A 230,686-nucleotide genomic window follows, 5' to 3' on the forward strand; every position below is an offset into this window, starting at 1 on the left:
TGGCCAGCATCCCTTGTTGAATCGTCCGCTCAAATGCAGAGTGGCGCCGTAAAATCTCGGAGATTCGGATCGCACGATGAAGACGCATGCCAAGGTCCATCGAATTGACCGGCTTCAGAAGGTAATCATAGGCGCCACAACGCATCGCGTCGACGGCGGTTTGAACCCCTCCCAACCGCGTGACCACAAGAACGGGAAGACTTCGGTCGATTTCTTGGATGTGGCTGACAAGATCGATTCCACTCATGCCCGGCAAGGCCATGTCTGTGATGACTAAATCAACGGGGCGTTCGTTGAGCAGTTTTAATGCACCTTCGGCGGTCGCACGTATCTCCAAATGCACGTCTCCCTCCACCGTTCGAAGGTCCGCCTGTTCGATGGCATGGAGCATGAGTTCTGTATCCGAGGCGTTGTCCTCGACAATAAGGATCGTGAACGGTGCACGCACGGTGCGGGCGGCAAACGACAGATCAACCGTTGGAGACGCCATCATGCCCCCTTTCACTCTTCCTGTTCTTTTCTTTCAATTCTGCATCCGACGCTTTCTGGCTAAACCGCTGATGAAACGTCATCAACGTCGGCAACATGGTTTTCGCCTTCGAAAGCGCCGCCGGCTCATCGGGACTCGCATCCGGTATTCGTGTGGCATCAAAACCGGTGTGCTCTTCAGTCGTGCGCCATTCCCCTAACACCGGCAGGGAAAATTTGACGGTACAGCCCGACCCGGGTTCCGACTGGATTGACGTCTCCCCTCCGTAGAGCTCAATGATACGGCGCACGATCGTTAACCCAATGCCGCTTCCTTTCGTCCGCTCGGGATCGAGCCGCACAAATGGTTGAAATACCCGTTCCTGCTGCCCCCGAGGGATTCCGGGACCATTATCACACACAGAAAAGCGCACGTGCTCGCCGTCCCGTTCAGCGGTCACGCGTATTTCGGGCTCAGAATGATCCATGAACTTAATCGCATTCGAGATGAGATTCTCGAACACTTGTCGCAGATAGGCGACATGGCATGCGACCATGGGCAAGTCACTTTGCACATGCACGCGGATATGTTTGGCCTCAAGACTGCTGCTCAATTGCTTCGTTACATCCTCAAGAGCCACAGCTGGACTGACAGCTTCCACAGACGAGAGGGATGCGCCGACCCTTGCGAGTTCAAAAATACTCTGAACTCGCTCGGCCAATTCCTTGCCGTTTTCCTCGATCAGTCCGAGCCAGCGCAGAGCACGGCCGTCAAGTTTGTCGCCATAGGCGTCTCGCAGCATTGTGGCGAAGCCTTCCATGCGTTCGCCGGGTCCTTTGAGGTCGTGCGCGAGCATCTCGGCAAGATGCTCCAGCTGACGGAGGCGGTTTTGGAGGCCTTTGCCTTTTTCTTGCGCCGCTTCATACAGACGCGCATTGGCAATCGCTATCGCCGCCTCATCTGCAAACCCCTTCGCTAAACCGACATTCCAGAATTCACGCGGGACATCTCGTTCCATCAGCAAGACCAAGACACCGAAGGGCACCCCTTGCGACAATAAGGGAATCGCCAGCATGGCCTCCCCGATTCGATTCCTTCGAGTCACCTCGGGACGGTGATCGAGGCGGAGACGTTCGCCAATCGCCGGTTGTTTCGTCTCAAATGCTTGGACAGAGACGGGAAATTCCTCCCAGAGCATGACTGTGTGACGCAGAAACTCATGCCGCGTTCCGGAAGCGGCCTCGACGACCCAACATCCCATCCGTTCGTGTCTCGACATCACGAGACACGCGTCGGCGTTTAATAAGTGTGCGGCGGAGTCCGTGATACGCCACAACACACCATCCAACCCGTCTACACCGATGCTGTTGATGTCGTGCCCGATGGCACTCAATGTTTCAAGTTCCTGAATATGCCGCTTGATGCGGTCGGCCATCTCGTGATACGCCGCCGCCAGCCGGCCGATTTCATCGGATGAGTGGATCGCCATGCCCTGAAGCAATGCATCCGACTCAGCCTGTGTGCCTAACGTGGTCACGGAGGCATGCAGCTTCGCGAGTGGACCGGTGATTGAGCCCGCCAAAAGCCTGGCGCCGATGAAGCCTAACGCAATACCGCCGCCCACAGCCGCCAATAACGCCCAAAAGGCCAGCTGACTCGTTCGTGCCTCGTGCTCCACCAAGGCTTGGACATTGTGATCCAAACCATCTTCCAACAGGCGAAGTTCATCTCGGAGCGCATCCGAGAGGACGATGCCTCGACCAGACTCGACGTAGCGAAGCACGTCTTCGCTCTTGCCGCTTTGCACGTGCGTGATAAGAGCTCGCTTGGACTCCAGCAAGGCCATGAGACGTTCTGCCACTGGCTGTACGTTGAAGGTTACGTATGGAGAGGTTTTCATCAAGGTGGCAATTCGATCGATCGTGGGTTTCAACTTTGGCTCGGCCTCAAGCAGGGGTTTCAAAAACGCATCTTGGCGAGTCAAAAGATACCCACGAAACGCGTCTTCGATATCGACGGCTAAGCGCCGGACAATTTGAAGCTGCTCACGTGCGAGAACGATGTGGTGCTGCTGTTCCTGGAGGGTTCGAAGATGTGCTATCAGCGCGACCTGCCCGACAATCGATAACACTAATGGCAGGAACACGGCGAGCAGAATCGTCCAAACCTTTTGCTGAACCTGCCGCTTTGCCCACCATTCCTGCGTCAATCGCGTTGCCATGGGCACCATGAGTCACAGTGATCCTGTGAAGCATGCTCCCACACTAGTCCTTAGTCAAGAGATGTTACGCTTTCGGCCATGGACCCCTGGCTGCGGTATAAGAGGAACACGGGGGATTGATATCCATAACGGTCTGCCGGACAGGCATCCCCCACAGGGCGCCTTACAGTCGTGAATGCTCTTATGAGATAATGCCGCATGGTTCTCAAGCGCTGGCTCTTAGGCCCCGCCCTCAAAACGGCGCAAGTAGCCCACGAGCGATTATCCAAACGTCTCGCCCTGGCCGTATTTTCTTCTGATGCGCTCTCTTCTGTCGCCTATGCGACAGAGGAAATTCTGCTTGTCCTGGTGCTGGCCGGATCAGCGGCCGTGGTTTGGTCGATTCCTGTCAGCATCATGATTGTGGCCCTCCTGGCGATCCTCACCATGTCGTATCGGGAAATTATCTTCGAATACCCTGCAGGGGGAGGTGCGTACATCGTCGCCCGCTCGAACCTCGGAGAAATGCCGGGGCTGACGGCCGCCGCCGCGCTCATTATTGACTATGTGCTGACAGTGGCCGTCAGCATCGCCGCCGGCATTGCGGCGCTGACCTCCGCGGTGCCTGCGCTCTTCCAACACCGGGAAGCGCTTGGGGTACTCGCCATTGTGCTCGTCGTGGTCGTGAACCTCCGTGGCGTCCGGGAATCAGGGCGCATCTTTGCCATCCCCACCTACGTGTTCATCGGCTCCCTGGGGCTCATGCTTGCCGCCGGCCTGGCCAACATGATGATGGGGCACCAGGCTGCTGGAGGGGCCATCAAGACGGAAGCCCCCGGATCGCCCTTTGCAGAGGGGGCGACCTTATTTCTGTTGCTTCGAGCTTTTTCATCGGGATGTACGGCCTTAACCGGAGTCGAAGTCATCTCGAACGGAGTCTCGATCTTCAAACGCCCGGAATCAAAAAACGCCGCGACGACGATGGCGTTCATGGCGACAATCCTCGGTACCCTGTTCATTGGTATTTCAATCCTGGCCTATCATTATGGAATTCTTCCGAAAGAGGATGAAACCGTCGTCTCGCAAATCGCGCGAGCCACGTTCAATGGGAGCGTGCTGTACTATTTGATCCAAGCATCGACGATGGCCATTTTAATTTTGGCGGCCAACAGCAGTTTCAATGGATTTCCCCGGCTGGTTTCCATCTTGGCTCGTGACGGCTACATGCCGGCGCAAATGAAAACACGCGGCGATCGACTGGTCTTCTCCAACGGCGTCATTCTCCTTGGCTTGTGTGCCGGCCTGCTTATTGTGGCGTTCCGTGGCGACACCCATGCCTTGATCCCGCTGTATGCGGTGGGAGTCTTTTTGTCCTTTACACTGTCGCAAGCCGGCATGGTCAAACACTGGCTCTTAAAACGGGGACGGCACTGGCGGAAACGACTGATGATTAACGGGCTTGGCGCCGTGACGACGGGTCTCGCCACATTAATCATTGCAGGCACCAAATTCATGCATGGCGCCTGGATCGTCATCGGGCTGATCCCTATGATCATTTTATGGTTCCGTTCGGTGCATGCTCACTATGTGGCCGTGGAGCAGCAAATTAGCTTGACCCGCGGCCATCGTCCTCCGCAGCCGCGCCGAAATACGGTCATCATTCCCATCAGTAGTGTGAATCGTGGAGTGCTGCGGGCGCTGGACTATGCACGCAGCCATTCGGGTGATGTGCGGGCCGTGTTGGTGGATGTCGACAAGGAAGATACGGCCCTGACGGAAATTAAGTGGGCACAGTGGGGATGCGGCGTGCATCTCGTCGTCTTGCCGTCACCGTATCGCTCGGTGTTGCGTTCGCTGCTTGACTATATTGAAGAGCTGCTGCAAAAAGATCCCGAAGGATGGGTAACCGTCGTCATCCCTGAAATCCTTCCCGCGCGTTGGTGGCAAAATATTCTGCACAATCAGCGTGCCTTGATGCTGAAAGCCGCGCTTCTGTTCAAGGAGCGTGTGATTCTCACCGACGTACCATTTCACTTGGAGCGATGATGCAAAGTCAAAAGCTAGAGGGAGACAATAAAAAGTGGTCCAGCGTCTTTTGCCTTTTTACTATGACCTTTTTCCTTGGTCTGCCCCAGGCTTTCGGCTTTAAGATTCTTGCGCCAACGGAAGGCGCAACGGTTCAACCAGGAGATGCGATCCCGGTGAGTATCGACGTAGGACGCGATACCGGCCTCGTGCAGGTCCGCTACTATTGGTACGGTGAGCAAGACGACACGCTGGTGGAACAGGCGGAGACGAACTCGACCGGATCGATCGTTGCGACCGCCTCGCTGGTATCGAGCGGTGCCGACGACCCGCCGTACGGAGGACGACTGATCGTTCCAAAGGATAGCGTCGGCCCCATGCGATTGCTCGCGGTAGGAGAAATTTCTCGGGGACGACTCGGCGGCCGATCGGTGTTCGATGAGCTGGTCGTCCAGGTCGAGCCGAAAGCCAGTCTTACGTCGATTGAGTTTGAAACGGACAAACCACTCCGGCTTGGCCGTTTCGGGCAGTCTTCAGATTATGGCCACGTCGATTCGCTGGGGAAAATCTTCGACCTGCCGGTCGTCGGCGTCTTCTCCGATGGTGTCGTACGATCCATCCGTTCGCCCGGAGCCGGTACGACCTATCGGTCATCAAACGAGCAGGTGATCAAAATCCATCCGCATGGCTTACTGCAAATTGTCGGTAACGGTCGCGCGACTATTGCGGTGACCAACCGGGGAAAGGAGGCAGACCTGGATGTCATCGTCGAAGTGAATGATGAGCCGAACCAGCCGCCATTGGCAGATGCGGGATCTGAGCGGACGGTGAAAGCGGGAACCCGTGTTGAATTGAACGGATTAAAGAGCCGGGATCCCGAAGGCGAAGCGCTCTTCTATGCCTGGAGCCAGGTACGGGGCAGTAAGATTCCTCTCTTGGATCCAAATATGCCGAAAGCCTCCTTTATCGCTCCCGCCGTATCGGAAAAGCGACTTTACCGATTTAAGCTTCGCGTGTCCGATAGAAAAGGAGCCGAGAGTTTGCCCGCCTTTGTCGACGTCGTCGTCGAACCTTAGCCGGATATTCAAAAAAGCCCAGCTTTGTTCTTTCCTCGCTCTAAGCCTCACCTAAGTCCAAGGATACGCGCCGGCATCTCGGTTCTTGCGGCCGCGTCGGAGTGGCTGTTTCACCATCTTGCACCGAGTCTTAGAGCCGGCGGTCAATAATCTCTCTCAAATAGAAGAGATCAATCACGAATCGGCCTCCATAGGTGGGCCCGAAATCACGACCATTGATCGTATCGTTCCAAGTTTCAAACGTCACAAAGCCGACCCGTAGCGCGACCGAGCAGAAGTGTTCCTCGATGGAATTTCCCGCGGGACTCACGAATAGACCCGAATCGATCATGTAGGCAAACTCCAGTTCCCACGACGGCCGAAACGGGTTGCTGGAATAATCTCCGATACTTATGGACATTTGACCAAGGTAAGACTGGGGCGCGACTTCGTGGTAGGCAGCACCGGCGCCTAATCGGCTGTACCGGCCCATGGCCGACACACGCACCGACCGCAAGATTGTCGGTACGACGCCCGCTTCCTCGTCAGATACACCCACGAGGCTCGCTATGGATAAGCGCCGCACCCCCGCACGTGCAAAAATCTCTTGATATAAAGAGCCGACAGATCCGCCTCCCCCAATAAAGCCGGTTCGCTGCGCGCCGAGGACTTTGAACCAGCGTGTGAGTGAGCCATCGATCATGAAATCCGTCGCCTCGCGGACCGAACCAACCGGAACGCGGTCAAAGTCCAGCCACCGATGGACCCATCGGTTTTGCAAGGCATTCGTAGGGTCGTCACGCGTCGGCCCGGCACCGACCGTCAGGTTTGCGCTCCACTCGGGATATTGTTTCAAATAGTGTGTCCAACTGACGGTTCCAAAGTTGAACCCCGAGGTTTCATGTATGGCATTGTAGCGGCTCCGCGACGAGTTGAATTCCGTAAAGCGGTTGAGTGTCAAGCCGGCTTCCAATAGCCGCACTTGATCGGGATAGGAGATCGCTCCCCAATGGACGCTTGGCGCGGGAGATTCTCCCCAGACCTCTTTTGAGAGAAAAGCGAAGCAGACAACTCCTACCAAGAGATGCACCAGAGTCAGGATCCTGCGTCGAACCATAAGACCGCTCAAACGAACCAGGGACGGATATGAGTACAAAGGCCTGAGGAAGGAAGCAGATTACTCGATGTGAGAGAGTGGGGGAAAGAAAAATGAAGAAAGGAGACAAGACCCCCTTCACCGTTCGAAGAGCCGAACGGTGAAGTGTTTACGCAAATGGTTATGCTGCCGGCCGATGCCCCTGGTTAACGGTGATGAGATAATCTCCGAATCCAGGCGACCAGAGCGAGATTTTTCCTGATCGGCTCAGACGATCGATCGCAAGAAATAATTGCGCCCAGTTCACTTCCGGCAGTAACTTGCCTATTTGATCCAAGGTTTGTGTGCCGTGCTGCTGCAACGCACCGAGTACCCATTCATCAATCGAAGGCTTCTCCTGTACCATTGCGCGTCGGTCATGTACTTCGCTCTTCCCTTCTGCCAGAGTCATGGCCATATCGTCTCTCCTTCTCTGTTGAGGTCGTGTTACTCATTTACTCTTAGTCAAACAGAAACGACATCAGCCGGGGGCCAAAGGTGATGTACAACGTAGTCTGACAACCGTCATACTACGTTGTTATACTGACAGACGAGGGAGGGAAGTACCCACAGGCGCGTGAAAGCCGCCAATTTTCTCCAACCAACCTTATTCACCTCACGTCTCACAACAAATGTTGCCCCGCCTCAGTTGTGTGGTCGAAGGCATCCTGAATGATTTCTTGGGCTCGACGTCGTGTGACCACCAGAGGAGGTCGGATGATCCATCTCATTCAGCATTTCTTCGCACTCTTGGATCCTAAGTCGCCGCTTTCCAGAATTCGCAGTCACACCGTTGAAACTCAACCATAAGTAGAACGCCACGGGGACGATGTCTTTGCCGGTCGTTCAGCTACCGAAACGTCCTTATACAGCCACTTACGCAAACGTGCGTCCAGGTTGTGACCTTCGCTGGAGGCGACATGTTCAATGATGTCCCTGGGACGCCATGGCGACGATGCCGACACCTTTTCGAGAAGCCTGGTTTTCGACGCGCTCAGGTCTACGAGTACGGTGATTCAGGCAACTCTTGCCAGTGGCGCCGGCGCACTTCCGGCCCGATTCGCCATACGGTTTCGTAGAATGGTCTGGTCCACAACTTCGCCACACTGGATGCATCGATCTGCTGTAAATTCCAGCTTCCCCGTATCGTCCAATAGGTCGATGTATCGATCCGCCACCATCAAACCACCACAACGAGTGCACTGTCCTGCATCCATACGGGTGGCGGCCGCGAGGACGTTAGTGGTCGTCGCCGACTGTGCCTGCTCAGCCGATATTTCTACGATCTGTGCCATCTCCAACCTCCTCAGGTTTTTATGGTTATGCGAACTTGCCAGTGTGCTTTGCAATCACCAGGCCTTGGTGTGAGGACGCCTCCGCACATCTATTGTCCTTCCTTGACGTGAATCGTTCGATACAAGAGAAGTCGCGTGTTTACTGCTGAAACTCGCCATAACGACAGAGTTTATGTGACTTGTAACAGAGGCTCTTCCCTATCAACGTTTTCGACACGTTGTCCGTCCCAGGACACTCCGTCCGGATCACACGACAGCAACGTACGCACGTTGCTGTCCTCGCCGTACACTTAATATGCACGGCATATCGGATTGCCCACTGATGGGCTATAGGGCCAAGGACGAACTATCATTTATAAAACTCACGAGGGAGGGAACGATGACTCATCAGGTTATCCAAACGATATGCTATGTATCCGTGTTCGCCGTATCGTTGGCTGCGTCGGCACAAGCCGCTTCACCGGAATCGAAACCTTCCAAACAGGACCGCACTACGCGAGAGAAGTCGGCTTCGACAATCCCTGAGCCGAAGGACTGCTCACAGATCAAGGCTGGTACGGCGGATAGCACAGCCGAGTCGGCTGCTCAAAAAGATTGCGAACGCTCGCAGCATCTCGGCGCCGGAGCAGGGACCAGTTCCGGCACTGGGTCAGGGAAGAGGGAGCCTGGTAGTGGACCGCGCTAAACTTCCCGGCTTCTCGCAGTGAAGAGAATACGCGGACGGCCTGTTCCTCTGAGGACAAGCTGGGCACGTGTTCAAATCTTCAACACTGCCGTGAGTTTTCATAAGCGAACAGGTCAGGCGCCTGCCGCCATTGTCGCGGTTCGCGCCGTTCCCGACGGACTTCTCCTGTAACGGTAGTAAGGCGAGGCGTACGAGAATCCTTAGATATATCGTCGAGCGTGCCTAATAGGATTTGAGGTCCAACGCTTGCAAAGCGATCACTGGAGCAAGCAGAGATGAGTCCTCAAACGCATGAGGGGGTATCATGCCGGATGCAAAGAAACAACGAGCGGGTCGAAAAGGCGGGCAGACGGTCAGCAAAGATCGAGCGCACATGGCGGCCATCGGGCGAATCGGCGGGCAACGTTCTCGGGTCAAACGATCTGAAAAACAAGGCCTTCAAGCGCAAGAACAACAAGAACAGAAGGAACCGGTGGCACGTTCTCACGGGCCAGGCAGCGAGGCGCAACGGGAGGGGCAGCACGAGCCGGCTCGAGAAAGTGGAATGTCTGATCAAGCGATCGAAATGTTGAAACGTGACCATAGGCGAGTCCAGGACCTCTTCGAGGAGTATGAAACCGCAGGTGGCGACGACAAGATTTCGATCGGACACAAGATCATGAACGAATTGGATGTCCATACCGCCATCGAGGAAGACATCTTCTATCCCGCATTCAAAGAGAAGGCGGGAAAGCAAGGGGAGGATATGGTCGCCGAAGCCCTGGAAGAACATCAGGCAGTGAAAACTGCACTGAAAGAACTCAAAGCTATGGAGCCGGATGATGACTCCTTCGAGAACACCTTCCACAACATGATCCATGACGTCATGCATCATGTGACCGAAGAAGAGAGCGAAATGCTGCCTCTTGCCGAAGAAGTGTTGGGCGATGCCCTTGAAGAACTCGGGACGGAAATGCAGAGGCGGAAGCACGACTTGATGGACAGTCTTGAGACCGAGCCACTACACTGATCGACGAAACAGTTCACCGTAAGAGGAATCATGACGGAATCGGGGTGTACGCAGTCCGTGTGGATGACGAAGTTTGACGCGCCGCTCTTTGCGGCGCTCCCGGACGACGTCGTGACGGACGTCTGTATCGTAGGAGCGGGAATCGCCGGATTGTCCACCGCGTACCTTCTGGCGCGAGAAGGGCTCTCTGTGATTGTGCTCGACGACGGCCCGGTCGGCGGTGGCGAGACCGGTCGCACCACGGCTCATCTCTCGAACGCAATCGATGACCGGTATGTCGAGATCGAACGTCTTCATGGCCGCGAAGGCGCCCGCCTGGCGGCGGAAAGCCATGCCGCCGCCATCAACCGCATCGAGGCCATCGCACGGGAAGAACATATTTCCTGTGATATGGAACGGCTGGATGGCTACTTGCTTCTTGCCCCGGGGGACTCCCCGTCTCTTCTCGAGCAAGAATTCGAGGCGGCTCGCCGGGCCGGATTGGCGGACGTGGAGCTCGTCGCGAGCAGTCCGTTCGGAGGATTTGGTGAAGGGCCATGCCTCAAATTTCCACGGCAAGGACAATTTCATCCGTTGAAGTATGCCACCGGTCTGGCTCAGGCGATCACGCGATTAGGGGGGCGCATCTATACATCCACACATGTAACGGCGGTGAGGGGCGGCTCGCGCGCCACCATTGAGACAGAATCGGGCCGCATCGTGGATGCGGATGCTGTCGTCATGGCGACGAACACGCCGGTGAACGATGTCCTGGCGATCCATCTGAAGCAGGCGGCTTACCGCACCTATGTGATCGGCGCACAGATTCCGAGAGGATCTGTCCCAAAGGCGCTGTATTGGGACACGCAGGATCCCTATCACTATGTTCGTCTTCATGCGTGGGACCACGGACATGACATGCTGATCATCGGCGGCGAAGACCATAAAACCGGCCAGGCCGACGAGTCCGTGGATCGGCATGCACGATTAGCTCGATGGGCACGAACCCACTTTCCCAGGCTCGGCGAAGTCGAGTTCCAGTGGTCGGGACAGATATTGGAACCGATGGATGGTCTCGCCTTTATCGGCCGCAATCCCATGGACGACGAAAATGTCTACATTGCAACAGGAGACTCTGGGATGGGCATGACGCACGGCACGATCGCCGGGATGTTATTGACCGATCTTGTACGCGGGCGTCCCAACCCGTGGGCCGAGCTCTACGATCCCTCTCGTGTCCGCCTGCGTGCCACGCCGGAACTCGCGCAAGAAAACGCGAACGCGGTCGCCCAGTATGCGGAGTGGATGACGGGCGGGGATGTGGATTCCGTTGAGAAGATTCCATTGAATTCGGGTGCGGTCATGCGCGAAGGCATGTCGAAAATCGCCGTGTATCGGGACGCACACGGTGCCTATCATGCCCAGTCAGCGGTCTGCACGCACCTCGGCTGTATCGTCTCGTGGAACGCAACAGAACAGACCTGGGATTGCCCGTGCCACGGTTCGCGCTTCGATAAATTTGGCAAAGTCGTGAACGGCCCAGCCGTGTCGGATCTGGCGCCTGCCACGCTGAAAGATCATGCGACCAGTACGTAACGATACGCTCACACTGTGGAAACGAATCGCCGCACGCCCGCTCGGCGCGAAGATGATGGCAGGCGTCCTGTTGGCCGGGATTTTTTCGCTCCTGGCTTCTCCTGACGTCTTCGACCACGGAAAAGCAGCGGCCACTTCACTGACCAAGGCGGTCTCACCGGTAACGGGATCAAAGATAGAACCGAACCGTGACTGCTCGTCCAAGCCTCATGGCCTATCTGAGGCTTTACCGTAAACAGCTCTAAGGAGGGACTATGGAGCGTCAAGGCTCACCATTGACACAGGATATCGAAGAGACGATCAGGGGACGCCAGGCAACCAGCACCAAGATCGGACATACAGCCGATCTTGCGGCTGCCATGGTTGGCGAGAAGCTCGGATCTGCCGCGGATACTCTTCGCGGCTCGCTGCCTCAGGAAGGCCGCCTTGCAGGCGCGGCCCGAGCGGTCACGGAGGGACTGGAATCATCCGGGCATTATCTCCAAGAACAGGGTCTGACAGGCGTTGCCGACGAACTTGAGTCCGTCATTCGCCGTTATCCGATCCAGGCGCTTCTAGTAGGCGCAGCAGTGGGGTATACCCTGTCGAGACTTCGAATGAGGGAACCATGATGTCTGACACCACACGGCACTCTACTCGACCATCCTTCACCGCATTACTCGAAGGCCTCTTTGCCGATATCAAAGCGCTGGCCATGCAAGAGTTTTCTCTAGCGACGCATGAAGTCCAAGAGCAACTGGGGAAGGCGCGATCCGCCGTTTCCTCGTTGGCCGTAGCCATTGGTATGGTGGCCGTCGGCGGCCTTTTATTGATCCTCATGGTGGTTCACCTGCTCGCCGAAACAGGCCTGCCGTTGTGGGCGAGCTACGGGCTTGTCGGGCTTGCTATCGGCGGAGGGGGAGTCGGTCTTCTCCTCAAAGCTAAACATCAAGCAGCCGAAATCCACGTCGTGCCGATCCGAACGCTTCAAACGATGAAGGAGAATCTGTCATGGATCAAAGAAGAAGCGACGTCGTCCAGGATGTGAAACACATACTGGAAACCCGGAATGCCATTTCGCAAAAGATTGAGATGTTGGAACGCCGCATCCAGGAAACGGTCGAGGGAACAAGGAGCGCGGTGGAAGAAATGGTCGACCGCGTCAAAGATGTCGCCGACGATTTTGTGGATCGCACGAAACAAACATTCGATCCGACCTATCAGGTGCACCAGCATCCCTGGGCAATGGTTGGCGGTGCGATTCTGGTCGGCTATGTGCTAGGCATCGTGGAATCCAGACTGGCATCGGGATCGCGGCTTTCAAGCGTGCATCCCTCGTACCCACCAGACGCCGAACAGGTAGGCCGCAATGTCACACCGCCGAGAGGACAGTGGCAGCAGGCAAACATCTGGCAAGAGGTCAGCCAAGAAATCTCGGGAGAGATTGAACATGCCAAGCATGCCGCGATCGAAGTGGGACGGACCTTCGTGAAGAACTTCTTTGAGCAAGCCTTGCCCGCCCTTGGGCAATCGTTCTTTGGCGGGCACAGCTACCGGCCGGACGGCTCTTCACGTAAATCTAGCGGCAATGGATCTGAATTCAGCCGCAACATCTAATGCTCAGCAGTAGGCAGCCACTGAGATAAGAAAACGGGCTCTGGCCCGTTTTCTTCTGTCATGGAAACATTCTTTAAGGACCTGGCACATGAGGCCGCCATCTTCGCACCCAAGGTCGGGGTTGGGCTCCTCCTTTTTGTCGCCTTTTGGCTGGCGGCGGTTCTGCTTCGCGCATTCTTCGCGCGCCTCAGCCGGCAAGCCGACTACAATACGGCGTTCATTCTGAGGCTGGCCGGACGAACAACGTCGATCGCACTGATTGTGTTCGGAGCCATCACGGCATTGGGCACCATGGGAATTAATGTCTCGGCGTTGGTCGCGGGCCTGGGCCTGACGGGCTTTGCGCTTGGGTTCGCACTAAAGGATATTCTCTCGAATCTGATTGCCGGCGTCTTGATCCTCCTGTATCGCCCCTTCCATGTGAATGACTACATCATGGTGACAGGATTGGAAGGCGTCGTCATGGAAATCGACCTGCGTTATACGACACTCCAAAAGCAAGAGCAGAAATTTCTCATTCCGAACTCAGTCCTCTTCACGAACAGCATCGGTCTGGTCAACCATCGCAAAGACCAGGCGGCGAAAGAACACGCGGCAGTGTAGCGGCCGAGATTCATACATGAGGACCATAGGTCGCCCTCGCCTGTCGTAGCACGCCTTGATGACGGCTGAGCGAGACTCCGTAGGAGGACCGTAACACCACGGCTTTCTCTGCGGCGATGCGGCGGTGCACTCGAGTGATCTCACGTTTGAGTGATGTGACGAGTGCCATGCCCGCGGCCGTGAGCCAGCCCAACCGACGACCGGCATACTCGAGATCGGACAAGGAATACTGCACCGACGCGACCTCCTCTACACAACGCGCTCGAGCGCGAAGCCGGTCCGCCGCCGTAAGCATCTCCGAATGGGACAGGCGCTCGAACAACATCGCGCCCATCGTAAAGGTAAAAGTGGCATGAAGAATGCCCCGCAGCGGACGCGCCGTTCGACGCCACGGGGAGTAGAAGATTTCCTCATGGCGGTCACCTTGAATCAGCCTGGCTTTCCGCAAATACAGATTCAACTGATGATGACTGTTTTCGTGAATGAGGTCATCGATCAGGTCGAACTGGTCCCGATCGAAGCAATTAATAAAGGACAGGCCCGGGTGGTGGCGATAGCTGAAACTGACGACCCCACGCGCCTGTAATGGACTGACTCGTGTCGTGAGCGAGGCGAGATTCTGCGCCCCTTCGGGCCATGCGCCGCGGATGACACTGATCGCACGCATGAGCCGCTCCGTCAGATCCAAGCTAGACGAGACGACCCGAACCGGCGCACGGCCCTTGCCATAGACAAGCGTAGGACCTAACGTGAGTTCCCCAGGCCCCTCGATACAGGATGTGACATGAATCGTAGGCTCCGCGCGCCACCGCCACTGCGGTGATGCATCAAGGATCAAAAGCGGAACATGATAGGTCCCGACCCGCACCTCGATGCTATCAGGCCTTATCAGGAGATCAGCATGGAGGCCTGCTCTTGGCAGCCTGCGTTGGACCGCTGCTGAAGGGAACAACGCGCCGCCGTGCAATCCGTACGGAACACAATCGGGCAATTCGGCTCGTTCAAAATGGGGACCGAAATCGAACGGCACGGACCATACCTGTTGTGCAGTCTCATCCATCCATCGGCAGGGCAACGCCGGCACGAGAAATAATGATTCTCGAGTCACCTGCCGGCTCAGTTTCTCACAGAGCCCGCCAAGCCGGCGGGCCAGAGCGGATGCATTGGCCCGGCCTTCGGGAAACAACTCCTCAAGATACCCGTGCTCGTAAAAATGGCTTTCACACGACGAATAGAATGCCTCGGCAAAGCTTCGTGGGTCCGCCTCCCGACGAAGTTGCTCATGCACGTCAAGCAAGTACACCAGGTCATTGAGCTCCTCGATCCATCCGACGACTTTCCAATTCGAAAAGTCTTCGCTGTTGAGGGACGCTTCCACGGCACGCATAAAGTCGGTAGGGATTCGAAGGCGGCGTGAGGCATGCCGATAGGGACCGTCCAGCTCGTCGCACAGATCGACCAATAAGCGGCGCATCGTGGTCCGAAATTCTTGGATCAGCGACGACAAGACCGACTTGTCGAAGAACGAAAAGGAGGTTACCACCGGAGCCACGATCCGGCGATGAGGACATCAAGGCTAGGCATAGGGACTACCGACATGTTTTCATGGGATCGGCACGGAAGGACGGTCGACGGGCGGTAAGATGCACTTGCAGCGCCTCATTCGAGCCATATGTTCTGATGATCCGTCGACTGAATACGATGGACGGATACGTTAACTTCACAACGTCATCGTTTTCGAGTCGGGCATCGTCTTGCCCGTCGAATCGAGCAAATCTCGGCCCACGACGATGGGGGCTTTGAAATGGACAGCCAGCGCAATCGCGTCCGAAGAGCGGCCGTCGAACACCTTGGTCTTGTCGTTGAGCACGACGGTCAGCGCACCACGGAAGACCCCATCCTTGAGAGTGATCACAGTCTGAGTCACTTTTCCTCCGAAGGAATCGAGGATCGTTCGCATGAGATCGTGCGAAAGAGGCCGACTTAACTTTTGTCCCGTCAATGCCGCCTGGATCGATCCCGCCACTGTCGCATCGACAAAGATCGGGATGACTCTGTCCTCCGCTTTGAGTAACACGACCGGACCATGGTCTGAGAGACGAACTTCAACTTGCCGGATTTCGACCTGTGAATTGGACCGCTCGCTCTCGCCTTGAACAAGTGACCCCGTGACGACGAGACCGAAACTGAACAGCCACAAGATCGCGCGCGTCACAGATGCTTTCATAATTCCCTCCTCGGCGTTAGGCGCCTACGAGTCTAGGCTCGAACGAAAGGATTGTATTCCCGTTCAACCCCAATCTGGGTCTCCGGCCCATGACCCGTCACCACTCGCGTTTCGTCCTCTAGGGTGTAGAGCCGCTCTCGGATGGATCGCTGAATCGCCTCTCCGTCGCCGCCCCAGAGATCCGTTCGACCGATGCCGCCGCGAAACAAGGTATCACCAGCGAGCAAGAGCCTATCGGATGGAAAGAAAAAACACATCGAGCCCGGTGTGTGTCCAGGCGTATGCAGGGCAACACCTTCCACGCCCCCGACGATAATCTTTTCTTCATCCTGTAGCCAGTAATCCGGCAGCGGGGCGGGCATGTAGGGGATGCCGAACATCCGGCATTGCACCTCCAGCATTTCCCACAGCCTGCGGTCATCGGGATGCAAGCAGAGAGTCGCACCCGTGGCTTTCTTGATCTCGCCTGATGCCAGGAAATGATCAAAATGCGCATGGGTGTGCACAACACTCACAACACGGAGGCCCAACTCTTGAATGTGTTGAAGGATCATGTCGTGTGCTCCACCCGGATCCACGACAATGGCTTGTTTCGTAACAGGATCACCAAGAATGGAACAATTACATCCGAGCGGAGGCACGGGGAATGTTTTACGAATCACAGCAGCCATACGTTGACTTCACCTTAGCGATTTAAGTGACCTACTCTTAAAAGTCAGCCGTCACTTCATGCTATAACCCCGGTTGCGGTCTACGCAAGTCTCGCGCGGTGAGTCTGGCTCAGCGCATCATCCACACGACTTCCGTGTCCTCGATGTCCCATCCGGATGGCTGTGACTGCAACACAATGAAGAAGCCGGCGCCGGTCCCGTTGGATCGGTAATTGCCGACATACACCAATGCTAGGTTTTCTTTGGGTGCATAGGCGACCCGGGAAAACTCCAGTCTGATCCATGGATCTGCCCCGGCAACGGTCCACGCGGCTGGACGTACCACGAGCCCCGCCTCTTCGAGGTCCGCACTAAAATCGGACACCAACCGATAGCGCACCCCAAAGTTCAGCTTCGGTTGCAATCGCGATGAACTGCGGGTCGCGGTGAGGAACTCTGCAATCAACGAGGGCGGCAAGGTTCCATCGAAAAACCGGTTCTCTTCAAAAAACTGGCGTCGGAACGGGACCTCTTCAGGACCAAGGCGGGTGGCCGTCAGCCGCCGAATCAGTACGAGCGTCGTATCCGAGGTCAGAAACTTGGCTTGGATAATCCGATCATAGATCGCATAGTCTTCAGATGGGACAACTTGAACGTCCTCACGCGAGTTGTCGGCCAGAACGGTCGTCTGCGTATGGAACACCAGAGCCATCACCATCGCGATCACGGGCAGTTCGCGTAATAACCCACCATGGCGAAGCATCCGTAGTCGCATGAGGCAGCATAGCCCGAGAAGAACGATGAATCAATCCATGTACAAACCCGGTACATTTGCATTCACTGCAAAAGATCCCTAAAATGCCCGGCGCTGGTTCATCAGCGCTCTATGCACTCTTCGCTACGCCAAGTCGAACATCCTTTATCGCGCTCGATTGCTTTCCTCTTCTCGATTGTTCTGGCCTTGGTCCTCTCGCTCATGGGCTGTCAGCCTGACGAGTCCCCGTTGAAAAATGAGAACGAGACCCTGCACAGACAGGCCGAGAAACAAGAATCGGTCATCTTGTCACTTCAAGATGGGAATAAGGTAATGCAGCAGCAGATCGATTTGCTCAGCAAGGAATTGCGCGAGGCGAGACAGCAGGTCGAACGTGTCATGGGTGAACGAGCCACACTGACGACCCAACTGGATGAGCAGGAAAGCAAAACTCGCAAACTCGCCCTCGATGCACAACGTGTCGCTGAAAAGACAGCCCAGCTCAACAATGCCTTCCGAGTGGACGACAAGGGGGCGGCGTCAGAGGATGTGCCGGCACCGTTGACCGCCGTAGTGAAAGCACTGGAAGACGCGCTGTCAAAAAACGGTTATGGCATTCGAGCCGGGATGAAGACGGAACAGAAGGCTGTGTATGTGACCGACCGAAAGGTGTCTGAGCCGACGTCACTGGAAGTTCCCGGCTTTCGAAATCAATATGTCGTGTATTTGCAATCTTTGGCGCCGGCCCGTACGCGGCTGAGCGTGAAAGCAGAATTTGAGCGAATGGCCCAGGGTCACCGCGTGCTTTCTGTCGGCGCAGAAGAAGCCACTGAGATCGAGCGGCGCTTAATCGCGGAGATATCCAAAGCCGTTTCACGGGCAGGCAAAGTATAGTCGCCCTTGACCCGCCCTTCAGCCTGTATTCTCCTCCCCGTTTGCAAGTCGCTGTATTTCTTACCCCCTGTAATTCCGACCGGACAGGTATCATCAAGCAGGCCTCATCTGGCGAAACAGCCGCCTTAGGCTATACTTACTGAGCACATGGCAAAAACTGTCGGCGGCCTCGTTACTTAGGACCTCGGAATGGCCAAGAATAAAACGCACGACGTCCAGCCGAAGGATAAGATCTTCACCTCTACAGATGAGATCAGCCAATCGATTTCGAAACTGCGTGCTCGTATCCACCAGGTAGAAGAGCTGAAGAGGGACGGCCTTCCCTACCGCGATGCGCTTCGAGTAACAGCCGAATACCAGCTTCGCGATTCCATTCGAGAAATCTTTGGAGAACGGTCACCGGAATATCTTCAGAACCAGAACCTTCGGATTAAGGTAAACAGTAAGCAGAGCGTGAATGAAACGATCTCGCTACTCCAACACCTCGTCGTCAGCCTTGAAGAAAGGCGCTTGGATCTGTTGGGTCTTCGCTCCCCTGCGTCCCATCAAACCATGGGAAAGGGCTCGGAGAAAAGTGCACCGGCACAGAGCGAGGACTCTTCCGCAGCAGAACCTACAGCCGACGAACCTTCACCGGTCAGCGCTGCGGTTCCGCTGCCACCCACGCCGACACCGGAAATCAAAATGATCCAGCCTGTTCACCCAATGCGACCTCCTGAGCCGGCTCGAGTAGCTCCGACCGCCGAAGTCCAACCACCGGTGGCTGAGTTGCCGGTCATGGCTGCCACGCCCGCGATGCCCCCGCCACCAATTATGTTGGTCTCGCAGGGAAAGCTTAAATTGTCCGCTCAAGCCCCCGAGTCGCCGCTCCGCTCAACCTGCGACCCGCTACGCTTCCAAGCTGAATTGGCTCCCCCTGACGTTTCGGACACTCAACCATCATTGGAGAGGAGTATGTCCACAAAACTTCGTTATCCACCATCGGATGCGGCTTCGGAATTCATTGAACCTCAACGTACCGTTATTTCTTCAGACCGAGGTCGAAACAACGACGGCGTGGCCGGACACTCGAGTGCACCTGCCAGCACGTCGAGTGATGAGGACAGGGACACGGACACCATTGCTTATCTTCGGAAGGTCTGCTCGGCCTTTCACCGTGTCGCCCGGCAACTTCGCCAACGGCGAGACGAGCGCCCTACCCTCGAGGTCGAAGACGAGCGTGACGTAGTGGACCTCCTTCATGCCCTACTGAGCATTCAATTCGACAACATTGAACCTGAGGAGTGGGCCCCGACCTATGCGAGTGGATCGACACGAACAGATTTATGGCTGAAAGAAGCAGGGGTGGTGATTATCGCGAAAAAGACGAAACAAGGGATTGGGGTGAAAGCGTTGACGCATCAGGTCAGCGTCGACTTTGAACGGTATGGTAATCATCCAGATTGTCGGCTGATGTTCTGCTTTATCTACGATCCTGAGGGCCGTATAGGACACCCGAAAGGGCTGGAAGGGGATCTCACCGTCAACTACAACGGACGCCGCGTCGAAGCACTGATCTCACCCAAGTAACGTCACTCCTTACAGGCCCTTGCAATGCAGCATGGACCGTAAGTATGGCGGGGCAATACCTACTACATAGAGTACGCATTGCCCCTGGGATGCCACACGGCTTCGCGGCCGCTAATAGACCGAGGGGCGCGTTGAGGCGCTCCGCGCGCACAGGATACTTTATAGTTTGCCGACCAAGTCTAAGCCGGGCTTCAGTGTTTTGCTGCCTGGCTTCCAACTTGCCGGACACACTTCTCCCTTGCCTTCTCGTACATGAATGGCGGCCTGCAACTTTCGAAGCAGTTCCTGGCCGCTCCGACCGATGCTGTTGTCGTGAATTTCATAGGCCTTGACGGCGCCATCCGGGTCGACAATAAAGCTGCCCCGGAGCGTCACTCCTTCATTCTCCAGATAGGTGCCAAACTCACGACTAAGTTTCCCTGTTGGATCCGCCACTAAGGGAAACGACACGGCCTTGATCGTCGGAGACGTGTCATGCCATGCCTTGTGGACATAGACCGAATCGGTGCTCACGCCGAATACTTCTGCCCCGAGTTTTTTGAATTCGGGATACAGTTCCGCCACTTCGGCCAGTTCGGTCGGACAGATAAAGGTGAAATCACCCGGATAGAACATCAAGACCACCCATTTCCCCCGGTACGCGGAAAAATCAATGGACTTGATCTGATCATTTTGAAACGCCTGGTACGTACCCGGTGAAATAGTGTGCCCGATCAGCGACATAAGTTCCTCCAATGTTTGACGGTAGATAGCTGAGAGCGCGTCTCACACGCTTTTCACTCACTGCTCCTCGATCTTCTCGAATTCTAACAGCCTGACACGCGAGACCTCCAGAGCAAAAAAATGTCAGACAAGCCTATGCAGAATAATCCGCAAGCCGCCGCGCCATGGTGATTTCTATTCTCTCTTTGCTTCAAGAACATGCGCGACCATCAGACACTCCAATCCAAACGGCAGGTATCCCGCATAGCCCAGGAGCGGCATCTCAAAAACCAGGAAGCGATGCACAAAGGGAATCGCGTATTCCCAGTGCGCCAGGCTGTGCCAATTCCAAAGTTCCCAGAAGAACCCACATTGTAGGCCCGCGAGCGCCGGTAAGCAGACGGGACGCCAATCTCCATGCCGGATGCTGGAGAACATTGTCTCTCGTCGCAACATCGCCTGAAACGAAGTGATGATCAGAAGAGGAGAAACCCAGAGTAAGGGAAACAGGTAATCCGGCCAGATCCCGATTCCCGTCAGCCCTGCCCCGGCGAACACGAATACGATCCAGCCCATTAGCGCAGTATGCGGCATCCCAATGGAACGCAGATGTCGAAAGGCGCTGCCGAAACGAGTGGAGGTCTTCAGCCATTCAATGGTACTCACCACAGCGGGCAGAACGGTTGAGAACGAGAGGGTGGCGTAGAGGACATAAGCCGATGGGCTGAAGTCCTCGATCCCGACGTAATACCAATTCTGAACAAATCGATTGAGATATTCAAAAAACCACCAGAACGCTGCGCTTCCAACGAACAGCATAACGAGATGTCGCGGCCGGCTTGACAACAGGGACATACCGGTAGCGCGATAGGTCAACGCATTGATCACCACGATATAGCCCAGCCACAAGGGCGTGAAGGTAAACGCCTGAAACGTGGCGAACCATGGGTATCGTGTCCAGGCAAGCCACCACGCCAGCGCCATGAGGAGCATCCCTACCCACCCCCAAAGAGGAAACGCGTGTGTCTTGGTGTGCGGCGCGCCACTCGACATGATGGCTTCAACCATCGGCCTGACGCATGGTGCGATGAGCACCGCGATCAGGAGCGCAAGTCCAAGAAATACCGGCCATGAAAAGGAGGCGTGCTGCACGTGATGCGTCAGTGGGGGAAACTCAAGATACGGCCCGAGTGATTGTCCGCTAAGCACGATGCCGAGGAGGGGCAGCCCGAGCAGAGTGACAAGGACGAGCAAAAGAAAACCATCACGCGGGACCGGCGGGATCCGCATCATCACCCACGATGGTTCGGATTGGATTAGTCTACAGCATCATACCGAAAGGACTCAAAAAATGGAGGACCCTTCACACCGCTTCGATAGGCACGCACCACAGCGGCCTGAGCCTTTTCGCAGCTGGTTCGCATGTGAGCATCGCTCCAGTTCTTTGCTTCAACCGCCTTTTGATAATTCCGGCCGACAAGGCACTGGACGCCCATGTATGTCAGGTCGTGTGTGCTCGACTTGTCCAGACTGAACACCTCTTCGACCGGTGCATCCGGAACCGTCCCCTCGCACTTACAGTAACGGCAGGCGACCAATGGTTTGAGCACGGACGCGGTCCAAATCACGTCACGGACTTCCCATGGTTCGCCGGCCTCAACATAGGCAGAAGGATCGGCCGCAATCGGGAGTGCGCGCCGCAAGAGTTTGCCGACGGCGATGTGCTCATCATGTCCACTGACTCCGCAGTAATCATCCATGGAAATCACAACGTCGGGACGGCGCGCCCGAAGCAGTGCGACGATGTAGCCTACCGGATCGCCTTCCCGACTCCATTTCGTAATGACATCCTCCGACGTTGTAGAGGAGGACCAGTCGTGAAACGGTGCATTCGGCGGGAGGGCATCAAGCTCCTCGATGGAGAAGGGGCCGTTCACGAACGGCCCCAGGTCGTACCCGTCCGCATGAAACATCGACGCGGATCTCGCGAAGAGCGCTTCACGGGCTTTTGCCATCGGCGTTCCCCGCCGCAAGCCTCCCCACACCTTATCGCTGTTTTCGCCGCGGGTGAGGCTCGCCAGGTACAATGTGCCGGCGGTATCCTTGGCTCTGGCAAGAAAGGCACTGGATGACATTTCGTCATCCGGATGTGCGCCCAACCAAAGGACTCGTTCGGCTTTCTGTAAGGCGTCAAGAACTCTATTGGGTTTCGACGCAGGAGAAGCCGACTCACCGGAACCGACAGCCAGAAACAGTAACACGACAACGAGAGCACTCGCGTGCCATATCGTGAGAGCGATGGGTTTTGAGCGGCGGGACTGCCGATTTGGAGAAATCACGCGGTTTTTTGAGACAGACGTGCACGAAGATATCGATCGACACCAGCGGCCATCTTACGTCCTTCCGCAATCGCCCAGACGATCAAGGATGCCCCGCGCTTCGTATCGCCGCCGGCAAAGACCCCTTCCACATTGGTCATGAAGGTCTCGTCCACCGCAACGCTTCCGCGCGCGTCATATTTGACACCGAGACTATCGAGGAGACCGTTCTTGACGGGACCCGTAAATCCCATCGCAAGGAGCACGAGATCAGCTTCCAGCTCGAAGGCCGTATTCGGAATGGGAATGAACGCTCCATTTTGGAAGGTTACACGTTGGCCTTGCAGCTTGGTTACATGCCCGTTGCGGCCGATGAACGCCGTCGTGGAAACACTCCATTGCCGGTCGCATCCTTCCTCGTGCGCGTGTGAGGTTCTCAACTGCATCGGCCAGAGCGGCCAGGGAGTGGACACGGCACGCTGGGGAGGCGGCTCCGGCAGCAATTCGAACTGGCGAACTTCCACGCACCCCTGTCGATGCGTGGTTCCCAGACAATCCGAACCGGTATCCCCGCCCCCGATGATGACGACCCGCTTTCCCTTGGCGGTAATCGTTTCACCGACAATGGGATCCCCCGCATTGCGCTTGTTCTGCTGGGTCAAATATTCCATCGCGGGATGGATGCCCTTGAGTTCGCGGCCTGGCACAGGCAACTCTCGCGCCTGCTCTGCGCCGAGCGTGAGACAGACGGCATCGTATTGTCGCCGCAAGGTGTTCCCGTCGATATCGACCCCGACATGGACGCCGGTCTTAAATTCGACGCCTTCAGCCTTCATCTGTTCCAATCGGCGATCGATGACCCATTTTTCCATCTTGAAATCAGGAATGCCGTATCGAAGCAGTCCGCCGATGCGGTCGGCCTTTTCATAGACCGTGACCTGATGGCCCTGACGAGCCAGTTGCTGAGCGGCCGCTAAACCGGCAGGACCGGACCCGACAATCGCCACCGTTTTTCCGGTCCGTTCGACGGGCAACACCGGCTCGATCCAGCCTTCATGAAAACCCTTGTCGATGATGTTCCACTCGATCACGCGAATCGACACGGGATCGCTGTTGATGCCCAGTACGCACGCGGACTCGCACGGCGCCGGGCAAAGCCGTCCGGTAAACTCCGGAAAATTGTTCGTTGTCTGCAGTGCCTTCAGCGCATCTTTCCACCGTCCCCGATGCACGAGATCGTTCCATTCGGGAATAAGATTCACCACCGGACAGCCGTTGGTGCTCTGGCAGAACGGGACCCCGCAATCCATACAGCGCGCGCCTTGGACCTGCAACTTGTCGTCGGAGAACGGCTCGTACATCTCCTTCCAATCGAGAACACGGAGTTCGATGGGGCGGCGGGTCGGCCCTTCCCGGGTGTACTTGAGGAAGCCCTTCGGATCAGCCATGGGCCACCATATCCTTCTGCGCCTGCTCCTTGAGCGCTGCCGCTTTGCGCTCCGCTAGCACTCGCTTATAGTCGATCGGCATAATTTTGAGGAACTTCGGAACCATCGCTTTCCAATTGTCCAACACAAGTTTGGCTTTGCGACTGCCGGTGTACTTCAAGTGTGCCTCGATCATCGTCCGTACAAGCTGTTGATCTTCAACGGAATGCAGCTTCTCCAGCTCAACCATGCCCATATTACAGCGTTGCTCGAACTGACCATCCTCATTGAGGATGTACGCCACACCGCCAGACATGCCGGCCGCGAAATTCCGGCCGGTTCGGCCGAGCACCACGACGACCCCGCCCGTCATATATTCGCATCCATGATCGCCGGTGCCTTCGATGACGGCGCGCACCCCGCTGTTCCGTACCGCGAAGCGTTCCCCTGCCGTACCGTAGAAATAACTCTCTCCCGATGTCGCGCCATAGAGCGATGTATTACCAATCAGAATGGTCTCTTCAGGATTAAACGAGGCCTCTTTCGGCGGCACCACTATGATTTTTCCGCCTGAGAGTCCTTTGCCGAGATAATCGTTCGACTCGCCTTCCAACGTGAGGGTAATGCCACGTGAGAGAAACGCGCCGAACGATTGCCCGGCGGAGCCCGTCAACTTGATGTTGATCGTATCGTCAGGAAGCCCCTTCACGCCATACTTCTTCGCAATACGGCTCGAGAGGACCGTTCCCGCCGTGCGATTGATATTGCGAATCGGCAACTCAACTGAGACTTTCTCGCCATGCTCAATCGCGGGCCGGCACAACTCCACGAGTGTATTGTCCAAAATATCGCTCAAGCCATGATCTTGTTTCTGCACACAGTGGGTCGCGACGGGAGGACTGACTTGAGGCACATGCAAGAGCGGCGAAAGATCGAGCCCCTTTGCCTTCCAATGGTCAACCGCCTTATGCACCTTCAACTTGTCGACACGTCCGATCATCTCGGCGACGGTTCGGAAACCCAACTTCGCCATCAATGCCCGCATCTCCTCGGCCAGGAAGAAGAAGTAATTCACGACGTGTTCCGGCTGACCCGTGAATTTCTTGCGCAGGACAGGATCTTGCGTCGCGACGCCGACCGGACAAGTGTTGAGGTGGCACTTGCGCATCATGATGCAGCCTTCGACAATCAACGGCGCGGTGGAAAAACCGAATTCTTCCGCTCCCAACAACGCCGCGATCACCACATCCCGACCCGTCTTCATCTGCCCGTCCGTCTCGACTTTAATGCGGCCTCGCAGGTCATTCAAGACCAGCGTCTGGTGGGTTTCCGCCAATCCGAGTTCCCATGGAATGCCGGCGTACTTGATAGAAGACAGCGGCGACGCGCCTGTTCCTCCGGAATCGCCGCTGATGAGAACCTTGTCGGCATGCGCCTTCGCCACACCCGCGGCCACCGTGCCGACTCCGACCTCGGACACCAATTTGACCGACACGTCGGCCTCTGGATTGGCATTCTTCAGGTCGAAGATCAATTGCTTCAGGTCTTCGATCGAGTAAATATCATGATGGGGTGGTGGTGAAATGAGCGACACGCCGGGCGTCGCATACCGCAAACGCGCGATGACTTCATCGACTTTGTGTCCCGGCAATTGCCCGCCTTCACCGGGCTTCGCACCCTGCGCCATCTTAATTTGCAGTTCTTTGGCGTTGACGAGGTAGTGCGCCGTCACGCCGAACCGCGCAGAGGCCACCTGTTTGATATACGAATTCTTTGAATCGCCGTTCGGCAAGGGAGTAAACCGCTCCGGATCCTCACCCCCCTCACCGGTATTGCTCTTGGCGCCGATCCGGTTCATGGCGATCGCCAACGTTTCGTGCGCCTCCTTGCTAATCGCCCCGAACGACATCGCGCCGGTCGTGAAGCGCTTGACGATCTCCTTGGCCGGTTCGACCTCTTCCAGCGAAATCGGTGCGTCGGTAACATTGAATTCCAGCAGGCCGCGCAGGTTTGACCGGCGGCGGCTTTCGTCATTCACCAGCGTGGAAAACTCTGCGAATGTCTTCGGATCGTTCACGCGCGTCGCATGTTGAAGCTTGTAGATCGTTTCCGGGTTCCAATTATGGTGTTCACCTTGGACGCGATAGTGTACCTCGCCGCCAAAGTCCAGTTGCCTGATCGGGGCAGGCTCATAGGCCAAGGCATGTCGACGCAAGGTTTCTTCGCCGATTTCCCGAATACCGATGCCTTCAATGCGCGAGGGTGTCCCGGTAAAGTACCGGTCAACGAGCGTGCGATTTAAGCCGATCGCCTCAAAGATCTGCGCGCCGCAGTAGGACTGCACGGTCGAAATCCCCATCTTCGAGAAGATCTTCAACAGACCCTTATTGATCGCCTTGATAAATTTGACCTCTGCCGTCGCCGCATCGACACCTTCAGGGAGATAGCCGTCACGTTCCATATCCACCAGCGATTCAAAAACGAGGTAGGGATTGATGGTGCCGGCGCCATACCCGATGAGACTCGCAAAATGGTGAACATCGCGCGGCTCCCCCGTTTCCAATATCAATCCCACTTCGGTCCGCGTGCATTCACGCACGAGGTGATGATGCACGGCGGAGATCCCAAGCAGACTGGGTATCGGCGCCCACTCCTCGTTGACGCCTCGATCGCTCAAGATCAAGAACTTATAGCCATCCCTGATCGCTTGCGAAGCCTGGCCACAGAGTTCATCGACAGCGGCTGCCATCCCCTCCGGGCCGGTAGGGACCCGGAACAACATCCGCAACGTCTTGCTCTTAAAATGAGGATCGGCAATTTCTCTGATCTTTTCCAGATCTGCATTGGTCAGGATCGGCTGTTTGACCCGGATTCGCCGGGCGGACTCGGGCATCTCATCCATGACGTTTGGTTTGGGCCCGATGTTCGTCACCAAGGACATGACCAGTTCTTCGCGGATCGGATCGATGGGTGGGTTGGTGACCTGCGCAAAGAGTTGCTTGAAATACTTGAACAGTAGCTGTGGCCGTTCCGACAAGACCGCCAACGGTGTGTCGGTACCCATCGAGGATACCGGCTCTTCGCCCGTCACGACCATCGGTGTCAGTACCATCTTCAGCTCTTCGACCGTATAGCCGAAGGCCTGCTGGCGTTGACGGATCGTCGGATGATCCGGTTGCTGGACGTTCAAGGGGTCCGGCAGCTCATCAAGTGAGATCTTGTATTGCGTGACCCAGGCCCGATAGGGCTTGCGGCCGACAATATCGGCCTTAATCTCTTCATCGTCGATAATGCGACCTTGTACGGTATCGACGAGGAACATGCGGCCGGGTTGCAGGCGGCCTTTCTGCCGGATGTTTTTCACATCCGTCGGCAAGACCCCGGCCTCAGAGGCGAGCACGACACGATCATCCGCGGTGACCTGATAGCGGCACGGTCGCAATCCGTTACGATCCAACGTAGCCCCGATCAGTTTGCCGTCCGTGAAGCAGACCGCTGCCGGACCGTCCCACGGTTCCATCATGGCGGCGTGATACTCATAGAACCCGCGACGATCCAAATCCATCTGGGGGTTGCCGACCCATGGCTCGGGAATGAGCATCATCATCGCATGCGGCAGCGAGCGGCCCCCCATGACCAAAAATTCAAGGGCATTGTCCAGGCATGCGGAATCACTTTGCCGATCATAGACAATGGGATAGAGCTTGGGCAGATCGTCACCGAACAACACGGAATCCAGACGCCCTTGGCGGGCGCGCATCCAATTCACATTTCCCTTCAGCGTATTGATTTCGCCGTTGTGGCAAATGTACCGGTAGGGATGGGCCAGCGGCCACGTCGGGAAGGTATTCGTGCTGAATCGGGAGTGCACGAGCGCCAACGAAGAGGTGACATCCGACTCCTTCAAATCTTGATAGTACGCTGCCATCTGATGCGGCAGGAGCAATCCTTTATAGACGATCGTATTGGAGGACAAGCTGGGAATGTAAAAATACTCTTTCCCTTCGAGCGTCGATTCGCGAAGTGCCTTTTCTCCGCGCTTGCGGACGACGTACAGTTTCCGCTCAAACTGCGCTTCATCTAGGGCGCCGCGCGCCACAAATACTTGCCGAACCACCGGTTCGGTTCGCCTGGCCTGGACCCCGATCGACTCACTGTCCACCGGCACATCACGCCAGCCCAGAAGCTGAAGTCTCTCTTCCGCAATGATATGCTCGAACGCCGCCTCACAGCGCCGCCGCCATTCGGGATCTCGAGGCAAAAACACCATCCCGACGCCATAGGCACCCGCATGTGGAAGAATAATGTTTACCTCAGCTGCGGCCCGGCGGAGGAACTCATGCGGCACTTGAAAGAGAATACCGGCCCCGTCTCCGGTGCACGGGTCACAGCCTTGAGCGCCGCGATGAGCGAGGTTGTTCAGGACTTCCAAGCCTTGTTGGACGATGGTGTGGGACTTTTGTCCCTTCAAGTCGGCGACGAAGCCGATTCCGCACCCGTCTTTTTCAAATTGAGGATCGTACAGTCCTTGCCGTTCAGGAAGCCCTGGCACGTTCATCTGATATCCTATTCACTATACAAATGGATCGTTATTCGACCGAACCAGTTCGAGAGGCGAGCATGTCCGTGCAGAACACGTCGTGACAATCGTGAATGAAATCGAATGGTCACGATACTGGATAGGCCATTCCTCTGTCAAGAATTAGAGCGACATTGTACGTCCTTGTCTTGACTTTAAACTTCCGGCTGACCTAGTATCCCCGAATGAAAGAAGGCCCCACGACATCTTCCATTCAGACGATGACCGATGTCTGGGAAGCCTATCGAGGCGAACTGGAAGGGGTCGAGGATCAGATCCAGAAAAACCTCGATTCCTCTGTCGCGCTCGTGAATACCGTCGCGGCTCACATTTTGAGCAGCGGAGGTAAACGCATCCGCCCATTGCTGCTGACCCTGTGTGCTCGCCTCTGCGGCTATACCGGGAAAGACGTCTATAGCCTGGCCAGCCTCGTCGAATTTATCCATACGGCAACGCTCCTACACGATGATGTCGTTGACGATGCCGATCTGCGGCGCGGCCGTCAAACGGCACGGAAAGTTTGGGGCAATCAAGTCAGCATACTGGTCGGGGACTACCTCTATTCCAAGGCAATCTGTCACATCGTCGGATTCCACAATCAAGGCATTAATGAGGTGCTCTCTGAAGCCTGTCGGAAAATGGCCGAAGGAGAAGTCCTGCAGTTGTATTACAACGGAAACCCGCTCATCACCGAATCGGAATACTTACGCATTGTTGAGAATAAAACCGCGGGGCTCATTGCCGCCTCCTGCAAGATCGGCGCGATTATCGGCAACGGCTCGGAGGAGCAGCAGCGGGCCTTGTTTCGTTTCGGACAATACATCGGCATTGCCTTTCAAGTCGCCGACGATACGCTCGATTATGCCGCGAACGGGGACCGTTTAGGAAAATCACTCGGCCAGGACCTCCGCCAAGGCAAGACGACGTTGCCGCTGCTACATCTCCTCCAGCATTGTCCTGATGCGGATAAACACATGATCAAAGATTGCATGGAGACCCGCACCCTTTCGGATGGAGATCTCCATCGAATCATTTCCCTAATGCAAGAGTATGGATCAATCGCGTACGCGCACGAACGCGCCAAGACATTTGTGATGGCGGCCGACCTGGATCTCGCGCAATTCGAGGACTCCTCCCCGAGACGCGCGCTCGCGATCGTGGCGGAATATATGGTCAACCGAGATCGCTAGTAGCCTGCTGAAAAAGCCCTCCAGCAGCGTTCTCTGCGGCGCGACTCCCTCTGACGTACGCAATAGTACGCGTGGGTCGGTGTGATTTCTGCGGCCTTGGTGGAGGCCTTTTTGATCGGGCTCGAGCAGCTACGTTGATGTTGAACATCTTAAAGAGAGACTAATGGCACATCTCACTCCGTTTCGTGGCGTACTGTACGATCCAACCGCTGTAAAAGAGGTGGCATACGTGGTCGCCCCGCCTTACGATATCATCGACGCGACGTATCAAAAGGCGCTCCATGATCGGCATCCCAATAATGTCATTCGGCTGGAGTTGGGGATGGACGAACCTGGCGACTCCCCGTCAAGGAACCGCTATACCCGGGCGGCAGAACTCCTGAAAGAATGGCTGAAAGCCGGCGCCTTGCGACGCGATACCCGACCGTCTCTTTACCTGTATATGATTGAATATCAGCCACCGTCCGGCGATGCGAGGCCGCCTACACGGACACTCAAGGGATTCTTCTCTACGGTCGAGCTGGAGGAATTTGGGACCGGACGAATCTTCCCTCATGAGAATACCCGTTCGGCCGCCAAAGCAGACCGGTTGAATCTTCTGGAAGCCTGTCACGCGAATTTCAGCGCGATTTTTTCGTTGTATTCGGATCCCGACAATCGCGTGATGCAGCTCCTCGAAAAATCGGTGGATCTGAATAGACCGCGGCTCGATTTCCAGGACGATACCGGCTTGCGCCAGCGTCTCTGGAGCATCACCGATCCGGAAGTCCTCATGGCGGTGGGCGATCTGATGAAACCCAAACCCCTTTTTATCGCAGACGGCCATCATCGCTACGAAACGTCGCTTCGATATCGACAGCTCCGACGGGAACAAGACGCCACCCGCCTCAAAGGAGCCCCCAGCTTGCAACCCTATGATAGCGTGCTGATGCTCTTCGCAGCTCTCGAAGATCAGGGGCTCACCGTGCTTCCAACCCATCGCGTGTTGACTCATCCGCTTCCAGGACTAGACAAGGTGAAAGGGCTTCTCGGGGAAGCCTTCGAGATACAAGAGCTCCCGTTTCAGCCTTCGGAGAAAGACGCGCGGGCGCGGTTTCTGCAGTCGCTACGCAGTCTCGGGCAATCCGGAACGGTCTTCGGGTTGGCGGTCCGCGACGCAAGAGGCTACTGCCTGCTCAAATTGAAAGCGACCCATCGACCTCCCGCCACAGCTTCCGAACGAGACAAGCTTGATGTGTCGATTCTCCAGCATGAGGTGATCACCAAACTGTGTCCGACATCGGCAGAACAAGAAACGATCATCTATACGAAAGATGACCAGGAGGCGCTGGACTTGGTGCAGCAGGGAACAGCCACGGGCGCGCTTCTGTTGAATGCCACGAAAGTCAGCGAAGTTCGCGAGGTCGCGGCCTCCGGAGGGCGCATGCCGCACAAATCGACCTACTTTTTTCCAAAGCCACTGACCGGGTTGGTCATGAACGTCATGGAAGAATAACTGTGCAGCCCACGGAATCCCGCATTAAATCCAAGATTCTTGTCGTCGATGACGATGCCGACATCGCGATGGTCTTGAAAGACCGACTGGATTCACTGGGCTTCGAGCCCATCGTTGCAAAGGACGGCGTACAAGCCCTCGAGGCCGTCGAACGAGAAACGCCACGGATCATGATCCTCGATCTCGAGATGCCTCGGCTTTCGGGCATAGAAGTGCTGCAACGCTTGTCGCAGGGGAAGCAGCGCGGCCGTGACGGCTATGATGTGCCGGTGATCGTCATGACGGCGCACGGCACCATCAAGAAAGCCGTCGAGGCCATGAGGGAAGGCGCCTACGATTTCGTCACCAAGCCGATCGACGTCGACCATTTGATCATGACGATCCAGAAGGCCTCGGAACGAGAGACCTTAAAGCGACACTACGAAATCCTGCGCACCGAAGTGGGGACGAAATACGCGACGATCATCGGAACCAGCCCGCAAATGAAGTCTATGACTGAGCTGGCCCAACGCGCGGCGGGCTCAGACGCCAGTGTGTTGCTTCTGGGCGAAAGCGGGACCGGAAAAGAGCTGTTCGCCCGGTCGATTCACCAGTGGAGCCCGCGCCGCACCGCGCCGTTCGTCGTCATCAATTGCGTCGCCTTAACCGAGACACTGTTGGAGAATGAGCTCTTCGGACATGAAAAGGGCGCCTTCACCGGAGCCGATCGCCTCGAAAAGGGCAAGATCGAGATGGCTGACGGCGGCACCATCTTTCTGGACGAAATCGGGGACATGCCCACAGGGTTACAAGCGAAGCTTCTGCGCGTCCTGCAGGATCACGAATTCACGCGCGTCGGCGGCACCCGGCTGGTCCGTGTGAGTATCCGCGTCATTGCGGCCACAAACAAGGACCTCAAACAGGCGGTGAAGGCCGGAGCGTTTCGTGAAGATCTGTTCTTTCGCCTCAATGTCGTCACGCTCACCCTTCCGCCGCTTCGCGAGCGCTCACAGGACATTACACAACTCGCAGAATTTTTCCTGAAGCGGCATGCCGCCGACGCGAAGCGAGTGCAGATGAAATTCACGGCCGACGCGATGGCGGTCCTCACACGCTATCCGTGGCCCGGCAACATCCGGGAACTGGACAATATCATTGCCCGCGCAGTGATTTTAAGCCCTGCGGATAAGGACGAGATCGACGCAGATCAATTGCCCTTGCTCACTCCGGAATTGAACGCGGACGCAGATGCTCTGGGGTACCACCATCTGCCCTACCATGACTCGATCGACGAACATAGAAGAGCCATCATTCTTCGCGCGCTCAAATGCGCGAACGGCAGTCAAACGAAAGCGGCCGAGCAGTTACAACTCCAACGCACCTATCTGGCCCGCCTTATCAGACAATTGAACATCTCCCCGGAGTCGTTGAAAACCTAACGGTTCGCAAGCCTCCACTAGCTGTCGCCTCCCAGCGATCACTTTAGCAAGACAACGGCAGAAGCGCCTGCGACAAGGTCTGCTTCAAAGGACCGTGCGTCGGATCGTGGTTGCAAGGGATGTAATCGAGCGACGGATATCAGCGAGCCGGAGAAAGGAAGAGACCGGATTCAAGACTGACATGGCCCGGATAGAACGTTGTACGAAATGAATAGATTGACTCCAGGGCTGAAGGCAGGGAACTGGCGGCTAGAACCCTACGTTCCCATCGTAAGCGAGGGTCCCATCGCAATTGAGCAAGCGCATCGGCCGTTCAGCGCTTACAGTCTTTGCCGATCATGCTAGCGGCTTTCTTCAGCGTGTCCATCATCCATTCGACTCTCGCATCGGCACGTGGGTCGCTGAGGATCAGACTCGTCGGTTCGCAATAGAAGTTCGGACAAACGTGCTCACCGATCACGGCGAGCGGATGGGTCCGAAGCACGTCCTGAAGAATACCGGAGGCAAACCGGTTGATGTGATACTGGCAGAGCATGGTCATCTTCCAGGGCATTATATGCTCATTGAGCAGAGCCTCAAAGAGGATCAACTGGTCACAGCCAATAGCCAGCGCCCACGACATATCGATGATGACTCTCGCGCCTGAAAACTGCTTCGCGAGAGTCTGCTCGAGGAGACGTTCAAAAAACTCCATCATCAGGCTCGGCTCAAATCGCGCATACCGAAGGAAGGTCTGGTAACGGCTAAACAGTTGAACGCTCCCCTCTTGTCTCAGACGAATCAGATCAATCCCATCCGAAGCCAGGAGGCCGGCGAGGTCGGGATCCAGGTGCTCGTCGGTAATGTAGAGACAGAACTCACCCCGGCTGAGGCCCTCCTTGATAAAGGGGCCTAACACGTTCTTCTGCTCTTCGACGGACCGATAGAGCAAGCAAAGATGGTCCCCATGCTGAAGGTGCTTCAAATCGCAGATCGGTTTCATTGGTTCTCGACTCAGCGGCATCGGACGCCGTTACGGTTACGTGGGAAATTGCTCGCGCAGGGAACGCTTCAGCAATTCATTCTCCTTTTGTAGATGCAGCAGGGCCATGTCGCGGGCCACCACAATTTCCTTAAGATTTTGTACGTCTTGGGATCTGCCCTGCAGTTCAACCTTCGTTCGCTCCAGATCCAACATGGTTTGCTCGTAGCCCCGCTGGTCTTGTGCAATCCCGATGACGCCGATAACGGCACCCTCATCATTTCTCAGGGGACCGATGTGCAGTAGGAGTGCCATCACCTCTCCCGTCATCGTGCGAGGGTGGATCGAAATATCGCGTTTCACTCCGCGTTCGGCCGCCTCACGAATGGCGCCGCTGACCAGCCACTTCTCTCCCGGGGTCAGCACGCTAGAATTCGAGCTACCGGCACCCTGACCAGCCTGAAGCCCGACAAGTTCATGAGCAGCCGAGTTGAGTTGAAGGATCACGCCGTCTACTCCCGCGATAAATGCCGGGACCGGAGCATGCTGTAAGAGGGTGCCGGCACTTCGCGACCGTAAAACTTCTTTCTCCCCGATGGCGAGAGCTCGCGTCTGCTGTTTCAATCGTTGATGAGACTTCGCTAATTCGACAAAGCAATCCACCTTCGATTTCAGCACCGTGGGGTCCACCGGTTTGAACATATAATCGACGGCCCCGAAGGAATACCCACGGGCGACGTCGGAGTGCTCAGTACTGCACCCCGTGACGAAGATAATGGGGACCGATCGAGTCTGATTGCGCTGCCGTATGAGTGCGGCGGTTTCATAGCCGCTCAGGCCGGATAACCGGATATCGAGCAACACGATTCCGACGTCGGCAGCCAAAAGATACCGCAACGCTTGCTCGCCGGATTGCACCATGACCAGATGGCGATCTGGGCCGGCCAACACTTCCTTCAACGCCATCAGGCAATGCTCATTATCGTCGACGAGCAAGACATTAATTTTTTGTTGATCGGCGAAAGCGAGTTGGTCGTCAAAAGAATCGATTCCCGACCCATGAAAGGTGAGATCGTGTTCCAGTGACATACCGTGCCTCCTTCACAGAAAAGTGGACTCTACTGAAAATATGGGTGCTCTGTCTGTAGGTAGTAAGCTTACATTGACATAATCAATCACCGCATGAAAGATCCGTGATATCCCCTTTCACGATGTATAGGGATTCTCCACAGTCACTGATAAAGACTTATCATACGGCAGCTTATGCAATAATACCGGAAAAAGCTTTCCTTTTTCTCGTTCTCTCTATATCTTCCAAGCCGTCAATTGTCCGACACGGTGTCGATAGATGAGCAAGACCAAAAAAGTCATACCCAAGCCGTCGACTCATAAGAATGGGCAAGGCTATCAAGAGCCCGCTGAGACCAGCCGACGTGTACCACTACATCGTCCGCCTGGATTGCCGGCGCCCGACAACTCGATCCTCCGCCGGTCTAGCCGCCCACCTGGATCGAGCCGAGAGTTCGGGACAGACGGTCAGCTCCAAGCTATCCTGGATCACAGTCCCAATTTGATCTTCGTTAAAGACACGGCTGGTCGGTACCTCTTTGTCAATCGCCGGTTCGAAGAGATCTTCCATCTGACCCGCGAATACATTCTCCATAAGACCGATGATGAACTCTTTTCGCCGCCGCAAGCTACAGCCTTTCGAAGCAATGACCGTAAGGTACTGGATGCCGGGGTGCCGCTTGAATTCGAAGAAGCCGCTCTGCACGACGATGGGGTTCATACGAGCATTGTCTTCAAATTCCCGTTGTGTGATGAAGACGGACGCCCGTATGCGATCGGCGGGATAACGACGGACATCACGGACCGTAAGCGAATAGAGGAGGCGCTACGAGATAGTCAAGCGCGGCTGGCCCTGGCATTTGAAGAACGGCAACGGCTTGACGCCGATTTGCATGACAATATTATTCAGATGGCCTATGCGATCGGTATGGGGATCGAGCAGAGTCGGCTCTTACTCAAGCAGGACGCCACGGTGGCCGACGACACGTTGAAGACTGCCCTTGCACATCTGAACCAAGTCATCGCTGACGTCCGGAGCTATATCCAAAGGCAGAAACCGCTCAGGCTCCAAGGCAATCGACTCATTGCCACCCTGGCCAATTTCATACAGTCCTTGCACGGCACTCATGGCGTGCACTTTACGCTTGAAATGGATCCAAGCGTGGCGCAGCAGCTCACGGATGAACAATCCGGGCATTTGTACTATGTGGCACATGAGGCGGTCAGTAATTGTTTTCGCCACGCCAATGCGCGGTGCGGCAGACTCTCACTCCAAATATGCGGCCGATCAGTCCGTCTGAAAGTGGAGGACGACGGCCGGGGCTTTGACAGTGAGGACGCGATGGGGCGAGGCCATGGGTTACAGAATATTCGTATGCGCGTCCGCGAATTAGATGGACACGTGCAGGTTGAGTCGGTGCCCGGCCGCGGGACCCGGATTGTCGCCGACATCCCGCTGCATAATCAGACCCGCGCATGAAACAACACGCCGTCCTCCGCTATCAAAACACCAACAACGAACGTCGGTCCTGGTCGCTTTCTCCCCCATAAGATGCCCTATACTTGAGTTCACGTAATACCCTCGTTAGACTTGTCAATCTCATCAGACGAAGGGAGTGTCATGAAGAGACTCTTGATCACGTTTGGCCTCATCGTCGTCTTGTTGATCGTCGCCATCCTGCTCCTCCCGTTTCTCGTCGATGTGAATACGTACAAAGATCGGTATCAACCGATGATTGAAGAGGCGTTGAATCGCAAGATCACCCTCAACGACTTACGGCTGACTATTATTCCCAGAATCGGTGTCCGCATCGCAGGATTCACCGTCATGGACGATCCTACATTCAGCAATACTCCATTCGCTTCATTGGATTCAGTCGACATCGGTGTGAAACTCCTGCCGTTGCTCACTGAGCGCGTGGAGGTCGAAGAGATCACCTTGAAAGAGCCATTCGTAACCGTGATTAAGAATCAACACGGCGTCCTCAACGTCTCGACGATCGGCAAGGGAGTCCCACCTCCGCTATCGGAGCTGCCCAAAGAAACACCGCCCTCCACGCCCACAGAAGGAGGCCCGTTGCGCGCACTTGCCATGTTGGCGGTGGATCGGGTTGCATTGGAGCATGGACGGCTGATCTATCGGGATCAATCGACAACCCGATCCGGCGATTACACGCTTCAGGATTTGAGTGTCCAACTCCAATCCGTCCGGCTTGGCGACATGCCTCGCTTTCATATCGACGCCATCGTGCAGCCGCACAATATTCCGCTCAACATTGAAGGCGTGGCCGGCCCCCTGGTCGACACGCTGGATCTGCAGACAATTGAGCTGGCCGTTGCGCTGGGCAAAACGACGGCAACCGTCACAGGCAGTGCCGTTGGCGGCCATGCGAAGGTCACCGTCGCTTCCCCGATTATCAACACCGCCCATCTACCGGTAGCCCTCCCGCTGTCGAAAGCCGTTGAAATCCGGGATCTCCACATTGAGGCCGAAGCAGACTATCCGGCTAAACCCAATACCCTTCCCTTAGAAGCCGCAACAGTCAAGGTGCTGAGATTCGCGGCCGTACTTGGCAATTCCGTGATCAATGTAAACGGCAACGTTCTCGATGGCGAAGCTAGGCTCATGGCGACCTCTACAATGATCAACTCGATCGACCTTCCTATCATTCTGCCGCTGAGCAAGTCCGTTGAGGTAAAAGATGTAAAGCTCTCGGCGGGCATGAAAGGGCAACACGCTAACGTGGATAACCTCTCCCTCAATGCCTTCGGTGGGCAACTCCTGTCGCAGGCTGACCTGACATGGGGATCTTCGAGCCCCTTGTTTGAGGGGAAGGTGAATCTGCAAGGAGTACAGCTCCGACCTGTCATTGAAGCGCTGATCGATAAACTGACCGTCAGTGGAACGGCGAATGCCCAGATGGCGCTGAAGGGACGAGGGTTTTCCAAAATGGAATTGATGTCCGGCCTGGAAGGCAATGGCTCCTTCACCGTGAAAGACGGCACGATCGAAGGCGTGAATCTCTTAGAGGAAGCTGTGCGGTTGTTAAAAGCCGCCGGCATCAGGCTCAATCCAACCAAAGCCACCGTCTTTTCCACCATCGAAGGCCGGTTCGGAATCAAGCGCGGCGTGATCGCCGTCGAACAATTCCTGATGGACAGCCACGATTTTCAAGCGATGGGGACCGGCGCCATTGGACTGGATCAGACCTTGAATCTCAAAACCAAGTTCAGCTTGTCTGAAGCGCTCTCGAAGCAGATTGTCACCGCCACCCCGGCGGCTCGGATGACGATGACGGGAAACCGCGTGACTGTGCCGATACTCATTACCGGTACCGCCCAGTCGCCCGTCTATGCACTCGACACCGCAGCGTTTGCGGGAAAAATTCAGGAGCAAGTCACGGAACAGGCCAAAGGCGTCATCGATGACCTTTTGAAAGGCAAGAAGCCCGATCTCGAGAAGGGCAAAGAGGCGCTGAAAAACCTGTTCAGACGATAGTCTAGACTGACCGGGAGGGTTGTGATGAAAGAACTGAGTACGGATCTCATCCTACGCTATGGCCTGCAGGCTTTCAGCGCGACCGTGATTCTTATCATCGGTATCCTCTTCGCGAAATGGGCCGGAAACGTCGCGCATCAGCGGCTCAACCGCGTCGAGATGGAACCACCCGTTCGAATGCTCTTGGTGCGAATCATCAAGATTCTAGTCCTCGCGCTCACGGCCATGATCGTACTCGATCAGGTCGGTGTGCCGATTGCCCCCCTCATCGCCGGCATCGGGGTCGCCGGATTAGGCGTCGGGTTTGCTCTTCAAGGGGTCTTGAGCAATGTCATGGCCGGCTTGTCCATTATCTTCACAAAACCTTACCGAGTCGGCGAGCACATTTCCCTGCTGGGCGTCCACGGTGACGTAGTTACCATCGATATATTTTCGACTACCCTGCTGCATCCGGACCGGTCCCGCGTCGTCATTCCAAATCGGAAAATTGTCGGCGAGATCCTTCATAACTTCGGCTCCATTCGCCAGCTCAGCCTAAGCGTCGGTGTCTCGTATGCGACCGACCTGACTCATGCGCTGACGATTGCCAAGGACCTTCTCTCAAGAAATCCGCGTGTGCTGAAGGAGCCCGTCGCCGCAGTGGGTATTAGCCAATTGGGTGATTCAGCGATCACCATTTCCATTCAGCCATGGGTCAGAACCTCTGACTATGCCGCAGCCCAAGGCGAACTGAACCAAGCCATCATCGAACGATTCCGAGATGCCCACATTGCCATTCCCTTCCCTCAGCATGAAGTGCGATTGCTGCCTGCCTAACAGGGTTCTGGTAGCCTGGCTAACCACAAACCGGATGTAGGCTCCGATCCCAAATGCGAGGCCCAAGGCTCCCCTGACGAACTCGGCAGACAGCAATCTGAAGGGCATAAACGCGAGCCCAGCAGGGAAGATCCTGCAGAGCTCTCCTCATCAGTTCAAGAAGCGCGCCGGGATACGCGTTCAACGGGAATCGCTTCTGCATGACTCGTAAATCCAAAGTATGCCGCCACCGCCCCCGTCACCGCATGCAGCCAGACATCGTGACCAAAGATAGGAATCAGCCCGAACGTCGTATTTAGGCCGGGGATCAACCCCATGATGGTCAAGATGCCATAGAAGATGGCCAGACCTCGTGCAAATGAGAGCGATCCCGCTAGGGTCCTGGAGGCCACCAATCCCCAGACCCCTACAGCCAAGTGTACGAGGTTGTGGAACACATTGACTGGGAACAGTCCCAACAAATATCCGTACCCCGTGTCGATTGCCACATTCGGCGCCCCGACCGGCGGCGGAGTCACCACTCCGGGAAAGAATCCCAACAGCCCCACTGCCAGAAAAATCATCCCGATTAACATCGCAACGTTTCTGGTCGTCATAACAGCCTCCCTTCGCGCAAGCTTTTCACGCGCGTTTGATACTTCATTATCGTGCCTGCGCGAGACACGACCGTAGTCGGTGAATATCCAAATGCCTGTCGATGGGCTATCCCCTAAGGAGTCAGCAGCCCGCTGACGGCTCTGATGAAACGATGAAAGTACGGGTGGAAGATAATCGTTACTGAGTGAGACGCACGACAATCCCTTCGTCGGGACCTAGCCGAACATACGATGGATCGAATAACGCTTCGGTGGAATCCGGATCTGTCGAAAGCAGGATGGTGCCGCCAACAGCAAGGGATGGCAATGAAAAGGTGTGGGAGTCGGGAGTAAAGTTCACGGCGATCAGGAAGCGCTCATTCGGCCGCCCGCATGTTTCACGGATATAAACCAAACAACTCGGCGGGCCACCGGGCACCTCTCGATACGTGCCCATCGTCAGTGCCGACGCGGTCTTTCGCAGCCAAATCAGTGTCCGGTAGAGCGAGAGGAGCGACGTACGATCCGCGGATTTGCGACTCACATTATAGTGGCCCGAATCGGGAGCAACCGGGAGCCAGGGTGTGCCGGTGGTAAATCCGGCGTGGAGCGCCTCATCCCACTGCATCGGCGTGCGGGCAGGATCGCGACCTTGCAGGAAGGGCCAGTACCGGCGCGTATAGGGATCGCGCAATTGGCGATAACGCAGCCGCACGTCCTGCATGCCAAGTTCTTCGCCGTAATAGAGAAAGGGCGTCCCTCGGAGCGTGAGCAGCAGCAGCGCGGCGGCGCGCGCGCGCCTGGCCGCCGTATCGCTATCCACGCCGCGACCGTAGCGGCTGTAATGTCGACTGTTATCGTGGTTACTCAATACCTGCGTCGGCCATCCACCCTCCGGAATCGCGCGATCCCACTCCCGGATGAGCTGACGAAACCGTTGGGGGTCCCAATGAGACTTCAATAAGCGAAAATTGAAGACCATATGCAGCTCGTCCGTTCCTTTCCCGTAAAACGCGGCCGGTCCGCCGGGAGTGTCGGATGATGCTTCGCCGACCATGACCGCACCGGGATATTCGTTCGTCCAGGAGCGAAGCAAACGAAGGACAGCATGAGTGAACGGCTGGTCGCGATCATAGTGGTGAATCTGCCGCAAGTACGACCGCAGCGCGAAGAACCGCCGCGGATTGTTCGGCCAGTTGCAGTCTTTTCCGATCCAATTGATGGCATCCAAGCGAAATCCGTCGACGCCGCGATCCAGCCAAAATCGCACTACTTCATGCATAGCCTTTTGCGCATCCGGATGACTCCAGTTTAAATCCGGCTGTTCTTTGAGAAAGGAATGCAGGTAGTACTGGCGTGTCGTTCGGTCCCATTCCCACGCCGACCCGCCGAACACGGCGGTCCAGTTACTGGGACGACCGCGGTACGGGCCGGGATCGGCCCAGAAGTACCAGTCGCGTTTCGGTGAATGCCTCGACGATCGAGACTCTTGAAACCAGGGGTGCCTATCAGATGTATGATTGAGTACGAGATCCATCAGCACACGAATTCCGCGCCGGTGGGCTTGCGTGACCAAACGATCGAAATCATCCAACGTCCCGAACCGTGGATCGACAGCGCAGTAATCCGCCACGTCATACCCGAAATCCTTCATCGGCGAGGGATAAATGGGAGAGAGCCAGATCGCATCGACGCCGAGGGAATCTGATGTGCCGTCATTGAGGTAATCGAGCCGGCTGGTGATTCCGGGTAAATCTCCAATCCCGTCTCCATTGGAGTCCTGAAAGCTCCACGGGTAGATCTGGTAGATGACGGCGCGCTGCCACCAGGTTGCCTCGTCGCTCATGCCGTCGCCGTCACTTTCATGGCAGCCAGCAAGCGCTTCAGCAACTTCGCATTCCTGACGGCATTCGCATGGGCATCATTGTTAAAGTAGACGAAGGTGTCGAGGCCGTCGCGTAGGTACTGCCGAATGAGGCGAGCCTCTCTCAAGAGCATCGCCTTGGAATAGTTTGATGCAAACATTTTGCTCCGGCCGTGATAACGAATGTATGCGAAATCGGTGGTCACGAGATCCTTGCGGGAATACTTCGCCCCGTCGGCGATACACCAGGCGACACGATACCGATTCAATAAGCGATAGATATCGGGGTGAAACCAAGACTCATGACGAAACTCACAGACCAGCCTAAGCGCGAACGAGCGTGGCTTCACCGTCTTCGCAACTTTGAAAAAGGCTTCAAGGCGTGGCGCATTGATTGTGAAGCTCGGTGGGAATTGCAGCAGAATCGGCCCCAGGTGACTGCCTAAGTTGACCGCGCTCTCGACAAATCGCTGCCACGGCTCCTCCGGGTCCAAGAGGCGTTTGGTATGTGTCAGGAAGCGACTCGCTTTCACCGCAAAGATAAAATCCTCGGGAACTTGCTCCGCCCAATTGGTGAATGTAGTGAAGCGAGGGAGGTGATAAAAGGACGAGTTAATCTCCGTCGTACTGAACTCCTGGGCGTAGAAAGCCAAGTAGCGGCGACTGGGCAGCGTGTCGGGATAGAACGGGCCCTTCCAACTGCGATAGACCCAGCCGGACGTGCCGATGTGAAGATGGGCCATAGGTCATGTGACCAGCACAAGTCTGAACGTGGACGGAAGAAGATCGGGATGGACTGGACCCGGCAGAGGCCTGGCCACACGACCGCCCCACCCGCACCAAAAGCAATGCGCCATCCCTGTTTCGACATCCCACGAAAAACATCGGCCACTGGAGTTGGCGTCTGCCGTGGCTTTATGCCATGGACAGACCGCGATGTAAATCAGACTTTTGCCGTCCCGCAGGCACAGGGTCGCCAGACGCTGCTTGCCGCATTCATCCACGATGATTGACCGGCCGTTGAAAAGCAGGGGATGGCGCGGCTCAGCAGAGGAAGGTACGGGGAATTGAGACATTGGGACCGGGAGGGACTGTGACGGTACACGTGAGAGAGGCGTCACTGTCGGCCGCCGCCAGACGAACGATGCAGCCAACCATCCGACCGAAATCCAGGCAAGGATCCTCAACAATTCCATTGGGTCACCCCCCGTAGGTAATGTTGGAAGCAGATTGTAGTCCGATTTTGAGGAAAACGTAAGTCGGATAACTAACTACGAAGTTATGCGGCCGTATTGGAGGCGGTCAGACAATCGCAGAAGCCCGCGTGCCACATCCGTTTGAGCTTCTGCATAACGCGCTGGCGTTCCAACGTCAGACCAGTAGCCATGCAAGGTATAGCCGGATACCGGTTCCCCTTGCACGATCTCACGCACGTAGGCATCAATGATGGAGGACTCGCGGCCTGCCGGTAATGTACGAAGCAATCGGGGGTGGATGATATGCACGCCGGCAAACATGCGTTTAATGACAGGACCTTTGTTGCCCCGCCCTTGCCCATTGATCCGCACAATCCGGTGATCCGCATCCAGTTCCAAGGCACCCCATCGGTCCACATCCGGATCGTCACGCACCACCATCGTGGCTAGGGGGTTCTGCTGTCGGTGAAACTGACGAAGCGCCCCCACATCCAGATCACATAACGTGTCGCCGTTCAACACTAGAACGGACTCACCCTCAAAAAATCTTTCGGCCTGCTTGAGTCCTCCGCCAGTGCCTAGGATCGTGGGTTCGTGTGAGTAGGAAATATGCATGTCCCAGGTCGAACCGTCGCCTAATTCTTTCTCTATCAAGTCACCCAGGTGATGCAGATTGATGATGACATCGCGTATGCCATGGTGCCGGAGCAGGAGCAGGTTCCAGACGATGAGCGGCGTGCCGCCAACGGGCAGCAAGGGTTTGGGAATCGCATCCGTGAGCGGGCGGAGGCGAGTACCGAGGCCGGCAGCCAGTATCATGGCTCGCATGGCGACGCCATAGGGACAGAGCATAAAGGGATCGCGGGGGAGCCTTGGAAGGGAAACAACACATTCGTCCTCACCACCGGCCCCCTTACCTCTTTACCCTTTCATTGCAGTTCCGGCACATAGGGAGCGAGGTGGTCACGGACGCCGGACAGTTCACGATACCGCGAGAGGTTCCGCTTCACATAGCCGAGTACGCGTGGAATATCGGCAAGGAATTTGGGATTGTGCTTGACGCGATCGATGTAGACAAAGCGCCCGGCTGCCTTCAGATTGCGTTGAATACTCATTAAATCGAACAGTCGACGAAACGCAAACCGATCCGCGAACCGATGATTCTGTGCCGCCATGCTCTCGATGTAATACACAATGAGGCCATCCACCACTTTTTCGTCGAGTGCAATATAAGCATCTCGCAACAGCGAGGCCAGATCGTACACTGGCGGTCCCATAAGCGCGTCCTGAAAATCAATTACACCCAGCCGCTTGCCATCGACCATTAAGTTACGCGAGTGATAATCGCGATGCGTCAAGACCTGCGGCTGCGTCGCCAACAGTTCGGCGATCTTGTGGAATTCTTCGCGTACCGCTTTCTCATCTGACGACCGCATCGGCTTCCCGTGTCGAGCCGTCACGCCATATTCGAGAAAGTGATCGAACTCCCACATGAACAACGGCACGTCAAAGCTGCGTCCGAACGCAATGCACCCGTCATGCGGAGGAGCCGTCGCGGTGGTATGAATCCGCACCAGCATGTCGATCGCCTGTTTATAGAGGGCCTGCACGGTCTGGAGCGGCGCGTGTCCGCACGCATCGGCTAAGGTGATGTCGCCGAAATCTTCCAGATACAGCAACCCCGCCTTGTGATCATAGTGATAGAGAGCCGGAACGGCCACGTCGGCTTTCGCGAGGTGATTGAGGATATTGATGAACGGCAACTCCGTAATGGTGGTCTTGACGGCGCTCACCGCTTCCTCTGACTGCTTGAACGCCTCGGGTGACGCTAACTGCATCAGAATGAGGGACGCCGAGCCCCCATTCAGCGTCAGTCGGTAATACCGCCGGTTGGATGCATCGCCCGCAAGAGGACTGATGGCGGATAGAGCGCCGTGGAACGGGAGCGTGGTGCGAACCGTGTCAGCGATAAGAGCCGGATCCGGCGGAGCGGGGACTGCAGGATTCATTAGAGAGGATTATATCCGTGATGCCGTGCCTTGTCACGTGAAGGCGACGATGTCGGGGACCTTGCCATGCTGAATGGCGGACCGGATCCGCGAAGACCCACAGAAACCGATGCTAAACAATTGACAACAATTTTCAGCCGTTTGCTTCATTGGCCGAACAACTGTGGCGTTGACAAGAAGCGCCTCCTCTTGCTGAACGAGAGCACATTACAGCGACACCATCGAATACGTTTGATGCAGTATTGGCTTACGCGCTCGCTTCCTAATGGGATAGAGCGCGTTCTCGTCCCGCAAGAGACTTCCAGTGACGCAGCGCCCTCAGTCCACAGCTCATAGCATCGTTCGACCGCGGCACAATTATCACGTCGCGGCCTTGTCCTCTCGACACTGTTCATACAGCTCCACTTGGCATAGCCCCGATTCACCCACTGAATAACATCGTCCTGTGTCGCCGTAAATGCCTGAACGACGCTATGAAACTTTTAGGGGCCGCCATCAGTCTGATTCAGGCCGCCCCTGTGATGGCGTAAGCCCGTGACGATGGCGCGACGCAAGAAGTTGTTGCACTGTCGATTCCCCCCGCACATCTGCCGCCGTTCGGAAAGAGCGCTACACTTGTCTCGGGACGTCATATCGATCTGAACGAATCAGACCAGTGGCGTGCTTCTGCACTCGGAATCGGCAAGGCCGGATAATTATTGTCGCAGGAAGTAGAACGAACGTGAAGCGTCCTATGATCCGTGAGGACACCATCAGGGCTTATTTGAAAAGGCGAAGACTCCGCATTCCCAATCAATCACGAGCGGTAGGGTTTTATCGGCAAAAGCTTATTGACGTTCCATATGAAGCGGAAGCAACGCAACTAACGTCGTTCCCTTCCCTTTAGTCCGGTCAATTTGGAGTTGACCGCCTAAGGGCCGGAGCCTTTCACGCATTCCCAACAAGCCCAGTGACTTCTCATCGTGAACCTTGCTCTCGTGTATCCCGATACCATCATCCTGCACCTCAAGTCTTGCCTGCCCGTTCTGTTGCGTCAAATGCACATCGACGTGCGTGGCGCGCGCGTGCCTGGCGATATTCGTTAACGCTTCCTGCAAGACTCGGAAGAGCGCCGTGGCCTGCTCGATGGTGATCCTCTTATCATCGATATGGACCGCGGTCTCGCATGAAATCCCCGTGCGGCTCGCGAACTCCTGAACCTGTCGTTCGAGGGCTGCGCCAAGACCCAGTTGGTCTAATTCAGCGGGTCGCAAATCAAAACAGATCTTTTGCACGGCAGCCAAGGTCACATCCATTTCCTGAATCACCGCTTTGAGCCTTGACTGCCACAGGGGTAGCACGTTTACAAAGTTGCCGGCAGAGAGCGCTTGATCCATCCATTGCAGATAGAATTTATTCGTGACGAGCGCTTGTCCAAGCTGGTCGTGCACATCCCGGGAAATGCGGGTGCGCTCGTCCTCGCGGATAGTCTGCAAGCGTACGGCCAAGCCGGCTAAGGCCTGATTCGAATCACGGACCTTGTCCTCTAAAGTCTTTCGTTCCGTGATGTCCTCCGCAATGCCCGCAATACGATAGACCGTTCCGGAGTCGTCTCGAATTGGAAAAGCCCGGTCGTGAATCCAGCGAATTGATCCATCCGGTCGGATAATCCTGTACTCTTCGTTATAGGAGCCCCGCATCTGCTGCGTATGAGAGGCCTCAAAAATGCGACGCTGATCGTCAGGGCATATCGAGTCCAGCCATGAGCGCGGAGACGCATAGAGGCTTTCACAGGTTCGGCCCCATATCTCCTCATACCCTGGACTGACATACAGCATCGTCCCCTTACTCGGATCACTCATCCAGAACACATCCCGGATGTTCTCCACCACTTGACGAAAGTGTTGTTCGCTCTCACGTAACGCCTGCTCCGCCTGCCTGCGGTCGGTAATGTCTCTCGCAATCCCCGCTACGCCAACGACCCGATCATCTGTGGCCTCTCGCGTCCCCAAACATTCCACAATCTTATGTTCTCCGGAGCGTATAAGAATACGAGTTTCAGTGGGGGGCAGAGATTCGCCGCCTAACAGGCGTTCAAACTTTTGGGTAATGGACAGAAGATCGTCGGGGTGAATGAGTTCATAAAACAGCTTGCCAATCCACTGAGAGGGCGGCCACCCGGTCAGCGTTTGGAACGCAGGGTTCAGATACAGAATTGCTCCTTGAGGAGAAAACATGTAGATCACATCCGGTAGATGGTGGCACAGCTTGCGGCATTGATCTTCTCTTGGAGTATCCTGCATCGATCCCCTAACTGGTGCACAAGAGAGCTGAGGAACTTCGATGAACGTGTTCTGAATACAGATGAACTCAAACCTATAAGCGTTGATCCCTTCCTGCTAACCACTGCGCCACAACACCTCGCGCGTCCCATGCTACTCTTCGCCTCGGCTACGGAACAGTCGTTCCGAACACGATTGCTGTGTAGTAGCGCACCGACATCTTGTAGCGATTAGCCCCGCTGCATTGAAGGCAAGCAAGAACGTTTTGAACCAAATCTCTCACCTGTACCATGGTGGATCATGGTGATTGTCAAATGACGAACGGTGGAACACTCACCCTTTCGTACCCCTAATAAAAATCCGTTGAATTTACCATGCAGGCCGGTATACTTACGTGGAAACATGGTTGTGCGGACGCGCCCGCGCGAAGATGCGGCGCGACACGATCTGGTAGCCATTCACAAGGAGAAAGTCATGACCATATATCGGACGGCCATGGCATTGATGTTCACTGCCCCATTTTCGTCCGTTGCTTTGGCACAGGATGTAGGAACGGAGGTGCAGCGGAACATCAATCAGGAGGGCCGTATCGAGCAGGGATTGAAGTCCGGACAGCTCAGCACCGGCGAAGCCGCGCAGTTGGAGCGCGGTGAAGCACGCATCGACCGCATGGAAAAGAATGCGCTGAAGGATGGCACGCTCTCGCAACAGGAAGCGGACCGTATCAACCGGGCTCAGAACGTGGAATCAGGCAAGATCAACGCACTGAAGCACAATGACGTCACCGGCAACCCAACCTCCGCCTCTTCGCAGCGTATGCAGACCGACGTGCAGCGCAATATTAATCAGCAAAGCCGCATCGAGCAAGGCGTCCAAAGCGGTTCATTGAGCAATAAAGAAGTGTCTCACTTGGAGCGCGGCCAAGCCCGTGTGGAGCGAGCAGAGGCAAGAGCTGGAGCGGACGGCCACATCAGTGCTGGTGAGCAAGCCCGGATTCAGCATAAAGAGAACAAGCAAAGCCGAAAGATCTTCCGCGATAAGCACAACAATCGCTAACTTAAGCTTTTCTATTGATATAAATTTAAAAAAAGAGACCGCCACCCGTCAGTGGATGGCGGGTGTGTGATACAATGCCGAGTGCCGCGACGCCTGCTACGCTATAACACCTGGCTTCCCATCTTCATCGGCGTGCTCATCGCCGCGATTTTCCTTGCCGATTTCCTGACTCCGACGGGCGTGATCGTCTCCATGCTGTATCCTATTCCGATCTATCTGACTCGCTTCTTACGGCCGCTTCGCATTGTGCCCACCTCCGCCGCATTCTGTACGGCGCTCACACTCATCACCTGGTATGCGTCTCCTCTTGGCGGTACTCCATGGATGGTGATGGCCAATCGCCTTTTGACCGTATGCCTCATTTGGGGAACCGCCTATCTGACGGTACAAATCAAAGTTCTCTATGGATATATTCGCGTCTGTTCGGCCTGTAAGAAGATTGAAGATGACGGGAACCGCTGGATTGCCTGGGAGCTCTATATCAGTCGCCATTCTGAAGCGGACTTTACCCATGGCCTCTGTGAGGAATGCGGGCTGAAGCTCTATCCCGATGCTTTCAACACCGTGTCTCGAAAATTCTTGTCTCTGTAAGCCCACAGCCCTCAGCAGTCGCCTCCGGTCACGTCTTGAGCGCAACCATACGGTGCCCTTCGCCCCTTCTCCGATGACTGTTTTATCTATCACCGGACACCGATCGGCGCCACCGATGACTGGGGGTTGCCCGATCTAGGCCGTGCGATTGACGTGACCTTGGAGTCGCGGCTCATAGCGTCTCGGTTCGGGATGGCCCTTTCGATTGGCCGCAATGACCGCATCAATCACTTCGCCGCAGAGGAGACATTGCCATGCGCTAGACCAGCGAGATGATCCCTCCGCGTCTTCTAACTTGATCGATACCATCAGGCCACGGCAACGAAGGCAATTCATGTCACGATTCCTTTCAGCATAACAGTGACTCTAATCGAAGCACAGCACGCCAAGAAACGGCATACTGCAGCACGGGGAAACCGATTGTGTACCGATTGCGGCGTGAGGTATTCAACAAGTCCCGTCGGCATTCCTCACATGAATCGGGCCGACCTGGTCCGCGTACGAACCCAAAGACTAAGAATCAAGCGCACGAAGCGGAACGTGGGCGCACGAGCGATAGGACAGTCCCCGTGGCTCAGTACGTCATACCTTTACCCTACTCACAAGGCGGCCGTCCCGTCAACGTAGGCAAGTGAAAGAACGAACTGGCTCGCTGAGAGTTGCGACTCAAGAACACAAAGATCTTTTGGCGCCACAGCGCCATACGCGGTCTGAGTGTGGCATGAAGGTGAGGCGACTTAAGAAGAACGTGGTTTCCCTCAACAGAATGATCGGCCGCTCCTTCCGACAACGCCCGAGCACATCCGGCACGTCCGGCGTGGCCATGAACCCGTAGTGGGCGATGGCTTGTTGCACGTCCTTCGCAATCGACTTCAACTGACAGCGTGTTGCTGCCGGTAAATGAGGGACAGCTTCAGTGATGACCGTTAAGAAGATCAGGTGCTCGTGGAGCACCTTGTTGTGCCGAACATTCTGTACCAGCGCCAAAGGAGTCACCCCGGGGAGTCTGACACAAGAAACACCGCATAGCCCGGCACTCGGGCCTAACCGCGTTCTCACCCAACACGATACGGGGAATGTTGTGTTGTAAAGAACAATGTCTTGTATGCAGGGGAGGCTAGGGCGAAGCGAAGAAGAGTTCGAGGCGACGACCCGGTTACGGATGGCATAGTTCAGGTGCGGTGAGTTTCAGCTGCCTTGACGACGAGTGCAAGGATGTCAGCTCTTCCCTGTGGCTTTTGTCCCCTCCCCCAGGAGTTGGACAAGCACGGAGGTAAGAGCAAAAGCCGTGTGTTACCCTGTATATGAGAGGCACCCAGGAGTGTGAACATGAAGTACGTCCATCTCGGTCGCTCAGGAATACGTGTGAGCCGGCTCTGCCTTGGCACCATGAATTTCGGGCCGGAAGCGGCGGAACAGGATAGTTTTCGAATCATGGATCGCGCCATTGATCAGGGGGTCAATTTTTTTGATACCGCCAACGTGTATGGCTGGAAACTCGGGGAAGGTGTCACCGAACAGATCGTCGGCCGATGGTTGGCTCAGGGGCAGGGCCGACGCGAAAAGGTCGTGCTGGCGACCAAAGTGTACGGCAAGATGGGTGAAGGACCCAATGAGGCTCGATTATCGGCATTGCATATTCGCCATGCGTGTGAAGAGAGTTTACGACGGTTGAAGACGGACTACATTGATCTGTACCAGATGCACCACGTGGACCGAAGCACGCCGTGGGAAGAGATCTGGCAGGCCCTGGAACAACTGTACCGCGAAGGGAAGATCCTGTATGTCGGGAGCAGCAATTTTGCCGGCTGGCACATCGCGCAAGCGCAAGAATTGGCCAAGAACCGCTGCTTCATGGGACTGGTCTCCGAACAGAGTCTTTACAATCTTGTTGAGCGCATGGTCGAACTGGAAGTCATTCCCGCATGCGAGGCATATGGAATCGGGCTTATTCCGTGGAGTCCACTTGCGCGCGGACTGTTGGCAGGCGCGCTTCAACCCGCCGCTACGGGACGCCGGGCCGCGGACGAGTTGAAAAAGGACGTCGAGACTCATCGCGAAAAGCTCGAACGCTATGAACAACTCTGCAGAAGGCTTGGTCAAGATCCGGCGCATGTGGCGCTGGCCTGGCTGCTCCATCAGAAAGCCGTGACGGCACCGATCATCGGACCTCGGACAATCGAGCAGTTGGACGGGTCATTACAGGCTCTCGAGATCACCCTCTCCCCTGAAACCTTAACGGCTCTGGACACAATATTTCCTGGCCCGGGCGGCCCCGCTCCGGAGGCGTACGCATGGTGACCACTATTAGTCTTGAGCCCGTGCTGAGGCCAGGAATCAATTATCTACTATTCTTTTCTCCCTTAATAGGGCGTAATAATCCGTCCGCTCGATCTGTCGAGGCAAATGTAGTACGGTATCGTACTGTTTCCGTTCATGACATGACGCCTGGAGGCCATCATGACGCTATTAGAGCAGTTAAATGTGTGGCAGGAGGAAATCCGGGAGTTACAAGATCAATTGAGACAAGGCCCCCCCACGGATATCGATAAAGAAATTTCTAATTGTGCCACTGCGGTATCTTCTGCTCGCAAAGTGCTAGCGGGGCGTTGTCCGGGATATGAGGTGATTCCTCGTGCCGGAAAGTCAGAACGCAAAATTGATCTGAGTGTGCGGAGCTATCTCGAAACGGATGCATGCGGAGTCATCCGGCGGACCAATAACGCGGCGGCTCTTCTGCTGAACTTTCCCCGTCATCTGCTCGTGGGACAGCCCTTATTGGTGTTTATTAAGAAGGAGGAACGGAAGGCGTTTCTCAACGCGTTCCTCGAACTGCGCCATGGGTCGGAGACAAGGCAAAGTGAGTATTTGGTTATGATCCAGCCCGTGTCGCTCGAACCTCAGCTAGCCATGTTCATCGCCGAACGTGTCGAAGATCCATGTCACAACGTGCTCGGGGTCACCTGGCTCCTGGCTCCAGCGTGACATCTCTCGAAGCGGGCTTGGGTTGGCCTCTTCCACTCTGCCCGTCCGACGCGATCGCGTGAACACCATGGTTCCGTGCCTGTATTCGTCGCTCCACCCATACGCAGACTCCGACACCCATCACAGCTCCCAGTAAATCCATAGCTACATCCAAGCGATCAGGTTCCCGGAAGGGCACGAACGCTTGATGCCATTCATCCGTCACACCATAGAGTGTGGCCACGGCTACGGCCAGCAGCACGCCATACTGCCCGCCCCATGCTCCAGCGGCATGGCGAAACGCCCGATAACAGAGGAAGCCGAGCAAGGCGTATTCAATGCCATGGAGCACCTTGTCGCTCAGCTTCCGAAAGACAAAATCGGGGACATATCGTTCAGGATGCGATTGGGATGAGAGGTAAAAGATCAGACTTGCGTAAAGGGCCACGGGCACCCAATACGACAACACGTCAACCACCGGCTTGCGTTCGATTGTGTCCGGCTGCATGCTTGTCTGTCCTCTCGTTCTGCCCGAGCCAGCACGTTTGATCCATTTCAGTGAATGCGGATAATTCTATGTGAGCGCAAGAGCCGGCACAACTATTTTGTATCGTCATCAACATGCCACAGAAAGGAGACAGCATGGCGACAAAAATCCGTCGGATTTATTCACTGCAGCAAAATGGATCCCTGGTCCCATGAACGCGCTTAGCGAGCTATAAAACAGATTGCTACACAACAAACTGAACAGCGCGTCCTCAAATGTTGTGCTCATCTGCAAAATACCTGCGTGTCATTCTCCAGCTTACTTTGCCCAAAGATGCCGCCGGGCGACCCTCCCCTTGACTTCCCGCGCTGAGCCGCGTATCCCCATGGGCCATGAAATCCGCACACCTCTGCTTTCTGTGGCACATGCATCAGCCGTATTACACCGATCCGGTCACGCGAACCGTCGGTATGCCGTGGGTCCGCCTCCATGCCAGTAAAGCTTATTTTGACATGGCCTTTTTACTGGAGCGCTTTCCCGACATCCGCTCGACGTTCAATTTCACCCCCTCTCTTCTCCTGCAACTAAATGAAGTGGTTTCCGGATCGGTGGCCGATCTCTTTTTAGAATATGCCGCGCGACCCGCGACGGACCTGGCGCCCGGCGAACGCGCCTTCCTCCTGCGCCACTTTTTTGCCGCCAATTGGGCTAACATGGTTCGCCCGTTTCCTCGTTATCATGAACTGCTCGTGAAACGTGGCATCGACGGCGACCGCCTCGACTGGGACCGTGTCGCGAAGGAGTTCACGACGCAGGACTGGCTGGACTTACAGGTTTGGCACAATTTGGCGTGGTTTGGATACGGAGCAGTGGCTCGCTACCCGCGCCTGGCAGCGCTACGGCAGAAAGACCGCGGCTTTACCGAAGAAAACAAACATGAGGTCTTGGCTATTCAACGCCAGGTGGTGACCGACATCATTCCCATGTATCGAGCGCTGGCAGACAAGGGGCAGGTCGAGCTGACGACGACGCCGTTTTACCATCCCATCCTCCCGCTGGTAATCGACACCGACATCGGCCGCCGGCCGCGTCCGGACTCTGCGCTGCCCTCCCGCTTGCAAGCGACCGCGGACGCCGAGGCGCAGCTCCAGCGGGCAGTGGCATACCACACAGCACAATTCGGCCACGCGCCACGGGGCCTCTGGCCATCTGAAGGCTCAGTCTGTCCCGAGATGGTTCCCCTCGTCCGGCTGGCAGGATTTGATTGGATGGCGACCGATGAAGGGGTGCTCGCTCGCTCGCTCAGCCACTGGAGTCGGCAGTCTGATCTCTTCAGACCGTACCGGGTGGGGTCACCCGACCAAGATATCGCCATGGTGTTCCGCGACCGGGACATCTCCGATGCCTTTGGATTCGTCTATTCCAAATGGACGGCGGAGTCGGCCGTCGAGGATGTGTTGCGCCGCTTGGCATCCAACGTAGAACACGCGACAAGCGATCAGGCCCTCATCTCTATCATTCTCGATGGAGAGAACCCGTGGGAACATTACTACGACGGTGGCGAGCGGTTCCTCAGCGATCTGTACAGACGTCTCTCCACGGGTGCCCTTGATGCGCCCGATCGCCGTGTTTCGACGAGGACGATCAGCCAAGCACTTGATCACTCTCCTGCCTCGGCGCGAGTGCCCCATCTCCACTCCGGCTCGTGGATCAATTCGGACTTCAAAATCTGGATCGGCCACGCAGAAGACAATCGTGCATGGGACATGGTTCGGGAGACCCGCGCACGATTGGTCGAGATGGAGCCGACGTTGACGACGGAACAGGCGAGGGGTGCATGGGAAGCGCTCTATGCGGCTGAAGGCAGTGATTGGTTCTGGTGGTACGGCGACGATTTTCATACCGAATATAAACTGGAATTCGACCGGCTGTTCCGCACGCATTTGCGTAATGTGTTTCTTCGGGCCGGTACCGCCGCTCCCGAGTTCTTGAACCATTCCGTCCTCGACACCGGTACGCTATCGAGCGTTCAATCGATCCACCTGCCGGTTCGCCTGATTTCGCCGAAGATCGACGGGAGGATCACGGACTTTTTCGAATGGCGCGGCGCCGGTCTCATCGATCCGTCGCCCCCCCACGGGGCTATGTGGAAGGCCAGTGAACGCTTCTCGCACCTTGCGTTCGGCTATAGCATGAATGAGCTCTTCGTACGTCTCGATGTGTCGCCATTACCACAGGATAAGCACACGACGACCGAGCTGCACATTCAGACGACACACTCGCATTATAAAGCCTCGTTTCCCCTCTCCACCGGGGTGGATCATTTCATCTTGTGGTCGTCGGTAATGCAGGCGTTCCAGGAAGTGGGCCGATACACGACCATTGCCGCTCGCCAAATCATCGAACTGGGGGTTCCATTTAAAGATCTTGCGCTCCAGGCGGGGCAGGACTTCAGCTTGACTCTCGTTCTCACTGAAGGTGGACTTGAGATCGAGCGGTATCCCAGGCATCATGCCGTTGCCTTGACCGTCCCCGACCGCAATTTCGAAGCGAGAATGTGGAGAGTGTAGCGCGATGATCTATCGCGTAATGTTCAAGGGAACATGAAGAGTTTTGCCTGTTTCATTCTACATTGTACATTCGGGGCGGCCCCGTATGCCTGAACTGCGTCGTGATCCGATTGTCGGGCGGTGGGTGATTATTTCGACGGAGCGGGCCGGTCGTCCACGTGATTTTTTTGAAGATACGCATGCGCGCCTACCGACGACCGATCTGTGCCCGTTTTGTCCGGGACAGGAACATCTGACGCCTCACGAAGTCCTGGCGTATCGGCCGCAGCAGGGCCCGGCCAATTCGTCCGGCTGGACTGTGCGGGTCGTACCGAATAAATTCCCGGCCCTCCAAATCGAAGGCGAGATGGGCCGAGAAGGCATGGGCCTGTACGATCGCATGAACGGCATCGGGGCCCACGAAGTCATTATCGAAACACCGGACCACAAGGCAGCACTCGCGGATGTCGCCCCCAAACATATTGAAGATATCCTGTGGTCCTATCGCGACCGGATGGTAGATTTGAAGCGGGATCTTCGCCTTCGATTTATCCTCGTCTTCAAAAATCACGGCGCCGCCGCGGGCGCGACATTGGAGCATACCCATTCCCAGTTAATCGCGTTGCCGGTCGTGCCTACCAGTGTGGCGGCTGAGATTGAAGGCTGTCGTTCGCACTTTGAACAGAAAGAACGATGCATCTATTGCGACATCGTTCGACAGGAACTGACCGAACGCACACGTATTGTGGCTGACAATCCGGAATTTATTGTTGTGACGCCATTTGCTCCTCGCTTTCCATTTGAGATGTGGATTTTGCCCAAGCGCCATGCCGCCTATTTTGAAGAGAGCCAAAAAACACAATTTGAATTGCTGGCCCGCATTCTGTCCGAATCCCTCCGCCGCATGGACCGCGTACTCTCGAATCCCGCCTACAATTTCATCCTCCATACGTCTCCGCTTCATGAGAAAACGGGGGACTTCTATCACTGGCATATCGAGTTGATCCCAAAGCTGACGCAAGTGGCCGGCTTCGAATGGGGCACAGGATTTTATATCAATCCCGTGCCCCCTGAAGAATCCGCCAAATTTCTGCGCGACGCGGATATTTGATCATCCCCGTCACCATTGATTACTCACCGTAGGTAACCGTGCACCGATCGCCAGAGGCGACCGTGAGCCGCACATGCGTGACATCAAGACGTTCGTATTCAATGGGCTTGCGGGTATGGTTTTTATCGCCCTCATCCACACCCCGGGCTTTGCCGAAGAGACAAGCCTAATCCGGATTGGCCCCAGACTCGGCCTCAGCGGCCAAACATTTTTAGGCAAAGAGCAAAAGTATAATTTTCGGCTGTACGATGTTGCTGCAGTATTCAGACTGCCATGGGCTTGGCCACTCGGCGAAACCCCCTGGAAGATTGAGACGTGGCTGATTACGAGTGCAGGCGCCATTTCTGGAGCGGGAGAAACCGGTCTGATGGCAACGATTATTCCGACTCTCGCCTTGACGAGCAGGAACGGAACGTTCGCGTTGGATGGAGGGGCGGGGCCCGGCTTCTTCAGTAACTACAAGTTCGGCAATCAAGACTTCGGCGGCCCGGTACAAATTGTGGCGACCGTCGGAGTCAGCGCCAACATATTTCCGCATGGATATGCCGGCTTCCGTCTCCAGCACTTCTCTGATGCCACGCTTTACGGCCAGTCCAGCCTCGGCGTCGACATGTATCTGATTGAGATCGGGTATAGATTTTAAGGCCGCGAAGTGAAGTCATTGCAGCATGCGCCTTTTCACCACTGAGTACATAGCAGCGGATTCAACGCGTTCCATTTGCAATCCCACTCACAAGGGCCTTATCATCGAACACCATGACCGTACACCTAAGCCATCCGGAACGCGACGTCGAAATTAAAGGCCCAAAGCGGGTGAAAGAACTGCTGCGTGATCTGAATCTGGTCCTCGAAGCGCATTTGGTCATCCGCGGCGACGATCTCGTCACCGAAGACGAAATGTTGAAAGATACAGATCAAGTGGAAATCCGACCGGTGATTTCAGGCGGGTAGCCAGACCAACTTACTTATTGGATGCTCAAAATGGGCACCCAACAAGGCGCAAGGCCCCGACCCCACCGCAGGCGTAGCCTTGGGCTACGTTGAGGATAGGGACAAGCCAAGAACGCAGTTGGGGTCATTCAGCATCCTGATGATATGAATTGTACGAAGTGTAAAACCAAAGCAGTCATCGGTCTTCCCCGGCACAACGCCGCGTTCTGCAAGCTCTGCTTTAACGGGTTCGTACACGAACAGGTGGCGCGAGCCGTGAAGTCGGAGCGGATGTTTGGACCAGCAGATCGCATTCTGGTCGCCGTGTCCGGGGGCAAAGACAGTCTCACCCTTTGGTCCATTCTTCTTACGCTCGGCTATCGTGCCGATGCGCTCTATGTGGACCTTGGCATTCCGGGTTACTCGGGAAAATCGCATGAGAAAGTGCAGCGCTTCGCCGAGAAACTCGGGCAGTCACATGAGACGAAACTGATGGTGCACACCGTGCAAGAACAAGCCGGCGCAGGGATCCGTGAGTTGGCCATGCTGATTCATCGACCGACCTGTTCGACGTGCGGAACGATCAAGCGATATCAATTCAACCGAGCTGCGGTCGAACAGGATTACGATGTCATGGCCACAGGTCACAATCTCGATGACGAGGCGGCCCGTCTGCTTGGAAACGTTCTACACTGGCAAACGGAATATCTCGACAAGCAGGGCCCGAGTTTACCGGCCTCAGTAGAAGGGTTCGCAAAAAAAGTAAAGCCCCTCTATCGGCTCAGTGAGCGGGAAATTGCAGCCTACGCGGTGCTGAACCGGATAGACTACGTCGTTGAAGAATGTCCGATGGCCAAAGGCTCCAAGATGTTGCTCTATAAGGAAGTGCTCAACCGTTTGGAAACGGAGTCTCCCGGCACCAAACAACGCTTCTATTGCGGCTTCCTGGAGCGAGAGACCTCGGCGCCACCCCGGACAGGCACGATGCAAGAACACGATCAGGCCGCCCTCCATCCTTGCTCCGCCTGCGGACAACCCACCAGCGCCGAGGTCTGCTCCTATTGCAAGATGATGGCGCGCGCCAAGGCGAAGGTAAGTTCCTCTTAGGGTCGTCATTTCTCGTGGCACTCGTGGACTCCGCTTCACCCACTGCGCGAGCACCTTTCTTCTGTTTAACCCCGACCCTCCTCATCGGACCCCATCATGAGCTGAATAGCCCGAGGTGTGCTAGGCTTGTCCACAGAGTTGCAAACCGGCCGCAGAGCCCGTAAGCTTTACGTAGCACGTCGCGAGGGAGCGCTCTAAATGGCGACCACTGAACAAGATTATTATGCCGTCTTGGGAGTACCCCGTACGGCGACCCCCGAAGACATCAAGAAGGCCTTTCGTCGCCTTGCCCGCCAATACCACCCCGACTTGCATGGCGGCTCCAAAAAAGCCGAAATGGAAAAGAAGTTTAAGGAGCTGAACGAGGCCCACGAAATTCTGAGCGATCCGGAGAAGCGGAAAAAGTACGATCGCTATGGGCATCGCTGGCAGGAAGCGGAAGCCTATGAGAAGGCCCGTGAACAGGCTGGCGCGGGCGCAGGAGGGGGTTCCGGATTTCATTGGAGGCAGGAATCTGCGCAGGACGAAGGCCAGGACTACGGCGATTTCTTCGAAAACCTCTTCCGACGAGGAGGTGGACGCACGCAAGGCGGAAGGACTAGCCCCTTTGAAGGGTTTGCGATTCAAGGCGAGGATCTTGAGACCACCGTGAGGCTGACCCTCCGGGAAGTCCTGACCGGGGTAAGCCGACGCGTCCAACTGTCGGAGCCGGTCCCATGCCCGACGTGTGGCGGGACAGGCCGACAACGAGGGAAACTCTGTCCGACTTGTGGTGGAACCGGCACCAGAACTGAAGTTCGCACCATCGATGTCAAGATTCCTCCCGGCGTTCAGGATGGCACTCGCGTCCGCGTCGCAGGAAAAGGCGCACCCGGCCATAACGGCGGAAAGCCGGGAGATCTCTATTTGCTCGTGCAAATCGAGCCTCATCCCGTGTTTCAACGCCAGGGTGCAGATTTCCTTGTTCAGTTACCAGTCTACCCCTGGGAGGCCGTTTTAGGAGCAGAGGTACTGGCTCCTACGCTGACAGACCCAGTGCGCGTCAAGGTCCCGCCCGGCAGCCGCGCGGGAGCAAAGCTTCGCCTGAAAGGTAAGGGTTTGCCAAAACCGGCGGGTGGCCATGGCGATCTCTTCTTCACGCTTCAGATCGTCCTACCCCCGTCTCTAACGGAAGAAGAACGCAAGCTGTATGAAGAGTTAGTGCGGATTCCGCATCCTGACCCTCGAGTGGAAGTGCTGCGGACTGCCGGCCGGGTCTAGTGCCTCGGCAAGCCCTGTGAGGACCGTGACCCGTGACCTTATTTGAATACGCGCTGTTTTCCTTCGGCTCGCTGTTCATCATTGTCGATCCCATCGCCGCCGTGCCGGCGTTTCTTGCCATGACGGCGCGCGAGGCCGTAGCGGACCGACTGAGAACCGCGCGAACGGCTTGCGCAGTAGCCGTTGGGATCCTGGCTGGTTTCGGTCTGGCCGGAGCGTCGCTGTTTGAGATTTTGGGCATTACCATGCCGGCCTTTCAAATTGCGGCCGCGCTGGTTCTGCTTCTGGTCGCCCTCGATATGTTGCGGGCGCAACGATCCCCAGTTCAGGAAACGGCCGAAGAGACGGCAGAAGGCCTGATCAAAGAGGACGTGGCAATCACGCCGCTGGCAATGCCTATGCTGGCAGGCCCGGGAGCCTTATCGACGATGATTCTGCTCGATCGACAAGCGCAGAACCTCTCACAACGTCTCGTCTTGTACGGCTGCTTGGCGGCGGTGGGTGTCGCAAGCTATCTCACGTTTGCCATCGCCGGAAGAGGCGCACATTGGCTGAGTCCGATAGCGATCAAAATCATTACACGCCTCATGGGGCTGTTGTTGGCCGCCGTCGCGATTCAATTCATCTTCAATGCGATCAAAGGGGAAGGAGGACTCTTCGCCCGCTGATCGGAGTGGTGCATCGCGCACCCGTACGTCCCGTACATCGTTCACAATTTCATAACAAGGAGGACTGAATGAGAACACGATTCGGAATGGGAGCAGCATTCGCCATGGGAACCGCAGCCTTTCTAACAGCCCTGAGTGTCACGCCGGTATGGGCGGACAAGGACGGCCAGCATGGCAAGGGCGGGGAATATGAAAAGGGCGAATACGGCCATGGCGGGGGCTATGGCAAGGAAGGCTATGGCGGCAGTCATGGCATGCCCGGCATGGGCATGATGATGCATGCCAGCACCGGCCATATGCTGCGCCACATGCTGAAGCATGAGAAGGATATCGGGCTGAACACGGATCAAGTGGCCAAACTCAAGCAGCTGCAGCTGGATCTGGATAAGACCCGCATCAAGAGCGAAGCCGACATTATGATTGCGCAGCGCGAAGTCAAAGCGATGGTCGATGATGAAAAATCCGATCTGGGCGCTATCGAAGCCAAGCTGAAGCAGAGTGAAGATCAAGAAGTGGCGCTTCGAATGGCTGCCATCAAGACTCGGCGAGAGGCAATGGGCTTGTTGACGCCTGAGCAACGCGAGAAGGAAAAAGCAATCCATGAGAAGATGATGCAAGAACATAAAGGAATGATGGGCGGCCATGGTGATGGCGCCAAGGCCCCGCATAAGTAAGCACGCTCAATGGAGGTGGCTATGAAACGCTTCGGACTCACAGTGACAGTCATCACAGTCTCTCTCTTAGCCCTCAGCATGCCGGCCTGGAGCGACAAAGGGAAAAAAGGGAAGGAAGAAGAAGCCAAAGTCACCGACCTGGTGAAGGACGCTAAGGTCACGATCGATCAGGCGATCAAAACCGCATCGGATAAGACGCCAGGCACGATCGTGGAAGCCGAACTCGAGAAGAAGCACGGGAAAACCGTGTGGGAAGTCGAAGTGGTCGGCGCCGACGGCAACGTCACGGAAGTCCACATCGATGCCGCGTCAGGCGATGTGATCGACACGGAAATGAAGAAGGACGAGAAAAAGAAAGAAGGGAAGAAGGGGAAGCACTAACACGCCTCAATCTTTCTGCTTATCACGGCGGGCCACCCGACCGGTGGCCCGCCGGTTGCTGAATCTATTTTCGGTCCTCCTCAGCCTCTCAATCACTTGCAGGTAATCCGGCGAAGATGGTACACAGTACGCCATCTTTCGTGCGTCGTCGCCTTCCATAGAATAGAGAGGACCGTATGCCGATCGATCCCAGACATAAGAGCCACACACTGATGGACGGTCCAGGCCGGGCGCCGGCCCGCGCCATGCTGAAAGCCGTAGGATTTACCGATGAGGATCTCTCGCGGCCACTTGTCGGCGTGGCAAATACCTGGATCGAGGTAATGCCGTGCAACTATCATCTACGCCGACTGTCGGAACGCGTGAAAGCCGGGATTCGGGCGGCCGGTGGAACCCCGATCGAATACAACACTATCGCGGTCTCAGACGGTATCTCCATGGGCACCGAAGGCATGAAGGCGTCGTTAATCAGCCGCGAAGTCATTGCAGACTCCATTGAGCTGGTGGCGCGCGGACATTTATTCGATGCAGTCGTTGCACTGTCGGGATGCGATAAGACCATTCCCGGGACCGTCATGGCGCTGGCTCGGCTCAACGTGCCCTCGCTCATGCTCTACGGGGGTTCCATTATGCCGGGACAGTTCCAGGGCCATGATGTCACAATTCAAGATGTATTCGAGGCGGTCGGCAAACATGCATCCGGCAAGATGACGAACGCCGAGTTGAAGGATCTCGAAGATCATGCTTGTCCGGGACCGGGGGCATGCGGCGGCCAATTCACGGCGAATACGATGGCGATCGCCTTCGAGTTTTTGGGGATCTCCGCGATGGGGCTTAATGGAGTCCCTGCAATGGATAGCCACAAAGACGATGTCGCGTTTCAATGTGGTCGGATGGTCATGGACCTGCTGAAGCGGGATCTGCGGCCGAAACAAATTATTACTCGCAAATCGATCGAGAATGCGATCGCAGCTGTTGCGACGACGGGAGGTTCCACCAACGCGGTCCTACACCTTCTGGCCGTTGCACGGGAAGCCGGTGTACGACTGTCCATTGACGACTTCGATAAGATCAATCGCAAGGTCCCGCTCCTGGCCGACCTCAAGCCAGGCGGCCGATTCACCGCTGCCGATCTCTTCAAGGCCGGCGGCACGACCCTCGTTGCTAAGCGACTTCTTGACGCGGGCCTGTTGCATCCTGATCAGCCAACGGTGAGCGGGCGCACCATCGGGGAAGAAGCAAACCAAGCGAAGGAGACGCCGGGACAGCGGGTATTGCGTCCGCTCTCTGATCCGATCAAGCCGACTGGCGGTCTCGTTATTTTAAAGGGAAATCTTGCTCCTGAAGGGTGTGTCGTCAAGGTGGCTGGCCACTCCATTATGACCTTCACCGGCCCAGCGAAGGTGTTTGATCGTGAAGAAGACGCCTTTGCCGCGGTGAACGCAAAGCAAATCAAGGCAGGCGACGTCGTCGTGATTCGCTACGAAGGTCCGTCCGGCGGGCCCGGCATGCGGGAAATGTTGGGCGTGACCGCAGCCATTGTCGGTGCCGGACTGGGCGACTCAGTGGCGCTGTTGACCGACGGTCGTTTCTCGGGCGCCACCCATGGCCTGATGGCCGGTCACGTCGCCCCCGAAGCGGTGAAAGGCGGCCCTATCGCGGCCGTCAAAAATGGCGACAGAATCACGTTCGACATTGCCAAACGGCGGCTGGACGTCGATCTGACACAGACTGAGATCAAGGCACGCCTCAAGAAGGTGAAGACTCCAGTCCCACGCTACATCATGGGTGTGATGGCGAAATATGCGCGGCACGTGTCATCGGCCTCGGAAGGTGCGATCACCACCTAACGCTTCACGAGTCGTTCGGCCTTTCCCGGCTCAGGGGCACATCCCCCGTTGATCCACCAAACGGTCCTGCTCTCCATAGGGGACCAACTTCCGAGGCGACCCATTCTCGGAGCATGCCGCTAGTGTGTTTCTCAATGAACTGAGTAACACCACAAACAGCTTGGAAAAACGAAGTGGGCTCTACCGGCCGGACGGTACAGCCCACTTCTTATAGTAGACCTCTCATACTTATGTTTGTTGGGCCCGCCTTCCAGGAAAGGTCGGTATTACCAGTCTCTCAAACCCGTTGTTCCGCAGAGCATCTGCTTAATAGGTTGCTCTGATCGACCTCGATAGCTTTTCAGACTCCATTTGGAGTGCCTGATGTGGTCACGACACATGGCTCGCTATAGCAGTCGACCGTAGGAGCAGAGGGTTCAACTAGAAAACCCGCCTTAGCGAGGAGAGGAACTCTTTGCCGGTGACGGGCCCTGTGAGCCAGGTGGAGTAAGGTCTGTCATCGAGACCTCCTCTCTGTTAAAGGGGTGTCAATGGTCGCGATCCATTGTCGCCCCGACCAATACAATTCACTCATACGCCACACTAGTCTTGAGTCTTACTCATGTCAATACGGCATATCGCCGTCATTGTGCAGGGAATTCATCTGACAGAAAGTCCTCCCTATAGGCTCTGGGGTACCCAAATGCGCCGCCTTCCTAAGACGAAACCTCTAGCAATCTCGCTAGACCGGATTTCCTAGCCATCAACGCACCGCTGTATCTTCTTGTAACTAAACTGGACACAAGAGTAGGATCTCATTCATCATTTGTACCGTTTGTTAGATGGTGGCAAATGCCATGGCCTTCCACCGATTCTTCAACACTTTTCGACTCGCACCTCGTATAGAAGCCATCCTCGTCTATCTGATCCTTCTCATTATCATTCCGCCGGTACCTATGACCTCAGCCTCCGCGTCCCTGAACCGTCCTGTCTGGACTGAGCAAGCAATGTTTCAGTTCGGCAGTGACTCGTTTTTTGTCGGACGGTGTTCATGCGCGAACCGTTCAGAGGAAGGGCGACAACAGGCATTTCGGCATGGCGTACAAGAGATTCTAAACTATGCACAGATTCGAGATACGTCCGGTTTGTATGTCGACACGCAAATGGTCTTTGAAGAGACCGACTCACCTGGCTGCCCACATAACACAGTGACCGTGTGGCGATTGCTTCGTGTGGAAACAGATCGACTCGCCCAGCTACTGGCAGCCAGCCGTCAGCCGCGAACCGGCGAACATGGCCAGCCCATATCCATGCCACAATATCCTGCTCTCTCCATCGGCATGTCACGTGAGCAAATCTTTGCCCGGTTCGGCCTCCCCGCATCCATTACAATGCGTCAGGGCAATGAATTTACATGGGAATATCGTCGCTTCGGACTTGCAGTTGAATTCGACCGTCACATGTTGGTGAAGAGTTGGCAAATGCCGGGAGCCAGAGCCCTGGAATTACAGCGTCGGAGCATGGCTCAGTCGTTTCCCGTGCCGAGCGATGCTGCCATTGTTGACCTGACGCCGCGACTTCGGGATTTAGAGCAGATGGGGCAGAATTCACCTCATGTCGGCAGTAGAATCTACAATCATGCGGTCATTGCCCCGCGTCCGATGCCGCGCGATGCCCAACGATCGCCGAAACCTACGGACATCGTCGCGTCCAGTTTCAACACGTCGCCACAACCTGACGAAACCCACCATCATGATCAGTCCGGGCGCACTGATGCATGGGCTCGATAAAACCTACCGCCGCACGTTTGACTGTTGGATTGTCAGCTTCTGAGATGGAGAGCGGGAAACACGGTCACAGTACGGGCACTGCCTGAACGTCTGCGTCGCCAGATCCCTGCAATCGCTCGTCGTTTTCAACAGCAGTACTATCCGCTACGCTCATCAATGAGACTTATAGAAGGCAGCGATCGTCTCGACCACACGGATGAGGTGATCATCTTTCAATTCGGCGTAGATGGGAAGGGATAGAACATCTTCGGCAGCCCGTTCTGATACGGGGAAGGATCCTTTTTGATAGCCGAGGTCCTGGTAGCAGGTCTGCAGATGCATGGGAACCGGATAGTAAATTTCGGTCCCGACTCCCTGGTCTTTCAGATACGCACGCAGTTCATCGCGCTTCTGTGCGCGCACCGTAAATTGATTAAACACATGCTCGTTGCCCGCCGCAGTAATCGGCAGTCTGACTCGATCATTCAAATTCACATCCTTGAATAGCTGTTCGTATCGTGCCGCATTTCTTCTGCGGCCTGTTGCCCATTGATCAAGATATTTCAGTTTGACCTGAAGCACGGCCGCCTGCAGTGCATCCAGCCGGCTGTTGATCCCAATCGACTCGTGCAGATAACGTACTTTGCTGCCATGCACGCGCAACATGGCCATTGCATCGTTCAGCGTGTCCTGGTTGGTGGTGATCAATCCCCCATCGCCGAACCCGCCCAAATTTTTCGACGGAAAGAAACTGAAGCATCCGGTTGCTCCCATGGCGCCCGCCATCACGCCGTGACGCTTTGCCCCAATGGCTTGACAGGCATCTTCGATCACCGCCAGTCCGTGTCGCTTTGCGACCGCAGTGATCGTCTCCATTTCGGCGCACTGCCCGAATAAGTGCACGGGGATAATGGCTTTTGTGCGAGGGGTAATAGCCGCTTCAATCCCGGCAGGATCCATATTAAACGTATCGGCACATACGTCGACGAAAATCGGCTTGGCGCCCAAGCGGGAAATAGCTCCGGTCGTGGCAAAGAAGGTGAATGGAACCGTGATAACCTCATCGCCTTGCCCGACACCGACCGCCATGAGGGAAAGAAGAAGCGCATCGCTTCCGGAGGCCACACCAACCGCATGGGTCGTACCGACATACTTGGCCAGACTTCGCTCGAGGTCCGCAACCCGCGGGCCAAGGATGAATCCTTGCTCATCGCACACCGTTTCAATGGCCGCCAGCACGTCCTTTCGAATGGTCTGATACTGGGCCTTTAGATCCAGGAGAGGAATATTCACATGTAGCTCCTGCTCAAATCATGGTAGAAATTATGACGTGTCGACAGAGCGAACATGTCACGCCAGGCGATAGTTTTAGGTATAACCAAGATCGATATTGCAAGTCGAAAGACCCGGACATGACGATGGCCATGCATGATCACAAGTGAGCTTAGAGCAGGACAATCCTTTCCCTATTGCCTTTGACATTTTTCGTCCCGTTTCTGGTATCGAATACGACCGGCGCATGGCTCGCGACCATCTCGTAATCAAAGGCAGAATGGGCTGTGAGAAGCAGCGCGCAATCACTCTGTTGCAATCGCTCCTTTGTGACCTGTACAGCCTTATACGTGTGATCTTCAAGCGCCACGCTGGGCACGAACGGGTCCGCATAGGATAGATCGGCACCTTCATGCTGAAGCAACTCCATAACTTTTAATGCCGGCGTTTCGCGAGGATCTTCCACATCCGCTTTATACGTCACCCCCAACACCAGCACCTTCGCTCCATTGAGACATTTTCCACGCTTATTCAGCACGCGCTGCAGCTTGGCGACGACATAGTACGGCATGCCTTCATTGATTTCACCGGCTAACTCGATGAACCGGGTGTGGAGGTCGTATTCCTTGGATTTCCACGCTAAGTAATAAGGATCCAGTGGGATGCAATGGCCGCCCACGCCGGGGCCCGGATAGAACGCCATGAACCCGAAGTTCTTCGTGGCCGCCGCATCGATCACTTCATAGACGTTCAATCCCATACGGTCGCAGAGAATCGCCAATTCATTTACCAGAGCAATATTGACAGACCGGAAGACATTCTCAAACACCTTTGCCATTTCGGCCACCCGCGAAGACGACAGCGGGAAGATTTTGACGATGGACTGTTCGTAGAAGGCCTGCGCGACCGTCAAGCACGCAGGGGTCACCCCTCCGACCAACTTGAAAGTATTCTGCGTTTTAAAGGAGCGGTTGCCCGGATCGACCCGTTCCGGAGAAAAGGCCATGAACAGTGTATCGCCGACCTTCAACCCACGCTTCGTCAAGATCGGCATCATCACTTCGTCGGTCGTCCCGGGATAGGTCGTACTTTCAAGGACGACCAGCATGTCAGGATGCGCATACTTCGCCAACTCGTTGGTAACTTTCAAAATGGCGCTGATGTCCGGCTCTTTATTACGGGTCAGCGGAGTCGGCACACAGATAAGGACGACGTCGCACTCGCGAAGCATGCTGAAATCGCTTGTCGCAGAGAATCGTTGCGTGCTCACCACCTGACGAAGATCGTTATCGTCAACATCGGAGATGTAGTTTTCGCTTCGGTTCACGCGTTCCACCTTTTCCGGCACCTCATCGATGCCGTACACCCGATAGCCGGTCTTCGCCTGCAACACGGCAAGAGGCAGTCCAACGTAGCCCAGGCCCACGACACCGACAATGGCCGAACGACTCCTGATTTTTTCGAGTAACGACATGCCAGGCCTCCTAGCTCATCAAATCAACTATGCCGGAAGTATGCGCCATCAGTCATCATCAGGCAAGTAAGGTCCCTATCAATACAATGCCTGAAAAGTCAATGCAAGCACGACTTCACATCAATCTGCAGGCTTCTTATTTTCACGCTTAAGGGATCGAACGGAATGGGCTATTGGAAATCCCTACGTTGAAAAATGAAGGCGGCAACCAGAAGAACGAGTGTCGCATAAGCTATCCCATAGCAGATAATCAGCATCATGTCTGTCATTCCAACATCAAGCTGATGGATCACGTGACCCTTCAAATTGAATCGTTCCAGGTTTGGCATCAGGTAATAGATGGCATTCACGATACCCCGACTCACCGAGTCTAACTTTGCGCCGAAGATCTTCAGATCGGCGGAAAGATGGCCGATGACGTAGATCGCCAAAGAGAAAATTGCGCTCAGCGTCGAACTGGTGAACGTCGAAAACAAGAGCGCTACGGCGGTGATCACGAGCAATTCCATAAAAATCAGCAGGAGCGATTTGAAAAGCACAAGCTCGATGAGGACGTCCATGATGTGCAGCACAACAAGCAGCCCGGCCACCATGATGGCTGTATTCACAAGAAGCGTAATGCAAAGGCCCAGATACTTGCCAAGCAGGAACTCGTAACGTGGGACCGGTTTGGAAATGATCGTATAGATCGTTTTCTTATCGATTTCTTTGCTCACTAGGCCGATCCCCACGAAAATAGCGATAATGACACCGAAAAGATTGATGCTCGCCAGTCCGAGGTCCAGAATCAGCCGATTCGCGTCGCCTAGGGTCAGGCGCGATAGCAAGATCGAACTACCGATCATCAACAGCGCGAATATCAACAAATTGTAGAGGAGTTTTTCCCGGAGCGTTTCCCGAAACGTGTTGAGGCTGATGGAAAGAATGCGTCTCATGATTCAGGTCGGACCCCTTGCTCGTGAACTTCCTTCATAAAGAGATCTTCCAGAGAACCCTGATGTGGAGTGACGGAAATGAGTGTGGCTTTGGAGGCCCGGATCACGTCGAGCAATCCATTGAGGTGCTCGTGTCCTTGTAAGACCAGGAGCGTCCGATCGCTCTGGCGAACACTACGTTGAAGCAGGGGATGAGCATGAGCCAGCCCTTCGGCATTCATACCTTCCACCACGACTTCGATGGAAGATGTGGAAGCCTTTCCAACCAATTCCTTGACCTGTCCCATTGCGACTATCCGCCCTTTGACAAGAATACTGACACGATCGCACAAAAGTTCCGCGTCGTGAAGAATATGGGAACTAAAGAAAATAGTTTTGCCGGCTTCCTTCAAACTCAAGATCATGTCGCGCACCTCTTTTCGACCGACCGGATCTAACCCGGACATCGGTTCGTCCAACACGACCAAATGAGGGTCATTGATGAGCGCTTGCGCGATGCCGATCCGCTGTAACATCCCCTTGGAGAACTTTCGGAGCTGCAAGGCCCTCACATGCGGTAGGCCGACAAGCTGAAGCAGATAGTCTATCCGATTCCCTAACGCGGCCCCATGCAGGCCAAACAGTTGCCCATAAAACCGTAAAAACTCCTCGCATGTCAGATAATCGTAAAAATATGGCGATTCGGGAAGGAACCCGATCTGATGTTTCACCTCCACATCACCGATTGGCCGGTCCAACACCCAAGCGTTTCCACTGGTGGGATAGATCAACCCCATCAGAATCTTCAGTGTCGTCGTCTTGCCGGCACCGTTTGGACCAAGGAATCCGAAGACTTCCCCGCGCCGCACTTCGAGGTCAAGATGCTCTAACGCGATCATGGGACGGCCCCAAAAACCGACCTTAAACGCCTTCCGTAGTCCTTCTGTTTTGAGCACCACATTTGGCGCGCTGGAACTCACCGGGTACCTCTTTATTGAGGAGGTTTGATGGCTTCTTCTGGCCGGATCACACGCAATCGTTTTGGATGCGTCGTACTCGTTATCTTTCCTGTTGTGGCGTCCAAGACGTACGCTCCCCCGAATGGCTCCTCAGGTACCTTGCCTAAATCCCCTCTACCTACAAGCTCTTGAAGGCGATCGGGAAATGCTCCGTTCCGTTCGCGATACCGGCTAACGGCACGTTCAAGGTGACGGACATCGCGCTCAATGATCAATTCTTTCATCCGCGTTTCCAGCTCCGCCTTCACGTAACTATTATCTGTCTGTGCCCACATAGCCGCCAGAAACTCTAATGCAACCTCTGGGTCTTCCGCCTCGGCATACATCCGAGTCGCGAGCCCGGGCAGATAGGCAGGGCCACCAGGGAGACGCGCGGCCTGAGCGATGTAGCCCGCGGCCCGGCCTGGATCAGCCAGATAGAAGAAGTGGTTATACCCGAGCTGGAATGGCAGCCGCCACACATTTGGATTTGCTTCGTACCCTTTCTCAAGGATTCGATTGCTCAAATCGGTTCGATGTGCGAGTTCCGTTAAGATCGTCCCACCAGCTTCATAGGCGTAGGTGTACCGAGGATCGAGTGTCGTAATGACATCCAAGGCGTGGTACATCCATTCATATTCATCGGCAGTGTTTCGTTTTTGACCGATGACCTGTACGAGCCGAAGCCAAAGGACATCAGCTGCCACGTGCCGGTATCCGAGCACGGCTGGTTTGAGATATTCGCCGCGAGGAAGACGGGCGAGGCCTTCGACTTGGATCGCCGTGCGATTGAGACGATGATCTAGCGTCTCTTGTAACGAGAAGATTAGCCGCAGGACAAGAAGAAGGATCAGACCCAACCCACTCGACCTAAGCCAACCAATCGTGTCAGAACTGATGGTACGGGATGTCGCAGAAATGAGAGGTGTGCTCATAGCAAGAACTAGACAAGATGAAAAACGAGGATGTCCCGCCGGCTACCACCGGCGGGACATCAGCTTCATCGGTATGGTCTTCTAATTTAGAAGGAACCAACCCTGCAGTCCGTTGCTCCGTAATCGTTGCTTGAACCCCAAATCGAAATACTGGCATCGCCATCCAAGTTCGATGCAGACGCTGCAGTAAAACCTACATCTGTTGTCGTACTCGCGGCACCATTTAGCATAGTCCCACCTGTCATACCAGCAGTACACGCCGCAACCGGCAGTGTAGCCCCTGTGGCAACCCCTTCCACCGCATACCGATAAAAGGTATTGCCGGTGGCGACAAAGCCAATATCTCTAAAGTTGCCTAGGAAGGTACCGCCAGTGACGCAAAAGTTGGTAGCACCGACGGCAGCATTTCCAGGCCAAGGAAGACTCACTGTTTTAGTGCTAGCGGCGACAGTCGGGCCCTCGGCGCTGATCCCGAGGTAACAACCACGCTCGGCCTGGAACGCGATTTCAGAGGTTCTGATCGCCTGCAGATTCGTCTTGGCCTCTGCCTGCCGCGACTTCATCTGATACTGCAGGAAGTTCGGGATCGCGATGGCGGCCAAGATACCGATGATCGCCACCACGATCATCAACTCGATCAGGGTAAAACCCTTGTTACTGCGTAATGCCTTCATGATGACCCTCCTTTGTTGACTCACCTTCTGCCCCTCCGTTCATTGCCTTTGTACGAGCCGCATTGTTGGTGGGGTGAGGAAGCACCTTTCATGCCGATTGGGCGGGATTCGGTCATCATGTATTTTCATATACTTAGAGAAATGCCATAGCGTCGCCTGACACAGAATCATACAGTGGCTCCATAGATTGATACTTACGGACAAGATTTGGCACCGCAAAACGACGGAGGGATAGAACTTTGACAGAGGGGAAAAAGGGAAACTCTTGACAGGGTGGTTACTTAGGATTGACCGTATTTTGTGAAACCCGACGCTGAGCTTCGCGGACCCGCTCTTCCAAGGTCGGATCGCCAAAACCACGCTCCTTGTAGCGGTCGATCAATTTCGCATTTGAGGGGTCCAGTTCCAGGGAATGGAGCCACGCTTCCTTGGCTTCCTGGGAAAGATTTTGCTTTAGGTAGATCTCCCCGAGGTGTTCATAAATCACGGGATCATCTTTGACCAATGTCGCCGCCCTGGTGATCTCGGCTTTCGCATCATCCAAACGTCCCATTTTGAAGAGGGCCCAGGCCAGGCTATCCACATAATATCCGTTGTCCGGCTTCAACGAGACGGCTCGCTGCGTGAGTTCGACGGCCTCGGGAATCTTGATGCCCCGGTCCGCATAGGTATATCCAAGATAGTTCAACGTATCGGCGTGCTTGGGGTCCAATTTGAGGGCCGACTCCATTGTACGCACGACGTCATCGAACCGATTCAGCTTGTCATACACCGTCCCCAGGTTGAAATGAAGATCTGGATTGGCGGGATTGTAGCGAATGCCCTCTTCAAAGGCTTGCGAGGCTAAGGCGTACTGCTCGGACTGCAAGTAGGTGAGCCCTAACAAGAGATGGGCATCCGACTGTTTTGGGTTCTGCTTGACGACTTCAACCAGATGTGGGATCGCCTCCGCGGATTGTTTCAGCCGATAATAGAGGAATCCCAAATGGAGATGGCCATCGGTATACGTTGGCTGGACCTTCAGATTGGCTTGATAGGCTTCAATGGCTTTGTCGTACTCCTTGACCTCCTCGTACATGAGGCCCAGGTAATCCCGCACGCGAAGCTCAGCGGGCCGCACCGACAGAACCTTCGTCAATTGTGCAATTGCCTTGGGATATTCCTTCAGCTCTCCGTAGACCAGTCCGACCCGAAGCTGCGCGTCCAAATCATCGGGGTCCTCCCGTAACAACGTATCTAGTTCTCCCAACGCATCGCGGTACGCCTTTTCTTGGAGGTACAGCCGGATTAGGTGATGCCGCATTTCTTTGCTCTGCGGATTGATCACTTGTAAATATTTACGATAAACCCGAATAGCGCCGGGCCGGTCTTGTTGGGTCTCATAGAGGGCCGCTAACGCCATATACGCCGGTTCGAAATGCGGATTGATCTGAATGGCTTGATCCAAGTGTCGAATAGCGCGGTCAAACTGTTTCGCTTCAATCTCGATTCGCCCCAAATAGTAATAGCCAATGGGAGAATCCTTGGAGCGCTCAATGCCTTGTTCAAACGCTCGTTCCGCCTCGTCCACGCGTTTAAGATTGACGAGCAGGACGCCCTTTGAAAAATAGGCTTCGCTTTGGTCGCGATCCAACTCGATCGCACGGTCGTACATTCGCAATGCTTTTTCGTTCTGCCCTGCCTTCGCGTAAATACCTGCCATGAGAACGTGCAACTGTCCGTCGCGGCTCCCGGCTAGTGCAAGCTGGTCGGCGATGTCCACGGCATGTGTCACCTCGCCAAGAGAAAAATACAACACCGCCAGCCGAGACTTGATGTAGACGGAAGAAGGATCACTCCGAAGCGCCAGCTGGTATTCCCGAATGGCGCTTGCAGTGTCCTGATTCAGCTCCGCTTCATAACCGAGCAAGAAATGGTAATAAGCGCGCGAGTCTCTAGGCAGAGAGGCGGGTGTCGACGGTGCATGGATCGGCTGGGACGTGGAGGCGACACGCGTTTCCGCCGCCGGGACCGTTGAACAGGACGTCACCGTTGCGAACAGGACCGTAAGCGGCAAGGCAATCCTCACCCACCTCGCCCGTGCCGAGAAAGCCACGTAGACAGAGCTGCTCATCGCGTAACCTCTACATTGATGATGAGTGGGGAAGGGAGTCAGCGCGTCACATCTGAATTATAAGGTTGGCGAAAGAGGGTGTCAAACAGTATGGTGCTCCTCGAGGTTGTCAAATTTGGCGAATCTATCCAAGAAGACCAATTGTCGGTCGCCGGTTGGACCATTGCGATGCTTTCTGACCAAAATATCGGCGATCCCTTTCTTCTCGGACTCCGGGTCATACACGTCATCACGATAAATAAAGATGACCAGATCCGCATCCTGCTCAATCGCGCCGCTCTCGCGTAAGTCTGCCAGCATAGGAATGGGTGGTTTCCTGGCTTCCACCGCGCGACTGAGCTGAGAGAGTGCGACGACCGGAACATTGAGTTCCTTCGCCAACGCTTTCAATGAACGAGAAATATCCGAAATTTCCTGTTGGCGCGACTCCGCGTCGCTTCGCCCCTGCATCAATTGCAGATAATCCACGATGAGCAGATCGAGACGTTTCTGTTCTGCCTTGAGACGCCTCGCCTTCCCCCGCATTTGCTGGACGGTGAGAGCACCGGAGTCATCGATAAATATGTTGGCTTGTTCGAGCTTGCCGGCGGCTTCGGCAAGACGCCACCAATCCTCTTTTTGCAGTCTTCCGGTTCGAAGCGCATGGGAATCGACCCGGGCTTCAGAACTGAGCATCCGAAGGACAAGCTGCGCCTTCGACATTTCAAGGCTAAACACCCCAACGACATGGCCATGCTTGATGGCCGCGTGCTGCGCCATCCCCAAAGCCAGACTGGTTTTTCCCATGCTTGGACGCGCCGCAATGATGATGAGATCCGACGGCTGCAAGCCGGCGGTAATTTCGTCGATCTCCACGAACCCCGTCGGAATCCCGGTCACCGTATTGTGATCCCGCTTGGAGAGCACATCGACGTAATCCAGGCTTTCCTTGATAATCTCTTTAACTCGAATAAACGAACGCCCAAGCTTGCCCTGAGCCAGGCTGAAGACGGATCGTTCCGCAAAATCCAAGAGGTCGTCAACCGGCGCCGCTTCATCATAGCCACGTGAAATAATGTCGGTAGACGTCGTGATGAGACCGCGGAGCAGCGCTTTATCGCGAACAATCCGGCAATGATATTTAATATTTGCGGCGGTCGGCACCACTTGCAACAATTCCGCAAGATACGCAGATCCCCCCACGGCTTCCAACTCGCTCTTAATCTTGAGGTGTTCCGTAAGGGTGATATGATCGATGACCTCTCCTTGGTCCGAGAGGTCCAACATGGCAAGGTAGATTTTCCGGTGCGAGGTTCGATAAAAGTCCTCATCGGTAATCAACTCCATGGCCTTTGCCATGGCAGGATTATCCAGCAGGATGGCGCCCAGTATGCATTGCTCTGCTTCAAGATTCTGGGGAGGTAGCCGAGGCTCGGACTGATCCGAGCGACCGATCGCCATGGATTTCATCGCCATACGACAACCTTTGAAAGACTAAGGACGAAGGAGGCTCGGAAGTTCTTTGACTTTGACGGTCCGCTGCAGAACTTTCGGCGAGGCTGAGACGATCAACACCTCATCGGAGGATAGGTCCGCACTACCGACTAACGCAGTTATCTGCGCCTCCAACCGCTTGCCTTCGTCGAGCATGAGACGGAGCGCTTGCGGGCTGTTCCCGGTCGAGCGCCCAAGCACGACACGATAGCCGCCTTGCCGGAGTGCACGTGCCACTTCAAAGGCCTGCGCTTGCCGGTCGGACCCGCTGCAGATCAGACAATGCACACCGGACGTAACCGGCTCACCGTCGACCGACTCCATACTTTGGAATAACCGATCGACGTCGAAGGCAAACCCGGTTGAGGGAAGATCACGCCCGAACCGTCCAATCAAATGGTTGTACCGACCGCCACCGCCGATTTCATAACCCAAGCCCTTGGCAAAGACTTCAAACACTAAGCCGTCATAGTATTCAAAGTCCCTGAATTCTCCCAGGTCCATCAAAAGGCGATCGTTCAAATCTGAGTCGGACAACAATTCGTAGACCCGTGTCAACCGGTCCAGGGCCGCGCGCAAAGCCGGGTCTCGACCTGCCAGCACACGGCCCCGTGCCAGCACTTCCTCTTTGCCATACAAGCCAGGCGTCTCCAGGATGGCCCGAGCTTGTGCAGTGGCGACGTGCTCGTCCTGAAAAATTTCCTCGAGCCGTGGTAAGTCCTTTCGTGCTGCCGCTTGCTCGGCCCGTTTTTGTCCCTCAACCGACAGCCCCGATTTAGCGAGCAGCGCTTTGAAGAAACCGACATGCCCGAGTGATATTTTAAAATCGTGCAGCCCCAGTTGCTGTAGACAATCGCCCATGAGTGTAATCATCTCTGCATCGGCGGCCACTGTGTCAGTCCCGATAAGTTCGGCACCCACCTGGAAGATTTCACGTTCCCGTCCGGCATGTTCGGGCTCATAGCGAAACACCGTCGTCCGATAACACAATCGCAGCGGCATCTGCGATCCGACCATTCCCATGGCAACGATTCTTGCGATCTGCGCCGTGACGTCCGGACGCAACAGGAGAATTCGACCGGTAGTGCGGTCGGAGAATTTGTAACATTTTTCGATGAGGTCCGGCTCAAGCCCGGTTTGAAGGACATCAAGATATTCAAACGTCGGCGGAATAATCTCTTGATAACCCCATCGCCCAAGGGTGGTCAGCAACACATCTTCCACATGGCGCACGCGCTTGGCCGTATGCGGCAGAATGGTCGCCATGCCGACAGGGATAAGGGAACGGTCGTGTTTCTGGTGCTGGAGAGGTACCGAAGGGCCGAGCCGCTTCCGAGAGCGATGGGATGATGATGAGGGCGCCATCGTAAAAGAAGCGCGGCTATTCCGCTCTGGACAGATCGGCCAGTGTAACTGAAAGAATATGCTGCCCGCGTTTGATCGTCTCGACAATGCCGCCGGGCAAGGGCGCATCTAATCCGATGATCAGCAATGCGTTCCCGCCCCGTTCTTCACGAGAACATTGCATCCTGGCAATATTGATATTGTGCTCGCCGAGTACTTGGCCGACCGCTCCAATGACTCCCGGCTTATCGACGTTGAGAATCAGCAGCATATGGCCTACGGGCACGACTTCCACTTGGAAGTTATCGATCTCAATCACACGAGCTTCTTTTCGATGGAAGAGAGTACCGGCCAGCCGATGCGCCTTCTTGCCGGCATCCACCCGCACGCGAATCACGCTCGTGAAATTTCCGGCATCGCTACTCTTGACTTCCTTGACCTCGATCCCGCGTTCCTTTGCAATGACGGGTGCATTCACATAATTCACGGCGTCTTCTAAAATCGGCGTCAGTAAGCCCTTCAACACCGCAATCGTGAGCGGCGCCACGGACAACGACGCCACTTCACCGCTGTACTCAACCGTCACCCGCTCTAACGCACCCTCATACAATTGCGCCTGAAGGAGCCCGAGCTTCTCTGCCAGCGTCAAATAGGGGTGCAACGTGGGGAGCACCTCGGGCGGGACGGATGGAATATTCACGGCACCACGCGCAATCCCTTTCGAGAAGTAATCCACGATCTGTTCCGCAATCCCGATCGCCACGTTTTCCTGTGCTTCGGTCGTGGAAGCACCTATGTGAGGCGTGCAGATAAAATTATCCAATGCCAGAAGAGGGTGATCCGGCTTCACCGGCTCCTCATCGAAGACATCAAAGGCCGCCGCCGCCACTTTTTTCGACTTCAAGGCTTCGGCCAAATCCAGCTCATTCACGATGCCGCCTCGGGCACAATTCACAATCATAACGCCGGGCTTCATCTGCGCAATCGCGGCCGCATTGATCAGCGATTTGGTTTCAGCCGTCAATGGAGTATGCACTGAAATCACATCTGCTCGTCTGAAGAGCTCAGGAAGATCCACGATCTCGACCCCCATCTTTCGGGCCCGCTCTTCCGCCATGTATGGATCATAGGCAATGACGTTCATGGCGATACCTTGTGCCAGCTTGGCGAGATATCCGCCGATCTGCCCGATTCCGACGATACCCAGCGTCTTGTTGTACAGTTCGACGCCCATGAACTTTTCTTTTTCCCATTTTCCGGCCTTCATGGAAGCTGTCGCTTGGGGGATTCGCCGCGTCATTGCACAGAGCATGGACATGGTATGTTCGGCAGTGGTGACGGTGTTCCCACCCGGCGTATTCATGACGACAATGCCACGCCTGGTGGCAGCCTGTGTATCGACATTGTCCAAGCCGGACCCGGCTCGGCCGATGACTTTGAGGTTCTCAGCGGCCGCAATGACCTCGGCAGTCACTTTGGTGCCCGATCTGATGATCAATCCATCGTAGGTCTTGATTTCTTTGAGCAGCTCATCTTTCGAGAGCTTGGTCTTCACATCGACGGTAAAACCCGCCTTCTGCAAGATTTCGACACCTTGTTTCGACAGGCTGTCACTCACCAATATCTTCACATCTGCCTCAATTGAAAGAGAAGGTTTTTGCCGACGTCCTTACGCCAGGAGAAGTTCTTGCGCCTTGGCGACCCCGCTGCCCAATTTCACCGAATGCCCCAACCCCTTCAGCACCATTTCGACGGCGGCCAGCGCCGTGATGACATCGAAGCTGTCCATGTAGCCCATGTGCGACAGGCGAAAGATCTTTCCCTTCAGATGGTCCTGACCCCCGGCTGCGGTCATGCCATACTGCACACGAAGGTTTTTATAAATCGCTTGGCCATCTACGCCGTCCGGCGAACAGATGGCCGTCAAGGCGTCACTAGGGGATTCTTTTGGAAAAAGAGACAGCCCGGCGGCCTTCACTCCTTCGCGCATGGCGTTGGCCAGTCGTCCCTGCCTGAGAAATACATTCTCCAAGCCTTCGGCTTTCAGCATTTTCAAGACTTCCTGCAAACCTAGAATCATCGACACGGCCGGAGTATACGCGGTTTGATTTTTGACCTGCGACTCTCGTTCCTTCTTTAGATTAAAGTAGAAGGCCGCATTCTTTGCCTTTTCCGCCATCTGCCAGGCTTTCTCGCTGACGCTGACAAAGGCAAGCCCTGGAGGGAGCATCAGCGCCTTTTGCGACCCCGTGATGACGACATCGACGCCCCACGCATCCGTCTGAATATCGAACACACCCAGTGCGGTAATCGCATCCACGACGAGGATCGTCCCCTCATATGGCTTCACAATTTCAGCCAGCGCTTTAGTCGGATGCGCGACACCGGTCGACGTTTCGCTGGCTTGAACAAACACTGCCTTGATGGAAGGATCCTTTTTCAAGGCGTCCGCAACAGCCTGGGGATTCACGGCATGTCCCCACTCGACTTTGATTTCAACGACCTGAACGCCGAAGGTTTTGCACAGCTTTCCCCATCGCTCACCAAACTTTCCGCCATTGACAACGAGGGCTTTGTCGCCCGGAGAAAGGAAGTTTGAGACAGACCCTTCCATTCCACCGGTGCCGGAGGATGCCAAGATGAGAACGTCATTGGTCGTTTGAAAAAGCCACTTCAAATCCTCGCGGACCTCACCAAAAATTTGGGCAAATTCAGGTGCTCGGTGATGAATGATCGGCCTAGCCATCGCCAGTAAGACTTCAGGCGGGACAGGGGTCGGTCCTGGGGCCAACAGATAACGCTTCAGCATCGTCGTTCTCTCCTTGCCATGACAATCAACCAGGCTATTCCTGGGTTGAAGAAAGGCGTTACGCTACCATACGGCCCATGCACTGTCAAGGCACACAAGGGCTTAGAAGTTCATAATTTCAGCAGGTTGCAACAATCAATTGAGAGTTTTTCTGTCGTTCGGTCCACAAGTCGGTGGGAAGCTGACATGCAATAAGCCCGACAGTTCCTTGACAATAGGTGGGTGCGCCGCTACCCTACGGGCTATTAACCGTAGGTAGGTCGTTCATTGAAGGTAGGAGCTGTATTGTGTTCTTTGACGCTAAAGGTTGGCTTCCGTATACACTCCTGATCACGACGCCCCTTCTGGCCGGCGTGGTTGTTATTGGGAACTGCTCGTTAGCCGAAGCAGGACGGCTATCGACGGAGGACTGGTCATTCACGACAGAGCTATTGGCGGACGATGAGTCGAGCGAAACAACGTCTGCAGAAGCCGTTCAAGACGGTGCAGACTTAGAAAGCGGCTCCCCCTCCTTAGAAGTCAAATCGGGTCTAGGCTTGGAAGGAGCACTGACGTTACAACCCCCATTCCTCTTGCCATGGCGATTTGCAGACACGTTTAAAGCCGACGGGGAAAACCTTTCTATTCAGACAGAGCTGGATTCCATCATGACGGAGGGATCCATTCTTAATCTCCCCATTGTTCGCAATGATAAAGTCGAAAGTCACATACGTTTTTTTCATATTGCGATTCGCAATCGATTCGAGCAGTGGCTCATTCGATTAGGCCACTATAAGCCGATTGTCGAAAACATCTTCTCTGAGTTCAACCTCCCCAGTGACCTGGTCTACTTATCTCTTGTGGAAAGCGGTTTCAACCCTCATGCCTATTCGCGTGCCCGGGCCACGGGACCCTGGCAGTTCATGAAAGGGACCGCAATCCTTTATGGGCTGCGTGTCGATCAGTATGTGGATGAACGGCGGGATCCCATCAAATCCACAATCGCAGCGGCTCGTTATCTGCGTGATTTGTATGACATGTTCGGGGCATGGCCACTCGCAATGGCAGCGTACAATGCCGGAGAAGGCAAGGTCATGCGCGCTCTACAAAAAAGCCGAGCTGACAGCTTTTGGGAAATCGCTCAAACGAAACATATCCGTCGAGAAACAAAAGAGTATGTCCCCAGATTTATGGCTGCGACCATTATCGCTAAGAATCCCGACCAATACGGGTTTATTCAGGAACCACCGGCTCCTCATCAATTTGAAGAAGTGATTGTTCATCGATCCATTCACCTTCAAAATTTGGCCGTCGCGGCCGGCATTTCGTTTACTGAGTTAAGCCGCCTGAATCCAGAGCTACGGCGGGATGTAACCCCCCCGGACGACCAGAACTACCACCTGAAGGTGCCGGTCGGAAGCCGAGGCGCCGTTGTCCAAGTAATGGATAAGCTTCCAACATGGAAACCCACTCCCCTCCTGGTCAAAAAAGGGAAGAATCGAAGCGAATCAAGCGGGACATATCGAGTGCAGGGTGGCGACTCGCTTTGGACGATTGCCAAGCGCTTCAATCTCTCCGTGGCCCAACTCAAGGCTCGTAATAGTGTGACGGCACGTGGCATCAAGCCAGGCGATCTCCTCACCATCGGTTCAGGTCATTAACCCCCAGACAGTCTTCACCGTACCTTCTGTATCTATTTTTTAGGTTCAGTCGATGGAGCCTGAGGTGCCGTGCCGGTCGTTCCGGTAGGGGCGGACGTCGATGTTTTCATTTCTAACGCTTTCGCTCGGACGGTGGCCTCGCCTGCAAAAGGAGAGTTAGGGTAGGTCTTTGTCAAATCTTGATAGCGAGCCAAGGCGCCTTCGGGACGAGATTGGGCTTCTTCTATTTTCCCTAATTCGTATAATACTTGGTCTTTATTCAGCGTCCCGGGCATATCCAATGCAGCGACAAAGACTTTCGTCGCGGCTTCCCGGTCGCCTTTTATCAAATGAGCATAGCCAAGCCGCTGAAGGACCATCCCAAGGAGCGGCTTATTCTCGTTATACAGGGCGACATATTTCTGATAGGCCTCGATCGCCCCGGTTATATCATTCGCTTGTACCAATGCATTTCCTAACTGAAAGAGGGCTAACGGAGCGCTCGAACTTCGTGGATATTGATCCAGGAGCTGCCGGTAGAGGGTAATGGCGTGCTTGAGGTTTTGGTCAGCTTGCTGAGGCTTATCAACCGGCCGATCCAGATACAATCGGGTCGCCTGCTGTTCCAATTCCACAGCCTGCTGTGCGTTTCGATGATCCAACCACACCACCACGCCGACGATCACGATAGCAATCACCAGCACGCCCGACACAATGAAGATCTGTCGGCTGCGTTGTTGCAGGGTGAGTCCGACTCGTTCGAGTCCACTCAAGAGATGGGCTTCATCAGTGGGAATGCTTCTTGTCGGCATTTTGATGCGATATGTCATAGTGGGACGCCTTATACAAGGTTGCCTGATCGGTTGTCAAACGAGCGCAATCTTCCAAGATTGACTCTTCTTTTGGCCGCAGTATAGCGTACCACACTCATCCGACCAAGCAACGGAATACACCATGTTTGATGACAAACTGCGTGCCTTAGAGGAGCAACACCTGCTTCGCCATCTACGCGCGATCGACTCCGCGCCCGGCCCGACTGTCGTGATTGACGGTAGGACTGTCATCCTCATGGCCTCAAACGATTATCTCGGATTAGCCACCCATCCTGCACTGAAACAAGCGGCGATCGAGGCAACCGAACGGTTCGGAGTCGGATCAGGCGCGTCGCGGCTTATTTCCGGCACATTACCTCCGCACAGAGAACTCGAATGCACACTAGCGGACTTCAAGCATACAGAATCCGCACTCGTGTTTTCCTCCGGATATTCAGCAAATGTCGGGCTGATTCCAGCCTTGATTGATTCCACCGGACTCATTTTTGCCGATCGACTTTCTCATGCCAGTCTCATTGATGGAAGCCGTTTGAGCGGGGCAGAATTTCGTGTCTTTCGGCATGGTGATATGAGGCAGCTCCATGACTTGCTGAGCAGACGTTCCTCCCGCCGTAAGACGCTCATCGTGACCGAAGGAATCTTTAGCATGGACGGCGATGCCGCTCCGCTCGCCGAGATGGCGGATCTGGCGGCACGATATGGCGCGCAGTTGCTGGTGGACGACGCGCATGGTACCGGCGTGATGGGCTGCGGAGGGCGCGGCACAATTGAGCATTATGGCCTAGAATCACGGATTCCCTTTCACATGGGCACGCTCAGTAAAGCGTTCGGCACCAGCGGTGCGTACATCGTCGGCCCGGAGGGTCTCACGCATTATCTCGTGAACCGCGCCAGGTCCATGATGTTCTCTACCGCTCCGCCGCCTGCAACGGCGGCCGCAGCGGCAGTCGCCATCCGAGTTCTTCAGTCCGAGCCTCAACGACTGGCTCGGCTGTGGGAGAACCAACGATATTTCGTCGAAAGGCTTCGGACATTGGGATTTCACCTCACGCAGACCATCAGTCCGATCATCCCCGTCGTGATTGGGAACGCTGAAAAGGCCGAGGCTTTTGCAACGCGTCTCCTCGAACTCGGCGTCTATGCGCCTGCCATTCGTCCGCCAACCGTCCCTAAAGACACCTGTCGTATTCGAGCTACCGTCACGTCCGAACACACCCGCTGCCAGCTCGACGAGGTCCTCAGCGCATTCGCGACAGCCGGCGAGGAATTAGGCCTGCTCGCGTAGACAGAACCGAAAGGCGCGTTATACTTACAGAAGCCTATGGCCTAATTCTTAAGGATACGTCTGCCGACAGGAGGAATGATGGACATCGCTCAATTACTGGGTTTCGGCGTGCAGCAAGGCGCGTCGGACTGCCATTTAAGCGCCGGCGAACCACCTATGTTGCGGCTTAATGGAGAAATTAAAAAACTTGACCATCCGGCGCTCAGCAAGCAAGAAGTCCATGCGATGGTCTATGACATGATGAACGACGCTCAACGTCGCGCCTTTGAAGAACATCATGAGTGCGACTTCTCGTTCGAGATGGGGGATATCGCCCGCTTTCGGGTCAACGTCTTCATGCAGCGGCGTGGAGAAGGCGCCGTCTTCCGGACTATTCCGACGAAAATTCTTCCCCTTGAACAGCTGAACATGCCGCCGATCGTTCGGCAGCTATGTGACAAGGAGAAAGGATTGATCCTTGTCACCGGTCCGACCGGTTCCGGAAAATCGACGACACTCGCAGCCATGATCAACTATCTCAACGAAACCTATGAAGGCCACATTCTGACCATCGAAGACCCCATCGAGTTCGTCCACAGATCCAAAAAATGTCTGATCAACCAGCGTGAGCTGGGGTCCCATACTCATTCCTTTGCCAATGCCCTGAAATCGGCGCTGCGTGAAGACCCCGATATTATTTTGGTCGGCGAGATGCGGGACCTAGAGACGATACAGCTGGCATTGACCGCCGCCGAGACGGGTCATTTAGTTTTTGGAACTTTACATACCTCCAGTGCCTACAAGACCGTCGACCGGGTGATCGACGTGTTTCCTCCGAACCAACAGGCGCAAATCCGTGCCCAATTTTCTGAATCGATCGAAGGCGTCATGACGCAAACCTTGGTGAAGAAAAAGACCGGCGGTCGTGTGGCCGCGCTGGAAATTATGACGGCCACCACGGCGGTGCGAAACCTTATCCGCGAGGCAAAACTCCACCAGATCCCCGGCATCATGCAGGCCAGTCAAAAGGACGGCATGCAAACCATGGACATGGCGCTGCTCGACCTGACGTCGCGAGGCGTCATTACGAAGGCCGAGGCACAGTCTCGCAGCATGAACCCCAACCTCTTTGCCGGCACCGCTATGGGCATCGCCTAACACGTCGCTCGTTCAGTCCACGGCCGGCTCCACCTGCATTGCGTTTGGAGGAATGATGGCGTTGGATATTCGTCAGCTGTTGAAAATTATGGTCGACAAAGATGCCTCCGACATCTATTTGACTGTTGATCTTCCCCCTCATTACCGCGTCCAAGGCGCGGTACAACCGGTTGGCGATGAGCCTTTGACGAATGAGAATCTTGAAGCCCTGGCGCTGACTATTATGCGCGACCGGCAGCGGAAGGAATTTGAAGAGACGATGGAGATGAATCTGGCCTTGTACTATCCCGATCTCGGCCGCTTTCGCGTCAATATCTTTCGGCAACGCGGCAATGTCGGAATCGTGATTCGGCAAATCAAAGTCGAGATCGTCCCCATTGAAAAGCTTGGCCTTCCTGCAATCTTGAAAGACATTGCCGTTACAAAGCGCGGGCTGGCCCTGTTCGTCGGTGCAACCGGCTCTGGCAAATCGACATCGCTGGCGGCCATGATTGATTATCGCAACGACCGTCTGCCCGGCCATATCATCACGGTCGAAGACCCAATCGAATTTGTCCACCGGCATAAGAAATCCGTGATTAGTCAGCGAGAGGTTGGATTTGATACCCACTCATATGAAACGGCGCTCAAAAACACGCTACGGCAAGCGCCGGACGTCGTTCTCATCGGCGAAATCCGGGACAAAGATACGATGGAGGCCGCCATTACATTCGCGGAGACAGGGCACCTTTGCCTGAGTACCCTCCACGCCAATAACGCCAATCAGGCGATTGAACGCATCATGAATTTCTTCCCGCCCCAGCGACATCAGCAAATCTACTTGCAGCTTTCGTTAAACCTTCGCGCGATTATTTCACAACGCCTCATTCCGTCTTTAGATGGCAAGCGAGTGGCGGCCTGTGAAGTCCTGATGGATACGCCACGCGCGAAGGATTTGATCAAAAAGGGTCAAGTCGACTTGCTGAAAGAGGCGATGGAGCAGGGCGTCCAGGAAGGATCGCAAACGTTCGATATGGTGCTCTTCGAACTGTATAAGGCCGGTAAGGTGAGCTTGGAGCAGGCCCTGATCAATGCCGATAGCACCAATAACTTGCGCCTGAAAATCAAGCTCGCGGGGCTCAAGACAGACGAAGATGAGGCGGGGCCTGACAAAGCGGCTGGTGTCAAAGGGTCTTCTCTTCAGATCAAAGGCGGCTCTCGCCCCTAGTCCTCACCACGTCCTTTCGACTTCCACGACGGCAGCGCCAATGATCGTCGTCACTCCGAAAGCGACTCCAAATATCCGGCGATCTTATCGAGGGCCGCTGCGCTGAGTTTCTGGCCGTACCATCGCGGCATGACGTTGTCGGGATATCCCGGCGTGATATATGTCCCGGGCGACAAGATCGATTCGTAAATGTAGTCGTGGGTGGTGTTTGCTTCCCCATGATAGTTAGGATCAGAAAGCCGCTTCGGCCCATTTTCACCAAGAATCAATTTGGGTCCCACGCGGCCTTCTGCACCCGGGATGCCCGGGATCATATGGCACACCACACAGCCGGCTCGTGTAAACAGTTCTGCGATCGGTTCTTCACCGGTGACCAGCGGAACCATAGCCCGAACGAGCTGGGGTTGAGGAGGAGCAGAGGCCAAGGGGAAAATTGCCGCATTATGCCACAAAAATGAGGCGGCGGTGACGGCGAGGACCAGTGTGCCCAACAGCATGGTCCATGCTCGTTCGGTCAGCCTGCGTCCGCTCCGCTTGACCGGCAGTTTTAGTGCGCCCATTTAATCGTACAACCGATCCATGGGTCGTTTGCGACAGCCGAGGCCTCGCCCTGTAGAAGCGCATCAAACGTTCCTCGCAGAAAGTGGCGGCTTACTGCGTGAGGATTCTGCCACTTGTCATCAATTTTTCCTGCGTAAGCTAGGCGGCAAGTGCGGTCGAACACACAGAACTGCGGGGTTTGTGTAGCGCCGTACGCGTCGGCAACATGCTGCGATGCATCGCGAAGATGAGGAAAGCTAAAGCCTTTGACTTGAGCACGGGCGGGCATCTTCTGTTGGCTGTCTTCAGCATACGCAACGTCGTCATTAGAATTAATGGCGACAAGTTGCACGCCTGTATCGGTATAATCTCGTTGCAGCGTGACTAGGCGATCTTCATACGCCTGGACATATAGACATGATTGCATGAAACCATCACAGGGAAAACCAATTTATCGGCAAAGTCTTGTAACGCATACGTTCGTCCGTTCATCCCAGCGTCGCCGATTCGCAAGTACGCCCCGTCATATTTTCCTGGCTTGCCGTGCCACGACCCACCTTCAGTCATGTTGTACTATTTTGCCGGCGCATCCATGGCACACCGAAATCCGATGCTGGTATCACGAAATTCAGGGTCGGCCGAGAACCGGGCGGTTACTCGGATGCTTCTCGGAGGGTCACCCCATGACCCGCCCCGAAGCACCTTTTTTTCTCCTTCGGCCGGCCCGGTCGGATTCTCTTTCGGCGCCTTGGCATAATATTCCCGATCATACCAATCCGCCACCCATTCGGCGGCATTGCCCGCCATGTGGTACAAACCATAGGGACTCTTCCCACCATTCTTGAGTCCATGCCGAATGCTCATGCCCTCGGCCCCGCTCGTGACCGGCGCCAAGGTAATAGGATAGCTCACCCACAAACCTCGATTGTAATTAGCGATGTCGACAAACGGTTGCATGTCGCCCCAGGGAAATCGACGCTTATCCGTCCCCCTCGCCCCCTTTTCCCATTCCGCCTCGGTTGGCAAGCGCTCCCCCGCCCATGTGCAGTAGGCCTTCGCGTCTTGCCAATCGACGCCGACAACCGGCCGATCTCCCGCAGACATCACCGCGTCATCATCCCACGATGGCGGCGTACTATATTTCGTGGCCTCCAGGAATTTCGCATAACGGGCGATCGTCACTTCAAACTGATCGATATAGTAGCCCTTCAATGTGACAGTATGCTCCGGATGTTCATTGGGATTGCCTTGGTGCCATCCCGGACCGACGTCGTCGGTTCCCATTGTGAACGGCCCTTCAGGAATGAGGATCATCGGCGCACCATCTTTGCCCATCACACTATCCGGTTCGACTCCGTTTGGATTGGTACTCGGTTCAGCGGCTCCTAACAAGAACACGGCGGACAAAAATACGAGCCCCATTCGACTTCCGACCTTCCGCATCCCTCGCATCCGCGCCTCCTCGTGTCAAGGGTCTAGCACCAGCACGCTGTAGATTCTACCCCGTATGCCGGAAGGAACCAAGAGCCAATGGCTAACGAACACGACCTATGACGACGTTGCTTATCGATGGGCTAGAGATGCTATCCTCGGTTCGACGTTCTTACCCATGAGAACCGTGATGGAAGTGGCGGTCCTCCCGTATGGAGGAGATGTTGGTCCTCCCCGATGGTCTGCAAATATTGGCGAGCCCACACTTGGTGGGCCAGGTTCTGGAACGGACGCATTGATACCTACACGGCTTCGCCCTTGGCCATCCCTATCGACATGGTCAGGACTCTTACGCGATAGACAATACGGCTGCGGCGCAATGAATTCGTCGGAATCACAGGCGGGCTAAGGGCTCTTTAAACAGTTTGCCCCAAAAAAAGCCTTGGGTGATACCCCAAGGCCTTTTCCGGAAACATCAGCAGTAGTTTATTTGCCTTTGACGATCGTACAGAACTCCGCGATGATGCCTAGCGTGCTCTTCGCGGAATGATCAACGTGTGACACTTCCGTGACTCCGCCATTCGCTTTGGCGGCCGCGATGCTCGCATCACCGGTGGCGACTAATCCCATAATGCTCGTGGCGCATGCTTTGCCTTCTTTTGACGTATTCGTATCAGTCGTCGCCATGTAACCAAATTTTGTTTCATTGTAAAACACGCCCATCAATGGCGATGCGACCGGCTGACAGGCCGTTAGCCCTAAGAAGCCCACTCCAGTCAGCACTAAGGCGAATTTATTCATTATTTTCCTCCTGGTGGTTGGTTAAGAGAACCTACGGATGACGGGGAATATAAAGGTCCTGTAGAAACCTGTCAACGATATTTCATAGCTAAAAGTACATGTGGACGAGCAACAAGGCTTCATTATCATGATGATCGCGATGATTAAACTCCATCCGAAGCGCAAGATTTCGTTGTACCGTGTACCGCTGTCCAAAGGAAACTCGCCAATCGTCCGATTTCTCACCAAGTGGAAATTTGAGATATGTGGTCGATAGCAGCATTTTCCATCGCTCAGTGACTGCCGCCGTCAATCCGACTGTTCCTCCAGCTCCTACCCTATAATTCTGTTCATAAGCATGGCCGTAAGCCGATTCGACTTCGGCAAACGCAAAGAACACTTCGCGCCCGATCACACGTGACTCAACCGCGGCGCCAATGCCGGCATTGAAAAGTCCGGTCGTGCAATATGCACAACTGTTGTGCCGGACACTCTGCGTGCCGATGTTGACCTTCCACGACGGCGCCTTGAACAGCGAGTCCATCGGGGACAATGACAGGATGTTGGCCAAGGTGAATCGTTCGAGACGGACCTGATCGCTGCGCTCATAATGTCTGAGTGAAGCGCCCAACAGTTCGATTTGGGCGTCGGGCTGATATCCTTTCTCAGGATCAAGCAGGTCATGGTAACCGGCCCGCAAATTGATCTCCTCGAATAGCTCGTTATTTCTCCAGCCAAATCCAGCCCCGGCTCGAGACGTCTTATGGCCTTGGTCCGGCGGATCGGTCGTGGGAAGAACCTGAACGTCGTCGGGTTTCTCACGCAATTGACTGCGTGCATTCAGCACCGCCCGATTCCGTTCCTTGTATTCAGGCGCCCGCTCCTCGTCCCGCACACTGCGATAACGCAAATAATCAGACGCCAGATCCAGGACGAACGCCTGCCGTTGTGGAGCAAGCTCAGTGAATTTTTCGGATTTGATCGCGTGCACATCCTTTGCAATCGATTGCAGACGGCGCTGCTCTTCTTTAGAGAGATGTTCTCGCTTCTGCTTGATTTGTGTGCTCCGGGCCGGGCGGTACACAATCTCTCCGACGAGACCGGGTTGCCTCGTCAGCAAGCGGATAGTATCAACTGGAACGGTCCAAACAACAAATTCATCGGTCAGATGCCAATCCGGGTTGGCAACTTCAAGCAAGGACAGGAGATGGTAGGAGCAGTTTTCCTTGAAGAAAAAATAGTCGAAGTAGGCGTTCCCCAGCTCCCAGGCATGCATCAGCATACGGCGGACTTGGTCATCCGTGAGATTCAACCGATATTCCCAGATGTCACGATTTTCAATGTCTCGGTATTCCCTTACCTTCAAATAATAAGGCACCGTTGAGAAGTATCCTTTATACCCGCCGAAGATACCCTTCACCGCAAATGACACCCCTTCATCGCGTGGAACATCGGCGGCATAGTTGATCGTATAGGCGAGAATCCGGGTCTGCTCAGTCTGGCCTTTTTGATCGATGCGAAGGAGGGTGTGGCCGAACATGGAAGAAGGATTGTTCATATATGCGGACGGGAATACCAGCGTAATGGATTGTGGATTGAGCTCGTGATACCAGTTATGAAAACGCTCACAAGGAAGCGGGGGAAGGCGGCCGTCGTCGATCGCGAGCATGTCCTTTAACCAGGTGTAGCGCGCGATGAAGGCGCATTGCGCAGGCTGGCGAGAGCGGCCGACCAACTCGGACGAAAAGAATTTGGCTAGTGTCGCATTGAGTTCTGCTTGCGGATCCGTCTTGCCGTCAGGAGACAGAAAAAATCCCGGGTCATCGGCTTCGCTGGCATACCCCCCAAAGAGGTTTTTTCGATAGTGCAACAGTACCTGCCATGTCCGTTCTTCGGCCAAGCGGGCCTCTGCGGCTTGTCGAACCAATTCACGGAGGTAGGCTGAGTCAGCGCTCTCAGCTGCCATTGCAGTGGACGCGAACCACAGCAGAACGACCGTGATGATGGTGTATGGAAGCAAGGTGAACGCGGAAGAAAAGAGGCTCCAGCATCCTGGAGCCTCCGGATCGTTAGCGGTTCATCGATACTTTGGCGAGGACAGGATGGCCTTCCACCACCTCATGCAGCGCCTTTAACATGGCCACCGCCGTCGTCTCCCCGGACTGCATCAAGGACGTATACTTCTCCTGGGTCAGCGTAAAGAATTCAGCCTGATGCTCGGGGGGAATTCCCATGAGCGTAGCCAATGACGCAAGATGCTCGCCGCGGCCCTGCGCCATCTCCTGTGCCAGATTCTCGAGAGTAATGGCAGCAAAGACATTCGTCTTTTCCTCCGCCATAACGACGCCGTCATTCGTACACCCTAACGTGCCTGTGGTGATACCGAAGGCCTGCCACGGAAGAATGGTATTATTGGTTGTCGACATGAGCAGTTGAGGAAGAATATTCTTGGGATGTTTGTAATCCTGCCACGCAACCTTTCCTAACCCACACCCCGGACCTGTGTCAGCAATGCCTGCGAATGCCATAACAGCCTGAGAGCAGGTAAGGATAATCATAAACTGCAGAACCGCAAATCGCTTCGTCATCTTCGTTCTCCTATTGAGTGAATTGCATCGGCACCGCTGCAAAATTGGCGTGGAGTATAGCATATGATAGGTGTCGCCTATTCATCGGCATGGCGCCCATCATCCCTTCGTAACCGTCTCCATAAATTGTCTCAACTGCGTGAAGTACGGCGTCCCGCCCACAATGGGAAGATTATTGTGGTCCGCGCCCCTGACGACATACAGCGACTTCGGCTCCGGCGCAGCCTGAAAAACCTGCTCCCCTAAAGGGAACGGTACGATGGTATCTTGGTCGCCATGAATCATCAGAATGGGTACATGGATCGACTTCAGCCGTTCGATGAGCGGAAAGCGCGAGGCAAGCAGCCAGTGCGCCGGCAGCCCGCTGAACTGCTGTTTCGCCATCGCAGACACCGAGGGAAAGGCCGATTCCAGGATGAGTCCGGCGATCTTTCGTTCACCGGCTAAATTGCCCGCAACCGCTGCACCGAGAGAGCGGCCAAATACGACGATCCGGGTTGGATTGATATGACGGATGGCGGTCAGGTACTGGTAGGCGGCGCGCGCATCCTGATACAGGCCTTCTTCGGTGGGTATTCCCTCACTGCGACCATAGCCTCGATAGTCGAAGAGAAACACCGAGAGACCGGTCTCGTAGAGCGCCTTCAAATTTTCAAGCCGATGAATCATGTTCCCGGCATTGCCGTGGCACCAGAGCATGATTGCAGATGACCGGGGTGAGGCAACGTACCATCCGAAGAGACGCGTCCCGTCTTCCGAGGTAAACCAGATATCCTCCAGCGGTACCCGGCTTATGCGAGCCCAATCCCGCTCGATCCACGGATCCGGATGAAAGACAAACATGCGATCGAGGAAATTTGCCGGGCGAGCTGACGATCTCATGGGACCTTATCGCTCTGACCGTCGGCGACCGGTATCGGCCCACGAAAGCCGCCGAGCGCTGCGAGGCATATCAAACCAAGGACAATCCACATCAGTTCGCGGACCCGTCGAAGGATGGCGAAGGTGATTCCGGCAACGTCGGAATATCCATGTGCCATCAAGAGCAAGAGATACCCGCCTTCCTGCGCGCCTATGCTGCCTGGGATAAAGAACGCGCCGCCCTTAATCACGACGGCGAGGGCCGCAATAGAAATCGAGGTCAGCACGTCAGCCGGTGGCCCGATAACATAGAGGATGGCATAGACTTCCAACGCTTCGGTCAGCCATCCCAGGATAAACATACCGACGGACGAGACGAAGGCGCGTCGATCTCGCGCATAAAAATCGTTGATCGCCTCATCCAATGCCTTCAGCTTCTCTTGACGCGACTCCAGATACGATATTCGAATCCGGCATCGCCGAAGCAGACTTAAGAGTCCGATGAACAGCCCCCGACGCTGCATCGTCAGCAATAAAAGCGTCCCGAGCATGAGCAGCGTGACGGTGACGATCGCCGCGCCGACGGGCGTCGAAGACCCGGCAAACTGCCCCGACGGATTCTTCGCCGGACCCATCGTCCAAAACGAGAGAGCAATGCCCACGAGGATAAACACGACTTCAGCCAGAGTCATGGTGGTTTTGGCCGTGACGACTGAAGCCATGGCATCGACAATCGGCACACCGTATCGTTTCAGCAGATAGGCTTTCAGCGGCTCCCCTCCGACATAGGCCGTCGGCGTGGTCATGTTCACCACTTCCCCCGCTGTGCGGATAGCAAAGAGGCGCCAAAAAGACAATCGGCGAGCATGTGGGCCCAAGGTCAGACGCCACCCATACGCTTCAATCACGTACATCAAAAGAGAGGGGAGCAAGATGACAAGGACGGCGATGGGCCCGAGGCTCATCGCCGCCTCGACAATGCGAGCCGGGCCGATATGCCAGATGAGCCCGCTGAAGGTCAGCAGGCCGAGGGCAAGGAGGATCAGCCTAAGCACGAATGGAAGGCGAACGCGTGACCCACGCCGTCATCATCCAGAAGACGTTGGACCCGATAGCCGCGAGCCACAGGAAGGCACTCAGGAGATTCAGAAGCGCGAAAAGGAGCACTATGATCGAAAAATCGCGACTCACCATATTCTTGACCATGAACTCCGAACGGGCGGCTTGCACACGGTTGGCCGAGGCTTGTTGTGTGTCCTTCACTTTCATCCGTGTAACGAACCAGAGTGAAAGGCCATTGCCCGCCATGGCGAGTAGGCCCACGGCAAGGAGCAGCCCCCCCCCCCCGTTCACATATCCGGCCCAGCCGAGCGCGCCAAAAATCGCCATGTGGACGACATTGTCTCCGATCAAGTCTAATTGTTGTCCAAATCGCGATTCCCGGAATGTCAGCCGAGCCACATCGCCATCGCAGCAATCGATGATGGCCGACAGCTGAAACAAAAGCGCGCCGACGACTCCGGCGCGATAGGTGCCTTGAGCAAAAAATCCAGCGGCAAGAAAGCCCACGAAGAGCGAGAGAACGGTAATGGCATTGGGAGACCATCGTGCCTTCACGAAGACCTGCGTGAGCCCTTTCGCCACTTTGCGGTTAAAGTACGTATCGATAAGGCCGTCGTAAGGCCCCTTGGGAGATTGCAAGAGGCGTCGTTCTGCTTCCCTCACGGCCTCGGATGAGCGGACAGTCTGACACCACTGAGATGCTTCTAAATTGATTGGAACGATTTTCAATCGTCCCTCCGCCGCGGCATGGGCCTTGATAAGCTGGAGCGGCGCGCCACGTCGGGCGGGCTTCGATCGCCATGCCGCTCCACCTAACATGCTGGCCGGAACCACCATCATCTCGGCCGCTTCTACACGTGGCTGCTTCCCCTGACACGACGGCACCAGCACAGACTGTGCTCCCTCGGCCTTGACCTGTCGTCTGAACTGATCGATGAGTCCTTGAGAGAAGACCGCTTGCGCCCCGATGACCATGTACGCGCCTACAACATCCTGATCTAGCGCTTCCCAGGTTCGTGGATCGTCCACTGGGAATTCACGCGTGGGCATCCATCGTAGAACAGCGATGATGCGAGAATCCTGCATCAGCAGACGCTTAAGCGATTCTTCTTCGGCGCCGGCCAAGATTACGAGATTGGTCACCCCGGCTCGCTGCAGCGTAAGCACGGTGCGGAGAAACAACGGAAGACCACCGACGGGTGTGTGCGGTCCTATGTGATCGATGTTGAGCGGGAGTGATTGCTGGTCGCTCGCTATGCTCGAAGTCGGCAGCAGAATCGCCGTGTCGAGCGTATGGACGTCCGCTGCTGATTTGCCCGAAGACGGCGGATTGGAAGTGGGAATGGCCATCAGTCTAATTTGGGAATGATATCCCGTTCGGCGCGGAGAATGTCTTCCTGAAAGTCGATTTCCGTCCACGGCAAACCGCCGATCGGTTCATACCCGACCCGCACGTGCTCGAAGAACTCACGGAGGGCGTCCTCATATTCCATATCGAGATCGCCCCGCATGATATGCGTTTCGAGCGACGCGATAAGCATGGGGCATTCGGCGGCTCGGACCTTCAAAAAACCGACGCCTTCTCCTGCCAGGTCGTAACGGTCCGGCATCCGTTTGGACAGCGCGACGACGCGGCCGCCACGCACGATCGCCATACATTCTTCGGTCTGTTGGGTCACAGTATCGTCGAGCAAGAGTGCGGTTGGAGACGTAGAGGCAATGAGCCGCTTCAGAATATGCCGATGAAACAGCACGTCGGCGTCCATGATGAGCACATCGCCGCGTATTTCTTCTCGCGCGCGCCATAGCGACGTGATGCTTCCCCGCTGATAGTCCTCGCTCACCAGATACCGCACATCCACCCCGCTGAGGCCGTCTCCCGCCACGGCGCGGATCATGTCCTGCTTATAGCCGACGACGATGACGGCTTGTTGCACGCCAACCCCCGCCAACGCTTCAAAATAGCGGACCAGCAGAGACCGCCCACCGACCTCGATCAAACATTTGGGGCGATGTTGTGTGACCGGCCACAGCCGTTTGCCGACACCGGCGGCGAGAATGATTGCTTTCATGAATGAACCGGCGCGCTTTCCAGCATGTTCTGGAAAGCGCTGAGAAACCCTTCGAGGTTCTCTTGCGACAACGCGCCCATGTTCGCGATACGGAAGATTTTGGGCTCGAGTTGCCCCTGCCCGGCATAGATGACATAGCCGCGCTCCTTGAGCCGATCGTGCAAGAGCTGATAGGAGAGGCCGGCCGGCAGATAATACGAGGTAATCGTATTGGACTGATGCTCCGGTGGAAGCACAGGCTTTACATTGAGCCTGGTCATCGTGTGGCGAATCATGGTGGCCGCTTTTTTGTATCGAGCAATACGATTGACCACGCCTTCTTCCAACAATTCATTGAGCGCTTCGTCGAAGGCGTAATACACCTGCACTGCCGGCGTAAAAGGAATCGTCGCCTTCTCCTGTTGCTCATAATAGAGCGGGAGATGAAGATACCATGAGCGTTTGGGATAGCTCCTCATGCGCTCCATAAATCCTTTGCGTACCAGCACAAATGACACGCCTGGAAAACCCTGAATGCATTTGCCCGCCGTCCCGGCGACCATATAGATCTTCGACCCGGCGATGTCCAACGTCTCTCCCCCCAGCCCACTCACCGAATCAAGAATAAAGACACGATTTTGGCTGTCGACCACTTCGGCAATCTCTTTCACGGGATTGATGAGCCCGGTCGTTGTTTCATGGTGAACCATGCCGACGACATGAACTTCGGGATGCTGCCGCAACGCCAAACGCAGTGTTTCGGGATCAGGCCTTGTGATCCAATCCCATTTCAAGTCCGGGATGCCGAGGCGATGCACGCCGTACATCGAGGACATGCGGTCCCCATAGATACCATTGGTAATCGTTAACGAGCGCTTGCCCTGCGGCACGGACGACAGCAACGCCGCTTCCACCGCAGCGGTCCCTGAACCGGTAAGCACAATTGCGGTATATTCCGACTCGGCGCCCGGCACAAACGCCTTCAACAACTTTTCGCGAATTCCCGTCAACAATTCTGAGAACTCGGATTCGCGATGGCAGATATCCGGACGCAAGAGCGCCTTGCGCACCCGCTCGGAGACATTCACCGGCCCGGGGTTTAACAAGATCATGGTTGAGTTCCTGGCTTCGAAGTAATAGCTCAGCCCTCAGCTTCGCTCAATTTCACTTTTATTCTAAGGCTTTCATGAATCGCTCCGTCATCTCGGGTGGTTCCAACATGACGCGATCAACGTCTTCCGCCTGCTCGGTCACTTTCACGAGCAGAAAACTCGGGCCGTCTTTCTTCAACATCTCTTTAAACTCGTACACCAAGTCTTCGCGCTCGATCACACGTTCCACATTGACATAGCCGGCTGCCTTGGCCATGTGTTCCAGCCTGACCAGTCGAGAAATAGTCGGCTGGTTTCCCGTGCTGCCATAGACTTCATTATCAAAGACCACATGGATAAAATTCTTCGGCCTCAATGCCCCTACCGTCGCTAATGTCCCCATACCCATCAGCACATTGCCATCGCCGTCCAGGATCACGACTTTTTTCTCCGGTTTGGCAAGCGCGACACCGAGCCCGATCGCCGGCGCCACGCCCATCGAACCGATCATATAAAAATGTGTCGGACGATCGGCAATTTTAAATGCCTCGCGGGATGCAAAGCCGTTGCAGACAATTACAGGTTGATCGGTCAGCAACTCCAACACGGCCGCCATTGCCCGTGCGCGGCTCTGAATGGTGCCTTCTTCCGGTCTCATGGGTGCAGGCCTTTCACGACACCCTTCTTCAACAGCAAGGCCACGGGCAGCCGTTGTTTCATGAAGGTTTGGGCCGTCCACTTCAGGTCCTCAATAAGACTCTGTTCAGACAGAGTTCGATGTGGGATTCTCGCCGCATCCAGAATCTGGGTCATACTTTCTCCCATGACGAGGTGTTCGGGAGCGTCTTTGCCTTGAAAGCCTCGCCATGAAATAAGCAAGAGACATGGCTGCCGATAGATGACGTTGAGCGAGATCAAGGCATTCAGGGACGTGCCCAAACCCGAGTTTTGCATCAACACCGCCGGAATCCTGCCCGCCATAAAGGCCCCGGCGGCCATGGCAACCGCCTCGTCCTCGCGGACGGCCGGCGTGTAGATTCGGCGCTCCATGAGGGTGGCGATGATGCCGCCTAGGATCGAATCAGGAACACCGGTAAAAAAATTAAACCCGATGTCCTGCAACGCTTGAACGAAATCGTCGCTGTCAATCATAGATCTTACTCACACTCAACTGTTACGGAGCGCTGTTGTGACCCGGGCAGCCGGGAAAACGGATTCGCATTATAACGACGAGGCAGGGGATTCACAAGAACCGGCCGCCTTCGTGCATGCCGTCCGCCATGCGCAGGAATTAGCCCCGGTGCATGTGAGCGCTGGACCGCTGGACCGCCGGTCGCGTAGTTGCCCCGCTTTCGAGATCGTGTTACTGTTTTCTCATAGGACCTGCATGAATCTTTCTCGCAGCGCGTGCTCCTTTTTCTGAATCGAGTAGGATGATGTCGGCACATCGACTGACATTCATGATCGCCTGCATGCTTGTGCTGATCAGTTCGACACCCCTGCGCGCCGGCAGTCTGATCCATAACGACCCCAAAGGCTTCGACGGTCTTGCCTGGGGCTCTTCACTTGCGGAACGTGAAGACTTGAAACTGGTTGATAACGGGTCCGAGGAGATCAAAGGCTACGACCGAAAAGAGGGGCCGATGCCGTTGGGGCAAGCGACGGTCGACTTTATGCGGTACATCGCGATCGGCGACAAGTTCGCGCGCGTGACCGTCCGCTACCATGGCAAGGACACGCATACTCAAGTGCTGGCGTATCTCCAATCGCTCTACGGTCAACTCGACCGCACGCCAGGACAGATGGTGCGGGGTTTGAATCAGCAATTCAATTGGCGCGGGACGGACACCGAGATCAACGTCACCTATGAAGCGCAAGGTGACCGTGGATTTGTCTTCTTCGACAGCCGAGTGCTGTCACCCCGATTTAATGATAATATTGCCGACAACGCGTATTAGCAGGGGCCGTTTTGATGCAATCTGCGCTTCAATTAAGAGAATGATGTCCCACCGCCACAGACGGTTTTTTTAGACGCTAGCCCGCCCAGCCTCTAACTTTTCATTGACAATCAGTCATCCGGTTTCGCATTATGACGCCCCATGCATAACGCCACAAGACTCCGTGCCCTGCTTCAACGCCCCGGCATCATTAAAGCCGTGGGCGCCCACGATGCGCTGAGCGCCAAGCTGATCCAGTTAGCCGGATTCGATGCCATCTGGGCCAGCGGCTTTGCCATTTCCGCATCGTTGAAGTGCATCCCGGATGCCAGCTTCATCACCTCCAGTGAACAACTGGAAGTGGAACGAAATATGGCCGAGGCCATTAGTATCCCGATCATTGCGGACGTCGATACCGGCTATGGGAACGCCCTGAACGTAATGCGCACGGTCAATGAACAGGAACGCGCGGGCGTCGCCGCTATTTCTATTGAAGACAATGTCTATCCGAAGCGGTGCAGCTTTTACGCCGGTGTCCGCCGGGAATTGATTCCGATCGAAGAACATTGCGGAAAGATCCGGGCGGCCAAGGCCGCTCAAACGATCCCGGACTTCGTCGTCATCGCACGAACCGAGGCGCTCATCGCCGGATGGGGACAAGAGGAAGCCCTGAAGCGGGCGGAGGCGTATGCCGAGGCCGGCGCCGATGCGGTCTTGATTCATTCCAAATCGCCGACGTTCGACGAACTGAAAACGGTCGCAAAAGCTTGGTCCGGCCGTGTCCCGTTGGTCGTGGTCCCCACGATCTTTGATGGGGTCACGACGGCTGAGCTTGAGGACGCCGGATTTAAAATCGTCATCTACGCCAATCAAATGGTTCGGGCCAGCATTCGGGCGATGCGCGATGCGCTGGACGTGATTAAGAAAGATACCCGCCCCGGTTCAGTCAATGACCGCATTGTGAAGTTGAAGGAAGTCTACGACATCGTCGGGGTCCCCGAAATGGAAGAAGATGAGCGGCGCTTCCTGCCGGTAGGCGGTGAGAAAATCACCGCGATTATCGCCGCGGCTGGATTTGAACAACAGTTGCTCCCGCTCATCGAGGACAAACCAAAGTGCTTGCTCGACATCAAAGGGAAGACTATTCTCGAGCGTCAGATCGCCACGCTGAATGAATGCAACATCAAAGACGTCGCATTGGTTCGCGGCTATAAGAAGGAAGCCATTACGCTTCCGAATATCCGGTACTACGACAACGATCGGTACGAGGAAACCGGCGAACTGTTCTCACTGTTCTGTGCCGAAAATGAAATGAACGGCCGATGTCTCATCCTGTATGGAGACATCATTTTTGAGACGGCCGTGCTTGAAAAATTGTTGAAGAGTCCGGCAGATATTAGTCTGGTGGTCGATCTCGCCTGGTTCGATCAGAAGCAACATGGAAACACGGCTCCTCATATCAGGCCCGATCTCGTATCATTGCAAGACTCTCCCGGGAAAAGCCATCCGTTCCGCTACATTGCTCCGGAGGAACAGAATCGCATCGTCAAGATTGGCCAGCATGTGCAGCATGAACACGCCCATGGGGAGTTCATTGGTCTGGCGATGTTCTCGGAACGCGGGATCGAAGCCTTCAAGCAGGCCTACCGTAAGGCCCAGAAGACGTCTCAGACGAAAGGATTCCACGAATCCGGCAGCCTAACGAAGGCGACCTTCACCGATCTGATTCAGGAACTGATTGATCACGGCCATTCCATCAATTGTGTCCCGACCTTCAAAGGATGGATGGAAGTTGATTCCTTCGAAGAGTACCAGCAGGCGTGGGCAAAGATCAGAGGCTAAGTCAGGTGTGGCGGTAACTCCGCCCTCTCCTCCGTCTTCCGCACACTCATTGAGTGTATTCCTTACTTTATCTCACGTGCCTCTTCCTCGTCAGGATGTTTCGTGCGATGCCAGAGCACAATCCCAAGTCCGACCGCCGCACTCACCACCATCAACGCATTCGTAAAGAGAAAGACCAGATCATGTATCAACCAACTGTAGAGGAGAAACCCTCCGGACGCCCCCATTTGGCCGATGAACAGCCATTTCGAGACGCCTTTGCTTGAGCCCTGCTGCCATTGTCGATAGACCTGCGTAACAATCGTCAACACCAATACCGCTGACGCTCCCCACCCGACGAAGTCTTGAAATGACACAGCCACCTCACTTGTCTTTACTGGCTATACATTCTATTCATACCATCTCTCGATAAAGCTAGGACAGTGCTCCGGCATCTCGGACTTTTAGTGTCGCCGGTTACCTGATCAACCATTACCGAGAGCCTTTTTCATACCGTCCATCTTATGGTACAGTCTTGTGAGTAATTACTCACTCACTGCATGATGATGAAAAAACCAAAGGACCAGGACTTCGTACGGTTTTCCCGGACGGAACGTCAGGCCAGCATTATTGCCGCAGCGGCATCGCTGTTTGCTGTGAACGGTTTCAAGGGCACGACGACGCGCGAAATTGCCAAGACGGCGGGAATCAGCGAAGCCTTACTGTTCAAGTATTTCCCCACCAAGCACGCGCTCTATGCGGCAATTCTCGCGGAGAAAGCGCCGATTTCCGACCTGCTTGAGGTCGTCGAAGATGCGGCGAAGAAACGCGATGATGTCCGGGTCTTCACGCTCATTGCGAGCTACCGCATTCACAGAGGCAGCGACCCTATGTTGATGCGTTTGCTCTTATTTAGCGCACTGGAAGGGCATGAACTGTCCGACATGTTTTTTCAGAACCAGCACCGGATGTTTTACGATTATCTTTCGGGCTATATTACCCGGCGCATTCGTGAGGGGGCGTTTAAGCGGGTTGACCCGCTCCTGGCAGCGCGAGGGTTCATGGGCATGGTGGTGCATCATCGTTTGTTGCACGAAATTTTTCGTGTCCCAACACATTGTTCTCCGGAAGATGCCGTACCGGCCTATGTCCGATTGTTTTTACACGGATTGACGACGACGCCAAAACCACCACGAAAGGCTCGGGCTTCGACATGAATCGTATTCGGCAGCATCCCGCCGTCACTGTGCTGCTCGTTGTGGTCCTCGTGATAATGGGGCTTGTCGCATTTCGCCTAACGAGCAGCGGGGCCAAGACAGACAACCGCAAGCCGAGGCTGACTACCGTCGGGACGGCCATGCCGATTCGGCAGGACCTGGACATCAAGCTGTCGTACACCGCCGACATCCAGCCGTTTCAGCAGGTCAACATTTTTTCAAGGGTCGACGGCTACATCGCGAAACTTCACGTCGATAAAGGGGATCTGGTGAAGGCGAATCAGCTGTTGGTCGAAGTCGATCACACCGATTATGTGCACGCCGTCAACCGCGCGAAAGCCAATTTGGTGGCGGCGCGGGCAGACGTGCTTCGTCAGGAGGCGAATGTTCGCAATGCCTTGCTGCAGCTGACTCGCATGGAAGCACTGATCAAAGCTCAATTCGTCTCGCAACAGGATCTGGACAATGCGCAGATCACGCATGACATGGCATTGGCACAACTCGAATCATTGCGTGCCCAGGTCAAGCAAATGGAGGTCGCCCTGCAGCAGGCGGAAACTAATCTCACATACTCGTACATACGGGCCCCGTTTGCAGGCTATATCGCGGAGCGCAATCTTGACGCCGGCGCTTTTGTCAGTGGATCGACGGGCAGCACCTCAACGATGTCACGCGGCATTCTCAATCTGCATGAGATCGACACGGTACGCACGCTTATTGAAGTGGTGGAGAAAGATGTGCCTCTGGTGACAATTGGGCAGAAGGCCGAGGTTCGGGCTGAGGCGTATCCGCACCGAGTTTTCGAGGGCACCGTCACACGAGTGGTGCAGGCGCTCAACCGGCAGACGCGCACGATGACGGTCGAGGTCGATCTTCCGAATCAGAGCCACCTCCTCAAGGGTGGGATGTTCGCCCGCGTCGAGCTGATGGTGGGAAAGCATGAAGACGCGGTGCAGATTCCGGCGGATGCGCTCACTCGCCTGGACGACTTGCAGTACGTGTATGTCGTGAAAGACGGCAAAGCCCTTCAAATCCCCGTGGAGGTTGGCGAGCGCGTGGGAAACCGAATTGAGATCACGAAAGGCCTGACAGGCGATGAGCAGGTGATCGTCTCCGGCAAAGACCTGGTCAGCAGCGGGACACCGGTCGAGCCCCGCCCGCTCGATGCCGGCCCGGCCACCCCGCCTGAGCCCTCTCCGTCTCCCCCACTCCCGAAGGCCTAGTATGTGGCTCACGCTCTTAGCGCTGAGGAATAGAATCGGCATTCTCATGCTGTCGCTGGCGATGGTTGTCTTGGGATGGACCTCGCTTCAACGTCTGCCGGTCGATCTCTTCCCCAACATTCAAGTGCCGGTTGCCTTCGTAGGCGTGGTCTACAAGGGTGCGCCGCCCCTGGATATCGAGCAAAGCGTCGTCTATCCGATCGAGAAGGCCGTCAGCTCTGCCTCGAATGTCGAGCATGTCGAATCTTTCTCGAAACTCGGCATTGGGGCGGTCCAAATCTGGTTCAACTGGGGCGCCGATATCAACGTGGGTCAAATGGAGGTGATGCAGCGGGTCACGCAGATCTTGAACAGTCTTCCACCCGGCATCCTTCAACCGTTTATTGTCAAGTTCGATGTCTCCAACATCCCGGTCGCGTTCGTCACGGCATCAGGTGGAAACCTGGACGAGCGTGCGCTCTACGATCTCGCGTTCAATACCATTGCCCCGCAAATCGAACAATTGCCGAATGTCGCTGCCGCTACCGTCGAGGGCGGCAAAATTCGCCAAATTAACATCAATCTCGATCCCAGCCGCCTCAGTGCACGCGGCCTGTCCATTCTTGATGTGGTGAATGCAGTTAAAGCGGCCAATTTGATTTTGCCGTCCGGCGATATGAAAGCCGGTAATCTTGACTACAACGTCTTCACGAACAACCAGTTCAAGACAGTCGAGCCGATCAATGACGTGATCGTCAAGGTCAATCCGCAGGGCAACCCCGTGCGGGTTAAAGACTTAGGGACCGTCGCCGATTCTTTCGACATCCAGACAAATATTGTGCGCGCCGACGGGCAACGATCCGTGTACTTGCGTGTCAATAAGCAGCCGGCGGCGAATACGGTGCAGGTGGTCGATGCGCTCCGATCGGCCTTACCGAAGATGATTGGGATTCCGCCCGGCGTGAAGCTGGGCATCTCGTTCGATCAATCGACCTATATCCGTCAGTCGATTAAAAATCTGATGGAGCAGGCCGTACACGGTTCTCTCCTAGCGGCCGCTATTATTCTCATTTTTTTGCGCAATCTCACAAGTACGCTCATCATTTCTGTCGCGATCCCGCTGTCCATCCTCGTGACGTTCATCATGCTCTACTTCACGGGCCAGACGCTCAACGTCTTTACGCTCGGAGGCCTGGCCCTCGGGGTAGGCCGCTTGGTCGACGACTCGATTGTGGAGCTGGAAAACATCCAGCGCCATTTGAATACGGGACAGTCGCGCTGGGAGGCGATCGTACAGGCCGCGCGGGAAGTGGCCATGCCGATTCTGGCTTCGACCGTCACCACAGTGGTCGTCTTTCTTCCGATCCTTTTTGTCGTGGGAATCGCCAAACTGCTCTTCATTCCCTTGACGCTCACGATTGCCTTCGCGCTCTTCACCTCATTTTTCGTGTCGCGCACCGTGACGCCCGCCTTATGTTTCAAGTTTTTGAGGCCGGAAGAAGAAGCATTACGATCCATGCCGGGCTGGTGGACCCGATTTATGGATTGGACACGGGTCAAATATGAGCACATGGACGCCCGCTACCAGGACGCGCTGTCATGGGCCTTGGCTCATAAACAATGGCTGATTGGGTCAATCGTCCTATTTTTTCTCACCTCCTTGATGCTGCTGCCCCAGATCGGCACCGAGTTCATTCCCGTCACCGACGAAAGTCAATTCCGAATCGTCGTCCGCGGGCCAGTCGGGCAGCGCATTGAAAAGACGGAGCAGCAGGTGGCGGAGATCGAGCGCATCCTTCGTGACAATATTGCCCCTGATGAATTGGAAACGATTGTGTCCAGCACCGGCGTACTGCAACAGGGCCGGTCGTCTCTGTTCAATCCCAATACCGGTCCGCACACCTCCTTGGTACAGGTCTACCTCGTTCCGCCCGATCGGCGCGAGCGCAACCAAGTCCAAATCATGAATGCCGTTCGCCCAAAAGTGCTCTCGTTGTTTCCGGGGGTCGCCATGTTCTTCGATCCGGGCGGGATTGTGAAACGCGTGACGAGTTTTGGGTCCCAGAAATCCGTCGATGTCGAGATCTATGGATATGACTTTGAAAAAGCCAGAGGTGTGATCCGACAGGTCGAAGAGATCATGCATCAAACCGCGGGACTGGCCGACATCGAGGTGAGTCGCGAGGAGAATTACCCCGAGTTGGACATCAATGTGGATCGTGAAAAGGCCGCGCTGCTTGGGATCAGCGAGGCCAACGTCGCTAATGCCGTGCTCTATTCACTCAACGGCAACGGGCAGACAGACCCCATTATCTTTACAGACCCCAACAACGGCAACGAGTATTACATCAGCGCCTGGCTCGATGAGAAATATCGACAGGACTTGACCGACCTCGACAATCTCCTTCTGACTACCAGGAACAGCGAGCCCGTGTTGCTGAAAAATATTGCCTCGGTTCGACTCAATTCCGGCCCGGTCAAAATCGATCGCAAATATTTTCAACGGGTGATTCACATCACGGCCAATCCAGTCGGACGGGATCTGGGGGCGATCGCCGACGAGCTTGAGACCCGATTCGACGCGATGCAGTTGCCGCAAGGATTCAGTATCCGGATGGCCGGCCAGATTCAGCAGCAACGTGAAACCTTTGAAGGTCTGGTGCTCGCCACCATCCTTGCCATCATGCTCGTGTATATGGTCATGGCGGCTCAATTTAAATCACTGATCGACCCGTTCATCATTATGTTCGCCGTGCCGCTTGGCCTGCCCGGCGTGATCCTGATCTTGTTTCTCACCAATACGACGCTCTCCACCACGTCGTTCATGGGCGTCATTATGATGTTGGGGATTGTCGTCTCTAATGGCGTCTTGCTCGTGGACTACACAAATGTGCTGCGCCGACGCGGCATGGTGCTGCGGGATGCGGTCGTCTTGGCTGCCCGGACGCGGTTGCGTCCGATTTTGATGACGTCGCTGGCGACGGTGTTCGGGCTGCTTCCCATGGCCATCGGCTTTGGGACCGGCAGTGAGACCAACGCGCCCCTGGCTCGGGCCGTCATCGGCGGGTTGAGCGTATCGACCGTGCTCACGCTCTTTCTCATTCCGGCTCTCTACCTGATGCTGGAGGAACGCTTTCCGAGAAGGCCTGATCCCGACATGCGCCTCACGGACGATGACGGCAAAGCGGCTGAGCTTCCGCTTGCACTGAAAGAACCGGTACGCGGCTGAGAAGAATGTAACGGTCAGAAAGAAAAGTTAATGGACGGTGGGGAACAAAGATTTCAACTGCAGGGCTAATCCTAAATCGCCCGACACTCGAACCCGTCCGGACATAAACACCGACGCGCCATCCAGTCGCCCGCTCAGCACGCCAAGGCAATCCTCCCCGGACATTGAAAACACTACGTTCGGATTGGGATGCGTCCCTTCCTGTATGGAACAGGTCCCGTCTTCGATCAGCAATTGATACTGCCCGCCTTGGGGGCCGCTGAGGTCGAACTGATAGATGGCGGCAAGACCTTCCGCTGCCTCCGCATCGAAATTCTGAGGAAGGCAGCGAAAGAATTCCTGTACAGATGTTGGCTTCATCGATCCAGGCTCGTACTGCCCTAGTAACGGAATGTCATAGAACTGGTGCTGGTCTGCGCACCAAAGAACTGCTTAGAGAAGGCCTCGACAATTTTCGGATCGTAACCTTTGCAGCTAAAGATGTCGAGATAGGCTCGATTCGTATCATTGGCGAAGTGCCCGCTGATGAGGGAGGTCTCGATGAGCTGTATCATCGAATAGCCGGCAACGCGGCCCTCTCCGAAATGGACGATTTGGCACTCCCCGTATCGCTTCATGCCGATCAAGTCGCATAGCGCGATGACATAGGCTTCTATCTGTTTGCGGTCTTGAATAGTGGCGGGATGACAGTCCTGCAGATCAACGGAGGTGGACAGGCCCCACGCTTTTCCTTCCCCGACGGGATCCTCACCCGTATCAGCCGGGGATGGTGTTGGGGCCACCGTTGGAAAGATCACGCTCTCTGCGCTCAGGGGTGCGCTCATACGAAAATCACCTCCGGTTAAGGGTTACCGCCGAACAATTGGGGCCGCACTATAGAGCAGTCGCTGCCGACTGTCCAGAAACTTTTTCATGGATTGACAATGTCAGGACGGTTAGCGAGAATCACCCATGCCAACAACCCCAGCCAATCAGTCCGATCCACCCGCTATGCCGATGTCCGACCTCCCCGATCGCTTGTGTACCTGGTGCAAGCTTGCCATGATGAAGCGCCTTGTGGGGGACGGACAGTTTATTCATTATACCTGCCCTCAGTGCATCTTCCAGCACACGACGAAACGAGCGGACAACGCCAAATAGTGTATCGTATATCGGATTTTCTGCTGGGAGAGTTAAGCCGCGCTGAATAAAGTTTCCAAGTTTGATTGGATTTAACGGCTGGGTTATCTTGTTCCCACCATTCTAGTTGTCTGTTCAATCCCGAGAGATTGTTTTAGCTGTCTCATCCAGTCTCACAATCTTTTCTCAGCGAGTTCAATTTGCCCCAAATTTTCACTTAACGTTTCAGTCTTCGCGTTTAAGTCTTCTGCCTGCCTTCTGCCTGCTTTCTGCCCACAGAATTGTGACACCGTCTCGTTGAGACTTCTGACTCTTCATGGCCCTGAGCGTCCTCGGCCATGCAGTCCTGGTCTTCTCTGATCTATTTCATTAGGCCTTACTGCTCGGAACTCATACTCAGCCTAAAGCCGAAAAAACCAGCCGAGACGTCGCCAATTTGCGTCCTCTATCCAAATTCGAACAATTACTTAACCATATGGTTTTATAGTCACATCCTTCAGAGCCAAGAATCTAGAATGTCTTCTATACTTGTACAGTCGGTTGTGAGTGATCGACTATCAAAGGGAGGTCATTATGGAAGACAGCGCGACGAAGAAACGACTTGCAATGCGGCTTGGGATTCCCACCGGGCTCATGGCCGCACTGCTGGTCGCACCGGTGGCCTACGCCGGATCTGCGACGGCGCCCCCTGCCATTGTGGCGAAGGCGCCGGTCTGCGACCCATCGAGTCATCCGAAGATCGTCAAGGTCACGCCCGATACCGTGAAACCTGGTGATAAAGTCACGATCAAAGGAAAGCATTTTGGAACAAAGGCATGTTTCCAGAACGTCTCCTTCGGGCCGTCCAGCACCAGCTTCACGTATGTCAATGAGACAACGCTGGAGGCCACCGTACCTTCCTTGAAGGCAGGGCTCACGCCGATCAACGTCTTGACCGAAGGCGGCAGTTCGCAATCCGTCGTGCTGGTCAACGCGAAATAGCCGATACAGCGGCTGGGCTACCAACCTGGTAGCCCAGCCTTAGCAGGATGTTGAAAAAGCCCACAGCTTTGTCGCTCAGGACCCCCACGTACCGGACGGGTACGCCTCGGCTTCTCGCTCGCTGCATCCGCCCTGGAGGACCTTTTGGAACATCGTGCTTTTCGTCGCACCTTCGTCCAAGCTGCTAATAGCTGACGGTCTGGAAATCGGTGACTGCTCCTGCGCCTCCTTCAACCCGAAACCGAACTCGCCCAATCACTCGGCCATCTTCCGTTTCGACATCCACGCGCCACTCACCCGGCGCCACGTGTTGCTTGATCGTATAGCCGCGATATCCGCCTTCCCGACCACCGGAGATGCGAATAGGAATACGATCAGTGGTTGAGAAATCCCCTGTCCCCGATGATTGACCCGGTGTGGCCGTGCGATATTGCCACCGGTGATAAATCGTCGTTTTCAGATCGACCGGAGCAAACACGGCGGTAAAACAGTACGCGGGGCCCTCGCCATGAAAAGGATTATCAGACCGTTTCATGACCTGATACCAAGCGGGCTTCTCGAACGTCAATTGATAGAGACCGTCCGCCTTTTCGACCTGATGATAGACGCCGCCCAACTTCAGGGAGAGTGGGACTGGAGGAATCCAATTCAAAAAATAGAACAGAACCAAGACTGCGACTACGACCACCGCAGGACTCCCGGCCTTTACCATCTCGATCCGGGATTGACCGGTCCCTCGCTGATACACCAATTCCAGGACCCGCAGGGCCAACGCAAGGCTCAACACGGCGCCGAGCAGTACCATGATCCAATTCATGATTCCGGTGACAACCGGCAAAAAGAAGGTAAAAAAACAGAATGCGACGAGAGCGTAGAGGCTGACCAGGAGTTTCAGGTTGGATAGCCGGTCGTGCAGAAATTCGTTGCCTATCAGTAAGACGACGAGTAGAGCAAAAAACACGGCGGTTGTGGTTAATGAAGCGCTTTGAGAATAGAAAATGGTATAGGCACTGAATAGTCCGCCCAGCAAGAACTGGATCGCCATCGGATAGTATGGTTCTGCTCGAGTCAGAAAATCGGCGGCATTCCCTGTGTGAACCGGCTCACCATGAGGCTTCTCGAGATCGGCTCGCCCCTTGAGGACGATCAGAACGCCCAAGACTGTCAGATACAGCAGTAAAATGAGGTTGTCGAGCAGGCGGTCAATGCGAGTCAGCGTCACCGTGTCGTACGTCACACCGGCGAAAAAGAAAATCACAGGAAGGAATGGTTTAGCGAGCGCTGCGCGAAGCTTGGTCGGAAGAGAAGTCACAGACCGGCGCAGAGAGGTGACGCGTAATTTCGATGCGGCATGGTAGAAGTATAGCTAAGGGAATGGAGGGAGCGGAGCAGAAGTCACCGGAAGCCCCAGCAGCTGTTCAAGCCACGGTCCCATGTCATTTTCAGGCAAGGGCGCCCGGTTCAATCTCGCCTCCAATTGAAACGCCCCTTCAATACCGACAATGCCAATAATGGCTGAGGCATCCTGTCTCTCCGCCAGCATGTCTTGAGTCTGAAATTCACACAAGGTGGTGTAGAGCTTTCCCGTCGGTGCGATGGTGGAGAGAATCTCCGGGACCTCGTCCAATGGACAATGCGCCGAGCAGCGGTACACCGAACGCGACCCCGGCTCAACGGCCTGAAAATCTTTCAGAGCCCCTTCGGAAAAACCGGTTAAATACGCTCGGACCGTGGCCGGTTCCTCATAGGTTGCCGCTAGACGGCTTGCGGGCACGAGAAATTCAAATGCATCCGAGGAGTTATATTCGAATTGTGAAGGCCCGAACGCATCCGGCCACGAGCAGAAAAGCGGCGCCCCGGCATCGTCCGATGCAATGACGACCTGATCTTTAATAATGTGCGCCTTCAACGGTACAGCCAGCAGGCTGATTGCCTCAAGAAAAGCCGACTGGCGGTCTTCCAGCCAGAGCGACCGCTCATGATCGGCTCGTGTTTCTCCCGGCGTAATGACGTCGCTCGTATGCAACCGCACCCGAATAAACGCGTGGGTATGACGAAAGCCGAGCCAGAACATGGCACGCGGCAAAATGGTGCGCAAGGCCACCGCGATTTGCCAAGGATGGCTGACCGAACAGTACGTGCCCACTTCTTGATAGCGCTGATAGACGGTATGGAACGCCCCCGCGAGCAAGAAGAAATCTCCCTGCCAACCGTCACGAACTTGCACCAAGGTAATGTCTTCCGTCGACCATGGGTCCAACCGGTCAAGCTCATCCGGTGTCTCCACTCCCCATTCTTCAATGTAGGCGATAACATCCTTCGCGGGAGCGGCCGGCTTTAACCCGAAACCCGCCAGTCGCTCACCAACCGCGAGCACCTGGTTAAAGTCAAGCTTCTGCTGAGTTTCCCACCGCCGCTCCCGCATCTCCGGTCACTCCCCTCCACCCTGCAGGGATAGCAACATCGGCAGTTGGCTTGGTTGACTCACACTGCGCGCGTCCGGCGAGCACCTTCTGAGCGTGCGCGCTGCGCGAGCACCTGAGTCGGCCAAGCCGACTGCCGTCTTCACTTGACCTGCAGCAATCCCTGCTCCACTTTGGCATCAGCCATCAGACGATCCAAACTTTCCTTCAGCATCGCATCGAGCGCATCTTGAACGTCTCGATCATTAAAAATGAACACTTTATTGGCTCGCGAACCGTGAAGAGTCATGCGGGCAACGCTTCCATCTATTTGGTTGCGGGCCTGAAGAGCGACTCGCATTCTCACTGAAATGTCTGTAGACAATGCCTTGCTGGTCGCCTGAGCCGAAAACTCTTCCACCTGCCCGCTGATGACGGTATCGACTCCCTTTCGATTGTCTATCGGCTCCCCTGGGAGCGCCACGGCGGCTTGCCAGCCTTTCTGCTTCAGATAATCGGCCATGAATTGCGCAATCACGTATCCCGGCATGTCATTCCACACCGCATAGGAGGTCTGGCCTCCACCGGTATGAGTGCGCCGGCCGATAGCGCCTTTTTCGGACCGCCGATCTTCGAACGGCACGATGATGACTGCCAGCTTCTCCTGTGACACGGCTATATCGCTACGATCGGCGGGAAGCGCGCCTGGATACAACATCACCGTTTCGCCTTTTCCTGCACACCCATTGAGCACGAGCAAGAGCACGGTGATCGCCCACGACCATGTCCATTTAACCAAGGCACTCCTCCTTATGAGAAGACAAAGAGTCAAAATGTCACGAAGTCTACCCACGTCCCGCCGGAAAATGCTAGGGCGCCATGACGTCCAGTGATGGTCTCTCAGTAGACCACCACCCAAAGCGGTACTGACATTGCGACAGGGCCGTCAGCAACACGGCCACCACAAGGATGAGCAGGGCCGCTTTGGTCGTACGAGGCAGACCCGGTCCATCAGTCGCGGAGGGCACTTCCCGACCGCAGAATCGGCACACGACCGCGGAGGGCTGGATAGATTCGGCACAGAAGGGGCAGGGCCGGCGTCGTGGCGGAAGCATGAAGAGCAGCAAACCGGCCAAGGGGGTAAGGAGGACTGAAAGAAAAAACCATCCGATTGCAGAACGACCGAATTCCCGCGATGCCAGCAAGGCGACCGCCAGAGCGAGAAGACCGTACAGGCCGATACCGATTTCCATAGTCTTCGTGTCCGCGTCGAAGATGAGCGTCGACGTCTACCCCGGCGATTATGCCGTAATGACCGGCAATATCGACTGAAAAGTTTCCCGTCCCGCCTCAATCAGACCTCCGCCGGTCATGACTGGATCATCATGGCGGACAAATCGGCACAACTTGAAGAAACGACGTCCACCAAGGACGGCCGCCACTTCCGATTTACGATCATGGGTCAGAGGAAGGGTATAACCTTCGCCCTGTTTCCACTCCCATGGTGAAGGGCTCAAGGAGAGGTGGAGGTCCTTGCCGGCCACCTGATGGTAACGATTGATCAGGTTCTGTTTGTACTGGAGCAGAGTCCCGCCCTCTACGATCATCGCAAATACAAAGTGATGGCCCCACCAGAAGAGCGAGCGAAACGTGAATTTTTCATCCCTCTCGAAGTGCTTGGGAAAATCGAGGTATTGGTAGGGATAGTCATCTAAATGTTCGCCTTTGACGAACTGACATTTTCCCACATTGAAGGACGGGGGCGCCAGGAGGTCGGCCCCCGCTACATCGCTTTGGAGTCCCACATACAAGCCATCGAGCAAGACGCGAATCTTCTTCATAATGCGCGCCTTGTGCCGGAAGAATTGCTCATCACCGATGAGCCGAAGTTCCTCCTCCGTAAAAACCGGGTCCCTCTGGCTCATCGACATTCTACATGCATCGTGACGATTATCGGCAACAGGCCCCTCCGGTGTCCGGCGATTTCACAGTCGTCATGAAACGGCCTAGCCCTCCATTCCTCGTCTTTCATGGCCGTCAATTCGCTGCCGGGCGTCACCGTTGCGATAGCGGCATACAGCGGCAACGGTAATGCCGGACGACGCCGGCTCGTTGGGATGACTGGATCTTCAATTGAAGCTCGGTTTCCTTGCTGGACTGGAGGCTGCGGCACCGGATGATTCGTTTGTGACCATGGTCCCGCTCACTGAAACGTGTTCGCTTTTCTCCCATGCACGATTGCCGCCGCGAAATGTTAGCGTTGATGGGTTTCAAACTTCGACACAGCGAGATCAAACACTCGGCGGCATTCGGCGCAGCGAATGCCGGCGGCATCCTTCACGACATCCATCATGCATATCCCCAGCGCAGTCCGATGTGATTCGACGCACGCAGCGAGATACTCGAACGCGGCAACCTCTTGCTGGTCCATCGGTTGATCCTGACCGGGCAAGTGAGTCGCCAACGATTGGAGCGTGAGTCGATGCAACAAATTGCAGGAGGTACAAGACACAATGAGATGTTGTGGTGGGACGAGTCGTTTAAGACTCAAGCAGAGCGGATGCACCGAGAAACACTGTTGGAGAAACGCACCGCTGGTGTGGATCACAGACATCAGCGTTCCGCATCGCCCGCTAGGCAGCCAAGCGGGCTAGAGCGATCAGCGCACAGGCGCCCACCACATACGGAATTACACACGAGTAAAGGAGCACTCTCAGGCGTTGTTCGAACGAATGCTCCGGATGGCGAGCCTGCTGCTCCTTGTAGATGAATTCATAGATTAAGACGGCCAGCGTCAGGGTGAGAGCCATCACCCGGCTCGTGCGGGGCCAACTATAGACGCCGCTCAGCAGAAAATCCATCGTGAAAAACCCGCTGAAAAACAGAAGCATCGGTGCGACGATCAGCCGAATGACGTCCGCAAGTCGAGCCTGCCACACCAGCGCTTTCGATTCAGAGACCTGTGAAGAAAGATGTGAAGTCACTGGGCAATCGCCGGGTCACTGAGTTTGGCAGAGGCAGAAACCGATAGCTCCTGACAAACCTTGCAGATACGCGGGCGCTTTTTCAAGAAGGACACGGTGCCACTGGACAAGCAACTGTAATGCACGAATTCATCGCAGATCGTGCAGCGAGACCAGCCCCCCCGAAAGAGCGTGACGTTCCGGTATAAGCCTTGTTTGCACACCTTGCACGTGCGTGGTTCGATGCCCAAGAGCATCGGTTCCCAATCACCGCCTGCTTTTCGAATGCTCATAAGCCCCGAGTATACTGAAGCGATGCGACAAATGACAAGCATCGGCCATGTATGAGTGAACGATCTGATGATTCGACGATGATAGATTCATCCCTTGAGCTCACCTCATCGCTATAATGAATTTTTCATGATCACTCGATTCCGTTGACACTCTGTCAAATCGTTTGCTACTCTCTCGCCCCGTTATCCTTTGGGACTCAGCCTACAGTGAACATTAGCCAGTATCTCGAACAGAAACGGCAAGACGTCGACCGATTTCTCGATCAAGTCATTCCGACCGACAAGATCGAGCCGATGACTCTCCATGAAGCCATGCGGTATAGCTTGTTCGCAGGTGGGAAACGGGTCCGACCGATTCTAGCCCTTGCCGCCGCAGAAGCGGTCGGTAATCCCCCACCGTCTGTCTTAGCGGTCGCCTCATCGCTGGAATTAATCCATACCTACTCCCTGATCCATGACGATCTTCCGGCGATGGACAATGATGATTACCGCCGCGGCAAACCGACCAATCACAAGGTCTACGGTGAAGCCATCGCGATTCTCGCCGGAGATGCCCTGCTGACGCTGGCGTTCGAACTCTGCAGCCGAACGGATCTTATGGAGGGACTCGATCCGCAACGCCAGGTGCAGATTCTGTATGAACTGGCTGTCGGCTCCGGCCATCTCGGCATGGTGGGTGGTCAGGTCCTGGATATTCAGGCCGAGAATAAAGATATCGATCTTGCGGCGTTACAGAGGATCCATGCTCACAAGACGGGGATGCTCATCCGCGCCGCGGTCCGCATGGGGGCGATTGCGTCGTCCGCCAGCGCTGATCAATTGCAACACCTCACTGGCTTTGCGGAAGACATTGGACTGGCGTTTCAAATCGCAGACGACGTGCTGAATGTCACCGGCACTCGGGAACAGTTGGGCAAGAATGCGATGACCGATGCGCAACGCGGCAAAAAAACCTATCCGACCTTCTACGGCGTCGATGGAGCACGCACGCTGGCTGACCAATGCATTGAACGAGCCATCGCACGATTAAGCGGTTTCGGCGCCAAAGCGGATCCACTTCGGGCACTGGCCAAATACATCACGGAACGCCAGAATTAGCAGGTGCTGAAGCAGGCATCATTTCACCCACCCTTCACCAGATGCGTCGAGACGCATCCCTTCCAACGCTTCGTTCTCGTCTCGACTGCATTCTCAGCGTATCCCTCGAGAAGCAGCGCGTCCTGGCGCGCCTGGGCGGATTGGTGCAATATTGCACGCCGCGCTTTTCTCTCTTCTACGGCCTTAGACGGGAGGGAGTGCCTCTCGGCGCGCATGGGGCTGGCGAGTATAACTGCTTGCCTTTTTGAACGCCCGCTTCATAATCAACTTTGCAGAAAGTCTGTATGAAGGCGTTAGTCACTGGTGCGACAGGATTCATTGGGGGCGCCGTTGCACGCGCATTGGTGCGCGCGGGAACCGACGTTCGCGTCCTCGTCCGGCCGAACAGCGATCTCCGCAACCTGCGGGGCATGCAGGTCGAACAGGTTCATGGCGATCTCCGTGATCGCGATTCTCTGCGCCAGGCATTGAACGGCTGCCGTCAGCTCTACCATGTGGCAGCGCACTACACCCTCTGGGCCAAAGATCCGGTGGTTTTTTACGATATCAATGTGACCGGCACACGTGTCTTGCTCGAAGCCGCCCGCGAGGTCGGGACGGAACGTATCGTGTATACGAGTACAATAGGAGCCATTGGGCTCCCCCCGAATGGTGGAGTCGGTACGGAGCAAACACCCGTCTCGCTCTCCCAAATGGCGGGGCACTACAAGCGTTCGAAATATCTCGCCGAACAGGAGGTGCTGACCCTCGCTCGAGCCGGGCTGCCGGTCGTGATCGTCAATCCCAGCGCCCCGGTCGGTGCGGGGGATATCAAGCCGACGCCCACCGGCCAGATGATTGTGGACTTTATGAAAGGACGGATGTGGGCCTACATTGAAACGGGCATGAATCTGATTGATGTCGACGACGTGGCCATCGGCCATCTCCGCGCGATGGAACGCGGACGCATTGGCGAACGCTATATCCTTGGCCACCAAAACCTTACGCTTCGCGAGATCTTCACGATCCTTAGCCGGGTGACCGGCATTCCGGCGCCACGCCTCAAACTGCCTTGGCAAGCAATCCTCCCGTTGGCCTATGCAAATCGATGGTTCGCCGATTATATCAGCCGTCAGGCGCCTCGCATTCCGCTCGAAGGTGTCCGCATGGCGAAATACCACATGCATTACGATTGCAGCAAAGCGGTGCGTGAACTAGACCTGCCGCAAACATCCGCTGAAGTGGCCTTGAAAAAAGCGGTCACGTGGTTCGGCGAGAACGGCTACGCATAACAGGATGCAGAAAAAGACGTACTTTCATCAATGCGCCCCCGAACGCGCCGGGACGCTGTTAGGGTCGGCCGGTGACATGAGGACCTCTGTGAGCATATTAATTTCTAGTGAACGCTAGCCGGCCATGCTAGAAGTAGCCACTCTCCTCATAAAAACCATCGTGCTCCGCCCCTATGTCTTCCTCTTCCTGGCCGCATTCGTATTTTCTGCACAACGGCTCCTCGGCTGGCGGCGCACGGGGCTCTTTTTTCTGATCAGTTGGGTCACGGCCCTCCTCTGTGAGTTCTCCTCGACACGCACAGGTATTCCATTTGGATTGTATTACTATACCGGCTCCACAGTGGGCCAAGAACTTTACATCTCTAACCTACCATTCATGTGCTCCATCTCCTTTACGTTTCTACTTTATGCCAGTTATTGCATGGCACTTTTGTTTTTGCTTCCGACGGACCGCCAGTCGGCTGCCGCTGCACATCGCTCGCAACTGCGGTTCGACCTCGACGCCCGTACGTCCTTGTCCGTGATCTTCTTAACGGCGCTGCTTTACGCCTTCATCGATATCGTCATCGATCCAGTCGCCTTGCGCGGGGATCGCTGGTTCCTCGGCCAAATCTATGGCTATGCCTATCCCGGAGTCTATTTTGGCGTCCCGCTCGAGAACTTCCTCGGCTGGGCAGTAGTGGGCCTCATCGCGCTTTCGACATATGGCATTGTCGATAGGAAACTTCCTCCGTTGCCGGCTGCACCGGATGCCACTTCCGATGTGACCAAAAGGATTCTACTGGGATGCGGCCTCTACTACGGCGTGTTGGCATTCAATCTGGCAATCACCTTTTGGATCCAGGAACCGCTGCTTGGCATGACGGGCGTGTTCATCTATCTTCCAATTACAGCGTTCTTTTTTTTACGGCTCTTCAATAAACTGCCGATATCCCACCACATCCCCATACCCGCGTCTCGCACCTGACCCCGCCGTTGGCATTCGCCACTTTTGAAACGGTATACTGACGTAACGACCCAACAAAGGAGCTCGTATGGCGACACCAACCAGCTTCCTGAAGAACATCCTGATCAAAGTCGTTGTCGGGCTGGTGATCGGCGGACTGCTCGTTGGTGTGGCGAAGGTCTTCGGTTTTCCCGCGGTGTTCCAGGTCATGTTTTTCATCTATGCCATGCTTGGGGCTGCCGTGTTTATCCTGCTCGATGCCCCGCCCCTCGGCACGGTCGGAGGGATGAAAGCCATTCTGGGGCTGATCGCTTTCTATATTGTCGTCTCCACGATCTACATCGGCGGCGCATCGCTGCTTCCACAATTCGATCCTGAAGATGAGATGGGCAAGATCGACAAACTGCTCAAAGTGAAACGTGAGAGAGCGGCACACGAGCAGGTCGCCGTGGACGAGTCCCTCCAACAGGTCAAAACGTTGGACAAGAAAGTTCAGACCCTCACCGCCCGCCTCAATCAATTGGCGCCCGCCGCCGCCCCAGATGCCGGCTCCGCGGCAGCGATGACGGTGCCGTCACCCGGAGGTTCCGATTTGATCACGCGCGGGAAGGAAGTCTATGAACTGCACGAATGCTATAACTGCCACAAAATCGGCGGACAAGGGAGCGTCAAAAAACGCGGCCCCGTGCTCGATAACATCGGGAGCTTGTTGACCATTGAAGACATCAAGAAGAAGGTGTTCGACACGACATATCTCTACGCGGAAGGCTTCGAGAAGGAACACAAGAAGGGATTAATGCCGGACAAATATAAAGAATTGATGACTGAAGAAGAACTCGGGGCGCTCGCCGCCTATCTGAGCACGCTGAAGAATCCTGCGGTCGAGACGCCGAAGCCAATTTACGTTAAAACGAAAGTCGAACACGGATTCACGGTGTACGGGTATGTGCGTGATAGCCATGGGAGACCAGTGGGCGGCGTCGATGTGCAGGCGAAACCCCTCAAAGCAGAAGGTCATGCGGGCAGCACGAAAACGAACTCTGAAGGCTATTTTGAAATCTTCCTGCATCTACACAACGAAGATTCCGGCACCAAAATCGTCGTCACGTCGAAAGGCGCCTCAAAAGAAATCACTGCCACGTATGACTCGAACGACAAGGTCACCAAGCGCCAGGCCTCGGTCGATTTAGCGGTCGCGTCTTAAAAGGAAGCGATCGGTCATCAGCACTCAGCTATTAGTAAGAATCGAGAGACATGCGTCTTTGCCGAAGCTGACGGCAAACTGCTGAAAGGTACTATGCGAGGGTTATTCATCCGCTTTGCGATCACCTGGATCGCCGTTTTTCTAGCCGGCTACATGATTCCCGGCATTCGGGTCGAAACGGTCGGAGCCGGCATCGCGGCGAGCATTCTACTGGCGCTGCTCAATGCTATTATTCGCCCTATCCTCTACATGGTCTCCATTCCACTCATTATTCTCACGCTGGGGCTGTTCACGATCATCATCAATGCCCTCTTGCTCGAATTGGTGGCCTGGCTGGTGGAGGGATTCCACGTGAACGGCTTTTGGCCCGCCTTCTGGGGCGCTGTCGTAATTAGCATCGTGAGCACGATCCTCAATCTCTGGGTTTCTGCCGAAGGGCACTGGGAGGTTGTCTCCCATGAGCCACGCCGGCCACCACGCATCATCAATTGACGGCTTAATTGCTACCTCGACACGACCTTGTTAGAATGCTTGCCGAAAGGATGGCAGCATGGGACCAGCGGTCGAGTCTTCGACGAATAATAAGCAAACGACACTTCAAAAAACTTTGACGTCCGCTCTCAACGAGCTAGGGCTGGACGCCGCGCTGATTGCGCTTCACACCGGGGACAACGGCCCACTAATCGCACAGGTTTCTCGCGGACTCACTCCACGGGACACGCAGGCGATCCTGCGCGCCCTTTCACTCCAAGAGGTCACGACGAAATCGCACGAGCAGAGCAGCCGGACAGAGGGCGGCGATTCAAAGGTGATTCGCCTGCGCATGATTACCCCGGGCGCCAAATCGTTGCTGGCCGTACCACTCCAGTACCAACAACGAACGTACGGCATGATCATCATGGGTCGTAAAGAATCGGCGGCCTTTACCAAAAAAGAAAAAGCTTTGCTGGAAAGCCTCGCCGAGGACATTACGAAATCCCTCGAGCGGGCATCCTTGTTCGATCAGGCGCTGATTTTGAGCCGTTCATTCGTAAGTCAAGAGCCGGTCACAACTCAGGCTGTGCTGGAATCCTATGCGGCCCGCACATCGTACGCGACGCCGGATATGCAACAACGCGTCGTCACCTTTCTACAAGATACCATGCAGACCACGCCGTTTGATCGCGCGTGGGTGACCGCCTACGACCCGATCGCCGGCGCCGTCGAAGTGATCGGCATGCTTGGAGGAGAACCCAAAGGCGAGAAAAAGGATCTCAAAGCCAGTCAACGGCTCGCGCTGGAGAGCTCTGCGTCAGGATGGTCCGTTCGGCATCGCAAACCGCGAGTTGATCACGATCTCGCGTCCACACAAGGGCGGTTTCAGGACCACAAGCACTTGTACAAGGATCGATATCTATCCGCCCTGGTCGTCCCTTTTTTCATTCGAGGCCAGGTAGGAGGCACGGTCACACTGGCGTCCAAAGCCTCGATGCAATACAGCTTACCGGACGTCAAGACCTTGGAACCGCTGCTGGCGAAACTCGCCGATCTCATTCAGTCTGCATCCAGTGCGCCCGCGGCTCTTCCGGTTTCCGGAGCGACCGGTGAGGCACCAACCGACCCGATGACGTCGGCGGCTTCAGAACCGATGATTCGCAAACAGGAACGACAGGTCGCTCTGGGAGAATTCAGCGCGTTTCTTGCCACAGAAGTTCGTGAGCCGTTGGCGTCCATCCGCGCCCAGTTGGAAGATGTCACGACCCCAGGCATTCTCGATTTCGACTCCCAGACGCGTGTAGAAAATGCGATGCGCGACCTAATCCGCGTCGAATCCCTTCTGCATGAAATTCTGGACTTCGCCAAACCGTTGGAACTGAATCGCCGTATCTGCCGCATTACGGATATTATTGAAAATGCCCTGCGTGTTGTCGCGACGGATTTGGATGTAAACCGTATCGGGGTGACGAAAGACTCCGATCCACACATCAGCCCGGTTCGTTGCGACGATGGGAAGATGCAGCAAGTCTTTCTCAGCATTTTCAAGAATGCGCTGGAAGCCATGGCGCCGGGGGGGCATTTACATATCGAGGTCACACAGCCACGAGCCAGTCGCCATGTTCAGATCACCGTGAAGAATGACGGTGTGCCGATTCCCACCGAGCATGTCGGTAAAGTATTTGAACCGTTTTTCACAACGAAACGGTCCGGAACCGGTCTTGGCTTAGCATCGGTCAAGAAGATTGTCGAAGAACATCAAGGACAGATTTCGATTGCCAGCGGCCCCGGTCAAGGAACGGCGGTCATCATTCGCATGCCGGGCCAACAACGGGGCGGGCCCTATCGTGGCCGAGGCCGAAGACCGCCACGAAGGCGTTGAATAATCTGTGCAATTTTCGACAGCAGCGATCGCTTGACAGGGTTTGTGAAGGTCGTTAAGATGGCGGCCTGGTTAGACTTATTGCCATCTCGTCATTCGCTTTCACCCATATCTTTTTACAAGGAGTCGGCCATGAAGACACTGTTGAGTACTGCGGTTGGGGTCGGTCTCATCGTTTCTGCCTCGCTCGTCTTTGCGAACCCGGCGTTACTGCCAAAACATCCTGGTTATCCAGGCGCCACCGCTCAAAGCCCGGTGAACGGACAGTCAACGTCCAACGATCCAGGACAGACCAATTTGGGCGGAGAAAAGGCCATGCTGCAGTCCGCCGAGTATGGCAAACACACGATGCAGTCCCTTAAGCCCGAAACGGGACGCGATGCCATCGTGAACGAAAACGGCGCCGGCCGCGTGCCCAAGCATCCCGGTTATTACGACTATAAAATCGAGCCACCAGTGACATCGGCAACGAAGATCACGGGCGACCGCAAGATTAACTAAGTTAGTCTGACTTTCCATAAAAGGGGATCGCTTGCAGCGGTCCCCTTTTTTGTCTTCCCATCTTTCCCCTTCCTTCCGTCACGTTTCAGGAGCAGAACCGCATAGCCAGTGGTATCATAGCTATGGTTCCGGCCACCACGGTGACACCACATTGACCATGACTGCTGCTCAAGAAACCGTCATCCTTCAAGGGCACATCATCGATTCGCTAATTTTGGCAAAAGTGCTGGACACTATTCTGATGATGGGGGGAAACTTCGACTTGAGTGAGGTGCAGATCGGCACGACGCGGCAAGAACCCTCACGCGCTACCATTACCGTTCGCGCCGCCTCACACACGCTTCTCGCCGATATTCTCACCGCCATTCAACCACACGGCGCCGCCGTGGCGCGAGAAACGGATTGCATGATCGAAAACGCCCCTGCTGTCGGCGTATTTCCCGACGGATTCTACGCGACGACGCACCTCCCCACTCACATTCGATTGAAGGGACACTGGATTGATGTTCAGGCCATCGAAATGGACCTTGGCATCCGTATCGACCCGACAAAGACTACCGCTCATGCCATTCCGATGAATGAGGTGCAGGCCGGTGATCTTATTGTGACGGGGCGAGAGGGTATCCGCGTGCTACCGCTCCAACGACCAGCTGAGCGAGACGTCTTCGGCTTTATGGAGGCGCAAGTTTCCTCGGAACGCCCGCATGGTCCTATCATTGCCGATATTGCGCGGCGGATGCGGACATTGGGGGAAGCAGGTGGGATGCACGGGAAAGTACTATTGGCGGGAGGCCCGGCGATTATTCATTCGGGTGGTCGGGACGCGCTTACCTGGCTGATCGAATCAGGGTTTATTCATGTCTTATTTTGCGGAAACGCCCTAGCGGCCCATGATATGGAGGCGCACTTATTCGGTACGTCACTCGGCTATGGCCTCTCGGCCGGTCACACGTTGCCTCACGGTCATGAGCATCATTTACGCACGATCAACCGCATTCGAGCGATCGGCAGTATCGAACAGGCGGTGCGATCCGGTGCAATCACGCAGGGCATTATGGCGGCGTGCGTGCGGCGACAGGTCCAGGTCGTCATGGCAGGCACGATACGGGATGATGGCCCACTGCCGGGGGTGATCACCGATTCCGTGCTCGCTCAAGCCGCGATGCGGGCTGCCCTCCCTGGTGTCAAACTGGCGCTGCTCGTGGCGTCGACGCTTCATGCCGTCGCGACAGGAAATCTCTTACCTGCCACCGTTCCGACGGTGTGCGTGGACGTCAATCCGGCAGTGCCGACCAAACTGACGGATCGGGGCAGCTTTCAAGCCGTCGGACTCGTCATGGATGCTGCCTCGTTCTTGCGAGAACTGGCGCGGGAGCTGGGATGGAAACCATGAGACGCCTTCTCGTCTGCCCGCCTGATTATTTCGGCATTGAATATGAAATCAATCCATGGATGCGTGTTTCTAATACGGCCGACTTGCCACGCGCCCGTAGACAATGGCACGACTTGATGCACGAGCTGGAGCACACCATCGGCCTGGCGCTGGAACGAATGGAGCCCATCGCAGGTCTTCCGGACATGGTCTTCACCGCGAATGCTGGCGTGCTATACGGCCAACGCGCCGTGCCCAGTCGATTTCGCCATCCGGAACGACAGCGCGAGGAGCGATATTTTGAACAGTGGTTTCGGGGGCACGGCTATGAGGTGGTGCTCTTGGAGGAAGGACTGTACTTCGAAGGCGCTGGTGATCTGCTGGGGTTTCCCGATATCTGGTTCGGCGGATATCGACAGCGCACGGACATCCGGGCGTATCCGCGCCTCAGTGAGATTTTCGGCCGCGAAATTATTCCTCTGGAGCTGGTGAACCCACACTTCTACCATCTCGACACCTGTTTCTGCCCTCTCAGCGGGGGGGAATTGCTGTACTACCCACCGGCGTTCGATGCTTATGCTCAGACAGTGCTGTCCGACCGCATCCCGAAAGATCGGCGCATGATTGTTCCTGAAGCAGAAGCCCTTCGATTCGCCTGCAATGCAGTGTGCATTGACAGGCACGTCGTGCTTCCAGAAGGCTGCCCCGATACCATGCAGCGCTTGGAAGAACGGGGTTATCAGCCCCACGCCGTGGCATTGGATGAGTTCATGAAAGCCGGCGGCTCGGCAAAGTGCCTGACGCTTGCGCTCCAATGAGATCTAGCAGGATGTTAAAACAGGCTTCCAGCTTTGTCTCGCGTCGCTCAGAGGCTCAACGTACCGCAGAGGAGGATCCGCCTCATCGACCGCTGCGGTCGCACCTCGGGAAGGGCTGAGTCCCGGCGCACGTGGGGCTGAGAGGGTGTAATTGGAAGGCCTTTTTCAACATCCTGGAGTGTATTCTGGTATTCTTGTTTTTGATCTCGATCGAGCCTTCACTAGGCAGAGCGATCTTTCAATCTTCTGCTAACTCATCTCTTGCGAAACAGCCACGCAAAATATAATCCGGCTACCGCAATCGTCACTAATTCAATGGTCAATAACAGTCGGCTGATCACGCCGGCATCCTCTTGCACCACCCCCTCACCACCAGACGGCGCCAGAATGAAATGAAACCCCAAGAAGGCAGGCGGCTGCCCCGGCGCTGTTTCCCATGGCGGAAAGAGAATCGCAGCAATCAAGCCGGCCACCATGCCATACAGAATGGGAAGATTCATATCATCCTTTTTCGGCTGCACGGTGGCTGTAGGCAACGGTGTGACAGGTCGGCCGCATTGCATGCAAAACCGGCTGTGATCGGGTGATGATTTGCCGCAGGCTGGACAGATCATAAGTCTGCAAGTGTGCAGAATATGGGAATAGTATACGACCTGTTGGGCCGGAACGAAAGGAGGAAGACCGAAAGGAAAACGACCTTCAGGTGCTCCGTGTCCGTGAACATTGGCTGCGCGTTCAGGGTTCAATTACATTGCTGAATTTCATGACCGTAATGTGCTGTCACCTTTAACAATTCGAAAGTCACAGATAACGTGTCCATCTACTAACATGGCATAATCGGGTGACTGGAGCGACCAATTCCGGAGTGTCTAGTCGTTTCTATTGAGTTTGGGATTCATCGCACATTCAGCATTGGTCTCTGTCTTTGACACCATCAGGTGTCATACCTATAATCCGAGCCTCTTAGAGGAACCATATCGATGCATGATCTCGTGCCGACAGAGCGTCGGGTTGCTGTGATCGGAGCCGGAGCGTGGGGAACCTCGCTCGCGCGGCATCTGGCCAACAAGGGGCTCTCGGTTCGCCTGTGGGCCTACGAACAAGACGTCGTTGAAGCGATCCGGAGTAAACGGGAGAACACGATTTTTCTATCCGGTGTTCAGCTGCCATCTTCAGTCTACGTCACCGGCTCGCTTCAAGAATCCGTTCAGGACATCGACCTGCTTGTGTTCGCCGTGCCGTCTCATGCCGCTCGCTTGGTGCTCCAACAGCTTGGGCCTGTTTTACCTCCTCTCACTCCAATCGTGAGCGCGACGAAAGGCATTGAAGAACATACGTTCAAATTGATGTCCCAAGTTATGGAAGATGTCTTACCTTCGCGCCTACATCCCTTGATTTGCGTTCTTTCCGGACCCAGTTTTGCGATGGAGGTCTGCCACGACCGGCCGACGGCGGTTGTCTTAGCCGGTCAAGAGACTGACACCGTCCGTACGCTGCAACACGTGTTTATGACACCGTGTTTTCGTGTCTATGCTGGAACGGATGTGACCGGCGTACAACTTGGGGGGGCCATAAAAAACGTGATGGCCCTGGCGGCCGGAGTGGTGGATGGTCTTGGTCTGGGGCACAATGCCCGAGCCGCCTTAATCACGAGAGGGCTGGCCGAAATGATTCGACTTGGCATCGCGCTCGGCGCCGATCCAAAAACCTTCTATGGTCTTTCAGGAGTCGGCGACCTTGTCCTGACCTGTACAGGCCCTTTGAGCCGCAATCATACAGTCGGCGTCAGGCTCGGACGCGGAGAACAACTGCCGGACATTCTTCAGGGGGCTCAGACTGTAGCAGAAGGTGTACGCACGTCCAGTGCGGCAGCCGGATTGGCGCGCCGCTATAAGGTCGATATGCCGATTGTCCAAGCCGTCTGCGCCGTCCTCTTCGACGAAAAATCACCACAGGAGGCGGTGGGAGAACTCATGGAACGCGCCGCCAAAGAGGAAACAGGATACTGAAAATGGCACTCAGCTTTGTTTACAGCTCGCCTGCGGCCGCGCTAAGTGACCTTTTGAACACCCCGCACATTGAATTTCTTGTACAGTAAAGTATGGATCAAAAATTACTGAGAAAACTTCTGTCTGATTTTAGGACCGGAAAGACGACCATTGAAACGGTGCTGGGCCGACTGCGGACCCTGCCGTATGAAAATCTGGGGTTTGCCTCTGTGGATCATCACCGGTCGATCCGCCAGGGGTTTCCTGAAGTTATTTTTTGTGAGGGCAAGACACGCGCGCAGGTATTAGGAATTGCCCGTCGTTTGTTAAAAAAAGGCGGTCCCTTATTGGCCACTCGCGTGGAACCGGAGATCGGCCGGGCGCTCACCCGCCTGGATGCTCGTGCGGTCTATCATGAACTGGCCAGGGTCGTCGTACTCGAGCAGCGAAGGCCGATCCTTGAAGGAGACATCCTCGTCATTACGGCCGGCACGTCCGATATCCCGGTCGCGGAGGAAGCGCGCTTGACGGCCGAGATCATGGGTAGTCGCACTGAGGCGATTTATGATGTCGGCGTGGCCGGCATCCATCGCCTGTTCGGTCGACACGAGCGATTGCTGAAGGCGCGCACGCTGGTCGTCGTGGCCGGCATGGATGGTGCCCTGCCGAGCGTGATTGGCGGTCTCGTCGATCGCCCAGTCATCGCCGTTCCCACAAGTCGCGGGTACGGGGCGAGCTTCGGAGGTCTGGCCGCCCTCTTAACCATGCTGAATTCTTGCGCAGCCGGTGTGGGTGTCATGAATATCGATAATGGCTTTGGAGCCGGTTGTTTGGCACATCGAATAAATATCATGGGGAAGGACTAAATGTTCTTCGTGTCCTTATCGAAAGCACGCCGATTCAAGATGAACGTTGATCATCTTCCTTCAGCGCCAACCTGCCCCGTTTCGGCCATGCGTTCATGTGGGTCCGCACTCCGTTCTCTCCCACAGTCAGCAGCTTGGCCCGAATTTCGTAGTCATAGGTCCCCGGTCCCACCAGCTCTTTCGACTGATCCATCCCGTCCCATGTCAGCACGATCTTAATTCGAGGCTTGCTGTCCATGGCCGATGCCGCCGACACACCACGCTCCTGTTTGTCGAGCGATTGACGGTTCGACAAAAACCGCATGGAGCGCATGGATGGCGAACTGATGAGCGTCGACACCTCCAGCAAGAGCTGCCGGTCAGTGTCATTGGGCAATTCGATCTCGATCGTAAAGTCCAGCGTGCCTTGGCCTGGAGCATAGGAGGTAGGTGCAATGATGACGGATATGATCTTCAATTCCGGTGGAATGACCGGTCCTCTCTTTCGTTTTGCGGCGAAGGCATGGACGGGCACCATGGTGAGACACATGAAGCACACGATCGCGATGACACCCATGCGGCCAATGAACGTCTGGGCCACGATCTGAAATTGTTTATTGGACATGTCGTTGCATTGCAGGAGTGGGACAAGTCGTATGAAAGCCGCCCGTGGATATCATAGGGCACTATGGCTGTCAATGCTCAATCCGTGTATCGTCAACACGCCTTTAGGTCTCGGAGTGGTTTTGTTAAGATGACCGCCGCTTTGGCGGCCAAGATCCGCGCCGTGGGAAGAGGAATGAATGCGACAACTGCACTTTGACTGTTTCTCGGGCATCAGCGGCGATATGACGCTCGGTGCCCTAGTCGACGCCGGGCTGCCGTTAAAAGAGCTGTCCCGTGCACTGAAAGATTTCCCGGCAGGCGGGTATCGACTCCGCGCAAGAAACGTCATGCGCGGGGGGTTGGCTGCCACGAAAGTCGATGTCGTCATTCAGAACGGCTTCCGTTCCCCGCTCTCGTTACGCCGCATTCAACGGCTGATTACGAGCAGTCGTCTCCCGCGCGCGGTCCAACAGCAGAGCCTGGCGGTGTTCGAGTGTCTGGCACGCGCTGAAGGGATAGCGCATCGCGTCAGTCCTTCAGACGTGACGTTTCACGAAGTCGGCGTGGTCGATTCATTGATCGATGTCGTCGGCTCCATTATAGGTTGTCATTTGCTCGGCGTTCAGCGCATCACCTCGTCGGCCGTCAACCTGGGCTCCGGATGGATTGATTCCGCACATGGACGGCTCCCCGCGCCGGGACCGGCCGTTGCAGCCTTGGCCCGGGAGATTCCAGTCTATACCACCGGCCCGTCTCGTGAGCTCACTACCCCAACCGGCCTTGCGCTCCTCAGAACACTGGCACAGGAGTTTGGTTCTCTACCAATCATCCGTCCCACGGCCATCGGCTATGGAGCCGGCAGCGCCGACCCCGAGGGATGGCCGAACGCGCTCCGCGTTTTCATGGGCGAGGCTGTCTCGCCCACTCGTAATATCGATACCATTGTCCAAATCGAAACGAATCTGGATGATCTTCAGCCGCAGGCCTATGAGACCATCATGGAACGGCTGTTTTCCGCCGGTTCCGTCGATGTGACGCTGACACCGGCGATCATGAAACATCAACGCCCCGCTATCGTATTGATGGCTCTTGCCCCGCCAGCCAAGGCCCATGCTGTCGCCGAAATTCTTCTGCGGGAAACCAGTACGCTCGGAGTCCGCATGCAAGAAATGCAGCGAGTGGTGCTGCCTCGACGCATGGATGTAGTGGAGACCGCGAGCGGAAGGGTCCGGATGAAAGTGGCCGAGTTGGGAGATGGCCACGTCAAGGCGGCTCCGGAGTATCAGGATTGCAAGCGGATCGCGGAGCACTCGGGGCGACCGATCCGGGACGTGATGGAAGAGGCGGCGTTCGCCTACAGGCACAAAACTCATTTAACAATCAAAAATGTAAAAGGCAAAAGTGATCAACGGGACGGATCGGAAAACAGAAGAGATGTAAAAGGCAAAAAGAAGCCTGCATCCACGTAGTGCGCATGTGTAATTTTGAGTTTTGAATGGCGATGAATATCCTTATTTACATCCTCATGTTTCTTGCTTCTGTCGTGGTGACCTTGGGCGGCTGCGCCCTATTCACGAACGGTATTGAATGGTTGGGCAAACGACTAAAGGTCCCAGAGGGTGCCGTCGGAAGTATTTTTGCCGCGATCGGCACGACCTTGCCCGAGACTTCGATTCCCGTCATTGCGATTTTCTTCGGCACCGGCCAAGAACGGACGGAGGTCGGATTAGGGGCGATCCTCGGCGCGCCCTTCATGCTCAGTACATTGGTCCTCCCAATTCTTGCAGGCCTATTAATTGTCTATGCCGGGCTCGGCAAGCGAAGCGCGGCCTTCCATCTCGACTATCGAGAGGTACGTGTCGACCTCCAATTTTTTCTCGTCGCCTATGCATTGGCCATGGCCTGCGTGTTTGTATCCACTCCTCTCATCCGATACATGGTGGCTGGCCTCCTCGTCGTCCTCTATGGCTTCTATATTCGAAGCAAATTTGCCGCTGACCATCAGGAGAACACCGATCTTGAACCATTGTTTTTTGCGCGCCGCGCCATGCGCCCTTCGTATATGATCATCGGGATTCAAGGAATGCTCGGGCTCGTTGGATTAGTGGGCGGCGCACATTTGTTTGTGACGGCTGCCAAATCATTGTCGGTTGAACTGAATGTGTCACCTCTACTGTTGGCGCTCCTCATCGCCCCGCTCGCGACAGAGCTTCCTGAAATGTCCAACAGCTTTCTCTGGCTGTATCAAAAGAAAGATACCTTGGCAGTCGGCAATGTGACGGGCGCCATGGTCTTTCAAGGGACATTCCCCGTCTCTGTCGGCCTGATTGGCACCAATTGGAATCTGGGGCCGACCGCCATGACCACCATGGGGCTTGCCCTGATTGCCGTTGGAATGAGTTTCATGCAGTTGCTGTGGGGGGGACACTGGCGCCCGTGGCTGCTGGGCCTTAGCGCCTTGCTGTATATGGGATTTACGCTGTATTTATATGGATCGTAACAGGATGTTGAAAAAGGCCTTATTACACCCGCCCTTCCCCAGGGGAGCCAAGACGCGCCCCTTCCCAAACTTGGTTCTCGCGTCGCTCAGAGGCTCAACGTACCGCCCACGGGCAAAGAGCTTGTCTCGGCAAGCTCAGGGCGGGCGGGTGAAATGGTACGCTTCGTCTTTAAGATCCGCCGGAGGAGAGAGGCAATGGGCATGAGGACGGGGCAACAGGTAAAGAAGGTGAAGCCGACCCTCGGCATCACGATGGGAGATCCGGCTGGGATCGGCCCCGAAGTCATTGCCAAGGCATTGGCGATGCCTAATGTAAACCGTCTCTGTCGGCCCATCGTGATCGGTTCACTGCCCGTCATGGAAGAGACGGTCCGGTGGCTTCGCCTCCCACTCAACGTCATCCCGGTATCAGAACGCAAGTTGTCGGCCCCAGGTTCCGGATGCATAGCGGTCCTTGATCCGTTGGAGCGTCCGCTCGGCAAATTTCCGATGGGCGCAGTCTCGGAGAAAGCCGGCGCCGGTTCGGTGGCCTTTATTCTGAAGGCCGTTCATTTAGCCCAGACCCGGTGTCTCGACGCGGTCGTCACCGGACCGATCAACAAGGAATCCATCAATCTCGCCGGCTATCACTATCCAGGCCATACCGAGCTCCTCGCGGATCTGACCAAAAGCAAAGAGGTCGGGATGATGATCCTCGGCGGACCATTGAAAATCATGTTCGTGACAACCCATGTCGCGATCCGGGATCTTCCCGATAGCCTGTCCGCAAACGGGATTGTGCGGTCGATCCGTCTCGCCCACCGCGCGATGAAAGAATATTTCGGCGTAGCCAAGCCGCGCATCGGAATCGCGGCGCTGAACCCTCATGGAGGAGAAGGAGGCCTGTTCGGAGAGGATGAGCGACACAACATTCTTCCGGCTGCCCGCCGGGCCAGGCGCATGGGAATCGATGCCAGCCCTCCGATGCCGGCCGACACGCTGTTCGGAAAGGCGGCGCGGGGAGAATTCGATGCAGTCGTGGCCATGTACCATGATCAGGGACTGATCCCGCTCAAAATGGTCGCATTCGGTGAGTGCGTCAACCTGACGGTGGGGTTACCAATCATTCGAACATCCGTAGATCACGGAACGGCCTATGACATCGTCGGCAAAGGAGTAGCCGATTGCGGAAGTTTGGTCGAGGCCATTAAAATGGCCGCACGGTTAGCACAAGCAGATCGGCTGAGGAGGACATGACGGATCAGAAGTCGGCCTTGGAGATGCTGGAGCGTCAGATCCAAGAATTGGACGCCGTGTTCAAGGAGGCGTCAAAGGATATCAATACCGTTCGCGGTAGCGAACGGGTTGCGGCTTGGAAAAAGCGCACGGTGCCGCTGCTGGCCGAGCACCTCGGACAAAAAGAAGCCCAGCGGTTTATCATGACGAAACCGGGCCCCTCATTCACCCGTGATCTCGATGAAGAATTGAGCGATGAAGTCGATTTGTATCGAAGCTATCTGACGGCTTTAGCAAACCGGCTGAAGAGCGCCAGCCCCGGCTGATCGCCGTGCAGATTTCTCCGCCCCCGCCACAGAAACGCCTCGGGCAAAATTTTCTCATCGACGCTAATATCGTTCGAAAAATCGTTTCCGCGGCCGCCCTCGAGCCCGGGGACACCGTGTTGGAGATTGGCCCTGGCCGAGGTGTTCTGACCCGTGCCTTGTGTGAAACAGCCAAGGCGGTCATCGCGCTTGAAATCGACCAGCATCTTGTCCAATATCTGAACAAGACGCTCACCTGTCCCAATCTGGACCTCCGTCACGACGACGCCCTACGCTTCCCATACGATACACTCCCTGACCGAACCGTGGTTGTCGCCAATCTCCCCTATTACATCTCCACGCCACTCTTGTTCACATTGCTTGAGGCAAAGGATAGGGTCGGCCGCATGGTGTTGATGCTGCAAGCCGAAGTTGCGGAGCGCATCGTCGCCTCCCCAGACACCGAGGCGTACGGGATTCTCTCCGTCCTCACGCAATACCGGACCGAAGCTAAGATCGCGTTTCGCGTCTCCAAAAACTGCTTCCGGCCCAGACCCGACGTAGATTCAGCCATCATCACACTCATGGTGCGGCCACACCCTGCCATCGCCGCGCCGAATGAAGCCCTCTTCGTCAAAGTTGTCCGTGCCGCCTTCGCCCACCGCCGCAAGACGCTTATCAATTCCCTGCGCGACGAAGGCTTCCCTCCCGCTCAACTCGCCACGGCATTGTCCCAGGCACACATCGACCCAACACGCCGCGCCGAAACACTATCGATACTAGAATTCGCCGCGCTCACTGATGCCCTCGCAACAATGTCTCCCTCGCTGTCATAATGGATGTGCTATTTTTTTGGCTCTCTCTTCATCCCCCAGACTTGTAGGGCCGCGCCACTGCGCGCGTGGAGCGAACACCTTCCGAGATGGGCGGTCTGTGAGCATAAGGGGGCCCCCGACGCGCCCTCCCTTCCGATGGTTTCGATTCAATTTACGCATAGATAAATGTGCATAGTACGTCATGTATACTTCTTTTCCCTCCCGGCGGAAGAGGCCTTGGATGACCCCCACTGCGCGCATCGAGCGAGCACATTCCTATCGTGCGCGCTCTGCGAGCAAACGGGTCACCAAGGCCTCCTGCAGCCTCTCCATTTCTTTGAATTCAATTCCTCCCTGTGCTACCATTCCTCGCATGGGTGTTTCTACCACGGCGAAGCGCGGTCACGCTCGCGGTGCTTCCCCTCAATCTTCACATGTTCCCCATGAAGTGATCGGTGTCGTACTGATCACGTTGAGTCTCCTAATTCTTCTGGGGCTGCTCTCCTACGCTCCATCCGATCGCACCTTTTTTGCCTCGACTTCGCCATCCATCACGCCTCCCCCTACACGGAATATGATCGGCACCGCCGGAGCGTCGCTCGCAGCCGGTTTATTTTGGCTCATCGGCACCGCCGCCTATCTGCTGCCGGCCCTGCTGTCGGTGATCGGAGGCCGGTGCTTCGTCCACGGGGCATTACAGGTCACACTGCGAAGCGCGGCCGGTTCGGCTGTGGTGTTGTTGTTTTTAAGCGGATTCCTGCACTTGGAACTAACCGGCATCCCGACAATTTCCAGCGGCATGGTGCAAAAGGGCATGGCCGGAGGGGCGGTCGGTCAATTCGTCGCAGATAACCTGCGCAGCTCGTTCGCCACCACGGGCGCACACATTCTCATTCTGTCAGGCCTGTTGGTTTCATTGCTGCTGGCCACTCCCGTGTCTCTCACGGATCTCTGGCGGCGATTACCAGAATGGTGGATCAGCCTATCTGAGACCGTTGCCGCGTTGATTCCCGAACGAACGGTACCATCGGAGAAAGTGAAAAAAGTCAAGACGAAGCCCGTTAGAATCAATCGCTCGGCGTTGACTGACTCGGCAGATGAGGATGCCGCTCGCGAGCTTCCTGAGATCGTCTCCCCACAACAGATGACGAGTGCGACCAAAGCCGCTGCTGCTCCGGCCAACGAGACCGACGAGGACTCGGACATGGTCGTGTCGAAATCCGTGCCGGCCGGTTATCTCCTGCCCGATGCTCGCGAACTACTGAGCGAAGTGCCCGGGCCGTCCGAACGCATGACGGATGAAATGCTCAAAGGTCAAGCCGACGTATTGGCTCGAGCACTGCTCAGTTTCGGTATTGAAGGCAAGGTCACCGAGATCCACCCGGGTCCCGTGATCACGATGTATGAGTTTGAGCCGGCGCCTGGCGTGAAAGTCGCTCGCATCGTCAATCTCAGTGACGATCTCGCGTTAGCACTCAAGGCTGCCAGCATTCGAATCGTCGCACCTCTCCCCGGAAAATCGGTGGTGGGCGTGGAAGTACCCAACCGGCACCGGGAAACCGTGTCGCTCAAAGAGGTACTCACAAGCGAAGCCTATACCCATTCACGATCGAAACTGACGATGGCCTTGGGCAAAGACATTTTCGGCAAATCGGCGACGGCCGACCTTAAAACGATGCCGCATCTCCTGGTCGCGGGGGCGACAGGAGCAGGCAAGAGCGTCGGGCTGAACACGATGTTGTTGAGCATTTTGACGAAAGCGAAGCCCGACGAAGTCAAGCTTCTCTTGATCGATCCCAAGATGCTGGAGCTGCAAACGTACGATGGCATTCCACACCTCCTCCGTCCGGTCATCACAGATGCCAAGTCGGCCAATCGCGGACTCGGCTGGGTGGTGCAGGAAATGGAACGTCGGTATAAACTCCTCGCCGAAGCGGGGGTGCGCAACGTCGATTCATACAATCGCCGAGTTGCCGATGCGCAAGGCAAGCTCCGGTCGTCCTCCAAACCGGAGCAGACGGAATTACCCATTGAATTCTTGAGCGAGGAAGAGCGGCTATCTGCCGGTGAAACAACGGCCGCAGCGACGGAGTCTCGGCCTGCACCTTCAACCCCGCCGTCGCCGCTTCCGTATATCGTCGTGATGATCGACGAACTGGCCGACCTCATGATGGTGGCGCCGAAGGATGTCGAGGATAAAATCGCCCGACTGGCGCAGATGGCGCGAGCGGCCGGCATTCATCTGATCCTCGCCACGCAACGCCCGTCCGTGGATGTGCTCACCGGATTGATCAAAGCGAATTTCCCGGCGAGAATCTCGTTTCAGGTGTCTTCCAAAACCGACTCGCGCACCATTCTGGATGCCAACGGCGCGGAAGCCCTCCTTGGTCGTGGCGACATGCTATATCTCGCCTCCGGCACGGGACGCCTTACGCGCTTGCATGGATCGTTCGTCTCGGATGAGGATGTGCGCCGCGTCGTCGAATTCGTGAAGAAACAAGCCACACCGACTTATAGCGAAGAATTGCAATCAATCTCGCAAGAAGAGACGACCGAAGAACAAGCAAAGGACGAAGTATACGAACAAGCGAAGGATCTCGTATTGACCGGCGGCCAGGCCTCGGCGTCCTTGATTCAACGGCGACTGCGAGTCGGCTATCCGAGAGCGGCGCGCATGATTGAACGCATGGAAGAGGAAGGCCTCGTCAGCGCCCCGGCCCGCGACGGACGGCGAGAGGTGATTGGGCGAAAGGGGCCGGTGGGAGAGGTGGAGGAATGATGAAGGATAGTGTAGGCGGGAAGGACAATGGGGGCGTTCCTTGTGCTCGCGCACCGCGCACGATGGGAATGTGCTCGGCGGACCCGCGCAGTGAGGCCCGCCCCAACCGTCCTTCCCGCCTCTATCATAAAGTGGTCCTGTTACTCCTTACGGTTATGGGCCTGCCTTTCACTCTGCTTATATCATCGGCAGGGTTTGCCGCCGACGAGGGGAAGGAAACAGGTAAGGACCAGAAGGAAGTGTTGGAAGTCGTGAAGAAGTTGCAGGCACGGTACGAGCAGACGAAGGATTTGCAGGCGGATTTTCAGCAGACGACGCGGATTGAAGGGTTTGCGACACCATTGACCTCGAAGGGGCGGATGTTGATCAAGAAGCCCGGCTTGCTGCGGTGGGATTACCGGGACCCGACGGTGGAAGAGATTTACGTGAATCGGAATGACGTGATGATGTATGTGCCCGAACACAAACAAGTGTTGGTGGGTAAACTGACGCAGATGGCCGCGTCCCAAGCGCCGCTGCAATTACTTCAGGGCGTGGCAAAAATCGATGAAGAATTCGATATTGAATCGACGCGCGGGGGAGAGCGAGGAGAAGGCGGACTTCCGCTGATCACGCTGACGCCCAAATCGGCAGAACCGGACGCGTCACGGTCGGTGTCAAAACTGGTGGTCGAAGTTCAGCCTAAAATCTACTTCATTAAGACTGTCACCATACATGAAATGAGCGGCAACATTTCCACGTTTGCGTTCAGTGATCTCAAGCCGAATGCAGGGCTGAAAAGCGATGTCTTCATGTTTAAGGTGCCGGCCGGAGTGGAAGTGATCAAAGCGCCTACGCTGTCACCGCCGTGAGTCGTCCTCGTCGAACTTATCAGCCGCTGCACGGAGCAATGAAACATAAACGGTTCACAAGGGGAAGGTCATGATCGCGACCAGCACGAAAGGGATCTCCGAAGCCGTCCGGAAGGCAATCGCCGCGCTCGACTTCGAACAGGTCAGGCAGCAGTATTGGGATCAGAACGAATTCGTCTGCCTCCCTCACTTCCTGTCTTCAGCGGTGGTCGAGGAGTGTTTGCTGCCCTCGGTCCAAGACTTGAAACCACGGCTCAATCGCAACTATATTCCGGGTCACAAGAAAGGCGGAAGCGTCAGTTATTATACGGTCCGGGAGCAGGCCCCGGCATTCTTGGAATTCTATCGATCACCGGCCTTCATCGACTTTTTAAGTCGCCTGGTGGGGGCCCGCCTCATGCTCTGCCCCGAAAATGATCCCCATGCATGCGCCTTGTACTACTATACGGAGCCCGGCGACCATATTGGCTTCCACTATGACACGTCATACTATAAGGGAGCCCGCTATACCATCCTGATGGGGCTTGTCGATCGCTCGCCGTCGTGTCGCCTGGTCTGCCAACTCTACAAGGATAATCCGCAGCGTCAGATGAAAGAACTGGAGCTTGCCACCGAGCCCGGCACCGTGGTGATTTTCAACGGAGACAAACTCTGGCACGCCGTCACACCATTAGGAGAGGGTGAAGAGCGGGCGGTGCTCACTCTTGAATACGTCACGAATCAAGAGATGGGGTCTATCAAGCGTATTTATTCCAACCTGAAGGATGCCTTCGGCTATTTTGGACTGAAGGCGCTCTTGCCCGGCAAACGGTAGCGGTCAGCATTTAGGTTAGAAAGACTACTGGCGCTTCTGCCTGAAACTGATGACTGAGAGCTGATCGCTGAGACCTTTTCGGCACGCCCGGCATTCAGCCATCAGCCTTCAGTGTTCAGCCTCGAACGAACAGAATGGCCTCTTTTGCTTCGTATCTTTAGTTTGAAGCTGATGGTTGAGAGCTGACCCCCTGATAGCTTCTCTTCCAACTTATACCGCAAATTGGTCTTTCAAGACGACATGCTGACCCACTGATTTCCGAATCACATTCAACAATTCTTCTTTCATGACAGGCTTGATGAGATAGTCACGCACGCCTTGGCGCATTAACGACACGGCCAACTCGACGTCGGGATAGCCCGTCATCACGACGACCGGCACGCCCGGAAACTGACTTCGGAAATAGGCGATTGCTTCCTTCCCGTTAATTTTTGGCATGCGAATGTCACAGAGCACGGTATCGACCATTAACGGATTATCGCCCGACCGTATCGCTTCAATCGCCTCTTCTCCGTCAGCCGCCTCCACGACCTCATACCCGTCCTTCGCAAGCATCAGTGAAATCGGCTTTCGCACCTGGGCCTCGTCGTCGACGACGAGAATCCGGCCTTGGCGCATGCCTTCTGCTGAATGAGTGACGGTCATCATGATGCACCTCCTTCTTAGGCGGTTGTGGGTGGGAACTTGACGGTGAATGTACTGCCCTTGCCTTCATCACTTTCGACCGCAATTCGCCCGCCATACTTGCTGACGATCTTGTAGACGATGCTGAGTCCTAGCCCTGTTCCTTTGCCGGGATCCTTGGTCGTGACAAACGGGTCAAAAAGCTTTGCCAGTAAATGTGGAGGAATCCCGCATCCTGTATCCTGAATGGACACGGTGACCGTGTCGTCCTGGAGGGACGTCCGCAATGTTAACTGTCCGACGCCGCTCATGGCTTCCACAGCGTTGCTGATCAAATTGACGAACATTTGATCGATTTCCGTGCGTCGCGCGCGAAGTCTCGGTGTTTGTTGAAATTCGGTCACGACCACCACCTGCCCGTATTGGGGACACCGTTGAACTAACCGCACGGCCTCCATCAGCCGCTCACACACATCCAGATCGATTTCGCCGTCTCTCGAGGCTGGACGGGCATAGCACGCAAAGTCCCGCACCACTTCCCCCACGTGTACGGAGCACTGGACGATATCCCGGGCATACTGTTTCACCTTCTCATGGTCATCTTCCTCCAAAATGACCTGGGCCATCCCGAGAATGCCTTGCACCGGGTTATTAATTTCATGCGCCATCCCAGACACCAGCGTTCCGAGACTGGATAGTTTTTCGGCTTGGATAAGTTGATCTTGGAGCTGCTTTTGCTCCGTCACATCCCACATAACCAAACCTGCCTGCCGAAGTGGATTGCTGTGCAGCGTGACCGGAAACGGACGATAGCGATAGACGTGTTTGCGGATTTCAATGTCACGTTCTTCCAGGGATGTTCCACGGCACGCGGCGGACCGGAGATCTTCAGCCAACCGCGCCCACTCGTGTACCGGAAGTGAAACGACTTCTCGAAGCGCGCTGCCGATCAGCGTCGCCACTTCAGGACGAAGATGCGTCTTCGCTTGAGGGTTCGCGTACGCGACTCGCAGCTCCTCATCGACGATCAAAATCACGCATGGGAGGGACACGAGGATCGCATCGAGCCTGCCGTAGGCATCATGTAACGCTTTCTGCGCTCGTCGACGTTCCATAAACTGCCCGATCTGGCTAGCCATCGCGCTTAACATCTGCAGAAGGTCTTCATGCGGACGGCACTTATCGCAGCTGAAAAATTCGACGACCCCGTACACCTCTCCATTGAGTGTGATCGGGAAGGCGAGCGCTCCGTGCAATCCGGCCAGCACGGCCATGGGAGCTCGTACGAAACTTGGATCTTGGGTCACATCCGCTATCCAGGCCGGTTCCCCGGTTGACCACACACGCCCCGGCAGTCCTGTCCCTCTGGGAAAAGCCGTCTGCCGTGTGAACGCCGCAAACCATTGGGCATTCAGTTCCGGCGAATGCCACAGTTGCAGACAACGCAGCACACCGCTTTGTTCATCGACAGTCCAAATCTCGCCGAAATCCCAGCCCAGGCCTTCACAAATCGACTGTAAAATCGTCGCACTCACTTCGGTGAAGGTCGCGGCGCCGGCGAGTGCCCGCGTCACGGCGTACTGAGCAGCTTGCGCGATTTCCGCGCGCTTGCGTGCCGTGATGTCGCGGATGATCCCGCCGAAATATCTGTGCTCTGTGTTCTTCCACACGGCAAGGGATAGTTCCAGCGGAAATTCGGTTCCATCTTTTCGAAGTCCGTAGAGTTCGACTGGACGACCGAGCATTCTGGATTCGCCGGTCACAGTGACGCGTTCCAATCCCTGTTGATGGGCTTCCCGGTAACGCGCCGGCATGATCATCGTCAATGGTTGGCCGAGGACTTCGTCGCGCTCATACAAAAACATTTCTTGGGCACCGTGGTTCCAGAAGACGATCTTACCGCCGTCTTCGGCAATCACAATCGCATCCGAGGTGGACTGAACGATGGAACGAAAGCGCTCTTCGCTTTCATTCAGCGCGTGTTCGACATGCTTCGCCTTGGCGGACATGGCTCGTACACCACAGGCCCGCCGAGTCACCGCTTTCATCTCCGCGGACCTGTATGGTTTCACCACATAGGCAAAGGCGCCTCGTGTCATTGGCCCAACCGTGTTTTGCTCAGTCCCATGTCCTGTGAGAATGATCACCGGCAATTGCGGGTCCGCTTCGCCCAGCGCCTTGAGGACCGCATGCCCATCGAGATCGGGCAGTCCGATATCCAAGATCACCGCGCCGTAGTGCGCCTGCTGTGCTTGACGAATCGCTTCTCCACCCGTCCCGGTGAGGTGCACATGGTAGCCTTCCTGTTGCAGCATGTCGCCGAGGCTTTCGCGGATATCAGGATCATCATCGACAATGAGAATCGCTTGCTCGATGCCGATGTCTGTCATGGGACTCATTATGGTCCTCGCCGCCGGTACGCCTAGATTTTTGACCAGAGTCGAAGGTGGATGCCCCAAAGCACGCAACCGACGTGCCATATGGACCTAGGACTAAAAGCCGTAAGAGAACGACCAACGTCTTGAAATCCTAGAAAAGCTCAACATCTGCGAGAAAGCTGGAAGAAAGGAAGGATTTAGTTGGATGTGTACAGTATCGGAATGAATACCATTTTTATCCGCTAGGATACAGCGCCAGACGTATGGACCATTTCCTCATGACGACGACGAGGCGATCGGCATCGTGAAGTAGAATCGACTGCCCTGGCCAGGCAGACTTTCAACCCAAATCTTTCCTCCATGCAACTCGACCAGGCTTTTGGTAATGGGCAACCCAAGACCAGCGCCCCGCTGCTCGAGCTGGATCGTTTCTCCACGATAGAAACGTTCGAAGATTCGGGCTTGCTCGTGAGGTGGAATCCCACAGCCCGTATCGGCCACGCAAAACTGAACAAAGCCGTCCGCGATGATCTTGGTCTCGACACGGATCTGTCCACCTGAAGGCGTAAACTTGACGGCGTTTTGAATGAGATTGGTCAGAATTTGATGCAGTTTATCCCGGTCCCCACTAATCTGGGCCGGTCGCCCTTGGTGCCAGTGCTGGATCGCAATGGACTTCGCCTGACCCACCGGCTGCAATGATTCCACGATCTCCGGCACAAGCTCGGCGATCGGCAGCGGCGCAAGCGTGAGTTCCACGCGTCCGGCTTCAATGCGCGAAAGATCCAATAGATCATTAATCATGCGGGTTAATCGTTCGACATTGTATTTGACCCGCCCCAAATAGTAGGACTGACGATCACTCAGCGCGCCCGTCAGTCCATCCAACATGTTCTCGATATACCCCTTAATGGAGGTCATCGGAGTCCGAAGCTCATGGGACACGATCGAGACGAATGCGGATTTGAGTCGATCCAACTCTTGGAGCTTTTCATTGGCCGCCTGCAGTTCACGGGTACGGTCTTGCACCCGATGCTCCAACGTTTGAGTAAGCGCTTCGAGATCCTGGTACGCTTGGGCATTATCAAGAGCCACGGCCACCTGCGTGGCGATCGTCAGCAGGAGGTCTAAATCTTCCTGTCGACAGACGGCCTCACCACGATCGGCCGCGATGAATCCCATGATCCGCTGACTAGTTTTTAAAGGCGCGGCGATAAAACTCGTGATGCCCTCTGCACGCGCCATGTCGAGGAGCGGAGGGTAGATACGATCGGCGACCGACTCGACATCCGTGATTACGACACCACGGCCACGCACGAGAAGATCAGCATGAATGCTCGCGTCATCCTCAATCGGCATTTCCAAAAGACGACCAGCTTGCTCGACTTCCGGCGATACTCCGGCCGTCCGCGCCCGATACGCCACCTGTCGATGCGAGTCATACAGCATCAAGACCATGTGCCGATAGCCGAGGTTCTCCGTCAGCAGTTCCAAGACGACATTCAACAGTTTATCGATGTCCAACGTTGAAATAATCGCCGTACCCGTGCGATTGAGCGTTTGCAGTTGATTCAGTTGGGTCCGAATGGCTTGATCCCGGTCTTTTAGAGACTGTGTCATACGGTTGAAGAGGCCGGCAAGGTCTCCGACTTCATCTCGCGTACTGGGTTCCACCGATGCGACGAGATCGCCCTCTGCCACTCGTTTAGCCACGGACGCCAAATGCTTGAGCGGCGTGATGATCCGATCTGCGAGGACAATCGTCGTGGCAATACCGACGAGAATAATGAGGATTGTAATCAGCATGACGTTGCGCACGACGCCATTGAGTGCCTGCTGCATCTTGGTGCGCGTCAACCCGATCTGAACGACACCCAAGACCTTGGCTTCCACTCCGGTTTCAAGCGGCTTGTTCGATTGGCCTTCGAGCTGCTCCAGCGAAAACGGCAACGGAACGGCGGGAGTCTGAGGCGACGGCCTCCTGAGGATCGGCATCGCAAAATCATAGACGGTCTCCGCTCGTGCTCCATCCTCGACTACAAAAGGTGTAATCATGGTCTCGGGAGCCCCCGCATCAAAACGCGTTTGACTCAAGGTATGGCTGGGGTATAGAGGCTGCTCCGATGAACGAACCATGCCGTTTCGTGCCGACAATCGCCCTTTTGTGCCAGCAGCCAACACCGACCCATTCGCAGCAGTGATGACTGCGTAGATGACCTCCTCGCCCTCCAGCACACCGGCGATATATTCCTCCAAGACGACCCGATCTTCTACGATGGCCGCATACCGACTATTGTGCGCAAGATTCTTCACGAGGATCGTTCCCGTTTCAATAAGAGCACTCGTCATGGTATCGGCTTGTTGGTGGATGAAGTACCAACTGAGGCCTGAGCAGACCGCGATAATGATCAGGCTGATGAACAACACCAGCTTAGTGCGCAGGCTGAACAATCCCCTGCGCAGTCCGAGGCCACCCTCGTCATGAGTGATCATGCCTATGTCATTCATAAGTAAGCCCTCAGTACAGCTCATCCGCCCGCCCCATGACGTCAGGGGGGAGCGTGAGCCCAAGATATTTTGCGGTCTTCAGATTCACGGCCAATCGAATACGGTCCGGAGGCACGGTCGTCGGGATGGTCCGGTCGGAATGATTGAGGATTTTCCCAGCGATGTTGGCCGCTTGCCGACCAATGTCTTCCGGTTTGATGGAGAGACCCGCCAAAGCGCCGTTCCGTACGAATTCCGAGGAGAAACCGAGGACGGGCACATTTCGATCGAGGGCCTCGCCTAATACGAATCGAATTGATTCTTCCGTCAGCACGGTGCTATCGGGAATCAGCCATAATCCTTCCACGCTCGGAAGAAGCGCTCGAATGGCAGCGGGCACCTCTTTTTCCGAATGAACCTTGTGTTCGATTAATTCGAGCCCAAGCCGCGCTGCGACCCGACGCGCTTCCTCTACGAGAGGCGCGGTCTTCTCCGGGTCATACAGTACGCCGAGATGCTTCAGCGCCGGGACGAGTGCGTGGATCGTGTTGAATTGACGTTCGACCGGGACGCGCAGACTAATGCCGGTCAAGTTCGGAGCTCGGAGATCGTACTTCTCCGGATCGAGGACCATGCAATAGATGACAGGGGTATCGACAATTTCGACCTTCGCCGCCAATGCGGCTTTCAGCCCGATCGCGATGACGAGGACGGCGTCCGATGCACGAATTTTTCGTGCGAGTTTTTTCCCACGCGTGACATCGCCTTCCAGATCATAGACGGTCAGTGTCGCCGTATCGGCGAGCTCAGCCTGCAAGCCCGAGATCGCCTGGTTATAGGCGGCGATGTCCGAAGATTTGAGGATGGCAATTTCGTAGGCGGCGAGAGGCGAGGGTGAGGCAAAGGAGAGAACGACAAAGACAATCGTGAGGATCGACCACCCTATCAAGGTAAGGGCACATCGACCCATCACGCCCGTCTTCTCGGTGGCGCAGGAATCGAGGACCAATCTGACCTCACTGGGCGGAGGATATCTGAAGCGGCACGCCGGGGTCTACCAGCCCGAGCCGCGCTTCAGTTCAGTAATGTCCTGTGCGATTCCCGCAATCCGATAGATCGTTCCTGAGGCGTCCCGTATCGGGAAAGCTCGGTCCCGGATCCACCGGATGGAGCCGTCCGGGCGTATGATCCGATACTGCTCCGCGTACTGGCCGAGAACCTGTCGTCTCGTTGAGGCCTGTCGTATACGATCCTGATCTTCCGGATGAATGGCGTCGAGCCAGGACTGGGGCGAGGCATAGAGACTGTCACAGGACCGTCCCCACACTTCTTGATATCCTGGGCTGACATAAAGCATTCGATTCTTTTCGAGGTCCGTTATCCAAAAGACATCCAGAATATGCTCGGTCACTTGTTGGAGCCGCTCTTGGCTCTCGCGTAACGCCGACTCCATGCGCTTGCGATCAGTAATGTCTTTAAAGATCACGACGGCGCCGACGACCGCTTCTCGTTCAAGAATCGGCGTGCTGATATATTCCACTGGGAAGGAACTGCCATCCTTCCTCCAAAACACCTCTTCATCCACGGAATACGGCTGGGCGTCTCTGACCGCCGCATACACGGGGCACTGTTCGGCAGGATACGGTGTGCCATCCGCTTTAGAATGATGAAGCGTCGAATGCATGGGGCGCCCGATCAATTCCTCTTTGCTCCAACCGAGCATGCGGGCGCCGGCCGGATTGACAAATGTCGTGCATCCTTGCACGTCGATTCCATAGATGCCATCACCGGCAGAGTTCAGGATCAATTCCTGTAGCGTGGACAATCGTATCTGTTCGGCTTGGGCTTGCTCCATCCGTTTACGCTCGGTGATTTCACGGATGACGCCGCAATAGTAGGTCTCGCCACCGATGCTCCATGTTCCGAGAGACAGCTCGACCGGAATCTCTGCTCCGTCCTTCCTGAGCCCTTGCAGCTCGACGGATCTTCCCATGATGCGTGAGTTTCCGGTCGATCGGAATGCCGCGAGCCCCCGTTCGTGCGCTTCTCGGTACCGAACCGGCATAATCGTTGTCAAGGATTGTCCGAGCGCCTCTTCCTCGGAGTAACCAAACATGTGCTCGGCCGCCCTATTCCAAAATATAATGTGGCCGAGTCCATCGGCCAGCACGATGGCGTCAGTGGCGGATTGCACGACCGACTGGAACCGATTCTCGCTCGCATTGAGCGCGCTCTCCGCCGTTTCGACCCTGGTCGCCAGCACTTTCACGCCAATGGCGCGACGAAGCGTTCCTCTCAATTGTTCTCGATTGTAAGGCTTCGTTAACAGTGCAAACGCGCCATGGCCGACCGCTCCAGCCGTTCTCTCAGGCGCAGTAAACGCCGTCAGGATAATGATCGGAAGCTGAGGATCGTGTTCCTGGAGTTTGTTCAGAACCACGAGCCCGTCGACATCGGGAAGTCCAAGATCCAGGATCACGGCCGAATAGGGTGACTGTTTCGATCTCGCCAGCGCCTCGAATCCGGTTGAAGCCACATCGACACGATATCCGTCATGTTGAAGAAAATCCAATAAGGCCTGAGAAATGTCCGGATCGTCATCGACGACCAGAATCTCGGCTTTTGCCTCTATGCTTCCTTCCGGCATACACCCTCAGACACATGACCCTGAAACCATCGCCGTGGAGCCGAGACACTGGCTGTCCCCACCTTCAGCACCATCCCCTGCCGAGCACGATTAAAGACACACCATGGTATTTCCCATCACGCCTGCAGATAGCGCTGAAGATGATCTAGTCGACTTCCCGGTCCGAACTGCGTGGTCTTCCGCCTTTGAGGTTTTCAAGGCGCTGCGTGAACGGATGCCCATTGAGTCGTTCTCGTTGATCCAAGGTTGTAGTTAATGCCTGCTCCAAGAGTCGCGCGAGGGTCAGTCCCTTTGTCCAGTAGACGGTATTGCGCGATCGTTCCAGCAGGTCAATCGGAAGAGAAACGGTCAGCCGCTTTCGTTCGACAGATCTCCGCTTTACCGGCTTCAGCGCCATCCGATCGTGCGGGGAAGCATGAGTTGAAGTATCTGCAGCAGGATTCCTTTTTGAAAGCCAATCGCGTTCAAGACCAGAATCTTTGAGTGAATGACAGGGGGCTTCGGACGTGTTTTGATCTATTGTGAACGCAGGATTCACGACCTCCTCCTTTCTACTCTATACGAACACGGATGTATCTATGCCGCCGCATGGTGTTCATACTGCTCTTGACGCTGCCCTGCCTCGTCGGCGGCCTCGATCTGTTCGGTCGGGCCGTCCGAATGAGATGCCGCGGTCTCATTCTGAATGGAGGCCAGCACCATGACCCACAACAATCCGACCATACCTATTAGAATGCCCCAGGTAATCAGTGCCCAGTCCATAACTCCCTCCCGTATTTAGAATCCAACGTGGGGTTATGATTGGGGACCGGAGCAAGGAAGATGCCTCATGATTCTTCCTCTAGTCTGTCGCCATCGCGACGGCAAAGCCGTTGAATCATGAGATGAAATACAATCAGCGAGCAGAAGAGGTCCTAGATCAGACCGTCAGCGACAGGAGAACAACCGTATCGATTTTAGTACAGCAGCTTATCCGGTCCGATACAGGATAGACCTAGGCGGGGAATCCTATGTTCGAATCGTCTTACCGAATGGTCGACATCCCTATGGGTCGAAGTTCTCTAATACATGATGCCGAAAAAGAGCATGGATAGGAACGAAGGGGTCAAAGCCAAAGTAAGGCGAGTTTGAAATTGCTTAACCATGCCAAAAAGTTAGCGGTTCGAGTAAGTAACTGAAGGACTCTGCACTCGCTTCCATCGATAGCCTCCTCCCCATTGACGGGGAGGGATATTGCCTCGCTTTCCCACGCGCGTGTACCACCATCGGCCCTCTGCGGTCATGCCGTCCTCTGAGAGACGTAGTTCAAAGCCTCCCTCGCGATCATTGCCGGTTTGTTGCCACGTGCCTTCCCATTGTCTATTGGCAATCCGAGTCGTGACCAACATTCCCTGTTGCCAGGTGTACTGACCGTTACCGGACGCGTCCAACACGGCATGATACGTCTTGTCCTCTTCTTGGATTTCCCATTCACCGCCCACATCAGTCGACGCTGCCGCAGGGGATACCGTCGCACCTGGCACGTCAGCGTCCGCAGCGACTTGTTGCGTGTCGGGAGCGCGCTCAAAGGACTCATGCCACTGCACGAGGAGCCACCGGCCTTGGCGGCGTTCCAGCACGCCGGATTCCCGTAAAGGCAGCCGCATCTTGCGCGCGTCCTGTCCTGTCCCTTCATAGCGAATGTACTCGATTTCCGCCGTATACCACGCCAGATCGCCCCGCTCCCACACATGTACTTCCTTGATTGGGATCTCGATGCGCGTTACCGTCTCGAATTCCTGCTGCATCTCATGCTTGAGCTCATTCCAACCAACGTATTTCCGGCCGCCGACCGAGTAGCCGACCATATCCAGATCCTTGGATACCAGTCGTTCGAGGTCGGCCATGTTTCGCATTTCATTCGCATGGAACATCGCGCGGATTAACGCTTCCGGTGTGGCAGGATGAGAAACTTCCGTGGAGTGAGGAAGCGTCGAACAGGAGCAGACCACCACGGGTAACAGCGAGACCCGAAGCACCCATTGACTCAGAACCGTCCCGACATAGCGCATCATATTCCTCCAGACCATGGCATGGTGAAGCCCCAACAGTTGTCAGGGGAAGAAGTTTAAAAATGAAAGGATTTTAACCGAAGGGGGTTCTACTATGCAGCAGGCAAGTGTGTGAATCCGTGTCAGGCTTATCGACGCTTGGCCCATCAAGCAGTATGCATGGCAAAGCCAATTGAAGCGGAGTATCGCATCACCCACGATGTCTAGAAACGCCCGCCGGTCGATGTCATCGGCATAGATTCACGAGCGGTGACATGATAGACGGCTCCCGGATATTCAAGCCGCAGCGGTCGAGCCATCGCGCCATCCTAGAGGCCTAAGTCTGATCTTTCAAGACCTGACCCTGTTGATCTGCCATTCGGAGGATATGCGTTAGGATGCCGCGACTTTCTCATCGGAAGACAATACACCAGGGTTGATACTGCTTCGGACATCAATTAATCAGCATCATTTTGATGTAACGACAGTGGCCGACCCTTTTGAACACTGTCCTGGCGTGAGGTAAAGATTGTAATTGGCCATCCCGTATCGTGTCGTCTGATCTTCGAGAGGCAGGTGATAAACCATTCCAACTTCGTAGTCATCAGCAGTGTTTACCGAAAACCCGGTGGGGCTTGAATACACTTGATCACTAGGAAAGAATTGAAGCGTTCCATCCGAAGAGACATGCGGAACTGTACGGAGAAGCGTCTGCTGCTTCGTTTTGTTCTCCAGTGTCATCAACAGCAACTGATCATGTGCGTGTGGGTAGGCATACTTCACACACCCATCAATCATGAACTTGAGCGGGACGGTCCTCACTAAGATACCTTGCGGCAATTTAATACCATGCTCTGTCTCATCTTGCGCCATATCATGGGTTTTACAACCTATATTTACACCGATGTGATAGCTCTGAAGAGGCTCAAGATCAGAGCCTTCTGCCGCGATCTGCATAGTGAGTGTAACGATTGCATCGTCAACATCCGGCAGATCTTCGTGCAGAGCAACGAGGGCCATGACCCGCTCGCCTTTGGTCAATTTCACTCCATAGCCAGAAGGCAGTGTCGCTTCTGTTAATTCGAATCCTAGTCCTCCAAAAAAATTGAGTGTTCCTGGGCATGCTGGATTTGCCTCAGTAACTTTGCTCAATAGGATGTGATGGATAAATTTTCGAGGGAGCGGATCACCGCGTGAGGTGGAAAAAGTAGCCTTGTAGCCTGTGACAAACATATCTCTTGGAACTGTAAAGACATGCTTTGGTATCAGGGCATGTGGATGCTCAGAGAGAGACAGAGGTCCGAACATCACAATGACAGAACTAGGATCAAACCGTGTGATGGCGTTGGCTTGCCCTACGAGGGTGGGGATATTTGCGTCCAATCCTTCACTGATCTGGGCACTAAGTAAGGAGCACAGGACAAGTACCAATACCAGTCCAACTGGTCGACTGATGACATATCTTGACATATATACTCCTCACTGGCTTTCAGCGTGTGAGTTTCGATTGCACTCGCCAGGAGTCAGATACATCAAATAATCCGCCATTCCGTACCGCTTCCTCTCATCATGGAGCAGTCGATGATAGATCATCGTCATTTCATATTCATGGTCGGCCTCTATGGAGAACCCAATATCATCTTCGAACACTTGATGGGAAGCAAAACCGAGGAAGCTGCCATCTGAAGCGACGGTTGGAACAGTTCGGAGCAATGTTTGTTCAGTTGTCTTATCTTCTAGAGTGATGAGAGCTAATTGGTCATGGCCATGCGGATAGGCAGCCTTTACACACCCTTCGATGCGGAATTTGACCGGCGCGGTCCTTATCATCAGCCCCGGGTTTAACTCGATGCCTTCATCTGATTCATCTTTGGGTCTGTCAGAAAGCTTCGTGTGGCAGTCGGTATTGACGCTCACGTGGTAGGCTTCCATTGGATGTATGGAGCCTCCATCCGGGGCGATCGCTAAAGTGATACTAGCCATCGCTTCTTTTACCGGCGGTGCATCATGATAAAAATGTGCCACTGCAAGGATCATTGCTCCCTTTTTTAGTTTCACACCATATCCGGTTGGGAAGCGAGCATGGGTCAATTCGTTTCCGGCTCCCGCGAAGTTATAAGGAGCCCCAGGGCAGAACGTACTTTTCCTACTCATATCCCACAAGGAAATATGGTGCAAATAGTGACGAGGAAGTGGGCTGCCGTCTTTGGTAAAGACAGACAATTTAAAGCCCACCACACTGACATCCCGTTCAAGCGCAAAGAAATGTTTCGGCATTCCAGCAGCAATGTGATCATCGTACCTGCTGCTAATGTCGATCGGCCCGAAAGTGACCGTGACGGTGTTACTGGTCACCGTCACGGTACTGTTTACGCGGTTGAGCAGTGTCGGCAAGTCGTCATTATTCTTTTCAATAGCCGCAACTGCTCGGCATGCGATTAGGAGCACAACCGCCGTGAGGACAAGCACTTTCATGGTTGATTGGGGGGGGGTAGATTGGGGAAGTAGGCGATGTTAGCAAAGCTCATTACCCAGTTATATTCATTCTTTCCTTGTGCGCGAGTGAAATTCCACGTTGCAGTTATATTGTACTTCTCCTGCTGAGCGTTATCTTTTGGGGTGAAACTAAAAGGATACCTCACCGCAGTCGATAGGGTGTCTGGATCGAAAGTAAAGGCGCAGAATTTTACTTCGCCACCATCGTCCAGGTCTACGACTGTCCCCATATTATGAGCCGTCCACCTTCTGAAGTCATAATCTACGAAACTAAAGTATTTTTGCTTGCCTTGTGGCTCACCCCCGGGTATGTCAGTGCGACGAAATGCAATGTTATCGTGCAAAAACCGATCTGCACTACCTTTTAGCTGGTTCGCATCGTTTGTACTGTTATAATAGTTAGTTAATTGTACAATTAAGCTTCGCAAGGCCGCCGTATCTTCAGGTGAAGCATCCTTCGTACAGAAGTTTTTCGATAGGGACCTCAGTCTCGCGTCTTGTTCGTCGGCCCAGGCTTCAGTAAGGACAACAAGCGAGGCCAACAATACCAGCATTGTCATTAGAGCTTTCATCTTGCCCTCCTATTAGAGAGTTAAGCTTATCAGCACGTACATTGCAGTCTGGCGCATTATCAAGCCTCAACAAGGGCCAGGAGTTAGATAGATAAGATAGTTTCCCATTCCATATGCGGATCTTTGCTGTTGAAGAGGCCGGTAATAAACCATGCGCATCTCATACTCATCATTGGCTTTGACGCTAAATCCTGATCCATCGGAATAAATCTGACTCACCGGAAAACCAAGTAAATCGCCTCTGGAAGTAACATTGGGTATGGTACGAAGTAACGTTCGCCGGGTGATGCTATCTTCCAGTGTCAGGAGAACTAGATTGTCGTGCCCATGTGGATACGCATACTTAATGCACCCGTCTATCGCGAATTTGATTTTCGCTGTCTTAACCAATAGGCCGCCTTTTAAGGGAATCCCCTCGTCTGTTTCACCTTCTTCACGTTGATCCAACTTTGTGTAGCATCCGACGTTCACGCCTACATGGTAGGCTTCTAGCGTCTTTAGCTTGTTGCCGGCGGAAGCAGTCCATATTTTGAGAGATGCCATCACGTTCCTGGTTGGCGGGACCTCGTGATAGAAGGCAACAATTGCCATCACCTTGCTTCCCTTATTCAGCTTTATTCCATAACCGCTTGGAAACCGTGCTTCTGACATTTCCATTCCGGCTCCAACCAGAAAGTAATTTTCCCCAGGGCACGCCAGGCTTTCCTTTTTCAAGTCAATCAGCAGCATGTGGTGAAGGTATTCCTTTGCCAGTGGCGTTCCATCTTCGGAAAATACGGAAGCTTTGAAACCTGTGATGAACAGATCTGTCGGAATTTCGAAAATATGCTGAGGCAGGCTTGCCGCTAAGTCACCTTGATGATGAACAGGCAAATCGATTGGGCCAAAAGTAATGGTGATGGATCCATCTTCTACCAAGACCGTAGCATTGCTTTTGCTGTTGAGGGAAGGAACGGAATTACCATGACCTACCTCTGCTATAGCCGTATTATGAATCAGCAGAAGCGCTCCGATAAGAGGTAGGAGAAACCGTGCCATGTTAATGAGGTCTCCAATCAGAACTTAAGTGTCAGCCATCCCATGACTCGACTCCCTATCACATCTCCGAGAGGGTGCTCCCGATGACGATCATTAAGTGAATTGAATCCTGCTATGGCCGCCTCTGCCTTGTCATGCCAGAATCTGTACCCAACCCGAGCATTGAGGAGAACATAGCTGCCAACGCGTTGATCCGGCGGGATCACGTTAAATGGCGGCCCGGCGAATGCGAAGAACGCGTTTGAAATCGGATAGGTCGTCGCACCGTAATAGTTAGCCGTCACTTCCGAATTCAGGCCATTTTCGAAGTCCGTGCGAAATCCGGCATTCGTTTTGAACCGGGGACCGGCCCTCCGCGTTGTATCGGTAAACGTTTGACTGATTTCTTGATAGGAGTAATTTGCAAATCCACTTAGCCACTTCGTAAGAAAAACTTCAAAACCGGCCTCCCCTCCATAAATTTCAGCCAGGCCGGGATCATTGACAAAAGACACGATACCTGACGGAGTGGACCGAGAGTTAATGAGATTCGAAATTTGATTGTAGAAAAGATCTGCCCGTATACGGAGTTTATGCTTAAAAAACCAGCCCTGGTACCCAATCTCATATGACGTGATTTTTTCTGGCTTCAGATTGCGGCTTCCCTGTACGACGGTCGGAATCACGAATGCCCCGCCAAACAGGGTTGTCGTGGATAGCGCATTAAATAATTCCTGAAAATTATTAGGTGATCTGTACGCTTGGGAAAATGAAGCACGCAGCGTGTGGTTGGCATTCAAGCTGTAGATGAAGGCGACCCTTGGGCTTAGGGTTGGATTAATGTAAGTATCAAGATCATATCGAATGCCGCCTACAAACTTCAGATCTTGGATGATTGCAACTTCGTCCTGCGCGTAAAATCCTACACGGTTTTCCTGAGCAGTTTGAGAAAGGTAATTGCTTGAGGCGGTGTTGTGACGATAATTTATGCCATAAGTGAGACGGTTACCGAGCCACAGATCCAATCCGTGCTGAGCCTCGATGTCATAGGTTGTAAAATGATTCTCCTGAAGGTGGACCCCGTTTCGGTCCGTAACGAAAATATTGTTCGCTCCGCCTGGACCGAAATTGGTCAGGAGTGGATTGATGGCCGGATCAGAGGTTATAGGGTAGTTTCGCCAAAAAGACCGGATGAAGAAGTTGGGGCGCTCATAACCTGCACGGACATAGGCATCCGTCATTGTCAGAGAAGGTGTTGCAACTTCCTCAAATTGACCGTCGAACCGATTGACATCAACCACACCGCCTTCAACAAAAACCTTTGAGAGTTCTGAAAGCGCATACTCGGTTTTGACGTTTAATTTATTGTCACGGAATGCCAATGCGTCTCTATTTCGCCACTGGTTCGTTTGATCCCGCCCCAATGAGATTCGATACCCGAATTTTCCATGAACTCCTGCATTGATTGCGGCACTATTAATCGTGCCAAATTCACCACCTCCGAACTGCAAGGTCGTCCCCTGCATTTCTTGTGGTGTTTTGGTGATGATATTAATTACACCGTCAAAGGCATTGAAACCGTAGAGGACAGACGCTGGTCCTTTCAAAACCTCAATTCGCTTTATTTCCGGAAGTGTAACGGGAATTGCTTTCCAGAGTACCCCACCTTGATTGTCCTGATAGATGGAACGTCCATCAATGAGTACTAAAACTTTGTTCGCGGAAGGCTGATTGTCCCCTCGGAAACTTACATTAAAATCTGCTCCCGTCATTTGCATCGTTTCGACACCAGGGACGCGACGAAGAATTGTAGGAATGTCCGGCGCACCGGACTGCCGGATATCCTCATCCGTAATGACATAGACATTCGACGGGGCCTGTGAAATCGGCTGCTCATGACGGGCGGCAATGCTTACACTTTCTTCCTCCTTTATCAGTTCCATTGCATCGGAGGGTTCGTCCTTTGCGTGCGCAAGAGGACCTTGTCCATAGGAAGGAGAGGGAGCAACAACCGTAAGACCTTCAATCATAAAAACAAAGACACAAGCATGTCGTAGAAGTAAGATCAGACAGTCAATTCGAATATGATATGTATTGGATCTATGACTCATAGAAGTTGCCCGTGCCTGGGAACTTCATCTGATCGCCTAGTGTGTGAGACAGCGCGTCTTGCATTTCTTATCGAAATCAATACATGCGCTCTGAAGATTTGCTTTAACGCTCACCATGATCCAGCAAAGGACGTACCACGTGAAGATGCTTAATATAAGGAAGGTCCTTGTACGAAGAATTGTACGGTGCGGTGTTCGGGACGGAAATTAAGTATCTAACAGACACAAAGATTACGCATTTACGTATCGATTCAATTTTTCAGGAGATAGTGCTCTTTGGCTCTATAGCGGGGTCGTTGGACATGATGCCGTTTTTCGCAGCTTCGGGCTGTCGTCTCTCATCATGGTTTGAACAGCACCGCTATGCATGAGTATCTTTCTTGAGTGATCTATTCGGATACACACTGTATCTTCTTGGATAATGCGATAGTGGAAATAACAAATCGTACAGTTCTGCAGAAACCGTTTCTTCCCTTAAGGTTTTCTTCCCCGGTCCGCTTGTTTCGTGGACGCCGTTACGCGGTATATGATTTGCCTCTTCATTTTCCTTAGCTGTACTCATTTTTGTACAGGAATAGGAAAAGAGAGGATGTTATGACTAGAACCATCCCCGTTTCCGAAGCGCGTCAAACACTTCCGATCCTGGTCAACCGGATCAATAAGGTGATGGACCGGATCATCATTACGCGTCAGGGTAAACCCGCGGCGGTACTCATGGGTGTCGAGGAATATGAAAGTTGGATTGAAACGCTTGAATTGGTGTCGAGAAAGGAGACGATGGCGGGTATTCGTGCTGGATTAACTGACTTCAAGAATGGTCGGGCACAGTCGTTTGAGCACGCCTTTGGGGAACCACTGCATGGGACGCGTAAAAAGCGTTAATTTTTCTCAACAGGCGATCAGTGCTCTCCAGGCAGCTGATGAGGGAGCGGCACAACATCTCAAGGAAGCGATCCGCGATCTGTGTCTTCATCCTAATCTTGGCAAATCGCTGAAGCTTCAGCCGAACGGACTCAAAGCCTATCGCGTTGGATCCTTTCGCATCTTCCACCGTATTAAAAGTAGCGCAATGGATGTGCTCTTTCTCGAATTACGACCCGATGTGTATCGGTAAGGTTTGATCGCGCGCCCGCGGGCATGCATCATCGCGATCGTCAGCACCGACACCGATCCTCCCCCTTTGCATCTACGCTGCCTTCTTGTTTTCAGTCGTCGTCACAGACTCATCTGTATACGGCATCGCTGAGTCACACTTCCGCTCGTTCATCATCGCAGCACTCATGATAACAAGCACCGCCATTCCGAACAGTGTGAACCCTGTCATAACGATTCCCCCTGAGCAAGAGTATTAGCTTACTCGAATGAGAACCATCGACTCTCATTCAAGTAGGTTGGCATTAAGAACTGCAATAACAGCAACAAGATAGAGTAGCAGCCTCTGCGGTTGCTCTATGCCCAATAACCGCCTTAGTTAGATTGTGAAGATCATCCGTCATTACATCTTTAAACTGTCTAGCCGATGCTTTGAAATCAGTTCCCTTCGACAGACGATCGTGATTTTCCGATGCGCCATCATGCACCTCCTTGTTAGATTATTGGGAACGGACTGTCTACATTTTGATTGTCAGCCAGCCCATTGCTCGACTTCCAATCTCATCACCTAAAGGGAATTCTTTGTGGACATCATTCAAGGCATTGAACACAGAAAATGCCACTTCAGCCCTATCCTTCCAGAATGCATATGCCAGATAGAGGTTCAGCAGTGAATAACTACCTACGTTGTTACTTGGCGGTAATGGTCCATTGAACGGAGGACGCGAAAATTGAGAAAACACACTTGACACCGGGTAAGCCGCCGAGCTGACATAATTGAAGGAGACTTCTCCGCGAAGACCATTTGCCCAATCCGCACGCAAGCCGGCGTTCACTTTATCCCTTGGAGCGCCGCGCAGTAGATCCGGATTGTCAAAGTGTTGCCCTATCTTCTCATAGCTGTAATTCACAAACCCGCTCAGCCACGACGTGGCGAGATATTCAATACCCGCCTCGAAGCCATGGATGTCTGCTACCCCATTGTTTGCAAAGCCAAGCACGGATGGCGTTGTGGAGATTCTGGTACTGCCAATCAAGTCGGTGATGTGATTGAAGAAGACATCGCCGCGTAGCCGCAGCCGGTGTTTAAAAAACCACCCTTGATATCCCAGGTCAACAGAGACGATTTTTTCAGGATTGAGGTTGTTTGACCCCAGTTGCACACCTGGACTGATAATGGGGCTGAAAGGGGGAGGTCTAGGGATAGTAACCGTTGAGTTCGAGTTCGAAGTAAACTGAAACATGGTTGGTGGCCGATAAGCAACGGCGGCAGAAAGCCGAAAGGTATGATTCTCAGCTGGACTGTAAATCAGGGCACCACGGGGACTGTAAGTCGGATTAATAAAGGAATCCATGTCATAGCGCAGACCGGCAACGGCCGTTAATGTGTTTGTGGCCCGCCATTCATCCTGAACGTAAAAACCCAGCCGGTCTTCAATCGACGGTCCATTGAAGAAATTGGACGACCCCGTGTTATGACGCAGATTGAATCCGTAAGTCAGGCGGTTTGTCGCTCCCAATTGAAGGGCGTGTTGAGCTTCTGCGTTATAACTGTCCTGCCGGAAAAAGGCAGTCGGATTTCGAAGTCGGTCGGTGATAGAAATGAATCGCGCGATGCTGGGATCGACGATATTAGGAGAAACGTTGTTCCAATTCTGCCACCAGAGTCGAACAAAAAAGTTCCCCTTCTCGTATAGCGCTGTGGCGTGTCCATTGGTAAACGATTCAGGCGACCGGATGAAATTGCCGGTCAGTATCGCGTCAAAGGCGTTGGTATCAACATATCCACCCGAAAGGGTGAGCTTAGATTCATCGGGCAAAGCATATTCGAGTTGGCCGTTGAACTTGTTGTCGCGGAATGCGAGAGCATCGCCATTCCGCCATTGCTGGTTCTGGTCATGGCCGTAAGACAATCGATAACCTAGCCTGCCATGGGTATTGGCGTAGATCGCCGCACTACTGATCGTGCCAAACGCCCCCCCACCAAACTGCACCGTAGTGCCTTTCATTTCTTCTGCAGACTTTGTGATGATATTGATCACACCATCGAAAGCGTTGAACCCGTATAAGGCGGAAGCCGGACCTTTTAACACTTCGATCCGCTTGATTTCGGGCAAGGTCACCGGAATCGCTTTCCACCAAACTTGCCCATTGATGTCCTCGTAAATGGATCGTCCATCAACAAGAACGAGCAGTTTGTTCGCAACATTTTGGTTATCCCCCCTGACACTGACATCAAAATCGGCACCAGTCGTCTGCATCACCTCCATGCCAGGAATGCGGCGAAGAATGGTCGGGAGATCGACATTGCCTGAATGTCGGATTTCCTCCTCGGTAATAACGTATACGTTCTGCGGCGCCTGAGAAATCGGCTGCTCGTGGCGCGCGGCGATGCTTACACTTTCCTCTTCCTTGATGAGTTCAAGTGCCTCCAACGAATCGTCCGGCGCATGTGCTAAAGGGGCTTGTGCAAAAGCTGATAGAGGCGTAAGGACCAAGACAATGACTGTGATAAATCTGCGAAGTTGAGAATCAGCTAGCTCTGAGCATTCCACACCTATCCAATGAAATTCTTTACTAAGCCCTAAAGCCATTGAAGCTATCCCGTGCGGGGCACCTCCGTGAAAGAATAAGTTATGAATCCGAAATGATAGATAGGTGTCCGAACGGAAACGGAATGTATGCCCGAGTTGCAGCAAACACCGTACCCGTAAATTTGCGCCGACGAGGGCAGTGCGTTGTACGATTCTTTGTACGCTGAATGATGGAATGAGAATTACATCGACGATGAGGATGGCCGGGTTGAGCCTGACTTCAATGTGCTACGTAGAGACTCGATTTTTCAGTGAATACTGCCCCTCGGCCCTAAGAGTAGAGCCGTTGAGACATGAGCTCGCACAGCATCGTAATCTCTTTTTTCTTGAGCTTCGTTGAACGACAAGAGCGGCTCATGAGTATCTTTCGGGGGTGATCTATTCGGATACACACTGTATCTTCCTAGATAATCCGAAACGCGAAGCGATTTTGTAGAAATCCGCAGGATCGGAAGTGTTTGACGTGTTTTCTAAACGAGGATGGTTCTCGTCATGAGTTCCTCCTTGCTCTTCGTACAGAAATTGGTACAGCAACCAGAAGAGGCAAATTGTATACCGCACAATCGCGCTTTCTGGCAACGTGATGGTGCCAGGGAATAACAACTTAGGAAAATCAATTCTGCGCTGGTCAATCGGATCAGAAGGTCATGGACCGGATCATCATTACGCGCAAAGGCAAACGAGCGGCGGTACTCATGGGTGTGGAGGAATATGGAAAGTTGGGTTGAAACGTTGGAATTGGTGTCGAGAAAGGAGACGATGGCGGGTATTCGTGCTGGATTAACTGACTTCAAGAATGGTCGGGCACAGTCGTTTGAGCACGCCTTTGGGGAACCACTGCATGGGACGCGTAAAAAGCGTTAATTTTTCTCAACAGGCGATCAGTGCTCTCCAGGCAGCTGATGAGGGAACGGCACAACATCTCAAGGAAGCGATCCGAGATCTGTGTCTTCATCCCAACCTTGGCAAATCTCTGAAGCTTCAGCCGAGGGGACTTAAAGCCTATCGCGTTGGATCCTTTCGCATCTTCCACCGTATCAACAGCAGTGCCATGGACGTGCTCTTTCTCGAATTACGACCCGATGTGTATCGGTAAGGTTTGATCGCGCGCCCGCGGGCATGCATCATCGCGATCGTCAGCACCGACACCGATCGTCCCCCTCTGCATCTACGCTGCCTTCTTAATTTCAGTCGTCATCGCAGACTCATCTGTATACGGCATCGCTGAGTCACACTTCTGCTTATCCGTCATCGTCGCGTTCATGACTACAAGCGCCATCATCCCGAACAGTGTGAATCCTGTCATAACGATTCCCCATGCCATTTCCATTGTGCTCACCTCCTCTCAATTGATTGATCTTGCTTCTAGGCATGTGCTGGAGCAACGGCTGTGCCAAGACAGCGATGTTGCTCATCACAAGAACACCACTGCATAAGTACCGCTAAGATCAGCAGTACTGCCTTCGCTTATTAGTAGACGGACCCCTAAAACCATCAGAGCCATCGAAAGGTGTATCGCAAACGGCATTTAATCTGTATCGATGTCGATACAGAGTCGAAGTGGTGACGCGCTTCAACGGGAATGGAGAACAGGAAGAAAGACGAACTGAGTGCAGAGCAAACGGCTTTCAGAAATGCAGATACTTGAGGGCAGCGGCACAGAGGATGATGAGAATCCCCATCCAGAACGCGACACGTTGGAAGGGGACGGCTTCCAATTCTTCTTCGGTGTCATCAGTTGCAGGTTCGCTTTTGAAGATGAACGTGTAGAGAAAGAGCGTGATGATGCCGAGTACCAACGTGAGCTTGATAAACAGAATCGTCAGGTACTTTGGGTTGTTCGAAATACCGAGTGCGGTTTGCGAGAGCATCATTTGGCTGATGTAGTGCAGATTGACGCCGCCTGTCATCAGAATGACCAGCATGAGGATGCCCACGATCTTGCGATAGCGCGTGGAGATCGCGTCGATTACCGGCTTGAGATACTCCTTGGGCACGGCACTCCGTAAGGCGGGAGTCACGGACATGACGAGAAACGCCAGGCCGCCGATCCAGATGACGGCAGACATAAGATGTAGCCAGTGGTTGACGATCGCGATAAATTGATTCATGGGTTGGAGCAGCTTCGGATGGAACGGTCAGCTTTCAGCAATCAGCTTTCTCTGAGCAGCGTTCCATTAAAGAAATGCTAGAAGCTGACAGCCGAGACCTGATGGCTAACAGCTTTTTCAAAATTTAAACACCGGGGCTTCGTTGCCAAACCGCTTCTTGCGGAGCTCTTCCATCAGCTCCACGGTAATGACGGCAATGCCCTGTTCTTGCGCATGGCGTTCGACGCCCTTCTTCACCATGGCGCGCAGGAAATATGGAATGCGGCTCAAGCGCGTCTCGGCCGCCTCATCCCACACCGCGTCAGTGGACTCCGGAACATTAAACGCCACCTTAACTTTCTCGCCGCCTTTCGGCGTATAGAGACACCATTGGTCCTCGTCGAGCCAATCGCCGTGATCGACGTACGGCCGTGCCCGGCACCCGCCGCAGATCTCGCTGTACTCGCAGTCACCGCATTTACCTTTAAGATGCGGATAGCGAAAGGAGTCGAAGATATCCGATTTTTCCCACAGATCGACGAAACTCTTCTCGCGGACATTTCCCGCTGAGAGCGGCATGTAAGGACACGGCGTGAGTTCCCCGTTCGGCGTCACGCGTGCATAGTTCGTCCCGGCTAAACAGCCGCCGCCCATGTAGCCCTGCGCCTTGGTGATCGGCGAATTCGGGTCTTTTTCATAGGCCAGTCGCTTGAAGTGCGGCGCGCATCGGGCGCGTACAAGCATATCTTTGTATTTGTCCTGGCACTCAACCAGATAGCCGAGCACTTCTTCGTATTGGGCCGGGGTGATATCGGAGAGTTCCTCGCCACGGCCGGTGCATACCATGAAAAACACATTCAACACTCTGGCGCCGAGCGTGTGAGCCCATTCAACGACATCCGGCAATTCCCGGTAGTTCATCGGCTGGGCGCTGAAGTGGACTTGGAACTGCAGCCCATTTCGCTTGCAGGCCTCGATCCCCTTGACGGCTCCGTCCCAGGCCCCATCCAGGCCACGGAAGGTATCGTGCTTCTGCGCATCCAAGGAGTCGATGCTGATGCCCACCCCCATGACACCGATGTCGACCAATTCCTTGGCCATGCGATCGTTGATCAGCATGCCATTGGTGCCGAACACCACCATGAAACCAAGCTTCACGGCATGGCGGGCGATGTCGAGGATATCAGGGCGGGTCAGCGGTTCACCGCCGGTGATCACCAGGAGACAGCCCTTGTTTACTTCGGCAATTTGATCGATCAGGGTATAGCATTCATCGGTCGTCAGCTCATCGGATCCGCCGCCGGCCTTTGTCGTAGCGTCCAAATAGCAATGGGAGCATTTGAGATTACAGCGCTTGGTCAGGTTAAGGGCGATCAGAAAGGGCTTAAAATCATCGACGGTCCTGCCGTCGTTTACCATGGAGATGGTGCCGGGCGCCATGCCCATGAACCGCGTGACTTGCTGTTCCAGTGAATCCAGCTTTCCAGCGAGCCGCGAAAAGTCGAAGATAGGAAGAGGTTTACCCATATTCTTTGGCATCAATCCAAAATTCTCGATTTGAAATCTGCGGTTCCGTCTAAGAGGCAGCCTTACCCGTCAGGTTGGCAATCATATCTTTGAGATTGCCCGTGGTCATCGCTTCTTTCATGTAATCTTTCGCCTGCTCGATGCCCTCATGGGCCACCTCAAGAGTAATGAGCGTGACGCCTACCTTGTCCGCGTGCTTCTGGATCAAGGCTCGCGTGCAATCTCGCATAAACCCTTCCGGGGCACGCTCCAGTCGCTCGAGCGCCTCGGGCGTCCATATATAAGGTGATGGGGCTGCCTTCGCTTCACTGGACTCACCAGACGCAGGGTTGCCATGGCCGTTCCCGTTGCCATTCCCCTTGTCGTGACTATGGCCATTCTCAGTGACGGCATTGACTTTCGCTGACGCCTCTGAGTCCGTTCCCGTCCCCTTATTGGCAAAGATGGGAGTGTAGTCCTCGGCTGCAGCTTCTTTAATGGTCGGCGCGGCATATTCCAGCGTAATGGTCGTCATGCCGAGTTTGCGAGCGGACTTTTCAATTCGAGCTTTGGCGCGTCGCCGCTGGAACCCGGCCGGAACCGCTCGAATCGCTTCCTTGGCGTCCTTCGTCCACTGCATCGGGACGTCGTCATAAGCCATATCGGTTTCCAACGTCCCTTCGGCCTTGGCCGCCGCCTCGAAGATAGTCTTATCAACTTGCTTGAAGCGGTCGCCTTCTGCTGCGCACACCGGACACTTGACCGGCGTCTCGCCTTTGCCGATGTATCCGCAGCCATCGCACACGAAATAGTTCTGGGTCATGCGATCGAGGTAGGCTTGTGTGTCTGTGCTGACGGCCGGTTTTTCTTCAACGATCTCGGTCATCATCCCGCTCAGAGTAGATCCCATGAGGTCAGCCGCCACCGCATCGTCCGCTTGCATCTTGTCGCGATCGATTCCGGCAGCATCCAGATTGCCACCCAGCGCGCGCATCGCATCCATGGCGCCCTTCGGCAGGATGTGACCGACGGCGTTGTCGACCACCGTGTTACTGATGATCGTATGGCCCTTTTCGATGGCATATCGGTGAATCGCGGTTTTGGCGACCCCCCGGGCAAAGACCGGAATTTTTTCCATTCGCCGTAGCGCTTCCTCCGTCCATGCAATGGTGTACTCGGCTTGCGTATCGATGGGAGGCACAAATTTCTTATTCGAAATAAGGACATTGCAGGAGGCGGCACGCAAGAGGTTTTCGGTGTTGCTGCCGATATCCATATCATCGTCACTGTGAACGCCGATGCGCCCGACAATCAACAGCCAGGGATTCTCCTTGCGAACATACTGAATGATCTTCTCAAACGCTTTTCCGTCCAGCAGCGTCGTCTTGACGTCGGTGTTTTCAGCTTGAGCCAGTTCGCGCGAGATGTCCAAGTGCGACTGATAGATCTTGGCTAATCCACTGTCGATAATCTCTTCGTGCAGCTTTTCCTGTTCCTTAAACCGGAAGACCTTGCCGGCTTCTTCATTGAGCACGCCGGAAATGCTATGAAAAGCGGCATAGTGGAAATAAGGATCAAAGGCGGCAATCGCTTCCACCGGCTTGTTCAACGCCTTGCCTAGGGCCAGGCCGGTCATCAGTCCACCAAATGAATAGGGGCTGCCGTCCACCGCGACGACGATCTTGCCGCCGTTCATCGGTTTCGTCTCCTTGATGATGAACATATCGGACTTACGGACCCGGCGGACGACGCGCTCGGTGTTGCTTCCAATCACGCTGTCCTTGACGGCGCCGACGCCCAAGGCTCCCATGATCACCAACTCATACCCGTTGGTATTGATGTCCTCGGCCAGGACCTTCCAATTACGGCCCTCGAGGGACCGGCGCTCCAAGGGCAAGTTGGCTTCAGTACACTTCTTGTCGATAAAGTCGAGATACGAGTCGGTAATGATTTGAAGGCCGCGGGTAATCAGAGAGTCATGGATTTGGCGTTGGCGGTCCAATTCTTTTTCGTCGTGATATTCCTCCGGGAGGCCGGCTTCCATCTGCTTGAATCGTTTATCGTGCATCTTGGCCGCATACACATGGCTGCCCACGAGTTTTGACCCGAAGGTTTTGGCCAAGCTGACTCCCAGTTCAACCGCCATATTCGAATGGTCCGAGTTGTCGACCGGGATATAAATCGTCTTATACATCAGACGCCTCCTTCAAAACGCAGTGCCCTGAACTCATGAGAATAGGAACAGATGAAACGATTCCCTTGAGCCCATAGGCCCTCAAAGATCGGGCATGATAGCTTAGCGTCCTGGCGAAATGCAAGTAATTCAAGTGCCTGCAGGGTTCAAGAAAATGGCGCGGCAGCCACGGTGGCGGGCCACGATAAGGACCCGAAGGAGGCTCTTCGAAAAGCAGGACGCTATGTGGCAGCGGATACGTTTACCGACGCATTGGTGGAGTCAGTCGTTTTTCTTGACCTGATAATCTGTTCCAAGGTCAGAAGCGCCTCGCGACCTGAATTGGCATCCAACCCCTTGGTGAGATTCTGGTCAGCATACCCGGCTTTCTCCCCCGTTTGAGACAAAGAACCTGTCCAGGGCCGTGGGTCTCGGCTCCCATGTTTTTTGTGCCAGGCGGACAGGCACGCTTTCGCGATAATCTTATTGAGCGGCGCAGGGTTATACAGCAATTTCCTGATACTTGTGGGCGTCAACATCAGCGGGTTATACCCGGCGGTCAGATACCCTTCCTCTAAGAGCCGATGTTCCAAATCCGTGTTGGGCTGGATCCCCAAAAAGAACATCAAAGGAAATACGCGGTCCTCGCCGAGAATCGCCGCGACCTTTTTGTAGGACTCCACGCTCTGAAGCAGCGTGTCTTCCGTTTCATTCGGAGAATTGAGCGAATAGTTCAGAATGACCTTCCCGCGAAAGCCCGCCTCAGCCAGATATCGGCACCCATCATAGAGACGCTCCAGTTTGAATCCCATATGGAGATCGTTCAGGACTGCTTGCGATCCGGAGGTGATGGCCACTTCCAGGTCCCCTACCCCTGAACGCACCATCAGCTTCGCCAAATCGGCGCTAATCAGCGACGTCCGGATATACCCGGACCATTCGATGGCAAGTCCATCTCGAATAATCCGCTCCAAGATTTCGGTGCATTGCGGATAGGCTTCCTTGCCGGTGATGAACTGGGCATCGGTAAACCAGAATCGCCGCGCGCCCCATTGATGGTAATGCTGGACGATGTCTTGTACGACCATGGCCGGCGGGCGATACCGCACGCGTTTCCCTTCTATATAAGGGTACAGACAAAATGCACAGTCGTACGGACATCCGCGTTTGGTCTGCACGCCGATACACTCATCGACGTATTCCCGGTATTGCGGAAAGATCGACGTCAGGTACGGCAAATCGACCGTCGGTGCGTCCAGTAGCGGTGGAGAATGCTTTTCACCTTTCGAGACCTTCCCATTCTCCCGGAGGATATATCGCTCGTCGTCCAGGGGTTGGCCGTCGATGACCTTTAGGATCGCATCTTCGCCTTCGCCCAAAATACCGATCGTTCCATCCGGCAGCTTCTCAATCAATTGTTCGGCAAAGGCCGTAAATGCGCCTCCGCCGATCATGATTTGCGATGCCGGAAATTCCTTTCGGATCAGCCACGGATAGGAAAGATTCGCACGAATGTCCTGATAGTAGCGATACAGATGTTTCAGCCCTTGCACCGAGGCCGTCAGCCGCTTGAGGGGATTACTCGAGTAATAAAAATTAAAGGCATGCTCCAGTGAGGCATCTCCTTCATGCGGTGAAAAGATCTGAATGTCCCGCCAGGAAAAGCAGACCAGATCCGGCGAGAATGCCGACGCGATGTCGCGCAAGACACCGCTACGCTGAGCCTGCGGATAGAGGGAAAGGTCCAGAATGCGTTGTCGCACATCCGGACGCCGCCGGTGAATAAAGTCAGCCAGATAGGTCGCCCCGATCGGGTAGACCTTTTTACAGGGCAGGAACACATAGAGAATGGAATTCATGAATACCACAGTTCAAACGGATGCTTAAAAGGGATGTGCGTGACACCCCGCCCAGCCCCAGGCGCGCCCGTTACCGATGGCGCCCGCAGGCGAAATCAAAGCCGGAGACGTAGCCGCTGGGCTACGTTGTGGACTTTGATGAGCCGAGAACAAAGTTGGGAGCTCTTTTCAGCATCCATCATTTTATCGCCACATGGATTGCCACTATCCCGCCCGTCACATTGCGATGGGTCACGTGACGAAACCCGGCGTCCAGTAAAAGCCGGCTCAACCGTTCCTGGTCAGGAAACTCACGAATCGAGGCAGGCAGGTATTCGTAGACGCCGGTTTGATCATGGGCAACGCGCGTCCCGACCCATGGCAACAACCGAAAGGAATACCAATCGTAAAGCGCCCGTAAGGAGGCTCTGACGGGCCGGGAAAATTCCAGACAAATGAATCGGCCTCCTGGTTTCAGGACGCGGCGAATCTCTGTACAGGCTTGTTTCAAATTTCCGACATTGCGCATGCAAAACCCGGCGGTCGCGGCATCGAATGTCTCGTCGCGAAATCCCAGCCATTCCCCGTTCGCTCGTAGACAGGTGATGCCGTGAGTCAGCCCTTCCTGCACGATCTTCTGTCTGCCTTCGCGCAACATCGCTTCATTCAAATCGACCGCTACCACATGACCTCCGGCTCCCATGCGCGGCGAGACCAGGAGAGCCAGGTCCGCCGTGCCGGCACCGATGTCGATAGCGCGTCCTTCGTTCATCTCCGGAATCAGGGCCGCAGTCATCCGCTTCCATCGATGATGCAACCCGAAACTGAGCAACGTGTTATTGAGGTCGTACCGACGCGCGATCGCCGTGAACATTCGCTGAACGGCTTGCTCGCGGGCCTTTCCCGACCATTGAGACACTATGCGGCCGGCTGATTCGCCAGGCCGTGGAGGAGCGGTTGTCTGATGACGTAGCGGCACCATTGCATGGACGTAGCATTCGTCCCAAGAGTTTGTCAAGGCAAGCCTGATAGCACCGAGCATCTTGTGTTCTTACTGCATTAACCCTACAATCCGCCGCTGCCAAGACCCATGGGAGGACGTTATGAACGTAGGGCTCATTTTGCTGCTGCTCGGGCTTGTTCCCGAACTCGCGCTGGCGGGTGAAATACGGGGCACCGTGATGCAAAGCGGAAAATCAGTGGGACCAGGCATCAACGTCGACGTGCATTGCGAGGACAAGATCTATTCCACTGCAACGGACAAATATGGCTCTTACCGCCTATTCCTTCCTGAAACCGGAACGTGTCGGCTCCAAGTGACCTACCAGAATCAAGCCCCATCGCGCGACATCGTCTCGTTCGATGATTCCACCCGCTACGATCTGACCTTGGAAAAAGACGGCGACCAGTACGTGCTCAGGAGAAAGTAGATGGCGGATAAGCAACGGGACGGCTGGGATAAGGCGGCGATCATTCTGCAATCGCTCGGGGGTTTTGTCACGGCTGCAGTCGTCGCCATGCTCGGCATCGTGGGCTCGAGCTATTTGAACGAAAAGCAGAAGATCGACACCAACGTCCGACTGTACACTGAGCTGATGAGTAAGCGCGAGGATGCGGAGAGCGCGCTTCGGAAGGACATGTTCACCTCGATCATTGATACATTTCTCAAACCTCAATCGCCGTCCCTCGATGTTCGTGTGTTGAACCTTGAGCTGCTCGCGTACAACTTTCACGAGTCGCTGAATCTGAAGCCGCTGTTCTTGAATATTGCTCAGCAAATCGGCCAATCCACCGACGTCCGGAGAGAGGAATACCGGGATCGATTGAGCCGGGTCGCTCGCGAGATCACTAGAAAACAGATGGTGATCCTCGAAGGTGCCGGGAAGAAGTTCGACAGCAAATTCAGCCTTGCCAATGTCCCTACATCAAGAAAAGGGATGCCGCTGGAGCTTGAAGAAACCCTGTTATCGTTGGAAGAAATCCAGCGGGAGTTTCGCATTTACGTCATGGAGGTCAACTCTGAGACGCAGGAGCTTCGCATCCGGCTCGAAGTGATGACTCCAGAGCAGACGGCTTCCGAGTTCGCGAGGAACAATGTGGAATTTTGGGTGGGTTTTTACGATTTCCCGATGATCGATCATACACGTCTCTCCCATGATCAGCGCGTGGCCATCACCTTGAACAACTTCGAAAAGGGGTATGCCAATATCACGCTGGTCTATTTCCCGGGAGCCTACGCCGGGCTGAAAGAGAAGCCGTACTATCAGGAAGTCGTGAAAGAACTGTTGAAAACCACGGAAGGCACGGCGGCCAAGGGGAATGGATCCGGAAAATGACGCAGAGAAACGCGACTGAAGGATTGCCCTACTGCTGGGCCTCCCGCCCCATCAAAAGATAAACCGCAAGCTGGCGCCGCCTAAGTGGAACATACTCTTATACACGCCATTGACCGTGGGATTGCGGTTGCCGGTAATGGTGCGATCTTCGTAAAAAGCGGCCTGATAGGACAAGTCCAAGCCGATGGCTTTCGGCTTGATGGATCCAATACCGATATCACCGCATTTGCGACCAAGAAAAGAGCCATTCGCTTTACATAACAAGCCCACCCCGATGGTGGCAGTATGGACATCGGCTGAAGGAATGCCGGGATCGAAGGTCACATCCGGCATCTGCGTCTGTTGATTGATATACCCGGCCCGCAGCGCGACTTCCCACTCTGACAATGACGGCAGTCGAAGCCATCGGTATTCGGTTCCAATCATGATGTTATAGGTGCTCCGCCAGTTCTGAGGTTGTGGGATAGTTGCGCCGTTGGCCAGGTGCACATCCAAATTTCTCACGGATTTCCATCCGATGTAATCAATATCGAGTTCGAGTTTCCATTCACGCTCGTCATCCCGAATAGGCCAGATCGCAATGCCGGCCGAAAATATCTGCGGTAAGACGAGCGTTGCGGTGGCATTCGAAACGTTTGCGCCATTCGCCAATAAGGCGCCGGCCAAATGAAGCGTGGCCTGACTGCGATAGACCAGGCCAATATTGGCTATCGGCTTGCCTGCTGCATTGCGCAGCGGCGTGTACAGCAGGCTGACATTGAATCCGGCTGCCGTATCCTTGCCAGACAGTTCGATCTTCGATCCGGCCTGGATGCCCATTCCTCCCGGCCAGATGGAATGCTTCTCGATCTGGCCTTCGCCGACGAGACTCGAAAAGGTATAGATATCGGCCCCAAGTCCAATCGACATCTGATCGTTCATCTTGTACGCCAGCGTGGGCTTAATATCGATGAGCGGCATCGTGGTGAACGTCGTTGCCGTACGAAAGGGCCCATCTTCGGGATACCGCGTCATTGAGCCAAAGGGGCTGACCAGGCCGATGCCGGCCGTCACTCTGGACAGTGACGTAACGCCAAGGTCCCCGAGATTGGCCGTCAGATAGACATGCGCGGGGGGAGGCCAGGCGATACTGCCGCCCCGATCCCCTGTCGTCGTCGCGCCCGTCGGACTGGTAAAGTGCGTCGTCCCGCCGGCCGCCAACGCGCCAAACATCGTCTGCACCCCGGAAAGCTGGGTCATTCCCGCGGGATTGTAATTGACGGCCGATGGGTCATTTGCCTGGGCGGTAAAGGCATTGCCCATCCCGGCTGCGCCGATACCTTGACTTTGAATGCGGGGGGTTTGGGCGTGGAGGTTACTCTGAGATAGGATAAACAGGAGTAGATAGACACTGAACGCAACAATAACGTAACGCCTCGTCACGCGGATGCCAACCATCTACAGCCTCCACATCATTACTTAGAAATCGTATCTGCGGTTGAACTACTGAGGGAGCGGGTCGCATCATGACGTACGGCCAATCCAATACTCAACTACTTGTTGTAATTCTGTCGGGTCGAATGGTTTGAGAAGATAGGCTTGAGCTCCCATACCGACGGCCTGGACCGCGCGTTCCTTGGATCCGGACGCCGTCACCATGATCACCGGCATGCGAAGGTTCCATTCGCGGATCCGCTGCAACACCTCAAGCCCATCTATGTCCGGCATGCCGATGTCTAGAATGAGACCATCGAAGACTTCGCCTGCGAGTAACGTCAATGCGTGGGCCCCATCATTGGCGGTCTCGACATCGTATCTACACGCATGGAGCCGGTCGGCAAGGAGCTGAAGGATATCGGGATCATCGTCTGCGACAAGGATTCGTTTTGCCGTGACACTCACGCTGTCTTGGGACGCGTCCAACAGCGGCCGGAGAGGCAGAGTACAGTAAAACTCGGTGCCCTTGCCCAACTCGCTTCGAACGGAAATTTTCCCGCCATGGAGTTCGACGAATGTCTTGGTGATGGAGAGGCCCAAGCCGAGCCCTTTCGGGCCGCCCTTCCGCCCGTGCCCCACCCGAAAGAAGGGATCGAATACTTTCTCAACGGCCTCGGGAGGGATTCCCGGGCCGGTATCGCTCACCGCGACGCCGGCGAATTGAGGACCGTCCTGCACGACTCGAACGAGGATCTCTCCATCTTCTTGCGTAAATTTGATGGCGTTCTGTATCAGGTTGGTGAAAATTTGAATCAAGCGATCCGCATCCCCCCACACGATCAGTTCTGTGTTCGGATAGAAGGCCTCCAGTCGCTGCCGTTTCACCGCCGCCAGCGGGCGAAGCTGTTCATACACATCGGCGACGCATTGCTGAAGGATCACCTCGGCCGGAGAAATCTCGAGCGTGCCGGTCTCGATTCGCGTTCGATCAAGCAGGTCTTCAATCATACGGATGAGGCGATCGACGTTCACGCTGGTGCGCTCCAGATACACGTGCTGTTTCTCGCTGAGCGGACCCGCCAGGCCGCCGAGCATGTTTTCCACGAATCCTTTAATGGAGGTGAGCGGCGTCTTCAATTCATGGGAGACGTGCGACAAGAATAAGGAACGAAGTTGATCCGCTTTTTCGAGAGCCGATGTCCGTTCGCGCACCTTCGCTTCCAAGCCGACATTCATCTCTTCGATCTGCTGGTAGGCGGAAGCGTTGTCGAGCGCAATAGCGACTTGGTTGGCCAGCGTCACCATCAAATCCAGGTCGTCTTGCGTCAGGCTATGCTGCTGCGCCCGGTCGACCATGAGCGCACCCAGAATGCGATCCTTCGTTTTGAGCGGGACGGACACGAAGGACTTGGCGTGCGTGACCAAGGCGAGTTGTTGATTAAACGGGTGGAGTGTCTCCCAGACCTCCTGAATGTCGCCGATGAGAATCGGCTTGCCTTGAAGGACCACCCGGCCTTCCGGACTTTCCGGATCGATCACCGGGACCTCAAGGGACCGCACGAAGGCTTGTATCTCTTCCGACACACCAAGTATTCGCGCGTCATAGATCACCTGCCGAACCGGCTCGTAAAACGAGATCATGGCCCGATCGTAATGCAACTCGCGCAGGAGCGTGCCCAAGACGTTCTGCAGAAGCGTCTCGCGGTCCAGCGTGGAATTAAACAGCAACCCGGCGCCGTGTAGCGCCGTTAATTGGTTCACCTTCCGACGCAGCTCAACCCGTATTCGCTCCTCATTGACGTAGGCTTCGCGCAGTTCCTCGTGCCGCACTTCGACAAATTTAATCTGCTCGTGAATAATGGATTCCCTCACCTTCGCATGCTTGTGTAACCGCCGACTGGTCGTCAGCCAGGAGACAAGAGCGGGAACCAGGGCGATGCCGAGACCTTCCACCGCCGTCACGCTTGGATGGAACATCTGCAGATACCCAAATGCCACACCGCTCATGAGGAGGCCCCAGGTAGGCCAGAACAGGTTGCTGTCCTGATGAGCCGGCCAGGAGACCTCCCATTCGCACCACTCATCTCCAAGCGCGATACAGGAACGGTCTGCGACACTGGCCGGAGGCAAATGATGAAGGCGAGCCGGCACCATCGAGATTCTGCCTTTTGCAGATTCGCAGGCCTGTCGTGCGCAGGCTTTTCGATAAGGACCGAACTGTTGAAGGGTGCGTTCGGTAAACCTCAACCTCAAAATCGCGGAGTGGTCGGTCACCTCGCCCACGCTGCACTCGATGGATCCCTTCGTATACTTTTCAGCAAAGTAGGGATACATCCGATAAATTTGCGCCAATGGGAACGGTCGCCCCAACGTTTGGATCAACGGAGAAATGTGTTTCTCCCGGCCGACATTGAAATGAAACTGCGAATCCCCGGACAACTGGGTGCAGAATTCCCGCAGGTATGACACGAATTCATACGAGTAACTGTTCCAGACGTTCTTGAGAAACGACGGCGTGACGTGATAAGCAGAGTCGCGAATCCGCTCGTTCAGAAGCCGGCATAAGTCCTCGACGGCCTGCACACCCGCCGGTGCCCCACCGATGTCTGTAAGGCGTTCTTGCAGTAACTCCACATTGTCCAGGACGATCATGCCGCTGACATCGGTCACCTTCTCTCCTCGCTCATCCACCCCGAAGGGGCGATATTCCATGAAGGCCCGTTCAAGGATCGTATGATCTTCGGAGAGAAGCGCCGGCTGCGCCGAATGCTCGTCTCTCATGATGCGTCAGATTCTCTGGACACGTGTTTATGCATTAATGTTGGCTTCAAGGTCTTCCGGATATATTTTCCATGCCGCCCACGGTTCACGGGTCATCTGACGCTGAAGCTCCTGCAGATTTTTCTTGAAGTCACGAAAGGCCTGCTTACCTTTGTCATCCAACGCCAAGGGCGAAAAGTCGTTGACCAGAGGAGTGCGGATCACTTGCAGAAGGTAATTCATGTTGACGAGGCGTTGATAGACATCGAGCGGTTCACGCCGCCCATCTTTGGAGACACGCGCGGGGTTCGCATGGGGCCATAATTGATAGTTCCATAAGAATGCGCCGACCATCTCGTGGTAGACCGTGACGAGATAGAGAATGCATGCGACCAAATGCGCCACGTTGTCACGCGTCAGGTCCTGCATTGGTAGTGAGACGCCGTTCGGAATCAGCCGATTGAGTTCTTCGATCCACCGACAGATGGCCACGTTGTGTTGAACTTCCCCATCAGTGGCGTAGTAGAGGGCCATGTACTGCCGTGCATGAACATGCAACACGTCAAACAAGGCCTCAAGATTCTGCTGTGTCGGCAGATCCAGGCCTGAACCCACCAGGCCCCGTTTCTTCGCATCCGCGCGGGGATCGTTCACCGAGAAGCAATAGGTCTTATACGAGTCATCAAACAACCGGGACATTCCCTGGTCCGTGAAACTGAAAATCGTCGCGTAATCTCCGCCCGGTCCGAGATGCGCCATGCTTCCGAATCGGTTGCTTTGATGCGTGCCGAACACATGCGGCCAGAGTAAGCGACAGAGCGGATGGTGTTCCGGCAACGCATTCCGGGTCGCAATGGCCACCAACTCTCCCCCGGTCAAATGAGTCCAATTCCAGTGCCGCACGAGGGTGGTATGGGTTCCGATGGCGCAAAGGGCGATCTTTTTGGAGAGGCCCCATGTGGCATCCCCCGGCCTAGACGTTCCCAGCTCACTGTCGATCCGCGACGCCTTGAGCCCCGGCCTGGAGGCGTCGTGCTGAAAATAGACTCGTACGCCCAGATGATAGAGTTGCTCGCGATGTTCATATTGGGCGAGTGTGTGCAGATTCCATTCATAACGTCCATCGCCGGTCCTCTGAAGATATCCGGCATAAGGGCCACGGACGGCAAGCCTGCCCAAATCCACGCTGCCCTGGAACTCTAGGGGGACCATGGGTGGATGGAGGCTCTTTCGATGATCCGCGCGTAGAGCGGCCCTCGTCGCGGCACGCTGATGCCTGGGCGTATAGCCCTCCCGTAAGGCTGCGTAACCTGATGTGTCAATGGACGGCAGTCCTTGCTGCATGGGGGGAAAGAACCCATAGAACGCCACCTGAAACTTAAAGAACGCCGACTTGAACAGATATCGTATGCCGTCCATAATATGGACGCACTTCTCATCACGCGGGACATGATTGGCCAGTCGGATATTATAAATTCGAATGTGCGAGACGACGCTGTTTAAGGGAATGGCGGTGATGGTCTGCCGGTCCTTTCGGCGGCACGTTTCAAGAAGGCCGGCCACCGTGACGGGCGTGTTTACCGTAAACTTGAGGCGGGCGACGATATTCCACACTCGTCTGCGAACGGCCCACACACGACGTGCCATAAATCCCATGATCATCGTCCTTTAACAACATGCCCATAATGCCGGGCGGAGAAGATAGATGTGATGGCACCGTGGTGTAGCAGCGACACCGCGTGGGCTCTATACATCATGAAGCTCGTGAACATTCCTCCATGGAGCGAATGGATTGGCGATGCCGGTGAGCGCCGGGGCCAGCGACGGATAGTGCCGCAGCAGGACGCTTGCCATGCCGTTCTCATTGATCCATTGGAGTCCCAGGTCGGTATAGACGTCGCGCCGATAATCCGTGGTAAAAAACCGATCGCTCTTCAATCGCCGTGAGGCCATTAAGATGAAGATTCGAAATGCCGTATCGCTGAATCCAAATCCTTCCGGCGGGCATTCGGCAAAGAGGCCGACCATCAGATCCACCCGATCGATTTGGCCTTTGTAAAGATCCGACAGGGGCTTAGCCCATTCCGGATTTAACTCTTTGAACGTCTTGACGCGCGGCATCCGCAGCATGCGCCGAAACTCGTTATAGCGAGGCACGCCGCGCTCCCGATCCCGCATGATGTCGATGGTCGCCACATCAAGGATTTCGCCATTGATGGCTCGGAATGTCTGAAGAAAGCGTGGATAATTTCCTAAGGCGATGGCGCCGGGATTGGCGAGACCGAATGAGTATAGGACATTGTCCATGCCGATCTCGCGGATCGCCTGCCGGGTTTCGTTGCCTTGAATCTCGATAAAGGTTTTGTATCGACTGAACTGGGAATCCGCTAAGGACTGAAATCGATAGTCGTCGGGAAGCAGCGGGTGCAGACGATAGACAGACGTAAATTCTTCCGTCATGGCGTAGGGCGCGCCGTGGTGATCGACAGGGGACCCCGGGATGCCGCTCAACTCTTCACTGTCGCTGATCCGGCCACAGACCTTGTAGATCCGCTCTCCAAAGGCCCCCCACCAATTCGCATTCATCCCTATTTGTAATGCGGGATGCCCGAGAATCGCCGGAGTCCATTCGGTCGTATGGATCTTCGCAATGAGTGCGGCATTCACGAGCCGGGCGACCTGAAACAGTCGCTCGTCGTCCCACGTCGGATAGGCCTCCTGCAGCCGGCGGCAGATCGCATTGTGCTCACGCACGAACAGCGTGTGCAGCACGCTGAGCCCTGCCCACCAGTTATTATTGAAACCCGCCAAATCGATGCCGTGGAGGGCCGGATCGGGATCCACAGGAAGAAGCCCATCGGCTTCGATTCGTAACCGCCCGTGTTCGAAGGATCGAACCAAATAGTGGATCTTCTCTGTACTGCCGTAGAGCTGAGACGCGTCCCACCAATGGGTTTCGTCATTCAAGAACGTCGGGGGGTAGTCGGCCGACGCCTCGGCGCGCGTGGGGTCTTGTTGCGCGCGATGAATTTTCATCGGATTCTCGTGCCAGTCGTCGCCCGGCTCTAGTCGAATCTCCCACGTCTCATGTGGATCCGTCGGATGATTAAACCAATCGTGCACTTCAAACTGGATCCATGCGGCCGCCAACAGATTTAGCGACTCGGCCGGAATGAACCGGGCACGGGTCATGAGCTGACGGCTCACTTCGCGTGGACTTGGAGTAAACAGATCCGGTGTCTGGTCCGGCCACGCATGATCCAAGCCGACATTTCGGCCGAATCGTGTTCCGGCACCCCCCATCGTGGGGACACTCAGGTCATTGTGGGTTCCATCCACACGCCTGGCCGTCAGGTCTTTCGGATGGAACGGGCAAGCTCCCGGCATGGGTCTGGTGGGCAACTGGGACGTATCATGCAGGTTATGCATGCGAAGATCATAGCGGAGCGCCGGGAGATTCACGACGCCGAGGTTCAGCGGCCCCAAGAGGCGCCGGAACGGCAGTCGGGACCATGGAATCACTCTATTGATAAATCGAAAGACCGTCGCCAAGACTGCCAAGGCCGAATGAGAACCAGGCATAGGAGTCCCTACCGAAGATGATGAACCGTTCCTAGGTTGAAGACGCCAACGTTCAAGGAATGGTATCGATCCCGAAGCCTTGATCAACCGCAGCGGTTGCTTGGTGAAGGAGCCATGGAACTAAGGATCCGACAGTGATGATCACATTACGCAACCGGCTGTAGGGCATTGTTGTACGGGATTTCATGGGTGTCAAGTCATGTCGCCATGATTGCCCTCTATGCCGATGCAAGGTCATCGCCCTTTGGAAAGCAGAATTTTGACGAGCATGGCGCCAACCCTTCCCTCACTGTTATAATTTGCGACCTTATGAGTCACTCCATCATCATCCGGGGTGCCCGGGAGCATAATCTCAAGAATCTTGACCTGCAGATACCGCGCGACAAGCTGGTCGTCATCACCGGGCTAAGTGGCTCCGGCAAATCCTCGCTCGCCTTCGATACCATCTACGCCGAAGGACAGCGCCGCTATGTCGAATCGCTGTCAGCCTATGCTCGGCAGTTCCTCGAACAGATGGGTAAGCCGGACGTCGATTCCATCGAAGGACTTTCCCCGGCGATTTCAATCGAGCAAAAGAGCACGAGTCACAATCCCCGGTCGACGGTCGGAACTGTCACTGAAATCTACGACTACCTTCGATTGCTGTTTGCCCGCGTCGGCCACCCGTTCTGCTTCAACTGCGGCGATGAGATTGCCGCCCAGACCGTCCAACAGATGGTCGATGCAATTCTGACCCTCCCGGAAGGAACAAAATTCCAAATCGTCGCGCCGATCGTGCGGGGCCGGAAGGGCGAGTATCGAAAAGAACTGCTCGACATGCGGCGGGCCGGATATGTGCGGGCCCGGATCGACGGGCAGATCGTCGATCTGGGAGAAGACGTCTCGCTCGATAAGCAAAAGAAACATACCATCGAGATCATCGTCGATCGTCTTGTGATGAAGACGGGCGAGGCGCTCAGCCGCCGGCTCGCCGATTCGGTGGAAACCGCGCTCAAACTGACGCAAGGACTCGTCGGGGTGCTGACGGAGGGCGAACCGGTTCGGCTATACAGTGAGCAACTGGCTTGTATTCGATGCGGGGTGAGTTATCCGGAGATCACGCCTCGGATCTTCTCCTTCAACAGTCCGCACGGGGCCTGTCCCGCGTGCGACGGCATCGGCTATGCCGTCAGTCCCGGGTGCCCCGAAGACGAAGATTTTACGCTGCTGGACCTCTGCTCTGTCTGCCAGGGCGCGCGGCTGAAACCGGAGAGTTTGTCGATCAAGATCAACCAGCAATCGATCGCTGAGGTGACTCGACTGTCCGTCCGGGCGTCGGCCGACTTCTTTGATTCCCTCAAGCTGACGGATCGTGAAAACTTCATCGCGCAACGCATTCTGAAGGAAATCCGGGAACGACTCGGGTTTCTGGTGAATGTCGGTTTGGATTACTTGACGCTGGATCGACCCGCCGCCACCTTGTCCGGCGGAGAAGGCCAGCGCATCCGCCTGGCCACGCAAATTGGTTCCGGACTGGTCGGCGTCCTGTACATTTTGGATGAGCCGTCGATCGGGCTGCATCAACGCGATAACCGTCGGCTCCTGCAGACCTTGATTCGACTGCGAGATCTCGGCAATACCGTCGTGGTCGTGGAACACGATGCGGAAACCATGGCGGCGGCGGATCACATCATCGATATGGGCCCGGGCGCCGGCGTGCACGGCGGCCGCATTATCGCGCAGGGCACCCCCGCAGAAGTGATGGCCGATCCGGCCTCGCTTACCGGGAAGTATCTCCGGGGCGATGTCTCAGTGGCACTGCCTACGCGTCACCGGAAACCGAAAGGGTATGTCTCGATCGTCGGGGCGCGGAAACATAATCTGAAAAATATCACTGCGAAGATCCCCCTCGGCTTGCTGACCTGCGTCACAGGCGTGTCGGGCTCCGGCAAAAGCACGCTAGTCTTGGAGGTCCTCTTTCATTCCCTGTCCCAGCTGCTCTACCAAAAGAAACCGAAAATCGACGGCTGCAAGACGCTCACGGGCGTAGACGCCCTCGATAAAGTGATCGACATCGACCAGTCACCTATAGGTCGAACCCCCCGATCGAATCCCGCAACGTACACCGGCCTCTTTACGTTCATCCGGGATCTCTTCACCAATCTACCGGAGTCGCGCGTCAGGGGTTACAAGGCCGGCCGTTATAGCTTTAACGTCAAAGGCGGCCGTTGCGAAGCCTGTGAGGGCGATGGGCTGATTAAGATCGAGATGCATTTTCTCCCGGATATTTATGTGACATGCGAAGTCTGCAAAGGCCAGCGCTACAACCGCGAAACGTTGGAGATTCGTTATAAGGACCGCAATATTGCGGACATCCTGAACATGACGGTCGATGAAGCCGTGCAATTCTTCGAGCACATCCCGTTTATCAAACGAAAGCTCGACACCCTACATGATGTCGGGCTGCATTATGTCAAGCTTGGCCAATCCGCCACGACGCTGTCCGGTGGCGAGGCCCAACGCGTCAAGCTCTCGCGCGAACTATCAAAGCGCCCGACTGGCCGCACCCTGTACATCCTCGACGAACCAACGACCGGTCTGCATTTTGCCGACATTCAACGGTTATTGGACGTCCTCAATCGCCTCGTCGAAGGCGGCAATACCGTGTTGGTCATCGAACACAACCTCGATGTAATCAGAAACGCCGATTGGATCATCGACCTGGGCCCGGAAGGCGGCGACCGTGGCGGCCACATCGTCGTGGAAGGCACCCCCGACGAGGTGGCCCGAAACTCTCGTTCCTATACTGGCCTGGTTTTGAAGGAAGCCGGCCGCTGATTCCCCTCTTCCTCCTCCCTTTTATCCTTACAGGCCACCGTTCAGATCATACTCTGGCGCGAAGTCCCCAATGCCTACAGCTGACTGCATAGTTACCCGATGGCAGCAATGCCGGGGCCTCTGGCATGGTGATGACTAGAGGGCGATACGTTAGGGTTTTTTGGGTGCACCCATTCATCAGTCGCCGCTATTTCGGTGTGAAGCCTCTACCAAGCAGAGGCAAGTCCAAGAATGAATGGAGGCCAGCATGGGGAAAAAATGCGCACATCCCAACTGTTCGTGCGAGGCACCGCCAGGCAAGGAATTTTGCAGCGACAAATGCCGCAATGCAGACCCTCCCACCGGCCAGTGTCAGTGCGAACATCCGGATTGCAAGAGACATTGACGGCCGCATAAGTGGTTGAGATGAATAGTGTGAGGGTGAGGCTCATAAGTCCCTGTGTCAAGGCCATGGAAGGGAGGAGCTATGAATGCCGAGCACTTCAAAGGTCAATGGAATCAGTTCAAAGGGGAACTCAAGAAGCAGTGGGGCAAATTTACAGACGACGACCTCCTGCAGATTGAAGGCGATTACGATACGTTCGTGGGCAAGGTTCAAGAACGCTATGGGGAGAAAAAAGACGAAGTCAGCCGCTGGGCTGAACAATGGATGTCATCCTTGAAGTCTAAGGACAACCCTGATGCCAGAAAGGCTTCATAAAAGCCCGACGTGAAGCTTCTTCACATGCCATGAATGGCTTCGGAAGCACGCATGGATCGCTTCGCTCGATGAAAGGAGACAAAGATGCTGCACTACGCACTGGTATTTCTCGTCGTTGGCCTGATTGCCGCTGCCTTGGGCTTGTCCGGGGTTGCCGGCGTCGCCACGCAAATCTCTTGGATTTTGTTCGTCATCGCGATCGTGCTGTTCATCATCCATTTCGTCAGTGGGCGACGCACTCCTCCGGTGAGTTGAACCTCGTCGGCACACACAGGTGGTTGAGAAGTGGTGCATGCTAGCCCACAGACAAGATCGGTTGATGCTTATGTTGTTAGCTCTCTCCGACTCGTTCGCCGTGATAAGCGGCGGACGGGTCTTCCTCGATGAAGATACCCTCCTACAGAAACGCGGTGTTCCTATAGCGTAGCGCCGACGACTGGTTGTACCACCGCGGTTTGCTTGAAGTCGCCCTTCCATCTCACTAAAATGCCCTTCATTCCCGCGGCCGGCACTCAAACGCTCACTGTGGAGACCGCATGCAAGACTTCGAGAAACTGGGAGTATTCTATCTCGGCCGGCCGTACGACCTCGCGAAGAAAAAACCGAAGGCCGGATGGCTGCTCTACGATTCGAAAGACCTCGTCACGCATGCCGTGTGCGTCGGCATGACGGGCAGCGGCAAGACGGGCCTGTGCCTCGCGATGCTGGAAGAGGCCGCCATCGACGGCATTCCGGCGATTATCATTGACCCCAAGGGCGACCTCAGCAATCTGCTGCTCACCTTCCCGGACTTACAAGCGCAAGACTTTTTACCGTGGGTGAATGAAGATGACGCGCGAAAGAAAGGCGTTGCGACGTCCGACTATGCAGTTCAACAAGCCGAGATGTGGAAGAAAGGCCTCGCGTCATGGGGACAGGATGGCGAGCGTATTCAGCGACTGAAGGACGCTGCCGACTTCGCGATCTACACGCCCGGCAGCCATGCGGGGCTTCCCGTCTCGATCCTGAAGTCGTTCGGCGCACCATCACAGGATATCATCGAGGATGCCGAACTCCTGCAGGAACGCGTGCGCACCACGGCTACCAGCTTGCTCGGCCTCCTCGGTGTGGAGGCGGATCCCATCAACAGCCGAGAGCACATCCTTCTCTCCACAATTTTGACCACGGCTTGGAAGCAGTCGCGCGATTTGGATTTGGCTTTGCTCATTCAACAGATTCAAAACCCGCCGGTCTCAAAGGTGGGCGTCCTGGGTCTTGATGCATTTTTCCCGTCAAAAGAGCGCTTTGCATTTGCCATGAAGCTGAACAACCTGCTGGCCGCACCAGGCTTTGCCACGTGGTTGGAGGGTGAGGCGCTCGATATCGATCATATTCTGCACACATCCAGCGGGAAGCCCCGCCTGTCGATCTTCTCGATTGCCCATCTGACCGATGCCGAGCGAATGTTTTTTGTCACCCTCTTGCTCACCCAAATGGTCGGGTGGATGAGAAGTCAGTCCGGCACGACGAGTCTGCGCGCGCTACTTTACATGGATGAAATCTTCGGCTACTTTCCGCCCGTTTCGAATCCGCCCTCGAAACTGCCGCTGTTGACTCTGTTGAAACAAGCGAGAGCGTTCGGCGTGGGAGTAGTCCTGGCTACGCAGAACCCCGTGGATCTCGATTATAAGGGCCTCGCTAATACGGGGACATGGTTCATCGGCCGATTACAAACTGAGCGCGATAAAGCACGGGTGCTGGAAGGACTGGAAGGAGCATCGGCCGGCGCGGGGCACAGATTTGATCGCCAGCGTATGGAGCAAACCCTCGCGGGCCTGGGCACGCGAATTTTTCTTATGAACAATGTTCACGAAGATCAACCGGTGGTCTTTGAGACGCGATGGTGCCTTTCGTATTTGCGCGGCCCTTTGACACGCGCACAAATCAAGACGCTGATGGCCTCTCGCAAAGGCACGGAGGCGAAGACTGATGTCCGAGTGCCGGGAGCTGAGGCGACTCTTTCGGGTACTGATCAGACTCCTTCACGCCCAAGCGTGCGTGCCACAGGACTGAATGCCCGTCCGGCTCTGCCGCCCGAGATCCCGCAACACTTTATTCCCGTACGAAGCACCCAACCGGCCGGCAGTACGCTGCTCTATCAGCCCATGCTGCTCGGTGCGGGACAGGTCCGGTTTACCGACGCGAAAGCCGGTGTTGATGCGACGCAGGATGTGATGGCGTTGACGGCCATCACGAACGGAGCGATTGCGGTGAACTGGGACGATATGACCGTCATAGATGTCCCCTTGGCGGATTTGGAGGCGATGCCCCAACCTTCAGCGCAGTTCGGCGAACTGTTCCCGCCGGCGAACACGGCAAAGAACTACGAGACGTGGCGCAAGGATTTTTCGAACTGGCTCTATCGCAGTCAGAAACTGAATATTTTCAAAAGTCCAAGTTTGAACCAGATTGCCCGGCCCGGGGAATCAGAGCGCGACTTCCGAGTTCGACTCCAGCAAGGAGGGCGGGAGCAACGAGACCAGGACACGGACCGATTGCGCAAGACCTATGCATCGAAGATTGCGGCGCTGCAAGAACGCATTCGCCGGGCTGAGCAGGTGAAAGAACGCGAAGCGGAACAAGCTAAAGCAGCCTACGTCCAAACGGCCATCTCTGTGGGAGCCACATTGCTGGGAGCGTTTCTCGGCCGAAAAACAATCAGCGCAAGCACCATCGGGAAGGCGACGACTGCAGCGCGAGGGGTCGGACGTTCGATTAAAGAGTCGCAAGATGCCGTCAGAGCCGGAGAAACGATCGACGCGTTGAAAGCACAGCTTGAGGAACTTGAAGGTGAGTTCAGGACGGAAGCCGAGGCTTTCGCTGCAAAGAGGGATCCTCTGACAGAAAGATTCGACACCATCACCATCAAGCCCAATAAGTCAAACGTCACGGTGAAGCTCGTCACGCTGGCCTGGGCGCCTCACTGGAAAGATCAAAGCGGAAAGCTGACCCCCGCGTGGCAATAGCGTCCGTCTCATGGCCACATACCGCGCTCTCATCGATACTATTCCTGCACGCACTTCTAGTGTTTGGACGTCCGGTCTTTTTGCATCAGCTTGTCCGTCCAGGCCAGGAGAATGGCTGACGCAAGGAAGGTCATATGTATAAAGATTTGCCACTTGATGTGTTCGGGGGAGACGTTGGCCACATTGACGAAAGCTTTCAGTAAATGAATGCTTGAGATACCGATGAGGGACGCCGCCAGCTTGACCTTGATCGTCCCTGGGTCTACATGGCTCAGCCAATCCGGCTTATCGCGATGACCTTCCAGGTCCAGCTTGCTGACGAATGTGGCGTAGCCACCGATGACGACCATCGTAAGCAGATTGGCCACCATCGTGATGTCGATGAGGGACAAGATACCGAGCATGAAGATCGTCTCGCTGCTATGCCGAAGCTCATGCACCATCTCCCATAGCTCGGTTAAGAACTTGTAGGCATAGAGACATTCCGCGACAATTAACCCTGCATACAGCGGGGCCTGAATCCACCGGCTCGCAAAGACAATCATTTCGAAAATATGCTCGACTCGGCTCACGCCATTGGCGTTCGACGTAACCGTTCCGATGGTGGTAGAAGTAGGTTCTGTCACACTCGACATGAGTCCTCCTTGGCAGAATGTTGAAAAAGCCCCTCCAGCTTCGTTCTCGCATCGTTCAGAGACTTAACGTACCACAAGGGTACGCCTCACCTCTTCACTTAGTGCGGCCTTGCCGGGCGGGCTTTTTGAGCATTCTTCGACTATTTCCCAGCGACCTTATCATCACGTGATAAGAGTCGAACCGAATTCCTGGATTGTTGTTCGATCACTTGCTGAAAGCATTACTGTAACGAACGACAGTGTGATGTCAACCGGTTTGATGGGCCAGTGTGGTTTTATGTGCCGCGAATAAGCTCGTCCGGCAGTTCATTGGGATTGTCTCCTTCGTGCGCAGGAAAATGCACGGCCAACAAATCGCCGCATCGCGCCACCACATGACAGAAGGCTTCGGTGTGGCGACCGGCTTGAATGCCGTGCGCGAGGTCCTGCACGAGGGACTCCCAGGTCCCTCGAGGCACGTGCGCATTGATAGCCTGATCGGCCAAAATCTGCGCTCGCCGCTCCAACAGCGACAACAGGATGAGGATCCCCGTGCCTTCACGGGTCTTATGCAATCCCTGTTCGTAAAAGGCTCGCTCCGCCCTGAGCTGCACTTTCATCGCCATCCGTTCCTGAGGAGTGAGTAGGCGAATCATGGTCGGAAACCGGCCCATAAGATTACCAAAGCCGTACCCGGTGAGCGTTCCCAGTAAAATCCACCCCGGATGTTGTTTACTCCATGTCCACTGGCCCCAGCCGTAGCCGAACGTCACCAGCAACGCAAGCACCAGCAGCGCCACAATGAGGCCGGCCAAATGGGACGCATCCCGATAACGAGCGGAGGCCGGCACCACCATGGGTACAATTTCGCCGCGCGTGCGCTTCTCGGCCTCTTCTACCGCCACACGAATCGTATTGAGATCGCTTTGAGAAAACATACTGTTTCTGCTTCAAATACAGTGTGGTCGAACTTGCTATGTCTCTATTTCTTTTTCTCTATCCCGTTGGGGTTGACTGGATTGACTTCAATTGCGCGCGTCGAGTGAGCACATTCCGATTGTGCGCGCTCTGCGAGCACGAAGTCAGTCCAGTCAACCCCAACCTCCCTCACCATCGTCCAGATGCCCCCCCACCGCCAAAATCTCCACCGCCGCCTGAAAAAGAATCAGACGAAGACCATTCGCCACCACTGCCAAGACCGCCGCCCCACCCCGGGTAGCCCCATCCGCCGTCCCGCCTGCGACCCGATGGTCCCACCCCGGACAGTGAGGCCATAATCAGTGCGGCGAACGCACTAAGCACGGCCGCCAGGAGCGCAAATTTCAAACCCGTCGGCAGCGCAATCACGAACGACAGCAAGCCGCTGACGACACTGCCCATTCCCTTGAGTTTTCCCTCGAACAGAGATCCGCCGACCAATGCGCCGATCACGATCGCGATGACCAGGCTCTCCCATGGACCACTCTGCTCCGACTTGTCCCGGCTCTCTGCGGGTAGAGTATAGGTCCCTTCGATAGTGCCCATGATGGCTTTTAGCCCCGCGGCAATTCCACCGGAAAAATCTCCCGATTTGAAACGGGGAATGATTTCTCGCCTGATGATTTGCGAACTCTTCGCATCCGTCAAGCTGCCTTCCAGACCATATCCAACCTCGATGCGAATACGTCTTTCTCCTGGCACAACCAGCAGCAGGACGCCATTGTCCGTGCCCTTACGTCCGAGTTTCCACGTCGTTGAGACTCGATGAGAAAACTCTTCCAATGGCTCACCCTCCAATGAGGGAAGCGTCAATACAGCGATCTGATTGCCGGTTTTCCGTTCGTGCTCCGCCAACTCAGCTGAGAGAGAGACCACTACATCGGAGGGGAGCAGATTGGCTAGATCGACAATACGCCCGGTGAGCGCAGGCACATCAAGGGCGAGGGCAGGTGGGAGGAATGGAAACCAGAGGAGAAACACGATGCTCAGAAAGGTCTGTCTCACACCCACCCGCCCCAGGGGCGCCATGACGCGCCCCTTCGCGATCGCGGCCGCAGGCAAAAAAAACCGGCGGCGTAGCCTCTGGGCTACGTTGAGGTTTTTTTGAGCCGAGAACAAAGTTGGGAACCTTTTTCAGCATCCTGACACAGGAGGCTGCTCAAAAGGGTCTGTAGCAAGGCTGCATGTGTGCATTGACGACGGCTCGCGACGGAGAACCGAGCTGCAGACCATTTTCAGCAGCCTCAAAATTTGACGGAGGGGGGTTGGCTGACCGCCTTCTCATCCGCCACCGTGAAATTTGGCTTCACATCCATATGCAGCACATATTTCGCTGTGAGATTGGTAGGGAAGAAGCGTATCAGCTTATTGTACGCAGCAATCTTATCGATATACCGCTTCCGTGCGACGACAATGCGATTTTCGGTGCCTTCCAGTTGGCTCTGTAAGTCGCGAAAATTCTCATTGGCCTTTAAATCCGGATAGGCCTCGGCCACCGCCAGCAACCGGCTCAGGGCAGAGGACAACTGAGCCTGCGACTCCTGAAACTTTTTGAATGCGTTTGGGTCATTCAGTAGTTCTGGAGTCGCTTTGATCCCAGCCACTTGGCTCCTCGCCTGCGTGACGGAATCGAGGGTTTCCCGTTCGTGCGCCGCGTAACCTTTCACCGTTTCAACGAGGTTCGGAATCAGGTCTGTACGACGTTGGTATTGATTGAGCACCTCGCTCCAAGCCGCGTTCGTCTCTTCATCTAATGATTGAATTTCATTGTATCCGCACCCGGAGATTCCTACGATAAGCATCAGGCAGATTGACATCAACCATCGAGTTCGATACCGCATGCCGTCCTCCTCCCCAACCATCGCAGGAGAAATTTCCTGACCTATCTTTCATAGGCCTCCTCCTCACCCCTGTCAAGCGGACCTTGAACCAGGCATCCAAATTTCCGCTTCTTCCGTAGAAGAGACAGTATAATTGCGTGCCAACTGGCTCATGACGAATGACCTGATCACTAGCGGCGGGCTGATAGTGAAGAAAGGAACGCCATGACACCCTACACTGACATGTGCCTGACCCTGACCCCGCAACAATACGCCCTAAAAGAGAGCGTTCATCAGTTTGCACGGGGTGTGCTGCGTCCAGCCGCCATGGCACTGGACCGCATTCCGAATCCCCAGGACGTCATCGCACCCGGTTCTCTCCTTTGGACCACCATGAAAGCCGCTTACAGTCAAGGCTTCCATACGGCTTTGGTACCGCGTGCCTGCGGTGGCTTAGGCCTGCAAGGATTGGATTTGCACCTGGCACTTGAAGAACTTGGCTGGGGCAGCGCGGACTTTGCCGCCAGCATTGCCGTCGCGGGATTCCCGTTCTCCTCAGTGGCCGCTACAGGAAACGCGGCACTGGTCGACGAACTCGTCCGTCCCTTTGTCGAGGATCACGAGGCCCGGTTCGTCGGCTGCTGGGCGTTGACAGAGCCGAGTCATGGATCAGACCGCTTTCAGGTCGGCACGCCGGAATTCTATGATCAAAAAATTACCGGACAAGTGACAGCGCGGCGAGATGGCGATTCGTATGTGATCAATGGACAAAAAGCTGAGTGGATCTCAAACGGCACGATCGCCACTCACGCCGTCACATATCTCACACTGGATCCCACCAAAGGGCTCGCCGGAGGTGGAGTCGCCTTCATTCCCTTAAACCTGCCCGGCGTCACCAAAGCGGCCCCTCTTGACAAGGTCGGCCAGCGCGCGCTCAACCAAGGCGGCATGACGTTCGAGAATGTCCGCATTCCCACTCGCTACATGCTCATAGGCCCGGAACTCTATGAAGCGGTGCTCCAGCGAACGTTGGTACTGACGAATGGAGCGATGGGCGCCGTATTTACGGGCGTTGCGCGAGCGGCATACGAAGAGGCCCTAGCCTACACGCGCACGCGCATCCAAGGGGGAAAGCCGCTCTGCGAGCATCAGCTTGTGCAGAAACATCTCTTCGACATGTTTACGAAGGTGGAAACATGCCGGGCGCTGTCGAGGGCTGCCATGATTTATAACGATGCGGCCGAGACTCCAGCCGTCGAATATGCCATTGCCGCGAAGACCTATTGCACGCAAGCCTGCTGGGACGTGGCGAATACGGCGCTTCAATTGTTCGGCGGCAAAGGCTTGAGCCGGGGATATGTGATCGAGAAACTCTTTCGCGACGCGCGAGCCTCGCTCATCGAGGATGGCTCGAATGAAGTCTTGATGCTGATTGGGGCCCGCCAGTTGCTCAATAAATACGGGGAGAGTGGTCATGCGCCGGCATCATGACGATGAGGCAGGTGCGGGCAGTCCGTCCGTCCCCAGGCGAGCGATGGCTTGGTTCAACAGATGCAGCGAGTTGCCCTTGTAGAACACATCAGTGACTCCCAAGACCCGTGCCTTGGCAAGAAGGTCATCGCTCGGGGCACCTGTGAGAATAATGACCGACGCCGTCGGATCCACTGCCCGGACTTCCTTTAGCACGTCGATGCCGTCCAAGTCTGGCAGGCGTAAATCCAACACCGTGGCCTTTGGGCGATGCTTCCGGAACAGGTCGACGCCGTGTTTGCCGCTCGTCGTAGTAAGTACTTCATGACCGTGATGCCCCAGGACCTGTCGAAGAAGAATGCAAATAAGCTTGTCGTCGTCGATGACGAGGATCTTGGACATAGCCTTGTCGCTCTCAACCTCGTTTCCTCAGACCATCTACTCAACACATATCATCAACGTAAGTGATGGTCAAATAGGCCTCCCCGAGCTCAAGGCCTTGCGCACTTCTCCCACTGTTTTGGCGTCAAGGCCGGCCCGGCGCAGTTGATCGTCCGTCGCGCCGGCAATCTTCTCCAGATCGCCGAACGTCTTCAGCAACCGATTTCTTCGAATCGTGCCGATGCCGATGATGCCGTCCAACTCCGAAGCGACCAGCGCTTTCCCCCGCAGCTTGCGATGATAGGTAATCGCAAAGCGGTGCGCTTCATCGCGAATGCGTTGGAGCAGATGGGTTGCCGGAGAAGAAGGATTGAGCAGGACCGGATTTTTTCGGCCAGGAAGAAAGATGCGCTCTTCTTTTTCGCCACGCGCCTTCGCGAGTCCGATCATCGCGAGCTCTGTTCGGCCGATGGTTCTCAATCCTTCCATCGCAGCCATCAATTGGCCGAGCCCCCCGTCGATCATGACCAGGTCGGGAAGCGGAAGCTCCTGAGGCTCGTGATAGCGTCGGGTCACCACCTCTTGCATGCTGGCAAAATCGTTCGCGCCTTCGACGGTTTTGATACGGTATTTGCGATAGTCCGCTTTCTTGGCTTGCCCCTCTTCCCACACGACCATGGAGGCGACGGATTGATCACCCATCGTGTTGGAGATATCGAAGCATTCGATGCGTCTCGGGACACGGGACAAGCGGAGGAGCCGCTTGAGTTCTTCTACGGCTTGTCGATCGATCTCTTGATCCCGTAAGTGATTGGCAACAGCCGCGCCGGCATTTTCCTCGGCCAGGAGAAGAAGTTGATGTTTCGCACCCCGCTCCGGCGTCACGACACGAACCGATTCGCCTTTTTTCTGCGACAGCCAATCTTCGATCACCGGCTTGTCCTCCAGAGAGACAGGGATCAGCAACTCTTTCGGCGGCAGTCCATCTTTGTTGTAAAACTGTTCAATGGCCGACCGTACGAGTTCTTCGTCCGGCGTGTCGGCCCCCTCGGGCCAGAAGAAATCCTTTCGACCGATTAATAAGCCGCCTCGAACGAAGAGCATCTGCAGGTCCACAGCCGTTCCCTGCCGCGCGATCCCCATGACATCCTGGTCGATCGCGCTGGTCTGCGTCACGCGCTGCCGTTCCAAGGTCCGATCGATCTTTACAATCCGGTCTCGCAAGCGCGCCGCCTCCTCGAAGTTCTCCTGCTCCGCGGCCGTTTCCATCTCGGCGCGCAAACCGTCCAGCAGTTCCGTATCCCGTCCTTCCAAGAACATTCGCACCTGCTTGACGATCAGGTGATACTCTTCTTTCGTCTGATTGCCGATACAAGGCGCCATGCATCGCTTGATTTCGAACTCCAGACAGGCACGCTCAGCCTGCCCATTAATCTCAATCTCGCAGGTCGCCAGCGGGAACACTTTACGGATGACCTTCAAGGTCTCGCGCATGGCGCCGGTCGGCACATAGGGACCATAGTAGAGGGCGCCGTCTTTCTGAACCCTGCGGACGATCGACAGCCGAGGGAAATCCTCTTTAATCGGCAAGCGCAGGTATGGGTACTGCTTATCGTCCCGCAGGACGACATTAAAGCGTGGCCGGTGTTGCTTGATCAGATTGCTTTCCAGAATCAACGCTTCCAATTCCGATCTCGTGACAATCGTTTCGATATCGGCCACCTGCCCCACCAACACACTGGTCTTAGGCGTATGATCGCTTCCCTTCAGGAAATACGATCGCACCCGATCGGCAAGCACACGTGCCTTTCCGATGTACACGATTTCGCCCCGCGCACTCTTCATCAGATAGACGCCAGGCAGTTCGGGCAAATGGTCGAGTTTGGATTGGAGTTCGGATGAAAGTGGCATAGTGATAATAATCGAAGCTGTCAGCGATCAGCATCAGCACGCAGCCTGCGAAAAATAGACCCATTGATTTTACGGCGGGGAGATCAAGTCGAGCAAGCGGAACCAGCGATTCACCTATTTCATCCCTGAGGCGATCGGTGATCGCCAACATCTTAGGCCAATGCGGTGCCCGGCTGCTTCTCAATCAGCTCAATCTCATACCCGTCGGGCGCATCGATGAAAATAAAGCGATTGCCCGACGATGATTGGGTGGGACCGTCGGTAATTTTGACGCCTTTCGCGGTCAGGTCACGCATGGTCTCGTCGAGATTCTCGACCTGAAACGCGAGATGGACCAGATCTTCCTGCACCTTGACGGGTCCACTGGGCGGATAGCTGGCTAATTCGATGAGCTCTTCACTATTCGGTACTTTCAAAAAGGCCAGGTGAGATCCCCGCGGCGAGGTTTTTCTCTCCATTACTTCCAATCCAAGCACGGTGGTGTAGAAACGTATGGTCTGATCGATATCGCTGACGCGCATTCTCGTGTGAAGAAGTTTGGTCACCTGCATCGTACGCTCCGGATTTCTAGCTTTCAGGTCTCCGCCTCCAGTGGTCAGCTATGGGCCTTAGAGGAGCGAGCCGTATGAGATCTTTGCATCGCCTGACCGCTGATGGCTCATCGCTATTCTATCATGTCGATCTAGCCGGTCCGATTGTCTTTCGAAGGAGAATTTCGGAGGTTCCCGGCATCAGCAGGTCCGGTAATGGACCTACTTCCACATAGCCGTTGCGTTCATAAAATTGGCGGGCCGCCGCGTTGAAGTCGGACACGCAGGCAAAGAGGTTCGTGGATCTTGCGAAGACAATCCTTTCCATGTGGTTCAATAAGGCGCGTCCCAACCCTTTACGTTGCGTCGACGGCGCGATGGCCAGAAGTTCCAGATAATCGCCGAACAGAAATTGCCTGCGCAGCAGGGCGAGACCGGCCACCATACTCTCCTGCTCCAAGACATAGCCTTCCCGGCCTGCTGGAAGAGGCGTAAAGAGCCGTTCCCAATGCATTGCGGTATAGCCGAGGCGTTTCCACGGATCGGAATCGGCCAGCATACGAATGACCTCCTCACGGTCATCCGTTCGATAGGCTCTAATGGTCGGACGATCGTCGGTCATGGGAAGACGAGAAGGAACATTGATCCAATAATGTGGAGACCGTGACCGGATGATACCCTTGTCGAACGATAAGCTCGTCGTAGAGATCGGCAACAACTTCCCGGGTGTGCCGGCCTTTGCCATTCGCGTGCATCACCACGATACTGCCGCTCCCGACACGCGACTTCACGGTGTTGAAAATCTCGGCTTCAGACAGATGAGGATCGGGGTCGCCGGATACGACATTCCAGAGAATAAACCGGAGACCTAACACCTCTGCCAGGCGAATGGTGACTTCATTGTACTCTCCGTATGGCGGCCGAAAAAGGGTCGCGTTGTGGCCGTATTTGCGTCGAAGAAGAGTGGCGGGTTGCATGATCTCATGTCGTTGCTGTTCGTCATCCAGCTCAGGCAGGTGCGCGTGCACGTGGCCATGCGTCCCAACTTCAAACAACGGTACGGCGAGCAATGCACGGACCTCAGCATCGTGTTTCGCCATCCAGCGCCCTGACACAAAAAACGTGGCGGGAATCTGCTTCTCAATCAGCATCCGGATCAGCGGCTCATCATATCCGCTCCCTTCCCGCACGGGGCACATGTCGAAGGTCAGTGCCACCGTCTTGCAGTTCCTGGGTCCCTTCCGAATAACTTCAGCCAGTCCTTCGCCAGACGCACTCCCGGACTCAATGGCTAGAAACATTAGAAGGATTAGAACCGCACGCATCTTCTTTTCTTGCTTAAATGTGAGCGCCCAAAACGGCAATCCCACCCGCCCGCTATGGTGATATTCTGCGATATCGCTGCATGAATCAAGTAGAGGGTCACGGACGTCCTACACAATGGAAATGAAAGTTTCGCCGGCACTACGATAGCAATGAGAGTCAAGATTGCCGGTCTCGGCCCTGTTGGAGGCGATGCACAATTTCGGCCCCGAAGAGAAACAAGGTGGCCGAATAATAGATCCACAGCAGAAAGAGGACAACAAACAGGAGGGAGCCATACAACCGGCTGTACACGGCCAGAGTGGTGACATAGTTACTGAACAAATGTTTGGCCATCTCCCAGAGTATGGCCAGGATCAAGCCACCGATAAACGCGTGGCGCCAAGGAGGGCGCCGTTGCGGCAAATAACGATAGAGACCCGCCACAGCGATGAGCACAATACCGAAGGGAAGGAGATAGGAAAGGAGAAATCGGTAGGCGACGACGGCGGCCACATCAAGTTTTCCCATACGAGGGGCATAGAGCACCAGCAGCCCTAATATCTGGGTGACTAAATAGGACAGAAGTAGCAGGAGCCCTACCAACCCGACAAGGGCGGCCGACATGGCGGCCGACAGGAGAGGATGACGTTTTCTTTGCGTCCCAAAGACGACGTTCACAGCGTAGTCCATCTCATAGAACACCTGCATGCCGAACCAGATCGCCGTCACCACAATGACCCACCGGACGGCCTCGATCCCCGCCACCCGTTTAATCTCTTCAGCGAGATTCGGGCCGAGGGCCGGAAGAAAGCCGTTCAGAAAGTTCAGCATTAGTTCATGTCCGACCTGGTGCCGCAGCACCGTACTCAATCCATAGAGGAGAACAAAGATGAGCGGGAAAAAGGATAAGAGTGAAAAGTAAGCCAGCGAACCAGCCAGACTTGGGCAGCCATGCCGCCGAAAGTCGGAGACGGCTCCGCCGAGCAGTCGGAAGAAGGCGATCACGTGAATGAGTGCGGATCCAGCATGAGGCTTATATCAGGACAATTATTTGAAGGTCAGAACTGATTGGGTCGTCAGCGACACGAGAGCATTGGGGAACAGTCCCAACAGCACGACACCGGCCAGCGCACACGCCAACACAACCGTCATCGCGGGAGAAGCGACGAACCGAGGGGCTCGGCTCCCCACCGGTTTCGGGTCCCGCATATACATGACCATGACGACCCGGAGGTAGAAATAGGCCGAGATGGCGGTTAGCACAACGGCCACGATAGCAAGCCAGGTCAATCCGGCTTTAATCGCGGCCATGAAGAGGTAAAACTTTCCGATAAAGCCGGCGGTCGGTGGGATGCCGGCCAACGACACCATAAAAACGAGCATCAGCAACGCGGCGACCGGATGCCGCATCGAAAGGCCCGCAAAGTCTTCGATGTCGTCACCGTCGACACCTTCCTTGCGCACCATGGCGACAACCGCAAACGCCCCTAATGTCATGAACGAGTAGACCGCCAGATACAGCATGACACTGGAAAGGCCAAGCGTTCGGACACTGCTTTCGGCCTCGGCATGTCCGGCGACCACGACGCCGATCAAGGCATATCCGGCATGCGCAATGCTTGAGTAGGCCAGCATCCGTTTGATATTCGTTTGCACGATGGCCACCACATTGCCCAAGATCAGCGTGGCGACACAGAGGACGAGAAACAACAGTTCCCAATTCGCCTTGAGCCCGCCCAGCCCTTCCAAGAAGACGCGCATAAACGCGGCGAAGCTGGCGACTTTGGAGGCCACTGCCATGAAGGCCGTGACGGAGGTCGGGGAGCCTTCATAGACGTCCGGTGTCCACATATGGAACGGTACAACAGCGATCTTGAATCCGAATCCGACCACCAAAAGAATCATCGCCAACAACATGGCCGGATCGTCTAGGCCGAGTGTATTTGTGGCTGCCGCAATCGCCGACAAACGGGTGCTCCCGGCCAGGCCGTAGAGCAGGGAGATGCCATACAGCAGAATGCCGGAGGAGAAGGCCCCCAGCACAAAGTATTTGGCCGACGCTTCCAAGGAGCGGGATTCGACCCGCCTGAATCCGGCGAGCACGTACAAGCACAAAGACATCAGTTCGAGACCCAGATAAATCGTCAAAAGATCCGCCGCCGACACCATAATCATCATGCCGATAAGCGACAGGAGGAGAAAGCCGTAATACTCCGCCAGATGGATGCGTTCTTCCTTTAAGTAAGACATCGAGAGGAGAATGGTGAGCGCGCTGCCTCCGCATAGCAGCAGCTTCCAGAAGCAGGCATATGGATCGATGATGACGAGATCGCTGAATGCCGACACCACTCCACCCATCTGCGAAGCCGTGACGCCGATACAGATGACGAGAGCCGCGAGACTCAGCCAGGCCAACCAGTCTTTTTTTCCAGCAGGCGTAATGGGGTCAAGCGCTAAGACTAGGCACGCCGTTCCAGCGACTATTAATTCGGGCAAAATGGCAAGCAGGTCGCCGATCGGTAAGGTCATCGCGAACCTGCGGGGGTATAGGCGAGCGGCGAGACGCCCGACGGGAGGAGGGGCTCTTCTAAGGGCCGGTACCCGACAAGACGGCCGCCTTTGTCGTGATCAATCCGTTCAACCAAGCGATTCACCGTCTGGTGCATCGGCGTCAGAAGAGGCGACGGATACACACCGATCCAGAAGACGAGGGCAGCCAAAGGAGTCAGCATGGCCATTTCTCGCCAGTTCAAATCCGATAGGTGTGAAGCCTGACTCTTGGAGGGTACGCCAAAGGCCACGCGCTGCACCATCCAGAGCATGTATGCGGCGGCCAAAATGATGCCCAGCGAAGCGATGACCGCCGCAAAGCGGCTCCAAAAGAACGTCCCGACCAACACCAGAAATTCACCGACAAAGCTATTGGTCCCGGGCAGTCCGAGCGACGACAAGGCGAAGATGACGAGGAACGTGGCGTAGCGCGGCATCGGCCCCGCCAATCCGGTATTATCCATAATGAGGCGGCTGTGCGTCCGCTCATAGATGATTCCCACACATAAGAAGAGGGCTCCGGTTGTGATACCGTGATTGACCATCTGCACGATGGCGCCTTCGATTCCCTGTTCGTTCAACACAAAAATGCCTAGGGTGACAAATCCCATGTGACTTACGCTTGAATAGGCAATCAGCTTTTTGAGGTCGGACTGAGCCAACGCCATATACGCGCCATAGATAATGGCCACCACGGACAGCGAGATCATGACGGGCGTGAAGATCACCGTGGCGTCAGGCAAAAGCGGGAGCGTGAACCGCAAGAACCCATAGGTTCCCATCTTTAACAGGACGCTGGCTAGAACGACGCTGCCCGCCGTCGGGGCCTCCACGTGCGCATCCGGCAGCCACGTGTGAAAGGGGAACATCGGGACTTTTACGGCAAAGGCGATAAAGAAGGCCCAAAACAACCACTGCTGCAGGACGGTGGGATATTCCACCTTGCTCAACAATTGAATGTCGAATGTTTGGCCGCCTTGGAAGTACAGCACGATGATAGCAACCAGCAGTAAGACACTCCCTGCCAAGGTGTAGAGGAAGAATTTGATTGCGGCATATAGCCGGTTCGGCCCTCCCCAGACACCGATCAGCAAGTACATCGGGATCAACATCGCTTCCCAAAATACATAAAACAAGACAAAGTCCAAGGCCGCGAAGACGCCGACCATTGCGGTTTCCATGATGAGTAAACAGGCCATGAACTCGCGAATGCGCACCGTAATGGAACGCCACGATGCCAGCACACACAACGGCATCAGAAAGGCCGTCATAATGACCAACGGCAGGCTGATTCCATCCACCCCGACGCTGTAACTAATAGGAGGGATACTGATCCAGTCCGCCCGTTCGGCAAATTGCATCTGAGCCTGATGCGGATCAAACTGAAGCCACAGCGGCAGCGACACGACGAACGTGATCACCGTGACGGCGAGCGCAGTCGCACGAACGGCGGTCTTAGGAACGGCAAAGAGAAGCGCGGCGCCGACGAGTGGCAGGAAAATCACCAGGCTAAGCACGTCGAGGACTCCTCGGGTAAAAATAAAAAGGCAGATGTAAGAGTGGAGCCAATAACATGAACATTGGGGCCTTTTTTCTTTTTACCTTTTACTTTTTCGTCACTAAAACAACAGGTATGCGGTCAGGATTAGGACCGCTCCCAACGTCATACCAAGGGCGTAGTGCTGTGTTTGGCCGCTTTGCAGCAGCCTCATGAACCAGCCCCACCAGGCGATCGTGCGCGCCACACCGTTCACAGCGCCGTCGATCACTCCCACATCAATGTGCGCCCACATGCGATCGGCCAGCCGGAACGTCGGTTGCACAATCTGCCGATCATAGACTTCGTCGACATACCATTTGTTGAGGGATAGTTGGTACACCTGACGCCATTGATGAGCCAGGCGATCGGCCAGCCATGGAGATTGGACATAGACCACATAGGCCGCACCGATCCCGGCCAGTCCCACGAGCGTTGCCAACACCATAATCACCAGCGAGGCCGGGCCATGATGTCCTTCGGTCTCGCCGAACACGGGGTTTAGAAAGTTTGGAATCCCGACGTAGCCGGCTGCGATACTCAGCACCGCCAACACCACGAGCGGAATCGTCATGGTCGGTGAAGGCTCATGGATGTGCCGGGCATGATGGGGGTCGACTCTCGAGTTTCCCCAGAACACGACAAAGATGAGGCGAAAGCTATAGAAGGCGGTAATGCCCGCGGTCATCAGCCCGAGAATCGCCAGAACCTGTCCGAATGAGCCGGCGGCCCAGGCTCCAACCAAAATTTCGTCCTTGCTGAAGAACCCGCTGGTCAACGGAAACCCGGCCAACGCCAGAGACCCGATCACCATGGTCCAGTAGGTCGTCGGCAACTTGTCTTTCAGCCCGCCCATTCGGCGGATATCCTGCTCATGGTGCAGCGCAATAATGACCGATCCAGCCGCAAGGAACAGCAACGCCTTGAAGGCCCCGTGGGTCAGCAGATGGTACATACCGGCCGTATACGCCCCGAGGCCGCACGCCATCACCATGTAGCCGAGTTGGCTGACGGTGGAATAGGCGACAATGCGTTTGATGTCGTTCTGCGTCAGCGCAATACTGGCTCCTAACAGCATCGTAAATGCACCGGTCGCGGCGACGATCGCCATCGCCGTCGGCGAGGCATTATAGAGCGGCGCAAGCCGTGCCACCATAAAGACGCCGGCCGTGACCATGGTCGCGGCGTGAATAAGTGCCGAGATCGGCGTGGGGCCTTCCATCGCATCGGGCAGCCAGACGTGAAGCGGGAATTGGGCCGATTTGCCGATGGCGCCGATAAAGAGCAGCACGCAGATAAGGGTTAAGGTCGAAACTTCCCAACTGCCGCCGAAGGGCGCCAAAAGATTGGTCGTCGCTCCCGCGAAATCGGGCGTTTGGGCAAAAACATGCCGATACTCAAGCGAGCCGAACGTATAAAGGATCAACAGCAAACCGAGGAGAAAGCCGAAATCGCCGACACGATTGACAATAAACGCTTTCGTCGCGGCCGCTCGAGCGGAGTCCCGTTCATACCAATGGCCGATCAACAGATAGGAACACAGTCCGACCGCTTCCCAAAAGACGAACAGTTGCAGAAAGTTGTCCGCCATCACGAGCATGAGCATCGAGAAGGTAAAGAGCGCAATGTAGGCAAAGAAACGGGCGTACCCCTTGTCTCCCTGCATGTAGCCGATGGTGTAAATGTGAACGAGCGAGCTGACGGTCGTGACCAACACCAGCATCACGGCCGTGAGTCGATCGACATAGAGTCCCAACTCGATGTGAAGATCGCCGGAGGTCATCCAGCTGTAGAGCGGGATGGAAATATTCTTTCCACCGGCGGTTTCAAGCAGCGCGAGGATAGATAAGAGCAGCGAGCCTACAACGGCAGGCACGGCAATGAGATGTGCGCGCGATTTGATCCAATGAGCGCCCAGGCCCACGACAAGAAATGCCAGAAACGGCAGAAGTGGAATCGATTTATACAAGACGGCGTCCATCAGGCTTGGCCCATCACCATTTTAGGAGCTGGAATTCATCGACATTGATGCTGGACTTGCTCCGATACAGGGCAATGATGATGGCTAACCCAACGGCCACTTCCGCGGCGGCTACCGTGAGCGCAAAAAAGACGAAGACCTGTCCGGATACATTTCCGAGATAGCGGGAAAATGCCACGAAGTTAATGTTCGTCGCGTTCAACATGAGTTCGATGGAGAGCAGGATAATGATGATGTTGCGACGGATCAGCACTCCGACCAAACCCGTGGTAAACACGATCGCGCTGAGGATGATGTAGTAGCTCAGGGGAACCATAGCCAATGCCAAATTAAACATTAAGAACGAAAAATTTGGCTTTCATCTCCTCATTTTTCATATTGAACTTCATTGTTAATGGCGGGCCTCGAAGAGGTCCCGCTTTGCCAGGATAATGGCCCCGATCATGGCGACGAGCAGGATCAGGGATGCCACTTCGAACGGAAACAGATAGGTGGAGTACAGTGCCTCTCCAATCGTTTCAGTATTCCCGTCGACGGCCTGCCTGCCATCCGACACTCCTAAATCTGCTGTTGCTGTGTCTCTCGAAAAGCTGTGTTGCACGACCAGCAACAGCGCTTCCGTGAGAATTGTCACGCCCAGCAAGGCACCCACTGGATATTGCGCATGATAGCGCTCATCCCGCTTGACGTTCAGCAGCATCACCACGAAAAGATACAAGACCAAGATAGCCCCGGCGTAGACGATGATTTGTACAGCGGCCAGAAATTCCGCATGGAGCGTCACGTACAGCCCGGCGACATGAAAAAACATGATGAGCAGGGCCAGTGCACTTTGAACAGGGTTGCGCAACGCGACCACGAGAATAGAGGTCAGCACGATGACGCCGGCGAAATAAGAGAAGAAAAGCGTCGCCACAACTAGCTCTGATTATCCATGAATGCCGTAGCGAGGCGGACGAGGCCGAAGCCCGCCGTGGTTTCTCGCCAGTGAGAGCGACGCAGGCGTACTCTCTGCGGTACGCTGAGGAGCCCGAGCGAAAAAAGGCGCGCCGGGCGAAGGAATCGGTTGCCGTAGTAGGTGTTCATGAATAATCCGAGCTAGCCAGATGCTTTCTGGGGGAGATTTTTATAGGCGACGTTGAAGAAGGCGACGTTGGGGTGCTGCAGTTCCAGTCTCTTCTCACGCACGGGATACGATCGATCCCCGATCGCCAGGAGTTGCTGTTTATTCAGATGGAGCTGGCGCTTGTCGTAGACAGACCACTCGAACTCACGCGTCATGCCGAGGGCGTCGACGGGGCACGCCTCCACACACAGCCCGCAAAAAAGGCACCTGGTCATGTCCATGTAATATTCTTTGGCAAATCGTTTCGTGGGCTCGCCCGGAACCTCTGAACTGACAACACGGATGACCCGCGACGGACACGCCGCCTCGCACAGATCGCAGCCGACGCACTTCTCCGTCCCATCATCATAGCGAAGGAGCGCCAGCATGCCGCGATAGCTATCCGGCAACGTCCGCTTCTCGTGGGGATATTGCAAGGTGATCGGCTTGTAATTCAAAAGATGCTTCATCGTCGCCCGCATCCCGACGAGAATTTCATAAAACGTAATGGTCTTCAGCCAGGCTTTGAACTTTTTCATTTCTTAGCTTTCAGCGGTCAGCTTTCCGACACCTCTTTCTTCGTTGAGGGCCGAGGGCTGACAGCTTCCCTGCTTCACCTCGGGAAAATATAGGCCAAAATCGAGGTGATCAAAATATTCGCCAGCGCGATGGGAAGCATGACCTTCCACCCGAATCGCATCAATTGGTCGTAGCGCAGCCGCGGAAGAGTGGCGCGCAACCAGAAGAACAGGAACAAGAAGAAATAGACCTTGACCGTAAACCAGAAAATACCAGACAGCCACGCCAAATGCGCCAACGAGCCGTTGAACTGCAGGAAGGGAGCCGGCGCGTTCCACCCCCCGAGAAACAAAATGGCGGCGATGCACGACACCAGAATCATATTGGCGTATTCGGCGATGAAAAAGAACGCGAACCGCATACCGCTGTATTCGGTAAAAAATCCGGCCACGAGTTCGCTCTCCGCTTCCGGCAGGTCGAAGGGAAGCCGATTGGTCTCCGCCACGGATGAAATCACATAGACCACGAAGGCGAAGATCTGTGGAAACGGGAGCGCAATCACGAACCAATTCCAAAACCACCCGGATTGCGCTTCCGTGATTTTGACCAGGCTCAGCGATCCGGATAATAAGATGACTCCGACAATGGCCAGACCGACATTGAGTTCGTAACTGATGATCTGTGCCGCGGACCGAAGCCCGCCGAGAAGTGAGTATTTGCTGTTCGAGGCCCAACCACCCAGAATAATGCCGTAGGCTCCGATCGAGGCAAACGCGAGCACGTACAGAATACCGATATTGATATCGCTCACAATGAAGGGTTTGACCTGAAGGCCGAATATCTCAATGGCATCGTTTGGACCGAACGGAATCACGGCAAACCCGATCAGGGCAGGAACGAGGGCGAGGATCGGCGCGAGACTGAACAAAAACTTATTGGCGCCCGCGGGGACAATATCTTCCTTAAAGAAGAGTTTTAACCCGTCCGCAATGGGCTGCAGGATGCCATACGGGCCGACCTCCATGGGGCCCATCCGATCCTGCATCCAGCCCAGCACTTTACGTTCGGCCAACGTCAAAATCATCACGGTCAACATCACGACGCCCATCACGGCCGCGATCTGCGCCACCGATATCGCCGCTCTTAACCCGATTTCAGTCATCTCGGTCTCACTCCGTTAAACGTGAATCGTCATTCGTGAGCGCAAGCCCTTGTGGAACGTATAACGAATACCCTGCTACGCCACGCGTTCGATCGTGACAGACGCCGCCCTGTAATATGGCACTCCGGTTCGGTCATCAATGGTCAGCGGCATCAGTGATAGTGCTTGCTCATCAAAATGCTCAGGGAACGTGACCAAGCCCTCAGGAAGCCGATCACGCAGGGTCACGGTCGCGGTCATCTCGCCGCGCTCATTTGTCACGCGAACGCGATCACCTTCCACAATATTCAGCGTGCCGGCATCGATCGCATTCAGGGCCAGTTTTCCGTCCGCTTCCACCTGGAGCAATCCCTTGGCCCGCGTCGAAAACTTTCCGGAATGGAACAAGCTTTGCGACAAGACGAGGGTGAAACTCTTCGCATTGCCTGTACGGCTCTGGAGGCCATAGCGACTGGCCTGATCTTCGGCATAGCCGCTTTCAAGATAGTGGTTGACGACGGCGGCGTCCGGCCTCGGGGGCGTCGGCACGGGGCCTAATAAGGCATAGCCTGGAATGACGGATCGGATTTCTTTGAAAATTTCCTTGGCATCTCCATACTCAATGGGGTAGCCCATCAACACTGAGAGGGCCGACAGAATTTCCCAATCCGGACGGCTCTCCCCAATCATATCGATTGCCCTCCTTACGGGCTGGACTAAGCCTTCAGTATTCGTGAAAGTACCGTCCTTCTCGGCATAGGAGGCCGCCGGTAACACCACATGCGCCAGTGCCGCGGTCTCCGTCATAAACAGCTCCTGACACACGACCAATTCACACTGCTGCAACGCTTCCTTTGCGCCTGCTGATGCGGGCAACGATCCGACTGGATTTTCTCCGACGATATAGAGCGCCTTGACGGCGCCCTTCTTGGCCTCTTGAAGAATCCCCGTCAGCGTGTGACCGGCCCCTTGCGGCAACTCTTCTTTCCACAAACCAGCGAGACGTTCGCGCGCTTGGCGGTCAGTCAAATCACTTGGACCCGGCAGGAACTCGACGACGGCCCCCATTTCGACGGCGCCCTGATCGTTGTTCTCTTCAGCGAGGATGGCCAACCCGCATCCACGCCGGCCGTGGTGACCGGTCAACAGCAAGAGATCCAGCAGATTCGTCGTGATACCGGATCCGCCAGGATGGCGCAGGATGCCTTGCCCGACGACGATGATGGCCCGCTTCGCCTGCGCAAAGACGCGAGCGGCGTCTCGCCAGGCCACCGAGGCTCTACCCGTCGCCGTTTCAATCGAGTCCCATGAAATGACTCCAAGCGCGTCGGTAACCCCTCGAACGTAGCCCGGGGCCTGCCGCGTGAGTTCCGAATCGACGAGGTTCTCCTCAATCACGGCTTTGATCAATGCAAGCACCATCGTGCCGAACTGATCGGGATGGCCTGCAAAATCGTGGGTCGAAAGATTCGCGATGTTACTGATCTTACCGACTGCGGGAACAAGCGCTTCAATGGTCAACAAGGACGCGCCATGCTTTTTGACGGCTTCTTTGATCTTGAGCCCGGTAATCGGATTGGTTTCCGTCACATTGGTTCCGACCAACAACAACGCATGGGCGGACACGATGTCCTCGAAGGTGACCGTCCACCGATGCGTCCCTTGAACCCGTCGGAGCGCCCGCACGCCGTTGACATGCCCATACCGCGCGCTGCTGTCGATGTTATTCGTCCCGATTGCGAGGCGCATGAACTTTTGAAAGACGTACAGATCCTCGTTGGTGCAGCGGGACGTGATGAGACCCGCGAAGGCCTGCGGACCGTGCTTCAGCTTGAGATTGATGCAGGCCTCTGCGACATACTCGAGCGCCTCTTCCCACGTGGCCCTCACCAAGACGCCGTTTCGTCGAATCATCGGCTGGGTAAGGCGGTCGGGATGCGTGCTGACGTGATAGCCAAAGAACCCCCGTGGGCAGAGGTCACCATTATTGCGGCCGGCCCCATGCGCAGCATTGACTTCGATCAGCTGATTGTTTTTGGTCTGCACCGTAATCCGACACCCGTCGCCGCAATAGGTGCAGATGGTATCGGCGCGCTTCAGCATCCAGGGCCTGAACTCGTACATGGAGAGCCGACTTGTGATGGCGCCGACGGGACAAATCTGCACACATCCGCCGCAAAACTCGCAATCTAATTCGTGCGTGGCGAAGTGCTTGATTTCCGTCATGGTCCCGCGTCCAACGGGCGCCAAGGCCTTCACGTCCATGATCTCATCGCAATAGCGCACACAGCGCAGACACTGCACACAGCGGTTCATTTCTTTTTCAATCAAGGGGCTGAAGTACTCTTTTTGAAAGACGCGCTTGATTTCGATGAACCGGCTCGTGGTGGGCGTATACTGATGGGAGAAATCTTGCAGGTCGCATCGTCCGCCCTGATCGCAGACGGGACAATCAAGCGGGTGATTCGCGAGTATGAACTCGAGCACGGATTTATGGGCGTCGTTCACGACCGTCGTGGCCGTTCGCACGACCATGCCGTTGGCAACCGGCGTACTACAGGAAGTCTGCAGTTTCGGCACCTTCTCGATCTCGACCAGGCACATCCGGCAGTTCGCATCCGGCTTCAATTTCGGGTGATAACAGAAATGGGGGATCATCACCCCGGCCTGACGCGCGGCTTCAATCACCAACGTCCCCTTCGGGACGGTCAATGTTTGGCCGTCGATCGTGACTCTGACTGTGTCGCTGTCTGTAGTACCCGGCATCTGAACTGTTTAATGTGGTGATTAGTCGTGCCTCGGATTCGCTTCGCCGATCACTAGCTGGTCAATCAGCACATGCCTTTAGTGTCTCGCACTCGCGGGCTCAAGCTGAATCAACTCCGGCACTCCCGCTTGTTGAATCAATTCCTCGTATTCATGCCGCCAATATTTCAACGTGCTCATGATCGGGGCGACCTCGGCATCGCCGAAGGCACAGACGGTTCGACCGGCAATGTTCTGACACAGCTCTGCGAGGGTTTCAAGGTCGCTTTTCCGCCCACGGCCATCGATGATCCGGCGCATCGTTTGGACCAGCCATGAGCTGCCCTCCCGGCATGGCGTGCACTTGCCGCAGGACTCATGATAGAAAAACTCCATCAAGCGCAAGGCCGCCCATACCATGCTCGTCCCTTCTTCCATGACCGTCACCCCGCCTGAGCCGAGCATCGACCCGGCCTGCGCAACCGATTCGAAGTCCAATTTGACGTCGAGATGCTCCGGCGTAAAAAAGGGCGCGGAAGCCCCTCCGGGAATGATGGCCTTCAACGGCTTATCGGATCGCATCCCGCCGGCGTGCTCGAAAATCAGTTCACGCAGCGTAATCCCCATCGGGACTTCGAAGTTTCCTGGCCGCTTCACATGTCCGCTGACACAAAAGAGGCGAGTACCGGTGCTTTTCGGCGGCGATCCAATGCCCGCAAACCATTCGGCGCCCCGATTCAGGATGTGCGGCAGATTCGCGAGCGTCTCGACATTGTTGACAACCGTCGGTTTGTTATAGAGGCCATGGGTCGCTGGAAACGGCGGCTTCACACGGGGAAGCCCTCGCTTGCCTTCGAGCGATTCCAAAAGCGCCGTCTCTTCGCCGCAAATATAGGCGCCCGCTCCTCGATGCACCCAAATATCAATTGAAGTGCCCATTCCCAAGATATCCCGCCCGACGTACCCTGCTGCTCGGGCCTCAGCCAGCGCCCGGTTCAGTATTTGCGCACCCAGGACAAACTCGCCCCTGATGTAGATGTAGGCTGTCCCGGCTCCGATGGCATAGCAGGCGATCAGCATGCCCTCGATCATTTGATGCGGGTCCCGCTCGATCAACTGACGATCCTTGAATGTGCCGGGCTCGCTTTCGTCTGCATTGCAGCAGAGATACTTGGGGCCCTCGTATTCTTTCGGGAGAAATCCCCATTTGACCCCGGTGGGGAATCCGGCGCCACCGCGCCCGCGCAACCCGGACTTCTTCACGATGTCTGTGACCTCGGCCGGCGGCACCTTGCCCAACACTTTCCGCAAGGCTTGATAGCCGCCGGCACGCTCGTAGTCCGCCAGCGACCCCGTGTAGCCGGGGATCTCCATATTTTTCATCAGAATTTTTTCGTACTTCGCCATGGCTTACGAACTATATATTAAAAATACAAAGTTAAAATGCTGCGTAATTTTGCGTTTACAGTTGGCATTAACTGCCGGTCGGCTCAGGCAGCATGAAAGGGCCGCTCTTAAGTGATGACGTCCCATCCCGCATGAGGTCTGCGAGGATCCGATCTAATTTCGTTTCCGTGATGCCTTCGTAATAGTCGTCATTCACTTGCATCATAGGTCCGGTGCCGCATGAAGCCAAACATTCGACCGTGCTGATGGTAAACAGGCCGTCCGGCGTCGTCTCCCCGGGACCGATCCTCAGCCGAGTCTTGAGCCATCCGATCAAGGTATCCGAGCCGACGAGAGCGCACATCAAGGATTTGCAGACCTGGATGTGAAATCTCCCGATCGGCTTGAGCTGCAGCATCGTGTAGAACGTCACCACCTCGTACACCTGCGGCGGCGTCAATCGAAGAATGCCGGCGATTTCCTTCATCGCCGCCTCGCTCACATAGCCTTCTTCCTTCTGGGCCATATGTAGCAGCGGCAACACGGCAGACCGCCGCACCGGATAGCGGCTCAGGACGTCGTCAATCTCCGCTTGGTACTTTTCCTTCAACATTTTTCTTGCAAGCTCCATAAACCCGTACGCACAAGAGGGCGGCTGGATTGCCCTCGAATGCGCGCGTCCACCGAGCACATTCTTATCGTGCGCGGTGCGCGAGAAGGGAGGGCGGTCCAGTCGCCCTCTTCTTCATCTCGGACTTTTCACTCACCTACCTATCACACTCACCCATGACGATATCGTACGTTCCAAAAATCGTAATCACGTCCGAGATCAAATAGCCGCGTGACATGTGATCAAACGCTCCCATGTGTATGAACGACGGCGCGCGGATGTGCAACCGATACGGGCGCGAACTGCCGTCGCTGACGATGAAAAATCCCAGTTCGCCCTTCGGTACTTCGGTCGCACAGTAGGTCTCGCCCTTCGGCGTCTTAAAGCCCTGGGTAAAGATGATGAAATGGTGAATCAAGCTTTCCATATCCCGCATCACCTTTTGCTTCGGTGGCGGAATTACTTGAGGCACATCGGCCACAATCGGCCCACTGGGCATTTGATCCAAGCATTGCTTAATGATGCGCGAGCTCTGCCGCAACTCTTCCATCCGGATCCAATAGCGATCGTACGTGTCGCCGTTTTTGCCGACCGGCACTTCCCAGTCGACCTTGTCGTACGCGCCGTACGGTTCCAGCTTCCGGACATCGTAGGCCACGCCTGACCCTCGGAGCACCGGGCCGGTCAGACCGAAGTTGATCGCGTCTTCGGCGGAAATGACGGCGACATTCTTCGTGCGGGCCAGCCAGATCCGATTGTTCATGAGCAATTCGTTGTATTCATCGATATGCGCTGGAAACGTTTCAAGAAACGTCTTCATCTGCGCGGCGAGATCCGGGGTGAAATCGCTATCTACCCCGCCGATCCGATAGTAATTCAGCGTCAGGCGTGCGCCGCACAACTTCTCGAACATATCCAGCAGGACCTCGCGCTCCCGGAAGGTCCAAAAGAACACCGTCATCGCACCGATATCCAATGCCTGGGTCCCGAGCCAAAACAGATGGCCGATGATCCGCTGCATCTCGGCAACAATCGTCCGAATGTATTCTGCGCGTTCCGGAATCGTAATCTGGAGCAGCTTTTCGACGGTACGAACATACGCATAGTTGTTCGTCATCGAGCATACATAGTCGAGCCGGTCCGTGTGCGGAATGATCTGCATATACGCCAGGCCTTCGCACAGCTTCTCGACACCGCGGTGGAGATACCCGAGGTCGGGCGTCGCTTTCGTCACCCGCTCGCCGTCCAGCTCGAGTACGACGCGCAAGACGCCGTGCGTGCTTGGATGCTGAGGCCCCATGTTGAGCAGAAGTTCTTCGGTTCGATGCAAGGGGCCGGTCGCCGGCCCGTTCTCCAACAGAAACGGCCGTTTCTCCTCCTCGGAAATGTCGCCGTCACCCTCGTCCCTCGCCGGCTCGGTGAGATCCGGGAGGAAATTGAAGCTGCTTCGCCAGCCCCTCCCCTCCGCGGGAAAGTCTTTTCGCAGGGGGTACCCTTCCGCATAGTCTTCGGGCATCAGGATCCGGCGCAAATCCGGATGGCCGCTGAATTTGATTCCCATGAGGTCGTAAACCTCGCGCTCCATAAAGTTGGCGCCTTTCCAGACGCCGCTCACCGATGCAATCGTCGGATCGTCTTCAGTCACGCGGGCCTTGATTCGAAGACGAGTGCCATGGGGCAGGGACAGGAGATGATAGATCACTTCGAACCGCTCAGGATCATCCGGGTAATCTGCCGAACAGATGTCGGTCATGTGGTCGAATGCCATCCCGGGATCATCGTGGAGAAAGGTCGCAATCTCCAGAATGTGGCCGGCAGAGACCCGTACGGCCAACTCTCCTCGACCAGTGTCGTCATGCACGCCGAGCACTGCCTCCGGGAACCGCGCCTTCAATGCCTCAAGAAGTGGATGGATGGTCGTCATTCGTTCATCGCTTGAAGTCCGGGTGTCTCTTACTTCACGAAGATCTTATCGCGCTGAATGCGCTCCTGAAGCTTGATCAGACCGTCGAGCAGCGCCTCGGGCCGTGGCGGACAGCCGGGAATGTACACATCCACCGGAACGATCTGATCGACTCCCTGCACGACCGCATAGCTGTTGTAATGATTGCCCGACGTCGCACACGACCCCATTGAAATGACATAGCGCGGCTCCGGCATTTGATCGTAAATGCGTCGAATCACCTCCGCCATTTTCCGCGTGACCGTCCCGGCCACGATCATCACATCCGACTGCCGTGGAGAGGCTCGGAACACACCTGCCCCGAACCGATCGATATCGTACCGGGACGAAACCGTCGCAATCATTTCAATGGCGCAGCACGCCAACCCAAACGTCATCGGCCACAACGCCGACTTTCGCGCCCAATTCACCAGCGCATCCAAATTCGTCGTCACCACGTTCGCATCTAACTGACGTTCCAGAAAGCTCATAAATTCACCGTTATTCGTGATTCGTTAATCGCGAAGAATGCCTGCGCAGAACTCTCTTCACGGCTAACGGATAACGATTAACGTATCCTTCTCGCATTCCACTTTCTTTCCCTTCGCTTGAGTAGTAACTGGAAGGGCGGTGTGGCTGACTCCACTGCGCGCATCGAGCCCGCACCTTCTTAGCGTGCGCGCTCTGCGAGCACAGACGTCGGCCACATGGCCCTTCCCTCCCTAGTCCCATTCAAGCGCCCCTTTTTTCCACGCATACCAAAATCCGACTAACAATATTCCAATGAACACCACCATTTCCATGAGCCCGAGGAAGCCCAATCGCTTAAAATCCACGGCCCACGGAAACAAAAACACGAATTCGATGTCGAAGATTACGAACAGCATCGCGATGATGTAATAGCGCATGGGAAATTGCACGCGCGCATCGGAAAACAGCGGACTACCACTCTCGTACGGCGCCAGTTTCGCGCGGTACGGACGGCTGGGTCGCACCACCCACCCCGCCAATAGGGACACCGCGCCGAACCCGATCGCGACAATGATAAAGAAAAGGATCGGAACGTAATTTAATGGTGTGGATTCGCCGGCCATCGTGACTCGTTATCCGTAACTCGTTAGACGAAAAGAAACGTTACATGAGGGCTGATGCCTTGTGCCCAGCCCCGGCGAGCGGTCCAATCGCAGCTTGGAAGAAGGGCTTGAACCGAAGTCCATCCAATTCCGGCTGTTCCGTTCCCTTATGTTGAATCAAAATCTTAAATGTGGAGCCCATGCCGTTGGGACGGAGTAACTGGAGCACCGATTGAAATTCGGCAGATCCCGGCTCGAGACATTCCAGCGTACGCTCGACCCCTAAGCTCGTCAGAAAACTCATCTGATTCGTAAAGCCGGTGACATGGAGACCTTCTGCCACGCCAGCCGCCGCCAGCGCGCTGAAATCAACATGGGCCGTCATATCTTGCAATCCGACCCGTTGGTACGGATCTTCCGATGCCATCTGGTGGTAGTAGCAGAGCAACGTGCCCTTCTTGCGCTCAGGGGCATAGAGATCATGTGCCAGATGCCCGTAGTCAATCGTCATGACAAAGCCGCGGCTAAGCACGCGCGCGACCTCTTTCATCCACGGAATGGCCTGGACATTGATGTCCGCACAAGCGCCTTCCGCTAACACCACGTCGTGAGCAGCCAATTGCTGCAAATAGTCGCGAAGTTCCCGCATCGAACATGGCTGCAGGCATTCGCAGAATCGCCCGTCGACGTAATCTACCCACACTTCCCGCGGCTTCCCATCCACGATACGGATGCGATGGACGGGAAAGGCATCGATTAATTCATTAGAGAGCAGGACACCTTCGATATGCTCGTTGGGCAATTCCGCCAAACTTCCCAACCATGTCACACACCCTTGTTCCCCGATCCAGGGCGCCAGGAGCCGCTGTTGTGACGCTTGCATCACGGGGCTACGCTCGATGATCACATAGCGAAGGCGATGAGCCAGCCTGTCCGAGACGGTTGTAGAGGCTGTGAGAATATCACGGGCCAGCATGCCCTTCCCCGCCCCCATTTCGACAATGGTGAAGGGGTCCGGTCGGCCGAGCAGGTCATCCATTTGCGCCATCTGTTTCGCGAGACTGTTCGCTAACACCGGGGACACGTCGCAACTAGTGTAATAGTCGCCGGACCATCCGATGCGGTCTTCACCCAACCCGCCGGCAGGCTGTTCCGCATCCGTCTTATCCAAAAAACGCATGTAATAACCGAACGAGGGGTGATAGAGCGCCAACTCCATAAAGCGGGCGAAGGGAATCGGCCCTGAACTCTGGATTTCCCGGGTGATGTCAGCGACGAGTTCTGGATGTCCTAGCATGCTGATCTCTGGCGTTCCGGCCGCTCGGGATCTTCGCGGCAATCTTTGGGTGTAGCTATCCCCGAAAACCGTGGGAAAGAAATCTACATTAGCGTCTCAGATAAGAACAAGTCAAGGTTTGCACGGGTCGAAAAATAAGGAAAAAGAGAAGGTTAGAACAGTTAACGAGCCTTGATTCGCCGGGTGGGCGGGGCGCTGAGCGGATCCTCGGGCCAGTGATGTCTGGGGTACCGTCCGCGAAGCTCTTTTCTGACGTCAACGTAGCCCGACCGCCAAAAACTGTGGAGATCCTGGGTCACCTGTACCGGACGTCCGGCTGGTGATAAGAGATGGATCATCACGGGTATTTTTCCACGTACGATCCTCGGCGTCTGTTGGCAGCCGAACATTTCCTGTAACCGCACCGATAGTACAGGGATGTGCGCGTCCTCGTAGTTGATCCGAATGCGCGACCCGCTGGGCACCGTCACATGGCAGGGCGCAAGAATATCCAACTGCTTCTGTTGCTCCCACGTCAGGAGCGCCTGCAACGGCCCAGTGAGATCCATCCGTTGAACTTGGTCGAGACGCGTCAGTGCGACGAGAAATGGCCCTAGCCACTCTTCGAGCCGATTCAGCAATCCTTGATCGGACAGATCCGGCCAGGCTGCCTGCGTCCCTTCCACGCGACGCAAGAATTCAACCCGCGCCCTCCACTGCAGCAAGTCTTTGGTCCACGGCAATCCTGTGATGCCTACTTGACGGATGCCAACCATCAGTGCAGCCGATACCTGCATAGGGTCGGGGTCAAGCCACGGTTGGTCTTTGAGCACGATGGCCCCGAGCTTCCGCTGCTTGCGCGCGCGAACCGCCTTCGCCTGATCATCCCACGCGACGAACTCCACCGTGCGAATCTGATCGGCACAGTGGGTTTCCAAATCAGCTTCGGCGATCGGCGCGGCTAAGAAGACCCGGGCCCATTCGGTGCCCCCCTCAAGACCCGCGATGACGAGATAGTCTTCGGATGCAATTGGCTCGTATTGCGAAAAGCTTGCGCCTCTGCCATTCGACAGCAGATAGCGGCGCTCATTGGCGGACTGTAGTTGTGCAATACGATCCGGATAGGCAAACGCGAGCAAGACGCCGAGCTCATCGAAGCCAGGCATATCCAGAAGACGCGGCCGACGACCGTGTACTGAATCACGATGAACGGATGTCCAGACCTGCTGTGCGACCCGCGAGACCCGTTGGATGGCTCCCCCGTCCACCGTCACGCCGGCCTCCGCCGTTCCTTGACGATGGAGCGCATCGAGCCGTACCCGAAGATCCGCATTCCGCCAACCCGGCGGTCCACGTAAGATATCGCGCTCGCCCAGCAGCGCCGCCACTTCACAAGCCAACTGTCCCCATCCAAGCGGGACCGCCTTCAGTACCATGTGGGCGAGTCGAGGATGAAGCGGAACATCCGCCATCCGTCGTCCGTGCGCTGTGATGCGGCCATCCGGATCGATCGCCGCCAGGCGGGTGAGCAGATCCTTCGCCTGCATGACTGCACCGACCGGTGGTGAATCGAGCCATGACAGATCACGCGGATCGCCGGCACCCCATACGGCTAATTCCAACACGAGCGGCGCCAGATCCGCCTCCAGCATTTCGGGCGATCGGCGAGGCAGGAGCGTTTTGTGCTCCGCCGCCGTCCAAAGTCGATAACACGCTCCTGGTTCCAATCGGCCGGCACGGCCACGGCGTTGATCCGCCGAATCCTGCGTAATCTTGAGAGTGTCGAGCCGTGTCAGGCCTGTTCGGGGGTCGAATCGCGGCACCCGCATCAAACCCGAATCAATGACCACGCGGACGCCTTCGATCGTCAGACTGGTTTCGGCAATGGCGGTGGAGAGCACAACCTTGCGCGTTCCGGGCGCAGGCGGCGCAATCGCCACGTCCTGTGCCTGTTGAGGCAGGTCGCCATGCAGCGGCGCAATGAGGACATTGGACGCAAGACCGGATTCCAATAATCGCCGCTCCACACGACGGATCTCCGCCATGCCCGGCAGAAAGACCAGCATGCTGCCCGTCTCGTCTGCGAGCGCGCGCTTGATCATTTGCGCCACCGCCTGATCGACCGGTATGGACTCTTGTCGATCGAGATAATGGGTCTCCACAGGAAAGAGCCGTCCCTCGCATGAGACTACCGGCGCCTTCCCGAGCAAGGTGGCAATCGCCATACAGTCCAGCGTGGCCGACATGATGAGCATGCGCAGATCGTCTCGAAGCACCCGCTGCGCGTCCAGTGTCAGCGCCAATCCCAAATCGGCATGGAGGCTGCGCTCGTGGAATTCATCGAAAATGACGAGACCGTAGCCGCTGAGCGAGGGATCGTGTTGGAGAAGTCGAGTGAGAATGCCTTCGGTCACGACTTCGATCCGGGTCTTCGTACCGACCTTCGTTTCGAGCCGGATGCGATACCCCACCGTCTCTCCGACTGCTTCGCCGAGGGAGGACGCCATTCGATGCGCCGCGGCACGCGCCGCGAGGCGGCGCGGCTCCAACACGATCATCCGCTGCTGTTGCAACCAGCTCTCATTAAGGAGAGCGAGAGGAACAATCGTCGTCTTCCCGGCACCGGGCGGTGCCGTCAGTACGGCATGGCGTCCATCGGTGAGGGCACGGCGAAGATCGGGAATGGCAGAGTCGATTGGGAGCGTCACCATATGAGATCACAAGCACACAGTTCACGGAGACTGTATCAGAATTCGCTGTGGCAAGGAGCCACGAAAGTAAACGGCAAAGATGGGCAGCGACTCCTGTCGCTCTCGTCGAAGCGTTCAACCCTATTTGTCGTCGACTGGAATCTAGAGAGCCAGGACTTGGCGACGCGGCAATACCGGCGAATCGATTTGTGAAACTGCTCGCACCGTGAGAGAAGGGCCCTCTCCGGGAGCCGGTGAAGAATCTGCAGCCGTTACAACGTGCGCTGCGAAGGCCGGAGTCGCCATTAATCGACGCGAGCCCGACAGAATTGCTGGATTGGATCGTTCTCTGCATCCGGATCGGCACCGTCCCAGAGAACTGAGCGAACATTCCATCGGACAATGGGATAAAACAGAAGAGAGACGGGCGCGCTCACGAACATGCTCAGCACTGAATAGAGCATGTCGTCTTCTTCGAACCGGGTCTGGATACGGCGAGCCACCCGGGTGTACCAGTCCACCATCTCCTGATGCCGGAAGCGCGCCCGGACGAGTTGTCGGTACAACACATCCGGTTCCACAAACTTCTTGCTTACACTGCGACGATCCATGCCATCCTGCATAAGAGTAACGGCCACAGCGGTCGAGCTATCGATTCGATCGTCGGTGGGCTGGGTCATACGGCTCAGTTGGTCGGCTTGCCGCTGCAGAACCGCGCGCCAATCCTCTTTAATTGACTCCATCACTTGTTTGGACTCCAACACATCCGTCATCAAAGTCCCAAAACAATGGACTTCCCGTGTCCGTGTGGTGGACATGCAGCCGAGAAAAAGGCCTGCCAAGACAGTGAGAACCAGCACCCGCATGCCGTCCTCCCATCACCTGACCGGGCTTAACTGTAGCCCTCTGCTTCTGAAGCTTCAAGCGAGCCCCGTACTCGTGTCCATAACGTGCCAAAAGATCGGCGACCTCCCCAATCACGATTGCCTCTTGAGGAATGGATGATCTGCTGAAATGAAACAGACACATCTGTTTACACTTGTGATCCGTAGAGATCACGAGTGAACATTGTGTCAGCACTAACCTTGGTCAAGGAGGGACGCCATGAAGTTTATGCTGTCATTTACTATCACACCGGATAAGGCCAAGCGGGACGAAGCCATTCAACGCTTTCTGAAAACCGGTGGACAGCCGCCGAAGGGCGTCAAGCTACTGGGGCGCTGGACCGCGGCGGACTTCAGCCACGGATTTGATTTGCTGGAGAGCGATGATCCAAGGGCTCTGACCCAATTCGCTCTGGAGTGGAGCGATCTGATGGAACAGCACATCACGCCCGTCGTGGAGGACAGAGACTTGCTGGAGGTGCTCAAAGCGACGGGCAATTAAGATTCTGCGCTGCGGAACATCGCGGTCGGCAGGCGATCCTCATCTCCCTGCCGACCCTGCTCATGAAGCGCGAGGGCAGCCTACAGTCCATCCGCGTCAAACGGAACTATTGAATTAGGTCCTCGTCTCCATCCGGATCGGCGTTCGATCTATTTGAAAATCGCCTGATGGATCTCGGAACCATCGTCATGGCTCCCTCTCATTCCATGCCAGACCAGGGCCCCGCAGAATTCTTGTCCTCAATTCATCGTGAGAACCACGCGAAACCGGGCTTTCCCACTCAACATGAGATCATAAGCCGCGGCGGCTTGCTCGAAAGGGAAGGTTTCGAGCATGGGACGAATTCCTGTGAGGGCACAAAAGTTGAGCGTGTCCTCCGAATCCTGAGCCGTCCCTGAAGGCCAGCCTTGAATCGACCGGCGCCGGCCGATGAGTTGAAGCGGGGTCACGCTAATGGGATCTGCAGATGCCCCCACCACGAGCAATTTACCGCCCACTCCGAGGCCGTCAATGAGGTCCGCCATGGCCTTGCTATTTGGGGCCGTGGCCAGGATAACGAAGGCTCCCCCCATCTTCGTCAATTCTTCCGCCGCATTCATGCTATCCGTATCGAGATAGCGGGCGGCGCCAAGCTTGGACGCCAATGATTCCTTGTCCTTGCCGCGACCGATCGCCACGGTATGAAAGCCCATTTTGTTCGCAAACTGAATTCCAAGATGGCCTAACCCGCCAAGACCTTGCACGGCAACCAGATCGCCGGCCATCGCCCCGCTGTGTCGCAGGCTATTGAACGTCGTAATGCCTGCGCACAGAATCGGTGCCGCCTCCACCGGCGATAAGGCATCCGGAATAGAGGCCAGCGCGTCGCTTCTGGCGATGATGTATTCGGCATATCCCCCGTCATCATGAAATCCCGTCACGCGAAGGTTCTGACAGGCGATGAAGTCTCCGCGACGACAGGACACGCACTGACCGTCATGCCCGCCATGCCAGCCCACCCCAACGCGCTGGCCTTTCTTCCATGTCGTCACGCCGGAACCGAGTGCGTCGATCGCGCCTGCGACCTCGTGGCCGGGAATGCGCGGATACTGTAGCCCGGGCCACTGTCCTTCTTTTACAAAGACATCACTATGACACACTCCGCAGGCCTGCACTTTGATACGGACCATGTTCGGCCCGGGCTCGGGGATCTCTCGCGTGACAAGTTCGAACGGTGCGCGTGGGCGACTTATTTGAACTGCCGTCATCTGTGCCATTGCGGACCTCCTTTCGCTCGAGCCCAGCATACCGCGTTACACGCACAATAGAATCCGAGAGGATTTACCTATGGACCGATGCCATGAGACAATCGACGACGAGGCAGTTAGATCAAATGAGAGAAAGAAGGGGTCACGACCGAGATTTGAGCCAAGCCACCGCCCCGGCGCCGGCAGCCCGGCCACTGGCGAAACATGCCGTGAGGAGATAGCCGCCGGTGGGCGCCTCCCAATCCAGCATTTCTCCCGCACAGAACACGCCTGGAAGGCCGGAGATCATTAGACGGTCATCGAGTGCCTCAAAAGCAATCCCACCCGCCGTGCTGATGGCCTCCTGGAGCGGGCGCGGTGCGACCAGGCGCAGTGAAAGCGCTTTGATCGCAGCGGCAAGACGAGGCGGGTCCGCGAAATCCTGCTTCGGAATACATTCGTGAAGAAGCCCCGCCTTCACCCCTTCAATATGTGCCCGGCGCTGGAGGTGGCTGGCTATCGAGCGTCGGCCGCGCGGGCGTGAGAGGTCCGCGACAAGCCGCGTCAGGTGCCGGTCAGGCGCAAGATCCAGTCGAATAACCGCCTCACCCTTCGCGAGAATCTCGTCGCGCAAGCATGCCGATACCGCATAGATGACGCCGCCCTCAATACCAGTCTCGGTCACCATGAATTCGCCCTGGTGGCCCGACTCGACACCCTGCCCGTCCGTCACGGTTACAACCACCGGTTTGACAGGGCGCCCTGCGAATCGGACGCGAAAGTGCTCGCTCCAGGCAACGTCGAAGCCGCAGTTCGCGGATCGTAACGGCGCAGTCGGGACACCACGGCCGGCGACCAGCGGCAGCCACGCGCCATCGGAGCCCAGCCGTGGCCAGCTGGCACCGCCAAGCGCCAGGACCACTGCATCAGGCTGAACCGCCCGGACTCCCTCCGGCGTCACAAAACGGACGGCCCCGTACTCGTTCCAGCCGATCCAGCGATGACGCATGTGGAAAGTTACCCCCGCGTGGCGCAAGCGGCGTAGCCAGGCGCGCAAGAGTGGAGCGGCCTTGAGATCGGAAGGGAACACACGGCCGGAAGTACCTACGAACGTCTCAATGCCGAGTGCGTGTGTCCATGCCCGTAAGGCTTCAGGTCCGAATGCGGCGAGCAACGGCGCCATCTGCCCGCGTCGCTCGCCATAACGCGTGAGAAATGGCTCAAGCGGTTCCGAATGCGTGAGATTCAGTCCGCCCTTCCCGGCCAGCAGAAACTTACGGCCGACGGAGGCCATGGCATCATAGAGATCCACGCGGGCGCCCCCTGCAATGGCAGACTCCGCAGCCATCAGACCAGCCGGTCCCCCGCCGATGACTGCGACCTTCATCATCGGCACCATTGAGACACGGGCCAAGACCGATTACATCGAAATCCGGACAATAGACTCCAACGTCTGCCCGTGTCGGAGGGCGCCAAAGATTCTAGTGCAAACTGGAACTGCCGGCAGTCATTCAGGCCTCCAGTCAAGAACCGGAGGAGGCTAGTTCCCTTGCGACGAACCACAACCTCATCTCAGCAGCAATCAGCTTGTTGGCGAAATCGAAGGTCTCGGCCTTCTACATCACGTTCCTTACGCCGACATCTGTTTGGGACAGCGCGATTCCAGTTCGGGAAATTTCGCCCGATAGTCGGCGTGGCTGGCGCGAATCACCTTCAAAGCTTCCTCACGGCCATACACGCTGGTAATTTCCACTTTGTGTTGTGTGGAGCCGGGTGCGTGCTTGTAGGTGAGAAAGTAGTGCTGAAGGCGATCGATCAAGCTCAGCGGGCAGTCACTGATATCGGTGTAACTGCCATAGAGCGCGTCTTCTTTCATCACGGCGATGATCTTGTCGTCCGCTTCGCCACCGTCCAACATGCTGAGCCCGCCGATAGGGAGCGCCGTGAGCAGAATATCGCTGTGCGGAATCGTCTTTTCCGTGAGGACGCAGATATCCAGTGGATCTCCATCCCCCACTATATCGCGCCGCTTCGCGCGCATGGAAAACATGGCGGCGACCCGCTCTCCGCAGAAGGTTTGCGGGACGAGCCCGTAATAGACGGGACAGAAGTTCGAGAACCGTTGTGGACGATCGACCTTGAGGAAGCCGCTCACCTTGTCCACCTCGTACTTCACGGTATCGGTCGGCACGATTTCAATGTAGGCCGTCACCACTTCCGGCGCCTGGTCTCCGATGGAGACGCCGTGCCAGGGGTGCGCTCGGAACGTCAGGCCCATAAGTCGCTGCGAAACACTCGTTTCGTGGTCGTTCATCACTTGTCCTTCCATGAAAAGCCTCTCATTAATGGTCCCTTTATATAGTAGACCGGAGGCAATTCTTGCAATCCAGCATTTATCATGAGCCTGACGTGTGACGCCTCGATCTCCAAAGGCCCACAGGAGGGAGCCGATCGTGTCGAGCCCGGCGGAAAGGTGACGTCTACAGGAGGAAGTTCAGAAAAGTGGGGGCGAGCCCCGCCACGCGTGCGGCCGGCGAGGGCGTATACGCATCAAGGGTCTGAGGTTGGACAAATTCCTCCACCCCATCGCCGCTGCTTCAAGGGAAATGGGCCTAGCGGACGACAGTGGGGTCAGTTGCTGGATTGGACGGGCATCGCTACATTCCCATCGTTTCGATCCGCTGAATGTCTTCAGGCGAGAGAACGAGCTGTTCGGCTTGAAGGTCCTCTTGCATATGTTGCGGGTTCGTGGTGCCGGTCAAGGGCAGCATCCCGACATGCATGGCAAACGCGAAGATCACTTGTGCGGGACCAGTCCCTAACCGTTTCGCGATAGCTCGCAACTCTGGGGCTACAAGAACCTCACGATTAGCGGTCAAGAGCGAAAAGCCTTGATAGATGATGCCGTGAGCACGGCAAATCTCCCGCACTTCCTTATCCCAGCCGAGCGCCGCGTAGCAGCGGTTTTGTACCACCATGGGTTTCACGGTGGCTTGAGCGCACAACTGGGCGACCTGTTCGGCCGTCACATTGCTGATGCCGATCATTCTTGTTTTCCCGCCTTGATACAACCCCTCCATGGCCGTCCACACTTCTCGATCAGCATTCCCTAAACCTCGCCGCTCATACGGTCCGTGTAAAACGTACGAATCTACATAGTCGGTGTGAAGGTGGGCCAATGAGCTGTCGAAGGACTGTCTGACCTGGGTGGTCAAATCCGCCGAGGCATCGTACGGAGTGCGATGGTCTTGGCCATTGAGCGGGGTAAACTTGGTCTGAAGAAACAGCGTGTCTCGCGAAATCCCTTGTTGCTCGAGTACCTGCAGGGCTTCACCCACGAAGGCTTCCTGGTAATGGATCATTTGATTTGCCGTGTCGATGGCTCGGAAGCCTGCCGTCACGGCCAATTGCACCAGATGTGCAGTGGCCTCTTTTTTCCACGCGGTGCCGTACATGAACGATGGAAGAGGAACATTATTATAAGCAGTCAATATCATAGGTACCTCCCAGTCCCATGCTGACTTAGTCTCCCTCTTCCTGTCCAGTCACGGGATCATACGGCAGTCCGTGATGTTCCTCGCACAGGAACATGGCCTGATTCTGGGACCAGGTGCGCGAGTAAACGGTGTGGCGATGCAACCAGGATGATCGCTCGATGAGAAGAATCAGAATAAACCCCACGAAGCTTTCGAATCGCGATTCGCGACGGCAACGCTGCTCACTCCGCGAAAGACTGTGAGACTCTCATGTCAGCCGCATCCTGTTACGCAGTGCGCCGCTGCTGATTTCATTACACCGTGTCCCTATTTCTTCTCGGCTCCATCATCTAAGATACTGCGATGCGATCCGACATCACACGGTCTTTCCTCCGCCTTGTCATGCTGACCTGCTGCATCAACCTCTTCCAGGGTTGGGGAGACGCCTATGCCGTGAGCGGGTTGACACTTGTCGATGCCTCGTTTGCATCGCGCATTACCGATCGTCAACCCTCTCGCGTGTCACAATCAGTGCGCGTAGGATCACTGGAGGATTCACGCCTCTGGTTCTGGCTGCACCTGGCCTGCACCGGAGCGTGTGAGCAGAAGATCGCCAAGAAGGGTCATGTCAAGATCTTCCTGGACTGGTACCTGGAGGAAGAGGGAATCCTGAAGAAACAGTCCAGTCTGCCGCTGAACCTGAAGGCATCCACATGGAGAACCTGGGCGGTGAAGCACATGAAACCGGGAGCCTGGGTAGTGGTGATCCGAGCCGAGGACTCCCAGTGGGTCTGCTTAAAGGACCGGTGTGATTTCGCCATTGAGGTGAAAAATGGCAAAAAGAAGTCGCCACGTCATCGATAATCGCTCTCAAGCTAGACATTCACAACTGCATTTCAATCACTCCTCCTCCCCAATTCTGATCCTGGGAATAACCGTCCCGTCGGGAGTAAACATAACGTCTTGATAGTAGCTCTTTGTCCTACGAGTCGACCGCCCCTGGTCTACTACTTCTTTCTTGGCGACCCGTATAACTTCGGGCCCACTATCGCTAATACGTATCGACCTCACGATGAAGGAGGAATCCATGTACTCCAAAGTCTTTTTAATGCTCGTCGGCATGTTGACTGTCCTCACCCCCGTAATCGGAGGGGCGCAAAGCATCTATGAAGCAAAGATGTACGCGGTCACCACCTGGGATGCGGGCTGCTCCGGAGCCACCCGCGACTGGTGGGATAACATGGCGGATGCCTGGTACAACGAGATCACGCGCGTGGGAGTGAAGATCTTCGGTTTTTGTTTCGGTGGGCACTGTGAGGAGGCTTATCGCCGGGACGGTCGGCAGGTCAACGGCAACATCGTCAACAGCCAATTCGCCGATGCATCAGTGGTGAGCTGGGGCAATGATACCGCCCATTTGGATGAAGGCGATGCCGTGTTGGTGGCATGGCATGGGTCTGAGAGCGGCAATATCTACGTCGGCAGCATGCGGGTCGATGAGAGAGGCGCCGGAGATTGTAACCTCAGACGGGACGAGATGCTGTTGGGCAATAGCGATCTTGAGTTCCTGCATCTGTCCTCGTGCCAGAGCATGGATGACAACCAATGGTCGACGTGGTGGCAGGCGTTCCGGGGTGTTCATCAGGTCGACGGATTTCATGGCTTGATGTGGATCGGCTCGGGACTCGTCGACGATTATTCCGATTTCGCTGCAGACGGATTCAGCACGACGATTGCGAATGCCTGGTTGGACAACATGTATCATCCCAACATCAGCGGCAACGACGATCAATGTCCCGTCGCCTATGCCGTCGGACGAAACAGCGACGATACGTGGCGTCGAATCGGATCGGAACGCTACGACAACGTGCTGTCCGACCCGAGGGCCATCGGCTATTGGGGAGTCATTTATATTTCGGGATGCGACCCCGCCAACGAAGATGTGATCAACAGCAATACGAATTCGTGACGTCGTGAAGGAGGCGCCCATGAAGCTCGGTATGACGTGTTTCGCTCGCCCCGCCATGTGGATCATCCTCGCCCTCTGTACGGTGACGCTTGACGGATGCGCGAGCCGACAGCCGCCTCCAGAGAGGGAGGCCCAACCGACCACTCAACCAACAAGACCGGAGCCTCGTCCCACACCACCGCCGCCGTCCGACTCACGACCGGACGTCGATACGCAACGCCTCTCGTCTCTCATTGACCGGGCGCTTCCCAAATGGAGCGAAGGCGTGCTCACCGTCCGCGACGGCCAGGATTGGACGGCGACGCTCGACTTTCGACGCGTGGCAGAGGCGATGGGTGACGATCTGTTCAAGCTCAATGAACTGCCTCCCGGCATCACGGAAGTCGCCGACAAGGAGCGCAGCATTCGTCTGGTGCCACAAGCAGGAAAGGTGCGATACCTGAATCGCAGCCGGGCCTGGGACTCCGCCAAAGGACTGGCGAAAGCCATCGAAGAGAAGCGAGCCGTGGAAGTGGTAGAGAAAGCCATGAGCAGGCTTGGTATGCCGCTGGAGGAAGCCGCGGACGCGCGAATCAATACGCAAATGGCCGCGGGAGCACCGGCTGGATCGGAAAAGATTCGTGATCAGTACGAGATGGCGAGGATCGTCGCGTTCCCGCGAACGATCGCCAATGTTCCCATCTACAACTCCCGAGTCATGGCAGCCGTAAGTAACGAAGGCATTATCGAGCGCTTCCAAGCCGTCTGGCCGACTTTCCGACTCAAGAAAGAATTGGCCCTGCTCGATCGTCAATCCGTAATCAAGCAGATTGCCGAACAGATTGCGCGGCAGAATCCGGATGCCGATTTAAAAGTTCAAGCCTATCTCGCCTATGCCCCAATGAGTCCCGACGATGAAGAGCCCCAGTTTGTTCCATCGGTGATCGTATCGGTCTATGCCAAGCCGACTCCCTATCAGCTGGTGGTGCCTGTTGCGCAGATGCAAAAGCAGACGCGTGAGCGTGAGGACAAAACGCAGGAGCCGCCGATACGGAACGAACGTGAGCCCCTGGAGACGCGCTGACGTGTAGGATTTCAAGCGTTGCTCCGCCTCGGGACTGAAGGAGGCGATGAGCAGGCCCCCGCGGCGACGGCCGTTTCGCCGCGGGGCCATGGCTCTCGCGATGTATCCCCAAGCCGTTTCACTTATCGTCTTCTCTGTTCACGCCTGGGAGGGCAGGACCGTCTTGCAATCCCATCATGCCACCTCGTAAGCTTCAACTCGATACCAGATGGCCATTTTCTCGACCGTGAGGTTCACATGCAAATTTCTGATCTGTCTCTCGACGAATTGAAAGAGCTGGTGAAGGGCCTCGTCGATGATCGGATCCGGGATCTGTTAGGAGATCCCGATCTCGGGCTACAGTTGAGCGACGCCGTGCGGACACGCCTGAAGAACTCGCTTGCGTCGGAAACGCGGGTCACGGGCGATGAAATGGCCGATCAACTGGGATTGCGATGGTAGCACGCCATGCCATGGTATCGCCTCGCCTTTAAGCCGGACGTCATGGCAGATCTGGTGCCGCTCGAGAAAGACTTGGCCCAACGACTGTTCGACAAAACCAAATGGTTGGCGTCGAACGTCGCCAATCTCCGCCATGAGACCATTGCACCGGATTTACCCGGCGTGGCGAAGTACGCGGTCGGCGACTGGCGTATCTTTTATTCGATCGACTGCGAGGAACACGTACTGACCGTACATGGCATCATCCATCGCAAGGACCTTACAGGATGTTGAAAAATGCCACCGGATGCGTTCTCGGCTCGAAACAATCCTCAACGCATCCCCAAGGGTACGCCTCCGGTTGTTTCTTCATCTGCGGCCTTGCTCGGGAAGGGGCGCGTCTTGGCGCGCCGGGGCGGGAGCGTGTAATGATGACCTTTTTGAGCATCCTATGAGAGTTACAAAGACATAATTCATTTTGATGGAGGCCGTACCAACAGTGCCTGACGAGCTGTTAATTACACAGGAACTCGCCGCCGCCGAAGCGGCGCGGAACGAAGGCAACGAAGGCAAGGCGCGGGTCTGTGCTCGACGGGCTGTCGCCCGCGCGACGGAGGCATGGATGGAGCGTCTACCTCTTCGACGGTGGCATGGGGATGCGATGGAACATCTCCGTCAGATTCAGCAGGACGCCTCTTTCCCCCTTCCCATTCGGCAAGCGGCCGAACGGTTGAGCACCAAAGTAACCCAACAACACACTGTCCCCTTCACCACCGATCCGATCGGTGACGCGAAACTGATGATCGCGCACCTAAGCCCCCAGAAGCCAACAGAGGATTAGTTTGAAGCAGCTCGGCCAACGGCCTGGCTCAGCTGAAAAAAACTCCTAGGCCGGTGCATCAATCCATATCAGCCTGTTTTCCACCATGGCTAATCCGCTCCAAATGGATGATCAATCGCAAGCAACCATTCTCCAGTCGGTTGCTGCCGCGCGACCTCGACGCTCTTGCCACTTATTTCAATCGGATGGCCCTGAGGGTCCTTACCATTTAGATGCCATTGTCCACGTGTGAGAGCGATGCCACCTTGTTTCATGACGTAGACGGTCTCGATACGCATGGTGCCCCGTACAGCTAAGAACTGCTGCAGCGCTTGCTTGATGGAGGAACGGCCCTGTGCGACCGTTCCAGGTTGCGGGACGAGGCTGGCCTCTGGCTCATAGAGCGCCAGAACCGCCTCAACATTGGCCGAATTGAAGGCGGTCTCAAATGCTTTATGCAGATTGTCCGGATTGGTAACGCCCATAAGGACTCCTTTCGTTTTTTCACGATGGTCAAAGAAGATTATAATGGCTCAAACGGCCGTTCGGGTCGCTCGTCCCGGGAGAGAAACTTCCATCCGCGCTCTCCATCCTCATCGAAACTTCCGAGAAACGAACGCTGCGGCTCCAGAAAGCGAAACTCGCTCAGCGTGATGATGCAACGTCGCGGATCAATGACGCGCGCATCGTACTGTCCGATCACATAGAGCAGCCCCGTGGATGTGCCATAGAGATTGCGGCGGCTGACTCCCCCCGTGTCGGGAAACAAATCCATGCTCGCCCTGCAACCGTTCGGGCCATCGACCCGCATCTTGAGATTGTACCGGGCCAAGAAGGGATGGGATGCCACCCGAGTCACAGTCACCCGCGTCCCGACCGACCGCACCTCCACCGTAGCCCGCTGAGGCACATCGCTTCGGCAGCCGACGAGGAGCAGCAGCAGCAGGAAGATTCCCAAGGCGGCACACTTGGACGAACCCGGTCTCATGTGAACTCCGGCTCCGGCTTAAATGGCCACCATAGGTTCACGGACAAGACACTGACTCGATTCCTCATCTGCTTCAGGTCCAACAATGTGAAACGATGGTGACGACCCTACGGAGATGGCAGCGGGGCTGTCAATAGCCGGAGTCTTTTCTCCTCGGTCCACGCCAAAGGATCCACGCATTTTTCTTTTCTTTTTCATGAGCGCTTGCTACAGCCTCGCCCACCATCCGCAACAGAGTCCGTTCATTTATGTACTTTGAAAAGAAATGTTCTGAGCATTGATGCATCAATCTCCTAAGCTGTATCCGTGACGATACGGCGGGTGTATCACGGTAGATAAACTCAGTACGATCTCTGCTGTGCGGACTCCTCGGTTCATTCCTTCTAAACGCCTTGCACAACAGCGTAGTCACTTCCTTCTCTGTCTTGGGACTGGATCTTGCTGAAGCCGGGCAGGCAATGCGAGACCTGCAGGTCCGTATCATTCATCAATCTTTATTCACAGGAGAGCACCATGCCGAAAGAAGACAACGCGTCCTTTAACCTTCACGTGCGAGCAAATCTAGTCGATGTTGCGAAAACAGATAAGATGCCTGAAACGGCAGCCTATGCCTTCTCCTCCGAAGGAAAGCTGCTGGCGTCTGCGCCGATGGATGGACAGGGAACTGCGACCCTCACGCTCTCGCTCGCGTCAACAGTGACCAGAGTGCGCGTGCTGGTCGGGCCCAAGACCGACGACAAGGCAGCGGACTTCAACGACCTCATCCGCCGCGGCGCGCAGGAGCAGCATCTCCGCATTAGCGCCAAGGAGCGGCGTCAGGACGTACAGCTGACGATTTTGCCGCCTATCTGGAAGTGCTGGCTGCTCAGTGCGTGTTTCGTGAAGGGCAATCTCAACAAGCGCGTGCTGGTGGGCGGCTCCTACGTGAACTATCCGGTATGCAACGCGACCGTGGAGGTCTACGAAGTCGATCCTCTCTGGATCATCATCCCCAAACTCCCCGACCTCGTCATCGACCGCTTGCGTGACATCATTGTCAATCCGCGGCCGTTCCCTGAACCGACCCCTCTTCCTGGTCCTCTGCTCGGTCCCGGTCCTGACCCGGCGCCCTTCGCTCGTGCCGCCATGCTTCAAGTCACCGCAGAGAGGCCGCATCAGATTGACGCCAACGCCGCGAGCGCGTTACGCCAAGTGTCGGAGAGTTCCGACCTTCGCTTTGCAGCCCAGGTGGGCAGCAAGCTGCAATTCCAAAAAGCGCTGATCGATCATGCGGCAATCATCCGGCCGCTGCTCTGCCTCTTCTATCCGCGCTTCGTCACCATGCAGCGAGTGGCCACCGCCCACACGAACGAGTGCGGCCATTTCCAAACGCTCTTTTTCAAGGGCTGCAACAATCCCGATGTGCCGGATCTCTACTTCAAGGCCAAGCAAAAACTGTTCGGCTTCTTCGACGTGTATATCTATGCCCCCACACCGATCGCGTGCCACACATGGTGGAATTACGCCTGCGGCAGTGAGGTGAACCTCTTTACGTCGAGCCCGTGGGCCCAGACCTGTTCACCATGTCCTCCGGTCGTCGGCCCGTCCGGCAAGAATCGCTGGGTGGCCTTCCTCGCCATCGGCGGGCACGGAATGAACAACATCTACGGCACCGCGACCGACCTGGCGGCGAGCACGACCAGTGCAAACCTGGGGCTCACTCAAGACGGTGGGCCGTGGGGCGGAACGCTTCTCCCGCGCCTGGAGTTTTCAAACGATCTCGAAGCGGCCGGCGTGCGCTATTACCAACTATCGTGGCGGAAAGGCAGCGCCGGAAGCTTCCTGCCGCTCACCGGCCAGGTGCATCACTACTATCGTCATGATGTCGCCACACCGACGGGCAACATGCCGGCATGGACGCCAGAGTTGCTCGGCCCGGTGGCTGTTGACGACGGGATGGGCCATCAAGTGCCGAACCTGTTCAAAATCCCATTCCCATCCGTTGCCCCGGCCGGCGTGTGGGATGCGCCGCCGGACATCAACGAGATCAAGGAGCATTTCGCCAGTGCAAAGTTCCCGAGCCAGGACATCGCGCCGGGGATGAGCTATGACTCAAACGGCAATACAGTGGGCACGGATACGAGTGGCAAGTATCAGATCAAGGTCGATCTGTTCGATGCGCAGGGGCAGCCGGTCAACATCTCGACGCTCGGCATTGTCTACGCCGTTCCGACAGATCCGGACGGATCCGGCACCATTAACACGGTAGACGCTTCCACGCTGAGCCTGGTCAGCGGCAACAGCATGGTCGTCACACTGCACGTGGATAACAACCGCTGCTTCGCGGCCATCGACGCGCCCACCATCGGCGCGGCCTCGGCCGACCCCTGCTGCGGCGTCCTCAACTACCAGCCCACCGATTCGGTCACCATGGGCTGGACCGCCAAGCACCCGCATGGCTTTGCCCGATATCACTTTAGTGTGATTCGCGGCATCAACAGCGTCATCGAAAACCCGTCCAGCGGGTGGACGCCTGTCGCCGGCAGCAGCAGCCCGATCTCGCAGACGGTCGACCACATGCTGAACGACAACCTACCGGTGGGTTGCGCAGTGGACGGCTGCCCGGTCGCCGGGTTCAGCGAGAACCTGTATGTCGATGCGATGGCAACAGACGGATGGAGCAGCGAGCTGGGCTATGACGCCAGCGCAGCCCGGGCATTTGTGCTCGCAAAAAGCTGAGTCAGATAGGAGTCAGAAGGCGGGCGTCGCCTGCGACGCCCGCCTAGATCCGTAGAAGATGAAGAGGTCAGGGAGCCGCCACGCAGACGCGTGGCGGCTTTGGTCACACCGGTTCGCTCTCATGCCGCAAGAAGAGCTACTTCATTTTTTCCGGTACACGTTCAGCCCGATTTTTTCCTCACGGTTCGGAATGGTCACATTACCTTCCGTCGAGGCGATGATGGTCGTCTTCCCCGACGCAGACGGCCCGAACTCTTTTGACAGATCGACCTTGATCGTCAGCATCGTTCCTTCGACGGTCATCTCAACGTTCTTCATAATAGTGGCCTCTCAGTGGTGGACGAACCGCGAACACGCCATGATCAATCCTCGAACATTTATTCGACTGATATGGCGCAAGCTGTACAGGGGGACGGGGCAGGAAGTCAATCAGCGCAAAAGCCTCACGTACTCCCGCAGGCGGGAACGAATCGAGAGGTCGGCTGACAAAGAAGATGCAACACCACTTCGGGGAGCCTGAGCTCTTTCACTAAGCTTGCCATGGGAGGGCTGATGAATTCGAACGTCGGGTGAGATTAAACCGATTGGACGGGTTCAAAGGATTCTGAGACGAATCCTTGGCGGGTGCCACGGTGGCTGATTCACAGACAAGTGCCCGTATCCATCAACGGCACCGCGGGGCACGCGCAGGATCAGCCGGCCGCAATCAGCTGGCGCACTTTTCATGTTTCACGGCGGGTTCTGTCACGCGACACTCGTCAATTGTAAATTGTGCGCCACGTGATACGAGTGCCCCCCCTTTCCGCCTCGGCACTTTTTTTCAGCTTCTTTGTTTAGAAGGGTTCTATTTATTGTCAGGAGCCAGATGTTTGTATCTGGCTTTAAAGTAACAGTACACCTCATGCTCAACAAGTTTTTTGGCAGTGACCCCTGCGGCGGTTTCAACCGCGGCAGCAAGCGTCTCGTTGTTGAGACCCGAAATAAGCCCTCCTCGGATCGCCTTTCCCATAGCTGCAGTGACGAATGCCTCCGCCTGTGTACCTGTAAAGGTGATGCTGTCACTTGCCAGGGATGTCACTAATCTGCCCTTCTCGTCCTCAAATTTCACAGTATCCCAAGTTGGATAGTCGCGCTCCGGAAACAACTTCAACTTATCAATTACTGCAGATGATTGAGGCTGTGCGGGCACATAGAAGATAGAGTCAAAAAAGGCCTCAACGAACAGCCGTGTGAGATCACTACTGATCCGACCAGAATTAACTGTCGCGGACGAAAGCGATAAATTAGTGCCCGCCTGGCTGATATTCAGTGACCAGGTCGGAAAGGCAATGGAATTGCCATTCCTGTCTACAAATCCTCCTGATTGCAACAGAAGTTGGAATTGCTCAGTGCCAGGATCACTCATCGTTCGGCCTTTGAACGCCGGGGACCCGAAATAATCCCGCTGATAGAGGGCCAGTAATCTTATGAATGGCTTTTGATCTTTTAGAGTGCGCCGGAGAACTTCATCATTGATCAGTAATGGCTGAAGCTGCTGCGCCGCCTCTGCCAAGACGAGAAACGCCTTGTGGTGATCAGCGAAGTCGAGTTCTGCTTTATTCGTCTGTGTCCCAATTGCTTTCACAAAGTTTTCAAGGCTTCCTGACACATCCTGACGAAGATGCTGCGCGACAACGCTCTCTATATGCCTCACCTTGAGTATGATTTCTTGAGTAGGTTCATGCGCTGAAGGAGGTTCACTGCCACGGGCTGGAACGTACGGCCCTAGCTCCACAGAGCATTGTTCAAATTCAGATACCTGAGAGCTCTCCCAGGCAGGCAAGGGTTTCAACGCAGCATGAAGCCCGGAAAGAGGTTGTATCGTAGGGAGAGAAACGGAGGATTTCTGGCACATACATCCGCTAATGAACGCTGTTAGTGCAAATATGGAAAGTTGCAAACTCGTTTTGAGCATGGGTAAACCGTCCTGTTAGTGGTTGCGCTGCTCCAAATTCGTACAAGAGACACTAGCTAACTTATCGTATTTAGTCTAACTCCTCTAAGTTTCTATGAGCGTTGGACTTGGGCAAGGAATGGTATTTCAACAAGCAATGCGGGATTTAAGAATAGCGAATGCCATTTGAGGTTCAGTCGTCCTTCGTGAAGTGGAGCAGGTTAAACTCGCCATTAAAGCAGAGAAAGCGTCTCAATACGTCTATGCCGGGAAACCTCTTCCCATGAAAAGGTGCCTGCATAGCATGCAAAACGCTTGTACGTCATAATTTGCGGGAACCGTTCGCGACAAGGTTCGCGAACGTCACAGAATGCAGCGGCTGAGGTCGTATTGCACACTCGGGTACACCGATGCGTAGGTGGTAGCTGGCTCAATAGGAGGGCACCATGGAGACATTTCTTATCTCGCTGATCACATCGAGTGTCGTCGCCGCAATCGTAACTGCCGTAACCAACCTGTCGATAGAAAGGATGAAACAAAAGACCGAATTTATGGCGGAACAAGTTGTCCGCGAACTTCTTGAATCGCCGCAGTATAAAAAGCGGTCGTTTGCAGTAATTCAACGTCGTTTTGGTGAGGCCTTCCCCGATAATGAGCTGCGCAAAATACTTGTTCGTGCCGGAGCCGTACGTTATGAGAGAAAGCACACGGACCAAGACGAGGGCCAGGAGTTTTGGGGATTGTTAAGCAGAAACCGGGACCAACTATAGGAAGGCGATCGGTCCGAACTACCACTCGGTCGCGTCAAACACGTTGCCGAATTTGAAGTCCGAAAAAATAAAGAGCCCATGCGGGGAAATGTGATGTCCTCCTTGCCTTGCATCTGCCGAGCTACATCCCAGCATCGGCGGTAACTCCGCTGCAATTCGAGCGATAAGACCATGAGTCTTGCCTCCTCTGGCAAAGAGTATGGTATCCACCTGCATCCTTCAAAGAACCTTTAAGCCTGATTCTGTCCCATTTCCTTCAGTTCGAGGTCAACGGCCGCAAACGATTACTGAGGTTACATCGTGCCGGGTGTCATCGACCGGCATATCGCTGCCCCGCGCACATGATAACGTGACCACTTGCCAAATAGAGACCTGGAACCTATTCTGAAGAGAAAGGAGATCACACACATGAGCAACCTTCCCGACCACAGTGCTGTTTGTGGCATTGATGGATGCGCCCCGACAGCCAGAAAGCCTGATCAGGAGGAAAAACCGGTCGCGACTGCGTCGGCGGTCCGGCATGAGCTGATCATCGTTTCTGATGTTATCTGCCCATGGTGTTTCGTCGCCAAGAAGAACCTCGAAAGGGCTTTCGATCTTATGCCGAACTGCTGCGACTACGCCATCATCTGGCGCCCCTACGAGCTGAACCCCCGCATGCCGAAGGAAGGCATGGACCGGCGCGAATACCGATCCCGCAAGTTCGGCTCCTGGGAACATTCATTAGCGCTCGACGCGCAGGTTGCCCAGGCCGGGCAACAGGCCGGCATCACCTTCCGCCATGATCTCATGGAGCGCACCCCGAATACGCTCAACGCGCACCGCCTGATCTGGTTTGCACAGGGCAAAGGAGTACAAGACGCGATCGTCGAAAGCCTGTTCAAGGCTTACTTCACGGAGGGCCGGGACGTCGGTGACCTTGTGGTCCTCGCCGACCTAGCCACTGCGGCCGGCCTCGACCGAGCGAAAACGGCCGCGTTTCTAGCCAGCGACGAGGGCGCGGAGGAGGTCCGGCTGGAGGAGAGCATGGCGATGTCGAAAGGCATCAGCGTCGTTCCGACATTCATTCTCGACGGCGAAGAACTGTTCTCTGGCTCCCGCAAGCCCGATGTGATCGCGGCCCACCTGACCGAGGCGGTTGCGCATGCAAAGTGACGCCTTGAAATCACTCCGCGTCGCGATCAACGGCGGTTCCATCGATGGCCTGTGTGCCGGGGTTTCCCTCCATGGCAACGGAGCACAGGTCGATATTTACGAATGGATCGCTGGGCCTCATGGAGACGTGCGGGGCCGGGATCGTTGTTCACCATGAGGAGGAAGCAGGGGGGAACCTTCGATTGGTGGGCGCGCGGCCGGCCCGGATTCATCGAATCATCGAGCCGCATCCGACCAGACGATTCACCCGCCGGCAAACACCGGCCGAAACCCGGCCTTGATGAGGATGCGGGCCACTTCCGTGCGCTTGTCACCCTGGATCTCGATCCGTTCCTCCTTCACCGTGCCGCCGGCACCGCAGGCTTTGTGCATCTCTTTGGCGAGTGTCTCCTTCTCCGTGAGGCTGATGCCGAGAAACCCCGTGACGACCGTGACGGTCTTGCCCCCGCGGTGCGCGGTCTGGCGTATGATATCGACCCGCCCCCGGTCCTTCTTTCGCACCGTGGATGGTGCTTGAGACGGCCCGGCATCAGGCCGCACCTCGCGCCCCGGCGGTAGTTCCACGTTTTTCAGCACCGCGAACGGACTGTTCCACACGATCGGCTCACCGGTCGTAGGAATGCGTTTTTTTCCTTTCATATCCTTACCCTGTTTCAATGACCGAATGGAACGGAAGCTTTTTTCAAAGTCGTCAACTCAAGGTGCACGGCGTTCTTCCCGTCCCCCAGCAAAACGTGCCCGTCTTGAATCGTGCATTGTAACTCCATGGTTCGTTGCGCCAGCGTGGCTAAGGCACGGACCCCATCCAAGGGCAGATTCATCACGGTCAGATTAGACAGCCGCTCGAGTGCCGCCATGTTGTCCTTCCACCACTGATCCGCGCCGCGGCCGCCATAGGTATAGAAGCAGACCTGTTTGGCGCGACCACAGGCCTGACGAATGGCTTTCTCATCGCGCTGACCTACCTCGATCCAGAGCTCGATGAGGCCCGTCAAATCCTTTTGCCACAGATCGGGCTCATCTTCGGTGCTCAGTCCGCGGCCAAACGACAAACTATCGTGTGCATGCAGCGCAAAGGCCAGCAGGCGGACCATCATGCGCTCGTCCGTTTCGGACGGATGGCGCGCCAGCGTGAGCGCATGGTCTTGGTAGTAGTGGCGGTCTACATCGGCGATTTGCAGTGTCGCTTTGAAAATGGTCGCATTAGAGGCCATAGAGTCGTGGTTCCTTATTGCCTAGATTCGGATGAATTGAACACTAGCCCGAACGGACCGTGGCGGGCCGCAGGGATAATCTTACGCTGGTATGGCACTTTGTAACGGCCTATGAGCTTCATCGGAGTTTTGTCGTGAGCCTCGGGACCATCATCGCGGAAGAATTCCAAAAGACATGATGGGGCGATGCGATTCTAAGAGCCTGGTATGAGTCGTCACGGTGCGGCCATCATAGCGAAGGGCGAGATGCTTCAATTGCCATAATCGCCATAGAGATAGACTTGGGCAGAGGCCGCAAACGATGTATCTCGCTAGACGTGCCCGCCGATGATGACAATACCACTTCGAGTGGGGTAATCGAGAATCGGACGTTGCAGGAGACTCTGATCACATGGAGCAATTCAGGCGGGGAAGATACCAGGTCCTAAAATCCATTGCTAGGTTGAGGACCGGCTCCATTCCATGCTGAGCACTGAGAGCACCATTTCTTCCCGTGAAGTGAGAGGAAGTGCCGTCATTTGCTCGCCTATCTCAATGATAGCAAGATACAACAACCTATGGCTTATGGCTCAATGCATATCACAACGCCAACGCACTATCCCGAAGATTCGCGTTATTAAGTTCCACCGGCTTTATAGACTGCTCAGTGTTTCCTCCAGGGCTGCAGCAATCCCAGTTCGTACGCGTAGCAGACGATGTCCGCGTTGGTTCCTAAGTTGAGCTTCTCCAGGATACGCCGCCGATAAGTGCTCACTGTCGCAACGCTCAAGTGGAGGATCTTCGCGATCTGCCCGACGCTCTTTCCCCTCGCAATAAGGTTAAACACTTCATACTCCCGATTGGTAAGCTGTTTATGCGTAGCCGCGTCATTCGCCGGCTTTAGACTCGTGACGAGGTTTTCAGCCAGCGTAGGACTGATATAGAGACCGCCTGCCAAAAGTTTTTTCACCGCCATGATAAGGTCTGAGCAACACGCGCTTTTGCTGAGATACCCGTGAGCTCCTGCCCGTAGCATCCGAGGACCGTATTCAGTCTCGGGATGCATGGTCAAGACAAGAATGCGGATCGATGGACATATTTCTCGAATAGCCCGAGTTGCCTCTAATGGGGACAATCCCGGCATAGTGATGTCCATAGTCACCAAATCGCATTTTGTCCTTTTGACCACATGCAGCATGTCCTCTGCATTTGACGCTTCTTCAACCGATATTCCGGGCAACCCCTCTAATAGATGTTCTTGAACCCCTCGCCTGAAAGACGGGTGGTCGTCGGCAATCAAAATTTTTGTCATAACACTCCCCTGCGTAGCTAGCGCCAGACCATGCCAGACACGTCACTGCATCGAACGCGGCAAGAATGGGCCTTACCGCACGACATACGTATTCTTTGTCAAACACTGCCCGCATGGCTGTGGTGGTCTTTAAAGCGGCGCACATAAATGCGTTCCACCTTTCCTTTCGCACGCGTTCTAGACCAGCACCCTCTCTACGTAGAAGATGTTCAGGCCATATGTTGGCCTTCAAGTCCCGAACTGTAAGACCGAAGGGCTTCTTATCTTTAAGGCCATAACGTTCACGCTAGGACGTTTACTGGCAATTCTCTATTCATCAGCGGAACGGAAGGGTCCGCGTCATCATTCCAAGGTCAATATATGAATTAAAGCGAGCAAGCTCCGGCTGTATGTATTCCGGGTGTGGGACTTTGAGTGGATAGTCTTTGACCTCTTCTTCGCCGGGCTTCCCCAACACGAAAACGATGCCATGCCACTCGTCAAGGAACCGACCAATCGCCATCCTTAGATTGCCTCGCATTGGATCCGCGACATAGACACGTCCCCGGTCTATCCCTCGCAGGACAGCAAAATGCTTATAACCGAACGGCTCCACAAAAATGAGAATCGGGGCCGTGACTCGGGCTAGCTGTGACATCGTCAATCGAAAGCCGGCCGCCTGAAACCCCTTCTCGAGCGCCACTCGCTTCAGATCCAATAGGGAAAACCCTCTTTCGGCCTTCCGCGCCTTCTCCTGCTCCGTCAGGGGGGACATCAACATGGTGAGAATTTCTTGTTCAGAGGTCTGTTCGCCATAATAGTAGATCATGAGCGTGGCCAACGCCGCGGCTCCGCACGAAAAATCCTTCTCTTGCTTGATAACGTGTAGATCACGGAGTTCCTTCAGCGTATGGCGCCGCACCGGTTCGTCGCTGCTCGCCCATTCGCCCGGCTGACCGGTAAAGGCCCCACACGCCGGGCACATCCCGATAGCGAGAAGCAGCAGTACAGTTCTAACTGCCTTCATGTTCACTTCCTCAGAACGCCGGAAATCGATAGGGAATCCGGATCCCGATAATGGTAAAGGCTTGGTCCGTCAGCGCGACGCCTACGACCGGCTCAATGAAGAATCGCTTGGTGATGAGGACAGTGGTGGTAAAGAACAAATTCATGATTTCCCGGCTTCCAATACCCACCGCAGTCAGACCGGGGCCAGCCGAGAGGCTGGTTTCCGGCACCACGAGCCGCTGTTCTCCAGGCGCAATGATCGCTCCGGCGAGTTGAATGGTAAAGCTGACTCGATCATTGAGCGAGAAACCCATGCCGAGGCGATAGTCCACGCTATCTCCAAGTGTCAGCGTAGACGACGGGAAATTATGCGTGTAGCCGATGCGCCCAAAGAACACGACGGGATCAATGCTCTTGAGCAGCGTGATTCCTCCTCCTGCATTCCAATTGCCTGTTCCTGCCAGACCAGTCCCTCCGGTCCTCGATTTGCCCTCGACATCCAACGTTAAGCTCGGACGAAGACCGCGCTCGTACCAGACCTGATACCGAAGGGCGGCACTGAGATCACCAAATCGGTTTTCTTGCGAGGTGGCACTCGCGACGCCAAAATCCGAATGTTGTTCCGCGTGTACAAAGACAGGCGCGGAGACGTCCAACTCCAGGCCGTCGGTCAAAATCCCATACCGCAGCACGATCGTTTCATCGAACAGGCGCGTCGTGAGCTTGGCCAGACTCACTTGCGTCGGCGAAATCTGAACGAAGCGCTGCTGCGAATTCCTGCTGTAAAAAGAATCAAATTCCACCATGAGTTCGCGTTTGCGAAGAAAGACCTTTTGCTGCCTTAAGAACAATTCCGTCAGACGCTCCGTTTCCTCCGCCTCCTTCTGGCGGCTTCCCTGCGTGTCCGTCTCAACCTGTTTTGAGGCGGTTCCTTTGGCTTGCTCCTCTGAGAAGACCAGTGGTGTTTCATAGCAGCTGAAAGCAAACACGATGACAATCAC

At 55.4% G+C, this 230,686-nt stretch carries 212 protein-coding genes and 4 pseudogenes (2 of these 216 only partly in view); 86 read left to right on the forward strand and 130 right to left on the reverse strand.

Going from position 1 to position 230,686, the window contains the following annotated elements; all coding sequences use genetic code 11:
* Together ACWHYZ_RS20170 and ACWHYZ_RS20175 are read right to left on the reverse strand one after the other, a co-directional pair.
* Positions 1-493, reverse strand: the beginning of a protein-coding gene (locus tag ACWHYZ_RS20170) for a sigma-54-dependent transcriptional regulator (protein WP_447984458.1). Its footprint begins 962 nt before the window's first position; 493 of the gene's 1,455 nt are visible here — the first part of the coding sequence; the start codon lies at positions 491-493; its stop codon lies beyond the left edge, outside the window.
* Positions 471-2,690, reverse strand: a complete 2,220-nt coding sequence (locus ACWHYZ_RS20175; protein WP_447984459.1) for an ATP-binding protein — start codon at positions 2,688-2,690, stop codon at positions 471-473. Before ACWHYZ_RS20175 ends, ACWHYZ_RS20170 begins: the two co-directional genes overlap by 23 nt.
* 198 nt (positions 2,691-2,888) lie before the next feature.
* Here ACWHYZ_RS20175 and ACWHYZ_RS20180 point away from each other — a divergent pair, with 198 nt between their 5' ends.
* Together ACWHYZ_RS20180 and ACWHYZ_RS20185 are read left to right on the forward strand one after the other, a co-directional pair.
* A complete protein-coding gene (locus ACWHYZ_RS20180) occupies positions 2,889-4,715 on the forward strand; it encodes an APC family permease (protein ID WP_447984460.1) in 1,827 nt (608 codons plus the stop codon).
* A 155-nt stretch (positions 4,716-4,870) separates the two neighbouring features.
* Positions 4,871-5,770, forward strand: a complete 900-nt coding sequence (locus ACWHYZ_RS20185; protein ID WP_447984461.1) for a PKD domain-containing protein — start codon at positions 4,871-4,873, stop codon at positions 5,768-5,770.
* Between the two features lie 130 nt (positions 5,771-5,900).
* On the opposite strand, the gene ACWHYZ_RS20190 is transcribed toward ACWHYZ_RS20185, so the two are convergent.
* The 3 genes from ACWHYZ_RS20190 to ACWHYZ_RS20200 form a co-directional block, all read right to left on the reverse strand.
* Entirely contained in the window at positions 5,901-6,866 is a 966-nt protein-coding gene (locus ACWHYZ_RS20190) for a hypothetical protein (protein WP_447984462.1), read from the reverse strand.
* Between the two features lie 160 nt (positions 6,867-7,026).
* On the reverse strand, positions 7,027-7,302 hold the full coding sequence (locus ACWHYZ_RS20195; protein ID WP_447984463.1) for a hypothetical protein: 276 nt from the start codon (positions 7,300-7,302) through the stop codon (positions 7,027-7,029).
* A gap of 598 nt (positions 7,303-7,900) precedes the next feature.
* Positions 7,901-8,179, reverse strand: coding sequence for a hypothetical protein (locus ACWHYZ_RS20200; protein ID WP_447984464.1), 279 nt, complete (start codon positions 8,177-8,179; stop codon positions 7,901-7,903).
* 989 nt (positions 8,180-9,168) lie between these two features.
* On the opposite strand from ACWHYZ_RS20200, the gene ACWHYZ_RS20205 reads away from it, so the two are divergent.
* Genes ACWHYZ_RS20205 through ACWHYZ_RS20235 form a run of 7 tightly spaced genes read left to right on the forward strand, consistent with a single transcriptional unit; the run spans position 9,169 to position 13,647 of the window.
* A complete protein-coding gene (locus ACWHYZ_RS20205) occupies positions 9,169-9,873 on the forward strand; it encodes a hemerythrin domain-containing protein (RefSeq protein WP_447984465.1) in 705 nt (234 codons plus the stop codon).
* Positions 9,874-9,903: 30 nt separating this feature from the next.
* Complete coding sequence (locus ACWHYZ_RS20210; RefSeq protein ID WP_447984466.1) at positions 9,904-11,448, forward strand: FAD-dependent oxidoreductase; 1,545 nt, start codon at positions 9,904-9,906, stop codon at positions 11,446-11,448.
* Positions 11,432-11,683 (forward strand): hypothetical protein, encoded by a 252-nt coding sequence (locus ACWHYZ_RS20215; protein WP_447984467.1) that lies wholly within the window; start codon positions 11,432-11,434, stop codon positions 11,681-11,683. Before ACWHYZ_RS20210 ends, ACWHYZ_RS20215 begins: the two co-directional genes overlap by 17 nt.
* Before the next feature lie 19 nt (positions 11,684-11,702).
* On the forward strand, positions 11,703-12,059 hold the full coding sequence (locus ACWHYZ_RS20220; protein WP_447984468.1) for a hypothetical protein: 357 nt from the start codon (positions 11,703-11,705) through the stop codon (positions 12,057-12,059).
* Positions 12,056-12,475, forward strand: a complete 420-nt coding sequence (locus tag ACWHYZ_RS20225; protein ID WP_447984469.1) for a phage holin family protein — start codon at positions 12,056-12,058, stop codon at positions 12,473-12,475. The genes ACWHYZ_RS20220 and ACWHYZ_RS20225 overlap by 4 nt, the downstream gene beginning before the upstream one ends.
* On the forward strand, positions 12,439-13,044 hold the full coding sequence (locus ACWHYZ_RS20230; RefSeq protein ID WP_447984470.1) for a DUF883 family protein: 606 nt from the start codon (positions 12,439-12,441) through the stop codon (positions 13,042-13,044). Before ACWHYZ_RS20225 ends, ACWHYZ_RS20230 begins: the two co-directional genes overlap by 37 nt.
* Before the next feature lie 60 nt (positions 13,045-13,104).
* Positions 13,105-13,647 (forward strand): mechanosensitive ion channel family protein, encoded by a 543-nt coding sequence (locus tag ACWHYZ_RS20235; RefSeq protein ID WP_447984471.1) that lies wholly within the window; start codon positions 13,105-13,107, stop codon positions 13,645-13,647.
* A gap of 10 nt (positions 13,648-13,657) precedes the next feature.
* Here the strand turns inward: ACWHYZ_RS20235 and ACWHYZ_RS20240 are convergent, their stop codons facing one another.
* The 4 genes from ACWHYZ_RS20240 to ACWHYZ_RS20255 all read right to left on the reverse strand — a co-directional run bounded on the left by ACWHYZ_RS20240 (position 13,658) and on the right by ACWHYZ_RS20255 (position 17,299).
* Positions 13,658-15,190 carry an aKG-HExxH-type peptide beta-hydroxylase gene (locus ACWHYZ_RS20240; protein WP_447984472.1) on the reverse strand — a complete coding sequence of 511 codons (1,533 nt, stop codon included), beginning with the start codon at positions 15,188-15,190 and terminating at the stop codon, positions 13,658-13,660.
* A gap of 177 nt (positions 15,191-15,367) precedes the next feature.
* Positions 15,368-15,874 carry a bifunctional nuclease family protein gene (locus ACWHYZ_RS20245; RefSeq protein ID WP_447984473.1) on the reverse strand — a complete coding sequence of 169 codons (507 nt, stop codon included), beginning with the start codon at positions 15,872-15,874 and terminating at the stop codon, positions 15,368-15,370.
* A gap of 32 nt (positions 15,875-15,906) precedes the next feature.
* Positions 15,907-16,545, reverse strand: coding sequence for an MBL fold metallo-hydrolase (locus tag ACWHYZ_RS20250; RefSeq protein WP_447984474.1), 639 nt, complete (start codon positions 16,543-16,545; stop codon positions 15,907-15,909).
* A 109-nt stretch (positions 16,546-16,654) separates the two neighbouring features.
* Positions 16,655-17,299 carry a hypothetical protein gene (locus ACWHYZ_RS20255; RefSeq protein WP_447984475.1) on the reverse strand — a complete coding sequence of 215 codons (645 nt, stop codon included), beginning with the start codon at positions 17,297-17,299 and terminating at the stop codon, positions 16,655-16,657.
* Between the two features lie 111 nt (positions 17,300-17,410).
* Between ACWHYZ_RS20255 and ACWHYZ_RS20260 the strand changes: the two genes are divergently transcribed.
* Positions 17,411-18,172 carry a hypothetical protein gene (locus ACWHYZ_RS20260; RefSeq protein ID WP_447984476.1) on the forward strand — a complete coding sequence of 254 codons (762 nt, stop codon included), beginning with the start codon at positions 17,411-17,413 and terminating at the stop codon, positions 18,170-18,172.
* 189 nt (positions 18,173-18,361) lie between these two features.
* Positions 18,362-19,741, forward strand: coding sequence for a PD-(D/E)XK nuclease domain-containing protein (locus ACWHYZ_RS20265; RefSeq protein ID WP_447984477.1), 1,380 nt, complete (start codon positions 18,362-18,364; stop codon positions 19,739-19,741).
* Positions 19,742-19,900: 159 nt separating this feature from the next.
* On the opposite strand, the gene ACWHYZ_RS20270 is transcribed toward ACWHYZ_RS20265, so the two are convergent.
* From ACWHYZ_RS20270 to gltB, 5 genes are all read right to left on the reverse strand, one after another.
* Positions 19,901-20,464: a redoxin domain-containing protein gene (locus tag ACWHYZ_RS20270; RefSeq protein WP_447984478.1), complete on the reverse strand. Its 564-nt coding sequence runs from the start codon at positions 20,462-20,464 to the stop codon at positions 19,901-19,903.
* Between the two features lie 174 nt (positions 20,465-20,638).
* A complete protein-coding gene (locus ACWHYZ_RS20275) occupies positions 20,639-21,736 on the reverse strand; it encodes a hypothetical protein (RefSeq protein WP_447984479.1) in 1,098 nt (365 codons plus the stop codon).
* Positions 21,737-21,759: 23 nt separating this feature from the next.
* Positions 21,760-22,782, reverse strand: a complete 1,023-nt coding sequence (locus ACWHYZ_RS20280) for a PIG-L deacetylase family protein (protein WP_447984480.1) — start codon at positions 22,780-22,782, stop codon at positions 21,760-21,762.
* Complete coding sequence (locus ACWHYZ_RS20285) at positions 22,779-24,209, reverse strand: glutamate synthase subunit beta (protein ID WP_447984481.1); 1,431 nt, start codon at positions 24,207-24,209, stop codon at positions 22,779-22,781. Before ACWHYZ_RS20285 ends, ACWHYZ_RS20280 begins: the two co-directional genes overlap by 4 nt.
* The gene (gene gltB / locus ACWHYZ_RS20290) at positions 24,202-28,746 is read right to left on the reverse strand and encodes a glutamate synthase large subunit (RefSeq protein WP_447984482.1); all 4,545 of its coding nucleotides are present in this window, start codon (positions 28,744-28,746) and stop codon (positions 24,202-24,204) included. The genes ACWHYZ_RS20285 and gltB overlap by 8 nt, the downstream gene beginning before the upstream one ends.
* Before the next feature lie 206 nt (positions 28,747-28,952).
* On the opposite strand from gltB, the gene ACWHYZ_RS20295 reads away from it, so the two are divergent.
* From ACWHYZ_RS20295 to ACWHYZ_RS20305, 3 genes are all read left to right on the forward strand, one after another.
* Entirely contained in the window at positions 28,953-29,957 is a 1,005-nt protein-coding gene (locus ACWHYZ_RS20295) for a polyprenyl synthetase family protein (protein ID WP_447984483.1), read from the forward strand.
* Positions 29,958-30,120: 163 nt separating this feature from the next.
* Positions 30,121-31,452 (forward strand): DUF1015 domain-containing protein, encoded by a 1,332-nt coding sequence (locus tag ACWHYZ_RS20300; protein ID WP_447984484.1) that lies wholly within the window; start codon positions 30,121-30,123, stop codon positions 31,450-31,452.
* 2 nt (positions 31,453-31,454) lie between these two features.
* Entirely contained in the window at positions 31,455-32,870 is a 1,416-nt protein-coding gene (locus ACWHYZ_RS20305; RefSeq protein WP_447984485.1) for a sigma-54-dependent transcriptional regulator, read from the forward strand.
* A 313-nt stretch (positions 32,871-33,183) separates the two neighbouring features.
* On the opposite strand, the gene ACWHYZ_RS20310 is transcribed toward ACWHYZ_RS20305, so the two are convergent.
* Complete coding sequence (locus ACWHYZ_RS20310; RefSeq protein ID WP_447984486.1) at positions 33,184-33,852, reverse strand: MEDS domain-containing protein; 669 nt, start codon at positions 33,850-33,852, stop codon at positions 33,184-33,186.
* Positions 33,853-33,888: 36 nt separating this feature from the next.
* Positions 33,889-34,920, reverse strand: coding sequence for a response regulator (locus ACWHYZ_RS20315; protein ID WP_447984487.1), 1,032 nt, complete (start codon positions 34,918-34,920; stop codon positions 33,889-33,891).
* Positions 34,921-35,179: 259 nt separating this feature from the next.
* Between ACWHYZ_RS20315 and ACWHYZ_RS20320 the strand changes: the two genes are divergently transcribed.
* The 3 genes from ACWHYZ_RS20320 (at position 35,180) to ACWHYZ_RS20330 (ending at position 39,214) form a co-directional block, all read left to right on the forward strand.
* A complete protein-coding gene (locus tag ACWHYZ_RS20320; protein WP_447984488.1) occupies positions 35,180-36,379 on the forward strand; it encodes a PAS domain-containing sensor histidine kinase in 1,200 nt (399 codons plus the stop codon).
* Between the two features lie 141 nt (positions 36,380-36,520).
* Positions 36,521-38,398, forward strand: coding sequence for an AsmA family protein (locus tag ACWHYZ_RS20325; RefSeq protein WP_447984489.1), 1,878 nt, complete (start codon positions 36,521-36,523; stop codon positions 38,396-38,398).
* 24 nt (positions 38,399-38,422) lie between these two features.
* Positions 38,423-39,214 (forward strand): mechanosensitive ion channel family protein, encoded by a 792-nt coding sequence (locus ACWHYZ_RS20330; protein ID WP_447984490.1) that lies wholly within the window; start codon positions 38,423-38,425, stop codon positions 39,212-39,214.
* 155 nt (positions 39,215-39,369) lie between these two features.
* Here ACWHYZ_RS20330 and ACWHYZ_RS20335 read toward each other — a convergent pair whose 3' ends face one another.
* From ACWHYZ_RS20335 to ACWHYZ_RS20365, 7 genes are all read right to left on the reverse strand, one after another.
* Positions 39,370-39,810, reverse strand: a complete 441-nt coding sequence (locus ACWHYZ_RS20335) for a DUF4383 domain-containing protein (RefSeq protein ID WP_447984491.1) — start codon at positions 39,808-39,810, stop codon at positions 39,370-39,372.
* A gap of 178 nt (positions 39,811-39,988) precedes the next feature.
* Positions 39,989-41,635 (reverse strand): glycoside hydrolase family 13 protein, encoded by a 1,647-nt coding sequence (locus tag ACWHYZ_RS20340; protein ID WP_447984492.1) that lies wholly within the window; start codon positions 41,633-41,635, stop codon positions 39,989-39,991.
* Positions 41,632-42,396, reverse strand: a complete 765-nt coding sequence (locus tag ACWHYZ_RS20345; protein ID WP_447984493.1) for a DUF72 domain-containing protein — start codon at positions 42,394-42,396, stop codon at positions 41,632-41,634. The genes ACWHYZ_RS20340 and ACWHYZ_RS20345 overlap by 4 nt, the downstream gene beginning before the upstream one ends.
* Before the next feature lie 3 nt (positions 42,397-42,399).
* Complete coding sequence (locus ACWHYZ_RS20350) at positions 42,400-42,849, reverse strand: hypothetical protein (RefSeq protein ID WP_447984494.1); 450 nt, start codon at positions 42,847-42,849, stop codon at positions 42,400-42,402.
* A 75-nt stretch (positions 42,850-42,924) separates the two neighbouring features.
* Entirely contained in the window at positions 42,925-43,677 is a 753-nt protein-coding gene (locus ACWHYZ_RS20355) for a nucleotidyltransferase family protein (RefSeq protein WP_447984495.1), read from the reverse strand.
* Between the two features lie 101 nt (positions 43,678-43,778).
* Positions 43,779-44,858 (reverse strand): aminoglycoside phosphotransferase family protein, encoded by a 1,080-nt coding sequence (locus ACWHYZ_RS20360; RefSeq protein WP_447984496.1) that lies wholly within the window; start codon positions 44,856-44,858, stop codon positions 43,779-43,781.
* Positions 44,859-45,685: 827 nt separating this feature from the next.
* Positions 45,686-47,140 carry a PAS domain-containing sensor histidine kinase gene (locus ACWHYZ_RS20365; RefSeq protein ID WP_447984497.1) on the reverse strand — a complete coding sequence of 485 codons (1,455 nt, stop codon included), beginning with the start codon at positions 47,138-47,140 and terminating at the stop codon, positions 45,686-45,688.
* A gap of 453 nt (positions 47,141-47,593) precedes the next feature.
* Between ACWHYZ_RS20365 and ACWHYZ_RS20370 the strand changes: the two genes are divergently transcribed.
* Positions 47,594-48,175, forward strand: a complete 582-nt coding sequence (locus tag ACWHYZ_RS20370; RefSeq protein WP_447984498.1) for a hypothetical protein — start codon at positions 47,594-47,596, stop codon at positions 48,173-48,175.
* A gap of 66 nt (positions 48,176-48,241) precedes the next feature.
* The gene (locus tag ACWHYZ_RS20375) at positions 48,242-48,766 is read left to right on the forward strand and encodes a hypothetical protein (RefSeq protein WP_447984499.1); all 525 of its coding nucleotides are present in this window, start codon (positions 48,242-48,244) and stop codon (positions 48,764-48,766) included.
* 135 nt (positions 48,767-48,901) lie between these two features.
* On the opposite strand, the gene ACWHYZ_RS20380 is transcribed toward ACWHYZ_RS20375, so the two are convergent.
* Both ACWHYZ_RS20380 and ACWHYZ_RS20385 read right to left on the reverse strand, forming a co-directional pair.
* A complete protein-coding gene (locus ACWHYZ_RS20380; RefSeq protein ID WP_447984500.1) occupies positions 48,902-49,102 on the reverse strand; it encodes a hypothetical protein in 201 nt (66 codons plus the stop codon).
* 259 nt (positions 49,103-49,361) lie between these two features.
* Positions 49,362-49,825: pseudogene (locus ACWHYZ_RS20385) on the reverse strand (KUP/HAK/KT family potassium transporter).
* Between the two features lie 270 nt (positions 49,826-50,095).
* Here ACWHYZ_RS20385 and ACWHYZ_RS20390 point away from each other — a divergent pair.
* On the forward strand, positions 50,096-51,067 hold the full coding sequence (locus ACWHYZ_RS20390; RefSeq protein WP_447984501.1) for an aldo/keto reductase: 972 nt from the start codon (positions 50,096-50,098) through the stop codon (positions 51,065-51,067).
* A gap of 159 nt (positions 51,068-51,226) precedes the next feature.
* Positions 51,227-51,751 carry a hypothetical protein gene (locus tag ACWHYZ_RS20395; RefSeq protein WP_447984502.1) on the forward strand — a complete coding sequence of 175 codons (525 nt, stop codon included), beginning with the start codon at positions 51,227-51,229 and terminating at the stop codon, positions 51,749-51,751.
* Here ACWHYZ_RS20395 and ACWHYZ_RS20400 read toward each other — a convergent pair.
* Positions 51,726-52,238: a VanZ family protein gene (locus ACWHYZ_RS20400; protein ID WP_447984503.1), complete on the reverse strand. Its 513-nt coding sequence runs from the start codon at positions 52,236-52,238 to the stop codon at positions 51,726-51,728. The two genes, ACWHYZ_RS20395 and ACWHYZ_RS20400, sit on opposite strands and share 26 nt — an antisense overlap.
* Before the next feature lie 371 nt (positions 52,239-52,609).
* Here ACWHYZ_RS20400 and ACWHYZ_RS20405 point away from each other — a divergent pair, with 371 nt between their 5' ends.
* The 11 genes from ACWHYZ_RS20405 (at position 52,610) to ACWHYZ_RS20455 (ending at position 64,516) form a co-directional block, all read left to right on the forward strand.
* The gene (locus ACWHYZ_RS20405) at positions 52,610-54,787 is read left to right on the forward strand and encodes a glycoside hydrolase family 57 protein (RefSeq protein WP_447984504.1); all 2,178 of its coding nucleotides are present in this window, start codon (positions 52,610-52,612) and stop codon (positions 54,785-54,787) included.
* 85 nt (positions 54,788-54,872) lie between these two features.
* Complete coding sequence (gene galT / locus ACWHYZ_RS20410) at positions 54,873-55,877, forward strand: galactose-1-phosphate uridylyltransferase (RefSeq protein WP_447984505.1); 1,005 nt, start codon at positions 54,873-54,875, stop codon at positions 55,875-55,877.
* Between the two features lie 73 nt (positions 55,878-55,950).
* Entirely contained in the window at positions 55,951-56,520 is a 570-nt protein-coding gene (locus tag ACWHYZ_RS20415; protein WP_447984506.1) for an acyloxyacyl hydrolase, read from the forward strand.
* 113 nt (positions 56,521-56,633) lie between these two features.
* Positions 56,634-56,828, forward strand: coding sequence for a MoaD/ThiS family protein (locus tag ACWHYZ_RS20420; RefSeq protein WP_447984507.1), 195 nt, complete (start codon positions 56,634-56,636; stop codon positions 56,826-56,828).
* 144 nt (positions 56,829-56,972) lie between these two features.
* Positions 56,973-57,914 carry an ATP-binding protein gene (locus tag ACWHYZ_RS20425; RefSeq protein ID WP_447984508.1) on the forward strand — a complete coding sequence of 314 codons (942 nt, stop codon included), beginning with the start codon at positions 56,973-56,975 and terminating at the stop codon, positions 57,912-57,914.
* A 198-nt stretch (positions 57,915-58,112) separates the two neighbouring features.
* Positions 58,113-59,174 (forward strand): DnaJ C-terminal domain-containing protein, encoded by a 1,062-nt coding sequence (locus tag ACWHYZ_RS20430; protein WP_447984509.1) that lies wholly within the window; start codon positions 58,113-58,115, stop codon positions 59,172-59,174.
* Positions 59,175-59,206: 32 nt separating this feature from the next.
* The gene (locus ACWHYZ_RS20435; RefSeq protein WP_447984510.1) at positions 59,207-59,842 is read left to right on the forward strand and encodes a MarC family protein; all 636 of its coding nucleotides are present in this window, start codon (positions 59,207-59,209) and stop codon (positions 59,840-59,842) included.
* 68 nt (positions 59,843-59,910) lie between these two features.
* Complete coding sequence (locus ACWHYZ_RS20440; protein WP_447984511.1) at positions 59,911-60,516, forward strand: Spy/CpxP family protein refolding chaperone; 606 nt, start codon at positions 59,911-59,913, stop codon at positions 60,514-60,516.
* A 21-nt stretch (positions 60,517-60,537) separates the two neighbouring features.
* Positions 60,538-60,897, forward strand: a complete 360-nt coding sequence (locus ACWHYZ_RS20445; RefSeq protein ID WP_447984512.1) for a PepSY domain-containing protein — start codon at positions 60,538-60,540, stop codon at positions 60,895-60,897.
* Positions 60,898-61,073: 176 nt separating this feature from the next.
* On the forward strand, positions 61,074-62,747 hold the full coding sequence (ilvD, locus tag ACWHYZ_RS20450) for a dihydroxy-acid dehydratase (protein WP_447984513.1): 1,674 nt from the start codon (positions 61,074-61,076) through the stop codon (positions 62,745-62,747).
* Between the two features lie 986 nt (positions 62,748-63,733).
* Positions 63,734-64,516 (forward strand): hypothetical protein, encoded by a 783-nt coding sequence (locus ACWHYZ_RS20455; protein WP_447984514.1) that lies wholly within the window; start codon positions 63,734-63,736, stop codon positions 64,514-64,516.
* A 153-nt stretch (positions 64,517-64,669) separates the two neighbouring features.
* On the opposite strand, the gene ACWHYZ_RS20460 is transcribed toward ACWHYZ_RS20455, so the two are convergent.
* The 11 genes from ACWHYZ_RS20460 to ACWHYZ_RS20510 form a co-directional block, all read right to left on the reverse strand.
* Entirely contained in the window at positions 64,670-65,788 is a 1,119-nt protein-coding gene (locus tag ACWHYZ_RS20460; protein ID WP_447984515.1) for a DegT/DnrJ/EryC1/StrS family aminotransferase, read from the reverse strand.
* A gap of 151 nt (positions 65,789-65,939) precedes the next feature.
* Positions 65,940-67,241 carry a nucleotide sugar dehydrogenase gene (locus tag ACWHYZ_RS20465; protein WP_447984516.1) on the reverse strand — a complete coding sequence of 434 codons (1,302 nt, stop codon included), beginning with the start codon at positions 67,239-67,241 and terminating at the stop codon, positions 65,940-65,942.
* A gap of 170 nt (positions 67,242-67,411) precedes the next feature.
* On the reverse strand, positions 67,412-68,176 hold the full coding sequence (locus ACWHYZ_RS20470) for an ABC transporter permease (RefSeq protein ID WP_447984517.1): 765 nt from the start codon (positions 68,174-68,176) through the stop codon (positions 67,412-67,414).
* Positions 68,173-69,135 (reverse strand): ABC transporter ATP-binding protein, encoded by a 963-nt coding sequence (locus tag ACWHYZ_RS20475; protein WP_447984518.1) that lies wholly within the window; start codon positions 69,133-69,135, stop codon positions 68,173-68,175. The genes ACWHYZ_RS20470 and ACWHYZ_RS20475 overlap by 4 nt, the downstream gene beginning before the upstream one ends.
* 11 nt (positions 69,136-69,146) lie before the next feature.
* Positions 69,147-70,013, reverse strand: coding sequence for a hypothetical protein (locus ACWHYZ_RS20480; RefSeq protein ID WP_447984519.1), 867 nt, complete (start codon positions 70,011-70,013; stop codon positions 69,147-69,149).
* A 161-nt stretch (positions 70,014-70,174) separates the two neighbouring features.
* Positions 70,175-70,762 (reverse strand): type IV pilin protein, encoded by a 588-nt coding sequence (locus tag ACWHYZ_RS20485; protein WP_447984520.1) that lies wholly within the window; start codon positions 70,760-70,762, stop codon positions 70,175-70,177.
* 277 nt (positions 70,763-71,039) lie between these two features.
* On the reverse strand, positions 71,040-72,875 hold the full coding sequence (locus ACWHYZ_RS20490; protein ID WP_447984521.1) for a tetratricopeptide repeat protein: 1,836 nt from the start codon (positions 72,873-72,875) through the stop codon (positions 71,040-71,042).
* Positions 72,876-72,956: 81 nt separating this feature from the next.
* Complete coding sequence (gene dnaB / locus ACWHYZ_RS20495; RefSeq protein WP_447984522.1) at positions 72,957-74,330, reverse strand: replicative DNA helicase; 1,374 nt, start codon at positions 74,328-74,330, stop codon at positions 72,957-72,959.
* Positions 74,331-74,348: 18 nt separating this feature from the next.
* Positions 74,349-75,614 carry an ATP phosphoribosyltransferase regulatory subunit gene (hisZ, locus tag ACWHYZ_RS20500; RefSeq protein ID WP_447984523.1) on the reverse strand — a complete coding sequence of 422 codons (1,266 nt, stop codon included), beginning with the start codon at positions 75,612-75,614 and terminating at the stop codon, positions 74,349-74,351.
* 115 nt (positions 75,615-75,729) lie between these two features.
* The gene (gene serA, locus ACWHYZ_RS20505; protein WP_447984524.1) at positions 75,730-77,322 is read right to left on the reverse strand and encodes a phosphoglycerate dehydrogenase; all 1,593 of its coding nucleotides are present in this window, start codon (positions 77,320-77,322) and stop codon (positions 75,730-75,732) included.
* A 39-nt stretch (positions 77,323-77,361) separates the two neighbouring features.
* On the reverse strand, positions 77,362-78,501 hold the full coding sequence (locus tag ACWHYZ_RS20510) for a pyridoxal-phosphate-dependent aminotransferase family protein (RefSeq protein WP_447984525.1): 1,140 nt from the start codon (positions 78,499-78,501) through the stop codon (positions 77,362-77,364).
* A gap of 287 nt (positions 78,502-78,788) precedes the next feature.
* Between ACWHYZ_RS20510 and ACWHYZ_RS20515 the strand changes: the two genes are divergently transcribed.
* Positions 78,789-80,141 (forward strand): transglycosylase SLT domain-containing protein, encoded by a 1,353-nt coding sequence (locus ACWHYZ_RS20515; RefSeq protein WP_447984526.1) that lies wholly within the window; start codon positions 78,789-78,791, stop codon positions 80,139-80,141.
* A 32-nt stretch (positions 80,142-80,173) separates the two neighbouring features.
* Here ACWHYZ_RS20515 and ACWHYZ_RS20520 read toward each other — a convergent pair whose 3' ends face one another.
* Entirely contained in the window at positions 80,174-80,950 is a 777-nt protein-coding gene (locus ACWHYZ_RS20520) for a tetratricopeptide repeat protein (protein WP_447984527.1), read from the reverse strand.
* 124 nt (positions 80,951-81,074) lie between these two features.
* Between ACWHYZ_RS20520 and bioF the strand changes: the two genes are divergently transcribed.
* The 3 genes from bioF to ACWHYZ_RS20535 all read left to right on the forward strand — a co-directional run bounded on the left by bioF (position 81,075) and on the right by ACWHYZ_RS20535 (position 84,582).
* Positions 81,075-82,238 carry an 8-amino-7-oxononanoate synthase gene (gene bioF, locus ACWHYZ_RS20525; protein WP_447984528.1) on the forward strand — a complete coding sequence of 388 codons (1,164 nt, stop codon included), beginning with the start codon at positions 81,075-81,077 and terminating at the stop codon, positions 82,236-82,238.
* A gap of 78 nt (positions 82,239-82,316) precedes the next feature.
* Positions 82,317-83,375, forward strand: coding sequence for a type IV pilus twitching motility protein PilT (locus tag ACWHYZ_RS20530; protein ID WP_447987623.1), 1,059 nt, complete (start codon positions 82,317-82,319; stop codon positions 83,373-83,375).
* Between the two features lie 61 nt (positions 83,376-83,436).
* The gene (locus tag ACWHYZ_RS20535; protein ID WP_447987624.1) at positions 83,437-84,582 is read left to right on the forward strand and encodes a PilT/PilU family type 4a pilus ATPase; all 1,146 of its coding nucleotides are present in this window, start codon (positions 83,437-83,439) and stop codon (positions 84,580-84,582) included.
* A gap of 50 nt (positions 84,583-84,632) precedes the next feature.
* Here ACWHYZ_RS20535 and ACWHYZ_RS20540 read toward each other — a convergent pair whose 3' ends face one another.
* The 13 genes from ACWHYZ_RS20540 to ACWHYZ_RS20600 form a co-directional block, all read right to left on the reverse strand.
* On the reverse strand, positions 84,633-85,142 hold the full coding sequence (locus ACWHYZ_RS20540; RefSeq protein ID WP_447984529.1) for a hypothetical protein: 510 nt from the start codon (positions 85,140-85,142) through the stop codon (positions 84,633-84,635).
* Positions 85,130-85,549: a redoxin domain-containing protein gene (locus tag ACWHYZ_RS20545; protein ID WP_447984530.1), complete on the reverse strand. Its 420-nt coding sequence runs from the start codon at positions 85,547-85,549 to the stop codon at positions 85,130-85,132. The genes ACWHYZ_RS20540 and ACWHYZ_RS20545 overlap by 13 nt, the downstream gene beginning before the upstream one ends.
* Before the next feature lie 146 nt (positions 85,550-85,695).
* Entirely contained in the window at positions 85,696-86,574 is an 879-nt protein-coding gene (locus tag ACWHYZ_RS20550; RefSeq protein ID WP_447984531.1) for a formylglycine-generating enzyme family protein, read from the reverse strand.
* A gap of 465 nt (positions 86,575-87,039) precedes the next feature.
* Complete coding sequence (locus tag ACWHYZ_RS20555; RefSeq protein WP_447984532.1) at positions 87,040-87,354, reverse strand: TRL-like family protein; 315 nt, start codon at positions 87,352-87,354, stop codon at positions 87,040-87,042.
* 88 nt (positions 87,355-87,442) lie between these two features.
* Positions 87,443-89,299, reverse strand: a complete 1,857-nt coding sequence (locus ACWHYZ_RS20560) for an Lnb N-terminal periplasmic domain-containing protein (RefSeq protein WP_447984533.1) — start codon at positions 89,297-89,299, stop codon at positions 87,443-87,445.
* A 103-nt stretch (positions 89,300-89,402) separates the two neighbouring features.
* Positions 89,403-89,921, reverse strand: a complete 519-nt coding sequence (locus ACWHYZ_RS20565) for a DUF3015 domain-containing protein (protein WP_447984534.1) — start codon at positions 89,919-89,921, stop codon at positions 89,403-89,405.
* A 99-nt stretch (positions 89,922-90,020) separates the two neighbouring features.
* Positions 90,021-90,803: an alpha/beta hydrolase gene (locus ACWHYZ_RS20570; protein ID WP_447984535.1), complete on the reverse strand. Its 783-nt coding sequence runs from the start codon at positions 90,801-90,803 to the stop codon at positions 90,021-90,023.
* Positions 90,800-91,837, reverse strand: coding sequence for a flippase-like domain-containing protein (locus tag ACWHYZ_RS20575; RefSeq protein ID WP_447984536.1), 1,038 nt, complete (start codon positions 91,835-91,837; stop codon positions 90,800-90,802). The genes ACWHYZ_RS20570 and ACWHYZ_RS20575 overlap by 4 nt, the downstream gene beginning before the upstream one ends.
* A complete protein-coding gene (locus ACWHYZ_RS20580) occupies positions 91,830-93,194 on the reverse strand; it encodes a CDP-alcohol phosphatidyltransferase family protein (RefSeq protein WP_447984537.1) in 1,365 nt (454 codons plus the stop codon). Before ACWHYZ_RS20580 ends, ACWHYZ_RS20575 begins: the two co-directional genes overlap by 8 nt.
* A complete protein-coding gene (locus tag ACWHYZ_RS20585; protein ID WP_447984538.1) occupies positions 93,194-93,916 on the reverse strand; it encodes a phosphocholine cytidylyltransferase family protein in 723 nt (240 codons plus the stop codon). Before ACWHYZ_RS20585 ends, ACWHYZ_RS20580 begins: the two co-directional genes overlap by 1 nt.
* Positions 93,913-95,007, reverse strand: coding sequence for a pyridoxal-phosphate-dependent aminotransferase family protein (locus ACWHYZ_RS20590; protein ID WP_447984539.1), 1,095 nt, complete (start codon positions 95,005-95,007; stop codon positions 93,913-93,915). The genes ACWHYZ_RS20585 and ACWHYZ_RS20590 overlap by 4 nt, the downstream gene beginning before the upstream one ends.
* A gap of 58 nt (positions 95,008-95,065) precedes the next feature.
* Positions 95,066-95,644, reverse strand: a complete 579-nt coding sequence (locus ACWHYZ_RS20595) for a thiamine pyrophosphate-dependent enzyme (protein WP_447984540.1) — start codon at positions 95,642-95,644, stop codon at positions 95,066-95,068.
* The gene (locus tag ACWHYZ_RS20600; RefSeq protein ID WP_447984541.1) at positions 95,641-96,138 is read right to left on the reverse strand and encodes a thiamine pyrophosphate-binding protein; all 498 of its coding nucleotides are present in this window, start codon (positions 96,136-96,138) and stop codon (positions 95,641-95,643) included. The genes ACWHYZ_RS20595 and ACWHYZ_RS20600 overlap by 4 nt, the downstream gene beginning before the upstream one ends.
* A gap of 320 nt (positions 96,139-96,458) precedes the next feature.
* Between ACWHYZ_RS20600 and ACWHYZ_RS20605 the strand changes: the two genes are divergently transcribed.
* Together ACWHYZ_RS20605 and ACWHYZ_RS20610 are read left to right on the forward strand one after the other, a co-directional pair.
* Positions 96,459-96,944 (forward strand): hypothetical protein, encoded by a 486-nt coding sequence (locus ACWHYZ_RS20605; protein WP_447984542.1) that lies wholly within the window; start codon positions 96,459-96,461, stop codon positions 96,942-96,944.
* A 141-nt stretch (positions 96,945-97,085) separates the two neighbouring features.
* Complete coding sequence (locus tag ACWHYZ_RS20610) at positions 97,086-98,765, forward strand: isocitrate lyase/phosphoenolpyruvate mutase family protein (protein ID WP_447984543.1); 1,680 nt, start codon at positions 97,086-97,088, stop codon at positions 98,763-98,765.
* Between the two features lie 62 nt (positions 98,766-98,827).
* Here ACWHYZ_RS20610 and ACWHYZ_RS20615 read toward each other — a convergent pair whose 3' ends face one another.
* Complete coding sequence (locus ACWHYZ_RS20615) at positions 98,828-99,127, reverse strand: hypothetical protein (RefSeq protein ID WP_447984544.1); 300 nt, start codon at positions 99,125-99,127, stop codon at positions 98,828-98,830.
* Positions 99,128-99,304: 177 nt separating this feature from the next.
* Here ACWHYZ_RS20615 and ACWHYZ_RS20620 point away from each other — a divergent pair, with 177 nt between their 5' ends.
* The 3 genes from ACWHYZ_RS20620 to ACWHYZ_RS20630 are packed head-to-tail and all read left to right on the forward strand — an operon-like array spanning position 99,305 to position 104,392.
* On the forward strand, positions 99,305-99,961 hold the full coding sequence (locus tag ACWHYZ_RS20620) for a TetR/AcrR family transcriptional regulator (RefSeq protein WP_447984545.1): 657 nt from the start codon (positions 99,305-99,307) through the stop codon (positions 99,959-99,961).
* Complete coding sequence (locus tag ACWHYZ_RS20625; RefSeq protein ID WP_447984546.1) at positions 99,958-101,184, forward strand: efflux RND transporter periplasmic adaptor subunit; 1,227 nt, start codon at positions 99,958-99,960, stop codon at positions 101,182-101,184. Before ACWHYZ_RS20620 ends, ACWHYZ_RS20625 begins: the two co-directional genes overlap by 4 nt.
* A gap of 1 nt (position 101,185) precedes the next feature.
* Complete coding sequence (locus tag ACWHYZ_RS20630; RefSeq protein WP_447984547.1) at positions 101,186-104,392, forward strand: efflux RND transporter permease subunit; 3,207 nt, start codon at positions 101,186-101,188, stop codon at positions 104,390-104,392.
* Positions 104,393-104,419: 27 nt separating this feature from the next.
* Here ACWHYZ_RS20630 and ACWHYZ_RS20635 read toward each other — a convergent pair whose 3' ends face one another.
* The gene (locus ACWHYZ_RS20635) at positions 104,420-104,752 is read right to left on the reverse strand and encodes an SCP2 sterol-binding domain-containing protein (protein ID WP_447984548.1); all 333 of its coding nucleotides are present in this window, start codon (positions 104,750-104,752) and stop codon (positions 104,420-104,422) included.
* Between the two features lie 20 nt (positions 104,753-104,772).
* Positions 104,773-105,216, reverse strand: a complete 444-nt coding sequence (gene speD, locus ACWHYZ_RS20640; RefSeq protein WP_447984549.1) for an S-adenosylmethionine decarboxylase — start codon at positions 105,214-105,216, stop codon at positions 104,773-104,775.
* A gap of 127 nt (positions 105,217-105,343) precedes the next feature.
* Between speD and ACWHYZ_RS20645 the strand changes: the two genes are divergently transcribed.
* Together ACWHYZ_RS20645 and ACWHYZ_RS20650 are read left to right on the forward strand one after the other, a co-directional pair.
* Positions 105,344-105,532 carry a hypothetical protein gene (locus tag ACWHYZ_RS20645; RefSeq protein WP_447984550.1) on the forward strand — a complete coding sequence of 63 codons (189 nt, stop codon included), beginning with the start codon at positions 105,344-105,346 and terminating at the stop codon, positions 105,530-105,532.
* 552 nt (positions 105,533-106,084) lie between these two features.
* Complete coding sequence (locus ACWHYZ_RS20650; protein ID WP_447984551.1) at positions 106,085-106,492, forward strand: IPT/TIG domain-containing protein; 408 nt, start codon at positions 106,085-106,087, stop codon at positions 106,490-106,492.
* Positions 106,493-106,676: 184 nt separating this feature from the next.
* On the opposite strand, the gene ACWHYZ_RS20655 is transcribed toward ACWHYZ_RS20650, so the two are convergent.
* The 7 genes from ACWHYZ_RS20655 to ACWHYZ_RS20685 all read right to left on the reverse strand — a co-directional run bounded on the left by ACWHYZ_RS20655 (position 106,677) and on the right by ACWHYZ_RS20685 (position 111,878).
* Positions 106,677-107,804 carry a DUF2914 domain-containing protein gene (locus ACWHYZ_RS20655; RefSeq protein WP_447984552.1) on the reverse strand — a complete coding sequence of 376 codons (1,128 nt, stop codon included), beginning with the start codon at positions 107,802-107,804 and terminating at the stop codon, positions 106,677-106,679.
* 54 nt (positions 107,805-107,858) lie between these two features.
* Positions 107,859-108,917: a hypothetical protein gene (locus ACWHYZ_RS20660; RefSeq protein WP_447984553.1), complete on the reverse strand. Its 1,059-nt coding sequence runs from the start codon at positions 108,915-108,917 to the stop codon at positions 107,859-107,861.
* A gap of 140 nt (positions 108,918-109,057) precedes the next feature.
* Entirely contained in the window at positions 109,058-109,693 is a 636-nt protein-coding gene (locus ACWHYZ_RS20665) for a hypothetical protein (protein ID WP_447984554.1), read from the reverse strand.
* A gap of 70 nt (positions 109,694-109,763) precedes the next feature.
* Complete coding sequence (locus tag ACWHYZ_RS20670; protein ID WP_447984555.1) at positions 109,764-110,147, reverse strand: hypothetical protein; 384 nt, start codon at positions 110,145-110,147, stop codon at positions 109,764-109,766.
* Between the two features lie 48 nt (positions 110,148-110,195).
* The gene (locus tag ACWHYZ_RS20675; protein WP_447984556.1) at positions 110,196-110,819 is read right to left on the reverse strand and encodes a hypothetical protein; all 624 of its coding nucleotides are present in this window, start codon (positions 110,817-110,819) and stop codon (positions 110,196-110,198) included.
* Positions 110,820-111,148: 329 nt separating this feature from the next.
* Positions 111,149-111,508 carry a hypothetical protein gene (locus ACWHYZ_RS20680; protein ID WP_447984557.1) on the reverse strand — a complete coding sequence of 120 codons (360 nt, stop codon included), beginning with the start codon at positions 111,506-111,508 and terminating at the stop codon, positions 111,149-111,151.
* A gap of 19 nt (positions 111,509-111,527) precedes the next feature.
* Positions 111,528-111,878 (reverse strand): hypothetical protein, encoded by a 351-nt coding sequence (locus tag ACWHYZ_RS20685; protein WP_447984558.1) that lies wholly within the window; start codon positions 111,876-111,878, stop codon positions 111,528-111,530.
* Between the two features lie 479 nt (positions 111,879-112,357).
* Here ACWHYZ_RS20685 and ACWHYZ_RS20690 point away from each other — a divergent pair, with 479 nt between their 5' ends.
* From ACWHYZ_RS20690 to ACWHYZ_RS20730, 9 genes are all read left to right on the forward strand, one after another.
* Positions 112,358-113,248: a polyprenyl synthetase family protein gene (locus tag ACWHYZ_RS20690; RefSeq protein ID WP_447984559.1), complete on the forward strand. Its 891-nt coding sequence runs from the start codon at positions 112,358-112,360 to the stop codon at positions 113,246-113,248.
* Positions 113,249-113,532: 284 nt separating this feature from the next.
* Positions 113,533-114,519 (forward strand): hopanoid-associated sugar epimerase, encoded by a 987-nt coding sequence (hpnA, locus tag ACWHYZ_RS20695; protein ID WP_447984560.1) that lies wholly within the window; start codon positions 113,533-113,535, stop codon positions 114,517-114,519.
* 124 nt (positions 114,520-114,643) lie between these two features.
* Positions 114,644-115,486 carry a carotenoid biosynthesis protein gene (locus ACWHYZ_RS20700; RefSeq protein WP_447984561.1) on the forward strand — a complete coding sequence of 281 codons (843 nt, stop codon included), beginning with the start codon at positions 114,644-114,646 and terminating at the stop codon, positions 115,484-115,486.
* A gap of 67 nt (positions 115,487-115,553) precedes the next feature.
* Complete coding sequence (locus tag ACWHYZ_RS20705; protein ID WP_447984562.1) at positions 115,554-116,669, forward strand: c-type cytochrome; 1,116 nt, start codon at positions 115,554-115,556, stop codon at positions 116,667-116,669.
* Positions 116,670-116,762: 93 nt separating this feature from the next.
* Positions 116,763-117,161, forward strand: a complete 399-nt coding sequence (locus tag ACWHYZ_RS20710) for a phage holin family protein (RefSeq protein WP_447984563.1) — start codon at positions 116,763-116,765, stop codon at positions 117,159-117,161.
* 58 nt (positions 117,162-117,219) lie between these two features.
* Positions 117,220-119,025, forward strand: a complete 1,806-nt coding sequence (locus tag ACWHYZ_RS20715; RefSeq protein ID WP_447984564.1) for an ATP-binding protein — start codon at positions 117,220-117,222, stop codon at positions 119,023-119,025.
* A gap of 132 nt (positions 119,026-119,157) precedes the next feature.
* On the forward strand, positions 119,158-119,526 hold the full coding sequence (locus ACWHYZ_RS20720; RefSeq protein ID WP_447984565.1) for a hypothetical protein: 369 nt from the start codon (positions 119,158-119,160) through the stop codon (positions 119,524-119,526).
* Between the two features lie 157 nt (positions 119,527-119,683).
* Complete coding sequence (locus ACWHYZ_RS20725) at positions 119,684-120,919, forward strand: ornithine cyclodeaminase (protein ID WP_447984566.1); 1,236 nt, start codon at positions 119,684-119,686, stop codon at positions 120,917-120,919.
* Complete coding sequence (locus ACWHYZ_RS20730; protein WP_447984567.1) at positions 120,916-121,716, forward strand: dimethylarginine dimethylaminohydrolase family protein; 801 nt, start codon at positions 120,916-120,918, stop codon at positions 121,714-121,716. Before ACWHYZ_RS20725 ends, ACWHYZ_RS20730 begins: the two co-directional genes overlap by 4 nt.
* A gap of 254 nt (positions 121,717-121,970) precedes the next feature.
* Here the strand turns inward: ACWHYZ_RS20730 and ACWHYZ_RS20735 are convergent, their stop codons facing one another.
* A complete protein-coding gene (locus ACWHYZ_RS20735; RefSeq protein ID WP_447987644.1) occupies positions 121,971-122,216 on the reverse strand; it encodes a hypothetical protein in 246 nt (81 codons plus the stop codon).
* A 48-nt stretch (positions 122,217-122,264) separates the two neighbouring features.
* Positions 122,265-122,330: pseudogene (locus ACWHYZ_RS20740) on the reverse strand (zinc-ribbon domain-containing protein); the annotation flags it as partial.
* A 366-nt stretch (positions 122,331-122,696) separates the two neighbouring features.
* Between ACWHYZ_RS20740 and ACWHYZ_RS20745 the strand changes: the two are divergent.
* Positions 122,697-123,725: an NAD(P)H-dependent glycerol-3-phosphate dehydrogenase gene (locus ACWHYZ_RS20745; protein WP_447984568.1), complete on the forward strand. Its 1,029-nt coding sequence runs from the start codon at positions 122,697-122,699 to the stop codon at positions 123,723-123,725.
* Between the two features lie 92 nt (positions 123,726-123,817).
* Positions 123,818-124,570, forward strand: a complete 753-nt coding sequence (gene larB / locus ACWHYZ_RS20750; RefSeq protein ID WP_447984569.1) for a nickel pincer cofactor biosynthesis protein LarB — start codon at positions 123,818-123,820, stop codon at positions 124,568-124,570.
* A 34-nt stretch (positions 124,571-124,604) separates the two neighbouring features.
* On the opposite strand, the gene ACWHYZ_RS20755 is transcribed toward larB, so the two are convergent.
* Entirely contained in the window at positions 124,605-125,174 is a 570-nt protein-coding gene (locus ACWHYZ_RS20755) for a hypothetical protein (protein ID WP_447984570.1), read from the reverse strand.
* Between the two features lie 178 nt (positions 125,175-125,352).
* Here ACWHYZ_RS20755 and larC point away from each other — a divergent pair, with 178 nt between their 5' ends.
* From larC to ACWHYZ_RS20795, 8 genes are all read left to right on the forward strand, one after another.
* Positions 125,353-126,624: a nickel pincer cofactor biosynthesis protein LarC gene (gene larC, locus ACWHYZ_RS20760; protein ID WP_447984571.1), complete on the forward strand. Its 1,272-nt coding sequence runs from the start codon at positions 125,353-125,355 to the stop codon at positions 126,622-126,624.
* 26 nt (positions 126,625-126,650) lie between these two features.
* Positions 126,651-127,655, forward strand: coding sequence for a sodium:calcium antiporter (locus ACWHYZ_RS20765; protein WP_447984572.1), 1,005 nt, complete (start codon positions 126,651-126,653; stop codon positions 127,653-127,655).
* A gap of 195 nt (positions 127,656-127,850) precedes the next feature.
* Positions 127,851-128,891 carry a 4-hydroxythreonine-4-phosphate dehydrogenase PdxA gene (gene pdxA / locus ACWHYZ_RS20770; protein ID WP_447984573.1) on the forward strand — a complete coding sequence of 347 codons (1,041 nt, stop codon included), beginning with the start codon at positions 127,851-127,853 and terminating at the stop codon, positions 128,889-128,891.
* A complete protein-coding gene (locus tag ACWHYZ_RS20775; protein ID WP_447984574.1) occupies positions 128,888-129,196 on the forward strand; it encodes a hypothetical protein in 309 nt (102 codons plus the stop codon). The genes pdxA and ACWHYZ_RS20775 overlap by 4 nt, the downstream gene beginning before the upstream one ends.
* A gap of 5 nt (positions 129,197-129,201) precedes the next feature.
* The gene (gene rsmA / locus ACWHYZ_RS20780) at positions 129,202-130,011 is read left to right on the forward strand and encodes a 16S rRNA (adenine(1518)-N(6)/adenine(1519)-N(6))-dimethyltransferase RsmA (protein WP_447984575.1); all 810 of its coding nucleotides are present in this window, start codon (positions 129,202-129,204) and stop codon (positions 130,009-130,011) included.
* Positions 130,012-130,231: 220 nt separating this feature from the next.
* Positions 130,232-132,769 (forward strand): DNA translocase FtsK 4TM domain-containing protein, encoded by a 2,538-nt coding sequence (locus ACWHYZ_RS20785; RefSeq protein WP_447984576.1) that lies wholly within the window; start codon positions 130,232-130,234, stop codon positions 132,767-132,769.
* Complete coding sequence (locus tag ACWHYZ_RS20790) at positions 132,766-133,620, forward strand: LolA family protein (RefSeq protein ID WP_447984577.1); 855 nt, start codon at positions 132,766-132,768, stop codon at positions 133,618-133,620. The genes ACWHYZ_RS20785 and ACWHYZ_RS20790 overlap by 4 nt, the downstream gene beginning before the upstream one ends.
* 70 nt (positions 133,621-133,690) lie before the next feature.
* Positions 133,691-134,434: a 2OG-Fe(II) oxygenase gene (locus ACWHYZ_RS20795; RefSeq protein ID WP_447984578.1), complete on the forward strand. Its 744-nt coding sequence runs from the start codon at positions 133,691-133,693 to the stop codon at positions 134,432-134,434.
* Between the two features lie 210 nt (positions 134,435-134,644).
* Here ACWHYZ_RS20795 and ACWHYZ_RS20800 read toward each other — a convergent pair whose 3' ends face one another.
* The 14 genes and pseudogenes from ACWHYZ_RS20800 to ACWHYZ_RS20865 form a co-directional block, all read right to left on the reverse strand.
* The gene (locus ACWHYZ_RS20800) at positions 134,645-135,082 is read right to left on the reverse strand and encodes a response regulator (protein WP_447984579.1); all 438 of its coding nucleotides are present in this window, start codon (positions 135,080-135,082) and stop codon (positions 134,645-134,647) included.
* Between the two features lie 14 nt (positions 135,083-135,096).
* Complete coding sequence (locus tag ACWHYZ_RS20805; RefSeq protein WP_447984580.1) at positions 135,097-137,457, reverse strand: PAS domain S-box protein; 2,361 nt, start codon at positions 137,455-137,457, stop codon at positions 135,097-135,099.
* A gap of 255 nt (positions 137,458-137,712) precedes the next feature.
* A complete protein-coding gene (locus ACWHYZ_RS20810; RefSeq protein ID WP_447984581.1) occupies positions 137,713-139,944 on the reverse strand; it encodes an ATP-binding protein in 2,232 nt (743 codons plus the stop codon).
* A gap of 10 nt (positions 139,945-139,954) precedes the next feature.
* Positions 139,955-140,893 carry an ABC transporter substrate-binding protein gene (locus tag ACWHYZ_RS20815; RefSeq protein ID WP_447987625.1) on the reverse strand — a complete coding sequence of 313 codons (939 nt, stop codon included), beginning with the start codon at positions 140,891-140,893 and terminating at the stop codon, positions 139,955-139,957.
* Between the two features lie 84 nt (positions 140,894-140,977).
* The gene (locus ACWHYZ_RS20820) at positions 140,978-142,570 is read right to left on the reverse strand and encodes a PAS domain S-box protein (RefSeq protein ID WP_447984582.1); all 1,593 of its coding nucleotides are present in this window, start codon (positions 142,568-142,570) and stop codon (positions 140,978-140,980) included.
* Between the two features lie 145 nt (positions 142,571-142,715).
* The gene (locus ACWHYZ_RS20825; RefSeq protein WP_447984583.1) at positions 142,716-142,967 is read right to left on the reverse strand and encodes a hypothetical protein; all 252 of its coding nucleotides are present in this window, start codon (positions 142,965-142,967) and stop codon (positions 142,716-142,718) included.
* Between the two features lie 179 nt (positions 142,968-143,146).
* Complete coding sequence (locus tag ACWHYZ_RS20830) at positions 143,147-143,332, reverse strand: hypothetical protein (protein WP_447984584.1); 186 nt, start codon at positions 143,330-143,332, stop codon at positions 143,147-143,149.
* A 392-nt stretch (positions 143,333-143,724) separates the two neighbouring features.
* The gene (locus ACWHYZ_RS20835) at positions 143,725-144,624 is read right to left on the reverse strand and encodes a nuclear transport factor 2 family protein (protein WP_447984585.1); all 900 of its coding nucleotides are present in this window, start codon (positions 144,622-144,624) and stop codon (positions 143,725-143,727) included.
* Between the two features lie 141 nt (positions 144,625-144,765).
* Positions 144,766-144,920 (reverse strand): annotated as a pseudogene (locus ACWHYZ_RS20840) (addiction module toxin RelE); the annotation flags it as partial.
* Between the two features lie 148 nt (positions 144,921-145,068).
* The gene (locus tag ACWHYZ_RS20845) at positions 145,069-146,070 is read right to left on the reverse strand and encodes a hypothetical protein (RefSeq protein WP_447984586.1); all 1,002 of its coding nucleotides are present in this window, start codon (positions 146,068-146,070) and stop codon (positions 145,069-145,071) included.
* A 9-nt stretch (positions 146,071-146,079) separates the two neighbouring features.
* Positions 146,080-147,075, reverse strand: a complete 996-nt coding sequence (locus ACWHYZ_RS20850; RefSeq protein WP_447984587.1) for a hypothetical protein — start codon at positions 147,073-147,075, stop codon at positions 146,080-146,082.
* Positions 147,072-147,668, reverse strand: coding sequence for a hypothetical protein (locus ACWHYZ_RS20855; protein WP_447984588.1), 597 nt, complete (start codon positions 147,666-147,668; stop codon positions 147,072-147,074). The genes ACWHYZ_RS20850 and ACWHYZ_RS20855 overlap by 4 nt, the downstream gene beginning before the upstream one ends.
* A gap of 66 nt (positions 147,669-147,734) precedes the next feature.
* On the reverse strand, positions 147,735-148,706 hold the full coding sequence (locus tag ACWHYZ_RS20860) for a hypothetical protein (protein ID WP_447984589.1): 972 nt from the start codon (positions 148,704-148,706) through the stop codon (positions 147,735-147,737).
* 17 nt (positions 148,707-148,723) lie between these two features.
* Positions 148,724-150,628, reverse strand: a complete 1,905-nt coding sequence (locus tag ACWHYZ_RS20865) for a TonB-dependent receptor plug domain-containing protein (RefSeq protein ID WP_447984590.1) — start codon at positions 150,626-150,628, stop codon at positions 148,724-148,726.
* Positions 150,629-151,390: 762 nt separating this feature from the next.
* On the opposite strand from ACWHYZ_RS20865, the gene ACWHYZ_RS20870 reads away from it, so the two are divergent.
* Positions 151,391-151,678 carry a type II toxin-antitoxin system Phd/YefM family antitoxin gene (locus tag ACWHYZ_RS20870; RefSeq protein ID WP_447984591.1) on the forward strand — a complete coding sequence of 96 codons (288 nt, stop codon included), beginning with the start codon at positions 151,391-151,393 and terminating at the stop codon, positions 151,676-151,678.
* Entirely contained in the window at positions 151,656-151,910 is a 255-nt protein-coding gene (locus ACWHYZ_RS20875) for a type II toxin-antitoxin system RelE family toxin (protein WP_447984592.1), read from the forward strand. The genes ACWHYZ_RS20870 and ACWHYZ_RS20875 overlap by 23 nt, the downstream gene beginning before the upstream one ends.
* A gap of 72 nt (positions 151,911-151,982) precedes the next feature.
* Here the strand turns inward: ACWHYZ_RS20875 and ACWHYZ_RS20880 are convergent, their stop codons facing one another.
* Both ACWHYZ_RS20880 and ACWHYZ_RS20885 read right to left on the reverse strand, forming a co-directional pair.
* Entirely contained in the window at positions 151,983-152,120 is a 138-nt protein-coding gene (locus ACWHYZ_RS20880) for a hypothetical protein (RefSeq protein ID WP_447984593.1), read from the reverse strand.
* 286 nt (positions 152,121-152,406) lie between these two features.
* Positions 152,407-154,482 (reverse strand): TonB-dependent receptor plug domain-containing protein, encoded by a 2,076-nt coding sequence (locus ACWHYZ_RS20885; protein WP_447984594.1) that lies wholly within the window; start codon positions 154,480-154,482, stop codon positions 152,407-152,409.
* Positions 154,483-155,129: 647 nt separating this feature from the next.
* Here ACWHYZ_RS20885 and ACWHYZ_RS20890 point away from each other — a divergent pair.
* Genes ACWHYZ_RS20890 through ACWHYZ_RS20900 form a run of 3 tightly spaced genes read left to right on the forward strand, consistent with a single transcriptional unit; the run spans position 155,130 to position 155,578 of the window.
* Positions 155,130-155,210, forward strand: coding sequence for a type II toxin-antitoxin system prevent-host-death family antitoxin (locus tag ACWHYZ_RS20890; RefSeq protein WP_447987626.1), 81 nt, complete (start codon positions 155,130-155,132; stop codon positions 155,208-155,210).
* Entirely contained in the window at positions 155,194-155,346 is a 153-nt protein-coding gene (locus ACWHYZ_RS20895) for a hypothetical protein (RefSeq protein WP_447984595.1), read from the forward strand. Before ACWHYZ_RS20890 ends, ACWHYZ_RS20895 begins: the two co-directional genes overlap by 17 nt.
* A complete protein-coding gene (locus tag ACWHYZ_RS20900) occupies positions 155,324-155,578 on the forward strand; it encodes a type II toxin-antitoxin system RelE family toxin (RefSeq protein WP_447984596.1) in 255 nt (84 codons plus the stop codon). Before ACWHYZ_RS20895 ends, ACWHYZ_RS20900 begins: the two co-directional genes overlap by 23 nt.
* 72 nt (positions 155,579-155,650) lie before the next feature.
* On the opposite strand, the gene ACWHYZ_RS20905 is transcribed toward ACWHYZ_RS20900, so the two are convergent.
* The 6 genes from ACWHYZ_RS20905 to ACWHYZ_RS20930 all read right to left on the reverse strand — a co-directional run bounded on the left by ACWHYZ_RS20905 (position 155,651) and on the right by ACWHYZ_RS20930 (position 163,107).
* Positions 155,651-155,812, reverse strand: coding sequence for a hypothetical protein (locus ACWHYZ_RS20905; protein ID WP_447984597.1), 162 nt, complete (start codon positions 155,810-155,812; stop codon positions 155,651-155,653).
* A 298-nt stretch (positions 155,813-156,110) separates the two neighbouring features.
* Positions 156,111-156,593 carry a hypothetical protein gene (locus tag ACWHYZ_RS20910; RefSeq protein ID WP_447984598.1) on the reverse strand — a complete coding sequence of 161 codons (483 nt, stop codon included), beginning with the start codon at positions 156,591-156,593 and terminating at the stop codon, positions 156,111-156,113.
* A gap of 117 nt (positions 156,594-156,710) precedes the next feature.
* Positions 156,711-158,099, reverse strand: coding sequence for a radical SAM protein (locus tag ACWHYZ_RS20915; RefSeq protein ID WP_447984599.1), 1,389 nt, complete (start codon positions 158,097-158,099; stop codon positions 156,711-156,713).
* Between the two features lie 49 nt (positions 158,100-158,148).
* A complete protein-coding gene (locus tag ACWHYZ_RS20920; RefSeq protein ID WP_447984600.1) occupies positions 158,149-160,272 on the reverse strand; it encodes a universal stress protein in 2,124 nt (707 codons plus the stop codon).
* A gap of 221 nt (positions 160,273-160,493) precedes the next feature.
* A complete protein-coding gene (locus ACWHYZ_RS20925; RefSeq protein WP_447984601.1) occupies positions 160,494-162,110 on the reverse strand; it encodes a B12-binding domain-containing radical SAM protein in 1,617 nt (538 codons plus the stop codon).
* A 178-nt stretch (positions 162,111-162,288) separates the two neighbouring features.
* On the reverse strand, positions 162,289-163,107 hold the full coding sequence (locus ACWHYZ_RS20930; RefSeq protein ID WP_447984602.1) for a class I SAM-dependent methyltransferase: 819 nt from the start codon (positions 163,105-163,107) through the stop codon (positions 162,289-162,291).
* Positions 163,108-163,192: 85 nt separating this feature from the next.
* Between ACWHYZ_RS20930 and ACWHYZ_RS20935 the strand changes: the two genes are divergently transcribed.
* Together ACWHYZ_RS20935 and ACWHYZ_RS20940 are read left to right on the forward strand one after the other, a co-directional pair.
* The gene (locus tag ACWHYZ_RS20935) at positions 163,193-163,519 is read left to right on the forward strand and encodes a carboxypeptidase-like regulatory domain-containing protein (RefSeq protein WP_447984603.1); all 327 of its coding nucleotides are present in this window, start codon (positions 163,193-163,195) and stop codon (positions 163,517-163,519) included.
* Positions 163,520-164,425, forward strand: coding sequence for a hypothetical protein (locus ACWHYZ_RS20940; protein ID WP_447984604.1), 906 nt, complete (start codon positions 163,520-163,522; stop codon positions 164,423-164,425).
* 51 nt (positions 164,426-164,476) lie between these two features.
* On the opposite strand, the gene ACWHYZ_RS20945 is transcribed toward ACWHYZ_RS20940, so the two are convergent.
* From ACWHYZ_RS20945 to ACWHYZ_RS20960, 4 genes are all read right to left on the reverse strand, one after another.
* Positions 164,477-165,862 carry an OmpP1/FadL family transporter gene (locus ACWHYZ_RS20945; protein WP_447984605.1) on the reverse strand — a complete coding sequence of 462 codons (1,386 nt, stop codon included), beginning with the start codon at positions 165,860-165,862 and terminating at the stop codon, positions 164,477-164,479.
* 66 nt (positions 165,863-165,928) lie between these two features.
* The gene (locus ACWHYZ_RS20950; protein ID WP_447984606.1) at positions 165,929-168,622 is read right to left on the reverse strand and encodes an ATP-binding response regulator; all 2,694 of its coding nucleotides are present in this window, start codon (positions 168,620-168,622) and stop codon (positions 165,929-165,931) included.
* 27 nt (positions 168,623-168,649) lie between these two features.
* A complete protein-coding gene (locus tag ACWHYZ_RS20955; protein ID WP_447984607.1) occupies positions 168,650-170,257 on the reverse strand; it encodes a lipoxygenase family protein in 1,608 nt (535 codons plus the stop codon).
* A gap of 90 nt (positions 170,258-170,347) precedes the next feature.
* A complete protein-coding gene (locus tag ACWHYZ_RS20960) occupies positions 170,348-172,183 on the reverse strand; it encodes a peroxidase family protein (RefSeq protein WP_447984608.1) in 1,836 nt (611 codons plus the stop codon).
* A 309-nt stretch (positions 172,184-172,492) separates the two neighbouring features.
* On the opposite strand from ACWHYZ_RS20960, the gene uvrA reads away from it, so the two are divergent.
* The 4 genes from uvrA to ACWHYZ_RS20980 all read left to right on the forward strand — a co-directional run bounded on the left by uvrA (position 172,493) and on the right by ACWHYZ_RS20980 (position 178,705).
* Positions 172,493-175,000: an excinuclease ABC subunit UvrA gene (uvrA, locus tag ACWHYZ_RS20965; protein WP_447984609.1), complete on the forward strand. Its 2,508-nt coding sequence runs from the start codon at positions 172,493-172,495 to the stop codon at positions 174,998-175,000.
* Between the two features lie 466 nt (positions 175,001-175,466).
* Entirely contained in the window at positions 175,467-175,700 is a 234-nt protein-coding gene (locus ACWHYZ_RS20970; protein ID WP_447984610.1) for a CsbD family protein, read from the forward strand.
* Between the two features lie 84 nt (positions 175,701-175,784).
* Positions 175,785-175,955, forward strand: a complete 171-nt coding sequence (locus ACWHYZ_RS20975; protein ID WP_447984611.1) for a DUF1328 domain-containing protein — start codon at positions 175,785-175,787, stop codon at positions 175,953-175,955.
* A 281-nt stretch (positions 175,956-176,236) separates the two neighbouring features.
* Positions 176,237-178,705 (forward strand): ATP-binding protein, encoded by a 2,469-nt coding sequence (locus ACWHYZ_RS20980; RefSeq protein WP_447984612.1) that lies wholly within the window; start codon positions 176,237-176,239, stop codon positions 178,703-178,705.
* 56 nt (positions 178,706-178,761) lie between these two features.
* Here ACWHYZ_RS20980 and ACWHYZ_RS20985 read toward each other — a convergent pair whose 3' ends face one another.
* The 4 genes from ACWHYZ_RS20985 to ACWHYZ_RS21000 form a co-directional block, all read right to left on the reverse strand.
* Positions 178,762-179,340, reverse strand: a complete 579-nt coding sequence (locus ACWHYZ_RS20985; RefSeq protein ID WP_447984613.1) for a TIGR00645 family protein — start codon at positions 179,338-179,340, stop codon at positions 178,762-178,764.
* A gap of 275 nt (positions 179,341-179,615) precedes the next feature.
* The gene (locus ACWHYZ_RS20990) at positions 179,616-180,257 is read right to left on the reverse strand and encodes a TPM domain-containing protein (protein WP_447984614.1); all 642 of its coding nucleotides are present in this window, start codon (positions 180,255-180,257) and stop codon (positions 179,616-179,618) included.
* A gap of 169 nt (positions 180,258-180,426) precedes the next feature.
* Positions 180,427-181,326 (reverse strand): TPM domain-containing protein, encoded by a 900-nt coding sequence (locus ACWHYZ_RS20995; RefSeq protein ID WP_447984615.1) that lies wholly within the window; start codon positions 181,324-181,326, stop codon positions 180,427-180,429.
* Between the two features lie 215 nt (positions 181,327-181,541).
* On the reverse strand, positions 181,542-182,138 hold the full coding sequence (locus ACWHYZ_RS21000) for a LemA family protein (protein WP_447984616.1): 597 nt from the start codon (positions 182,136-182,138) through the stop codon (positions 181,542-181,544).
* Between the two features lie 204 nt (positions 182,139-182,342).
* Between ACWHYZ_RS21000 and ACWHYZ_RS21005 the strand changes: the two genes are divergently transcribed.
* A complete protein-coding gene (locus ACWHYZ_RS21005; protein ID WP_447984617.1) occupies positions 182,343-183,608 on the forward strand; it encodes an acyl-CoA dehydrogenase family protein in 1,266 nt (421 codons plus the stop codon).
* On the opposite strand, the gene ACWHYZ_RS21010 is transcribed toward ACWHYZ_RS21005, so the two are convergent.
* The 22 genes and pseudogenes from ACWHYZ_RS21010 to hrpB all read right to left on the reverse strand — a co-directional run bounded on the left by ACWHYZ_RS21010 (position 183,603) and on the right by hrpB (position 208,290).
* The gene (locus ACWHYZ_RS21010) at positions 183,603-183,989 is read right to left on the reverse strand and encodes a response regulator (RefSeq protein WP_447984618.1); all 387 of its coding nucleotides are present in this window, start codon (positions 183,987-183,989) and stop codon (positions 183,603-183,605) included. The genes ACWHYZ_RS21005 and ACWHYZ_RS21010 overlap by 6 nt on opposite strands.
* A gap of 69 nt (positions 183,990-184,058) precedes the next feature.
* On the reverse strand, positions 184,059-185,879 hold the full coding sequence (gene uvrC / locus ACWHYZ_RS21015) for an excinuclease ABC subunit UvrC (protein ID WP_447984619.1): 1,821 nt from the start codon (positions 185,877-185,879) through the stop codon (positions 184,059-184,061).
* 152 nt (positions 185,880-186,031) lie between these two features.
* Entirely contained in the window at positions 186,032-186,430 is a 399-nt protein-coding gene (locus ACWHYZ_RS21020) for a VOC family protein (RefSeq protein WP_447984620.1), read from the reverse strand.
* Between the two features lie 121 nt (positions 186,431-186,551).
* Complete coding sequence (locus tag ACWHYZ_RS21025; protein WP_447984621.1) at positions 186,552-186,968, reverse strand: GNAT family N-acetyltransferase; 417 nt, start codon at positions 186,966-186,968, stop codon at positions 186,552-186,554.
* A gap of 37 nt (positions 186,969-187,005) precedes the next feature.
* Positions 187,006-187,734 (reverse strand): polysaccharide deacetylase family protein, encoded by a 729-nt coding sequence (locus tag ACWHYZ_RS21030; protein WP_447984622.1) that lies wholly within the window; start codon positions 187,732-187,734, stop codon positions 187,006-187,008.
* Between the two features lie 157 nt (positions 187,735-187,891).
* Complete coding sequence (locus ACWHYZ_RS21035) at positions 187,892-188,719, reverse strand: YihY/virulence factor BrkB family protein (protein ID WP_447984623.1); 828 nt, start codon at positions 188,717-188,719, stop codon at positions 187,892-187,894.
* Between the two features lie 42 nt (positions 188,720-188,761).
* Positions 188,762-190,243 (reverse strand): NADH-quinone oxidoreductase subunit N, encoded by a 1,482-nt coding sequence (locus ACWHYZ_RS21040; protein ID WP_447984624.1) that lies wholly within the window; start codon positions 190,241-190,243, stop codon positions 188,762-188,764.
* Positions 190,240-191,781, reverse strand: coding sequence for an NADH-quinone oxidoreductase subunit M (locus tag ACWHYZ_RS21045; RefSeq protein ID WP_447984625.1), 1,542 nt, complete (start codon positions 191,779-191,781; stop codon positions 190,240-190,242). Before ACWHYZ_RS21045 ends, ACWHYZ_RS21040 begins: the two co-directional genes overlap by 4 nt.
* A gap of 102 nt (positions 191,782-191,883) precedes the next feature.
* Positions 191,884-193,782 (reverse strand): NADH-quinone oxidoreductase subunit L, encoded by a 1,899-nt coding sequence (gene nuoL, locus ACWHYZ_RS21050; RefSeq protein WP_447984626.1) that lies wholly within the window; start codon positions 193,780-193,782, stop codon positions 191,884-191,886.
* Positions 193,783-193,795: 13 nt separating this feature from the next.
* A complete protein-coding gene (nuoK, locus tag ACWHYZ_RS21055) occupies positions 193,796-194,098 on the reverse strand; it encodes an NADH-quinone oxidoreductase subunit NuoK (protein ID WP_447984627.1) in 303 nt (100 codons plus the stop codon).
* Between the two features lie 75 nt (positions 194,099-194,173).
* Entirely contained in the window at positions 194,174-194,698 is a 525-nt protein-coding gene (locus tag ACWHYZ_RS21060; RefSeq protein WP_447984628.1) for an NADH-quinone oxidoreductase subunit J family protein, read from the reverse strand.
* 182 nt (positions 194,699-194,880) lie between these two features.
* Positions 194,881-195,426, reverse strand: a complete 546-nt coding sequence (gene nuoI / locus ACWHYZ_RS21065) for an NADH-quinone oxidoreductase subunit NuoI (protein ID WP_447984629.1) — start codon at positions 195,424-195,426, stop codon at positions 194,881-194,883.
* Between the two features lie 74 nt (positions 195,427-195,500).
* Complete coding sequence (gene nuoH, locus ACWHYZ_RS21070) at positions 195,501-196,568, reverse strand: NADH-quinone oxidoreductase subunit NuoH (protein ID WP_447984630.1); 1,068 nt, start codon at positions 196,566-196,568, stop codon at positions 195,501-195,503.
* 75 nt (positions 196,569-196,643) lie between these two features.
* On the reverse strand, positions 196,644-199,313 hold the full coding sequence (gene nuoG / locus ACWHYZ_RS21075; RefSeq protein WP_447984631.1) for an NADH-quinone oxidoreductase subunit NuoG: 2,670 nt from the start codon (positions 199,311-199,313) through the stop codon (positions 196,644-196,646).
* Between the two features lie 78 nt (positions 199,314-199,391).
* Entirely contained in the window at positions 199,392-200,699 is a 1,308-nt protein-coding gene (gene nuoF / locus ACWHYZ_RS21080) for an NADH-quinone oxidoreductase subunit NuoF (protein WP_447984632.1), read from the reverse strand.
* Positions 200,700-200,766: 67 nt separating this feature from the next.
* Entirely contained in the window at positions 200,767-201,309 is a 543-nt protein-coding gene (locus tag ACWHYZ_RS21085; protein ID WP_447984633.1) for an NADH-quinone oxidoreductase subunit NuoE family protein, read from the reverse strand.
* A gap of 136 nt (positions 201,310-201,445) precedes the next feature.
* Positions 201,446-202,618: an NADH dehydrogenase (quinone) subunit D gene (gene nuoD / locus ACWHYZ_RS21090; protein WP_447987627.1), complete on the reverse strand. Its 1,173-nt coding sequence runs from the start codon at positions 202,616-202,618 to the stop codon at positions 201,446-201,448.
* Positions 202,619-202,804: 186 nt separating this feature from the next.
* Positions 202,805-203,212, reverse strand: a pseudogene (locus ACWHYZ_RS21095) (NADH-quinone oxidoreductase subunit C); the annotation flags it as partial.
* A gap of 29 nt (positions 203,213-203,241) precedes the next feature.
* Positions 203,242-203,721, reverse strand: a complete 480-nt coding sequence (locus ACWHYZ_RS21100) for an NADH-quinone oxidoreductase subunit B (protein WP_447984634.1) — start codon at positions 203,719-203,721, stop codon at positions 203,242-203,244.
* 231 nt (positions 203,722-203,952) lie between these two features.
* On the reverse strand, positions 203,953-204,324 hold the full coding sequence (locus ACWHYZ_RS21105) for an NADH-quinone oxidoreductase subunit A (protein ID WP_447984635.1): 372 nt from the start codon (positions 204,322-204,324) through the stop codon (positions 203,953-203,955).
* Between the two features lie 40 nt (positions 204,325-204,364).
* Positions 204,365-205,600 (reverse strand): class I SAM-dependent methyltransferase, encoded by a 1,236-nt coding sequence (locus ACWHYZ_RS21110; protein ID WP_447984636.1) that lies wholly within the window; start codon positions 205,598-205,600, stop codon positions 204,365-204,367.
* A 161-nt stretch (positions 205,601-205,761) separates the two neighbouring features.
* On the reverse strand, positions 205,762-208,290 hold the full coding sequence (gene hrpB / locus ACWHYZ_RS21115; RefSeq protein WP_447984637.1) for an ATP-dependent helicase HrpB: 2,529 nt from the start codon (positions 208,288-208,290) through the stop codon (positions 205,762-205,764).
* Between hrpB and ACWHYZ_RS21120 the strand changes: the two genes are divergently transcribed.
* The gene (locus ACWHYZ_RS21120; protein WP_447984638.1) at positions 208,291-208,482 is read left to right on the forward strand and encodes a hypothetical protein; all 192 of its coding nucleotides are present in this window, start codon (positions 208,291-208,293) and stop codon (positions 208,480-208,482) included. It abuts the gene before it with no gap.
* A gap of 92 nt (positions 208,483-208,574) precedes the next feature.
* On the opposite strand, the gene ACWHYZ_RS21125 is transcribed toward ACWHYZ_RS21120, so the two are convergent.
* On the reverse strand, positions 208,575-209,135 hold the full coding sequence (locus tag ACWHYZ_RS21125; RefSeq protein WP_447984639.1) for a hypothetical protein: 561 nt from the start codon (positions 209,133-209,135) through the stop codon (positions 208,575-208,577).
* A gap of 238 nt (positions 209,136-209,373) precedes the next feature.
* On the opposite strand from ACWHYZ_RS21125, the gene ACWHYZ_RS21130 reads away from it, so the two are divergent.
* Positions 209,374-209,655, forward strand: a complete 282-nt coding sequence (locus ACWHYZ_RS21130) for a DUF3303 domain-containing protein (protein ID WP_447984640.1) — start codon at positions 209,374-209,376, stop codon at positions 209,653-209,655.
* A gap of 239 nt (positions 209,656-209,894) precedes the next feature.
* Here the strand turns inward: ACWHYZ_RS21130 and ACWHYZ_RS21135 are convergent, their stop codons facing one another.
* The 4 genes from ACWHYZ_RS21135 to ACWHYZ_RS21150 all read right to left on the reverse strand — a co-directional run bounded on the left by ACWHYZ_RS21135 (position 209,895) and on the right by ACWHYZ_RS21150 (position 214,378).
* The gene (locus ACWHYZ_RS21135; RefSeq protein ID WP_447984641.1) at positions 209,895-210,911 is read right to left on the reverse strand and encodes an alcohol dehydrogenase; all 1,017 of its coding nucleotides are present in this window, start codon (positions 210,909-210,911) and stop codon (positions 209,895-209,897) included.
* Between the two features lie 133 nt (positions 210,912-211,044).
* A complete protein-coding gene (locus ACWHYZ_RS21140; protein WP_447987628.1) occupies positions 211,045-212,268 on the reverse strand; it encodes a TIGR03862 family flavoprotein in 1,224 nt (407 codons plus the stop codon).
* A gap of 243 nt (positions 212,269-212,511) precedes the next feature.
* Positions 212,512-213,210: an inorganic pyrophosphatase gene (locus ACWHYZ_RS21145; RefSeq protein ID WP_447984642.1), complete on the reverse strand. Its 699-nt coding sequence runs from the start codon at positions 213,208-213,210 to the stop codon at positions 212,512-212,514.
* 328 nt (positions 213,211-213,538) lie between these two features.
* Positions 213,539-214,378, reverse strand: a complete 840-nt coding sequence (locus ACWHYZ_RS21150; protein WP_447984643.1) for an aldo/keto reductase family protein — start codon at positions 214,376-214,378, stop codon at positions 213,539-213,541.
* Between the two features lie 342 nt (positions 214,379-214,720).
* On the opposite strand from ACWHYZ_RS21150, the gene ACWHYZ_RS21155 reads away from it, so the two are divergent.
* The 6 genes from ACWHYZ_RS21155 to ACWHYZ_RS21180 all read left to right on the forward strand — a co-directional run bounded on the left by ACWHYZ_RS21155 (position 214,721) and on the right by ACWHYZ_RS21180 (position 218,650).
* Positions 214,721-215,221 carry a DUF2914 domain-containing protein gene (locus ACWHYZ_RS21155; RefSeq protein WP_447984644.1) on the forward strand — a complete coding sequence of 167 codons (501 nt, stop codon included), beginning with the start codon at positions 214,721-214,723 and terminating at the stop codon, positions 215,219-215,221.
* Positions 215,222-215,444: 223 nt separating this feature from the next.
* The gene (locus ACWHYZ_RS21160; protein WP_447984645.1) at positions 215,445-216,326 is read left to right on the forward strand and encodes a DUF6345 domain-containing protein; all 882 of its coding nucleotides are present in this window, start codon (positions 215,445-215,447) and stop codon (positions 216,324-216,326) included.
* A gap of 19 nt (positions 216,327-216,345) precedes the next feature.
* Positions 216,346-217,389 carry a hypothetical protein gene (locus ACWHYZ_RS21165; protein WP_447984646.1) on the forward strand — a complete coding sequence of 348 codons (1,044 nt, stop codon included), beginning with the start codon at positions 216,346-216,348 and terminating at the stop codon, positions 217,387-217,389.
* Positions 217,390-217,626: 237 nt separating this feature from the next.
* Entirely contained in the window at positions 217,627-217,830 is a 204-nt protein-coding gene (locus ACWHYZ_RS21170; protein WP_447984647.1) for a hypothetical protein, read from the forward strand.
* A 6-nt stretch (positions 217,831-217,836) separates the two neighbouring features.
* Positions 217,837-218,103: a type II toxin-antitoxin system RelE family toxin gene (locus tag ACWHYZ_RS21175; protein WP_447984648.1), complete on the forward strand. Its 267-nt coding sequence runs from the start codon at positions 217,837-217,839 to the stop codon at positions 218,101-218,103.
* A gap of 205 nt (positions 218,104-218,308) precedes the next feature.
* Positions 218,309-218,650 carry a hypothetical protein gene (locus ACWHYZ_RS21180; protein ID WP_447984649.1) on the forward strand — a complete coding sequence of 114 codons (342 nt, stop codon included), beginning with the start codon at positions 218,309-218,311 and terminating at the stop codon, positions 218,648-218,650.
* An 89-nt stretch (positions 218,651-218,739) separates the two neighbouring features.
* Here the strand turns inward: ACWHYZ_RS21180 and ACWHYZ_RS21185 are convergent, their stop codons facing one another.
* Together ACWHYZ_RS21185 and ACWHYZ_RS21190 are read right to left on the reverse strand one after the other, a co-directional pair.
* Complete coding sequence (locus ACWHYZ_RS21185; RefSeq protein ID WP_447984650.1) at positions 218,740-219,114, reverse strand: YybH family protein; 375 nt, start codon at positions 219,112-219,114, stop codon at positions 218,740-218,742.
* Between the two features lie 38 nt (positions 219,115-219,152).
* Positions 219,153-219,617, reverse strand: coding sequence for a hypothetical protein (locus ACWHYZ_RS21190; protein WP_447984651.1), 465 nt, complete (start codon positions 219,615-219,617; stop codon positions 219,153-219,155).
* A 513-nt stretch (positions 219,618-220,130) separates the two neighbouring features.
* Here ACWHYZ_RS21190 and ACWHYZ_RS21195 point away from each other — a divergent pair.
* Complete coding sequence (locus ACWHYZ_RS21195) at positions 220,131-222,335, forward strand: hypothetical protein (RefSeq protein ID WP_447984652.1); 2,205 nt, start codon at positions 220,131-220,133, stop codon at positions 222,333-222,335.
* 141 nt (positions 222,336-222,476) lie between these two features.
* On the opposite strand, the gene ACWHYZ_RS21200 is transcribed toward ACWHYZ_RS21195, so the two are convergent.
* Both ACWHYZ_RS21200 and ACWHYZ_RS21205 read right to left on the reverse strand, forming a co-directional pair.
* Positions 222,477-222,653, reverse strand: coding sequence for a hypothetical protein (locus tag ACWHYZ_RS21200; protein ID WP_447984653.1), 177 nt, complete (start codon positions 222,651-222,653; stop codon positions 222,477-222,479).
* A 526-nt stretch (positions 222,654-223,179) separates the two neighbouring features.
* Positions 223,180-224,289, reverse strand: a complete 1,110-nt coding sequence (locus ACWHYZ_RS21205; RefSeq protein WP_447984654.1) for a hypothetical protein — start codon at positions 224,287-224,289, stop codon at positions 223,180-223,182.
* 425 nt (positions 224,290-224,714) lie between these two features.
* Between ACWHYZ_RS21205 and ACWHYZ_RS21210 the strand changes: the two genes are divergently transcribed.
* From ACWHYZ_RS21210 to ACWHYZ_RS21220, 3 genes are all read left to right on the forward strand, one after another.
* A complete protein-coding gene (locus tag ACWHYZ_RS21210) occupies positions 224,715-225,038 on the forward strand; it encodes a hypothetical protein (protein ID WP_447984655.1) in 324 nt (107 codons plus the stop codon).
* 408 nt (positions 225,039-225,446) lie between these two features.
* Positions 225,447-226,193 (forward strand): DsbA family oxidoreductase, encoded by a 747-nt coding sequence (locus ACWHYZ_RS21215; RefSeq protein WP_447984656.1) that lies wholly within the window; start codon positions 225,447-225,449, stop codon positions 226,191-226,193.
* Positions 226,183-226,350, forward strand: a complete 168-nt coding sequence (locus ACWHYZ_RS21220) for a hypothetical protein (protein WP_447984657.1) — start codon at positions 226,183-226,185, stop codon at positions 226,348-226,350. The genes ACWHYZ_RS21215 and ACWHYZ_RS21220 overlap by 11 nt, the downstream gene beginning before the upstream one ends.
* A gap of 86 nt (positions 226,351-226,436) precedes the next feature.
* Here the strand turns inward: ACWHYZ_RS21220 and ACWHYZ_RS21225 are convergent, their stop codons facing one another.
* The 5 genes from ACWHYZ_RS21225 to ACWHYZ_RS21245 form a co-directional block, all read right to left on the reverse strand.
* Entirely contained in the window at positions 226,437-226,832 is a 396-nt protein-coding gene (locus ACWHYZ_RS21225) for a translation initiation factor (RefSeq protein ID WP_447984658.1), read from the reverse strand.
* A 14-nt stretch (positions 226,833-226,846) separates the two neighbouring features.
* Positions 226,847-227,407 (reverse strand): YaeQ family protein, encoded by a 561-nt coding sequence (locus tag ACWHYZ_RS21230; protein ID WP_447984659.1) that lies wholly within the window; start codon positions 227,405-227,407, stop codon positions 226,847-226,849.
* Positions 227,408-228,050: 643 nt separating this feature from the next.
* Positions 228,051-228,698 (reverse strand): response regulator, encoded by a 648-nt coding sequence (locus ACWHYZ_RS21235; RefSeq protein ID WP_447984660.1) that lies wholly within the window; start codon positions 228,696-228,698, stop codon positions 228,051-228,053.
* Positions 228,699-229,014: 316 nt separating this feature from the next.
* The gene (locus tag ACWHYZ_RS21240; RefSeq protein ID WP_447984661.1) at positions 229,015-229,704 is read right to left on the reverse strand and encodes a C39 family peptidase; all 690 of its coding nucleotides are present in this window, start codon (positions 229,702-229,704) and stop codon (positions 229,015-229,017) included.
* Positions 229,705-229,714: 10 nt separating this feature from the next.
* A protein-coding gene (locus ACWHYZ_RS21245; RefSeq protein WP_447984662.1) for a hypothetical protein crosses the window boundary here: on the reverse strand, positions 229,715-230,686 show its 3' portion. 57 nt of this gene lie beyond the right edge of the window; the window shows 972 of its 1,029 coding nt (coding positions 58-1,029); its start codon lies off the right edge, out of view; it ends in the stop codon at positions 229,715-229,717.

This window comes from Nitrospira sp. Nam74 (genome assembly GCF_965152615.1).

Coding starts and splice junctions, on each gene's coding strand:
- ACWHYZ_RS21170 (WP_447984647.1), top strand. CDS start 217,627: ATGCAAATTTCTGATCTGTCTCTCGACGAATTGAAAGAGCTGGTGAAG.
- ACWHYZ_RS20550 (WP_447984531.1), bottom strand. CDS start 86,574: ATGCGAGGGATGCGGAAGGTCGGAAGTCGAATGGGGCTCGTATTTTTG.
- ACWHYZ_RS21200 (WP_447984653.1), bottom strand. CDS start 222,653: ATGAAGAACGTTGAGATGACCGTCGAAGGAACGATGCTGACGATCAAG.
- ACWHYZ_RS20825 (WP_447984583.1), bottom strand. CDS start 142,967: ATGGCGCTGAAGCCGGTAAAGCGGAGATCTGTCGAACGAAAGCGGCTG.
- ACWHYZ_RS20765 (WP_447984572.1), top strand. CDS start 126,651: ATGGCGATGAATATCCTTATTTACATCCTCATGTTTCTTGCTTCTGTC.
- ACWHYZ_RS20190 (WP_447984462.1), bottom strand. CDS start 6,866: ATGGTTCGACGCAGGATCCTGACTCTGGTGCATCTCTTGGTAGGAGTT.
- ACWHYZ_RS21175 (WP_447984648.1), top strand. CDS start 217,837: ATGCCATGGTATCGCCTCGCCTTTAAGCCGGACGTCATGGCAGATCTG.
- ACWHYZ_RS20900 (WP_447984596.1), top strand. CDS start 155,324: ATGGGACGCGTAAAAAGCGTTAATTTTTCTCAACAGGCGATCAGTGCT.
- ACWHYZ_RS20380 (WP_447984500.1), bottom strand. CDS start 49,102: ATGAATTGCCTTCGTTGCCGTGGCCTGATGGTATCGATCAAGTTAGAA.
- ACWHYZ_RS21135 (WP_447984641.1), bottom strand. CDS start 210,911: ATGGCACAGATGACGGCAGTTCAAATAAGTCGCCCACGCGCACCGTTC.
- ACWHYZ_RS20705 (WP_447984562.1), top strand. CDS start 115,554: ATGGCGACACCAACCAGCTTCCTGAAGAACATCCTGATCAAAGTCGTT.
- nuoG (WP_447984631.1), bottom strand. CDS start 199,313: ATGCCGGGTACTACAGACAGCGACACAGTCAGAGTCACGATCGACGGC.
- ACWHYZ_RS20335 (WP_447984491.1), bottom strand. CDS start 39,810: ATGACGACCAGAAACGTTGCGATGTTAATCGGGATGATTTTTCTGGCA.
- ACWHYZ_RS20255 (WP_447984475.1), bottom strand. CDS start 17,299: ATGCGACTACGGATGCTTCGCCATGGTGGGTTATTACGCGAACTGCCC.
- ACWHYZ_RS20355 (WP_447984495.1), bottom strand. CDS start 43,677: ATGCGAGCCATGATACTGGCTGCCGGCCTCGGTACTCGCCTCCGCCCG.
- ACWHYZ_RS21145 (WP_447984642.1), bottom strand. CDS start 213,210: ATGGAAGGACAAGTGATGAACGACCACGAAACGAGTGTTTCGCAGCGA.
- uvrC (WP_447984619.1), bottom strand. CDS start 185,879: ATGCCACTTTCATCCGAACTCCAATCCAAACTCGACCATTTGCCCGAA.
- gltB (WP_447984482.1), bottom strand. CDS start 28,746: ATGAACGTGCCAGGGCTTCCTGAACGGCAAGGACTGTACGATCCTCAA.
- ACWHYZ_RS21195 (WP_447984652.1), top strand. CDS start 220,131: ATGCCGAAAGAAGACAACGCGTCCTTTAACCTTCACGTGCGAGCAAAT.
- ACWHYZ_RS21010 (WP_447984618.1), bottom strand. CDS start 183,989: ATGTCCAAGATCCTCGTCATCGACGACGACAAGCTTATTTGCATTCTT.
- ACWHYZ_RS20365 (WP_447984497.1), bottom strand. CDS start 47,140: ATGCAGGATACTCCAAGAGAAGATCAATGCCGCAAGCTGTGCCACCAT.
- ACWHYZ_RS20245 (WP_447984473.1), bottom strand. CDS start 15,874: ATGAAAGCATCTGTGACGCGCGCGATCTTGTGGCTGTTCAGTTTCGGT.
- ACWHYZ_RS20570 (WP_447984535.1), bottom strand. CDS start 90,803: ATGAGATCGTCAGCTCGCCCGGCAAATTTCCTCGATCGCATGTTTGTC.
- ACWHYZ_RS20445 (WP_447984512.1), top strand. CDS start 60,538: ATGAAACGCTTCGGACTCACAGTGACAGTCATCACAGTCTCTCTCTTA.
- ACWHYZ_RS20555 (WP_447984532.1), bottom strand. CDS start 87,354: ATGAATAAATTCGCCTTAGTGCTGACTGGAGTGGGCTTCTTAGGGCTA.
- ACWHYZ_RS20520 (WP_447984527.1), bottom strand. CDS start 80,950: ATGACATATCGCATCAAAATGCCGACAAGAAGCATTCCCACTGATGAA.
- ACWHYZ_RS20855 (WP_447984588.1), bottom strand. CDS start 147,668: ATGAAAGCTCTAATGACAATGCTGGTATTGTTGGCCTCGCTTGTTGTC.
- ACWHYZ_RS20200 (WP_447984464.1), bottom strand. CDS start 8,179: ATGGCACAGATCGTAGAAATATCGGCTGAGCAGGCACAGTCGGCGACG.
- galT (WP_447984505.1), top strand. CDS start 54,873: ATGCCTGAACTGCGTCGTGATCCGATTGTCGGGCGGTGGGTGATTATT.
- ACWHYZ_RS20935 (WP_447984603.1), top strand. CDS start 163,193: ATGAACGTAGGGCTCATTTTGCTGCTGCTCGGGCTTGTTCCCGAACTC.
- ACWHYZ_RS20585 (WP_447984538.1), bottom strand. CDS start 93,916: ATGAAAGCAATCATTCTCGCCGCCGGTGTCGGCAAACGGCTGTGGCCG.
- ACWHYZ_RS20870 (WP_447984591.1), top strand. CDS start 151,391: ATGACTAGAACCATCCCCGTTTCCGAAGCGCGTCAAACACTTCCGATC.
- ACWHYZ_RS21110 (WP_447984636.1), bottom strand. CDS start 205,600: ATGCTAGGACATCCAGAACTCGTCGCTGACATCACCCGGGAAATCCAG.
- ACWHYZ_RS20470 (WP_447984517.1), bottom strand. CDS start 68,176: ATGAGACGCATTCTTTCCATCAGCCTCAACACGTTTCGGGAAACGCTC.
- ACWHYZ_RS20955 (WP_447984607.1), bottom strand. CDS start 170,257: ATGGGATTTATGGCACGTCGTGTGTGGGCCGTTCGCAGACGAGTGTGG.
- ACWHYZ_RS20670 (WP_447984555.1), bottom strand. CDS start 110,147: ATGGAAATCGGTATCGGCCTGTACGGTCTTCTCGCTCTGGCGGTCGCC.
- ACWHYZ_RS20405 (WP_447984504.1), top strand. CDS start 52,610: ATGAAATCCGCACACCTCTGCTTTCTGTGGCACATGCATCAGCCGTAT.
- dnaB (WP_447984522.1), bottom strand. CDS start 74,330: ATGGCGATGAAATCCATGGCGATCGGTCGCTCGGATCAGTCCGAGCCT.
- ACWHYZ_RS20925 (WP_447984601.1), bottom strand. CDS start 162,110: ATGAATTCCATTCTCTATGTGTTCCTGCCCTGTAAAAAGGTCTACCCG.
- ACWHYZ_RS20745 (WP_447984568.1), top strand. CDS start 122,697: ATGCATGATCTCGTGCCGACAGAGCGTCGGGTTGCTGTGATCGGAGCC.
- ACWHYZ_RS21030 (WP_447984622.1), bottom strand. CDS start 187,734: ATGCGTGCGGTTCTAATCCTTCTAATGTTTCTAGCCATTGAGTCCGGG.
- ACWHYZ_RS20775 (WP_447984574.1), top strand. CDS start 128,888: ATGACGGATCAGAAGTCGGCCTTGGAGATGCTGGAGCGTCAGATCCAA.
- ACWHYZ_RS21165 (WP_447984646.1), top strand. CDS start 216,346: ATGAAGCTCGGTATGACGTGTTTCGCTCGCCCCGCCATGTGGATCATC.
- ACWHYZ_RS20645 (WP_447984550.1), top strand. CDS start 105,344: ATGCCAACAACCCCAGCCAATCAGTCCGATCCACCCGCTATGCCGATG.
- ACWHYZ_RS21210 (WP_447984655.1), top strand. CDS start 224,715: ATGGAGACATTTCTTATCTCGCTGATCACATCGAGTGTCGTCGCCGCA.
- nuoI (WP_447984629.1), bottom strand. CDS start 195,426: ATGAAAAAGTTCAAAGCCTGGCTGAAGACCATTACGTTTTATGAAATT.
- ACWHYZ_RS20805 (WP_447984580.1), bottom strand. CDS start 137,457: ATGAGTCCCATGACAGACATCGGCATCGAGCAAGCGATTCTCATTGTC.
- ACWHYZ_RS21215 (WP_447984656.1), top strand. CDS start 225,447: ATGAGCAACCTTCCCGACCACAGTGCTGTTTGTGGCATTGATGGATGC.
- ACWHYZ_RS20440 (WP_447984511.1), top strand. CDS start 59,911: ATGAGAACACGATTCGGAATGGGAGCAGCATTCGCCATGGGAACCGCA.
- ACWHYZ_RS20755 (WP_447984570.1), bottom strand. CDS start 125,174: ATGTCCAATAAACAATTTCAGATCGTGGCCCAGACGTTCATTGGCCGC.
- ACWHYZ_RS21205 (WP_447984654.1), bottom strand. CDS start 224,289: ATGCTCAAAACGAGTTTGCAACTTTCCATATTTGCACTAACAGCGTTC.
- ACWHYZ_RS20835 (WP_447984585.1), bottom strand. CDS start 144,624: ATGATGCGCTATGTCGGGACGGTTCTGAGTCAATGGGTGCTTCGGGTC.
- ACWHYZ_RS20710 (WP_447984563.1), top strand. CDS start 116,763: ATGCGAGGGTTATTCATCCGCTTTGCGATCACCTGGATCGCCGTTTTT.
- ACWHYZ_RS20880 (WP_447984593.1), bottom strand. CDS start 152,120: ATGACAGGGTTCACACTGTTCGGAATGGCGGTGCTTGTTATCATGAGT.
- ACWHYZ_RS20715 (WP_447984564.1), top strand. CDS start 117,220: ATGGGACCAGCGGTCGAGTCTTCGACGAATAATAAGCAAACGACACTT.
- ACWHYZ_RS20945 (WP_447984605.1), bottom strand. CDS start 165,862: ATGGTTGGCATCCGCGTGACGAGGCGTTACGTTATTGTTGCGTTCAGT.
- larC (WP_447984571.1), top strand. CDS start 125,353: ATGCGACAACTGCACTTTGACTGTTTCTCGGGCATCAGCGGCGATATG.
- ACWHYZ_RS20680 (WP_447984557.1), bottom strand. CDS start 111,508: ATGTCTGTGATCCACACCAGCGGTGCGTTTCTCCAACAGTGTTTCTCG.
- ACWHYZ_RS20415 (WP_447984506.1), top strand. CDS start 55,951: ATGCGTGACATCAAGACGTTCGTATTCAATGGGCTTGCGGGTATGGTT.
- nuoK (WP_447984627.1), bottom strand. CDS start 194,098: ATGGTTCCCCTGAGCTACTACATCATCCTCAGCGCGATCGTGTTTACC.
- ACWHYZ_RS21150 (WP_447984643.1), bottom strand. CDS start 214,378: ATGATATTGACTGCTTATAATAATGTTCCTCTTCCATCGTTCATGTAC.
- ACWHYZ_RS21005 (WP_447984617.1), top strand. CDS start 182,343: ATGACACCCTACACTGACATGTGCCTGACCCTGACCCCGCAACAATAC.
- ACWHYZ_RS20910 (WP_447984598.1), bottom strand. CDS start 156,593: ATGAATCAATTTATCGCGATCGTCAACCACTGGCTACATCTTATGTCT.
- ACWHYZ_RS20700 (WP_447984561.1), top strand. CDS start 114,644: ATGCTAGAAGTAGCCACTCTCCTCATAAAAACCATCGTGCTCCGCCCC.
- bioF (WP_447984528.1), top strand. CDS start 81,075: ATGTTTGATGACAAACTGCGTGCCTTAGAGGAGCAACACCTGCTTCGC.
- ACWHYZ_RS20295 (WP_447984483.1), top strand. CDS start 28,953: ATGAAAGAAGGCCCCACGACATCTTCCATTCAGACGATGACCGATGTC.
- ACWHYZ_RS20605 (WP_447984542.1), top strand. CDS start 96,459: ATGCTTGTGCTGATCAGTTCGACACCCCTGCGCGCCGGCAGTCTGATC.
- ACWHYZ_RS20630 (WP_447984547.1), top strand. CDS start 101,186: ATGTGGCTCACGCTCTTAGCGCTGAGGAATAGAATCGGCATTCTCATG.
- ACWHYZ_RS20790 (WP_447984577.1), top strand. CDS start 132,766: ATGATGAAGGATAGTGTAGGCGGGAAGGACAATGGGGGCGTTCCTTGT.
- ACWHYZ_RS20950 (WP_447984606.1), bottom strand. CDS start 168,622: ATGAGAGACGAGCATTCGGCGCAGCCGGCGCTTCTCTCCGAAGATCAT.
- ACWHYZ_RS20725 (WP_447984566.1), top strand. CDS start 119,684: ATGACTGCTGCTCAAGAAACCGTCATCCTTCAAGGGCACATCATCGAT.
- ACWHYZ_RS21020 (WP_447984620.1), bottom strand. CDS start 186,430: ATGCAGGTGACCAAACTTCTTCACACGAGAATGCGCGTCAGCGATATC.
- ACWHYZ_RS20730 (WP_447984567.1), top strand. CDS start 120,916: ATGAGACGCCTTCTCGTCTGCCCGCCTGATTATTTCGGCATTGAATAT.
- ACWHYZ_RS21025 (WP_447984621.1), bottom strand. CDS start 186,968: ATGCTGGCCGATTCCGATCCGTGGAAACGCCTCGGCTATACCGCAATG.
- ACWHYZ_RS21140 (WP_447987628.1), bottom strand. CDS start 212,268: ATGAAGGTCGCAGTCATCGGCGGGGGACCGGCTGGTCTGATGGCTGCG.
- ACWHYZ_RS20180 (WP_447984460.1), top strand. CDS start 2,889: ATGGTTCTCAAGCGCTGGCTCTTAGGCCCCGCCCTCAAAACGGCGCAA.
- ACWHYZ_RS20220 (WP_447984468.1), top strand. CDS start 11,703: ATGGAGCGTCAAGGCTCACCATTGACACAGGATATCGAAGAGACGATC.
- ACWHYZ_RS20580 (WP_447984537.1), bottom strand. CDS start 93,194: ATGGCCATTCCCACTTCCAATCCGCCGTCTTCGGGCAAATCAGCAGCG.
- ACWHYZ_RS20565 (WP_447984534.1), bottom strand. CDS start 89,921: ATGACGAAGCGATTTGCGGTTCTGCAGTTTATGATTATCCTTACCTGC.
- ACWHYZ_RS20785 (WP_447984576.1), top strand. CDS start 130,232: ATGACCCCCACTGCGCGCATCGAGCGAGCACATTCCTATCGTGCGCGC.
- ACWHYZ_RS20990 (WP_447984614.1), bottom strand. CDS start 180,257: ATGTTTTCTCAAAGCGATCTCAATACGATTCGTGTGGCGGTAGAAGAG.
- ACWHYZ_RS20485 (WP_447984520.1), bottom strand. CDS start 70,762: ATGAAGGCATTACGCAGTAACAAGGGTTTTACCCTGATCGAGTTGATG.
- ACWHYZ_RS20195 (WP_447984463.1), bottom strand. CDS start 7,302: ATGGCCATGACTCTGGCAGAAGGGAAGAGCGAAGTACATGACCGACGC.
- ACWHYZ_RS20425 (WP_447984508.1), top strand. CDS start 56,973: ATGAATTGTACGAAGTGTAAAACCAAAGCAGTCATCGGTCTTCCCCGG.
- ACWHYZ_RS20370 (WP_447984498.1), top strand. CDS start 47,594: ATGACCATATATCGGACGGCCATGGCATTGATGTTCACTGCCCCATTT.
- ACWHYZ_RS20845 (WP_447984586.1), bottom strand. CDS start 146,070: ATGTCAAGATATGTCATCAGTCGACCAGTTGGACTGGTATTGGTACTT.
- ACWHYZ_RS20455 (WP_447984514.1), top strand. CDS start 63,734: ATGTTTCAGTTCGGCAGTGACTCGTTTTTTGTCGGACGGTGTTCATGC.
- ACWHYZ_RS20340 (WP_447984492.1), bottom strand. CDS start 41,635: ATGAGCGACGAGGCAACCTGGTGGCAGCGCGCCGTCATCTACCAGATC.
- nuoF (WP_447984632.1), bottom strand. CDS start 200,699: ATGGCGAAGTACGAAAAAATTCTGATGAAAAATATGGAGATCCCCGGC.
- ACWHYZ_RS20400 (WP_447984503.1), bottom strand. CDS start 52,238: ATGCAGCCGGACACAATCGAACGCAAGCCGGTGGTTGACGTGTTGTCG.
- ACWHYZ_RS20315 (WP_447984487.1), bottom strand. CDS start 34,920: ATGTCACTGGAACACGATCTCACCTTTCATGGGTCGGGAATCGATTCT.
- ACWHYZ_RS20465 (WP_447984516.1), bottom strand. CDS start 67,241: ATGTCGTTACTCGAAAAAATCAGGAGTCGTTCGGCCATTGTCGGTGTC.
- ACWHYZ_RS20490 (WP_447984521.1), bottom strand. CDS start 72,875: ATGAGCAGCTCTGTCTACGTGGCTTTCTCGGCACGGGCGAGGTGGGTG.
- ACWHYZ_RS21000 (WP_447984616.1), bottom strand. CDS start 182,138: ATGCGGTATCGAACTCGATGGTTGATGTCAATCTGCCTGATGCTTATC.
- ACWHYZ_RS20360 (WP_447984496.1), bottom strand. CDS start 44,858: ATGAATCCTGCAGTCCCCGCTCCGCCGGATCCGGCTCTTATCGCTGAC.
- ACWHYZ_RS20995 (WP_447984615.1), bottom strand. CDS start 181,326: ATGGCGCCCCTGGGGCGGGTGGGTGTGAGACAGACCTTTCTGAGCATC.
- ACWHYZ_RS20350 (WP_447984494.1), bottom strand. CDS start 42,849: ATGGAATTGTTGAGGATCCTTGCCTGGATTTCGGTCGGATGGTTGGCT.
- ACWHYZ_RS21120 (WP_447984638.1), top strand. CDS start 208,291: ATGAGATCACAAGCACACAGTTCACGGAGACTGTATCAGAATTCGCTG.
- ACWHYZ_RS20210 (WP_447984466.1), top strand. CDS start 9,904: ATGACGGAATCGGGGTGTACGCAGTCCGTGTGGATGACGAAGTTTGAC.
- ACWHYZ_RS20895 (WP_447984595.1), top strand. CDS start 155,194: ATGGAAAGTTGGGTTGAAACGTTGGAATTGGTGTCGAGAAAGGAGACG.
- ACWHYZ_RS20810 (WP_447984581.1), bottom strand. CDS start 139,944: ATGAATGACATAGGCATGATCACTCATGACGAGGGTGGCCTCGGACTG.
- ACWHYZ_RS20275 (WP_447984479.1), bottom strand. CDS start 21,736: ATGATGCGGATCCCGCCGGTCCCGCGTGATGGTTTTCTTTTGCTCGTC.
- ACWHYZ_RS20560 (WP_447984533.1), bottom strand. CDS start 89,299: ATGGCAGCTGAGAGCGCTGACTCAGCCTACCTCCGTGAATTGGTTCGA.
- pdxA (WP_447984573.1), top strand. CDS start 127,851: ATGGGCATGAGGACGGGGCAACAGGTAAAGAAGGTGAAGCCGACCCTC.
- ACWHYZ_RS20175 (WP_447984459.1), bottom strand. CDS start 2,690: ATGGCAACGCGATTGACGCAGGAATGGTGGGCAAAGCGGCAGGTTCAG.
- ACWHYZ_RS21130 (WP_447984640.1), top strand. CDS start 209,374: ATGAAGTTTATGCTGTCATTTACTATCACACCGGATAAGGCCAAGCGG.
- ACWHYZ_RS20800 (WP_447984579.1), bottom strand. CDS start 135,082: ATGATGACCGTCACTCATTCAGCAGAAGGCATGCGCCAAGGCCGGATT.
- ACWHYZ_RS21235 (WP_447984660.1), bottom strand. CDS start 228,698: ATGACAAAAATTTTGATTGCCGACGACCACCCGTCTTTCAGGCGAGGG.
- ACWHYZ_RS20735 (WP_447987644.1), bottom strand. CDS start 122,216: ATGAATCTTCCCATTCTGTATGGCATGGTGGCCGGCTTGATTGCTGCG.
- ACWHYZ_RS20430 (WP_447984509.1), top strand. CDS start 58,113: ATGGCGACCACTGAACAAGATTATTATGCCGTCTTGGGAGTACCCCGT.
- ACWHYZ_RS20265 (WP_447984477.1), top strand. CDS start 18,362: ATGGCCAAGAATAAAACGCACGACGTCCAGCCGAAGGATAAGATCTTC.
- ACWHYZ_RS21230 (WP_447984659.1), bottom strand. CDS start 227,407: ATGGCCTCTAATGCGACCATTTTCAAAGCGACACTGCAAATCGCCGAT.
- ACWHYZ_RS21225 (WP_447984658.1), bottom strand. CDS start 226,832: ATGAAAGGAAAAAAACGCATTCCTACGACCGGTGAGCCGATCGTGTGG.
- hrpB (WP_447984637.1), bottom strand. CDS start 208,290: ATGGTGACGCTCCCAATCGACTCTGCCATTCCCGATCTTCGCCGTGCC.
- ACWHYZ_RS20890 (WP_447987626.1), top strand. CDS start 155,130: ATGGACCGGATCATCATTACGCGCAAAGGCAAACGAGCGGCGGTACTC.
- ACWHYZ_RS21155 (WP_447984644.1), top strand. CDS start 214,721: ATGCGATCCGACATCACACGGTCTTTCCTCCGCCTTGTCATGCTGACC.
- ACWHYZ_RS20390 (WP_447984501.1), top strand. CDS start 50,096: ATGAAGTACGTCCATCTCGGTCGCTCAGGAATACGTGTGAGCCGGCTC.
- ACWHYZ_RS21240 (WP_447984661.1), bottom strand. CDS start 229,704: ATGAAGGCAGTTAGAACTGTACTGCTGCTTCTCGCTATCGGGATGTGC.
- ACWHYZ_RS20675 (WP_447984556.1), bottom strand. CDS start 110,819: ATGAGCCAGAGGGACCCGGTTTTTACGGAGGAGGAACTTCGGCTCATC.
- ACWHYZ_RS20215 (WP_447984467.1), top strand. CDS start 11,432: ATGCGACCAGTACGTAACGATACGCTCACACTGTGGAAACGAATCGCC.
- ACWHYZ_RS20325 (WP_447984489.1), top strand. CDS start 36,521: ATGAAGAGACTCTTGATCACGTTTGGCCTCATCGTCGTCTTGTTGATC.
- ACWHYZ_RS20230 (WP_447984470.1), top strand. CDS start 12,439: ATGGATCAAAGAAGAAGCGACGTCGTCCAGGATGTGAAACACATACTG.
- larB (WP_447984569.1), top strand. CDS start 123,818: ATGGATCAAAAATTACTGAGAAAACTTCTGTCTGATTTTAGGACCGGA.
- ACWHYZ_RS20250 (WP_447984474.1), bottom strand. CDS start 16,545: ATGGCTGCTGTGATTCGTAAAACATTCCCCGTGCCTCCGCTCGGATGT.
- ACWHYZ_RS20815 (WP_447987625.1), bottom strand. CDS start 140,893: ATGGGTCGATGTGCCCTTACCTTGATAGGGTGGTCGATCCTCACGATT.
- ACWHYZ_RS20830 (WP_447984584.1), bottom strand. CDS start 143,332: ATGGACTGGGCACTGATTACCTGGGGCATTCTAATAGGTATGGTCGGA.
- ACWHYZ_RS20345 (WP_447984493.1), bottom strand. CDS start 42,396: ATGGCCCATCTTCACATCGGCACGTCCGGCTGGGTCTATCGCAGTTGG.
- uvrA (WP_447984609.1), top strand. CDS start 172,493: ATGAGTCACTCCATCATCATCCGGGGTGCCCGGGAGCATAATCTCAAG.
- hisZ (WP_447984523.1), bottom strand. CDS start 75,614: ATGGCGACCATTCTGCCGCATACGGCCAAGCGCGTGCGCCATGTGGAA.
- ACWHYZ_RS20300 (WP_447984484.1), top strand. CDS start 30,121: ATGGCACATCTCACTCCGTTTCGTGGCGTACTGTACGATCCAACCGCT.
- ACWHYZ_RS20650 (WP_447984551.1), top strand. CDS start 106,085: ATGGAAGACAGCGCGACGAAGAAACGACTTGCAATGCGGCTTGGGATT.
- ACWHYZ_RS20915 (WP_447984599.1), bottom strand. CDS start 158,099: ATGGGTAAACCTCTTCCTATCTTCGACTTTTCGCGGCTCGCTGGAAAG.
- ACWHYZ_RS21160 (WP_447984645.1), top strand. CDS start 215,445: ATGTACTCCAAAGTCTTTTTAATGCTCGTCGGCATGTTGACTGTCCTC.
- ACWHYZ_RS20205 (WP_447984465.1), top strand. CDS start 9,169: ATGCCGGATGCAAAGAAACAACGAGCGGGTCGAAAAGGCGGGCAGACG.
- ACWHYZ_RS20720 (WP_447984565.1), top strand. CDS start 119,158: ATGAAGACACTGTTGAGTACTGCGGTTGGGGTCGGTCTCATCGTTTCT.
- ACWHYZ_RS20795 (WP_447984578.1), top strand. CDS start 133,691: ATGATCGCGACCAGCACGAAAGGGATCTCCGAAGCCGTCCGGAAGGCA.
- ACWHYZ_RS20260 (WP_447984476.1), top strand. CDS start 17,411: ATGCACTCTTCGCTACGCCAAGTCGAACATCCTTTATCGCGCTCGATT.
- ACWHYZ_RS20885 (WP_447984594.1), bottom strand. CDS start 154,482: ATGGCTTTAGGGCTTAGTAAAGAATTTCATTGGATAGGTGTGGAATGC.
- ACWHYZ_RS21220 (WP_447984657.1), top strand. CDS start 226,183: ATGCAAAGTGACGCCTTGAAATCACTCCGCGTCGCGATCAACGGCGGT.
- ACWHYZ_RS20905 (WP_447984597.1), bottom strand. CDS start 155,812: ATGGAAATGGCATGGGGAATCGTTATGACAGGATTCACACTGTTCGGG.
- ACWHYZ_RS21105 (WP_447984635.1), bottom strand. CDS start 204,324: ATGGCCGGCGAATCCACACCATTAAATTACGTTCCGATCCTTTTCTTT.
- ACWHYZ_RS20940 (WP_447984604.1), top strand. CDS start 163,520: ATGGCGGATAAGCAACGGGACGGCTGGGATAAGGCGGCGATCATTCTG.
- ACWHYZ_RS20920 (WP_447984600.1), bottom strand. CDS start 160,272: ATGTATAAGACGATTTATATCCCGGTCGACAACTCGGACCATTCGAAT.
- ACWHYZ_RS21185 (WP_447984650.1), bottom strand. CDS start 219,114: ATGGGCGTTACCAATCCGGACAATCTGCATAAAGCATTTGAGACCGCC.
- ACWHYZ_RS20545 (WP_447984530.1), bottom strand. CDS start 85,549: ATGCAATCATGTCTATATGTCCAGGCGTATGAAGATCGCCTAGTCACG.
- ACWHYZ_RS20820 (WP_447984582.1), bottom strand. CDS start 142,570: ATGCCGGAAGGAAGCATAGAGGCAAAAGCCGAGATTCTGGTCGTCGAT.
- ACWHYZ_RS20590 (WP_447984539.1), bottom strand. CDS start 95,007: ATGATCTTGTTAAACCCCGGGCCGGTGAATGTCTCCGAGCGGGTGCGC.
- ACWHYZ_RS20395 (WP_447984502.1), top strand. CDS start 51,227: ATGACGCTATTAGAGCAGTTAAATGTGTGGCAGGAGGAAATCCGGGAG.
- ACWHYZ_RS20985 (WP_447984613.1), bottom strand. CDS start 179,340: ATGTCGAGTGTGACAGAACCTACTTCTACCACCATCGGAACGGTTACG.
- nuoL (WP_447984626.1), bottom strand. CDS start 193,782: ATGGACGCCGTCTTGTATAAATCGATTCCACTTCTGCCGTTTCTGGCA.
- ACWHYZ_RS20225 (WP_447984469.1), top strand. CDS start 12,056: ATGATGTCTGACACCACACGGCACTCTACTCGACCATCCTTCACCGCA.
- ACWHYZ_RS20660 (WP_447984553.1), bottom strand. CDS start 108,917: ATGCGGGAGCGGCGGTGGGAAACTCAGCAGAAGCTTGACTTTAACCAG.
- ilvD (WP_447984513.1), top strand. CDS start 61,074: ATGCCGATCGATCCCAGACATAAGAGCCACACACTGATGGACGGTCCA.
- ACWHYZ_RS20540 (WP_447984529.1), bottom strand. CDS start 85,142: ATGGGCGCACTAAAACTGCCGGTCAAGCGGAGCGGACGCAGGCTGACC.
- ACWHYZ_RS20310 (WP_447984486.1), bottom strand. CDS start 33,852: ATGAAACCGATCTGCGATTTGAAGCACCTTCAGCATGGGGACCATCTT.
- ACWHYZ_RS21125 (WP_447984639.1), bottom strand. CDS start 209,135: ATGCGGGTGCTGGTTCTCACTGTCTTGGCAGGCCTTTTTCTCGGCTGC.
- ACWHYZ_RS20320 (WP_447984488.1), top strand. CDS start 35,180: ATGAGCAAGACCAAAAAAGTCATACCCAAGCCGTCGACTCATAAGAAT.
- ACWHYZ_RS20980 (WP_447984612.1), top strand. CDS start 176,237: ATGCAAGACTTCGAGAAACTGGGAGTATTCTATCTCGGCCGGCCGTAC.
- ACWHYZ_RS20330 (WP_447984490.1), top strand. CDS start 38,423: ATGAAAGAACTGAGTACGGATCTCATCCTACGCTATGGCCTGCAGGCT.
- ACWHYZ_RS20510 (WP_447984525.1), bottom strand. CDS start 78,501: ATGCTGAAGCGTTATCTGTTGGCCCCAGGACCGACCCCTGTCCCGCCT.
- nuoH (WP_447984630.1), bottom strand. CDS start 196,568: ATGACTGAAATCGGGTTAAGAGCGGCGATATCGGTGGCGCAGATCGCG.
- ACWHYZ_RS20620 (WP_447984545.1), top strand. CDS start 99,305: ATGATGATGAAAAAACCAAAGGACCAGGACTTCGTACGGTTTTCCCGG.
- ACWHYZ_RS21040 (WP_447984624.1), bottom strand. CDS start 190,243: ATGACCTTACCGATCGGCGACCTGCTTGCCATTTTGCCCGAATTAATA.
- ACWHYZ_RS20865 (WP_447984590.1), bottom strand. CDS start 150,628: ATGGAACTGATAAAGGAGGAAGAAAGTGTAAGCATTGCCGCCCGTCAT.
- ACWHYZ_RS20625 (WP_447984546.1), top strand. CDS start 99,958: ATGAATCGTATTCGGCAGCATCCCGCCGTCACTGTGCTGCTCGTTGTG.
- ACWHYZ_RS20610 (WP_447984543.1), top strand. CDS start 97,086: ATGCATAACGCCACAAGACTCCGTGCCCTGCTTCAACGCCCCGGCATC.
- ACWHYZ_RS20860 (WP_447984589.1), bottom strand. CDS start 148,706: ATGGCACGGTTTCTCCTACCTCTTATCGGAGCGCTTCTGCTGATTCAT.
- ACWHYZ_RS20530 (WP_447987623.1), top strand. CDS start 82,317: ATGGACATCGCTCAATTACTGGGTTTCGGCGTGCAGCAAGGCGCGTCG.
- ACWHYZ_RS20595 (WP_447984540.1), bottom strand. CDS start 95,644: ATGAGACCGGAAGAAGGCACCATTCAGAGCCGCGCACGGGCAATGGCG.
- hpnA (WP_447984560.1), top strand. CDS start 113,533: ATGAAGGCGTTAGTCACTGGTGCGACAGGATTCATTGGGGGCGCCGTT.
- ACWHYZ_RS21100 (WP_447984634.1), bottom strand. CDS start 203,721: ATGAGCTTTCTGGAACGTCAGTTAGATGCGAACGTGGTGACGACGAAT.
- ACWHYZ_RS20970 (WP_447984610.1), top strand. CDS start 175,467: ATGAATGCCGAGCACTTCAAAGGTCAATGGAATCAGTTCAAAGGGGAA.
- ACWHYZ_RS21190 (WP_447984651.1), bottom strand. CDS start 219,617: ATGAGACCGGGTTCGTCCAAGTGTGCCGCCTTGGGAATCTTCCTGCTG.
- ACWHYZ_RS20285 (WP_447984481.1), bottom strand. CDS start 24,209: ATGGCTGATCCGAAGGGCTTCCTCAAGTACACCCGGGAAGGGCCGACC.
- ACWHYZ_RS20600 (WP_447984541.1), bottom strand. CDS start 96,138: ATGATTGACAGCGACGATTTCGTTCAAGCGTTGCAGGACATCGGGTTT.
- ACWHYZ_RS20960 (WP_447984608.1), bottom strand. CDS start 172,183: ATGCCTGGTTCTCATTCGGCCTTGGCAGTCTTGGCGACGGTCTTTCGA.
- ACWHYZ_RS20235 (WP_447984471.1), top strand. CDS start 13,105: ATGGAAACATTCTTTAAGGACCTGGCACATGAGGCCGCCATCTTCGCA.
- ACWHYZ_RS20420 (WP_447984507.1), top strand. CDS start 56,634: ATGACCGTACACCTAAGCCATCCGGAACGCGACGTCGAAATTAAAGGC.
- ACWHYZ_RS20975 (WP_447984611.1), top strand. CDS start 175,785: ATGCTGCACTACGCACTGGTATTTCTCGTCGTTGGCCTGATTGCCGCT.
- ACWHYZ_RS21085 (WP_447984633.1), bottom strand. CDS start 201,309: ATGGAGCTTGCAAGAAAAATGTTGAAGGAAAAGTACCAAGCGGAGATT.
- ACWHYZ_RS20875 (WP_447984592.1), top strand. CDS start 151,656: ATGGGACGCGTAAAAAGCGTTAATTTTTCTCAACAGGCGATCAGTGCT.
- ACWHYZ_RS20850 (WP_447984587.1), bottom strand. CDS start 147,075: ATGAAAGTGCTTGTCCTCACGGCGGTTGTGCTCCTAATCGCATGCCGA.
- ACWHYZ_RS20270 (WP_447984478.1), bottom strand. CDS start 20,464: ATGTCGCTGATCGGGCACACTATTTCACCGGGTACGTACCAGGCGTTT.
- speD (WP_447984549.1), bottom strand. CDS start 105,216: ATGAGCGCACCCCTGAGCGCAGAGAGCGTGATCTTTCCAACGGTGGCC.
- ACWHYZ_RS20635 (WP_447984548.1), bottom strand. CDS start 104,752: ATGAAGCCAACATCTGTACAGGAATTCTTTCGCTGCCTTCCTCAGAAT.